Annotated in this window: 163 protein-coding genes and 1 tRNA gene (2 of these 164 running past the window's edge); 70 read left to right on the top strand and 94 right to left on the bottom strand. The window is 61.5% G+C overall.

The genetic code is table 11. The features are described from left to right. From JWZ97_RS15665 to JWZ97_RS15650, 4 genes are all read right to left on the bottom strand, one after another. On the bottom strand, positions 1–32 hold the 5' portion of the coding sequence (locus tag JWZ97_RS15665; RefSeq protein ID WP_205431100.1) for a hypothetical protein. Its footprint begins 421 nt before the window's first position; the window shows 32 of its 453 coding nt (coding positions 1–32); it begins with the start codon at positions 30–32; the stop codon falls past the left edge of the window. A gap of 271 nt (positions 33–303) precedes the next feature. Then, entirely contained in the window at positions 304–1,281 is a 978-nt protein-coding gene (gene thiS, locus JWZ97_RS15660; RefSeq protein ID WP_205431098.1) for a sulfur carrier protein ThiS, read from the bottom strand. Position 1,282: 1 nt separating this feature from the next. After that, positions 1,283–2,392, bottom strand: a complete 1,110-nt coding sequence (gene aroG / locus JWZ97_RS15655) for a 3-deoxy-7-phosphoheptulonate synthase AroG (RefSeq protein ID WP_205431096.1) — start codon at positions 2,390–2,392, stop codon at positions 1,283–1,285. 151 nt (positions 2,393–2,543) lie between these two features. Next, on the bottom strand, positions 2,544–3,557 hold the full coding sequence (locus JWZ97_RS15650) for a Gfo/Idh/MocA family protein (protein WP_205431094.1): 1,014 nt from the start codon (positions 3,555–3,557) through the stop codon (positions 2,544–2,546). A gap of 149 nt (positions 3,558–3,706) precedes the next feature. On the opposite strand from JWZ97_RS15650, the gene lgt reads away from it, so the two are divergent. Both lgt and JWZ97_RS15640 read left to right on the top strand, forming a co-directional pair. After that, complete coding sequence (lgt, locus tag JWZ97_RS15645) at positions 3,707–4,492, top strand: prolipoprotein diacylglyceryl transferase (RefSeq protein WP_205431093.1); 786 nt, start codon at positions 3,707–3,709, stop codon at positions 4,490–4,492. 16 nt (positions 4,493–4,508) lie between these two features. Then, a complete protein-coding gene (locus tag JWZ97_RS15640) occupies positions 4,509–5,762 on the top strand; it encodes an AmpG family muropeptide MFS transporter (RefSeq protein ID WP_205431092.1) in 1,254 nt (417 codons plus the stop codon). A gap of 214 nt (positions 5,763–5,976) precedes the next feature. Here the strand turns inward: JWZ97_RS15640 and tkt are convergent, their stop codons facing one another. Together tkt and JWZ97_RS15630 are read right to left on the bottom strand one after the other, a co-directional pair. Next, a complete protein-coding gene (gene tkt / locus JWZ97_RS15635; protein WP_205431091.1) occupies positions 5,977–7,989 on the bottom strand; it encodes a transketolase in 2,013 nt (670 codons plus the stop codon). A 151-nt stretch (positions 7,990–8,140) separates the two neighbouring features. Next, on the bottom strand, positions 8,141–9,130 hold the full coding sequence (locus JWZ97_RS15630; RefSeq protein WP_205431090.1) for a transaldolase: 990 nt from the start codon (positions 9,128–9,130) through the stop codon (positions 8,141–8,143). Positions 9,131–9,676: 546 nt separating this feature from the next. Here JWZ97_RS15630 and lpxD point away from each other — a divergent pair. Both lpxD and JWZ97_RS15620 read left to right on the top strand, forming a co-directional pair. Further along, a complete protein-coding gene (gene lpxD, locus JWZ97_RS15625; RefSeq protein ID WP_205431089.1) occupies positions 9,677–10,738 on the top strand; it encodes a UDP-3-O-(3-hydroxymyristoyl)glucosamine N-acyltransferase in 1,062 nt (353 codons plus the stop codon). Next, positions 10,731–11,609, top strand: a complete 879-nt coding sequence (locus tag JWZ97_RS15620; protein ID WP_205431088.1) for an LpxI family protein — start codon at positions 10,731–10,733, stop codon at positions 11,607–11,609. Before lpxD ends, JWZ97_RS15620 begins: the two co-directional genes overlap by 8 nt. A gap of 755 nt (positions 11,610–12,364) precedes the next feature. On the opposite strand, the gene JWZ97_RS15615 is transcribed toward JWZ97_RS15620, so the two are convergent. The 5 genes from JWZ97_RS15615 to rpsU all read right to left on the bottom strand — a co-directional run bounded on the left by JWZ97_RS15615 (position 12,365) and on the right by rpsU (position 16,808). Then, positions 12,365–12,441: transfer RNA gene (locus JWZ97_RS15615), tRNA-Ile, on the bottom strand. Positions 12,442–12,448: 7 nt separating this feature from the next. After that, positions 12,449–14,248: an RNA polymerase sigma factor RpoD gene (gene rpoD / locus JWZ97_RS15610; protein WP_205431087.1), complete on the bottom strand. Its 1,800-nt coding sequence runs from the start codon at positions 14,246–14,248 to the stop codon at positions 12,449–12,451. 83 nt (positions 14,249–14,331) lie between these two features. Further along, positions 14,332–16,074 (bottom strand): DNA primase, encoded by a 1,743-nt coding sequence (gene dnaG / locus JWZ97_RS15605; RefSeq protein WP_240342374.1) that lies wholly within the window; start codon positions 16,072–16,074, stop codon positions 14,332–14,334. A 29-nt stretch (positions 16,075–16,103) separates the two neighbouring features. Next, positions 16,104–16,553 (bottom strand): GatB/YqeY domain-containing protein, encoded by a 450-nt coding sequence (locus tag JWZ97_RS15600; protein WP_205431086.1) that lies wholly within the window; start codon positions 16,551–16,553, stop codon positions 16,104–16,106. Positions 16,554–16,574: 21 nt separating this feature from the next. Further along, a complete protein-coding gene (rpsU, locus tag JWZ97_RS15595) occupies positions 16,575–16,808 on the bottom strand; it encodes a 30S ribosomal protein S21 (RefSeq protein WP_205431085.1) in 234 nt (77 codons plus the stop codon). A 114-nt stretch (positions 16,809–16,922) separates the two neighbouring features. Here rpsU and tsaD point away from each other — a divergent pair, with 114 nt between their 5' ends. Beyond that, entirely contained in the window at positions 16,923–17,933 is a 1,011-nt protein-coding gene (gene tsaD / locus JWZ97_RS15590; RefSeq protein WP_205431084.1) for a tRNA (adenosine(37)-N6)-threonylcarbamoyltransferase complex transferase subunit TsaD, read from the top strand. A gap of 207 nt (positions 17,934–18,140) precedes the next feature. Beyond that, positions 18,141–18,476 carry a small metal-binding protein SmbP gene (gene smbP, locus JWZ97_RS15585; RefSeq protein ID WP_205431083.1) on the top strand — a complete coding sequence of 112 codons (336 nt, stop codon included), beginning with the start codon at positions 18,141–18,143 and terminating at the stop codon, positions 18,474–18,476. A 44-nt stretch (positions 18,477–18,520) separates the two neighbouring features. Here smbP and JWZ97_RS15580 read toward each other — a convergent pair whose 3' ends face one another. Both JWZ97_RS15580 and JWZ97_RS15575 read right to left on the bottom strand, forming a co-directional pair. Further along, entirely contained in the window at positions 18,521–19,120 is a 600-nt protein-coding gene (locus tag JWZ97_RS15580) for a YigZ family protein (protein ID WP_205431082.1), read from the bottom strand. Beyond that, complete coding sequence (locus tag JWZ97_RS15575; protein ID WP_205431081.1) at positions 19,117–19,716, bottom strand: pseudouridine synthase; 600 nt, start codon at positions 19,714–19,716, stop codon at positions 19,117–19,119. The genes JWZ97_RS15580 and JWZ97_RS15575 overlap by 4 nt, the downstream gene beginning before the upstream one ends. Before the next feature lie 291 nt (positions 19,717–20,007). Here JWZ97_RS15575 and JWZ97_RS15570 point away from each other — a divergent pair, with 291 nt between their 5' ends. Continuing rightward, positions 20,008–20,784 (top strand): RNA methyltransferase, encoded by a 777-nt coding sequence (locus JWZ97_RS15570; RefSeq protein ID WP_240342373.1) that lies wholly within the window; start codon positions 20,008–20,010, stop codon positions 20,782–20,784. A 31-nt stretch (positions 20,785–20,815) separates the two neighbouring features. Here the strand turns inward: JWZ97_RS15570 and JWZ97_RS15565 are convergent, their stop codons facing one another. From JWZ97_RS15565 to JWZ97_RS15540, 6 genes are all read right to left on the bottom strand, one after another. Next, a complete protein-coding gene (locus JWZ97_RS15565; RefSeq protein ID WP_205431078.1) occupies positions 20,816–21,202 on the bottom strand; it encodes a hypothetical protein in 387 nt (128 codons plus the stop codon). A 314-nt stretch (positions 21,203–21,516) separates the two neighbouring features. Then, positions 21,517–22,812, bottom strand: coding sequence for a TolC family protein (locus JWZ97_RS15560; RefSeq protein ID WP_240342372.1), 1,296 nt, complete (start codon positions 22,810–22,812; stop codon positions 21,517–21,519). A gap of 2 nt (positions 22,813–22,814) precedes the next feature. Beyond that, complete coding sequence (locus JWZ97_RS15555; protein WP_205431074.1) at positions 22,815–25,913, bottom strand: efflux RND transporter permease subunit; 3,099 nt, start codon at positions 25,911–25,913, stop codon at positions 22,815–22,817. A gap of 12 nt (positions 25,914–25,925) precedes the next feature. Beyond that, complete coding sequence (locus JWZ97_RS15550; protein ID WP_205431072.1) at positions 25,926–27,065, bottom strand: efflux RND transporter periplasmic adaptor subunit; 1,140 nt, start codon at positions 27,063–27,065, stop codon at positions 25,926–25,928. A gap of 78 nt (positions 27,066–27,143) precedes the next feature. Then, positions 27,144–27,371 (bottom strand): hypothetical protein, encoded by a 228-nt coding sequence (locus tag JWZ97_RS15545; protein ID WP_205431070.1) that lies wholly within the window; start codon positions 27,369–27,371, stop codon positions 27,144–27,146. After that, a complete protein-coding gene (locus JWZ97_RS15540) occupies positions 27,368–28,267 on the bottom strand; it encodes a TIGR01777 family oxidoreductase (protein WP_205431068.1) in 900 nt (299 codons plus the stop codon). The genes JWZ97_RS15545 and JWZ97_RS15540 overlap by 4 nt, the downstream gene beginning before the upstream one ends. Before the next feature lie 201 nt (positions 28,268–28,468). Between JWZ97_RS15540 and JWZ97_RS15535 the strand changes: the two genes are divergently transcribed. Further along, positions 28,469–29,896, top strand: coding sequence for a deoxyribodipyrimidine photo-lyase (locus tag JWZ97_RS15535; protein WP_205431066.1), 1,428 nt, complete (start codon positions 28,469–28,471; stop codon positions 29,894–29,896). Between the two features lie 65 nt (positions 29,897–29,961). Next, complete coding sequence (locus tag JWZ97_RS15530) at positions 29,962–30,303, top strand: PilZ domain-containing protein (protein ID WP_205431064.1); 342 nt, start codon at positions 29,962–29,964, stop codon at positions 30,301–30,303. An 8-nt stretch (positions 30,304–30,311) separates the two neighbouring features. Here JWZ97_RS15530 and JWZ97_RS15525 read toward each other — a convergent pair whose 3' ends face one another. The 5 genes from JWZ97_RS15525 to JWZ97_RS15505 form a co-directional block, all read right to left on the bottom strand. Next, complete coding sequence (locus JWZ97_RS15525; RefSeq protein WP_205431062.1) at positions 30,312–30,614, bottom strand: DUF3240 family protein; 303 nt, start codon at positions 30,612–30,614, stop codon at positions 30,312–30,314. 51 nt (positions 30,615–30,665) lie between these two features. Continuing rightward, complete coding sequence (locus JWZ97_RS15520) at positions 30,666–33,707, bottom strand: efflux RND transporter permease subunit (protein WP_205431060.1); 3,042 nt, start codon at positions 33,705–33,707, stop codon at positions 30,666–30,668. Between the two features lies 1 nt (position 33,708). After that, positions 33,709–34,809, bottom strand: a complete 1,101-nt coding sequence (locus JWZ97_RS15515) for an efflux RND transporter periplasmic adaptor subunit (protein ID WP_205431059.1) — start codon at positions 34,807–34,809, stop codon at positions 33,709–33,711. Next, positions 34,806–36,065 carry a TolC family protein gene (locus tag JWZ97_RS15510; protein WP_205431058.1) on the bottom strand — a complete coding sequence of 420 codons (1,260 nt, stop codon included), beginning with the start codon at positions 36,063–36,065 and terminating at the stop codon, positions 34,806–34,808. The genes JWZ97_RS15515 and JWZ97_RS15510 overlap by 4 nt, the downstream gene beginning before the upstream one ends. Positions 36,066–36,165: 100 nt before the next feature. Continuing rightward, complete coding sequence (locus tag JWZ97_RS15505; RefSeq protein WP_205431057.1) at positions 36,166–36,570, bottom strand: hypothetical protein; 405 nt, start codon at positions 36,568–36,570, stop codon at positions 36,166–36,168. 500 nt (positions 36,571–37,070) lie between these two features. Here JWZ97_RS15505 and JWZ97_RS15500 point away from each other — a divergent pair, with 500 nt between their 5' ends. From JWZ97_RS15500 to JWZ97_RS15490, 3 genes are all read left to right on the top strand, one after another. Further along, the gene (locus JWZ97_RS15500; protein WP_205431056.1) at positions 37,071–37,844 is read left to right on the top strand and encodes a hypothetical protein; all 774 of its coding nucleotides are present in this window, start codon (positions 37,071–37,073) and stop codon (positions 37,842–37,844) included. 548 nt (positions 37,845–38,392) lie between these two features. Beyond that, positions 38,393–38,830 (top strand): DUF6524 family protein, encoded by a 438-nt coding sequence (locus tag JWZ97_RS15495; RefSeq protein WP_205431055.1) that lies wholly within the window; start codon positions 38,393–38,395, stop codon positions 38,828–38,830. A 9-nt stretch (positions 38,831–38,839) separates the two neighbouring features. Beyond that, positions 38,840–39,487, top strand: a complete 648-nt coding sequence (locus JWZ97_RS15490) for an MBL fold metallo-hydrolase (RefSeq protein ID WP_205431054.1) — start codon at positions 38,840–38,842, stop codon at positions 39,485–39,487. A 144-nt stretch (positions 39,488–39,631) separates the two neighbouring features. Here JWZ97_RS15490 and JWZ97_RS15485 read toward each other — a convergent pair whose 3' ends face one another. Then, the gene (locus JWZ97_RS15485; protein ID WP_205431053.1) at positions 39,632–40,036 is read right to left on the bottom strand and encodes a hypothetical protein; all 405 of its coding nucleotides are present in this window, start codon (positions 40,034–40,036) and stop codon (positions 39,632–39,634) included. An 80-nt stretch (positions 40,037–40,116) separates the two neighbouring features. On the opposite strand from JWZ97_RS15485, the gene JWZ97_RS15480 reads away from it, so the two are divergent. Beyond that, positions 40,117–40,734, top strand: coding sequence for a hypothetical protein (locus JWZ97_RS15480; protein WP_205431052.1), 618 nt, complete (start codon positions 40,117–40,119; stop codon positions 40,732–40,734). 155 nt (positions 40,735–40,889) lie between these two features. Here JWZ97_RS15480 and JWZ97_RS15475 read toward each other — a convergent pair whose 3' ends face one another. The 7 genes from JWZ97_RS15475 to JWZ97_RS15445 form a co-directional block, all read right to left on the bottom strand. Beyond that, on the bottom strand, positions 40,890–41,150 hold the full coding sequence (locus tag JWZ97_RS15475) for a hypothetical protein (RefSeq protein WP_205431051.1): 261 nt from the start codon (positions 41,148–41,150) through the stop codon (positions 40,890–40,892). 145 nt (positions 41,151–41,295) lie between these two features. Further along, positions 41,296–42,249 carry a tRNA 2-thiocytidine(32) synthetase TtcA gene (gene ttcA / locus JWZ97_RS15470; RefSeq protein ID WP_205431050.1) on the bottom strand — a complete coding sequence of 318 codons (954 nt, stop codon included), beginning with the start codon at positions 42,247–42,249 and terminating at the stop codon, positions 41,296–41,298. Next, positions 42,239–43,456, bottom strand: a complete 1,218-nt coding sequence (fabB, locus tag JWZ97_RS15465) for a beta-ketoacyl-ACP synthase I (RefSeq protein ID WP_205431048.1) — start codon at positions 43,454–43,456, stop codon at positions 42,239–42,241. Before fabB ends, ttcA begins: the two co-directional genes overlap by 11 nt. A 13-nt stretch (positions 43,457–43,469) precedes the next feature. Beyond that, the gene (gene fabA / locus JWZ97_RS15460) at positions 43,470–43,985 is read right to left on the bottom strand and encodes a 3-hydroxyacyl-[acyl-carrier-protein] dehydratase FabA (RefSeq protein WP_205431046.1); all 516 of its coding nucleotides are present in this window, start codon (positions 43,983–43,985) and stop codon (positions 43,470–43,472) included. Positions 43,986–44,053: 68 nt separating this feature from the next. Next, positions 44,054–46,042, bottom strand: a complete 1,989-nt coding sequence (locus JWZ97_RS15455; RefSeq protein ID WP_205431044.1) for a transglycosylase SLT domain-containing protein — start codon at positions 46,040–46,042, stop codon at positions 44,054–44,056. Continuing rightward, positions 46,039–46,437: a rhodanese-like domain-containing protein gene (locus tag JWZ97_RS15450; protein ID WP_205431042.1), complete on the bottom strand. Its 399-nt coding sequence runs from the start codon at positions 46,435–46,437 to the stop codon at positions 46,039–46,041. Before JWZ97_RS15450 ends, JWZ97_RS15455 begins: the two co-directional genes overlap by 4 nt. 81 nt (positions 46,438–46,518) lie before the next feature. Next, positions 46,519–47,442 carry a DMT family transporter gene (locus JWZ97_RS15445; RefSeq protein WP_205431040.1) on the bottom strand — a complete coding sequence of 308 codons (924 nt, stop codon included), beginning with the start codon at positions 47,440–47,442 and terminating at the stop codon, positions 46,519–46,521. A 425-nt stretch (positions 47,443–47,867) separates the two neighbouring features. Between JWZ97_RS15445 and JWZ97_RS15440 the strand changes: the two genes are divergently transcribed. Further along, positions 47,868–48,473: a DVUA0089 family protein gene (locus tag JWZ97_RS15440; RefSeq protein WP_205431038.1), complete on the top strand. Its 606-nt coding sequence runs from the start codon at positions 47,868–47,870 to the stop codon at positions 48,471–48,473. A gap of 138 nt (positions 48,474–48,611) precedes the next feature. Here the strand turns inward: JWZ97_RS15440 and JWZ97_RS15435 are convergent, their stop codons facing one another. Next, the gene (locus JWZ97_RS15435; RefSeq protein WP_205431036.1) at positions 48,612–49,232 is read right to left on the bottom strand and encodes an NTP transferase domain-containing protein; all 621 of its coding nucleotides are present in this window, start codon (positions 49,230–49,232) and stop codon (positions 48,612–48,614) included. A 121-nt stretch (positions 49,233–49,353) separates the two neighbouring features. Between JWZ97_RS15435 and JWZ97_RS15430 the strand changes: the two genes are divergently transcribed. Together JWZ97_RS15430 and JWZ97_RS15425 are read left to right on the top strand one after the other, a co-directional pair. After that, on the top strand, positions 49,354–49,590 hold the full coding sequence (locus JWZ97_RS15430; protein WP_205431035.1) for a CDGSH iron-sulfur domain-containing protein: 237 nt from the start codon (positions 49,354–49,356) through the stop codon (positions 49,588–49,590). Positions 49,591–49,605: 15 nt separating this feature from the next. Further along, a complete protein-coding gene (locus JWZ97_RS15425; protein ID WP_205431031.1) occupies positions 49,606–49,929 on the top strand; it encodes an exosortase system-associated protein, TIGR04073 family in 324 nt (107 codons plus the stop codon). Between the two features lie 27 nt (positions 49,930–49,956). Here JWZ97_RS15425 and argH read toward each other — a convergent pair whose 3' ends face one another. Then, on the bottom strand, positions 49,957–51,345 hold the full coding sequence (gene argH, locus JWZ97_RS15420; protein WP_205431029.1) for an argininosuccinate lyase: 1,389 nt from the start codon (positions 51,343–51,345) through the stop codon (positions 49,957–49,959). A gap of 193 nt (positions 51,346–51,538) precedes the next feature. On the opposite strand from argH, the gene pgi reads away from it, so the two are divergent. Both pgi and pgl read left to right on the top strand, forming a co-directional pair. Then, complete coding sequence (gene pgi, locus JWZ97_RS15415; RefSeq protein ID WP_205431027.1) at positions 51,539–53,179, top strand: glucose-6-phosphate isomerase; 1,641 nt, start codon at positions 51,539–51,541, stop codon at positions 53,177–53,179. Positions 53,180–53,182: 3 nt separating this feature from the next. Continuing rightward, complete coding sequence (gene pgl, locus JWZ97_RS15410; RefSeq protein WP_205431025.1) at positions 53,183–53,905, top strand: 6-phosphogluconolactonase; 723 nt, start codon at positions 53,183–53,185, stop codon at positions 53,903–53,905. An 8-nt stretch (positions 53,906–53,913) separates the two neighbouring features. On the opposite strand, the gene JWZ97_RS15405 is transcribed toward pgl, so the two are convergent. Next, positions 53,914–55,908: an ATP-binding protein gene (locus JWZ97_RS15405; protein ID WP_205431024.1), complete on the bottom strand. Its 1,995-nt coding sequence runs from the start codon at positions 55,906–55,908 to the stop codon at positions 53,914–53,916. A 520-nt stretch (positions 55,909–56,428) separates the two neighbouring features. Between JWZ97_RS15405 and JWZ97_RS15400 the strand changes: the two genes are divergently transcribed. From JWZ97_RS15400 to gloB, 8 genes are all read left to right on the top strand, one after another. Then, positions 56,429–58,168, top strand: coding sequence for a hypothetical protein (locus tag JWZ97_RS15400; protein WP_205431022.1), 1,740 nt, complete (start codon positions 56,429–56,431; stop codon positions 58,166–58,168). Between the two features lie 16 nt (positions 58,169–58,184). Continuing rightward, positions 58,185–58,832 (top strand): class I SAM-dependent methyltransferase, encoded by a 648-nt coding sequence (locus JWZ97_RS15395; protein WP_205431020.1) that lies wholly within the window; start codon positions 58,185–58,187, stop codon positions 58,830–58,832. A 148-nt stretch (positions 58,833–58,980) separates the two neighbouring features. After that, on the top strand, positions 58,981–59,994 hold the full coding sequence (locus JWZ97_RS15390) for an ABC transporter substrate-binding protein (protein WP_205431018.1): 1,014 nt from the start codon (positions 58,981–58,983) through the stop codon (positions 59,992–59,994). Beyond that, on the top strand, positions 59,991–63,491 hold the full coding sequence (locus tag JWZ97_RS15385; RefSeq protein WP_205431016.1) for an EAL domain-containing protein: 3,501 nt from the start codon (positions 59,991–59,993) through the stop codon (positions 63,489–63,491). Before JWZ97_RS15390 ends, JWZ97_RS15385 begins: the two co-directional genes overlap by 4 nt. Next, positions 63,488–65,785 carry a diguanylate cyclase gene (locus tag JWZ97_RS15380; RefSeq protein WP_205431014.1) on the top strand — a complete coding sequence of 766 codons (2,298 nt, stop codon included), beginning with the start codon at positions 63,488–63,490 and terminating at the stop codon, positions 65,783–65,785. Before JWZ97_RS15385 ends, JWZ97_RS15380 begins: the two co-directional genes overlap by 4 nt. 80 nt (positions 65,786–65,865) lie before the next feature. Further along, the gene (locus JWZ97_RS15375; RefSeq protein ID WP_205431004.1) at positions 65,866–67,470 is read left to right on the top strand and encodes a DNA mismatch repair protein MutS; all 1,605 of its coding nucleotides are present in this window, start codon (positions 65,866–65,868) and stop codon (positions 67,468–67,470) included. Positions 67,471–67,547: 77 nt separating this feature from the next. Beyond that, on the top strand, positions 67,548–68,330 hold the full coding sequence (locus tag JWZ97_RS15370; RefSeq protein WP_205431002.1) for a YdcF family protein: 783 nt from the start codon (positions 67,548–67,550) through the stop codon (positions 68,328–68,330). Next, complete coding sequence (gloB, locus tag JWZ97_RS15365; protein ID WP_205430999.1) at positions 68,327–69,079, top strand: hydroxyacylglutathione hydrolase; 753 nt, start codon at positions 68,327–68,329, stop codon at positions 69,077–69,079. Before JWZ97_RS15370 ends, gloB begins: the two co-directional genes overlap by 4 nt. A 72-nt stretch (positions 69,080–69,151) precedes the next feature. Here gloB and cysQ read toward each other — a convergent pair whose 3' ends face one another. Further along, entirely contained in the window at positions 69,152–70,069 is a 918-nt protein-coding gene (gene cysQ, locus JWZ97_RS15360; RefSeq protein ID WP_240342371.1) for a 3'(2'),5'-bisphosphate nucleotidase CysQ, read from the bottom strand. A 48-nt stretch (positions 70,070–70,117) separates the two neighbouring features. On the opposite strand from cysQ, the gene yrfG reads away from it, so the two are divergent. Next, a complete protein-coding gene (yrfG, locus tag JWZ97_RS15355) occupies positions 70,118–70,789 on the top strand; it encodes a GMP/IMP nucleotidase (protein WP_205430997.1) in 672 nt (223 codons plus the stop codon). Between the two features lie 81 nt (positions 70,790–70,870). On the opposite strand, the gene JWZ97_RS15350 is transcribed toward yrfG, so the two are convergent. After that, positions 70,871–71,929: a DUF3500 domain-containing protein gene (locus JWZ97_RS15350; protein ID WP_205430995.1), complete on the bottom strand. Its 1,059-nt coding sequence runs from the start codon at positions 71,927–71,929 to the stop codon at positions 70,871–70,873. Positions 71,930–72,097: 168 nt separating this feature from the next. Next, positions 72,098–72,490 (bottom strand): VOC family protein, encoded by a 393-nt coding sequence (locus JWZ97_RS15345; protein ID WP_205430991.1) that lies wholly within the window; start codon positions 72,488–72,490, stop codon positions 72,098–72,100. A 375-nt stretch (positions 72,491–72,865) separates the two neighbouring features. Between JWZ97_RS15345 and trxA the strand changes: the two genes are divergently transcribed. Further along, the gene (gene trxA / locus JWZ97_RS15340) at positions 72,866–73,192 is read left to right on the top strand and encodes a thioredoxin TrxA (protein ID WP_205430990.1); all 327 of its coding nucleotides are present in this window, start codon (positions 72,866–72,868) and stop codon (positions 73,190–73,192) included. A gap of 205 nt (positions 73,193–73,397) precedes the next feature. After that, a complete protein-coding gene (gene rho / locus JWZ97_RS15335; RefSeq protein ID WP_205430989.1) occupies positions 73,398–74,657 on the top strand; it encodes a transcription termination factor Rho in 1,260 nt (419 codons plus the stop codon). Between the two features lie 60 nt (positions 74,658–74,717). Here the strand turns inward: rho and JWZ97_RS15330 are convergent, their stop codons facing one another. The 7 genes from JWZ97_RS15330 to rimO form a co-directional block, all read right to left on the bottom strand. After that, a complete protein-coding gene (locus tag JWZ97_RS15330; protein WP_205430987.1) occupies positions 74,718–77,525 on the bottom strand; it encodes an EAL domain-containing protein in 2,808 nt (935 codons plus the stop codon). Further along, the gene (locus JWZ97_RS15325; RefSeq protein ID WP_205430985.1) at positions 77,522–78,427 is read right to left on the bottom strand and encodes a phosphate/phosphite/phosphonate ABC transporter substrate-binding protein; all 906 of its coding nucleotides are present in this window, start codon (positions 78,425–78,427) and stop codon (positions 77,522–77,524) included. Before JWZ97_RS15325 ends, JWZ97_RS15330 begins: the two co-directional genes overlap by 4 nt. Positions 78,428–78,474: 47 nt before the next feature. Further along, positions 78,475–79,383 carry an acetylglutamate kinase gene (gene argB, locus JWZ97_RS15320; RefSeq protein ID WP_240342370.1) on the bottom strand — a complete coding sequence of 303 codons (909 nt, stop codon included), beginning with the start codon at positions 79,381–79,383 and terminating at the stop codon, positions 78,475–78,477. Between the two features lie 69 nt (positions 79,384–79,452). Beyond that, positions 79,453–81,867 carry a phosphomannomutase/phosphoglucomutase gene (locus tag JWZ97_RS20260; protein WP_305799064.1) on the bottom strand — a complete coding sequence of 805 codons (2,415 nt, stop codon included), beginning with the start codon at positions 81,865–81,867 and terminating at the stop codon, positions 79,453–79,455. A 133-nt stretch (positions 81,868–82,000) separates the two neighbouring features. After that, entirely contained in the window at positions 82,001–82,456 is a 456-nt protein-coding gene (gene dut, locus JWZ97_RS15310) for a dUTP diphosphatase (protein WP_205430983.1), read from the bottom strand. After that, entirely contained in the window at positions 82,425–83,666 is a 1,242-nt protein-coding gene (coaBC, locus tag JWZ97_RS15305; protein WP_205430981.1) for a bifunctional phosphopantothenoylcysteine decarboxylase/phosphopantothenate--cysteine ligase CoaBC, read from the bottom strand. The genes dut and coaBC overlap by 32 nt, the downstream gene beginning before the upstream one ends. Continuing rightward, positions 83,648–84,958: a 30S ribosomal protein S12 methylthiotransferase RimO gene (gene rimO, locus JWZ97_RS15300; protein WP_205430979.1), complete on the bottom strand. Its 1,311-nt coding sequence runs from the start codon at positions 84,956–84,958 to the stop codon at positions 83,648–83,650. The genes coaBC and rimO overlap by 19 nt, the downstream gene beginning before the upstream one ends. 191 nt (positions 84,959–85,149) lie before the next feature. Here rimO and JWZ97_RS15295 point away from each other — a divergent pair, with 191 nt between their 5' ends. Both JWZ97_RS15295 and JWZ97_RS15290 read left to right on the top strand, forming a co-directional pair. Further along, positions 85,150–86,271 (top strand): tetratricopeptide repeat protein, encoded by a 1,122-nt coding sequence (locus tag JWZ97_RS15295; protein WP_205430977.1) that lies wholly within the window; start codon positions 85,150–85,152, stop codon positions 86,269–86,271. Positions 86,272–86,502: 231 nt separating this feature from the next. Further along, on the top strand, positions 86,503–86,994 hold the full coding sequence (locus tag JWZ97_RS15290; RefSeq protein WP_205430975.1) for a hypothetical protein: 492 nt from the start codon (positions 86,503–86,505) through the stop codon (positions 86,992–86,994). Here JWZ97_RS15290 and JWZ97_RS15285 read toward each other — a convergent pair. From JWZ97_RS15285 to JWZ97_RS15255, 7 genes are all read right to left on the bottom strand, one after another. After that, positions 86,942–87,550 carry a PepSY-associated TM helix domain-containing protein gene (locus tag JWZ97_RS15285; protein WP_205430973.1) on the bottom strand — a complete coding sequence of 203 codons (609 nt, stop codon included), beginning with the start codon at positions 87,548–87,550 and terminating at the stop codon, positions 86,942–86,944. The two genes, JWZ97_RS15290 and JWZ97_RS15285, sit on opposite strands and share 53 nt — an antisense overlap. Positions 87,551–87,578: 28 nt before the next feature. After that, positions 87,579–89,957: a TonB-dependent receptor gene (locus JWZ97_RS15280; RefSeq protein ID WP_205430972.1), complete on the bottom strand. Its 2,379-nt coding sequence runs from the start codon at positions 89,955–89,957 to the stop codon at positions 87,579–87,581. 189 nt (positions 89,958–90,146) lie between these two features. After that, a complete protein-coding gene (locus JWZ97_RS15275) occupies positions 90,147–91,139 on the bottom strand; it encodes a FecR family protein (protein WP_205430971.1) in 993 nt (330 codons plus the stop codon). 96 nt (positions 91,140–91,235) lie between these two features. After that, positions 91,236–91,757 (bottom strand): sigma-70 family RNA polymerase sigma factor, encoded by a 522-nt coding sequence (locus tag JWZ97_RS15270; RefSeq protein ID WP_205430970.1) that lies wholly within the window; start codon positions 91,755–91,757, stop codon positions 91,236–91,238. 7 nt (positions 91,758–91,764) lie between these two features. Then, positions 91,765–92,244 carry a PepSY-associated TM helix domain-containing protein gene (locus JWZ97_RS15265; protein ID WP_205430966.1) on the bottom strand — a complete coding sequence of 160 codons (480 nt, stop codon included), beginning with the start codon at positions 92,242–92,244 and terminating at the stop codon, positions 91,765–91,767. A gap of 87 nt (positions 92,245–92,331) precedes the next feature. Further along, a complete protein-coding gene (locus JWZ97_RS15260; protein ID WP_205430965.1) occupies positions 92,332–93,318 on the bottom strand; it encodes a FecR family protein in 987 nt (328 codons plus the stop codon). Between the two features lie 57 nt (positions 93,319–93,375). Beyond that, a complete protein-coding gene (locus JWZ97_RS15255) occupies positions 93,376–93,894 on the bottom strand; it encodes an RNA polymerase sigma factor (protein ID WP_205430963.1) in 519 nt (172 codons plus the stop codon). A 173-nt stretch (positions 93,895–94,067) separates the two neighbouring features. On the opposite strand from JWZ97_RS15255, the gene JWZ97_RS15250 reads away from it, so the two are divergent. Beyond that, entirely contained in the window at positions 94,068–96,653 is a 2,586-nt protein-coding gene (locus JWZ97_RS15250) for a TonB-dependent receptor (RefSeq protein ID WP_205430961.1), read from the top strand. Positions 96,654–97,061: 408 nt separating this feature from the next. On the opposite strand, the gene JWZ97_RS15245 is transcribed toward JWZ97_RS15250, so the two are convergent. The 5 genes from JWZ97_RS15245 to JWZ97_RS15225 all read right to left on the bottom strand — a co-directional run bounded on the left by JWZ97_RS15245 (position 97,062) and on the right by JWZ97_RS15225 (position 103,593). Then, on the bottom strand, positions 97,062–99,413 hold the full coding sequence (locus tag JWZ97_RS15245; protein WP_205430959.1) for a TonB-dependent receptor: 2,352 nt from the start codon (positions 99,411–99,413) through the stop codon (positions 97,062–97,064). A gap of 819 nt (positions 99,414–100,232) precedes the next feature. Then, complete coding sequence (gene pqqA, locus JWZ97_RS15240; RefSeq protein WP_205434686.1) at positions 100,233–100,307, bottom strand: pyrroloquinoline quinone precursor peptide PqqA; 75 nt, start codon at positions 100,305–100,307, stop codon at positions 100,233–100,235. 154 nt (positions 100,308–100,461) lie between these two features. Next, positions 100,462–100,935, bottom strand: coding sequence for a c-type cytochrome (locus JWZ97_RS15235; protein ID WP_205430958.1), 474 nt, complete (start codon positions 100,933–100,935; stop codon positions 100,462–100,464). 19 nt (positions 100,936–100,954) lie between these two features. Next, positions 100,955–101,824, bottom strand: a complete 870-nt coding sequence (locus JWZ97_RS15230) for a quinoprotein dehydrogenase-associated putative ABC transporter substrate-binding protein (protein WP_205430956.1) — start codon at positions 101,822–101,824, stop codon at positions 100,955–100,957. A 35-nt stretch (positions 101,825–101,859) separates the two neighbouring features. Continuing rightward, on the bottom strand, positions 101,860–103,593 hold the full coding sequence (locus tag JWZ97_RS15225) for a PQQ-dependent dehydrogenase, methanol/ethanol family (protein WP_205430954.1): 1,734 nt from the start codon (positions 103,591–103,593) through the stop codon (positions 101,860–101,862). 1,292 nt (positions 103,594–104,885) lie between these two features. On the opposite strand from JWZ97_RS15225, the gene JWZ97_RS20385 reads away from it, so the two are divergent. From JWZ97_RS20385 to JWZ97_RS20380, 9 genes are all read left to right on the top strand, one after another. Continuing rightward, on the top strand, positions 104,886–105,287 hold the full coding sequence (locus JWZ97_RS20385; protein WP_371822523.1) for a DUF4144 family protein: 402 nt from the start codon (positions 104,886–104,888) through the stop codon (positions 105,285–105,287). Positions 105,288–105,305: 18 nt separating this feature from the next. After that, positions 105,306–105,749, top strand: a complete 444-nt coding sequence (locus tag JWZ97_RS15215; protein WP_205430950.1) for a hypothetical protein — start codon at positions 105,306–105,308, stop codon at positions 105,747–105,749. Further along, complete coding sequence (locus JWZ97_RS15210) at positions 105,746–106,129, top strand: hypothetical protein (protein ID WP_205430948.1); 384 nt, start codon at positions 105,746–105,748, stop codon at positions 106,127–106,129. Before JWZ97_RS15215 ends, JWZ97_RS15210 begins: the two co-directional genes overlap by 4 nt. Before the next feature lie 17 nt (positions 106,130–106,146). Continuing rightward, positions 106,147–106,638 (top strand): hypothetical protein, encoded by a 492-nt coding sequence (locus JWZ97_RS15205; protein ID WP_205430947.1) that lies wholly within the window; start codon positions 106,147–106,149, stop codon positions 106,636–106,638. Positions 106,639–107,324: 686 nt separating this feature from the next. Then, entirely contained in the window at positions 107,325–109,517 is a 2,193-nt protein-coding gene (locus JWZ97_RS15200) for a phosphocholine-specific phospholipase C (protein WP_205430945.1), read from the top strand. 259 nt (positions 109,518–109,776) lie between these two features. Further along, a complete protein-coding gene (locus JWZ97_RS15195; protein ID WP_205430943.1) occupies positions 109,777–110,559 on the top strand; it encodes an exodeoxyribonuclease III in 783 nt (260 codons plus the stop codon). A 1,176-nt stretch (positions 110,560–111,735) separates the two neighbouring features. Further along, positions 111,736–112,593: a hypothetical protein gene (locus tag JWZ97_RS15190; protein WP_205430941.1), complete on the top strand. Its 858-nt coding sequence runs from the start codon at positions 111,736–111,738 to the stop codon at positions 112,591–112,593. Between the two features lie 33 nt (positions 112,594–112,626). Continuing rightward, on the top strand, positions 112,627–117,678 hold the full coding sequence (locus tag JWZ97_RS15185) for an RHS repeat domain-containing protein (protein WP_205430939.1): 5,052 nt from the start codon (positions 112,627–112,629) through the stop codon (positions 117,676–117,678). Positions 117,679–117,745: 67 nt separating this feature from the next. Further along, positions 117,746–118,096 carry a hypothetical protein gene (locus JWZ97_RS20380; RefSeq protein WP_205430931.1) on the top strand — a complete coding sequence of 117 codons (351 nt, stop codon included), beginning with the start codon at positions 117,746–117,748 and terminating at the stop codon, positions 118,094–118,096. Between the two features lie 131 nt (positions 118,097–118,227). Here the strand turns inward: JWZ97_RS20380 and JWZ97_RS15175 are convergent, their stop codons facing one another. From JWZ97_RS15175 to JWZ97_RS15165, 3 genes are all read right to left on the bottom strand, one after another. Next, a complete protein-coding gene (locus tag JWZ97_RS15175; RefSeq protein ID WP_305799063.1) occupies positions 118,228–118,842 on the bottom strand; it encodes a transposase in 615 nt (204 codons plus the stop codon). A 215-nt stretch (positions 118,843–119,057) separates the two neighbouring features. Next, complete coding sequence (locus JWZ97_RS15170) at positions 119,058–122,354, bottom strand: PAS domain S-box protein (protein ID WP_205430928.1); 3,297 nt, start codon at positions 122,352–122,354, stop codon at positions 119,058–119,060. Continuing rightward, positions 122,351–122,551, bottom strand: a complete 201-nt coding sequence (locus JWZ97_RS15165) for a hypothetical protein (protein ID WP_205430926.1) — start codon at positions 122,549–122,551, stop codon at positions 122,351–122,353. The genes JWZ97_RS15170 and JWZ97_RS15165 overlap by 4 nt, the downstream gene beginning before the upstream one ends. A gap of 300 nt (positions 122,552–122,851) precedes the next feature. Here JWZ97_RS15165 and JWZ97_RS15160 point away from each other — a divergent pair, with 300 nt between their 5' ends. After that, positions 122,852–124,045, top strand: coding sequence for a hypothetical protein (locus tag JWZ97_RS15160; RefSeq protein WP_205430924.1), 1,194 nt, complete (start codon positions 122,852–122,854; stop codon positions 124,043–124,045). 85 nt (positions 124,046–124,130) lie between these two features. On the opposite strand, the gene JWZ97_RS20255 is transcribed toward JWZ97_RS15160, so the two are convergent. Beyond that, positions 124,131–126,371: a methyl-accepting chemotaxis protein gene (locus JWZ97_RS20255; protein WP_205430922.1), complete on the bottom strand. Its 2,241-nt coding sequence runs from the start codon at positions 126,369–126,371 to the stop codon at positions 124,131–124,133. Between the two features lie 279 nt (positions 126,372–126,650). Here JWZ97_RS20255 and JWZ97_RS15150 point away from each other — a divergent pair, with 279 nt between their 5' ends. Beyond that, entirely contained in the window at positions 126,651–127,424 is a 774-nt protein-coding gene (locus tag JWZ97_RS15150; protein ID WP_205430920.1) for a hypothetical protein, read from the top strand. Between the two features lie 68 nt (positions 127,425–127,492). On the opposite strand, the gene JWZ97_RS15145 is transcribed toward JWZ97_RS15150, so the two are convergent. Genes JWZ97_RS15145 through JWZ97_RS15135 form a run of 3 tightly spaced genes read right to left on the bottom strand, consistent with a single transcriptional unit; the run spans position 127,493 to position 133,383 of the window. Next, the gene (locus tag JWZ97_RS15145) at positions 127,493–128,947 is read right to left on the bottom strand and encodes an efflux transporter outer membrane subunit (RefSeq protein ID WP_205430918.1); all 1,455 of its coding nucleotides are present in this window, start codon (positions 128,945–128,947) and stop codon (positions 127,493–127,495) included. Further along, positions 128,944–132,123: an efflux RND transporter permease subunit gene (locus tag JWZ97_RS15140; protein WP_205430916.1), complete on the bottom strand. Its 3,180-nt coding sequence runs from the start codon at positions 132,121–132,123 to the stop codon at positions 128,944–128,946. Before JWZ97_RS15140 ends, JWZ97_RS15145 begins: the two co-directional genes overlap by 4 nt. Before the next feature lie 12 nt (positions 132,124–132,135). Next, positions 132,136–133,383 carry an efflux RND transporter periplasmic adaptor subunit gene (locus tag JWZ97_RS15135; RefSeq protein WP_240342368.1) on the bottom strand — a complete coding sequence of 416 codons (1,248 nt, stop codon included), beginning with the start codon at positions 133,381–133,383 and terminating at the stop codon, positions 132,136–132,138. Between the two features lie 95 nt (positions 133,384–133,478). On the opposite strand from JWZ97_RS15135, the gene JWZ97_RS15130 reads away from it, so the two are divergent. After that, a complete protein-coding gene (locus JWZ97_RS15130; protein WP_240342367.1) occupies positions 133,479–134,126 on the top strand; it encodes a TetR/AcrR family transcriptional regulator in 648 nt (215 codons plus the stop codon). A gap of 47 nt (positions 134,127–134,173) precedes the next feature. On the opposite strand, the gene JWZ97_RS15125 is transcribed toward JWZ97_RS15130, so the two are convergent. The 12 genes from JWZ97_RS15125 to JWZ97_RS15070 all read right to left on the bottom strand — a co-directional run bounded on the left by JWZ97_RS15125 (position 134,174) and on the right by JWZ97_RS15070 (position 158,497). Next, complete coding sequence (locus JWZ97_RS15125) at positions 134,174–135,652, bottom strand: HAMP domain-containing sensor histidine kinase (protein ID WP_205430914.1); 1,479 nt, start codon at positions 135,650–135,652, stop codon at positions 134,174–134,176. After that, positions 135,649–136,359: a response regulator transcription factor gene (locus JWZ97_RS15120; protein ID WP_205430912.1), complete on the bottom strand. Its 711-nt coding sequence runs from the start codon at positions 136,357–136,359 to the stop codon at positions 135,649–135,651. The genes JWZ97_RS15125 and JWZ97_RS15120 overlap by 4 nt, the downstream gene beginning before the upstream one ends. A gap of 284 nt (positions 136,360–136,643) precedes the next feature. Then, the gene (locus tag JWZ97_RS15115) at positions 136,644–137,453 is read right to left on the bottom strand and encodes a spondin domain-containing protein (RefSeq protein ID WP_205430910.1); all 810 of its coding nucleotides are present in this window, start codon (positions 137,451–137,453) and stop codon (positions 136,644–136,646) included. A gap of 440 nt (positions 137,454–137,893) precedes the next feature. Then, on the bottom strand, positions 137,894–139,351 hold the full coding sequence (locus tag JWZ97_RS15110; protein ID WP_205430908.1) for an efflux transporter outer membrane subunit: 1,458 nt from the start codon (positions 139,349–139,351) through the stop codon (positions 137,894–137,896). Then, the gene (locus tag JWZ97_RS15105) at positions 139,348–142,476 is read right to left on the bottom strand and encodes an efflux RND transporter permease subunit (RefSeq protein WP_205430906.1); all 3,129 of its coding nucleotides are present in this window, start codon (positions 142,474–142,476) and stop codon (positions 139,348–139,350) included. Before JWZ97_RS15105 ends, JWZ97_RS15110 begins: the two co-directional genes overlap by 4 nt. After that, complete coding sequence (locus JWZ97_RS15100) at positions 142,473–143,591, bottom strand: efflux RND transporter periplasmic adaptor subunit (protein ID WP_240342366.1); 1,119 nt, start codon at positions 143,589–143,591, stop codon at positions 142,473–142,475. Before JWZ97_RS15100 ends, JWZ97_RS15105 begins: the two co-directional genes overlap by 4 nt. A gap of 274 nt (positions 143,592–143,865) precedes the next feature. After that, positions 143,866–152,595, bottom strand: coding sequence for a type I polyketide synthase (locus tag JWZ97_RS15095; protein ID WP_205430902.1), 8,730 nt, complete (start codon positions 152,593–152,595; stop codon positions 143,866–143,868). 287 nt (positions 152,596–152,882) lie between these two features. After that, positions 152,883–154,457 (bottom strand): hypothetical protein, encoded by a 1,575-nt coding sequence (locus JWZ97_RS15090; RefSeq protein ID WP_205430901.1) that lies wholly within the window; start codon positions 154,455–154,457, stop codon positions 152,883–152,885. Between the two features lie 172 nt (positions 154,458–154,629). After that, positions 154,630–155,694, bottom strand: coding sequence for an AMP-binding protein (locus JWZ97_RS15085; RefSeq protein ID WP_205430900.1), 1,065 nt, complete (start codon positions 155,692–155,694; stop codon positions 154,630–154,632). Positions 155,695–155,698: 4 nt separating this feature from the next. After that, the gene (locus JWZ97_RS15080; RefSeq protein WP_205430899.1) at positions 155,699–155,911 is read right to left on the bottom strand and encodes a hypothetical protein; all 213 of its coding nucleotides are present in this window, start codon (positions 155,909–155,911) and stop codon (positions 155,699–155,701) included. A 572-nt stretch (positions 155,912–156,483) separates the two neighbouring features. Next, positions 156,484–157,899: an efflux transporter outer membrane subunit gene (locus JWZ97_RS15075; protein ID WP_205430898.1), complete on the bottom strand. Its 1,416-nt coding sequence runs from the start codon at positions 157,897–157,899 to the stop codon at positions 156,484–156,486. Next, positions 157,889–158,497 carry a TetR/AcrR family transcriptional regulator gene (locus JWZ97_RS15070; RefSeq protein ID WP_205430896.1) on the bottom strand — a complete coding sequence of 203 codons (609 nt, stop codon included), beginning with the start codon at positions 158,495–158,497 and terminating at the stop codon, positions 157,889–157,891. Before JWZ97_RS15070 ends, JWZ97_RS15075 begins: the two co-directional genes overlap by 11 nt. Positions 158,498–158,614: 117 nt before the next feature. On the opposite strand from JWZ97_RS15070, the gene JWZ97_RS15065 reads away from it, so the two are divergent. The 3 genes from JWZ97_RS15065 to JWZ97_RS15055 all read left to right on the top strand — a co-directional run bounded on the left by JWZ97_RS15065 (position 158,615) and on the right by JWZ97_RS15055 (position 162,349). Continuing rightward, positions 158,615–159,646: an HlyD family secretion protein gene (locus tag JWZ97_RS15065; RefSeq protein WP_240342365.1), complete on the top strand. Its 1,032-nt coding sequence runs from the start codon at positions 158,615–158,617 to the stop codon at positions 159,644–159,646. Further along, entirely contained in the window at positions 159,552–160,589 is a 1,038-nt protein-coding gene (locus JWZ97_RS15060; RefSeq protein ID WP_205429545.1) for an IS630 family transposase, read from the top strand. The genes JWZ97_RS15065 and JWZ97_RS15060 overlap by 95 nt, the downstream gene beginning before the upstream one ends. A 134-nt stretch (positions 160,590–160,723) precedes the next feature. Continuing rightward, positions 160,724–162,349: a DHA2 family efflux MFS transporter permease subunit gene (locus tag JWZ97_RS15055; RefSeq protein ID WP_205430892.1), complete on the top strand. Its 1,626-nt coding sequence runs from the start codon at positions 160,724–160,726 to the stop codon at positions 162,347–162,349. A 799-nt stretch (positions 162,350–163,148) separates the two neighbouring features. Here the strand turns inward: JWZ97_RS15055 and JWZ97_RS15050 are convergent. Then, positions 163,149–163,949, bottom strand: a complete 801-nt coding sequence (locus JWZ97_RS15050; protein WP_205430890.1) for a helix-turn-helix domain-containing protein — start codon at positions 163,947–163,949, stop codon at positions 163,149–163,151. Positions 163,950–164,006: 57 nt separating this feature from the next. Between JWZ97_RS15050 and JWZ97_RS15045 the strand changes: the two genes are divergently transcribed. Both JWZ97_RS15045 and JWZ97_RS15040 read left to right on the top strand, forming a co-directional pair. Continuing rightward, positions 164,007–164,459, top strand: a complete 453-nt coding sequence (locus tag JWZ97_RS15045) for a hypothetical protein (protein ID WP_205430888.1) — start codon at positions 164,007–164,009, stop codon at positions 164,457–164,459. A gap of 528 nt (positions 164,460–164,987) precedes the next feature. Next, positions 164,988–168,665 carry a pyridine nucleotide-disulfide oxidoreductase gene (locus tag JWZ97_RS15040; protein ID WP_205430886.1) on the top strand — a complete coding sequence of 1,226 codons (3,678 nt, stop codon included), beginning with the start codon at positions 164,988–164,990 and terminating at the stop codon, positions 168,663–168,665. A 158-nt stretch (positions 168,666–168,823) separates the two neighbouring features. On the opposite strand, the gene JWZ97_RS15035 is transcribed toward JWZ97_RS15040, so the two are convergent. The 4 genes from JWZ97_RS15035 to JWZ97_RS15020 form a co-directional block, all read right to left on the bottom strand. Continuing rightward, positions 168,824–169,924, bottom strand: a complete 1,101-nt coding sequence (locus JWZ97_RS15035) for a hypothetical protein (RefSeq protein WP_205430885.1) — start codon at positions 169,922–169,924, stop codon at positions 168,824–168,826. Positions 169,925–170,298: 374 nt separating this feature from the next. Beyond that, positions 170,299–171,408 carry an NADH:flavin oxidoreductase/NADH oxidase gene (locus JWZ97_RS15030; protein WP_205430883.1) on the bottom strand — a complete coding sequence of 370 codons (1,110 nt, stop codon included), beginning with the start codon at positions 171,406–171,408 and terminating at the stop codon, positions 170,299–170,301. A gap of 43 nt (positions 171,409–171,451) precedes the next feature. Beyond that, positions 171,452–172,642: an MFS transporter gene (locus JWZ97_RS15025; RefSeq protein WP_205430881.1), complete on the bottom strand. Its 1,191-nt coding sequence runs from the start codon at positions 172,640–172,642 to the stop codon at positions 171,452–171,454. Between the two features lie 629 nt (positions 172,643–173,271). Beyond that, complete coding sequence (locus JWZ97_RS15020) at positions 173,272–173,595, bottom strand: hypothetical protein (RefSeq protein WP_205430879.1); 324 nt, start codon at positions 173,593–173,595, stop codon at positions 173,272–173,274. A gap of 40 nt (positions 173,596–173,635) precedes the next feature. Here JWZ97_RS15020 and JWZ97_RS15015 point away from each other — a divergent pair, with 40 nt between their 5' ends. From JWZ97_RS15015 to JWZ97_RS14995, 5 genes are all read left to right on the top strand, one after another. After that, positions 173,636–174,154 carry a hypothetical protein gene (locus tag JWZ97_RS15015; RefSeq protein ID WP_205430877.1) on the top strand — a complete coding sequence of 173 codons (519 nt, stop codon included), beginning with the start codon at positions 173,636–173,638 and terminating at the stop codon, positions 174,152–174,154. 80 nt (positions 174,155–174,234) lie between these two features. Further along, the gene (locus tag JWZ97_RS15010; protein WP_205430876.1) at positions 174,235–174,810 is read left to right on the top strand and encodes a hypothetical protein; all 576 of its coding nucleotides are present in this window, start codon (positions 174,235–174,237) and stop codon (positions 174,808–174,810) included. A 158-nt stretch (positions 174,811–174,968) separates the two neighbouring features. Continuing rightward, on the top strand, positions 174,969–176,153 hold the full coding sequence (locus tag JWZ97_RS15005) for a HEPN-associated N-terminal domain-containing protein (protein ID WP_205430875.1): 1,185 nt from the start codon (positions 174,969–174,971) through the stop codon (positions 176,151–176,153). A 147-nt stretch (positions 176,154–176,300) separates the two neighbouring features. After that, positions 176,301–176,765, top strand: coding sequence for a hypothetical protein (locus tag JWZ97_RS15000; RefSeq protein WP_205430874.1), 465 nt, complete (start codon positions 176,301–176,303; stop codon positions 176,763–176,765). A 31-nt stretch (positions 176,766–176,796) separates the two neighbouring features. Continuing rightward, a complete protein-coding gene (locus tag JWZ97_RS14995; RefSeq protein ID WP_205430873.1) occupies positions 176,797–177,390 on the top strand; it encodes a hypothetical protein in 594 nt (197 codons plus the stop codon). 61 nt (positions 177,391–177,451) lie between these two features. Here JWZ97_RS14995 and hflC read toward each other — a convergent pair whose 3' ends face one another. Continuing rightward, a complete protein-coding gene (gene hflC, locus JWZ97_RS14990; RefSeq protein ID WP_205430872.1) occupies positions 177,452–178,405 on the bottom strand; it encodes a protease modulator HflC in 954 nt (317 codons plus the stop codon). Beyond that, the gene (gene hflK, locus JWZ97_RS14985) at positions 178,402–179,391 is read right to left on the bottom strand and encodes an FtsH protease activity modulator HflK (RefSeq protein ID WP_240342364.1); all 990 of its coding nucleotides are present in this window, start codon (positions 179,389–179,391) and stop codon (positions 178,402–178,404) included. The genes hflC and hflK overlap by 4 nt, the downstream gene beginning before the upstream one ends. Positions 179,392–179,528: 137 nt before the next feature. Here hflK and JWZ97_RS14980 point away from each other — a divergent pair, with 137 nt between their 5' ends. Further along, complete coding sequence (locus tag JWZ97_RS14980) at positions 179,529–179,771, top strand: YheU family protein (RefSeq protein ID WP_205430871.1); 243 nt, start codon at positions 179,529–179,531, stop codon at positions 179,769–179,771. A 131-nt stretch (positions 179,772–179,902) separates the two neighbouring features. On the opposite strand, the gene JWZ97_RS14975 is transcribed toward JWZ97_RS14980, so the two are convergent. Beyond that, a complete protein-coding gene (locus JWZ97_RS14975) occupies positions 179,903–181,774 on the bottom strand; it encodes a twin-arginine translocation signal domain-containing protein (protein ID WP_205430870.1) in 1,872 nt (623 codons plus the stop codon). A 309-nt stretch (positions 181,775–182,083) separates the two neighbouring features. Here JWZ97_RS14975 and JWZ97_RS14970 point away from each other — a divergent pair, with 309 nt between their 5' ends. Further along, on the top strand, positions 182,084–182,800 hold the full coding sequence (locus JWZ97_RS14970; protein WP_205430869.1) for a bifunctional 2-polyprenyl-6-hydroxyphenol methylase/3-demethylubiquinol 3-O-methyltransferase UbiG: 717 nt from the start codon (positions 182,084–182,086) through the stop codon (positions 182,798–182,800). 18 nt (positions 182,801–182,818) lie between these two features. On the opposite strand, the gene JWZ97_RS14965 is transcribed toward JWZ97_RS14970, so the two are convergent. Further along, positions 182,819–183,976 carry a sigma-54-dependent Fis family transcriptional regulator gene (locus tag JWZ97_RS14965; RefSeq protein WP_205430867.1) on the bottom strand — a complete coding sequence of 386 codons (1,158 nt, stop codon included), beginning with the start codon at positions 183,974–183,976 and terminating at the stop codon, positions 182,819–182,821. An 871-nt stretch (positions 183,977–184,847) separates the two neighbouring features. On the opposite strand from JWZ97_RS14965, the gene JWZ97_RS14960 reads away from it, so the two are divergent. From JWZ97_RS14960 to JWZ97_RS14945, 4 genes are all read left to right on the top strand, one after another. Further along, on the top strand, positions 184,848–185,741 hold the full coding sequence (locus tag JWZ97_RS14960) for a dienelactone hydrolase family protein (protein ID WP_205430865.1): 894 nt from the start codon (positions 184,848–184,850) through the stop codon (positions 185,739–185,741). Positions 185,742–185,766: 25 nt separating this feature from the next. Beyond that, positions 185,767–187,416 (top strand): PepSY domain-containing protein, encoded by a 1,650-nt coding sequence (locus tag JWZ97_RS14955; RefSeq protein WP_205430864.1) that lies wholly within the window; start codon positions 185,767–185,769, stop codon positions 187,414–187,416. A gap of 328 nt (positions 187,417–187,744) precedes the next feature. Further along, the gene (locus JWZ97_RS14950) at positions 187,745–188,113 is read left to right on the top strand and encodes a VOC family protein (RefSeq protein WP_205430862.1); all 369 of its coding nucleotides are present in this window, start codon (positions 187,745–187,747) and stop codon (positions 188,111–188,113) included. 91 nt (positions 188,114–188,204) lie between these two features. Then, positions 188,205–190,202 (top strand): S9 family peptidase, encoded by a 1,998-nt coding sequence (locus JWZ97_RS14945; RefSeq protein WP_205430861.1) that lies wholly within the window; start codon positions 188,205–188,207, stop codon positions 190,200–190,202. A gap of 8 nt (positions 190,203–190,210) precedes the next feature. Here the strand turns inward: JWZ97_RS14945 and JWZ97_RS14940 are convergent, their stop codons facing one another. Then, complete coding sequence (locus tag JWZ97_RS14940; RefSeq protein ID WP_205430860.1) at positions 190,211–192,313, bottom strand: cellulose binding domain-containing protein; 2,103 nt, start codon at positions 192,311–192,313, stop codon at positions 190,211–190,213. Between the two features lie 233 nt (positions 192,314–192,546). Next, the gene (locus tag JWZ97_RS14935; RefSeq protein WP_205430859.1) at positions 192,547–192,855 is read right to left on the bottom strand and encodes a hypothetical protein; all 309 of its coding nucleotides are present in this window, start codon (positions 192,853–192,855) and stop codon (positions 192,547–192,549) included. A gap of 271 nt (positions 192,856–193,126) precedes the next feature. On the opposite strand from JWZ97_RS14935, the gene JWZ97_RS14930 reads away from it, so the two are divergent. Next, complete coding sequence (locus JWZ97_RS14930) at positions 193,127–194,215, top strand: transglutaminase family protein (RefSeq protein ID WP_205430858.1); 1,089 nt, start codon at positions 193,127–193,129, stop codon at positions 194,213–194,215. A 195-nt stretch (positions 194,216–194,410) separates the two neighbouring features. Here JWZ97_RS14930 and JWZ97_RS14925 read toward each other — a convergent pair whose 3' ends face one another. From JWZ97_RS14925 to JWZ97_RS14910, 4 genes are all read right to left on the bottom strand, one after another. Continuing rightward, a complete protein-coding gene (locus JWZ97_RS14925) occupies positions 194,411–196,519 on the bottom strand; it encodes an RICIN domain-containing protein (protein WP_205430857.1) in 2,109 nt (702 codons plus the stop codon). A 493-nt stretch (positions 196,520–197,012) separates the two neighbouring features. Beyond that, positions 197,013–198,527 carry a phenylacetate--CoA ligase family protein gene (locus tag JWZ97_RS14920; RefSeq protein WP_205430856.1) on the bottom strand — a complete coding sequence of 505 codons (1,515 nt, stop codon included), beginning with the start codon at positions 198,525–198,527 and terminating at the stop codon, positions 197,013–197,015. 133 nt (positions 198,528–198,660) lie between these two features. Beyond that, positions 198,661–199,716 carry a PstS family phosphate ABC transporter substrate-binding protein gene (locus tag JWZ97_RS14915; RefSeq protein ID WP_205430855.1) on the bottom strand — a complete coding sequence of 352 codons (1,056 nt, stop codon included), beginning with the start codon at positions 199,714–199,716 and terminating at the stop codon, positions 198,661–198,663. Positions 199,717–199,801: 85 nt separating this feature from the next. Beyond that, on the bottom strand, positions 199,802–201,475 hold the full coding sequence (locus tag JWZ97_RS14910) for a porin (protein ID WP_205430854.1): 1,674 nt from the start codon (positions 201,473–201,475) through the stop codon (positions 199,802–199,804). A 434-nt stretch (positions 201,476–201,909) separates the two neighbouring features. Between JWZ97_RS14910 and JWZ97_RS14905 the strand changes: the two genes are divergently transcribed. From JWZ97_RS14905 to JWZ97_RS14880, 6 genes are all read left to right on the top strand, one after another. Next, on the top strand, positions 201,910–202,326 hold the full coding sequence (locus JWZ97_RS14905) for an OsmC family protein (RefSeq protein ID WP_205430852.1): 417 nt from the start codon (positions 201,910–201,912) through the stop codon (positions 202,324–202,326). 98 nt (positions 202,327–202,424) lie between these two features. Further along, positions 202,425–203,216 (top strand): adenosylmethionine decarboxylase, encoded by a 792-nt coding sequence (gene speD / locus JWZ97_RS14900; protein WP_205430850.1) that lies wholly within the window; start codon positions 202,425–202,427, stop codon positions 203,214–203,216. Between the two features lie 174 nt (positions 203,217–203,390). Beyond that, complete coding sequence (locus JWZ97_RS14895) at positions 203,391–205,187, top strand: autotransporter assembly complex family protein (RefSeq protein WP_205430848.1); 1,797 nt, start codon at positions 203,391–203,393, stop codon at positions 205,185–205,187. After that, positions 205,187–209,182 (top strand): translocation/assembly module TamB domain-containing protein, encoded by a 3,996-nt coding sequence (locus tag JWZ97_RS14890; protein WP_205430839.1) that lies wholly within the window; start codon positions 205,187–205,189, stop codon positions 209,180–209,182. Before JWZ97_RS14895 ends, JWZ97_RS14890 begins: the two co-directional genes overlap by 1 nt. Positions 209,183–209,284: 102 nt before the next feature. Beyond that, positions 209,285–209,764 carry a hypothetical protein gene (locus tag JWZ97_RS14885; protein ID WP_205430830.1) on the top strand — a complete coding sequence of 160 codons (480 nt, stop codon included), beginning with the start codon at positions 209,285–209,287 and terminating at the stop codon, positions 209,762–209,764. A 136-nt stretch (positions 209,765–209,900) separates the two neighbouring features. Next, positions 209,901–210,329: a DUF1353 domain-containing protein gene (locus JWZ97_RS14880; protein ID WP_205430828.1), complete on the top strand. Its 429-nt coding sequence runs from the start codon at positions 209,901–209,903 to the stop codon at positions 210,327–210,329. A 123-nt stretch (positions 210,330–210,452) separates the two neighbouring features. Here JWZ97_RS14880 and JWZ97_RS14875 read toward each other — a convergent pair whose 3' ends face one another. Both JWZ97_RS14875 and rph read right to left on the bottom strand, forming a co-directional pair. Next, on the bottom strand, positions 210,453–210,632 hold the full coding sequence (locus JWZ97_RS14875; RefSeq protein WP_205434732.1) for a hypothetical protein: 180 nt from the start codon (positions 210,630–210,632) through the stop codon (positions 210,453–210,455). A gap of 27 nt (positions 210,633–210,659) precedes the next feature. Beyond that, on the bottom strand, positions 210,660–211,388 hold the full coding sequence (gene rph, locus JWZ97_RS14870) for a ribonuclease PH (protein ID WP_205430826.1): 729 nt from the start codon (positions 211,386–211,388) through the stop codon (positions 210,660–210,662). A gap of 85 nt (positions 211,389–211,473) precedes the next feature. On the opposite strand from rph, the gene JWZ97_RS14865 reads away from it, so the two are divergent. Further along, entirely contained in the window at positions 211,474–213,852 is a 2,379-nt protein-coding gene (locus JWZ97_RS14865) for a penicillin acylase family protein (protein ID WP_205430824.1), read from the top strand. 8 nt (positions 213,853–213,860) lie between these two features. Here the strand turns inward: JWZ97_RS14865 and JWZ97_RS14860 are convergent, their stop codons facing one another. Beyond that, complete coding sequence (locus JWZ97_RS14860) at positions 213,861–214,730, bottom strand: serine/threonine protein kinase (RefSeq protein ID WP_371822520.1); 870 nt, start codon at positions 214,728–214,730, stop codon at positions 213,861–213,863. A 140-nt stretch (positions 214,731–214,870) separates the two neighbouring features. On the opposite strand from JWZ97_RS14860, the gene JWZ97_RS14855 reads away from it, so the two are divergent. After that, positions 214,871–215,728 carry a YicC/YloC family endoribonuclease gene (locus JWZ97_RS14855; protein WP_240342363.1) on the top strand — a complete coding sequence of 286 codons (858 nt, stop codon included), beginning with the start codon at positions 214,871–214,873 and terminating at the stop codon, positions 215,726–215,728. 26 nt (positions 215,729–215,754) lie between these two features. Further along, positions 215,755–216,512: the 5' portion of an HD-GYP domain-containing protein gene (locus JWZ97_RS14850; RefSeq protein WP_205430819.1), read on the top strand. The gene runs 472 nt beyond the window's last position; 758 of the gene's 1,230 nt are visible here — the first part of the coding sequence; it begins with the start codon at positions 215,755–215,757; its stop codon lies off the right edge, out of view.

Here is a 216,512-nt window from a genome sequence, read left to right as displayed (position 1 = left end):
TGCGCACCCCAGAGAGAGACAACTTCATTCATCGACCCACTCCTATCCATGATGACATCCCATACTAAAGCAATTGCGGTATTACTGACATTCCCGCCCCGCCTATCCGCCCGAACACAGCATCCGGGCGCAAAATCAGAATTGGCGCATATAAATAAAGCAATTTTCAGACCACTTGAAACAATGCCTTAACTCATTACTCCGGCCACGCTGAACTTCGCGATTATGCCCGCTCCACATGAACAGGTTGTGACATCTGATCAGCAAGCTTATCCGTATGTATCCGCGAGATTCAGAACACGCTCAAAAAAACAATCCGTCGACGGGTGACGACGCCGAGGCATAGCGCTTGCGCGGCATGCGCCCCGCCAGGAAGGCCTCGCGACCGGCTTCGATAGCCTTTTTCATGGCAGAAGCCATAAGAACAGGGTTCTTGGCTTCGGCAATTGCCGTATTCATCAATACACCACCACAACCCAACTCCATGGCGATGGCGGCATCTGAGGCGGTACCCACACCCGCATCCACCAGAACGGGCACGCTCGCATTTTCCAAAATGGTGAGCAAGTTGTACGGATTGCGTATACCCAAGCCCGAACCGATAGGAGCGGCAAGCGGCATGACTGCGACGCAGCCCAAGTCCTCGAGTCGCTTTGCGGTAATGGGATCGTCATTGGTATAGACCATGACATCGAAGCCTTCGGCAACCAGAATTTTTGCGGCCTCCAAGGTACCGATTACATCCGGGAACAGCGTTTTGGGATCGCCCAATACCTCCAGTTTGACCAGCTTGTGACCGTCCAACAGTTCACGCGCGAGGCGACAGGTCCGAACGGCGTCCTCGACGGTGTAGCATCCCGCGGTATTCGGTAGCAGGGTGTAGCGCTCCGGCGGGAGCACATCGAGCAGATTGGGCTGGCTCGGGTCCTGGCCGATATTGCTGCGCCTGATGGCCACCGTGATGATTTCCGCGCCGCTCGCCTCGACTGCTCGACGGGTTTCTTCCAAATCCTTATATTTCCCGGTGCCCACCAGTAGACGGGAGTGAAAGACCCTGCCCGCTATCGTGAACGTATCCTCCTGGCCCCCGCCGATGGCGCGCACGATTTCCAGGCGATCACCGTCACGCAAAGCACACTTGGCGTATTCGCCATGAGGCACGATGGCTGCATTCCGTTCGACGGCGATGCGGACTCCCGACAATTGCAATTCGGCCACCAGATCGGCCAGCGTGAGATTTTCTTCCATACGGCGCGTTTCGCCGTTCAAGATGATTTCCATGCTAACCCTCATGCGGTGCCGGGATCGCCTGGCGCCGCCGCTTTACGGCGTCTGCCAGCTCTCGCAATAGCGCTTCACTCTCTTCCCAACCAATACAGGCATCGGTGATGCTCTGTCCGTAAGTGAGCGGCTGCCCCGGCAGACGTTTCTGACTACCGGCCACCAGATGGCTTTCGACCATCACGCCGAAGATGCGCCGGTCGCCGGCCGCGATCTGCCCGGCCACGTCATGGCCCACCGCCATCTGCCGGCGATAATCCTTACAACTGTTGGCGTGGCTAAAATCGATCATGATCTTGGCTGGCAGATTGGCCTTTTCGAGCTGGCCTGCCGTGTCGTCGACGCTGACGGCATCGTAGTTCGGCGCTTTTCCGCCGCGCAGGATGATATGGCTGTCCTCGTTGCCGATGGTGGAGAAAATTGCCGAACGCCCCGCCTTGGTGAGCGAGAGAAAATGATGCGGACGCCGCGCCGCGCCGATGGCGTCAATGGCGACTTTGATCGTCCCGTCGGTGGCATTCTTGAAACCGACCGGGCAGGACAGCCCCGAGGCGAGTTCGCGATGAACCTGGCTCTCGGTGGTACGGGCGCCTATCGCCCCCCATGCGATCAAGTCCGACACGTATTGCGGCGTGATGAGATCGAGGTATTCGGTCGCGGCCGGCACGCCCATCTGGTTCAAATCGAGCAAAAGCTTGCGCGCCATGCGCAAACCCTTATTGATATTGAAGCTTTCGTTCAGATCCGGGTCGTTGATCAGCCCTTTCCAACCCACCGTCGTGCGCGGCTTTTCAAAATAAACCCGCATGACGACAAGCAGGTCCTTCGCCAACTCGGCTTTCAGCTTGAGCAGCCTGCCGGCATATTCCAGCGCGGCGTCCGGCTCGTGGATGGAGCAAGGACCAACGACGACCAGGAGACGGTCATCCGTGCCGGCCAAAATATCATGGATCGCCCGCCGCGCCTGTATCGTGGTCAACGCTGCGGCCTGGGTGATGGGGTATTCGTCGTGCGTCAGTTCCGGAGGAATGACCTCCTTGATCGCACGGATGCGTAAGTCGTCGGTATTCAACACATCCAACGAGGCAGCTTGATCATTATTCAATGTCATGGTCCTAACCCCGGTCTTGCCGGGTGTGTATCTATATGGATCGAATCAGGCATTGTAACCGCGATGGCTTTTGTCTAACCACAACCGCGGAGCGTCGCCGGCAGATCGAGGCATTTGCCTCACGCCGTTGTGTCGGATGCCGCTATCGGCATCATGCCAATTCGACGACCCGCCCCTCGGCGGCCGATTTCAATGCCGCGACGATGGTGCGGCAATTGGCTTTCGCGTCGTCCAACGATAGCGATGGCGCTTCGCCCGCCAAAACCGCCCGACTGAAATGTTCGATTTCCAGGTTGAAATGATTGGCGGCGGGCAGTTGCTCGGTAGCGCTACGCCCGTCTTCGGTCCACCAGGAGATGACCGGGACATCGCCCGGCAACTGCCATACGGTATGGCATTTTATTCCGCCCTTGGTGCCTATCAGCTCGTATTCAGAACGCCGCGCGCGCTCGAAGCTGAAGTCGAAATGCGCGTAACGCCCATCGCCGAAGTCCAGGATGCCACTGGTCGCGATGTCGGCGCCGCTTTCCACGTATTTCGCGATCGTGGTAACCCTGACCGGATCGCGGTCGAACCACATCCGGGCGGAATGGATGGCATAACAGCCGATGTCCCACATCGCCCCGCCGCCCAGCGCTACATCTTGAACGAGGCGATATCGGCGCGCCGGACGCATCATGAAGGAATAGCTTGAGCGGACCGAGCGGACCTCGCCGATCAAGCCGGAATCCACCAGTTCCCTGACCCGTGCATGCTGGGGATGAAAGCGATACATGAAGCCTTCCATCACCGTGACGCCATGCTCTCGCGCCGCCGCTGCTATGGCCTCGATGTCGTCCACGGTCAGCGCCATCGGTTTTTCGCACAAAACATGCTTGCCGCGCCGTATGGCCCGCAAAGTCCACTCGGCGTGTTCGTGATTCGCTAAAGGCAGATAGACCGCCTGCACGGCTTCATCGTCGAGTAATGCTTCCAACTGATCGTAAACCACCACGCCTTGCTGATGCGGCGCATACTGGGCCAAGGTCTGCGCGGCCGCATCGGGACGGCGGCTGGCGATGGCGACCAGCTCGCTGTTTTCGGCTTCGACGATGGCCGGCAATAGACGCTCGTTAACCCGCGCCGCGCCCAGGATGCCCCAGCGTAACTTCTTTTCTGTGCTCATGCTTCTCTCCTTAGCCGAGTTTATTAGTGGTCGACCTCGGCCCGGCATGATAGCGCCGCCAGTGCCGCCTGTCTCCGTACCAGCAGACTTGCGGCAGAGCTGCCCCTCCGCCATCATCGGCCGCTGACTTACGGATTTCGAGCATACGCATGATCTGGGACCTTTCCCCCATTGCCGTCACACTGCGTTTGGGGGGCTACACGCTGCCGGTGCACTGGTACGGACTATTTTTCGCATCGACCTTTGTATACGGAACGCTGATATTTCGTTATCTGTACCGGCGGGAACATCGACCACCGGACCAGGTTTACGATCTGGTCCTGACCGTGATCACCGGGACTGTCGTCGGTGCCCGACTGGGGCACGTATTGCTGTATGCCCCCGGCTACTACCTGTCGCAACCCTGGAAGATCCTGGCCGTTTGGGAAGGCGGCCTGGCCAGCCACGGCGCCCTGGTCGGTATCATCGTCGCGGTATGGCTGTACGCGAAATTTGCCGTGAATCAGCCTTTCTTGTGGCTGTGCGACCGAATCGGCATGACGGTCCCCTTATCGGGCTGCTTGATTCGGATCGGCAATTTCTTCAATTCCGAGATACTCGGCACTCCGACCGACCTGCCGTGGGGGGTAGTCTTCGCCCGCATCGATGGCGTGCCCCGCCATCCCGTGCAACTCTATGAAGCGCTGTGTTATTTGCTGATCTTCGCGCTGCAGTTCCGCTTCTATTTACGCCATGGCAACGCCCCGCCGCCGGGCGAGTTGTTCGGACGCTTTTTCGTCACCGTTTTCGGCACCCGTTTCTTGCTGGAGTTCTTCAAGGAAGGACAGGCCAGCTTCGAAGCGGGCTGGACTATCACCATGGGCCAGTGGTTGAGCATCCCCGCCGTTGTGGCCGGAATACTGCTTGTCTATTCGGCTCGCCGTCGGATGGCCTGACCGGATTAGACCTAACATGACCTCTACCCACTGGCGCTCGGTTCTGCTGAACCGGCGCATGCTCATCTGCGTGTTCACCGGATTCAGCTCCGGCCTGCCTCTCTATATCCTGATCAGCCTGCTTCCGGCCTGGCTGCGGAGCGAGCACGTAGACCTCAAGGCGATCGGACTGTTTACCCTCATCCAGTTTCCTTTCACCTGGAAGTTCATCTGGGCGCCGGTGTTCGACCGTTACACCTTGCCGCTGGGTCGGCGGCGCGGCTGGCTGCTGCTCACGCAACTCGCCCTGTTGGCGGGTATCCCGCTGTTCGGCTGGCTGCATCCGACCCTAGACCTGACGCTGATTGCCACCCTGGCCGCCGCCGTGGCCTTTTTTTCCGCCTCGCAGGACACAGTCCTTGATGCATACCGCCGCGAACTGCTGCCCGATGCCGAACTAGGGCTCGGCAACGCGGTTCATGTCAACGCTTACAAGATCGCCGGCCTGATTCCCGGTTCCTTATCACTGGTACTGGCCGACCATTTGCCATGGAACACGGTTTTTCTGGTCACCGGACTGTTCATGCTACCGGGCGTCGCGATGACCGTGCTGATAAGCGAGCCCGAACTGCAAACCAGCCCGCCCAGGACACTACGACAGGCCGTCGTCGAGCCCTTTCGCGAGTTCACCCAGCGGCGGGGATGGACAAGCGCGCTGTGGGTGCTCGCATTCATCTTCTTCTACAAGCTCGGTGACAGCATGGCCACCTCGCTGGCGACACCGTTCTATCTGGACATGGGCTTTTCCAAGACCGAAATCGGCCTGGTGGCGAAAAACGCGGGGCTTTGGCCCAGCATCGTAGGCGGATTGCTGGGGGGCGCCTGGATGGTCAGATTGGGCATCAACCGGGCCTTATGGCTGTTCGGCGTCATGCAGATGGCGGCCATATTGGGATTTGCCTGGCTGGCCTGGCTAGGCCACCACGAAATCGTAGGCACCCTGGAACTAACCGAACTAGCCGCGGTGATCGGCGTCGAGGCCTTCGGCGTGGGGCTCGGTACGGCGGCCTTCGTCGCCTTCATCGCCCACACCACACATCCGCTTTATACCGCCACCCAATTCGCGCTCTTCGCCAGTTTGTCGGCGGTCCCCCGCACCTTCGCCAACGCCGCCACGGGCTGGCTGGTCGAATGGATGGGCTGGATGCCTTATTTTTTGCTGTGTTTCGCCCTGGCGATACCGGGCATGCTGATGTTGCTGAGGGTCGCACCTTGGCGTGATCCGAAATAACCCCGCTTCTTCGCCGGGACAGACGCGATTGCCCTTAGCCGAAACGCAGATCGCAAAACGACCCGCAAAGAAAACGCCCTTCCTTCCGGACCCGAAGCCGGCGTGAACCGACTTCGGGTTTAGCCCGGAAAGGAAGGGCGTTTTAGCTGAGATCCCTCATCCGGCCCTTCGCGCCCCCTTCTCCCAAAGGGAGAAGGGGGCGAGGGGCGAAGACTTAGAGGATGGACTCTACGGTCTTGACGACGTTCTCGACGGTGAAGCCAAACTCCTTGAACAACAGAGGAGCCGGCGCGGACTCGCCGAAGCGGTCGAGACCGACCACCTTGCCGGCGCTGCCGACATACTTCCACCAGCCGTCGCTGACGCCGGCCTCGATGGCCACGCGCTTGGTGACGGAAGGCGGCAGGACGGAATCCTTGTAGGCCTGATCCTGGGCGTCGAACACGTTGGTGGACGGAACCGACACCACGCGCACCTTCTTGCCCTTGGCGGTCAGCTCGGCGGCGGACTTCACGGCCAATTCCAGCTCGGAACCGGTCGCCAGCAGGATGACCTCCGGCGTGCCCGCACTGTCGCTCACCACGTAGGCGCCGCGCGCGATGGCCTTGACCTGCTCCGGCGTGCGCGGGGTGTGGGCCAGGTTCTGGCGCGAGAAGATCAGCACCGACGGACCATCCTTGCGCTCGATCGCGGCTTTCCAGGATACGGCCGACTCGACCGCATCGCCCGGACGCCAGACCTGGATGTTCGGAATCAGACGCAGGGTGGCGGTCTGCTCGATCGGCTGGTGGGTCGGGCCGTCTTCGCCCAGACCGATGGAGTCGTGGGTGTAGACGTAGATCACCGGCACCTTCATCAGGGACGACATGCGGATCGCGTTACGGGCGTATTCCGAGAACATCAGGAAAGTCGCGCCGTAGGGCTTGAAGCCGCCGTGCAGGGCGAGGCCGTTCATGATGGCGGACATGCCGAACTCGCGCACGCCGTAGTTGATGTAGTTGCCGTCGTTGCCCGGCGCGTTGACATTCTTGGCGCCGGACCACAGGGTCAGGTTGGAGCCGGCCAGGTCGGCCGAACCGCCCAGCAGTTCGGGCAGCAGCGGGCCGAAGCCATTGAGGGCGTTCTGCGAGGCCTTGCGACTGGCGATGGTTTCGGCCTTCTCGTCGACCTTGGCGACGAAGGTTGCGGACTTTTCGGCCCAGTCTTTCGGCAGTTCGCCAACGATGCGGCGCTCGAACTCGGCGGCCAGTTCCGGGAACTCGCTGCGATAGTTCTCGAAGCGGTTATTCCAGTCGGCTTCGTACTTCGCACCGGTCTCCAGGGCGCTCCAGCCTTCGTAGATGTCGGCCGGAATTTCGAAGGCCGGGTGCGGCCAGCCGATGGTTTCGCGAACCAGGGCGACTTCGTCGGCCCCCAGGGCGGCGCCGTGGCATTCTTCCTTACCCTGCTTGTTCGGCGAACCCCAGCCGATGATGGTCTTGGCAGCGATCAGCGAGGGCTTGTCGGTGACTTTGCGCGCTTCTTCGATAGCCTTTTTCACCGCGTCGGCGTCATGGCCGTCGACGTCGCGCACCACGTGCCAGCCGTAGGCTTCGAAGCGGGCCGGAGTGTCGTCCAGGAACCAGCCCGGGGTGTCGCCATGGCCGCGTACTTCGCCGTCGATGGAGATGTTGTTGTCGTCGTAGACGGCGATCAGCTTGCCCAGCTTGAAGGAACCGGCCAGTGAAGCCGCTTCGTGGGAGATGCCTTCCATCAAGCAGCCGTCACCGAGGAACACGTAGGTGTAGTGGTCGACGATGTCATGGCCGGGACGGTTGAACTGGGCGGCCAGGGTGCGCTCGGCAAGGGCGAAGCCCACGGCGTTGGTGATGCCCTGCCCCAGCGGACCGGTGGTGGTTTCCACGCCCGGCGTATAACCGTATTCGGGATGACCCGGGGTCTTGGAATGCAGCTGGCGGAAGTTCTTCAGCTCCTCGATCGGCAGAGGATAGCCGGTCAGGTGGAGGAGCGAGTAGATGAGCATGGAGCCGTGGCCGTTGGACAGAATGAAACGGTCGCGGTCGGGCCAGTTCGGATTGGCGGGGTTGTGGCGCAAAAAGTCGTTCCACAAGACCTCGGCGATGTCGGCCATGCCCATGGGCGCGCCCGGATGTCCGGAGTTGGCCTTTTGCACGGAATCCATGCTCAAGGCGCGTATGGCGTTAGCAAGTTCTCGACGCGAAGGCATGTTTTTTCTCCTTGGTTTTATAGTTTGAAAAACAATAAGTTAGCGGGAAACCATCCAGCACCGGCGGTCACACCGCCATTATGTTTGGCGTAGCCAATTCTGGAGGAAACAGGCCGTTGCGCCAGGTTTCCCCGCGCAACGGCCCCATACCTTAGGCCGCTTCCAGATGGACCAGGCGTTCGGCCAGCAGCTTCTCCAACTGCTCCAGCGCCTTGGTGAAGCCCTCGATGCCCTCGGCCAGCTTGTCGTTGGCCATACGATTCTCGGCATGCAGCCGGTCGAATTCGTACTTGTTGACGTGGATCTTCTCGATCGGCAAATCGGCGGCCTTGGCCGGGTCCAGTTTGCGCGGCAGGTCGCCCGTGGTGGCTTGCAGTTCAGCCAGCAACGAAGGCGCGATGGTCAACAGGTCGCTACCGGCCAGTTCGGTGATTTCACCGATGTTGCGGAAGCTGGCACCCATGACTTCCGTCTTGTAGCCGAACTTCTTGTAGTAGTTGTAGATCTGGGTGACCGACAGGACGCCCGGATCTTCCTCAGGCGCATAAGAGTCGCGGCCGGTATCTTTCTTGTACCAGTCGAGGATGCGTCCGACGAAGGGCGAGATCAGGGTGATGCCGTTTTCGGCGCAGGCGATGGCCTGGTGGATGCCGAACAGCAGGGTCAGATTGGTGTGGATACCTTCCTTCTCCAGCACGGCAGCGGCCTGGATGCCTTCCCAGGTGGCGGCGATCTTGATCAGGATGCGTTTTTTGGAAACACCGGCAGCCTCGTACTGCTTGATGATGTCGCGCGCCTTCTCGATGGTCGCGTCGGTGTCATAGGACAGGCGAGCGTCCACTTCGGTGGAAACACGGCCCTCGATGATTTCCAGGATCTTCAGACCGAAGGAGACAGCCAAGCGGTCGAAAGCGAGATTCGAAACTTGGGCGGCGGTAGCGCCGGCACCCAGCGTTTTACGCGCACCCTTCAGGGTGTCGTCCACGATGCCCTGGTATTGCGGCAATTGCGCGGCGGCGGTGATCAGCGAAGGATTGGTGGTCGCGTCGCGCGGTTTGAACTTCTCAATCGCTTCGATATCGCCGGTATCGGCTACAACCACGGTCACTTCCCGAAGCTGCTCGAGTAGATTTTTCGACATTGATAGTCTCCTAAGGTTACTGAGGTGTGAATTAGTTTGGGACCCACCGGATATTCCGGCGCCCGATCACGATGGCATAACGACCCCGCCGACGAGGGCATGCACATTAACGGGTTTGCTTAAAGCTACGCTCCTGCGGTTTGCTATTAATTATTTGCGATCCAAGGTACGCGTAAGGTCCGGAAGCTGCGTACAACAAGCCGCCGCAGGATGCGATCGCCGATTTCCGTCTAGCCATGCCAGCCGCCCTGCCCGCACAATTGCGCCGGACATGGTAGCAAATTCCAGGTCTGGCGCACAATTGAGGAGTTTTCCCGCCGCCTGCGAGGTGATCCGGTTTTGAACGCATGCGGCCACCGGCTGCATAAGCCCGGATCAAGATCGCAGGCGCTTGGCTCCCGCCCGTGATCCGCTCACCGGCAGAATAGATGTAGCCAGAACGGCGGCTCTAGTACGTCAGGGACAATCCTCTTAGAATCCAGACGGCGATGGTCCTGGGCTCGGCTGCAGGCCGTCTCATTCGTTTATGACCCGGGGGACAAAGACATGAACGCGGTGAAGCTATCCGAATTATCCGGTCATCTTGCCGAACATGGCTTTTCGAATCACATCGACGGGCCGGACGATCCCTATCTATTCGGCGTAAATACGCTGCTGGAATCCGGAGAGGGGGAGCTGACTTTCCTGGCCAATTTGAAATATCGGGCGAAGTTGTTCGAAACTCGCGCCTCGTCGGCCATCGTGGGCGTGAACGAACCCGTGCCCGAACGGCTGACCGTGCTGCGCTGCCAGGATCCGTATGGCGCCGTGGCCCATGCCATTCATTTCATACACGGGGTGCGCAAGCACCCGCACTGGGGGCGTGATCGGCGGGCGGAAATCGCGGCGTCCGCCCGCATCGGCCAGGCCGCCAACATCGGCCCTTTCGTGACCATAGACGACAACGTGGTCATCGGCGACAACGTCACCCTTTATCCCGGCTGCTATATCGGCAAGGGCGTCACACTGGGCGACGAAGTAACGCTCTATCCGAATGTCGTCATTTACGACGGCAGCCGCATCGGCAATCGGGTGACCCTGCACGCGGGAACCGTTGTGGGCCAGGACGGGCTCGGCTACGCCCCTGTCGACGGTCGCTGGGTCAAGATTCCCCAGGCCGGCAGGGTGGTTATCGAGGACGACGTCGAGATGGGCGCCAATTGCGCCATCGACAGGGCGACCTTGGGTGAAACCCGGATCGGCGCCGGCACCAAGTTCAGCGACGCGGTCGTCATCGGACATGGCACCAAGGTCGGCAAACACGGCATGTTCGTGGCCCAGACCGGGCTCGCGGGATCGGTCACGGTCGGCGAGCACGTCACCATGGGCGGGCAGGTGGGCGTCGCGGGACATCTGACCATCGGCGACCATGTCACCATCGGCGCCAAAAGCGGCGTGTGGAGCGACATCCCATCCAACGAGCGCTATTTCGGCAGTCCCGCCTTCAAATGGAAGCAGTTCTGGCGCCAGATCGCGGCGGTAAAGGAATTGCCCGACGTATTGAAAAAGCTGCACCGCCTGGAAGAGGAAGTACACGATTTGCGCGAAAGACTGGCCTGCGATGAGTAAGAGCCCTGTGGCAACACTGGGCGTGATTGCGGGTGCCGGGAAATTTCCCATCATGGTGATCGAAGGTGCTCACCGCGCCGGTCATCGCGTGGTGGTTCTCGGCCTCAAGGAAATCGCTGATCCGGCTCTGGCGGAATTGGCGGACGAGTTTCACTGGGTCGCCCCCTTGCATCTCGGCCAATGGATGCGAACGCTGAACCGGAGCGGTGCCCGAAGCGCCGTCATGGCCGGCTACGTGCGCAAGCAGACCATGTACCGGCGCTTCGGGATATTGAGCTTCCTCCCGGACTGGCGCTTCCTCAAGCTCTGGTTTCTTGACATTCCCGACCGGCGCAACGACACCGTGCTGAAGGCGGTGGCCGTGCTATTGGCAAGACACGGGATCGTGCTGGAGGATGTCACCCGACATTGCGGCTCGGCCGTCGCCGGGGAGGGCACCCTCGGTACCGCGACCCTCACGGCCGCTCAGCGCAGGGACTTGGCGCTCGGCTGGTCCATCGCGAAGGAGATGGGACGCTTGGACATCGGCCAGTCCATCGCCGTCAAGGATGCCGAAGTCATCGCCGTGGAAGCCATCGAAGGCACCGACCAGATGATCGAACGTGCGGGAGCGCTGTGCAGGAGCGGCGGGTGGATGATGGTCAAGGTAGCGAAACCGGATCAGGACATGCGCTTCGACGTTCCGACCGTGGGACCGGACACGATAGCGAACCTGCAAAGGCACGGCGCCAGTGCGCTCGTCATCGAAGCCGACAAGACGGTAATCGTCGATCGCGAGGAAACGATAGCCGCCGCCAACCGCCTTGGTATTGCCGTCGTGGGCGCTCTGCATTGCGACGCGGCCGGATCGGTTCGTTCAGCGCGATGCTGAGATCAATTCCTCTGAGGTGCAGTTATCCAGCATGCGGCCGGACCCGCGACCCACGGCGCTGACAGCAACTTGCCATTGGATGCGCATCGCACCGGATAAGGTATCCCTGTAGCACAGTACGCCTGTCGCCTGTAACAGATGGGTTGGCCGCCTCCGATGGCTAACGGCCCGCGCGCAGGGCGCAACGCCTGGCACCACACACGGTGCTGGTTACTTGCAAGCACCATGGCGTCCAAGCCGAGCGAAGAGGTTTTCGCAACGCATTTCCGGACCACTTTGGTCGACCGGACCGGCGGTGAGGATGCATTTGCCGCCGGGTTCTAATTGGTTTGACCCAAGGCCAGCCGCTGAGCTGTTGTCTACGCGGCGGAGCTACAGTTGTCCGCCCAAGTCATCGCCGCGACGGGGAGCCGTCCGACGTCGGTCGCATTGGGAATGCTCACAGGCTGACACCCTGCAAACTCGAGAGCTGGAAGAGCGATACGTTGATCATGTGCCCAGTCTTTGAACCATCAAATCTCGGTAACATGCTCGCAGCGGACCCGATGCTGGATGGCAGAAGCATACGCCGCGTCAGCCGCGCACTGCCGGGACAATAGGCAGGCTCACGGGTTTGCAAAACATTCGGGCCATGTCCTATCGGAAGCGGTGGACCAGGGGGAAATTTCATTAGCAAAGCGGGACAAACTATCCTGCTAGCATTACTCAGGCAGAAACAAAAAAAGGCCTGCATCGCTGCAAGCCTTTGTTTTTATTGGTGGGCCCTCAAGGACTTGAACCTTGGACCAAGGGATTATGAGTCCCCTGCTCTGACCAACTGAGCTAAGGGCCCGTGTCTGTCAATCCAGATCCAGGAAGCTCTTCAACTGCTCGGACCGGGAAGGATGGCGGAGCTTGCGGAGCGCTTTTGCTTCGATCTGCCTGATGCGTTCACGGGTAACATCGAACTGCTTACCGACCTCTTCCAAGGTATGGTCGGTGTTCATATCGATGCCGAAACGCATGCGCAGCACTTTCGCTTCGCGCGCGGTCAAGCCAGCCAATACATGCTGGGTGGTTTCCCGCAAACCTGCGACAGTTGCAGATTCTACAGGAGACATGACCCTGGAGTCTTCAATAAAATCGCCCAAATGCGAATCTTCGTCATCACCGATGGGAGTTTCCATCGAGATGGGCTCTTTCGCGATCTTCAAGACCTTGCGCACTTTGTCTTCGGGCATTTCCATGCGGATGGCCAGTTCCTCCGGCGTCGGTTCGCGCCCCATTTCCTGCAGCATCTGCCTGGAAATGCGATTCAGCTTGTTGATCGTTTCTATCATATGCACCGGTATCCGTATGGTGCGCGCCTGGTCTGCGATGGACCGGGTGATCGCCTGGCGTATCCACCAGGTTGCGTAGGTCGAGAATTTGTAACCTCGCCGGTATTCGAACTTGTCCACTGCCTTCATGAGGCCGATATTGCCTTCCTGGATCAGATCGAGGAACTGCAGACCGCGATTGGTGTATTTTTTAGCTATGGAAATAACGAGACGCAGGTTCGCCTCGATCATTTCCTTCTTGGCCAAGCGCGCCTGGGTTTCACCCACCGACATGCGGCGGTTAACTTCCTTGATCTTACCGACGCTGAGCGAGTTTTCCTTTTCGACCTGCAGGATTTTACCCTGCGCACGGCGAATATCTTCCGCATGAGAGAGCAAGGCCTGCGCATAAGGCTGACCACTCGCGATTAGGTCATCGAGCCAACCGGGACTCGTGCCTTTTTCCGTGAAACTCTTCAAAAATTCGGCGCGCGGCATCTTGGCCCTGTTGACCACCAAATTCTGGATGATGCGTTCTTGCTCCCGGATGCGCCCCACCGCGCCGTGCAGTATATCCGTGAGCTCCTTGAAAAACGCGGGCGTTTTCTTGAATTCCAGAAAGCTTTCGGCCAAAAGCGCAAACGCCTTTTCAGTACGCTCGTGATCGTGCCCATATTTGCTTTGGGCAGCCAAGGCGGCCTTATGTTGTTTTTTGAACGCCTCCAGCTTTTCCTTTACGAGTTCGGGATCGGGCCCCGACTCGCCCTCTTCGTCCGCCAGCAACTCCCCTTCGCCATCCTCATCTTCCGCGACCGCTTCGGGCTGGTTTGGATCGAAGAAATCGGAAATGAGATCCGAAAGCCGCAGTTCTCCGCTATCGATACGCTCAAAAGCGCCGATGAAATAGTCCATGGAGGGCGAGAAGCGCACAAGCTCGCGGGCGACCTGATTAAGGCCTTCTTCGATACGCTTGGCGATGCTGAGCTCGCCTTCGCGGGTAAGCAATTCAACCGTACCCATTTCCCGCATGTACATGCGGACGGGGTCGGTGGTGCGGCCTAGTTCGGCATCGACCGAGGAGGCCAGGGCGGCAGCGACCTCCGCCGCTTCGTCTTCGTCGTCGCTGACCACTGCGGCATCCGGAATGATATCGGTATCCGGCGCATCTTCATGGACTTCGATCCCCATGTCGTTGATCATGGCGATGATGTCTTCCATCTGCTCGGGATCGACGATATCGCTGGGCAGATGGTCGTTCACCTCGGAATAGGTGAGAAAACCCTGCATCTTGCCCTTGGCGATCAGCTCTTTGAGCTGGGATTGCTGCTGTTCTTGGTTCATCGACTAACTCGCGTCTCGCTTTGTTACCGCAACACGGAACATTGCATTATATCGTTCAAAAAATTCTTAGCAAGCGGATGATTTTACCGCTCGCTCAACAGTCGCCGCATTTCCTCGCGCTCCGCGGGACTCAACGCACCTCCGCTACCCTTTGCTTCCAGCTCCTTTAGCCGCATATCCTGGCACCGACGCTTGTATTGTCGAGCCGCGCCGACAAACTCGGCCTCCTCCTGCGCAGGCGACAACGCGCGCTCTACGAGGCTCAGGGCCTTGACTTGCTTTTCTGCCGGATCACCCCGAAAAAGCTCCAGGATGCCACCAACTCCGATGCCGCTATTTACTTCCAGCGCCGAAAAAAGCTTGCTCGCCAAGTGCCCGGCATTTTTGTCGCTCTCGACCAGCCGTCGCGTTTCGTCGTCGAGCAGACGGAAAAGCCAGGGGTTTTGCACCAGCAGGCCAAGCAGAGTCCTCAGCAACGAAGGTCTGGCACGTTCCGCGACTGCGCCAAGCCGATGAGACAGAAGCTTAGTCGAATTTTTGACTTTTTCGCTCGTCTTGTAACCCGAAAGCTCGCTCAGCCGTTCATTCATCAGCTCGCGAAAGGTACTCGGCGGCATTTTTTCGACGAGCGGACGCGCTTCGCGGACCAGCGCCGAACGCCCCTCCAGCGTTTGCAGATCGAGGGGGGAGGATAAATACTGAAAAAAATAATCGGACAACGGCTGAGCTTGCCCGATGCGTCTTTCGAAAGCGTCCATACCTTCGTCGCGTACCATGCTGTCCGGGTCCTGCCCCTGCGGCAGCAGCAGGAAGCGTATCGTACGACCTTCCCGCAAAACCGGCAGAGCCGCTTCCAGCGCCTTCCAAGCCGCGCTTCGCCCGGCGTTGTCGCCGTCGAAACAAAACACCAGTTCGCGCGCATAACGGAACAACAGTTCAATATGCTCGCCGGAAGTCGCGGTTCCCAAGGTAGCGACGGCGTAAGGGATGCCGTGCTGGGCCAGAGCGATGACGTCCATGTAGCCTTCCGTGACCAGGATGCGCTCGGGGCGCCGGACCGCGTGCAACAGCTCGTAAAGCCCGTAGACTTCACGATGTTTCTTGAAAACGGGCGTTTCCGGCGAATTCAGATACTTGGGAGTCTCATCCCCCAGCACCCGTCCGCCGAACCCCACCACGCGCCCCCGCCGATCGCGTATGGGAAACATGACGCGATCACGAAAGCGATCGTAGTAACCGCCCTGCTCGCGGACTATGACCAAGCCTGCGCGATGCAATTCCTCCTGAGAAAAGCTGGCGGGGAGGCTGCGCCATCCCGGCGGGGCATAACCCAGGCCGTATTGCTTCGCGACTTCGCCGCTGACCCCGCGCTTTTTCAGATAAGCAACGGCTTTTTCGGCATCCGGGTGTTCGCGTAACTGTCTGGCATAAAATTGCGCGACCCGTTCCTGTAATGCATAAAGCGCGTCCGCTCCCGGCTCAGCCTGCCCGGCCGCGCGGGAGACCTCGCGCGGCACCTCGAGCCCCAAGGACTCGGCCAAACTCTCCACCGCCTCGACGAAGCTCAGCCGCTCGTATTCCATGAGAAAGCCGATGGCATTGCCGTGCGCGCCGCAACCGAAGCAGTGATAGAACTGCTTGTCGCGATGGACGTTGAAGCTGGGCGACTTTTCCGAGTGAAACGGACAGCGGGCGACGTAATTGACGCCCGCTTTTTTCAGCGGCACGCGCGCGTCGATGAGATCGACAATGTCGACCCGGGCGATCAAATCATCAACGAACTGGCGAGGAATCTTGCCGGCCATGCGGAACGACGGAGCCGCCATCTGGATGGCGGCCCTATCGGGTTAGGCCTTTAAGCGCTGAGCAGCGCGCGAATGCGGGCGCTGACCGAGGCCATATCGGCGCGCCCCTGCATCTTGGGCTTGAGCAAGGCCATGACCTTACCCATATCGGCTATCGCCGCGGCACCGGTCTCACTGATGACATCCCGCACCAAGGCATCGATCTCGGATTCGCTCAAGGCTTGCGGCAAAAAGTCCTGAAGCACCCGGATTTCGGCGCTTTCCGCATCAGCCAAATCCTGTCGGCCCGCCGCCGTATATTGGGTGATCGACTCGCGGCGCTGTTTGAGCATCTTATCGAGCACGGCGATCACCTGAGTATCATCGAGCTGAATGCGCTCGTCGACCTCTCGCTGCTTGACGGCCGCCAGAATCAGACGGATCACTCCCAGACGATCCTTCTCACCCGCCTTCATGGCGGCCTTCATTTCATCCTGTATACGCTGCTTTAACTCGCTCATAAGCGAAACTTGCCGCAGCAACTAGGTGGTCGGACGACCTTGGCGCAGGATCTTCAACGAGAAACGTTCGCGTGAAAGCTTTTTCAGGTGGCGCTTGACGGCGGCGGCGGCCTTGCGCTTGCGCTCTTCGGTCGGCTTTTCGTAAAACTCGCGGCGACGCACTTCGGACAACACACCGGCTTTTTCACAGGCACGCTTGAAGCGACGAATGGCGATTTCGAAAGGTTCGTTCTCTCTGAGCTTAATGGACGGCATGTAACTTCCTGAAAATATTACGAAAAATTAAATAAAGCCCGTCTTCGGGGCTACCGCGGGAAATAGACGCGGGATTATACTCGCCACCCTGACCAAATCAAAAGACTTGTGCGCATGTACGTGCTCGGCATCGAAACCTCCTGCGACGAAACCGGCGTCGCCGTTTATCACGCCAAGCGCGGCTTACTGGCGCACACGCTGTTCAGCCAGGTGGAGCTTCACGCCGAATACGGCGGCGTCGTACCGGAACTGGCCTCCAGAGACCACATCCGCAAGCTGGTACCCCTGATCAAGCAAGCCATGGCCGATGCCCAACTGACATCGAGCCAAATCAACGGCGTCGCCTACACCGCAGGCCCCGGCCTGATCGGCGCCCTGATGGTCGGCGCATCGGTGGCACGCAGCCTGGCCTGGGCCTGGGATGTGCCGGCCGTGGCCGTGCACCACATGGAAGGCCACTTGCTCGCCCCCCTGTTGGAACCGAATCCGCCGGACTTTCCCTTCGTCGCACTACTGGTATCCGGAGGCCACACCCAGTTGGTGCGTGTGGACGGCATCGGCCGTTATCGCCTGCTGGGAGAATCGCTCGACGACGCCGCTGGCGAAGCCTTCGACAAGACCGCCAAACTCATGGGCCTGGGCTACCCCGGCGGCCCGGCCTTGGCCCGGCTCGCCGAGGAGGGACTCGCGGACCGCTTCGAATTTCCCCGCCCGATGACCGATCGCCCCGGACTGGACTTCAGTTTCAGCGGCCTGAAGACCCACACTCTCGTCACCCTGGCCGGCACCGATGGCACCCACCAGGACAAGGCCGACGTCGCACGGGCGTTCCAGGAAGCTGTGGTGGACACCATTGTGATCAAATGCCGCCGAGCGCTGCGGGAAACCGGCTTGAAACGCCTGGTAGCGGCCGGCGGGGTCAGCGCCAACCGGCTGATACGGAAAAAGCTGGCCGAACTGGCCAGCCGCGAAAGTGCCTCGGTGCATTTCCCACGTCCCGAGTTCTGTACGGACAACGGCGCCATGATCGCCTATGCCGGCTGTCGGCGGCTGCTCGCCGGCCAGCGCGATTCGCTCGAGATTCTCGCCCTCCCACGCTGGCCACTGGAATCAGTCACTCCTTGAGCACCTCCCCGCCCGCACTGCGCATAATCATATGGGCGAAACGTCTTGACTTGAGTAGCCGCGGCCAAAATACTGGGGCCGCCTGCGCAAGACGGGCTTCATCCAAGGCGCAACCGGACCGCGCTCGTTTCTGGCGGCCACGCCGGAGGCGTCGCCCCTCCAGGTTGCGTCAATAATCATATGGAAGATCACCAAGAGGTTTATGCAATGAAAAAATTACTGATAGCCTTGGCGAGCGCGCTCGCACTGTTCGGCTCTTTGGCCTTCGCTGAAACCGAACACACCACTCAAAGCCTGGAACATGCGAAAGCGGCGATTACGCACGGCGAAGCCGGGCATGCTCCGGTCCTGGTCGAGCATGCGCAAACCTCCTTGACACACGCCGAAGCCGCGGAAAAAGCGGAACACAACCCGCACACCGCGGAAGCCATCACCCACCTCAAGCAGGCGATCGAGCACGGCAAGCTGGGCCACGCCGACGTCGGAACGACCCACGCCAAGGAAGCGGTCAAGCATCTCGAACTGGCTCTGCCGAAGAAGTAAGAGCGTCAAGCCGCCCGCCTCCAAGCGCTCCCCGGAGGCGGGCACTAAGGCGACGAAACGGATGCCGATCGCCCTTTTGTCGCGTCCCTCAACCCGGTCTGGAACCGCTCGATTTCTGCCTGGGCCAGGGTAAAACGCAGCTTCACCCCCCGCTCGTGGTACTCCTCCGCCCGCTCTTCCGCGCCGTGGCTGTCCAGCAGGCGGTACAACACGCCCAGATGCTCGAAAAACACCTCCACCGTCAGCGTCTCCCGCGGGCTTTCTTCTCTTTTCGGCGCGCTGCGTAAGGCCTCGGCCGCGACGCCGCCGTAGGCGCGCATCAATCCGCCTGCGCCCAGCTTGGTGCCGCCGAAATAGCGAATGACCCCGACCACCACATGATCCAGCCCCATGCCGTCGATGGCCCGGAGGATGGGCTGTCCCGCCGTGCCGCCCGGTTCGCCGCCATCGCTGAAGCGGTATTGCTGACCGATCTTGTAAGCCCAGCATAAGTGGGACGCATCGGGATGACGCTGGAGGACACCGTTGAGGAATCGCAAGGCCAGCTCCGGCGTATCGGCCCGGTCGGCATAAGCGATGAATACCGAGGCCTTGACCTCTTCCTGGTGGGTCGCGAGCTCCGCCAGCGTGAAATAGGCGCTCATGATAGGCGGCCATTTCGGGGGCGCGAAGGGGATCGGTGTCCGCGCGGCGGCACGGACACCGACAATTCGCGCCACTCGCCGGGAGACAAACCAGCCAAGGTCCATTCGCCGATGGCATAACGGATCAGGCGCAAGGTGGGAAAACCGACCGCGGCGGTCATCCGGCGCACCTGTCGGTTGCGGCCTTCGCGCAGCGTCAGCTCGATCCAGCTTGCCGGAATGGCGGCGCGATAGCGGATGGGCGGGTCGCGCGGCCACAAGCCGTGCGGTTCGCCGATCAGCCTGGCCCCGGCGGGCCGGGTCGGGCCATCATTTAGAAGCACGCCGCCGCGCAAGCGGCTCAGGGCCGTTTCATCCGGCAGGCCTTCCACTTGGGCCCAATACACCTTGGCCATTTTGTGGCGAGGGTCGGCGATGCGGGTCTGCAGCGACCCGTCATCGGTGAGCAGCAGCAGACCCTCGCTGTCGCGATCCAGCCGCCCCGCCGGATAGACTCCGGGAATGTCCAGGTAATTCGCCAAAGTGGCACGCCCTTCGCGGTCGGTGAACTGCGTAAGTACGTCGTAGGGTTTGTTGAACAGGATCAGGCGGGCCATGCGCGTGGCTCCGCGTCGGTTTCCGTTAGAATAAGGCGTTTTTGCATGGAACCAGTTTACATGAGCCACTCCGACAAACCGAAGCGCCCGCCCGCCAAACCCGGAAGCCGGCCCACCGAGGCCACTCCACGCAAGCCGCGGCCAAAAACCGTCGGCAAAAGCTCGGCCGACCGGGCATCGGCGGAAGCGCGACCCGACCGGAAGGCGGCACGGAGCGCCGATCCGCGCGTCGCTCGCACGGAACCTGGACGGGGACACGAGAGGCCACGTCCGGGCCGCCCGGACAAAGGCGTGACGCACGACCGAGGCGAGAAAAAAACGGCGCGCGCGCTAGCCACAACATTCGACAAGATTGCCGGCTTGTCGGCGATATCCGCCTTGTTCGAGCGTGAGCCCGAACGAGCCCTCAGGCTCTATTACGCCGAAGAACTGAAGCATGAGGCCGGCCCGTTTTGCGCCCAGATGGCCCGCATGCACAGGCCTTACCGGCTGGTCGGCGACGAGGAACTCACCCGCATCGCCGGTACGGTACTGCATGGCGGCATCGTAGTCGCCGCCGCTCCCAAGGAAGTGATCGACGTCGACTGGGCCGAAGTCAGCCGCTGGGCGCAGCAAGGAAAGCCGCTGCTCGTGCTCGACGGTGTCGGCAATCCCCACAACCTCGGCGCCATCGCCCGCACCCTGGCCTTCTTCGGCCACGAGCGCCTGCTGGTTTCAGACCATCCCGCCCAGGCCGGCCTTTCCGACGCCGCTTACCGCATTGCGGAAGGCGGGCTGGAGGCGGTGACCCTCTATCGACTCGCGCATCTGCCCCAGGCCTTGAAACGTCTGCAAACCCACTACCGGATCGTGGGTTCCGCGCTGTCGCCCACCGCGGCGCCCATCGACGACATCCCCCCCGACCCTCGCCCGACCTTGCTGGTGCTGGGCAACGAAGAACACGGCGTCCCGCCGCAAACCCTGGCGGCCTGCGAACTCGTCGCCACCATACCCGGCAGTGGCACCGTGCAATCGCTCAATGTCTCGGCCAGCGCGGCCATATTGATCTATGCGTTGATGCGGTCCTAGCGGGCAACGACGAGCCGCCCAACACCGGCAATTAACGATCGCTTCCCGAAGTCGGCTGTGCCGGCCGCAGCGGCTTGACCCGCACGATGCCCTCGACACCGTGTTCGAGCAAGCATTCGTCGAATGTTTCCGTATCCAAGTAGCGGATCAAGCGGGGATCGCTTTCCGCCGGCGTCGCTACGCCGAGACGCAGGGCATGGTTGCGGCACTCGTCAACCGCTGATCGGGTTTCATCGACGACTTTCGCCTCCCAGCCATGCTCGGTCATACAGATCCGATAAGCCTTTTCGTCGTAGCCGGCGTCCAAGTCGAGTTCGCTCATGCCGCCGGCATTCATCCGGACCTTGGTCTTGAAAGCCGCCGAGGTGCGGCAAGACTGCGCGTCGAGATAGAAACCGTCGTCATCGTTATGCCACAAGGACTCATCCAGACCGAGCGCCGTGCATCCCGCCACAAGCGGCGACAGGATGAACACGGCGGCGCACAGCCGGGTGCGGAGCGGTTTTGCCCCGGCAGGTCTTGTTGGAGCATGGGGACGATGAGATCTGAACACGGGGACTCCCTGTTTTTAAGTGGCCAGAGAGCGCAGGACTCCACCGCGCGCCGCACGCGCCGGTGTGGACTGCTACGCCCTCGTCGGCCGGCGAGTGTGCATGAATTCGATCCGCTCGTCGATTCGAGCTGCAGGGGGCTCAACAGCGGCCCGCGGGAATTCAGCGCGATCTCCCGCGATCAATTTTGCGCTTTGCCGCTTTCCAGGGTGGACACCAGTAAACCCGATGCTTTCAATGCATCCAGCTCGGCCTCGGTTTCGGCCTGGATCAATTCCACATGGCTGAGCCGGATGTCGGTGCGCGAGCGGGCGGCGTCGAGCAGCTCCAGCAGGGTGCCCTTGCCCAGCCGGTAAGCGCTCTCCGCCATTTGTTTAAGATCGGGCAGCCTCCCCAGCACTTCCCGCTCGAACTTGTCGAGAGACGCGCGACGACGCGCCAAAAGCTCGACCGCCCGGTCCAGCTCCGTGCGGGTCTTCGCACGCAGCAGATCCCGCTCCAGCAGCACCGTCTGCTTTTCCGCCGCCGCGCGCGCCATGCCGCCCTGTCCGCGGTCGAACAGGGGCAGTTCGACGGAAACGCCGGCGAAGAACGCGTTGCCGTAAGGGCGATTGGTGAATGCACTGCCCAGCAGGATCGAAGGCGTCGGCCAGCGCTCCCGGCGGGCCTGCTCCAGTCCGGCATCGGCGGCCTGCTCCGCGCGCTGCGCTGCGACCAGCTCGGGGTTGCTGTGTTCCGCCTCCTCCCACAGGCGGCGGGAGTCCGCCGCGATACCTATGGGGGCCAGCGTGCCGAGCGCGTCCGGCTTCCAGTCGGGGAATCCCAGCAGCATGCCCAGTTCGCCACCGGTCGCGGCGAGATCCGCGCGCGCACTGTCCAGCCGGGTTTCCACCGATTGCGCCTCCACGCTCATGCGCAACACGTCGTAAGGGCTGGCGCTGCCGGCCTGTTCGCGTCCGGCGACCAGGGTGCGCAGATAGTTCAAGTCCTGCGCAGCCTGCTCCAGTATGGCGACGCGCTCGCGCCCGACCAGCAGCTTGATGAACAGCGTCCAGACATTACGGGTCAGTTCGGCGAAATCGGCCTCGACTTCGGCTTCCGTCTTGGCCACGCGCTTTTCCGCCGCCTCGACCCGGGCTCCGCGCTGACCCGCGATCTGTACCGGCACTTCCAGGGTGTATTCCTGCTGCACGTTGCCGTCGTACATCGTGTTCTTCTGGCTGAGCAACTGGTAACGCCCATAGGTGATGCGCGGATTGGGCAGCACGCCGGCGGCGACGATTTCGGCCCGGGCGGTCCCGATCTGCGCGCGGGTGGCGGCGACCCGCGGACTCTGTTCGCGGGCGATTTGCAGCAACTGCTGGATGGTTACGGACTGCGGCAGGCTGGCTTTGGCCAGGTCGTCGGCGACTGCGCAAGTGCCGACCAACAGCAGGCCCAGCGCCAGCGGGCGTAATCGGAGGAGTGATCTCGGCATGGTCATTCCAGTAATTCGTCGGCTTCTTCGGGCGATATCAGCCGTTTGGGCGTGATGTAGGAATAGATGACGGGCAGCACGAACATGGCCACGAAGAAGGTGGTGAACATGCCCCCGACGATCACCACGGCGAAGGGCTGCTGGGTTTCGCTGCCGATGCCGGTGGAAACGGCCATGGGCAGCAGGCCGAGCAGTGCCAGCATGGAGGCCATCAATACCGGCCGCAAACGTTCCGTGGCGCCTTCGACGATGGCCTCGTTGAGGGCGCGGCCGGCGTGACGACGCTGCTCCGTGGCGCTGAGCACCAGCAGCCCCATCAGCGACACCTGGCCCAACAGGGCGATGAATCCGATGGTGGCGCTGACCGACAGCGGGATGCCCGCCAGGAACAGGACGAACAATCCGCCGGTCATGGCGAAGGGCGTGGAAAGCAGGATGGCGAAGGCGCTGCGGGCCGATTGCAGGGCGCTGTAGAGCAGACCCAGAACGATGATGACGGCGACCGGAATCACCACGCCCAGGCGGGCCATGGCGCGTTGCTGGTTCTCGAATTCGCCGCCCCAGACGAAGAAGTGCCCTTCGGGCGCCTTGACCTTGGCCTCGACGACCGCCATGGCATCATGCACCACCGAACCCAGATCGCGTCCCTCGACGTTGAACTTCAACGCGAGGAAGCGACGGTTGGCTTCGCGCTCGATCGAGGTCCGGCCGCCCGTGACCCGCAGATCGGCGATTTCGCGCAAGGGAATGCGGGCGCCGGACGGCGTGGGGACCATCAGATTGGCGATCTGTTCCGCGTCGCTGCGTTCGGTGCCGGGCAAGATCACCCGGATCGGCACGGCCCGCTCGTTCTGCCACAGTTCCGTGACGACTCGCCCCGCCATGGCGGTTTCCAGAGTGTCTTGCGCGGCATCCACCGAGACGCCGTGGCGAGCCAGGGCCGGCCGGTTCAGCTCGATTTGCAGCTGTGGGACGCGGGATTCACGGTAGAGATCCAGCTCGATGACGCCCGGAACGCTTTTGAGCATCGCCTTGGCTTCTTCCAGGGTGGCGCGCATCTTCTCCAGATCGGTGCCGTAGATTTTCAGCACGACCTTGCCGCGCACGCCGCTCACGGCTTCTTCCACATTGTCCTTGATGGGCTGCGAGAAATTGAAGCGCACCCCGGGGATCACCGCCAAAGATTCGCGCATGGCATCCACCAGCCTGTCCTTGTGCCAGCCTTCGCGCCATTGGTCGCGCGGCTTGAGGTGCACGAAGGTTTCGCTCATGTTCACGCCCTCGTTGTCCGTGCCGTCCTCGGAGCGCCCCTGCTGGCTGAGTATGCTCTTGACCTCGGGGAATTGCAGCAGGCGCTCGCGCATATCGACCAAAATGTCCTGGCCCTTGGCCAGTGCGATGCTGGCCGGCATTTCGACGAACACGTGCACGTCGCCCTCGTCCAGTTCCGGCAGGAATTCGGTGCCCAGCCGGCTGCCCGCCACGCCGCCCAAGGCCAGCAGCACCAGGGCGGAGGCCATCACCAGGGCACGCCGGCGCAGAAACCGATCCAGCAGGCGGCGGTAAATCTTGCGTATCCGCACCAAAAAACCGGGCTCCTCGATGACCGCGTGCTTGGGATGTATCAGCGCGGCGCACAGCGCCGGCACTAGGGTCAAGGCGAACACCAGTCCGCCCACCAGCGCGAAGCTGTAAGTCAGGGCGAGGGGCCGGAAGATGCGGCCCTCGACCCGCTCCAGCGTAAATACCGGCAGCAGCGCGGCGATGATGATGAGCATGGCGTAGAAGGTTGGCTTGGCGACGTCGAACGCCGCCGTGACGATCAGCTTGACCATGTCGCGGCTGGACTCGGGCTTCTCGTGGGTGGCCTGGTGGATGACGTTTTCCATCAGCACCACCGCGCCGTCGAGGATGATGCCGAAGTCGATGGCGCCCATGGAAATCAGATTGGCCGGCAGCCCCATCTGATAAAGGCCAGTGAAGGCGATCAACAGCGACAGGGGTATCACCAGGGCGACGATCAGCGAACCGCGCACGCTGCGCAGGAATAGCCAGACCACGCCGACGACCAGCAGGAAACCGTGCAGCAGGTTGTCGTATACCGTATGCAAGGTGTTGTGAACGAGTTCCGTGCGGTCCAGGAAGGGCACGATCTTCATGCCCGCCGGCAGTATGCTCTTGTTCAGCTCATCCACTTTCCGATGCACGGCGTCCAGCACGCGCGAGGGATTCTGCCCGCGCCGCAGCAGCACGATGCCCTCCACGGCCTCCTTCTGATCGTCCATGCCGACCGTGCCCTGGCGCGGCGTGTAAGCCTGCACCAGGCGGGCCACGTCGCCCACCGTGACCGGGGTTCCGCCGGTGCTTTTCAGCGCGATGTTCTTGACATCTTCGGGGTTGGCGAGAAAGCCGACGCCGCGCACCACCATCTGCTGGTCGCCGTGGCGTAGGAATCCGGCGCCGACGTTGCGGTTGGCGCTGGCGATGGCCTGGTTCACCTCGTCCAGAGTCAGGCCGAAGGACTCCAGGCGGACCGGATCGATTTCGACATGGATTTCCTTGTAGTAGCCGCCGAAGGTCAGGACGTCGGCCACCCCCTGCACCTGACGCAAGGCCCGCGAAACGTTCCATTCCATTTCCGAACGCAGTTCGTAGAGCGAATGGCGGTCGCTCACCACGACGAATTTGTAGATCTCGCCGAGCGGCGTGTAATCGGGCGCCAGTACCGGCGTCACGCCTGCGGGCAGCTCGGCTCCGGTGATGCGCTCGGAAATCAGGGTGCGCGAATGGAAGCTGTCGACGTCGTCTTCGAAGGTGATGGTGATGAGCGACAGTCCGAACAGGCTTTGGCTGCGCATCTGCAGCATGTCGGGCGTGCCGTTCAGCACGCGCTCGAGGGGCACGGTGACTTGCCGCTCCACCTCCTCCGGGGCATAGCCCGGATGCAGGGCGATCACCGTGACCTGGGTGTTGGTGACGTCCGGATAGGCCTCGATCGGGGTATCCAGATAGGCGTGGATGCCGACGGCGGCGATCAGCGCGGTGACGACGATGGCGGCCAGGCGTCGGTGCACGCAATATTCGATCAGGATTTTCAGCATCGTCGGCCCCGATCAGAGCAGCATGGCGGCTTCGGCGTCGATCAGCAAAGCGCCCTTGACGACCACGCGCTCGCCGCCTTGCAAACCTTCCAGCACCGGAGTCATGCCCTCGCGCGCCTGACCGACCAGCACGTTGCGGGGCTCGAACAGGCCTTCGGCAATTTCCACGTAGACGATGGTTTGCTTGCCGTCCTTGATCAGCACGGCCGAAGTCGGCAGCACGATTTGCTTGGGCGCGGTGGCCTGTATGGACACGCGGGCGAACATGCCCGGCCGCAACGGCACCTCGGCGCTGTCCGTTTCGATGAACACCGAGGCGCGACGCAACTCGGCCTGGATGGCCGCGCTTTCGCCCACGACATGGCCCGTGATGGGATGGTCCAGAGAGGGGATATCGATGGTGACTCGAGAGCCTTTTTCCACCAGCAGCAGGTCGCGTTCGAAAACGTCGGCGATGATCCAAAGAGCGGACGACTCACCCAGATCGAAGAGGGCCGCGCCCGGCTGGACGGCGGAACCGACCGCCGCATTCGCTTTCAGCACGGTGCCTGCCACAGGGGCATGTACGATGACCTCTTCGCCGGATCCCTCGCCGAGCATGCGCAAGGCTTCCAGGCTGCGGGTGTAATCGGCGCGGGCTTCGTCCCGTTGCGCTTCCGCATCCAGGCGCTCGATTTCCAGTCCAACCCCCGTGCGTTTCATTTCTTCCTGGCGGCGATAGTGGTTTTCCTCGCGCTCCAGTTCCGCCTTGGCGCGCAGGAAATCCGAGCGCATCTGCGCAGCTTCCGCGCTCGCCAAAGTTGCCAGCGGGTCGCCCGCCTTGACCTTGTCGCCCACCTGCACGTGTATTTTGCTGATCCTGCCGGCCACCACCGTGCCCGCGGAAGAAATGGCCTTGGCCCGGAAATCCACGTGCGCCGGCGCACTGATCGCACCCGCGAAAGGCTTGGGCTCTATGGTCGTGACCGAGATATAAGGCAGTGATTCGGGGCGCAGCCGCACCCCTCGGCTCTTCATCTGCGCGCCACCCGCGTCTCCTTGTGCATCCAGGCTCTCTTGGTCCGCCAGAGGGGTTTGAGTGGGAGATTCGGGCGAGCCGCAACCCGCGGCGGCCACCGTCAGAAGAAGGGCGAGAAAAAAGGGAGTCCGCATGATGATGGTAATTATGTCGCGGTCGCGCAGAATGGTACGGTGTCGAAATTATATTACGCTTCAACAGGGCTCACTAAGTCACCACAAGGTGCTGACCGCCACCACCTCGTTATTGGCATCCAGTTCGATCAGCAGCAGGTCGCCGTTGCGTTCCTTGGCCAGATAATACGGCCCGGCCAGATGCAGGATGAGCGGATCGGAAACCACCTGGTGCACGGCGGCAAATCCCTCCTCCGTGGCGCCGCAGCGGGTAAGGGCGGCGAGCAGCAGCAGGACGGCACCGATGCGCAGGAACCAAGCATTCACGGCCGCAACACATCTTCCAGCGCCGGCTGCAAATGCGGAAAACGGAACGCGTAGCCCGCCCGGAGAATACGCTCGGGCAGCACCCGCTGACCGCCCAACAACAGACCCGCCAGCTCGCCCAGCATGAGTTTCAGCATGGCGGCGGGCACCGGCAGGCCGGCCGGCCGCTTCAGGCTTTGCGCCAAGATGCGGGTGAATTCGGCATTGGTGACCGGATCGGGGGCGGTCAGATTGAATGCGCCGGAAAGTTGCGGATCTTTCAACAAGAAGTTCTGGATGGCGATGTGGTCAGCCAGATGAATCCAGCTCATCCACTGCTTGCCGTCGCCTATGCGCCCGCCCAGACCGGCCCGGAACAGCGGCAGCATTTTTTTCAGGAACCCGCCGTCGCGGCCGACGACCAGCCCGCTGCGCAGCACGCAGACGCGGATACCCAGCGTTTCGGCCTTGCGCGCCTCGGCCTCCCATTCCAGGCATAGGGTATGGGTGTATTCGACATGCGGTGGACTGGATTCGTCCAGCGGCGTATCGCCCTGGTCGCCGTAGTAACCGATCGCCGAGGCGCTGAGCAATGTATCCGGCTTATGTCGCAACCGGGCCAAACGGCCCACCAGTTCCCGAGTGACGTCGACCCGGCTGGCGCGAAGCTGGGCCTTGCGCGCCGCCGTCCAGCGCGAGTCGGCGATCGGTTCGCCGGCCAGATTGATGACGGCATCGTAGCGCGCGTCGTCGCAGATCAGATCCAGCGAGCCTAGAGGGGTGACGGGCCCGCACACGCCGCGCACTCGCTCGGATGGCTGCCGGCTCAGCACCGTCAATTCGTGCCCTTGCGCGAGCAAGTCCGCGCACAGCGCCCGACCGATGAAACCAGTACCGCCGGTGATCAAGAAATGCATGGGCGATCTCCTTCAGGGAATTTCTATGGCACAGGCGCCGTGCGCACCGCGGCGGCGAAAATGCCAAGGCTGGGGCTCATCGCTGTGGTCCTCCCGCGGGTTGCTGCCCACTTTTGAGCCTAGCCCGACGTCAAAGTTCAGGCTCGACTGGAAACACGCCGAGACGAAAGCCGATAGACTGCGCCGTAAAAAGGACCGCTCATGGTGACTTCCCTGCTCTGGTTCCGCCGCGACTTGCGGCTAGCCGATAACCCAGCCCTGTGCGCGGCCGTGGAGGCCGGGCCGGTGATCCCGGTTTATATCCACGATCCCGAAGCCGGCGGCGACTGGCCGGAGGGTTCGGCGAGCCGCTGGTGGCTGCATCACAGCCTAGCCGCCCTGGATGGTTCTGTGCGCGCCCTCGGTTCACGGCTGATCGTCCGGCGCGGGCCGCCGCTGACTGTCTTGCGGGAATTGCTGGCCGCAACCGGCGCCCGGCGGGCCTGCTGGAACCGGCGTTACGAGCCGGCCGCTATCGCGTGCGACGGCGAGCTCAAGCGCGAATTGCGGGCGGATGGCTGCATCGTGCATACCTACAACGCCGCGTTATTGTACGAGCCCTGGCAGATCACGCACGGACGGGATCGACCCTACCAAGTTTTCACGCCTTTCTGGAAAGCCTTGCAGGCCCGGGGCTTGAGCCAGACCCTCCTGACCGCGCCGGCCGCTTTACCATCGGTGCCTGAAAATCTGGCCAGTTTGTCTCTGGAGGAACTCGAACTACTGCCGCGCGTCGCCTGGGACGATGGCCTGCGCGAACATTGGCGACCGGGCGAGGAAGCCGCACTGAACCGGCTTGCCTCATTTCTCGATTCCGCCCTGACGGACTACCACGACGCGCGCGACCGGCCGGATCTCGACGGTGTTTCCCGGCTTTCACCGCATCTGCATTTCGGCGAGATCGGCCCGCGCCAGATCATCCAGGCGCTATCTGCGCGAGGCGCCATCGGCGCCGGCGCGGACTCTTATCTGCGCGAGCTGGCCTGGCGCGAATTCGCCCATCACCTCCTATACCATTTTCCGCAGACCGCTTCGGAATCCTTGGACCCGCGCTTTCATTCGTTTCCCTGGGCCGCGCCGGAACCTGCCTTGCTCGCAGCCTGGCAGCGCGGCCGCACCGGCATTCCTATGGTCGACGCCGGCATGCGCGAACTGTGGCACACGGGCTGGATGCATAACCGGGTACGCATGATCGTCGCCTCTTTCCTGACCAAGAATCTGCGCATCCACTGGCTGGAAGGCGCGCGCTGGTTCTGGGACACCCTGGTCGACGCCGATCTCGCCAACAACACCTTGGGCTGGCAATGGACCGCCGGCTGCGGTGCCGATGCCGCGCCTTATTTCCGCATCTTCAATCCCGTACTGCAGGGCCGGCGTTTCGACCCCGAAGGCAACTATGTGCGCCGCTGGGTGCCGGAACTCGCGCACCTTCCGGCCGCTTATATTCACCACCCCTGGGAGGCGCCTGCGGGCATACTCAACGCCGCCGGCGTGCGGCTGGGCGTGAGCTATCCTTTGCCCGTCGTCGATTTGAAGCACAGTCGGGAAGAGGCTTTGGCGGCGTATTCGTCAATCAAGTCGACCGGCTAGCCCCCGGGCTTGAGCCGCCCAGCTCGGACGGCAGGCAGATACCACGGGTATGAGAGGGAAAGAAGATGAACCAAAGAAAAATACCGCGCCGCCATCTGATCTTTTATCTGCGGGTGTTCGATCGGGAAACCGGCGTGCCGGTCGGCAACCTGGTGGACATCACTTCCGAAGGCGTCATGCTGGTGAGCGAGCATGAGCTGGGGGTCGGCAATCTTTACCATCTCCGCATGGAGCTTCCCGCCGAAATGTTCCCCCACGGCCGCCTGGATTTGGACGCCGAATGTTTATGGAGCGGCAACGACGTTAATCCCGAGTTTTTCGACAGCGGTTTCAGGCTACTGAACATCGATGAAAAGGCCCTGTCGTGTATCCGCTATCTGCTCGACATGTACGGCTTCGCCGACTGATCCGGCAGTCAAAGGTGGCCGCTTTCCGTGACTGGCGAAATCCAGTAATGGAGGCCGGTACCCTGGAAGTCCTGCTGGAGCCGCGCGATGAATTCGGCAGTCTCCCTTTCCGGCAGGTGGATCTGGAAGCGTACCTGCTTCTTGCGCCCTGCCACCTGCTCGGCCAGGCTGAGCCCCTGCAACTGGCTGGAATGGCCATGAACCGGAAAGCTGGTGAACCCGCGCGTGGTTTCGAGGCCCAGCAGCCAGTCGACCAGGGCTTCCTCGATTGAGGGCGAGACGGTGAGTGTAATCAGATTATGTGCCGTCATATGCTTTCTTTTTCGACTAAGTGCCGGGCAGACAGGCCACCCGGCTTGGCTTCAACCAAAACGCCGGTAGAGTATCGGCAGCAGTATCAGAGTGAGCAGCGTTGAGGTGACCAGGCCGCCGATCACCACCACCGCCAGCGGACGCTGGATCTCCGAGCCGGGCCCGGTGGCGAACAGCAGGGGTATCAGGCCGAAGGCGGCGATGCTGGCGGTCATCATCACCGGCCGCAGCCGGCGCAGCGAACCGACCACCACCACCCGGCCGATTTCCATGCCCAGCGCGCGCAACTGGTTGAAATAGCTCAGCATTACCACGCCGTTCAACACCGCGATGCCCAGCAGGGCGATGAAGCCCACCGAGGCCGGCACCGACAGGTATTCGCCGGAGATCCACAAGGCCACGACGCCGCCTATCATCGCCAGCGGGATGTTGGACAGCACCAGCACCGCCTGTTTCACCGAGCCGAAGGTGGTGAACAGCAGCAGGAAGATCAGGCCGATGGAGACCGGGATGACCAGGGCCAGACGTGCCGCGGCGCGTTGCTGGTTCTCGAACTGTCCGCCCCACTGGATGTAATAGCCCTTGGGCAGTTCGACGTTCTTTTCCACCGCGGCGCGGGCGTCGGCCACGAAACCGACCAGGTCACGGCCCCGCACGTTGCTGCGCACCACGGAGAAACGCTGGCCGCGTTCGCGGGCGACCGACACCACGCCTTCGACCCGCTCGATCTTGGCGACGGCGGACAGCGGCACGCGCTGATTGTTGGGCAAACTCACCTGCAAGCCTGAGAAATTGGCCGGATCGCCCGCACCACGCAGAAGCAGGGGCGTGCGGCGTATGCCTTCCTGCACGATGCCCAGCTTCAGCCCCTCGATCTGGGCGCGCAGCATCTCTTCCAAGCGGTCGCCGTCCAGGCCCAAGCGGCCGGCGGCGAGGCGGTCGATCTTTAGTTGCAGATACTGCATGCCCTCGTTGCGGGTGGTGAACACGTCGGACGCGCCGGGTATGGTGCGCAGCAGCGCGGCGATCTCCTCCGCCTTGGCGTTGAGCACGGCCAGATCGGCCCCGTAGAGTTTGACCGCCACGTCACCGCGCACGCCGGTGAGCATTTCCGTCACGCGCATCTGGATCGGCTGGGTGAAACCGAATGCGATGCCGGGAACGGTTGCTATCACCTTGCGGATCTCCTCGATGAGTTTTTCCTTGCTGTCCATGCGCCACTCATCGCGCGGCTTGAGGATGAGGAAAGTGTCGGTCTCGTTCAGGCCCATGGGATCCAGGCCGATCTCGTCGGCGCCGACGCGGGCCACCACACGGGTGACTTCCGGCACGTGCTGCAGGATCGCTTCCTGGATGCGGCCGTCCAGGCGCACCGACTGGTCCAGATTGATGGACGGCAGCTTTTCCACCTGCACGATGATGTCGCCCTCGTCCATGGTCGGCATGAAGGTCTTGCCGATCTGGGTATAAATCACGGCCGTGATGGCCAGCAGCACGCCGGCGGTGACAAGCACCACGCGGGTATGTTGCAGGCACCAGTCCAGCGCCGGCTCGTACAGACTATGCAGGGTACGCGGCAGCCAGGGCTCTTGGTGCGACATCGTTTTCAAGAGAAACGAGGCCAGCACCGGGATGACCGTCAGCGACAGCAGCAGCGAGCCGCTGAGCGCGAACACGATGGTCAGCGCCACCGGCCCGAACAGCTTGCCCTCCAAGCCTTGCAGGGTCAGCAGCGGCAGGAAGACGATGACGATGATGAGTATGCCGGAAGTCACCGGCGCGGCCACTTCGCGTACCGATCGGTAGATCAGGTGCAAACGCGGCAGGCTATGGTGCTTGCTTGCGTCGCCCAGTTGCGTGGCGATGTTTTCCACCACCACCACCGCGGCGTCCACCAGCATGCCGATGGCGATGGCCAGGCCGCCCAGGCTCATCAGATTGGCCGACATGCCGAACCAGCGCATCATGATAAAGGTGAACAAGGCCGCCAGCGGTAGCGAACAGGCGACGGTGAGGGCCGCGCGCCATTCGCCGAGGAATAGCATCAGCAGCACCAACACCAGCACCACCGCTTCCACCAGGGCCTTGCTGACGGTGTGCACGGCCCGCCCGACCAGATCGCCGCGGTTGTAGAACACGTCGACCTTCACGCCTTCGGGCAGGGCCGGCTTGATTTCCTCCAGCTTGGCCTCGACGCCCTCCACCACCTGCCGGGCGTTGGCTCCGCGCAGACTCAGCACCAGTCCCTCGGTCACCTCGCCCTGGCCGTTCTGGCTCACCGCGCCGTAGCGGGTCAACGCGCCTATGCGCACCTCGGCCACATCGCCCACGGTCACCGCGACGCCGTCCGGGCTGGCGATGACGATGGCGCGCACGTCATCCAGTGTCTGGATGCGGCCTTCGGCGCGCACCAGCAGCGACTCCTCACCCTCCGTCAAACGCCCGGCGCCGTCGTTGCGGTTGTTGGATTTCAGCGCCTCGGTGAGTTGCTGGATGCTGATGCCGCGCGCGGATAATCGGCCGTTGTCGGGTATCACCTCGTAGCTGCGCGCCAGGCCGCCCAGGGTGTTGACGTCGGCCACGCCGGGCACGGTGCGCAAGGCCGGGCGGATGACCCAGTCGAGCAGGTTGCGCCGCTCCATCAGGCTCAGTTCGCCGCCTTCGACGGTGAACATGAACATTTCGCCCAACGGGGTAGTCATGGGCGCGATGCCGCCCTCGACGCCTTCGGGCAGGCTGCCCCACACCCCGTTGATGCGCTCGGCGATCTGCTGGCGTGCCCAGTAGATGTCGGTGCCTTCCTCAAAATCGACGGTGATGTCGGTCAGCGAATATTTGGCGATGGAACGCAGCATGGTCTGCTTGGGGATGCCCAGCAACTCCACCTCGATGGGCGCGGTGATGCGCGCCTCGACTTCCTCGGGCGTCATGCCCGCCGCCTTGACGATGACCTTGACCTGGGTCGGCGAGACGTCGGGAAATGCGTCGATGGGGATGGTGGTGGTGGCGTAATAACCTCCGCCGGCCAGGAGGAAGACCAGCAGCAGGATCAGCAGGCGCTGCGTGAGCGCGAATTGAATGAGGCCGGCCATCTCAATCGCCCCCCCCGCCTATGCCGACCCAACTGGCCTTGAGAGCGGCCACGCCCTGCACCACCACTTCATCGCCCGGCTTGAGCCCGGCATGGATGATCGCCTCACGCTCCTCCTTGCTGGCCACGCTCACCTCGCGTGGCGCATAGCCGCCGGATACGCGCACGAAGACATAGTCCTTGCCTTCCTGGCTGGCCAGCGCGCCTATCGGCAGACGGAACAAATCGTCGCTGCTGGCGTGCATGAGCTGCACGTTGACGTGCTGGCCGGGCCTGATGGCATCGGTGCGTCCGCTCACCACCGCGCGGACCAGGGCGCTCTGGCTGGCCGGGTTGATGGCCTGCCCGATGTGGGTGATATGTGCGTTCAAGCCGGTGTTCTCGATGGCCACCGAGTCGCCGACTCGTGCTTCCGCCAGGCGCTCCATGGGCATATCGATCTCCAGCCACAATTCGTCCAGCTTGCCCACCTTGAACAAGGGTGCCAGCAGGTCGACGCGTTGGCCGGGGGCGGCCAAGCGTTCCAGGATCACCCCGGCGAATGGCGCATGTACCGTCAATGTGCCGTCCAGCTTGTGGTTGCGCTTGAGGGTGCGGATTTCCGCGGCGCTCATGCCCACGGAAGTCAACAATTGGTCGGCCTCCTTCTGGGCGGTGAGATAACGTTCGTGATCGGCGCGGGTCTCCTCGTAGCGGATGTGGGCGATGATGCCTTCGGCCAGCAGGGTCTTGTCGCGATTCAGCTTGGCGCCGGCCAGGCGTAACTGGGTGTCGGCATCCAGGGCGGCGCGTTGCAGGGCGAGCAGTTCGGCGCTGCGGATCTGCGCCAGCGTCTGGCCGGCCTGCACTTCCACACCCAGCGCGACTTCGATCTTGTCGACGAACCCGGCCACCGGCGCGGCCACCGTCTGCTCGTTCTGCGGCGGCAGGCTGACCCGGGCCGGGGCGCGCGCCAACGGCATCTGGTGCGTGACCTGAGGCTTCAAGGTCTTGATGCCGATGTGCTGGGACTGCTCCGGCGTCATCTTGAGCAGGTTATCCTGCGCTTGAGCCAAGCCGCCCAGCGCCAGCCAGGCGAGTATCGTCAGCTTGAACATCCTCATGGCATCACCCCCACGACCTGGTTGTAGAACGCGGTATCGCGCTTGAGCAATATCGCCCGCTCCGCGGCATCGCGGATGGCGGCCTGGGCGTTGGCCTGGATCTTCAGATAATCGATGAGCGGTATCTCGCCGGCCTCGAAGGCCAGCTTGCTCATGCGCAGATGGGTCTCGGCGATTTCCCGGCGCCGGCCGGCCAGTTCCAGCGCCTTCTCGTCCACTTCCAGATTGTGCTGGGCTTCGTGCAAAGCTTTTTCCAGCTGGCGCAGCAGGGTTCCGCGGTCGGCGATTTTCTGATTCAGCGTGAGGCTGGCGCCAGCCACCTGGGGCGCGTTCCAGGCCTCGCCGCCAAAGGGAATCTGCACGACCAGATTGGTGCCGTTGTCGTAGCCTTCGCCGCGCGCGCCCCGGTCGTGCTGGGAGCCGATGAGGATGGAGGGCTGGTTGCCCTGTTTGGAAAGTCGGGTGAATTCCACCTCGGCTTGCGCGCGCTCGACCACGGCATTGGCGGCGGCGACCGCCGGATGCTGTTCGGCGATTTCGTGCAGCGGGCTCTTATGCTCGTCGTACACGGCGGGAGCGCGTTCCATGCGGGTCAGGTTCTGATAGGCCTTGCGGGCGTGCATCACCTCCGCCTCGGCCAGCACCAGCAGGTTTTTCTTGTCCAGCAGATCGCTCTCGGCCATCAGTTGATCGGTGCGGGCCAGATCGCCGAGCTCCACCCGCCGCGTGACAGCATGCAGAGTCTGTTCGGACACCTCGTAGACCTTGCGGGCCAGCTCGTGCCGGTTTTCGACCAGCGCGAGGTTCCACAAAGTCTCCCTGACCAGGCCGGCCACCTCGTGCTTGACCGCATCGGCAAAGCGCCGGGCACCCTTTTCGGCCTCGCCGGCCACGTTGCGGCTGGCGGCGCGCTGGCCCCACATCCACACGGGAATCTGGTAGCCGGTCTGGATCTCGTTGCGCCCCCGGTCGTTGAACGGCGCATCGTTGATCCACTGCAGGTAGACCATGGGGTAGCCGGCCACCAGGCTGTCGCTACGCCGGTGCAAGGCCTGCGCCTCGTCTTGCAGGGCGGCGATCACCGCACCTTGCGGATATTGTTGGAAAGTGGCATCGACCACTTGCTGCAAGCTGAGCTTGGGATCGGACCGCAATTCGTCGTAATGGTCGACGTAGCGTAGGTCCTCGGCGGCGAAGACAGGGCCGAAAAGACAACAAAGGCCGATCAGGGCGGCCACTCGGATTGGGGCGGACATAGAGAACTCTCCACGGGTGGGCATCGCGGCGCCTCGCCGGGCGCGCGATCCGGGCATACGTCCCCCGCCATCGCGAAAGACGGCGGGCGACGGACTGACATCAATGGGTGAGAGTAGTCCTGGGAGGGCCGCGCGGCTCCGAGGCGGCGTACCGGACACGCTGGCCGGTTTGCGTGGCGTGAACGACGGAAACGGTCTGCGCCGACGTCGGGCTCACGCGGATGCGGTCTGGCAGGACGGCCGGCGCATCGCTACCGGGGCCGGGCGCTAGCCCGTCGCCGTCCGACTTGAGAGCCGGGGCGAGACCGATCACAAACTCCGCTATACCCCGGTCGGCGCCGATTTCGATTCCCGCGGGGGAAGTCCGCGACAGGACCTCCAGTTCGGGCAGGTGAGGAAAACCCACCGTCACGCCTGCCCCGCCACTATGGGCATGGACCAGCGGGGCGAACATTTGCATGAGCGCCAGCAGGCCGATGAGCAGGAAACGGGATGTGAACAGCATGTCGCCGGAGTTTAACTCGCTAGTAGCCGTAAGGCGCGAGTATACGGGAATCTTCGATTCGCACGCACGAAAATTCCCTGTCCCGCCGAATCAGGACCGAATGAGGCGTATGCGGGAGTTCGGCGTGGCGACAGGCATCTCACCGGTGGATAAACAATTTACTCTCAGGAACTACACCGGCTTTTTCCTTATTCCCGAAAGTCGAAATCTTTCGAAACCAGCCCGAACCCGGCGTTCGGCAAGTAAAGTCGCCCATGAGCGTGCCCGCATGGCGGGTCAAGTTTGCGCTTGCCGTCGTGAAAATAGCGGTTCAGACTAAGCCGGTCCACCTGCGGTAGTGTGCACTCCATGCGGTTTCGACGGAGGATGGGGACCGGCTTGGTTCCATGACATCGAAGGGAAGGATATAAACCGAGAGGGTCGCCGACACGGAAACCGTGCCCGGCACTTTACATGCAACAACGCGTCTTTCTTTCCATCATTACGGGGTGAATATCGTCATGCAAGCCGAGCATTCCAGCTTTTTACAGTATTTCTTTGTCGCGATCGCCTTATTTCTGGTGCTTTTTTATTTCCTACGGAAAAAGCAAGCCGGTGAACTCATTCCGGATGAAATCTCCGCCGATACTCAGGGTTCGCCGGCCGGCGAAACCGTAGGCGGGGCCATTGCAGGAGATTTGGTGCTGGAACGCCGCCATTCCACCGGCGACCTCCCGGCTACTGCGGCAAGCAGAGCGGATTCCTCAAATACTCCGGAAGATTCCGTACTGAAAAGGCATTATCTCGCTCACCTGAAATACCTGATCGAGGAGGTCAGTGCTCAGCGCCCGACCGACAGCGTATTGCGCCGCCATCATGAACAATCGGTAGCCAGCGAATTGGAAGCCGTCTTGAGCGACGACTCGAAACTGAAAAACCTTATTCGCATCTACGACGAACACCGAAAAACCGCCTTGAGCCGGCGCCTATCGCTTGTCGAACGCGCAGTGATCGAACCGGGGCCAGTCGAATCGACGACCACGGCCCATGCTCCGACGTCCTCGGCCCCCCCTGCCTCCCACCTCGGCGTTCCTGAAGACTCCGTGCTGCGACGGCATTTTCAGACGCACATAAAGTCCCTGATCGAGTCCCTGAGCTTTCCGCTCCCGACCGACAGCGTGCTGCGTCGCCATTACGAGCAATTCATCGCGAGCGAACTGGAAGACGTATTGAGCGACGGCGTGAAATTGGAAAGCGTGGCCCGCCGTTACGACGAGTTGCGTAAAAGCGCCTGATTCAGACCGAGCTTACGTAGCCCCGCCACTGCCCATGGGTGCCCGCATGGCGGGCATTCAACGATCCTACGCCGTATTGCTCGGCATGTGCGGCCAACGCCGGGGCTGATCCTCCGCGGCCGGGACGGCCGGTATTGTGTCGACCGCCCCACCGCCCGCCAGTTGCCCCGCGCCGCATACCCCCGGCCATAGCCGATCTGGCAACGGCCTATGCCGGAATCGCCGGGTACAATCTAAGCTTCTGCAGTCGTAGTAATCGGGGAGTTCGCCCCTGCCATTTAGTGTGCGTCAAACCAACCGACGATAGGCTGGTGGCTCCCCGAGACATCGGACCGAAGCCGGTCAGCGACTAAGGACCCCGCGTCCACCCTCATGCGACCCGCGCCTCGGCCCCATCATCTGCGGGACATCGCATTTGGCTGCGCTTTGCCGATATCCATGCCGATCGCGCACGCGGTATATTTTTGCCGCGCACTCCCGAGATCCCCGGCTATCACGACGCACGCCGGGCTACGACTGGAGCCCTTTCGAAACTACAGGGATAAAACATGAATAACACTTTCGGTCCCAGCGGCTTTCTCGTCCGTTTTGCCCTGGCGCTGCTACTGGTCTTCGCCACCTATAACCCCGGCGGCTTGTCCTATTTCCACTGGCTGATCGTGCCGACCTACGACGGGCCGGACAAGTCCTGGGCAGACTCCCACGCCCTCAAATTCCTAGCTGGCGCCGTGTTGCTGGCTGGATGGGCGATCTTCCTCAATGCCACCCGTTTATCCCTCGGCTTTTTCGGAGTGGTTCTGACTGTGGCGCTGTGCGCCGGCATCATCTGGTTCGCGGCAGAGCTCGATTTGTTCGCCGCGGACGATCAGGTCGTCATCACCTACCTCACTCTCGTGGTCGTAGCCATCGTGCTCGCCGTCGGCCTGTCCTGGTCGCACTTACACCGGCGCCTGACCGGGCAGGTGGACGTCGATGAAGCCGATTGAGGGGCGCCCATGAGCCTAAAAGCCCAAGTCATTGCCGTCACCCCTCTGCAGCAAAACTGCACGCTGCTGTGGACCGATGAAACGGGAGTAGGCGTGGCGATAGACCCGGGCGGCGATCTGGACGAAATTCTCGCCGCGGCGAAAGAAGCGGGCGTGCGCCTGGTCAAGATCCTCCTGACCCATCCCCACATCGACCACGCCGGCGGCACTGCCGAACTGGCCCAGCGGCTGGGCATCCCCATCGAAGGGCCGCAAAAGGAAGACCAGTTCTGGATAGACCTGCTGCCCAAGCAATGCGAGATGTTCGGCTTTCCGCCCGTCGAACCCTTCACCCCCGACCGCTGGCTGGAAGAGGGCGACACCGTGCAGTTCGGCGACGAAACCCTGGAAGTCCTGCACTGCCCCGGCCACACCCCCGGCCACATCGTCTTCTTCCACCGCCAAGCGCGCCTCGCCATCGTCGGCGACGTTCTGTTCAAAGGTTCCATAGGCCGCACCGACTTCCCCCGCGGCGACTACGACGCGCTCATCCGCAGTATCCGCGAAAAATTATTTCCGCTCGGCGATGATGTGGTTTTCATACCGGGACACGGACCGGTATCCACCTTCGGCGACGAACGGCGAACTAATCCTTTTGTGGGAGATGGAGCGCGATGAAACCGTGCGGTTCTCCGGGAGGCGCTGGAAAACGGGTTACTTTGCACTATCGTTAGTGCGACGTCAGTGAACCACGCGAAACGGCTGCGTAGCAGCGATCATTATATCGCCACGCCGGCACCGCCCCTGACGACAACCCCGAAGTTAGGTGCCATAGTCAATTGCCACGATGCGCCCATTCAGCCATCCGAACGAGTCTTGCTTTTCTTCGACCGGGATTACTCCGTCGCTCCGTTCGATGAACTCTTCCGTGTCAAACGCGCACCAATCCGCATCCGTCAGTGGCTTCGCTCTTGGCATTACAACCAGCCATCCGCCGGGAAGCGAAAACAGCACAGGGCATAACTCAGCCCACCGCGTGCGCCAGAACTCACGCTCTTGCATGTTGGCGAGCAGCCCATTCAAGAACGTCCGCCATGTACTCAACCGCGGAACCTTGATAGCCATCCTCCCAACCAGCAGCACAGCCCGCGTGGCCCCTAACTCCACGGTCAACGCGGACGCTGCGCCTGTTGGCGTCGTTGAGGGTGTCTGTGTCTGGTCGTTCATGGCTTCGTTTTCCTTTCGTGGCGCGCAGCGCCGGTTACCTCGAAGATAGATTCGCCGGGCCCTGCGACTGGAGGTGCATCATGGCCAAGATTTTTCTGTTCTTCCCATTCAAGAATTATTCCGAAGACGATGTCCTGAAAGAGGATGTAGAAGACCTGCGCAAAAGCGGGCTGAAGTTTGAAGTAATCGTTTGGCAGAGACCACCTGTGACCCTAAGGGACGTCGGGGACGATGACCTTCTCATAATCGCGGGCCACGGCGACTTGGGCGACGGTACGTTGGCAATGAACGGCAAGGCGGGCGATGTGGCGATCACGGCGAGTGAGCTGGCCGAAATGCTCGAGACAGGCGGCCTGGCCAAGAGCCACCAGAGCATTCTGCTCATCACCTGCTTCGGCGGGGGTAGCTCGAAGATGAAAAACCCCACGGGTGCCGCACGCGTACCGGCTGCTGATTTAATTGTCAAAAACAATAAGAAGGGAGAATGCCTCGCATCTATCCTCGGGAAGGCGTTGGGGATGAGGCGCTATTTCAGTATCCTTGTCGGGGGCTGGCCCGGCAGTTTCATCTCATCGGACCCGGATTTCGGCACCCGTTCAAGCTTCGAGGCTCGGGACAACGAGTACGTGCTGGCCCAACTGGATCACATCCAATGGTTCGATTGTAAGGGGAGTAATACGGTTTCGGCACCTGCGTAAGGCGGAACCGGTTTTTATTCGGTTCCGCCGGAGGGAAAACGCTCCACGGTGCCAGCCGTTCCCCAGCGTTTTGTGATGAGTCGAGGATGGTTTGATTTTCCGCTGCTTGATTGGCGGATCACCCTGCCGGGTATCCGCCCTACTTCGAGCTGGGGTTATTTCTTGGGCGCGCCGGGTTTGACTTCGATATTGGTCGCCGACATCGTGTATTCCACCGTCACTTTCGATCCTTTTTGCAAATCACCTTTAACCGGCGTGCTGGCAGATTTGGCGATTTCCCACTTTTCCTTTCCCTTTTGCACGACGACGGCGGTGTCGGTGATCTCCACGACCGGGCCGGTCACCTGGTAGGTTTTGCCCGCGAACGCGGGAGCGGTAACGATCAGAGCGAGGATGAAACCAAGTAGTTTGTTCATAGCGCTTACCCCTCGTTTTTCCATGGTTGTGGAGTCGGCACGATAGGACTTTCGCCGCGGCGATGCAATCCACTTGACCTATCGGTCGCTCCTACCGGTATCCTTCCTGTCGAGTCGAAAAGCCTCGCTATTTCAAACTGCGCCCTCAGGCGCCGAGGATGTCGAGCCCGTCTGACTCGTCCGCCGCCGACTCCGCGGCGCCGCCGCGCAGGGATTCCAGGTTGGCGAAATCGAACAGGGTGCGGTCGGCCAGTTGCGAAGGAGCAACGCTTTGCAGCGCGGAAAAGATGGAGTCCAGCCGGCCCGGCGTTTTCTTTTCCCACTCCTTGAGCATTTCCTTCATCGCTCGGCGCTGCAGGTTTTCCTGCGAGCCGCAGAGATTGCAAGGGATGATGGGGAAGTCGCGGATGCGCGCGTAGGCCTCGATGTCGCGCTCCTTGCAGTAGGCCAGCGGACGGATGACGATGTGCTTGCGGTTGTCGCTCAACAGCTTGGGCGGCATGGCCTTGAGATTGCCGCCGTGGAACAGGTTGAGGAAAAAGGTCTCCAGGATGTCGTCGCGATGGTGGCCTAGAGCGATCTTGGTAACGCCGTTATCCGACGCGTAACGGTAGAGCGCGCCGCGCCGCAGACGCGAGCATAGCCCGCAGGTGGTCTGGCCCTCGGGCACCACCCGTTTGACCACGCTGTAGGTATCCTGCTCGATAATGTGGTAAGGCACCCCGATGCCGGCGAGATATTCCGGCAACACGTGCTCGGGGAAGCCGGGCTGCTTCTGGTCCAGGTTGACGGCGACGATGTCGAAGTACACTGGCGCGTTCACCCGCAGGCTCAGAAGGATGTCCAGCAGGGTGTAGGAATCCTTGCCGCCCGACAAACACACCATCACCTTGTCGCCCTCGGCGATCATGTTGAAGTCGGCGATGGCCTCGCCGACCAGGCGACGCAGGCGCTTCTTCAACTTGTTGTATTCGAAGCGCCGCCGCTCGCTCAGGCCTTCGGGCCGGTAGTGGGCGGGGGGCGTGAATACGATGGGGTGTTCGGCGATCGCCCCGCCCGATTCGGGCGGAGCGGATCGCGCGGCGGCCTTATCCGGCATAGCGCTGGAAGATCAGGGTGGCGTTGGTGCCGCCGAAACCGAAGCTGTTGGACATGACGGTGTCGAGCTTGGGGTTGTCGATACGCTGGCGCACCACCGGCACACCATCGGCCTGCGGGTCGAGCTGGGTGATGTTGGCCGAGGCGGCGATGAAGCCGGCTTCCAGCATCAGCAGCGAGTAGATCGCCTCGTGCACGCCCGCTGCGCCCAGGGCATGGCCGGTCAGGGACTTGGTCGAGGCGATGGGCGGAATGTGGTCGCCGAAGACTTCACGCACCGCCTGCAACTCCTTGAGATCACCGACCGGTGTGCTGGTGCCGTGGGCATTGATGTAATCGATCGAGCCCGCGGTGGTTGCCATGGCTTGCAGCATGCAGCGCACCGCGCCTTCGCCGGAGGGCTGCACCATATCGTAACCGTCCGAAGTGGCACCGTAGCCCACCAGTTCGCCATAGATCTTCGCGCCGCGCGCCTTGGCGTGCTCCAGTTCTTCCAGCACCAGCACCCCGCCGCCGCCGGAAATGACAAAGCCGTCGCGGGTCTCGTCGTAGGGGCGCGAGGCCGTTTCCGGAGTGTCGTTGTACTTGGAGGACAGGGCGCCCATGGCGTCGAACAGCACCGTCATGGTCCAGTGGATTTCCTCGCCGCCGCCGGCGAATACGATGTCCTGCTTGCCTAGCTGGATCTGTTCGGCACCGCTGCCTATACAGTGGGCGCTGGTGGCGCAGGCCGAGCTGATGGAATAGTTCACGCCCTTGATCTTGAAAGGCGTCGCCAGGCAGGCGGAGTTGGTGTTGGACATGGAGCGAGGCACCATGTAGGGGCCGACCTTCTTCACGCCTTTTTCCCGGAAACTGTCCCAGGCCAACAGCATGTTGCCCGTGGACGGACCACCCGAGCCCATGATCAGACCGGTGCGCGGATTGGAAACGTCGTCCGCCTCCAGGCCGGCGTCAGCGATGGCTTCCTGCATGGCCAGATAGTTGAAGGCCGCACCATCGCCCATGAAGCGGCGTATCTTGCGGTCGATCAGCTCGTCCACGTCGAGCCGAATGGGGCCATAAACATGGCTGCGGAAATTCAGCTCGCGGTATTCCTCGCTGAGCGCCAGGCCTGAACGGCCCTCGCGCAACGCGTCGGTAACTTCATGCTTGTTGTTGCCCAGGCTGGACACGACACCCAGGCCGGTAACCACTACTCGTCTCATCTCGGCAACTCCCTCAGAAAGCGTCTGTGGAAGTGAAGAGGCCCACCCGCAAGTCGACCGCCTCGTAAATTATCTTACCGTCGCACTCCATCTCGGCGTCGGCGATACCCATGACCAGCTTGCGCAGTATCACCCGCTTCAGGTTGATACGGTAGGTCACCTGTTTATGCTGCGGCAAGACCTGGCCGCGAAACTTCACTTCGCCCACGCCCAGCGCCCGGCCTCGTCCCTGGCCACCCATCCAGCCCAGATAGAAGCCGACCATCTGCCACATGGCGTCCAACCCCAGGCAGCCCGGCATGACGGGATCGCCCTGAAAATGGCAGCCGAAAAACCACAGATCGGGCTGGATATCCAGTTCGGCGACGATGAGTCCCTTGTCGTGGGTGCCGCCTTTCGAGTCGATATGGCTGATGCGGTCGAACATCAGCATGGGGGGCAAGGGGAGCTGGGCATTGCCGGGGCCGAACATTTCACCCCGGCCGCACTGTAGCAATTCGTCCCGGGTGTAGCTGTGCTGCTTTTGCATTGTAGTTATAGTTTCCTGGAGCGCGCGCTGATAAAAGGCGACCATTATCCCTCAGCCGGAGAATAAATTCAGTACGTTCCCTTCTCACTTTCGCATACCGGCACCGCCGCCACCCGATCCGGCTTGGCGTTCGCCCCGTTTCCCGGCCGCACGTCCGGCAGCCAGGACGTGATGCGCGCCGTCGGCAATCCCAGCCTCAACTGGTAGGCGGCGGCGTAGGCCACGATGGCGCTGACGTATTGCCGGGTTTCTGCGATCGGGATGGTTTCTATCCAGATGTCGGCCGGCATCGGCGCAGAAACGGGCAGCCAGCGATCGACCCGGTTAGGCCCCGAATTGTAACCCGCCGCGGCCAGGGCGAAATGGCCGAAGCGGTCCAGCAGACCGCGCAGATACGCCGAACCATAGCGCAGATTGCGTTCCGGCTCGAACAAGGCGTCGCCGCCGGGGAGTTTTTCGTTGAAGCGACGCGCGAGTTGTTCGCCGGTGGCCGGCATCAACTGCATCAGACCGCGCGCCCCGACCGACGAGCCCGCCCCCGGATCGAAGGCGCTTTCCCGCCGGATCAGGCCGTAGAGGAGAGCCGGATTCAAACCCTGCAGAGTGGCCTGCTCCATCACCGCCGGTTTAAAAGCCAGCGGGAAGCGTAAAGATAAATCGTCCCAGGCGCCGGACTTGGCGGCCGCGCTGATAGCCAGGGCGTCCCAGCCCCATTGCTGGGCCAGCTTGGCCGCGGCCAGTTGGTCGGCTTGCCCCAGCGACCGGAGGGTGAAGGCAAACTCCGCGCGCGCTTCGCCGTCGCGCCCCAGCGCGCGCCACTCGGCTATGGCGACCAGGGCCTCACTGGAAAGCAGGCGTTGCGTCACGGACGCATCGACATCGGCGGGACGGTCGACTAGAGGATACGGCTGGCCCAGGCGGTCTGCGGCCAGATAGCCGTGGAAATCGCGCTCGACCGCCGCCTGCCGGTACAGATCGGCGGCTTCCGCGCCGCGACCCAGGGCTTCCAGCGCCCGACCGTGCCAGTAGCGCCATTGCGCCTGGCTTTGCTCCTCCTGCGACATCAAGGACAAAGCCTCGAGTACGCCGACCCAATCCTGCTGGCGCAAAGCCGCCCGCACCCGCCAGGCGCGCGTCTGCGCATCGGCGTGCGCCGGCGGCACGGCAAGCAGATACGCCGTGGCCTGATCGTAGCGATCGGTGGCCAGATTCGTCGCCAGCTTGCGGTCCAGCCGCGCACGCGTTTCGGCATCCAGAGGAAAACGGGGCTGATTCAGGGCCCAGGCGGCCTGCGCCAGCAGCGGCTCTTCCGCGGCCAGCCGCTCGATGCCGTGGACGAACACCCTGGCGCTCACGGCATCGGGCCGCTCACTATGCTGGCAGGCGAGAACCAGCCTGGGATGGTCGTGAACCTGATGCAGCAAGGCCGCACGCTCGCGCTCGCCCGGCGGCAACAGCGCTTCCAGTTGAGCAGCCAGAGCCCCGTTGTTCTTTAGCAGGGCCAGACTCAAGCGCTTCCAGATCTGCCCGTTATCGAAACCGGGGCCGGTCCGCCAGGCGGCGAACAGCCTTTCGCACAGGGCGGGACGCGTCTCGCCGCTGGCCCAAAGCTTTTCGGCACCGGCATAGGCCTCCGCGGCCCGGCCTGACTGCAGCAGCGCCAGGTTATGGGCGCATTGCAGGGCCGGCTGCTCGGTGTCGCGGTAATAGCGCTCGAAGGCGGCCCAGTCGCCCGCATTCGCCAGCTTTTCCAGCCAGCGGGCGCGCAGGATCTCGGTCTGCCGCGTCCAGGGATAACGGTCTATCGCTTCCGTTGACGCGGTATCGTCCAGAGAAAGCGCCGTGCGCTTGGCCTTGAGCCAGGGATACAGAGGATAGCCGCGCAGGGCTTCGATCAACTTGTCAGCCTCGTCCAGCCGGTTCTGCGCAAGAGCCTCCTCGGCCTTGGCGAACAGAGGACGCTGCGCCTCGAACTCGGCTCGCGCGGCCGAGCCGAAGAGCAACGCCAGCACCAGCGTCGCCCCCCAGATGGCACGACTTCGCCGGGCGTGGCTCAATTCTGCTCCCAAGGCAAGCCATAAAAGCGCCACCCGCCCAGGGTGCCGCGGTGCTTGTCGGCATCCAGGGGGCCTTCGAAACCTTCGTCGATATTGCTCAGATCCAGATAACCCGCAGTCGCCAGCGCCTTGGCCGCATCCAGCGAACGCTGGCCGCTGCGGCAGAGCAGGAAAATGGGCGTGTCGGGATTGGCGATGCGCTGGCGCACCTCGTCGACGAAATTCGGATTGGGCTTCCAGTCCGGCGCATCCTTCCAGGGAATATTGACCGCCCCCTTGGGATGGCCGACGAAGGCGAACTCGATGCGGTCGCGCACGTCCAGCAGCACGGCGTTGGGTTGGGCCCGCACCGCGTCGTAGGCCTGCTTGGGATTCAATGTTTTGATGAGCGACATGGGCTTTCCTTGGTGAGTGGATTCGACCGGTTCATTCTACCGCTAGGCGCGTCCGCCGGAATCTTCGCGCCAACCGACCCTTCAATTTTTTCCGCGGCCGGCCCACAGCACACCGGCGATGACCAGCAGCGCGCCCAAGCTTTGCTCCCGGCTCAGGACTTCGCCCAGGAACACATGGGCCAGGGCGATGGTCGCCACGGGGCCTAGGCTGCCGACCAGGGCGGCCCGGCTGGCGCCGATGCGCTGTATGCCCAAGGACAACAGCAGGGACGGCAGGACGGTCGAGAAGATCGCCATGGCGAGAGCCAGCGCGTAAACCGGCGCATCCACGAACAGGGCCGAGAGCGGACGCGTCAGCGCGAACTGGACCAAACAGGCTCCGCTCGCCGCCGTCATCGCATAGGCGGTGAAGCGGGTGGCGCCCAATCTGGCGATGACCCCGTGACTGCCCAGGAGATAAAGCGCGTAGGCGACCGCGCTGCCGAAAACCAGCGCGGCGCCGAGGATCAGATCGGCTGATCCGGTCGTGATCTGCCGATAGACGACCAGCGCTATCCCGATATAGCTGAGGACCAGCGCGACGACCTCCCGTCCCGCTATCGCGCGCCCCAGCATCAGCCAGGACAGCAGCACGACCAGAGTGGGGTAAAGAAACAGTATCAAGCGCTCGAGACCGGCGGAGATGAACTCGAGGCCCCAGAAATCCAGCCAGCTCGCGAGGTAATAACCCAACAGCCCGAGACCGATCACCGCCCATCCGTCCGCGGCGGATATCCCGCCAGCCCCGCCTGCGGGCCGGCGCCACAAGGCCATGAGCAGAAAAAACGGCAGCGAAAACGCCATGCGCATGGCCAGTAGCGTCACGGCATCGACCTGATGGCCATAAGCCAGCTTGACCAATACGGCTTTCGCCGAGAAACCGAAAGCGGCCAGGGCCACGAGCAGACTGCCACTCAAGGGGGCACTGTCGACTAAGCGGCGGGGAGGGAGATGGACGGTGGTCATGGAAGCCTCGCTGTCTGGCGCGGGCCCCGACCGGACATAACCGACTGCGGCTGGCCCGCAGTGGTTAAGTTGGCACGTCTGGAAGAACTCAGCTCAACTCGCCGCGGCTTCGGGTAGCAACCCAAGGCCACAGTCGGAATGCAAAGGACACGAAAATGTTCGAGCGGATGTTCATGGGAGACAAACTACCATTGAGGGCGAAAACAGTTCAATATCTCGGACGCCGGCTTCGCCCCTGCCCGCGAACCGTTCGACTTGTAAAGTCTGCGTTACAAAGCGCCCGGTCATAATCGTCAATTTATTGACTTATAAAGAAAAATACTAGTGGCATCGTGTTTGCTTGACTAGCGGGCTCAGCAGGGCGAGGCCAGCGCACAGCCCATGAGTGTCTTCAACCAGCCATAAATTTTAAGGAGCTACACCTCATGAATATGAAATCGCTTGCCCTGGCGACGAGCCTGCTGGCGTTCGGCCTGGGTGCCGCCAACTCGGCGCAGGCCGCCGTTTCCTATGAAGATCTGACCAACGACAACTCATCGCCAACCCTGGAAAATTCGCAGTTCCTGGGCGATCTCGACATTAACGAAAGCGTCAATTTGTTCGGCGTCCGCGGCAGCGTCAACGTATTCGGCGTACAGGTCAACGACGACGACAGAGCGGATTTTTATAGTTTCACTGCCGGTGCCGGCCAACTCCTGACCATCGAGGTTCACACGCCGGATGGCCCCCAACTCAATGACGATCCGATCGTGGGCTTGTTTTCTGACGATGGCACCTTGTTGGAGTTCGCCGACAATGGCGGCGCCGGTTATGACTCCCTGCTGACGTGGACCACACCCGCCTTCGGAACTTATTTCGTGGCGGTCAGCGGTCACGGCGACTCAGGCTTCAATTCTGGAGACGGCGACACGGACTTCTTCTACAACCTGACCGTAAGTTCCACGGCGCTCGTTCCTGTGCCGGCCGCCATTTCCCTTTTCGCGCCCGGTCTGCTGGGTCTCGCCGCGTTCGCCCGCAAACGTCGGGCCTAGCCGCGACCACGGTATAGCCCGTCGCACACGTGTAGAGGCCCCGCATCGTCGGGGCCTCTTCCGTTTCGGCCAACGGGAATGTCAACCTGGAAGACAAAGGAACTCGGCACCCCCAGGGGCATTTCGAATCGATGGACCCTAGGCGTACTCGCGACCACTCGATCCCTCGGGCAAATCGGCCGGAACGTCCACGTCGCGCAGAATGCCCGGGTCTCGGCAAGCGATCGATCGCAACTGGTCGGCGTGCGCGCGCAGCAGGCTTTTCGCGCCTTCGTCGCCCTGCAGTGCCGCAAGCCGGGCTCCAAATTCGCGGCCGAAGCCGACCGGATGGCCGCGCCGCCCCTCAAACACCGGCGCGGCGATCGGAGCGCCCGACCGAAGGGCACCCGCGACGCTGCGTATCGTCTCGGGTTCGATCCAGGGCATGTCCGCCAGGGCGATGAGCCACCCGCCGGCTCCCCATGCATGCCGCACTCCGCAGGCCAGGCTGATCCCCATACCGCCCTCCGCCTCCGCGCAGACGACCACCTCCGCCCCCTCGGCCCGCAACCGTTCGGCCAGTTCGGATTCGCTGCGCACCGCGGCGACGACACGGCCTATGCCCAGCACCAGGTTGCGGCAGGCCTGCTGGGCCAGCCATAAGCCGTTCGGCAGGGACTGCTGCAACTTGTCCGCGCCGAAGCGGCTGCCGGAGCCTGCCGCCAGCAACAGACCGACCGGTACGGCCGGGACAAGTCCATTTATGGGTTCAGTGATCATGGAAGAATTTTGCTCTGCTTCGGCAGGCGTACGAACGGTTGACCAATGTACCTGTTGCCGCAATGACGCTTGCGCGTATCATCGCGCCCGCGTGACTTTCCTTTTCAACTGGAGAACGATGATGAGCGAACCCCTCTCGCCTCAAAAAGCCCCTTACGGAATCGAGTTGGAAGCCGGCAAGTACTGGTGGTGTGCCTGCGGCCGTTCGGCCAAGCAACCGTTTTGCGACGGATCGCACAAAGGCACGGAATTCACCCCGGTCGCCTTCGAGCTGACGGAAACCAAGCAGGTTTGGCTCTGCGGTTGCAAACACACCCACAACCGACCCTTTTGCGACGGTACTCACGCAAAACTGTGACAACCTGGAGAAAAAATGAAGCAATTTCGCACTTTGACCCTGGCGACCGCGTTCGCCCTGATGACCCTGGCTAGCGGCGCGCAGGCCGACTCCGCGCAAAAGTTCGGCCGCGGCCTGGCCGGCATGACCTGCGGTGTCCTGGAACTGCCCGGCAACATCGTCAAGGAAACGCGGGCCAAAGGCCCGATAGGCATACCCGTCGGCCTGGCCTTGGGCGTGGGCATGATCGTGACCCGCGAACTGGTCGGGGTTTACGAATTCCTCACCGCCCCGTTTCCCGTGCCACCCGGCTTTCGCCCTATCCTGAGCCCCGAGTATCCCTGGGACTATTTCAAATAAGTCCTCCCCCGCAGCGGCTGCGAGCGCCTAGGCCGCTTGCAGCCGCTTGCGCGCTTTCCCGGCCGCTTCCCGCACGCGTTTCGGCGCGGTTCCTCCGATGATGTCGCGGGCCGCCACCGAGCCTTCCAGGGTCAGTACCTCGAACACGTCGTCGGCGATGTGTGCAGAAAATTGCTGCAACTCGTCCAGCGCGATTTCCGAAAGATCCCGGCCGCTTTCCACCCCGAGACGCACGGCCTTGCCGACGATTTCGTGGGCGTCGCGGAAGGGCACGCCCTTGCGCACCAGATAATCCGCCAGATCAGTCGCGGTCGCATACCCCTTGCGCGCTGACTCCAGCATGGCGGCCCGTCGGGGCGCCACGTGCGGCATCATGTCGGCGAAGGCGCGCAGGCAGTGTTTGAGCGTGTCGACGGTGTCGAACAGCGGCTCCTTGTCCTCCTGGTTATCCTTGTTGTAAGCCAACGGCTGGCTCTTCATCAGGGTCAACAGGCCGACCAGATGGCCATACACCCGGCCGGACTTGCCGCGCACCAGTTCGGGCACGTCCGGGTTTTTCTTCTGCGGCATGATGGACGAGCCGGTGCAGAACTTGTCGGGCAGGTCGATGAAACCGAACTGGGCGCTGGTCCAGAGGATGAGCTCCTCGGAGAAGCGCGACAAATGCATCATGATCAGGCTGGCCGCGGCGGCGAATTCGATAGCGAAATCGCGGTCGCTGACCGCGTCCAGGGAGTTGGCCGAAGGACGCGAGAATCCCAGCAGTTCCGCGGTCAGCTCGCGGTCCAGCGGGTAACTGGTGCCTGCCAGGGCCGCCGCGCCCAGGGGCATGACGTTGACCCGCTTGCGGCAGTCGGCCAGCCTTTCGCGGTCGCGCTCCAGCATTTCGTTCCAGGCCAGTAGGTGATGGCCGAAGGTGATGGGCTGGGCAACCTGCAGATGGGTGAAGCCCGGCAGGATGGTATCCGCCTCGCGCTCGGCCAGGTCGATCAATGCAGTCTGCAGGCGGACCAGTTCGGACCGAATCAGGTCGATCTCGGCCCGCAAATACAGGCGCACGTCGGTCGCGACTTGATCGTTGCGCGAGCGGCCGGTGTGCAGCCTCTTGCCGGCGTCGCCGATGCGGTCGGTCAGCCTAGCCTCGATGTTCATGTGCACGTCTTCCAGTTGGACGGCCCAATGGAAGTCGCCGCGCTCGATCTCGTCGCGGATTTTTTCCAGACCCTTGACGATGGCCTCCAGGTCCTTAGGGGTGAGCAGACCGATGCGCTCCAGCATGGTGGCATGGGCGATGGAGCCCTGAATGTCGTAGGGCGCCAGGCGCTGATCGAAGTCTACCGAGGCAGTGAAGGCTTCGACGAAGGCGTCGGTCGACTCGGTGAAACGACCTCCCCAGGGTTTGTGTGCGCTGCTCATGTCGGATGCTCCGGAAACGTAAGATCGGCGGGCATTATAACCGCATCGCCCAAGCGGCCGGAGTCGCTCGGCGGAGCGCGCCTTGCATCGATCCGACATGATTTTCCATGGCGGGGTATTTTTCGTTACCCAGCCAAGGCTAAAATAAGAAGTTATCAAAAAACCATGCGCAACGAGCAAAGGACAACTGTCTATGCCTCAACTCACCCACAAGCCGGCTTGGTTGGCTCTGCAGGAGGAATTTCGGGAAACCTCCAAGCTGCATATGAGGGATTTGTTCGCTCACGAACCGGGGCGCTTTCAGCGTTTTTCCCTGCAGCTCGGCGATTTGCTGTTCGACTTTTCCAAGAACCGCATCACCGACCAGACATTCCGCATCCTCGTCGACTTGGCCCATGAGACCGATGTGAAAGCCCGGATCGAGTCGATGTTCCGCGGCGACCGCATCAATGTGACGGAAAACCGGGCCGTCTTGCATGTCGCCCTGCGCAACCGCTCTCAGCGCCCCATACGGGTCGACGGCCATGACGTGATGCCCGAAGTGAACCGCGTCCTGCAGAAGATGCGGCATTTCAGCGAGTCCTTGCGCTCGCACGAATGGCGAGGCTATACGGGCAAGCCCATTTCCAACGTGGTCAACATCGGCATCGGCGGCTCCGATCTCGGCCCCAAGATGGTGGTCAAGGCCCTGACCCCTTTCCACAAGGTCGGGCTGAAGGTGCATTTCGTTTCCAACGTGGACGAAGCCGACCTGATGGAAGTCGTCCGTGAACTGGATCAGGAAACCACGCTGTTCATCGTGGCCTCCAAGACCTTCACCACCCAGGAGACCATGACCAACGCGCATTCCGCGCGCGACTGGTTCCTCGCCAAGGCGCGCGACGAAGACGCCATCGCCCGTCATTTCGTGGCGGTTTCCACCAACGCCGAGCGGGTGGCGCAGTTCGGCATCGACACGGCCAACATGTTCGAGTTCTGGGATTGGGTCGGCGGACGCTACTCGCTGTGGTCGGCGATCGGCCTGCCCATCGCCGTAGCGATAGGCATGGACCACTTCGAGGAGCTTTTGGCCGGTGCCCATCAGGTCGACGAGCATTTCCGGGTCGAACCCTTCGAGCGCAACATCCCGGTGGTCATGGCTTTGCTGGGCATCTGGTACAACAACTTCTTCGACGCACAGAGCCAGGCCATCCTGCCTTACGATCAATATCTGGAGCATCTGCCGGCCTATCTGCAGCAGGCCGACATGGAGAGCGACGGCAAGACCGTCGACCTGGACGGCTGCCCCATCGATTACAGCACCGGCCCGGTGATCTTCGGCCAGCCCGGGACCAACGGGCAGCATGCGTTCTACCAGCTCATCCACCAGGGCAGCAAACTGATACCCTGCGATTTCCTCGCCGCCGCCCGCAGCCATCACGACCTGGGGGCGCACCACGCCATCCTGCTGTCCAACTTCCTGGCCCAGCCGGAAGCCATGATGCGCGGCAAGTCGCGCGACCAGGCGCGCGCCGAATTGGAAGAGGAGGGCGTCACCGGCGAGGTGCTGGACCGGCTGTCCATGGCGCGCGCGTTTCCCGGCAACCGCCCCTCCAACGCCATCCTCTACCGCCAGCTCGACCCGCACACTTTAGGGATGCTGATCGCACTGTACGAACACAAGATCTTCGTCCAGGGCGCGATTTGGAACATCAACTCCTTCGACCAGATGGGCGTGGAACTGGGCAAACAGCTCGCGCGCAGCATCCTGGGGGAGCTGGAAGACGACAAGCCGGTGGAAGGCCACGACTCGTCCACCAACGGCCTGATCAATCACTACAAACGACTGCGCTGAAAGATGACGACGGAAACACTGATTCTGCCCGATGCCGAGGCGGTCGCTGCGGAAGCGGCCGAACGTTTCGCCGCACTGCTCTCGGCTCATCCGGGCGAGCGCTTCAGCCTCGCCCTGTCCGGCGGCTCGACGCCGCAACGCTTGCACCGGCTGCTGACGCAAACACCGTGGATCGAGCGCATAGACTGGTCGCGCGTGCATATTTTCCTGGCCGACGAGCGCCAGGTGCCGCACGATCATCCCGACAGCAACTACCGCATGGCGCGGGAAACGCTGCTGGATCACGTACCCATCCCGCCGGACCAGATCCACCCCGTTCCGACCGCGGGCGCCAAGCCGGCCGAGGACGCGCTAGCCTATGCGGACGAATTGGCGGCTTATTTCGGGTCCGACGCACCGGCTTTCGATTTGATCCTGTTGGGCATGGGGCCGGACGGCCACACCGCCTCGCTCTTTCCCGGCCACACCTGGCCCCAAGGCGGCACGGTGATCGGCGTGGAGAACTCGCCCAAGCCGCCGCCGCGGCGCATCAGCCTGAGCCTGGAATTCATCAACCGGGCTCGCAACGTCCTGTTCCTGGTGACCGGCGCGGACAAGGCGGAAGCGGTTGCACGGGTATTCAGCGAAGGGCACGGTGAGGGCGCATTGCCCGCCGGCCGCATCCAGCCGGCCGGAAAACTGGTCTGGCTGCTGGACCAGGCCGCCGCGGCGCGCCACGCCGCCTGACACGCGACTTACTTCAACCAGGCGGTCATCCGGTGGGACGATGACCAGAAGCGCTGCGGTGTGCCCCAATATGCCGAACAGACCGGCACCAGCACCGACAGAAGCAGGACGCCGGCCAGCGCGTAGCGTTTCAGCCTACGCGACCGGGCGACCCGGTACGAACGCTCCAAGTACTCCGCCTGCTCCTTGCTGAAGCAGGCCGGGGCGCCGCGCGCCCAACGCCTCGCCTGCCTCAGGAACTCGCCGTTGGGCAGGAGCAGGGTGGCGTCGCGCGCATGCTGCTGCCATTGCACCAGCGCCGACGCCACGCCATCGCGCACCCGCATGAAGCCGCGATGATTCTCGACCCATAGCCTCAGCACGGACCAGTGCCCCAGCAGGGCTTCATGAACCAGCGTCAACGCCGGGCCCTGCTCCGAGCTATGCGCGCATAGCAGGCGGGCGCCGACCAAGGCTTCGACCAGGGCGGCCATTTGCCGGCTGCGGGGCAGCTCCCGAAACAAGGCGCGCCGACGCGTGGGCCGTTCGGTCTGCCCTATGCCATAACTCACCAGATAGGAAAACAAGGCATCCCGCCATTCCCCGGCCATGCCGCCCGGCAAGGCGCCCGCCTGCGCGGCGAGTGTCCCGGGAAAGCCACCCAAGTCGCGATAGGCGCGGGCGCGGACCACGCCTTCGTCCCGGCATTCGAGGTAAAGACGCTCCAGTACCTTGCCGAGTACGGGGAACACCAGCGGCTCCCGAATTACGTAATAAGCCAGGAGTTCGTTCAGCGGTTTGCCGGTCTCGGGGTCGTCTTCGAAGACCATGCCGGCGCGCTCCCCCGGCAGGTCTATCATCTGCCGGAGTTCCTGGCGCGTGGGCGGAGGCAGCCAGTAATGCCCGGAGTCACCGAGCCAATGGCGCCAATCGGAATCGCCCGCCAGCACATCGTCGTAATCGCTGCGCACGGTCGCGACGATCCAGACCAGGCCGCTGTTGGCCAAGGCGGACAATGCCCGGGCGAAACGGTGGCGGGTTTCCAGCGGTACCCTATGGGTATCCAGCATCGTATCCAGCGGATCGATGAGCAGTACCAGTTTCGCCTCGCCGGATTCATCCACCGCGGGCCGGGCGATGCGCTCCCACGTAGTCCGCAGGGCCGGGATGAGCACATCGGGGTAGCGGCGCAAGGCTTCCGCCAGCGCGCCGGAGCCGTAATCCCCCGCGAATTCGGGCAGGGCGTCACTCGCGAGCAGACAGGATGCAAGTTCGTCGAACACATCCGCCCCGCCCCGAGCGCCGGGACTCAGCAAGGCATAACGCCAGCCGCTGATCGGCCCGTCGCAGAACAGGGCCGGCAAAAGACCGGCGCGGGCCAGCGAGGACTTGCCGACTCCGCTCGCGCCATGGATCAGCAGGCAAGGCACGCCTTTCTCCGCCTGCGTGCGCAATTCTTCCAGCGCTTCGTGCACGGCGCGGGTACGCCCGTAGTACAAGCTCGCGTCGTCGAGTTCGAAAGGCCGCAATCCCGGATAAGGGGCGAAGGCCGTCCGGCCCGCCCCCGCACACGGCCCCAGCCGGACGGTCAACCACAGCCGGAGGTCGCGAAGCAGGCTGTCTTCCAGGTCGGCCAGAGAATCGAACGCCCGGAGGACCGCGCCCCGCCCTCTCGCGCCGCCGGGATGGCTTTCCGCCCGTTGATCCACGGCACTCCGCGGTGGAGCATGCGGCAGGTTCGGGGCCGACGCGAGACGGTAGACGAACTGGTCGCACCCGGTAAGCGCCTCGCCGACAAACGGATGCCCGGCGCCGAAGAAGACGAATACGCCGACCTCCGCCGCTGCAAGCGCAGCCGCACTGATTTCGTCCGGCGAAAAATAGGTGCGCTCCGCACGAAATTCCGGCCGCAGTTCGACGATGCCGCGAAACTCCCACCTCAATCGGGCGAATAAACGCCTGACGAATGCCCTTTCCTCCGTAACGGAGGTCGCGGTAAACACGAAAACGCGCATCTCCCTCATGATAGCGGTCCGGGGTATGAATATCTCTGAATCACTGGCTACGCACCACATCCTATCGGCACTCCACAGGGCATACATCCGAAAAGGCGCCGGCGCCTATCTGCCAGCCTGCGGCTGCCTTCAAGCTATGCACGGTCCACCGAGGCATCCGCCACCCGTGAGACCTCCGTCGCGCCTCGACGCTGGATGCTTCCCGTCGGCCGCTGAACGCCAGGTTGCGAGCGCCCCATAACCCCCTTGCAAAACCCATGCAACTAACCATTTCGCGTCATTCGAATTCACGGCATTTCGGACACAAGGCGAAAATCCGGCATTGAATCCCGAATCATGCCAGCGATGCGCAGGAAGGGATATAGGGACAGAAACGGGCTTGACGGACCGTGCTTATCTGGGCATGGGGTCGGCGACAAGCGAGCGGAAGCGCGCAGCCACTCGGCACATCCGGCCGACTCCGGGTCTTCGACTTCCCTCCGGCGATACGCTAGAGTTTAGCGCCCCATTTCCCGGACCTAGACGACCCATGAGCTACGCGAACTTCCCGCCCGGCAGCCTGGCTTCACGCCTCGCGCAAGCGCCCGTTCCCCTGCAATTCGGCACCAGCGGGCGGCGCGGCTTGCTGGTGCATCTCAGCCAGCTGGAGATCGTGGTCAATGCCCTCGCGGAGCTCGAATACCTGCAATCCCTGCCGCGCGCAGAAGGCGGCATCGTGCGGGGCGATGCGTTTTATTACGCCTACGACCTCAGGCCCAGTTCCAGCGCCTACCTTGAGGGGGAGCCCAAACGCGGGGAACTGGCGCAGGCCATCGAATACGCCATCGGTGCGGCCGGCATGCAAGCCGTCAATCTCGGACGCATCCCAACCCCGGCCCTAACCTACTATGGCGTATCGCGCGGCAAGGGCAGCATCATGGTGACCGGCAGCCATATTCCTTTCGACCGCAACGGCTACAAGACCAACACCTCGCGGGGCGAACTGCTCAAGCATCACGAGTCGCCCATCAACCGCAAGGTGGAGGAGGTGCGGGCCAGGCTGTACGGCCAAGCCTACGAAGACTCGCCCTTCGACGAGCGGGGCTTGTTCAAGGCCGGCCATGCCGCGCTGGGAGCCGAAAGCGATGAAGCGGCTGCGGCCTATGCCGGGCGTTACGAAGAATTTTTCGGCGCGGAGGCCCTGGCCGGCCTGCGCCTTGTGGTCTACCAGCATTCCGCGGTAGGCCGGGACCTGCTGGTCGACATCCTGCGGCGACTGGGCGCGGAAGCTTTCACCGCCGGCCGCAGCGAAAGCTTCGTACCCATCGACACCGAGAACATCGACGCCGCACAACTCGCCGCCATCCAGGCACTGGCCGACGAGGCCCGCGCCCGGCACGGCCGCATCGACGCGGTGGTTTCCACGGACGGCGACAGCGACCGCCCGCTCATACTGGGCGTCGACGCGGATACCGGCGCCGTGCGCTTCTTCGGCGGCGATCTGGTCGGCATGGTGGCGGCCGAATACCTGGCCCCGGACGCCGTGGTCGTGCCCATCAGTTGCAACGATGCGATCGACCGGGGCGGCCTGAAAGATCTCGTCGAGGCCAAGACACGCATCGGCTCGCCCTACGTCATCGCCGGCATGGAAGCGGCGCGCCTGAAGGGCAAACAATCGGTGTGCGGCTGGGAGGCCAACGGCGGCTTCCTCACCGGAACCGAGCTGAGCAAGAACGGCAAGACCCTGGCGGCCTTGCCCACACGCGACGCCGTCCTGCCCATCATCGCCGTGCTTTCGTCGGCGAAGGCGCAGCGAACGAGCCTGGGCGGATTGTTCGACCGCCTGCCCAGGCGTTACAGCCGTGCGGCCCTCATCAAGCAGTTTCCGCGCAGCCAGGGCCTGGCCATCGTCAGCCGGTTCTCGCCCGGCGATTCCGGGATCGCCGACGCGCGGCACTCGACGCACGGCTGGATGGCGCTTGCGGCCGACGGCAAGGCCTTGGAGCCCACAGCGGCCGAAATCCAGGCGCTGGATGGAGTCCGGCGGGAGCTGGGCGCGTATTTCACGCCGGAGCTGGGATTCGGCGCCATCGACGGACTCAATTTCGTGGACGGCGTGCGCATTTATTTCGACAACGGCGACGTGGCGCACCTCAGGCCTTCGGGCAACGCCGACGAATTACGCATCTACGCGGTGGCCGACACCCAGGCGCGGGCCGACGCCATCGCGGCATCGGCGGTAGCAGAACCGGACGGCATCCTGCGCCGCCTGGCGCAGGCGATAGCATGAGCGGGGGCCGCCGGACATGCCCGCGCCCGACTGCCCGCTGTGTCACCGCTCCGCGGAGTTCTATACGGCGGACCTGCGGCGGAGCTATTTTCGCTGCCCCGACTGCGGACTGGTCTATGCCGACCCGGCAAGCCAGCTGAGCCCCTCGGCGGAAAAAGCCGTCTACGACCTGCACGATAACGATCCTGACGACGCCGGTTATCGTCGCTTCCTCGGCCGCTTGCTGCCACCGCTGCTCGAACGTGTAAAACCCGGCATGGAAGGGCTGGACTATGGCTGCGGACCGGGTCCGGCGCTGGCGCGGATGCTGGAAGAAGCGGGCATGCCCATGGTTCTGTACGACCCGCATTATCGGCCGGACAGCGGCGCCCTCGAACGGACGTATGACTTTGTCACCTGCACCGAAACCGTGGAGCATTTCCGCCGGCCTGCCGAAGATTGGACGCGGCTGGCCGCCTTGCTCAAACCCGGCGCCTGGCTGGCCGTGATGACCCAACCGGTCATCAGCCGCGAGCGCTTCGAGCGCTGGCAATACAAGAACGATCCCACCCACCTTGCCTTTTACAGCGCGCACACGCTCCGCTGGCTGGCGGAACGCTTAGGCCTCGCAAGCGAGCAAGCCGCGCGGGACATCTTCCTGTTCAAAAAGCCGGGGCCGGCCTGACGCGCCAGTAGCCGAACTGCCGTCCGTACTCTATATAAGGGTTGCGCGGCCCTCGCTGTGGCGTTTTTTCGCTCGAACCGACCGGCCATCCGTAATCCACCCCCATGCCCCGACGACCCACTCAAACAGCCTAACGATCGCGAACGCCATGCCCCTCCGAACGCACGGGCCGCTGCCGCCCCTCCCCAACCCGCCGTCACCGGGCCGCCGCCGGGCCCTGGCGGCCCTGTCGGCCTTGACGCTCGGCGGATGGCTGCAGGGCTGCACTAGCCACGATCCGCTGCGCGTGGCCGGACATGTATGGCCGGGTTACGAACTCCTGTTTCTCGCGCGCATGTTGGGCTGGCTGGAAAACCGGCCCGTGCGGCTGGTCGAAACGCTCACCGCCACCGACTCCATGCATGCGCTCCAGGCCGGACTGGTGGACGGAGCGGCGCTCACCCTCGATGAAGTCTTGCGGGTACGGGCCGGAGGGCTGGCGATTTCAGTAGTGGCCGTGTTGGACATATCGGCCGGCGCGGACGTGGTGCTGGCCCGGCCCGGCATCGCCGCCCTGCGCGATCTGAGCGGTCTGCGCATCGGGGTGGAAAGCAGTGCCGCCGGCGCGCTGATGCTCACCGCGGCCCTGGAGGCGGGGGGATTGTCGCCGCGGGACGTGCAGGTGTCGTCTCAGCCGGTAGCCCGACACGAATCCGTCTGGGAGTCGGGCCAGGTGGATGCCTTGGTGAGCTATGCCCCGACCTCCGTCCGGCTGGAGAAAACCGGTGCGGTCCGCCTGTACGACAGCCGCAGCGTGCCCGGCCTGATATTGGACGTGCTGGCGCTCACACCACGAGCCCTCCAGGACAAGGCGGAAGACGTCCGCACCCTGGTCGAGGCACACTTCCGGGCGCTCGACTATTTTCGCCGCAGCCCGCAGGATGCGGTCCGCCGCATGGCGCCGCGGCTGGGCGTTCCGGCACATGACGTCTACTCGGTTTACAAGGGACTCAGCCTGCCCGACCGCTCGGAAAACCTCGAATGGCTCGGCGGCAACTCGCCGTCCCTCATCCAGTCGGCCAGCGCGCTTTCGACACTCATGGTCGGTAGCGGCCTCCTCAGCGCAGAAGACGCCCTGGACAGTCTCGCCGTTCCCGATTTCGTCGCCCCCGAACCCTTATGAGCTTGCGCCCTAGCTGGTCGCGGTGGCCACTGCGCCTGACCCTCCCCCTGCTGATGTCGGCCGCGATGCTGGCCGGCATCGCAAGCTCGCTCTACCTGACTCACCAGCAATATCGCCGGGAACTCGCATCGCAGGTCACGGCACAAGCCAGGGAGGCATCCGCCCGCTTTGCGCGGCAAGCGGAACGGGCACTGCCGCAGCACAATACCGACGATCTGGAGCGGGAAATCATGCTGCATGCCGCGCAGCGGAGCGGCGTGGATTTGGCGGCCTTGGTCTCGCCCGACGGCACGGTATTGTTCGCCCAGCGGGTCGACTGGAAAAACCGCGCCATAGGGGACGTCCGGCCGAGCTGGAACGTAGCGCGCTTCGCCCGAACCGTGCACGGCGCGCTGGTGAACGAGCAGTGGCAGGGCGACGGCACGCGATTGAGCGTGCTCATGCCCTACAACCATCCGCCGGATGCAGGCGAACTCGTCAGCCGTCGGCGCGGCGCCGTGGTGCTGGAATACGACATCCATCGCGAACTTGCCGAAGCCGCCGTCTCCAACCTGGTCCGGCACGCCCCCAGCATCGCCACGGTCGTGCTGCTGACGCTGTTGCAAATCGGCTGGCTCAACCGGCACTTGGCCCGTCCGCTGGCCGAACTGGCGACCACCGCGCGCCGCATCGGCGGCGGCGAATTCGACGTACCCTCGGCTACGGGCGGGGCAGGCGAAGTCGCGCTGCTCGGCCTGGCGCTGCACGACATGGCGCAGCGCCTGGCGGAAATGGACGCCGCGCAAGCGCACCGCGTGGAGCGTTTCCGGCAACAAAACGACATCGTCGCCCGGCTGGTGCGCCACACCACGAATCTCAGCGACTTCGCCGGTTTCAGCCGCATGATGACGGAAGCCGCCAGCGAGTTTTTTGCGGTGGCCAGGGCTAACGTCTGGTTGCTGCGCGAGGGCGACAGCCTGCTGTACTGCATAGACCACTACGACTCGCCCGCCCGCAGCCATACGCAAGGCGCAGTCCTGCAGCAGAAGCAGTTCGCCGACGAGTTCGCCGCGCTGCAGCAGGCCACCTACATCGACGCCGATGACGCGATGAGCGACCCGCGGCTGACCGGCTACCGGGACGGTTATCTCAAGCCCAACCGCATCGTTTCCATGCTCGACGTGGTGCTGCGGGTGGGCGATCGGGTCATCGGCGTGTTCTGCCTGGAACATGTCGACACACCGCATGCCTGGCGCCCGCACGAAATCGCTTTCGCTTGCCAGCTCGGCGCGCTGCTGACCAATGTCGCCGAAGAAGAGGAGCGACGCCTCTCCGAGCGCTTGCTGGCCCATCAGGCCGGGGTGCTGGAAATGGTGGCCTCGGACCGCCCCCTCCCGGACATCCTGGACGCCCTGGCCAGAGGCTTCGAAGCCCAGTCGCCGGGGCTTTTGGTTTCCATACTCCTGCTGTCCTCCGACGGCGTGCGCCTGCACCACGGCGCAGCGCCGAACCTGCCGGCGGACTATACGAGCGCCATCGACGGCATCGTCATCGGCCCCAAGGTAGGCTCTTGCGGAACCGCGGCCTATTTCGTCAAGCCGGTCGCGGTCGAAGACATCGCGACCGATCCTTTGTGGGCCGACTATTGCGAACTCGCACTCCACCATGGCCTGGCCGCCTGTTGGTCGACCCCGATACTGGACGCCGACGCCCGGGTATTGGGTACCTTCGCCATTTACAGCCGCACACCGGCCTTCCGTCAGCCGCCCCAGCAAAAACTGATCGATCACTACACCCACACCGCGGCCATCGCCATCCAAAGGCGCCGGATGGCGGCCGAGCTGAGTGCTCGGGAAGCGCAGATGAACCGGCTTTTCCAAGCGGTCGAACAAAGCCCGGAAAGCATATTGATCACGGGCGCCGGTGAGCGCATCGAATACGTCAACGATGCCTTCGTGAAAAGCAGCGGTTACAGCAGGGACGAAATCATCGGGCGCCCCTTACACTTCCAGGCCGCAGACGGGGTCGCCGATATCCACTACGACGCCATGCGGCAGGCTTTGCGCCTGGGGGAGAACTGGCAAGGCGAACTGAGCAATCATCGCCGGGACGGCAGTGAACGCATCGACCGGGCCATCGCCGCGCCGGTGCGCGACGAAAAGGGCATGATCAGCCATTATCTGCTGGCACTCCAGGACATCACCCGGCTGCGGGAAGCCGAAGCCCGGATCGAACGGCTGGCCTATTTCGATGCCCTGACCGGACTGCCCAACCGTGCCCTCGTGCGCGACCGTTTGGCGAAGCAACTGGCCGCGATTCGACGCGACATCCGTACGCAGGGCCTGATGGTGCTCGATATCGACCGTTTCCAGACCATCAACGACGCCCGCGGGCATGCCCGCGGCGACGAAGTGCTGCGCAAATTCGTCGAACGCCTCGTCGGCCTGCTGGCGCCGGGCGATGTCCTGGCGCGCATAGGCTCGGACGAGTTCGTGCTGCTCCTGCAGTCCGGCGACGGCCAGCAGGCCGCTCACCAGGCGATGACGAGCGCGGAAAAGATCCACGCCGGGCTGCGCCGGCCTTTGCAGATCGGACAGGACGAACTGGTGGTCGGCGCCAGCATCGGCATCACCCTCTTTCCGGAAGATGATGCGGACACACCGGACGATATCCTGTGCCGCGCCGATACCGCCCTGCACCGTGCCAAGGGCGCGGGCGACAGCCAGAGCGCATTTTACGAATCCGACATGCGCACCGCCGCCGAACAGTATTTTCAGGTCGAGCGTGAACTGCGCACCGCCGTCCCCGCCGGGGAATTGCGGCTTTACCTGCAGCCCCAGGTCGATTCCAGCGGAACGCGGGTCGGCGCCGAAGCATTGCTGCGCTGGCAGCATCCTCGGCGCGGACTGCTCGCGCCGGGAACGTTCATCGCGGTGGCGGAGGAAACCGGTCTCATCGTCGAACTGGACCGCTGGGTGCTGACCGAAGTCTGCCGCTTCCTGGCTGGCCGGGACGGCGTGATGTCGGTCAACATCAGTCCGCGCCATTTCCGCAAGGCGGATTTCGCGGCCTGGCTGAAAGCCTGCCTGAGGGAGCACGGCATATCCGGCTCGCGCATCACCCTGGAATTGACCGAAGGCGTGCTGATCGACAATCCGAACGAAATCGTCGCCAAGATGAACGACTTGGCCGAACTGGGCATACGCTTCGCCATCGACGATTTCGGCACCGGCTATTCTTCCCTCGCTTACCTGAAACGTCTGCCCATCCACGAACTCAAGATCGACAAGACGTTCGTGCAGGATGCGCCGGTCGACCCGGACGATGCCGCGCTGGTGGAGGCCATACTCGCGGTTGCCGGGCACTTGCGGCTGAAAGTGGTTGCCGAAGGCGTGGAAACGGCCGAGCAGGCCGCATTCCTCAACAGCCGGGCAGAGGTCGTCCTGCAGGGCTATCTTTACGGCAAGCCCGAGCCGGCGGAGTGCCTAGGCAGGTTAATGGAAGAGGACCAACGATGAGCGGACCATGGAAACGACTGTGCTTATCCCTGCTTCTGCTTCTTCAATGCGACAACGGCCGGGCGGAATCCGTTTTACACCTGGGAATACTGGCTTACCGGGCCGAAGAAGACACCCAGATTCGCTGGCAGCCGCTGGCCGGCTACCTGGAGCATGCCATACCGGGCACGCGCTTTGATCTGGTCGCCCTGAACTTCGCGGGACTGGAAAAGGCGATCCGCGAACGCCGACTGGATTTCGTTCTGACCCAGCCCGCCCACTACGTACAGCTCGCCTACCGCAACGGGCTATCCTCTCCGCTCGCCACCCTGGTCGCCCAGGCCAACGGCGAGGCCCAGGATGCTTACGGCGGCGTGATATTCACCCTGAGCGAACGGCGCGATATCGCGACACTCGCCGACCTCAAAGGCAGGAGGATAGCCTACAGTACCCGCGAGTCGCTCGGCGGCTACCAGGCCCAGACTTATGAACTGGAACTCGCCGGCGTGCGACTGTCCCCGGAGACACGCCTGATCGAAGCCGGCCTGCCCCAGGACAACACCGTGCGCGCGGTGCTGGAAAACCGCGCCGAAGTCGGATTCGTCCGTACCGGCCTGCTGGAAGCCATGGCGAAGGAAGGCAAGCTCGATCCGAGCCGGCTGCGCATCGTCAATCCGCAAGAGCTGGCGGACTTCCCCCACGCCGTATCCACCCGCCTGTATCCGCAATGGGCATTCGCGGCCCTCAACTTCGGCGATTCCGACCTGGCCCGCAAGGTCACGGCGGCCTTGCTGAGCTTGCCCCAGGGAGGCGAGGTCGCGCAGCGCATGGGCATACACGGCTTCACCATCCCGGCGGACTACCGCTCCGTGGAGAACCTGCTGCGTACGCTGCGCCTGCCGCCTTTCGAGCAGACACCGGAATTTACCCCTACCGACGTTTGGCGCCGCTATCGTTGGCCGATCCTGGCCGCGGCCACGATGGCGGCCTTGGTCCTGGCGCTCGCGGTGCGTCTGCTCGCAGCCAAACGCCGGCTCGATGACGAGCACGCGCGGGTGATGTCGCTCATAGAAGGCACGCAGGTCGGCACCTGGGAATGGGACATACCGACCGGCCGGCTGACCGTGGATGCGCGCTGGGCGGAGATCACCGGCCATACCCTGGACGAATTGCACCCCGTAGGCATCGCAACCTGGCGCGAACTCGCCCATCCCGACGACCTGAAACACGCCGAAACGCTGCTGCGCCGCCACTTCGCGGGTGAACTCGACTATTACGACTGCGAATACCGTTTGCGCCACAAACAAGGCCATTGGGTCTGGGTGCAGGATCGCGGCCGGCTCAATAGCCGCAACCGGGACGGTAAGCCCTCGCGCATGTCCGGCACCCGCAGCGATATCACCGAGCGCAAGCGGGTGGAGGAGCGCTTGCGGCTACTGGCGGTGGCGCTGGAATCGGCCGGCGACGGCATCGTCATCACCGACCCCGACGCCCGCATCGAATGGGTCAACAAGGCCTTCACCCGGCTCACCGGCTATAGCATGAGCGAGGCCATCGGGCGGCATCCGGCCGAACTGGTCAAGTCCGGCCAGCAGACCCAGACCTTCTACCAAGCGATGTGGAAATCCATACAGGGCGGTCGGGAATGGCGCGGCGAGGTGATCAACCGCAAGAAGAACGGCGAACTGTATACCGAACAGCTCACCATCACCCCGGTCCTGGACGCGGGCGGTGCGGTCACGCATTTCGTCGGCATCAAGGAAGACATCACCGGGCGCAAGCGCCTAGAAGCCGAGCTGGTCGCCCAGGCCACCACCGACGGACTGACCGGGCTGGCCAATCGCCGGCATTTCCTCACCCGCCTGGAAGCCGAACTGGCCCGCCTGCGCCGTCAACCCGAGCAGGTCGCCTCTCTGCTGATGCTGGATCTCGACCATTTCAAGCAGGTGAACGACACGCACGGCCATGAGGGCGGCGACGCCGTGCTCAAGCACTTCGCGGCCGTCCTGTCCCGCGATCTGCGCGAAAGCGACATCGCCGGCCGTCTGGGTGGGGAAGAGTTCGTCGTGCTCCTGACCGGAACCGGACCGGAAGACGCGATGACGCGCGCCGAACGTTTGCGCGGCCTGGTGCAGGCATCGCCGGTGCGCTTTGCGGACGGCCACATACCCTTCACGGTCAGCATCGGCGTCACCGGCATCGCTCAGTCCGACGCCGGTGTAAGCGCGATCTTGCGCCGGGCCGACCAGGCCCTCTACCGCGCCAAGCTATCCGGTCGCAACCGGGTGGAATTGTTTAAAGCCGCGGCGGAATGAAACCGACGCGGCGAATCGCAGCCCTTTTCATAAGGCGCCGCTACGGGTAAAAAGCACCCACCATCCCGGGAGATCTTTACATGAGCACAGCGTACCCGCCCCTGCTACAGGGCGACTCCACCCGCCCTCCTGGCATCCCGTCGGTTGCACCGGCGGCTTACGGCGAAGGCGTGATCGACGATACGAATTTTCAGACCATCGAGGTGGAGCCGCTGTTTCAGGCGCTGAACCACACGCAAACCCGCATCGGACAGGCCGTTTTGTACCGTTCTCTGGCACGCCCCCTGGACGACGCGGAACAGATACGAGCCAAACAGGACGCGCTGGGGGAGCTGGAAAAACGCCCCGAGCTGGGTCTGGCGCTGAACCAGATGATTAACGAAGCCGCGCGCGGGGAGGCGGATTTCTGGGCGCTGCTGTACGGCGAATTTCTCGGCCTGGCCGGGCGGCCGGCGCACGAACTGGAATTCGGCGGTTACGGCTACGATCAATACCGCAAAGGCACGCGCTTCCTGCTGAATCTCACCGGCCAGGTGGAGGTCTTTCCGGAGGTCGCAAGCGGCTATCTGCGCGAGCTGTTGCAAACCCTGCGGGAATTTTCCAAAAGCCGCGCCCATGAGTTGATGCGGGGGCCGGTGTACCGCAGCGAGAAAGGCTTGCTGACCCGTTCCGAGAAACGCTGGTACATCCCGGCCGTCGCCTTCAAACCCACGCTGTTCAAACCGCTCGCCATCACCCTGCTGATCCTGGTGCTGGTGGCGCTCATGCAATTCGCGCCCATCGTGCTCGATCTGGCGGCGTCCGTCGCGCCGGTATTCTGGCTCTTCCTGCTGCCGCTCGGGATGGTCTACGTGCCCATCGTCGGCGGATTCGACCGCGATGGCTGCATCTATCCGCTGCGCGACATTTTCAAACGCTCGCCCGAAGTGCAGGCCGCCCTGGATGCCTTGGGCCAGCTGGACGAACTGGCGAGCATGCTGAACTTCAAGGAGGCCTACGGCCACCCGGTGTGCCTGCCGAAACTGCTGCCCGGCACGCATCACTCGATCAAGCTCAAAGGCGTGCGCAATCCGGTGCTGGGCAAGGGTGCCCCGGACTACGTCGCCAACGATCTGAGCCTGACGGACGAACGCTTGCTGTTCGTCACCGGCCCCAACAGCGGAGGCAAGACCGCGTTCTGCAAGACCCTGGCGCAGAGCCAGCTGCTGGCCCAGATCGGCGGCTACGTGCCGGCGGCATCGGCCGAACTGACGGTGGCCGACCGCATTTATTATCAGGTGCCCGAGATCAGCCATCTCGGCGACGGCGAAGGCCGCTTCGGCGCCGAGCTCAAGCGCACCAAGGCCATCTTCCTGGCCTCCAGCGCTCGCAGCCTGGTGATCCTGGACGAGTTGTCGGAAGGGACGACGCACGAGGAAAAAATCGCCATTTCCAGCGACATCCTGGACGGCTTCCGCGAAAAAGGCGCCACCACGATATTGATCACCCACAATCACGAACTGGTGGAGCGCTTCCAGAAACGGCAGACAGGCCTGACACGGCAGGTGGAGTTCAAGAACGACCAACCGACCTATCGCCTGGTCGAGGGCGTATCGACGGTCAGCCACGCCGACCGGGTGGCGCGCAAGATAGGCTTCGGCAAGGAAGACATCGCCCGCTTGCTGAAAGGCGAGAAATCGTCCTGATCGGCAGCGGCCGGGCCGGCGCTCGCGTCGGGCCGGCCGCTCGCACCGAGAGATGGCCCACTGAACAACGAATTGAAATGTCCGACGCCTTTTTGATTTCGGCGAGCCTGCAATCGCTGCTGTTTCCGCCCGGCTTGTCATTGCTCTTGTTGCTGCTGGCCTTGCTGGTTCGTGCCCCGGCGAAGCGGTCCTTTTTTCTCGCGCTGGGCCTGGGCACCCTGTATCTGAGCAGCGTCCCGGCCACCGCGACCTGGCTGCGCGGCCATCTGGAACCCTACCCGCCGGTGCCGCTCGAGCACAGCGCGGCCGAGGCCATCGTGGTGCTCGCGGCAGACCGCTATGTCGAAGCGCCCGAATACGGCGGAGACACGCTCTACCGCTTCGGTCTGGAGCGGGCGCGCTACGCTGCCTGGCTGCACAAGAAGACCGGGCTGCCCATCCTGGTCAGCGGCGGTGCGGTGCTCGGCGAACCGGTCCCCGAAGCCGAGCTCATGAAATCCGTGCTGAACGAGTTCGGCGTGGAAGTCCGGTGGCTGGAAAGCAGGAGCACCAACACTTACGAGAACGCCCGTTTTTCCGCCGCGATACTCAAGGGAGCCGGCATAGGCGAGGCCTTGCTGGTCACCCATGCTTGGCACATGCCGCGTGCCCAGGAAGCTTTCGCGCGGGCCGGCCTGAAGACCATCCCCGCACCCACCGGCTTCCACCGCCCTTACGCCCCCGGTAATCCGCTCAACTGGCTGCCGAGCGCCGAATCGCTGCTGAAAACCTGGCTGGCCCTGCACGAACTGGTGGGCCGTAGCTGGTATCGCTGGCAGTATTACCGCGCGTCGACCACCGATCCGGGACATGAACCATGAACGACCGAACCGAGACATCCCCCGCTGAGATCGTGCAGATCCCGGTGCTGCAGGACAACTATGTCTATCTGATCCACGACCCGGCCTCCGGCGCGACGGCCGCGGTCGACCCGGCGGAAGCCGAACCCGTCCTGCTCGCCCTGGAGCGGCGGGGCTGGCGGCTGAGCCACGTGCTGAACACCCATCATCACGGCGATCACGTCGGCGGCAATCTGGAACTGCAGGCGCGCACCGGCTGCACCATAGTCGGCTACGCCGGCGACCGGGCGCGCATACCCGGCATCGGCGTGGCCGTGAAGGAGGGCGACCGGATCCCCATCGGCGAACAGTCGGCCGTGGTGCTGGAGGTCCCGGGCCATACGCGCGGTCATATCGCCTACTGGTTCACCGCGGCGAACGCGCTGTTCTGCGGCGATACCCTGTTCGCCTTGGGCTGCGGGCGATTGTTCGAAGGCACGGCCGAACAGATGTGGACTTCGCTCGGCAAAATCCGCGACCTGCCGCCGGCCACCCTCATCTACTGTGCCCACGAATACACACAGGCCAACGGCCGTTTCGCGCTGACCGTCGAAGCGGACAACGTGGCCCTCATCGAGCGCATGAAACGGGTCGATGAGGCCCGAACGCGGAATGAAGCGACGGTGCCGTCAATGCTGAGCGAGGAACTGGAGACCAATCCCTTCCTGCGCGCGGGCGACAGTGCAAGATTCGCTCAGCTAAGACGGCAGAAGGACCAGTTCAAGGCTTAGCCGGACACCCTGGAGGGGGGTTAACCGACAGCCTGATAGCCATGGCCTGTCGGTCGGCGGATGCGGGAACGCTTATAGGGGGGCGAAGCGCTGAGTTCCGGCCGCATCGAGCGGCGGATGCCGTGCTGGCCGAGGCGTCGCCGCCCCGCGCAGACCCGCGGAATAGTCCCTCCAGTCGCGCGACTTGTCGCCATAGACCAGGAAGTAGGGATTGAGCAAAGACTCCTTGCCGTTGTAGCGCAGAGGCTCGCCGTCCAGATCCACCACCGCCCCGCCCGCCTCCTCCACCACGCACTGCGCGGCCGCCGTGTCCCATTCAGAGGTCGGGCCCAAGCGTGGATACAGGTCGGCCACCCCTTCGGCCACCAGACAAAACTTGAGGGAACTGCCCATGGACCTCAGCTCGTACCCGCCGAGCCGCTCCAGGTAAGCCTCCAGGCCGGGCGTCCAATGGGAGCGGCTGCCGACCACGGTGATGCGGGCCGGCGCCGGGGTGCGCACGGCGATCTCGTGCGGCAAATCATCCCCTCGCTGCACGAAGGCTCCGCAACCTTCGGCGGCAAAATAGGAGGCGCCCAGCACCGGCGCATGGACGACGCCCAGCACCGGTTTACCCTGGTGGACGAGCGCGACGTTGACCGTGAATTCGCCGTTGCGCTTGACAAATTCGCGGGTGCCATCCAAAGGATCGATCAGCCAATAGGTCTCCCATGCCTGTCGCTCTGCGTAAGGCACTGCGGCGGATTCTTCCGACAGCACGGGATAGACCGCAGCGAGCGACTCCAGTCCGCGCAACAGGCGCTGATGGGAAACCAGATCGGCCGCGGTCAAGGGCGAATGGTCGTCCTTTTCTGCGACGCGAAAGTTGGAGTGGTAGATCTTGAGTATTTCGCCGCCCGCCTCGCGGCTCAACTCAACGATGTCTTTCAGAAATCGCGAGGGCTCCCTCATAATCGGCGTGTAATAACTTCCTTCTATCGGACTACTCACGATGGCGGGGTCTCGCTGGATACGAATCTGGGCTCTGGATGGTAGCGCATGATAACTTGGAGCGACATCGACGAGGTATTCCTGGACATGGACGGTACCTTGCTGGACTTGAACTTCGATAACCATTTCTGGCTGGAATTCGTCCCGCAGCGCTATGCCGAACACCATGGCCTGACGCCGGCGGAGGCGAAGTTGGTTTTGCAGCCGCGCTTCAAGGCCATGGAAGGGCGTTTGGAATGGTATTGCCTGGACTACTGGACCGAGCAACTCGAACTGGACATCGCCGGGATGAAACAGGAAATCGCCGGACTCATCGGCGTCTTGCCCCATGCGACCGAGTTTCTGCAGGCGGTGCGCGACAGCGGCCGGCGGCTGGTGCTGGTCACCAATGCCCACCGCAAGAGCCTGGGACTCAAGCTGGAGAAAACCAGCCTGGGCGTGTATTTCGACAACATCGTCAGCTCGCACGATCTCGGCGCGCCCAAGGAGGCGCCCGAATTCTGGCACGCCCTGGCTGAAGTCGAGGCTTACGACGCCGGCCGCACCCTGATGGTCGACGACAGCCTGCCGGTGCTGCGCGCCGCCCGCGCCCATGGATTGCACCATCTGGTGGCCGTGCGCAAACACGACAGCACTCGGCCCAGCCGGCCTATCGACGAATTCACCGCCATCGAGGATTTCCGCGAGCTCATGCCGGTACAGCGCGTGGCCGGCGGCTGAACTCGCCTCCGGGCGTCCCTCCGCGATCAGGGCATTCTGGATGGAACCGAGGTCGCGCCGCCCTTCCCATACGTTGAGCGATCAAGGGTGGCGGTGGCCATCGGGGGTGCCGGTGCTCCGCGTCGCCAGATAATGATCGCGCAGCAGGTCGCGGCCGAAGTCGCCCGTGTAGTCGCGCCAGACGCTGTGGATGTGGTTGCCGTCGTTCTGGGTGGAGTCGTATTCGATCAGGAACAGCGGGCCTTGTACGCGGTAATAGTGGGGATGACCGCGCTCCGTCGAACCGGCCCAGCCGAACCGGATATTCTCGATTCCGCCTTCGCGGACCCTCGTCATGCGGGCCGCCGTGAGTCCGGGCTCGAAGTTATCGGCATAGACCGCTATCAAGCGGATGAGCTGCGCGCGCTGCTTGTCGTCCAGTTGTGCGGCGGCGACGCCGACCGGGTCCAGCGGGGTTACTTGCTCGGCGGCGCCGGTCACGATCTCGCCGTAGGTCTTAGGGCTGAAAACCGCCGTAGCGCGCTGCTCCGGAGTGAGCAATGCCAGCAGCTTGCGGGCTTCGTCTTCCTCGTCGGCGAGCACGCGCAGGCCTTTTTTCGGTCCTTGGCGTACGGTCGCCGGGTTGGCGCCGAAAAAGCTCGGCGTATCCACGGCCAGGCGGTCGCCGGCCAGGGTGAAGTTGAGGGACAGATGATGTCCTTCGAAGCGCCATCCCCACGCCGCTTTCGGGTCCGGTGTGCCGTAGATCGTCAGGTGATAGCGTTCGGGATCGCGGATGGGGCCGGAAGCTTCGAGTTCGCGCAGCACCAGCTCCAGTTCGATGATGTTGACGACCTTGGCATGGCCGGCCGCCGACAAGGCCTGCTTGAGCAAGGCGTGCACGGCGGCCCGGCCGTTCGCATCCAGGTCTTTGAACGACACCCCCTTGCGCTCGCGCGGGATGTAATGCCAGTCGTAGCGGTCGCGATCGTCGAACGGGCGGAGCGCTTTGCTGCGCGCGGGCTCCGGTAGCGTCGCGAGCACGTGCTCGGCGGCCGCTCGCATACGCGCCGCGGCGCCGGCCGAGGCATGGGGCTGGTCCAGCGCCATCACCTCGAATGCCAGGCTCATCAGGACGACTACAAAAAATAACACGCGCATATCACCTCCTTTCGATTCGGGCCGCCTTATCCGCGCGGGCTAGCCAAAATGCCCTACTGCCGGTGCTTGCCGCATACCCCGAAAGGCGGCTTCCTGCGGCCAGCAACGGGCGAATTACAAGACGAGCCCGGGCGCGGGTACAGCCCGGGCTCGCCCTACCCTAGCCAGCTAGTCGCCGGGGCAGGGAACGTAGGTGATCACGCCGATGTTTGCGCCTTGCGGGTCCGTGACGATGGCAAAGCGGCCGACACCCGGTATGTCCATCGGCGGCACGCAGACTTGGCCGCCCAGTTCGACGACCTTGGCCGCGGTCGCATCGACGTCGTCGACCGTGACGTAGCTGCCCCAATGCGGCGGTGCGCCCTGCGCCGAAGGCGGGACCGCCATGATGCCAGCGCGCTCGCCGCCGTCGAGTTTGGCGAGGTAATAAGGGAAGCCGGCGGGGTTGACTTCGTCGAACTGCCAGCCGAACAGCGCGCCGTAAAAGCGTTTGGCGCCGTCTACGTCGGTCGTCAAAAGTTCGTTCCAACTGAACGTGCCGTGTTGCAAATGATCGGCCATGGTTCCGTCCTCCTATGGGGTTGTGTGTCGCTGAGTGCGGCGGCGTCAGTGCCGCCGAAGTGCTTGCATCAAGCAAGTGCGCTCAGCATGCCAAGATGGCTGGCAGTTTGCCAGTCAGCATTTCGCTCACCCAAGGCCATCGGACTAGGCTGGACACCCTCCGGATTCCGGACGGTGTCCGAAAGCCGGACAACGCCGCCGGACACCCGGAGCCCTCGTCTGTAGAGAAAAGGCGCCCGATAAGGAAAAAGAGCGGTTCTCCGTATGGCTTGAAATCTCGACGGCTTTGAGCTGAAATGGCCCGACTTAGCGCCCCCACCGGCCGGCAGGCCCGGCCCCCGCTGCTTCCGACACCAACAACCCCCGGAGATTCCCGTGAGCGAAAACCTCTTGCATTTGAGCGACGATGATTTTGAAAGCCAGGTACTCAAGGCCTCTGGCCCTGTCCTGGTGGACTACTGGGCCGAGTGGTGCGGGCCCTGCAAGATGATCGCGCCGGTGCTGGATGAAATCTCCAAGGAATATGCCGGTCGCTTGACCGTGGCCAAGCTGAATATCGACAACAATCCCGCGACGCCCCAGCGTTACGGCGTGCGTGGCATTCCGACCCTGATGCTGTTCAAGAACGGCGAGGTGGAAGCCACCAAGGTAGGCGCCTTGTCCAAATCGCAACTGACCGCCTTCATAGACGCCCACATCTGATAGGCAAACCCCCGGCCCGCCCGCCTATGCGGCTGGACGGGCCGGGAATGCTGTGCTAACGTTGCCATCCAGGCTAACTAGCCCTCTCTCAACAGCCCGCGCCGGTTCCGGCCATTCCTTCCGAATCCCACCTCGATCCCCCGCTTCGAGGCGCCTCCGAGCCAGGCCCAGTTTTTCATCCGTCCGCATCTCTCAGAACATCTTCATGAATCTCACCGATCTCAAACGCAAACCCGTAGCCGAACTCATAGACATCGCAGAGTCGCTTGAAATCGAGGGCTTCGCCCGCACCAAGAAACAGGACCTCATCTTCGCCATCCTGAAAAAACAGGCCAAAGGCGGAGAGGACATCTACGGAGACGGCGTGCTGGAAATCCTCTCGGACGGCTTCGGCTTCCTGCGCAGTCCAGACACCTCGTTTCTGGCCGGTCCGGACGACATCTACGTCTCCCCCAGCCAGATCCGGCGTTTCAATTTGCGCACGGGCGACACCATTTCCGGCAAAATCCGCCCCCCCAAGGAAAGCGAACGCTATTTCGCGATGCTCAAGGTGGAACAGATCAATTACGAGCCGCCGGAAAACGCCAAGCACAAGATCCTCTTCTCCAATCTCACCCCCCTCTTCCCCACCCAACGCTTCAAGCTCGAACTGGGCAACGGCACCACCGAAGATCTGACTGCCCGCGTCGTCGATCTGGTCGCCCCCATCGGTAAGGGCCAGCGCGGCCTGATCGTCTCGCCGCCCAAGGCCGGCAAGACCATGATCATGCAGAATCTGGCCCATTCCATCGCCGAGAAGAATCCCGAGTGTTATCTGATCGTGCTGCTGATCGACGAGCGCCCGGAAGAAGTCACCGAGATGCAGCGCAGCGTGCGGGGCGAAGTATTGTCGTCCACTTTCGACGAGCCACCGGCGCGGCACGTGCAGGTGGCAGAGATGGTGATCGAGAAGGCCAAGCGCCTGGTCGAGCACAAGCGTGACGTGGTGATCCTGCTCGACTCCGTCACCCGCCTGGCGCGCGCCTACAACACCGTGGTGCCGGCCTCCGGCAAGATCCTCACGGGCGGTGTCGACGCCAACGCGCTGGAACGGCCCAAGCGCTTCTTCGGCGCGGCGCGCAACATCGAGGAAGGCGGCAGCCTGACCATCATCGCCACCGCCCTGGTCGACACCGGCTCGCGCATGGACGAGGTGATCTACGAAGAGTTCAAGGGCACCGGCAACATGGAGCTCCACCTGGAGCGCAAGATCGCCGAACGGCGCATCTACCCGGCCATCAACATCAACCGCTCGGGCACCCGCCGCGAGGAATACCTGGTGCCGGCCGACGAACTGCAGAAGAGCTGGATCCTGCGCAAGATCCTCCAGCCCATGGACGAGATGGCGGCCAGCGAATTCCTGCTCGGCAAGCTCAAGGACAGCAAGACCAACGCCGAATTCTTCGACTCCATGAAACGATCGTAATGATCGTGGCGGCCCGGCATGCGCCGGGCCGCCACCCCCACGCTCCCCGCGTCGGGATATTCAGATGGAGATGCGCCCCCTGATCAGCCACTGCCGGAATTCGTCGGCGGACAAGGGGGGACAAACCAGCAGGCCTTGGAGCTGATTGCAGCCGAGCGCCTTCAAACGATCGTATTGCTCCCGTGTGTCCACGCCTTCGGCCAAGGTCGTCAGGCGCAGGCCATGGGCGAGTTCGATGATGGCGGTGACGATCGCCGCGTCTTCGGCATCGCCAAACAAGTCGCGTACAAACGAGCGGCCGATTTTCAGCTTGTCCACGGGCAGGCGCTTGAGATAGGCCAGGGACGAGTAGCCGGTACCGAAGTCGTCTATCGACAGACGTATGCCCAACTGCGTGATGTGTCGTAGCAGGCCCACCTCCTCTTTTCCGCTGTGTTCATCCATCAGGGCCGATTCGGCCACTTCGAGTTCGAGCAGAGATTCGGGGAGGCCGCTGGACTGAATCACCCCTGTCAGCATGGAAAGAAAGTCGGGATGGTGGAACTGCGCGGGGATAATGTTGACCGCCACGGGCACGGTTGCGATTCCCGCGTCCAGCCAGGCCTTGTTCTGACGGCAGGCCTCACCCAGGACCCAGGCGCCTAACGGGACCAGCTGTCTGCCTTCCTCGGCCTGCCGGATAAACGCGTCCGGCGCGATCATGCCCTGCTCCGGATGCCGCCAGCGCAACAGCGCTTCAAGACCCACGATGCGTCCGTCTTCGAAGTCGATTTGCGGTTGATAATGCAGAAGCAATTCCCCGCGCTCCAAGGCCTGGCTCAGCTCGGATTCCAGCGACAGCCGCTGGAGGGCCTGGGCGCTGATCTCCCGCGTGTAGAACTGGTAGTTGTTGCGTCCCAGCTTTTTCGCGTGATACATGGCCGCGTCGGCGTTCATGATCAGCCGCTCGCCATCGTCGCCGTCCTGCGGATAAAGGCTGATGCCTATGCTCGGACTCACGGCGACGTCCTGCTGCTGAACGTGAAAATTCTGCCGCATGGCGTCGAGGATCTTCTGGGCGACGCCGCGGGCATCGCGGGCTGCGCCCAAACGGCTCAACACGACCACGAACTCGTCGCCACCCTGGCGGGAAACCGTGTCGCCCTCACGCACGCATTTTCTCAACCGCTTCGCCACCTCGACCAATACGTCGTCGCCGGCCTGATGGCCTAAGGTGTCGTTGATGTATTTGAACCGATCCAGGTCGACGAACAGGACTGCCACCGGGCTCTTGCTGCGGCGTGCCTGAGTGACGGCCGAGTAGATGCGGTCGCGCAGCAACATCCGGTTCGGCAGCCCGGTGAGCGCATCATGGGTGGCCATGAACTCGATGTGCTCGGCCGCGGCCTTGCGCTCGGAGATGTCGGAAAACAAGCCGACGTAATTGATGACTTCATCCGCATCGTTCTTGACCGCGCTGATCGACAGCCACTCCGGATAAATCTCTCCGGTGCGCCGACGGTTCCAGATTTCGCCCTGCCAATGACCTTTTTCTCGGACGGCTTGCCAAAGTACCTGGTAGAACGACTGGTCATGCAGGCCCGAGGAAAGCATGCTCGGGTTCCGGCCGACCACCTCGTCGCGGGCGTAACCGGTGATTTCGCGAAAGGCCCGGTTCACCATGACGATGGCCTGCCCGGCATCGGTGATCATGATGCCCTCGCGACTGCTCTCGAAAACCTGAGCGGCGAGTTGCAACTGCAGCTCGGCCTCTTTCTGCCGGCTGACGTCGCGTATCAGGGAAATGAAGCCGATGTGTTCACCCTCGTGGCCGAGCACCGGGGCGCGCGATAATTGGCCGCGGAATTGGGAGCCATCCTTGCGGCGATATTCGACCTCGACACAGAACACGGGGCCGGCCGTAACCGAGAGATAAGCTTGCTGACTCGAATAAATGCGTAAACAGGGCGAGCCGGTCAGTTCGTCGACGTCGTACCCGAAGAGCCGGCTCGTGGCCGGATTGACCAGGACGATGCGGCTGTCGGGATCGGCGACGATGGCGGCATCCGGGATGGCATGAAACATGGCTTCGAATTCGGCCATGCTGCGCGCCAGCTGTCTTTGCATCGCCTCTCTCGCCGCCGCCTGCTCGTGCAGGGTATCCAGCATGCGATTGAAAGCCTCCCCCACGGCGCCCAGCTCGTCGTTCCGCCGTATACGGACGCGTTTATCGGACTGTCCCTTGCTCACCAGGGCCGCTACTTTCGAAAGTTCGGTCAGCGAGGCGGTGAGCCCGCCAGCCATGAACCAGGCGAATAGCGCGCCAATTGCGATGGCCACGGCGGCGTACACCATGCCGCGTTGCGTGATCTCGACCAGGCCCCGCGCGATCGGCGCCTGACTGACGCCCACCCGCGCCCAGGCGATCAACTTCCCATTGGCGAAAACCGGCTCGGCGATATCCAGCATGGCGGGATCGTGCAGCAGAACCTGACTGACCGGCGGAGCGGAGAGCAGACGCAGGCTGACGGGATCGTCGACGTACAAGCCGGTGAAGCGCGCCTCGCTATGGCCGATCACCCGTCCTTGCGGCGACAACAACATGGCGTAACGCAGATAGGGCACATGGGTTTGCGCGATCAGCACTTCCTGCAAGCCGGAGACATCATTGGCCAAAACCCAGGACGCGCTGTTAGTCGCCAGGGTTTGCGCCAATCCCCGTACCTGGGCCACGCTCTGCTCGACGAGAAAATTCCTCTCGTGTTCCACCAGGCCCGCCACGAACAGAGACATCGACACGGCATGAACCGTGACGATACCCAACATGAGCTGGCGGCGCACCGACAGACCGAACAGCCGCTTCAAACGCTGGAACGTGCGTCCTTTCATGGCCGCCCCAACGGCCGCACGGCCCGCTCGAAGCGGTCCAGAAACTCACGTACCGGGACGTAAGTGTCACCATCGGCCGACTCGAAACGGCTCAAGGCCATGCGTTCCAGATTAAGCCTTCCCTGCTCGGTTCCGTGCATTTCCACCAACAGCCCCTTAACCGTCGCGACGAGATCCTGAGGTATGTCGTCCCGCGCCATCAGGCTGTTGTTGGGCAAAGACTCCGTCTCCCACATGACCCGAACCGCAGCGCCCACTTCGGGGTGCTCCCGGATGTAAGCGCGCCACGGCGGAGGCCAGGTGGCTCCCGCCGCGACGTTGCCGAGATAGACATTCATGATGGACGACTCCTGCGAGCCGACATAACGCAATTCGATGTCCCGGCTGACGTCCAGGCCGTGGGTATGCAGAAAAAATTGCGGCAGGAGGGTGGCCGCCAGTGCGGTGGGGGCGGGAAAACTGACCGCCTTGCCTTTCAAATCGGCCACGGCTTTCACCGGGCTGTCCTTACGCAGCAGTATGATGCCGCGAAAATTCTCGTCGTCAGCCATCTTGCCGAACACGCGGTAGCCGTGACTCAGGGCGAGAACGGTCTGATAGGGGTTGGGCAGGGCGAAATCGAATTCGCGTCCGTACAGCTTTTCCTCGAACGCGGCGTAGTTGCGCGAGGCCTCGAGTCGAAAATGCGAGCCCGGAATACGCTCGGCGAGGTAGTCCATGATGGGGCCGAACATCTCGTACAGACGTTCGGGGTTGTGCAAGGGGTGCACGCCAAATACATATTCCCGCTCGCCGCCGGGCGGCGCTTTCGTGTAATGGGGCAGGTATTCCTGATCTTGTCGACCCGCCTGACAGGCGCCTAGCCCCAGCAAGATCAGGAGCCAAAAGAGTATGCGGCTCATGGCGGACAGTATAGCGGCCGCCCCCGCTTTCCTCCCCGCGCCCTTACCTAGCGGCGCAACAACAGGGTACCGATGCCCTGGTCGGTGAACAGCTCGAGCAACACGGCATGGTCGACCCGCCCGTCTATGATGTGCACGCTGTTGACCCCGCCCTTGAGCGCATCCGTGGCGCAGCGGGTCTTGGGTATCATGCCGCCTGAAATCGTTCCGTCCGCGATCAGGTCGTCCACGTCGGTGAGCGACAAGCCGGTCAGCAGTTCTCCCTGCTTGTCCAGTATCCCCAAGGTGTTGGTCAACAGGATCAGCTTCTCCGCCTTCAGCACCTCCGCCAGCTTGCCGGCGACCAGATCGGCGTTGATGTTGTAGGAACGACCGTCCTCGCCCACACCGATGGGCGCCACCACCGGAATGAAATCGCCGTGCACCAGCATGTCGACCACGGCCGGTTCTATGCTTTCCACCTCGCCCACGTGGCCCAGGTCTATGATCTCGGGCTGGTCGGTTTCCGGCGAGCGCTGCGTGACGGTGATCTTGCGCGCCCGCACCAGGTCGCCGTCCTTGCCGGTCAAACCTACAGCTTTTCCACCGTGCTGGTTGATAAGGTTGACGATCTCCTTGTTGACCAGGCCGCCCAGCACCATCTCCACCACGTCCATGGTCTCGGCGTCGGTCACCCGCATGCCCTGGACGAATTCGCTGGTCTTGCCCAGGCGTTGCAACAACTGGCCGATCTGCGGGCCGCCGCCGTGTACGACGACGGGATTGATGCCCACCAGCTTGAGCAGGACGATGTCACGGGCGAAGCTGCTTTTCAGGCGTTCGTCGGTCATGGCGTTGCCGCCGTACTTGACCACCAGGGTCTTGCCCTTGAAGCGGCGGATATAGGGCAGGGCTTCGGTGAGGACATGGGCGATCTCGCCGGCGGAACGGTTTTCTATGGAGGCTTGGATTTTCACAGGCGTATTGAAATCGTCGGTGTGTGGGTAGGATGGGCACAGCCGCTAGCCGTGCCCATCGAAAATGCGTTAGAACGGCAGGGCGATATCCGGTTTCACCCGTTTCATCAACTCGCCGAACTGTCCCTGGATGCGCGCCAGGGCTTGCGGCGATTCCGCCTCGAAGCGCACGACCAGGGAGGGCGTGGTGTTGGAGGCGCGCACCAGGCCCCAGCCGTTCATGAAGTCCACGCGCAGGCCGTCGATGTCGGTGACACGCGCCTCAGGGAACTCGGCCAGTTCCTTCAGACGCTCGACGAAGCGGAAATTTTCGCCTTCCTGCAGACCGATAGTCAGCTCCGGCGTGTTGACCGCGTCGGGCAGTTCGGCGAACACCTCGGCGCTGTTGCGCGGGTCGCCCGAGAGTATCTCGATCAGGCGGGCGGCCGCATAGATGCCGTCGTCGAAGCCGTACCAGCGTTCCTTGAAGAAGATGTGGCCGCTCATCTCGCCGGCCAGCATGGCGCCGGTTTCCTTCATCTTGGCCTTGATCAGCGAATGGCCGGTCTTCCACATCAAGGGGCGCCCGCCGGACTTGACGATCTGGGTCGCCAGGTGACGGCTGCACTTGACGTCGAAGATGATGTCGGCGCCCGGCTGGCGGCACAACACGTCGGCGGCATACACCATCATCTGCCGGTCGGGCCAGATGATCTTGCCGCTGGAGTCGACCACGCCGAGCCGGTCGCCGTCGCCGTCGAATGCCAGGCCGAGATCCGCTTTTTCACGCCGCACGGTATCGATCAGGGCCTGCAAATTCTCCGGCTTGCTCGGATCGGGATGATGGTGGGGGAAGTGGCCGTCGACCTCGCAATACAGCTCGACCAGCTCGCACTCCAGCGCCCTCAGCAAGGCCGGTGCGACCTTGGCGGCCACGCCGTTGCCGCAGTCGATCACGACCTTCAGCGGCCGGCCGATCTGCATGTCCTGGACCACCGTTTCGGTATAGTCCGCGATCAGATCCCGGTTCTCCACCTTGCCGGCACCCGACACGAAATCGCCTGTCTCCGCGCGCCGGCGCAACTTCTGGATGTCGTCCCCGGACAGCGTCTGCCCCGCGATCACGATTTTCAGGCCGTTGTAATCGGCCGGATTGTGACTTCCGGTAAGCATCACGCCGGACTTGCTGTTGAGCACCTCGGTGGCGAAATAGAGCAAAGGCGTAGGAACCAAGCCGATATCGATGACGGTGCGGCCGGTGGATTTGAGCCCTTCGATCAGCGCCTTGGCGAGATCCGGACTGGACAGGCGGCCGTCGCGTGCGACGGCCACCCGCTGCTCGCCGCGGAAATGGGCCTCGCTGCCGATAGCCCTGCCCAGGGCCAGCACGATGTCGGGGGTGAGGGTCTGGCCCACCACGCCGCGGATGTCATAGGCGCGGAAGATGGAAGCAGGAAGCTTGGCCGGTGCCGCTTCCTCCACGTCTATCCGTCCTTGCTGCCGCGACCCCGGACTGAGGAAGGCATTGTCGGCACTTTCGGCGCGGCTGACAGGAGCCGGCTTCTTTTTATTCGCGGCGGCCGGCGCCTCGACCCCCATCCTTTTCAGTTCGGCGATACGTCGAACGAAGGCGTGATGATCGGCGATCGTCAAGGGGTAATTACCCAGGGTCTTGCCGCTCATCAGGTCGGAGACCAGCTTGACCTGAGCCTCCACGTCCGCGGCAAACGCGCGCTCCAACCGCCGGAGTGCGAATCCGGCCAGGGCCGCCAGGGCCGCGCCGGCCAGCAAAAGCGGCAGGATAAGCCATGCCAAACCCCACGCCGCACTTTCGGAAGACCAATAAACGATTTTCCAGGGCGAGCCGGAAACGGGCAGCTCGCCGGCCGGTTCCGTCGATTTCAACTCGGAATCGCCCTGGTAGGCCAGGGGTAGCGTATCCTGCCTTAGTTCCAGCGCGCCGGCGGCGGATTTTCCGGCCAGGGCCTGTTGCAACAGATTGGGCGACAGGCTGGCGAGTATCGCCCCGCCGCCCGCCGCGAGCTTGCGCGCCAGGGCGATATGGGCGTGCGGCGTGTTGGCGCCGTGCAGCGCCGCCTGGGGACTGGCCTGATATGCCAGGCGCACCATTTCCAGGTCGGCGAAACTCATGGCCGGTGTCTGGCTTTCGTCGGGCGTGAGATTCGCATCCGGCAACAGGCGAACGAGCAGCGCGCCGGGAATCACCGCTGCCAGCCGCGCCTGCTCGGCCTGAATGGCGGTCGCATCGCCGGACGCGAGCACGTTTGTCAGCCTCGGCTCGCGCGCCAGGCCGTCGAGCGTGCGGCCCAGATAATCTGCCAGCTGGCCGAGAGCCTGCGCGGCACTCTCGGCCGCCAGCCGCGCATCGTCCTTTTGGCGTTGCTCCAGCGCCGTATGGGCGATCCAGTATTGTGCCGCCCCCGATGCCGCCAACAACCCCAGCGCGGCCAACACCAGGACAGCCATCAATTTCCTAAGGCTCATTGCAAATCCGCTCGTCCGAATTCATGGTAAATGACTGCTCCTTGAGCACACGTGTCGCGTAGGGCCGATCCGGGATGACGTTACGAGTCGCCACACGGTAACACAAGCCGATGATCGAGGATAAACCACGCGGCTAACGCCGCCCGGAATGCCCGAAACCGCCTTCAGCGCGCTGGCTCTCGCTGAATTCCTCGACCTGCTCGAATGCCACCTGCGCCACCGGCACGAAAACCATCTGGGCGATGCGCTCGCCGACGTGGATCTCGTAAGGCTCGCTGCCGCGGTTCCAGCATGAAACGAAGACCTGGCCCTGGTAGTCCGAATCGATCAGCCCGACCAGATTGCCCAGCACGATGCCGTGCTTGTGTCCCAGCCCCGAGCGCGGCAGCAGCACCGCCGCCAGATGCGGATCGTCGATGTGGATCGCCAGGCCGGTGGGGATGAGCTGGGTTTCGCCCGGCGCCAGGGTCAGGGTGTCGTCCAGGCAGGCGCGCAAGTCCAGGCCGGCCGAGCCGGGGGTCGCGTAGTGCGGAAGCGGAATCTCCCCGCCTAATCGCTTATCGAGGATTTTCAGTTGTATCTTGCGCATGGAATCGTTCGGCTATGAGTTCTATCAGTTGGATGGCGATGCGGCTTTTATCGGCCAGCGGCAGTTCCCGTTCGCCGTCCGGCCAGAAGACGTGCAACGAGTTTTCGTCGCGGTCGAAGCCGCCTTGCGGGCGCCCGACCCAGTTGGCGGCGATCATGTCCAGGTTCTTGGCGGCCAGCTTGCCGCGGGCGTAGTCCTCCAGCCTGTCGGTCTCCGCGGCGAAGCCCACGGTGAACGGCCTGGGGCTGAGCCCGGCCACGGCGGCGAGGATGTCTTCGGTGCGCGTCAGTTCCAGGTTCAGGCTGGCGGCCGTCTTCTTGATCTTGGCCTGGGCGACCTCGGCGGGCCGGTAATCGGCCACCGCCGCCGCGCCGATGTAAATGTCGGACTCATGCACTCGCGATAACACGGCTACGTGCATCTCGGCGGCGGTTTCCACGGCCACGAATTCGACGCCGGGCGGAGGCATCAGGGCGACCGGCCCTGAAATTAGTGTGACACGGGCACCGGCGTCCGCCGCGGCGCGCGCCAAGGCATAGCCCATCTTGCCGGAACTGCGGTTGCTCAAATAACGGACGGCATCCAGCGGCTCGCGGGTCGGGCCCGCGGTGATCAGCACGCTCAGGCCGGCCAGCGAGCCATCGCCGAACGAGCCCTCGAGCGCCTCGCACAATTCGACCGGCTCCAGCATGCGGCCCGGCCCGGTTTCACCGCAGGCCTGTTCGCCTTCCTCCGGCCCCAGCAAACGGATGCCGCGCTCGCGCAAAACACGTACATTGTCCTGGGTCGCCGGGTTGGCCCACATCGCGCGGTTCATCGCGGGCGCGAGGATCAGCGGCGCCTCGCTCGCCAGACACAGGGCAGACAGCAGGTCGCCGGCCAGGCCGGCCCGCAGCCGGGCGATGAAATCCGCGGTTGCCGGGGCAATTAAGACGAGCTCGGCCCAGCGTGCCAATGCGATGTGGCCCATGGCCGATTCCTCGACCGGGTCCAGCAGATGGGTCGCCACCGGATTGCCGGACAGCGCCTGGAAGGTCAGCGGCGCGACGAAGGCCTGCGCCGCTTCGGTCATCACCACCCGCATCTCGGCGCCGCGCGACTTGAGCTGGCGGGTCAGTTCGGCGGCCTTGTAGGCGGCGATGCCACCGGTGACGCCCAGCAGAATGTGCTTTCCGTTCAGCGCCGACATGCTCAGACCCGATGCGCCCATAGGTCGTGTTCGTCGGCTTCCTCGATCTCGACCTCGACGAACTCGCCGACTTCCAGATCGGTCGCGCCATCGATGAAGACCTGGCCGTCGATGTCCGGTGCATCGGCATAGCTGCGGGCCACCGCGCCTTCCTCGACCACTTCGTCGACCAGCACATGCTCGCGCCAGCCCACCCGTGCCTGCAAGCGCTCGGCGCTGATGCCCTGCTGGCGTTCCATGAAGCGGGCCAGCCGTTCCTGTTTGATCTCTTCCGGCACGGCGCCGGGCAGTTCGTTGGCGACGGCGCCCTGGACCGGCGAATAGGCGAAGCAGCCGACGCGGTCGAGCTGGGCCTCGTCGAGGAAATCCAGCAATTCCTCGAACTCGGCTTCGGTCTCGCCGGGGAAGCCGACGATGAAGGTGGAGCGCAGGATCAGTTCCGGGCACTCGCGGCGCCAGGCCTGGATACGCTCCAGGGTGTTCTCGGCACTGGCCGGCCGCTTCATCAGCTTGAGGATGCGGCTCGACGAATGCTGAAAGGGAATGTCCAGGTAGGGCAGCACCTTGCCCTCGGTCATCAGCGGGATGACCTCGTCGACATGCGGATAGGGGTAGACGTAATGCAGCCGCACCCACACGTCCAGTTCGCCCAGCGCGCGGGCGAGATCATAGAAGCGGGTCTTGAGCGGCCGACCACCCCAGAAGCTGGTCCCGTATTTCAGATCGACCCCGTAGGCGCTGGTGTCCTGCGAGACGACCAGCAATTCCTTCACCCCGGCGTTCACCAGCCGTTCGGCCTCGGTCATCACTTCGCCGATCGGCCGGCTGACCAGGTCGCCCCGCAGCGAGGGAATGATGCAAAAGGTGCAGCGGTGGTTGCAGCCCTCGGAAATCTTCAGATAGGCGTAATGCTGGGGCGTGAGCTTGATGCCTTGCGGCGGCGTGAGATCGACGAAAGGATCGTGACGCGGCGGCAGATGCTCGTGCACCGCGCCGACCACTTCCTCATAGGCATGGGCGCCTGTGATCTTGAGCACCTGGGGATGACGGCTGCGGATCTCGGCTTCCCTTGCGCCCAGGCAGCCGGTGACGATGACCTTGCCGTTCTCGGCCAGGGCCTCGCCGATCGCATCCAGCGATTCTTCCACCGCCGCGTCGATGAAGCCGCAGGTGTTGACGACCACCAGATCGGCGTCGCGGTAAGTGGGCACCAGGTCGTAGCCCTCGGAACGGAGTTGGGTGAGGATGCGTTCGCTGTCGACCAAAGCCTTCGGACAGCCCAGGCTGATGAAGCCGATGCGGGGTGTTGCCATGTAGAAATTGTAAAGATTTAAGAAAAGGCCGGCTATGTTACTCGAAACCCAGGGCGGGTTCATGCCGTTACGGGAAGGCGAGCAGTTGTCACGGCCATTCCGGCGGCGCAACATTCAGCAACCGGACTCTAGCCCGGAAAACGGCTCTCCCCAGCCGTGCTAGAGGTTCGCTGCCGCAACAGGAGGTCGGAATGTATAGGCTAGGGATGATGGTTTGCGTCGTGTTGCTGACCGCCTGCGCGCGCGGTCCGGAAATCCGTCGGACCGAATCGTTGTTTCGCGACCCGCTTTTCGCGCCGCCCACCGAGTCGATCGAGGCCGAGGACGTCTTCGCGCTCAGCGATGACATGAAGCGCTTTCTCGACACCGAGGTTGCCGAACAACTGCGCACCAAGGGCCGGCAACTCGGGCTATACGAAGCGCTTTACGACCGCCGGCAACTCAAGCTCGATTACGATGCCACCTACACCCGCAACGCCGCCGAAGCCTTCGCGGCGCGCAGCGGCAATTGCCTGTCGCTGGTCATCATGACCGGGGCGTTCGCAAGGGCAATCGGGTTACCGGTCCAGTATCAGAAGGTACTCGGCGAAGTTTTCTGGAGCCGAAGCGACGATCTGTATTTCGCGGATTGGCATGTCAACATCGCCCTGGCCGAGGGCAAGCTGATGACCATAGACTTCGTTCCGCCGGAGGAAATACTCAGCCAGCGCCGCCAGGCGCTCAGGGAGGAAACGGTGGTGGCCATGTTCATGAACAACCGGGCGACCGAGGCCATCACCGACGGACGGATCGACGATGCCTATTGGTGGGCGCGGGCGGCTATCGGCCAGGATGCGAAGTTTCTCACCGCCTATAACACGTTGGGCGTGATATATCGGCGCCACGGGCATCCCGAGATCGCCGAGCGGGTGTTCGCCTATGCGCTCGAACAGGAACCCGACAATATCCAGCCCATGACGAATCTGGCCATCACCCTGGCCGAACTGGGCCGTCACGAAGAAGCCCGCGCGCTCCAGCAAAAAATCGAACAACTGCGGCCCTATCCGCCGTTTCATTTTTTCGACCTGGGGATGGCGGCCATGGAAAAAAAGGATTTCCATACTGCCAAAGACCTGTTCGGCAAGGAGATAGCGCGCGACCCTTATTACCACGAATTCCATTTCTGGCTCGCCGCCGCCTATGCCGGCCTGGGCAACACCGACGATGCGCGCAAGCACCTGAACCTCGCGATAGAAAACAGTCCGACGCCGTCGGAGCGCAAGGCCTATCTGGCCCAACTCGCACGCCTGGACGACTCGGCGGGCCGGCAGTAGAGATGCGGGGCTGTTGAGGGTATACGGCCTCGTGATGGGTCAGCGCGGTAGGCCAATGGGAAAAGGGGAGCGAATCTCAAGCGGCCGACAAAAACGTGGGGGATGGAGATACGGTCGCGCCGCAACGGAAGTGACAACGTTAATTCCGTGGACGGTTATGCCGGCGCATGAAGCGCTGATTCCTATGCCTCGCTCCATTCCGCCAACTTGTACAGCAAGGAGTCCATCCTGATGTCGCGTTATCTGCTCCGGCCAGTCGGCATGCTTACCGCTCTGGTTTTCATCGGCATGGCGATCCAAGCGGCGCCTCTTAAGCCCAGCATTCCGGCCATACAGTTCACCTTCGACCAGGCCGGTTTCGATTCCGTACTCGCGCAATGGGGACCTGACGGAATGGCGCGCTTCAGGATGCATTTCGCCTTCGACTTCCCCTTTCTTGCATGCTACGGGCTGTTCGGCTATCTGCTGTCGCGCCGTACATCCCTATTCCTGCGATTCCATGCCTTTGCGAGTTCCCTGCTCGCTTGGATCATGCCTGCCGCTGCGGCCATGGATGCCGCTGAAAACACGCTCCATCTCTACTTTATTTCCGGCGCCACCCCTATCCTGCCAGACCTCTACTTGATCGCGGGCGTGATCGCGACCATCAAGTGGCTGCTGCTCGCGGGTTTCATAAGCTCCGCCGCCTATGCCGGCGCGCCTGGCGCTTACGCAGCCAGATGATGACGCCGGTGACGGACAGCATGACGATAGCGACGCCCAGCAGGCAGACCAGGATGCGATAAGACAGTCCGAACACATTCGCCTTGTGCAGGGCGAACAGCCAGGCGGTCACCGTATTGCCCGCGTACTGGCCGCTGGGCAGGCTGAGCAGTCGCCGTTCGCCGGTATCGGCGTCGAAAAACAGCCGGGTTTCACCGTAGCGATCCTGGAAATCGAGGCTGCTGTGCACGTGGTAGATGTAGACGCCGTGGGCACGGTCGATCCGGAAGGAAACGGGGCTCTCGACACTGAAACCCTGTGCCGCGCCCGCGCGGGCCATGAGCTCCCTGCCGACGCTTTCCGCTACGCGCCAGTTGAGGGCGGCTTGCTCCAGGGGTTTTTCTCGCAGGGGCAGGTCCGTCCAGGGATTGCGGTAATCAAAAGCAAGGCGGGTAACGGTCGTGTACACCGCACCGAGGTTCATGTACACGCTAGACCAGGCGAAAATCAGCAGCAGCACCCAAAGCCACAGGCCGCCCGCGCGGTGTAGATCGAAATTGATGCGATGGGGGGACACCTCACATCCATGTCCATTTCAGCCAGCCTCAGAAGTCGACCCGGACCGATCCGAGGAAGGTGCGCGGGGCACCCGGCAGGATGTGACTGCCGCTGTTGGTGTTGAGGAAATAGTTCTTGTCGATGAGATTGTCGACATTGAGCTGTAGCAAGACCTTGGATGGCCCCACGTTGATCCCGTAGCTGGCCATGAGGTTAACCGTGGTGTAACCCGGAAGTTCGAAGCTGTTCTCCGGATTACCTTCCCTCTGCCCCACGGCACGTAGGCCCGCCCCGAATTTGAGTCCCCTCAGCTCGCCGTACTGAAACTCGTAGGTACTCCACAGGCTGCCTGCATTGCGCGGCGCCAAAAACAGGCGGTTGCCCTCCTTGGCGCCCGCTCCGTCGTCGGTGATCTTGGCGAAAGGCAGGTAGGAATAAGAGCCGATCAAACGCCAGCCAGGCAGGATCTCGCCGGCCAAGTCGAACTCCAAGCCACGGCTTTCCGCCTCGCCGATGGCCCGCGAGCGCACGGGGTTGGCCGGATCCGCAACGGTAAGATGCTGTTTGATCAGATCGAAATAAGCCAGTGTGCCGGTCAGGCGCCCGCCCCAAAGCTCGGTCTTGATTCCGGTTTCCCATTGCTGGGCCGTCTGTGGCGGCAAGCCTTGGCCGTCGGCGTCGATACCGTTGGAAGCACCGAAATTCTCCGTGTAGCTGCCGTACAGCGAGAGTTCAGGGATGGGGCGCCAGACCAGTCCCCCGCGTGGACTCACCCGCGTGTCGCCGTTGGTCCTGGTATTGGATAAGTTGTCGTGGATATCCGCACTGTCGTAGCGGAAACCGCCCAGCGCAAAAACGTGATACGGCAGTTCAATCTGATCCTGAAAATAGACGCCATGCCAGGATGTCGTGAGGTTTACCGGATAGGTGGTCGGACCGAATTGCGGCGCCTGCGTCAGGTAGACCGGATTGAAAACATTGAAATCCGGGCCGTCGATGTCATGCCCGTCCACACGGTCGTCCATCCGATAGTAGTCGCCGCCGATCAACAAGGTGTGTTTCAGATCCCAGGTAGAGAATTTGCCGGTCAAGTTCAGGCTGGTGTAGTAGCGGTCCGACTTGGACGGATACGAATAGAACGGTCTCACAAAGGTACCGTCCGGACTCAGCTCGCTGCCGACGTAGGAACCCGCCAAGACGGGTTGATCGATGAGGTCCATGCCGAAACGCTGGCTCAGGGTCCATTGCTCATTGAATGCATGCGACCAGTGGAAACCGAGGTAATTGCGGTCGATCACGTTGCGATTGAGCACCGCGTCCTGAATGCTGCGTTCCCGCGGAACCGGCGCGGGACGGTTGCCTAAAGGAGGAACGCCGTTATCGAGCCTCTCGTCCACGTGCTGGAACTCATACTCCAGCGTCGCCTTCGTCCGCGGGCTTATGTTCCAGGTCAGCACCGGAGCGAAGAAGATCCGCTCGTTGCCGTCGTGAAAATCGCGGAACGAACCGGCGTTTTCGTAGGCCAGGTTGAAGCGGTACAACAGCGTATCGTCCTTGGTCACGGGGCCGGTGGCATCGACCGTGGTGCGATAAAAATCGAACGAACCGAACTGCTGCTGTAGCGAGTAGAACGGTATGGTCAAAGGCTGCTTGGTGACCAGGTTGATGATGCCGCCGGGTTCGGCGCGGCCGAACAGCAGGGAGCCAGGCCCCTTGAGCACCTCGACCCGCTCTACGTTGGCGGTCTCGCGTTTGGTGGTGGGACCGCTCTGAAGGTCGGGGATCTGTACCCCGTCGCGATAAATCGTCTGGGTGAAGAATCCGCGGATGACATAGGCGTCCTGCCCGCCGCCATTGGCGTTCGATGGCGTCACCCCGCTCACGTTTTGCAGGGCCTTCTCGACTCTGACCGCTTGTTGATCGTCCAACACCTGTTTCGGGACCACCTGTACGGAAAACGGCGTCTCCATGATAGGCGTATCGGTCTTGGTGGCGGTGGATGCGTTTGGACGGTTGTAGTCGGGATTGTAGGGATCGGTATCGTCGTACTCTGCCTTGCCGGTCACGGTGACCTTGCCCAACACCGCGCTTTCCGGCGGAACGACCGCGGCCTTGCCCCGATCCAGGGTGATCGTGCCGTCGGCCGTGCTCTTGGCGACGACGCCGGTGCCGGCCAACAGCTTTTGCAGGGCTAGGTGCGGCAGATAGCGCCCTTGTACCGCATTGCCGCGCAGCTTGTCGGTCAATTGCGAGCTGAAAAACACCTTGATGCCGCTCGTTTCCGAAAATTGCAGCAAGGCATCGGCCAGGGGTTGGGCCGGAATGTCGAAGCTGATTTCGGATTCGGCGATGCACCAAGGGCTTGCGCTCAGGGTGGCGACGACGGTTAGACAGTACGGATTGAATAGGGAAAAACGCTGGCTCATTTCGCCTCCTGACGTTGAATACGACGATGGGCGGACGGCGAAGGGCGTGATTCCGTCGTCGCATCCGCGGGTGTTCGTATGCAAAGACGACGGTGACGACGGGTTTTATAACCGGCGGGCGAAAATATTTTCGCGCGTGCGGACTGGGCGCAGCGGTGATCCAGCGCCGACGATACGGCTCGCGACGGTTTAATTCCTGCGCAGGATCACCAGCTTGTCGGTCAGGCGCAGTTCGGCGACCGACAAGGATTTCACGATGACGGCCAATGAGGCTTCCGTATCGGCGGTTTCGAACACGCCGGTCACCCAATGTTCGGCCAGTTCGGTGCCGGCGATGAAGATTTTTCCCGGACGATAGCGGTTCAAGTCCGCGACCACCGCGCGCAAGGGCTGGTCCTTGAAGACCAGGCGCCCCTCGTGCCAGGCGGAAGCCCGCTTGAGATCGGCTTTTTCCGGCAAGCCGATGTTTGCGCCGGCGGACACGATGCGCCGGCCCGCTTCCAGGCGCTCCACCGACGTGCCGTCGGCGAATGCCACGCTGACGGCGTGTTCGTAGACCGTGACCGCCATTTCGTCGGGCAATTGCCTGACGTCGAATGCGGTGCCCAGGGCGGTTACCCGCCCGCCGGAGCTGGCCACCGTAAAGGGCCGGTCCGCATCGGCGGCGACTTTGAAGTACGCCTCGCCGCGATACAAATGGACGAGGCGTCGCCGGCCGGAAAAATCGACCGACAGCGCCGAGCCGGTGTTGAGTATGACCTGAGAGCCGTCGGCCAGTCGCAAACTGCGCTGCTCGCCGGTGGCGGTGCGGTAGTCGGCGAAATAGCCCGCCTCGAATACCCACTGCAGGCACAATGCCAGCACCAGACTAGCGGCCAGCGCCAGCGGCCAGGTGGCCCGGCCCGGCGTCTGCCGACCGGCGCGCACTGGGTTTCCGGTATTGGCTGCAAATCCTAGCCGGCGTTCGACCGTGTCGATTTGCGCTGGATGCAGGTCGGCGATCTGGTGCAGGAAGCGTTGCGCTTGTCGCCAGGCCTCACGATTCTCCTGGCTGGCCGCCAGCCAAGCCTGCAGCAGGCGTTCTTGTTGCGCGTCGTAAAACGGCGATTCGCGCAGGGCGGACCAGTATTCGGCTTGTTCCTCTGGGCTACCTTGCGGAAGCGGCGGGATGGTTGGGTTCATTTCTTAGAAGCAGCCACGGTCATTTGGCCGGATTATAAGGCTAGAGCCGGACGAGGCTGCGGGTGCGCCCGGACGCCGCCCGAGACGATAGCCGGGTCAAGCGATTTCGCCGATTTTCTGCCGGCAATGCCGCATGGCCTGGGTGAGATACCTGAATATCATGGCTTGCGAGATGCCCAGCCTTTGCTCGACCTCCGCATAGCTGCAATACCGGAGTTTCAACAGCACGAACACCTCCCGGCATTTGGGCGGCAACTCGTCCAGCGCGGCTATCAATTGTTCCACTTGTTGCTGCGACATCGCGGCTCGCTCGGCCGATAGCGATGACCGATCGCCGGCTTCCTCGTCTTCCTCGGAGATGGGATCGATTTCCCGGACCGCGCGGCGGCCTTGGCTGCGCAGATAGTCCGTCGCGAGATTGGCGGCAATCCGGAACATGAAAGCCCGCGGGTTATCCACCCGGCTTTTGGCGCCGTAGCCGGCGTAGCGGATGAAGGTTTCCTGAAATATGTCCTGGGCGGCCTCGGTGCAACGGATCCGCTGCGACAGAAAGTGCAACAATTCCCGACGATGCTTGTGCATCAAATCGGCGATGTCGACGGCGGTCAATTCGAGCATGGGGACGTTAACGCGTGGGCAGCCAGCTGTCGGGACTGCCCAGCAACTGCTTGCCGGTGACCCGCGCGGTGTAGGGATCGACGGCGACCTGCCAGCCTTGGGTGACACCCTGCTCGGCGGCCAGCATATAGTTCAGCCGGAAGGCCGCCTTGTCGTTGCGCGGGTAGGTGACGAAGGTCGGCTTGGCCTGCGCCGGCATGGCGGCCCGACCGGCCTCGAAGATTTCCGCCAGCGGCCGATAGACCGCTCCTTCCGCGTGGGCCACCCTCAGCAGCTTCGGATTCAGCCATTCGTCGATCTCGGCGTGGACCACCAGGATGCTGCCGGTCAGCGCGAAAACCGCCAGGAAGAATCCAAGCATCAAACCCAGCCACAAATGCACGTCCAGCCACAACCGACGCCGCGCTTTCAGAGTGCTCAAGCGCGCATCCCGAATTTCGGCCGGAGCACCGCCCAACGAAAGCGTATCTTCGTTCAGTCCCTTCATTTCCCTGCCTCTCAAAAACCTTCCCTTGGTAAGACGTACGAGTGACAGAAATCCCTCAGCCCGGACGAAACAAAATTAGGCGCTGCATCAGGAATGCAGCACGACCAGCCAGGGACCGATACGAGTCGCGTGTATCGCCAGCGCTTTCCGGATAGCCTCGAGCGCGTCGCCGACGTTGTCTGTGGGGAACACCCCGCTCATCCGCAGGGTCTTGGTCTGCTGCCCGCTGACCAGGATACGGTGGGTGCTGTAACGGTTGATCTCCTCCACCACCTCCGCCAAGGTTTGGTCGCGAAAGATCAGCTTGCCCCGCTGCCAGGCGCCGAGCTGCCCGACATTGACCGCCTCCGGAACGCCCAAAGCGCCGCGACCAAGGTAATGCAAACCCTGCGCTTCGTTGATCCGCACCGCCGTGCTTTCGCCTTCGCCGCTTAGCCGCACGCTCACTGCGTGCTCGGTGACCGCCACATCAACCGCCTCGTCGTGGCGATGGACTTCGAACACCGTACCCAATGCCCGCGCAGTGACGGGTCCGGCCACCACTTCGAAGGGCCGGCCGACATCCTGAGCCACACGAAACGAGGCCTGTCCCCGCCGGAGCACGACGCGCCGGGAGCGGTCCGACCATTCCAGCGCAATCGCGCTGTCGGTGTTGAGCAGCACCCGGCTGCCGTCTGCCAGAACCACTTCCCGCTGCTCGCCGACCGCGGTGGCGTAGTCGCTGAACAGGCGGTCGTCGAGCTGCGGCCATCCCAGCCATACCGCGAGCACCAGCGATGCAGCCAGGGCGAGCCACGATGGCCGGCCGACTGAGCGGCGACTTCCGATCGGCCGCCCCAGTTGGGTCGGCCATGCCGATTTACCCGCGCTCTGGCCAATCTTGAGTGCTGCCGTCACCTCGCCCAGCAAGCCTTGAGCCTCCTCGAAGGCGTCGCGGTGGGCCGCACTTTCCGCCAGCCACGTCTCGAACGCCAGCCTCTCCTCCGCTGTCACCGAACCGGAGCGCAGCAGCACCAGCCAGTCGATGGCCTGATCCGCAAGGTGTTCGTCGGACATGGCAGTCGTGAAATTCATAGCATTGGGGCGGTGAAAGATAATCCAGAATCGGGGGAGGAGAGAAACGTCTCGACGCTATTCATCCCGCTGCACCCGGCAATGCTTGAGGGCATCGGCGATGCGCTTGGCCACCATACGCTCGGAAACTCCGAGCAACTCTCCGATCTGGGCATAGGTCAGATTGTCCACCGCGCTGAGATACAGCGCGGTGCGCGACTCCTCCGGCAATTCTTCCAAGGCGCGATTCACCCGTTCCAGTGTCTGCCGGCCGATCGCCGCGCGCTCCGGCCCAGGCTGCTGGCAAGACGCGGCGACCACGAAATCGTTGTCATCCATGTTCTCCACGACGAAGCGGTCGCGGGTCTTGAGGCGGCGGACATGATCCACCGACAGGTTGGCCGCGATGTGAAACGCCAAAGCACGGAGATTGACCGCGGTAACGTGGCGTTGCTCCTCGTGCAAGCGCAGGTAGGTCTCCTGCGCCAGATCGGCGGCGGTTTCGGGGCAACCCAGCCGGCGCAGCAAAAATCGGATCAATTCCTCTCGGGTTTCGAGAAAGAACTGCGTCAGGGCTTCGGCGTGCAGGCCAGTCATGGTCGTCGGAACGGGCAATCGTATGAAGTGGCGGGAAACATACAAGAACCGCGCCGACAAGCTCCCCCGCTGCGCTCATACCGGGCAACGCTGCGTAGACGAAGACCTCACATCTGGACCGCTCGCTGGCAAGCCGGCGCCTATAGGGTCGCCGGCCGATCTCAGGATATCGGGTGAAATATCCCGATCATGTCATTTCGCGCACAACGATAGGCCATATCCCGCAGGGAAAAATTCTTTCGCCCGCTCGGTTCATGTTTGCCCGGCCCATGCGTTTTCTAGGGATGAGTTCATCAATAACCCTCATCCGAGTATTCGACATGCCAGACGCCCCCTGCACCCAGCCTTGCCGCAAACGTCTATGCCGTGCCATCGCCGCCCTGCTGATGGCAAGCGCACCGGCCGTCCATGCCGCGGCCCCGGGCGATACCGCAAGAACCTACAACATCCCGGCGGAGTCGCTGAACGACGCCCTCACCGACTTCGCCGACGAGGCCAACATCAAGCTGGTCTTCAATGCGGAACTGGTCAAGGGGCTCAAAGCGCCGGCGCTGACGGGCAGGCACACGTCCGCACAAGGCTTGGCCAAGCTGTTGGAAGGCAGCGGCCTCACGCACCGTTTCGTCGGTCCCGACACCGCCATCGTCGAGGTGGCGCCTAAAAACATGACGGGAAGCGACGCGAGAAAGATCAACGCGCCGGCACTGTCCAAGGTGACGGTCACCAGTAAGGCAAGCTACGAGTCAGACGCCCCCTATAACCCCGATTACAACCGGAAGAATGCCTCGACGGCCACCAAGACCGATACACCGATCATGGAGACGCCGATGTCGATCGAGGTCGTGCCCAGGGCGGTAATGGACGATCAGCAGATCGTCTTATTCGACGATGCGGTTGTGCGAAATGTCAGTGGTGTGCAGCGCAATTTCGACTTCGGCGACTTGTACCAGGGATTTATCGTTCGCGGTTTTAGTTTAGGCGCCAATATCTATCGTGACGGACTCAGACAAAACACCGGATTTTTCGAACCTTCCGGAATGGAGCGGGTTGAGGTTCTAAAGGGGGCCGCGGCCATGCTCTATGGCCGTACCCAACCGGGCGGTCTGGTCAACTATGTCACCAAGAAACCGCTTGAAGAATCATACTATTCAGTTCAGCAACAATTTGGTTCTTACGATTTGTATCGCACCACAGTCGATGCAACCGGCCCTATAACCGATGACAAATCATTCCTGTACCGTTTAAACCTTGCCTATTCGAGCAATAACTCGTTCCGCGATTACAATGAGAACGAGCGGATTTATGTCGCACCTTCATTAACCTGGAGGCTTTCGGATAAAACCGACATGACGGTGCAGTTTGAACACCAGCATGATGATTATGTAATGGATTTTGGCATTCCCGCCATTGGCGACCGGCCGGCTCCAGTGCCCAAAAGATTTTATGTCGGCGATGCCTCTGTTAAAAACAACTCCATGGACAGTAATCAAATTGCCACCGTCATTTCACATCGCTTCAATGACCACTGGAAAATAGAGCACAAGTTTAATTGGCATCAATGGACGCACGATTTTCACTCTGTTTTTCCAGCGGGAAACATAAACGAGGACAACCAAACGATCGATCGCGCCTTGATGACGGGTCCTACGGACAGGGAAAGCTTTGCTACCAATATTGATATTTTAGGCGAATTCGAAACCTATGGCACACAACACAAATTGTTGATAGGAGGCGATTACTTTAACCTGAAAACAGATACGCATGACAACCGTTGGACTTATGGCGCTATACCTACGCTGGATATTTTTAATCCCAATAATCACTTGGTGGATATCAATGCCATCAACGCCCTACCGTATGATTTCTGGTGGAAGGAAAAAGATGAATGGTATGGCGTTTACGCCCAGGACCAAATCACCTTGTGGGATAAATTACATTTCTTGATCGGTGCGCGTTACGACATTCTGACCTACGGCACCGGCTGCTGCTCCAAGCCTATTAGTATCGATGACAGAGAAGACAACCGACTGAATCCCCGCTTTGGCATTGTTTACCAACCCTGGGACTGGCTGTCGTTGTTCGGCAATTATGTGGAATCCATCGGCACTAACAACGGCCTAACCCCCACTAAAACGGCTAATAAACCTGAACTCGGCACTCAATACGAGGCGGGATTTAAAACTGAGTTCTTTCATGGCCGGTTGTCGTCCAATGTCGCTTACTACCATTTAACCAAGGAAAACGTGCTGACTGGCGTGCCGGGCCTGCCCTATAGAATCCCTGCAGGGGAGGCAAGAAGCCAAGGACTAGAGGTCGACCTGACCGGCGAACTAACCGAGTATTTGAGCCTAATAGGAACCTATGCCTATACCGATGCGATATTCACTAAAGACAATGGATTTGCGCCTTGGGGACTGACATCCAAGCAAGGAAATCGTTTACCGAATGTCCCCGAACACTCGGGCAGTTTATGGTTGACTTTTCATCCGGACGAGCAGTTTAAAATTGGCGCCGGTATGTTCGCGCAAGGTCAGCGCGCCGGTGACAATAACAATACCTATGCTTTGCCCGGCTTTGTCCGCCTGGATGCCATGGTGTCTTACAACTGGAAGATTGGCGGTTCGAAGTTGACGACTCAGTTCAACGTTAACAATCTCTTGGACAAGGATTACTTCCGAGGATCGCGAGTGTCGGACAGGACCGGAGCGTTGCCGGGCGAGCCGATCTCGTTTGTCGGTTCGGTGCGTTTGGAGTATTAAACCCTTAACGGCCCCACCTTCTGTGCCAGGTGGGGTGCCCCGCAGGCGCTCGATCACCGGCGCTGGGAGAATGTCCGCTCCCGGACCGACCAGAGGGCGATGATAATCCCGCCGTCGTGACCGTGACTCCCAGGCCCGCCGAGCAAGAGGAGAACCACAACGAAGCCCCCCGCGGCCGCGGGCCTTCGAATCCTCATACAAGCGTCCAGGGAGCCGTCGACGAAGTCCGCTCGCCCGGCGGCCTCTCATCGCTCGGTTCACCGTCAATTTGTTATGTCGTTGATTTTGGTGAGCGACGTGTCCGGCTTGCGGACGTAGCATGCAAAAGTGCTCCTATGTCCGATCGGCACCACCGATCGGGCTTGAAGTGATGGAGGGGCGGCCGCCCTTGTCGTTTCGTCCGTGCGATCAAAACTCCAGCTTGACCGACCCCAGGAAGCTGCGTGGCGTGCCTATGCTCCGGGTGGTGGCGGCCCCGCCGAGGTAGGCATCGGTGAAATAGGTCTTGTCCAGCAGGTTGTTGACGTTGAACTGGGCGGTCAATTTCGACTTGCCGACCTTGAAGGTATAGGCGGCCAGCAAATCCGCCGTGGCGTAGCTGGCCGTTTGATAGCCGTTGTCCGACCCGTCGGTCGAACCATCGCGTGCCGCGACGCCGCCGCCGACCTTCAAGCCTTCCAGCGGTCCGTCCTGGAAATCGTAGGTCGACCACAGGCTGCCCATGTTGCGAGGCACGGCATACAGACGCAGGCCTTGCAGGCCATTGTTGTCCTTGGTCACCCGGGTGTCGAAATTGGCGTAGGTGGCGATGACGTTCCAGCCCGGCAGGATTTCACCACGGATATCCACCTCGGGCCCCTGGCTACGCACCTCGCCCGCCGCCACGGAAAACAGCCCGCTCGGATCGTTCGGATCGCGGGTGACGACGTTCTGCTTGGTGATGTCGTAATAGGCCAGCGTGGCGCTGAGGCGACCCTCGAAAAACTCGAACTTGGCGCCGGTTTCCCACTGCTGCGCGGATTCCGGCGGCAAGGGTTTGCCCGTAGCCGTTTGCGCGCCCATGTTGGAGTTGCCGAAATTTTCCACATAGTTGCCATACAGGCTGATCCAGTTCTGCGGTTGCCACAGCACGCCCACCCTCGGCGTGACGGCATCGTCCGAAATCAAATCTTGAACCGCCCTGTTGTCCCACTGCTTGACGTATTGATAGCGAAACCCACCCATGACATGGATGCCGTACGGCAGCTTGATCTGGTCCTGCGCATAGGCGCCGAAGTAATCCGCACTGTTGTCGTTGGGTTCCCAGCCCGTGACCAGGGGCGAGGTCAGGCGGGAGTCGTGCACCGGATGATAGATGTCGATAGGCGCAAGCTCAGCCATATAAGGATGGTTCTTCTGATCGGTGCGGTAAAAATCGCCTCCTATCAGCAGGGTGTGCTTGAGCCCCCAAGTGTCGATATGGCCCGTGAGGTCCATCGTCGTGTAATACGTGTCGTTTTGCCCTGGGATGCGGTAATACGTTCTCTGCAAGAGATTGCCCTGTAGCAGGTCGGCGCTGGCGGCGCTGACCCAGACCTGATCGGTATCGCGCAGATCGACCACAAAGCGCTGAGCCAGCTTCCAGTCATCGTTGAATTCGTGCGACCAGTTCAGGCCGACGAGGGTTTCATCGACCTTGCTGGGCGCGCGCTCCATCAGATTGCTCGACCGCGACTTCTTGATGAAATGGCCGTCGATGTAGGGCCAGGTCATGTTGTCGTAATTGAGATTGTCGTGGCGGTATTCCATTTCCAGGGTGGCCTGGGTCCTCGGACCAATGTTCCAGGTGAGGACCGGGGCGAGGAAGGTCCGCTCGTTGTCCACCAGTTCGCGGAACGAGCCGCTGCTTTCGAACGAGGCATTGAAGCGGTAGAGCAGCGTATCGTCCGACGTCAACGGCCCGGTGGCGTCGGCCGTGGTGCGGTACAAATCGTAGGAGCCGAACTGCTGTTGCAGCGCATAGTAAGGCGTGGCGAGCGGTAGTTTGGTGACGATGTTGACCATGCCGCCCGGCTCCATGCGCCCGTACATCACAGAGGCCGGGCCCTTGATGACTTCTATTCGCTCCACGTTGGCCATCTGCCGGGTGCCTATGGAGGAGAATCCCGAGTCGATGCGGAAGCCGTTGCGAAACTGGGTGGACGTGCGGAAGCCGCGCAGAAAGATGTCGTCCGACAGTCCGCCCGAGCCTATGCTGGTGGCGACGCCGCTGACGTTCCTCAACGCCTGTGTCATCTGTATGATCTGCTGATCGTCCAGCACGGCCTTGGGCACCACCTGGATGTTCACCGGCGTTTCCAGGATGGGCGTGTCGCTCTTGGTCGCGGACGACGATTTGCGCGCCGTATAGCTGGTCGGGTCCTCGTCGGGATCGTACTGGCCGGTCACCGTCACTTTCTTGAGCGTCGCAGGACCTTCGGCTGGCTTGACCGATACCGCGCCGTCGGCCGCCTGGGCGTAATCCAGGCCCGAGCCAGCGAGGAGTTTTCCAACGGCCTCATGGGGCAGGTAACGGCCGATCAGGGCTGGGCTGCGCTTGCCTCGAACCAGATCGTCGGCATAAAGCAATTGCAGATTGCCCTGTTTGGCAAGGATATCCAGCGCCGAGGCCAGAGGCTGGACCGGGATGTTGAAACTCTGGGCGGATGTTTGGGCGGCTTGGACATTGACGGCGCAAATGAACACCCCGGCGGTGGCTCCCAGGTGACGATTCAAATACATGTTTCCTCCACGTTTCGTGCTGATCGGGTTGTGATGATGTTCTTCCCGATTAAAGACGCACGAGGGAGGCGGAAATCGTCAGGCGTAGTGATTTTGTCGGGACGGATGGCGGCGCGCCGCATCCCGTCAAACCAGTTCACCTCTCCGGCAGGACGTACCCATTTCCGGGCAGGCCCGAGCAAATGCCCGACACCATCAAAACTCGAGCTTGACCGAGCCGACGAAGGTGCACGGCGCGGGAATATCCACCCGCTTCGCAGTAGGTCTGGCCCAGGAGCTTGTCGATGTTGACGTTCGCGCTATAGGTTTGCTCGCCGATCTTGCAGCGATACGAGGCCACGAGACCCAATGCCCATAGCCGGGCAATTGTGCGCTGCTCTTGTAGTCCGCTTCGCGCGGGCCGGCGAGGCTGAGGCCGCTGGATTTGGACTTTGGTGCTCAACGGTACAAACTTTTCCGAGCGATGAGCTCAGCTTGAGGCCTCGCCGTCCGAATTCAGTTACGCCTGTTGGAAACACTCCTGCGACCGCTCCGGGAGCGGCGCGCCGATGGATGCCGCTTTTGGGCGAGGGAAACGGGGCCGTCTGCGGAAAGATCCACACCGGCTCCGGGCGATGAGATATCTGCCGCTCATCGCGGCTTGTATTCCGTTGATCGCCGAATGCGCCGAGGTGCTGAGTATCTCGTTCGACGAGCGGGACGGGCACTTGAACATGAACTCGGTGACCCGGGTCCGGGCGCCTCTAGCCGGAGTTCGCCGGTCGGCCCCAGTCAGGGAAGCGGGGCCCGCATGCCGCGGAGCCCCTGCACGATATCGAGCTAGCGGTTATAGATGTACATCGTCACTTCGAAACCGAAGCGCAGATCGTTGTAGCTTGGTTTTTCCCATTTCATATCGAATACCTCTTTAAGGGGAGATCATTGACTAGCTAGGTATGGCCCGAGGCCGGTATGCCGCTGCGGCGACGATACCGCTGACTCGGGCCGGAAACGCCGATAAGCGCGCCGCCGGACGCTGATACATGGGCGGCGCGGTCCCTAGTAACAGCTATCTCGACGGCAGGCCCGGCTCCCACCAATTCACGAAGGTCGGAGCGACGCTGGTGCCGAGCAACTGCACATAAGCCGTCAGATTGGCGAGGTCGTTGGGGCACAGGTTGTTCCTGTAAGAGGGCATCCCCTCACCCTCGCCCTCGAGGACCGCCTCGTTCACTTCGTCCGCCTCGCCGATGAGGCTCGGTCCCATGCCCCCACCGTGGCCGCCCATGCCGTGGCAGCTGTAGCAGTTCATGCGCATGAAGGCCCGTCGTCCCTCCACGGCCATGTCATTGGTCGGTGTGACGCATTTGGGCGTGGTCGTGAGTATCGGATCCGCCGTCGACGTCGACGTCGTTGACGTCGTCGATGTGGTCGAGTGCTCTAACGAAGGAGCCTTCGGTCTGTCCGCATGGGCGGCACCCATACCGCCGGCGAGCAGGATGAGCCCTAAGGCCGTGATAACGCGTTTGGGTAGAACTCGCATGATAGATTTACCTCGTGTGTTAGCGGGCCGGCCGATCCGTGTTTGCCCCGGATGGGGGCAAGCCCGCGAGTGGTTTGATGAGTGGTACGTGGTAAGCCGCCAGAATGGCCTTGATTTCACCCCGCTTCCGTTCGAGGCTCTTTTTCAGCCGTGCCGCGAGAACGTCGTCGTCCTTCCTCACTCCGAGCGCGATGTCGAAGGCGAAGGGTTGCGAGGGCATCTCCTCATCGGCGGGCACCGGTGTCACCACCAGGGCCCTGCCGTATGGCTTCGCGAAATAGCCTCCCAGCGGCCCCCAGACAATGGCCACGTCGATATCCCCCTTGGCGACCGCGTCGACGATCTGGCCCTGCGGATTCTTCACGCCTTCCTCGCCCCACATGGAATAGCCTTGAACGTTCCCGGCTATGCCGCGAAGGGCAAGGGCGTGGGTGGGCGGGGAGTCCGCACCGTCGCCGCCGATCGCATGCAGGCCGATCTTCAGCGTGCGCAGCACCGGATCGTCCAGGGACTTGAGCCCCAGGTGACGGCTGCGTGCCGTGACGAAGACATAGCCCGAACGGTAATAAGGCGGAGTGGAGAGCACCCGCTCGTAACCGTAAGGCACACCCATGACCGCGTCGCAGCGCCCCGCTCCCAGCGTGTAGCCGATGTAGCCCTGCCGTTGCTTCTGCCAGTTGTAGGTCAGCTTCGCGTGCAAGTCGTCGGCCAGCAGCGCGGCGATCTTGTTCTCGAAGCCTTCCTGCTTCTGGTTGGAAAAAGGCAGATTATCCGGGTCCGCGCACAGCCTGAGTTCGCTTTCCGCCGCGACCGCCGTCGCGACCGACAAGAGTGCGGCGGCGAGCGACACCCGCAAGCCGCGGGGGCGCCGGTGAGATCGGTTTGGCATGACGTCTTTATCCGTACCCTTGAGCATGATCAGGATCAACGACCGAGTTTGTAGACGTGAACCCGGCCGCCACCCTCGCCGCCGGTGCATTTATCGTCGCTGAAGACGGCGATGCGCTGCTTGCCGTCGGGGCCGTTGAAGCTGATCGGGTTGCCGACCGTGTTGCACGTCAACGGGGCTTCAAACAGGATCTTCTTCCCGCCGCCGGTGCCTGCATCGGGCGTGGGATCGGCGCTGACCGCCTTCAGCTTCGGATCCTTGGTGGAGTAGAAGACCACGCCGCCGGCCGTGGAGAGCACGCCGGCATAGATCTGCTTGGCTTCCTTGACCCCCCACTTCTTCTCGCCCTTGGCGGCATCCCAGGCGATCAGTTCGGCGACGTAAGACTTATCGGTCCCCGGGTGGATGTTATATTCCGTCCCCATATAGGGCGCGCCGGAGATGAACTCGGCCTTCAGGGCGGCCAGGTCCGAACAATAATTGAACGTGGGCGCGTAGAAGAGGCCGGTCTTCGGCGAGAACGCGGTCGGCTCCCATCCTTTTCCGCCGAATACCGACGGACAGATGTTCTTGGTCTGCTTGCCTTCCTGGACGCGCATTTCATCGTTGACGACCGGCAGGCCGGTGGTCAGATCGATGTGGCTCGCCCAGTTCACTTCGGGGACGAACTGGGGAGCCAGCAGGATCTGGCCGGTCCTCCGGTCGAAGGTATAGGCAAAGCCGTTCTTGTCGAAATGGACCAGCAGCTTGTCGTGGATAACGCCATCGGCCGTGGTGACCGGCTGGTTCACCGGGGTGCTCTCGCTTTCGGAGTCGTAGTCCCAGTTGTCGTGTGGGGTGAACTGGTAGGCCCAGATCGCCTCCCCGGTATCCGGCCTTCGGGCGAAGATGGAAGCGCCCCACTTGTTGTCCCCCGGACGCATATCCGCATTCCACACACCGGGCTGGCTGGTGCCGTAGAACAGCAAATCGAGTTCGGGATCGTAGGTCATGTAATTCCAGGCGGCACTGCCACCCAAAAGCCAAGCCCTCTCGTTCGGCCAACTGGTCGCGCCCTGGTCCACGAGATCCTTGTAGTAGACGGAATGGTCGCGGAAATACTGGCCGATCAACACATCCTTGTCGGGACCGGTGTTGTAAGCCTTCCACAGCGATTTGCCGGTCTTGAGATCGAGCCCCTGGACCCAGCCGCGCACGCCCATCTCGCCGCTGGAGGAGGCCACGATGACCTTGTCCCGGACGATCACCGGCGCCGTCGTCATCGTGACACCCGTGCGCGGATCCGCGAGATGGTTACGCCACACTTCCTTGCCGGTGGTCGCGTTGACCGCCACGACGGTGTTGTCCAGCAGGGGGAACACGATCACGCCCGTCGTGCTATCGATCTTGGCATAGGCCGCCCCGCGAACAATCCCGCCGCAGCAATTGGCGCCCTGGGCGTATTCGTCCACATCGGGGGCGTAGGTCCATTTGATTTCGCCTTTGCTCAAGTCATAGGCGATGAGCTTGTTGGGATAGGGAGTCGCGACGTAAAGGATGTTGCCGACCACGAGCGGCTCCCCCATGTGGCTGCCTTTAACGCCGGTCTTGAAGGAAAATTCTTCCTTCAGATTGGCGACGTTGGCGGGCGTGATCTCGGTGAGCCCGCTGTAACGGGTACCCCGCGGCGTTCCGCCGGCGGTCGTCCAGCTTCCGCCGGCTTCGTCCCAGGCGACGTCCGCGGCAGCGCCGGCAGACGCGGCGCCGGCTCCCAATAACAACGCGAGCATCACGCTCGAGCGCAGCCTGTTCGGACGCGCCCCCGAGCGATGGTGTCGCCCGCGTTCACAGGAAAATGTGTTTTTGACTGGCATCTAATGGCCTCCTCGGTAGTAAAAGATCGGTGATCCGGCCTTTCCAGCACCGGCTCTATGGACTCACGCATTCCAGCTTCGGCCCTCGATGTTTCGGAAAAACCATCGGACCCGCGCCCGATCCTATGGAATAAGCTCCCTGTTTTCGGCGCGTCGAGGCGGCCCCCTGGATACCTGGGTACTGCCGCCCCGCAAGTGGAATGCGCCGGAGTGACGCGTCAGATGAAACGGATGTTCGTTCGCTCGTCGTTGAGCCCCGAGCGGGAACGATGCTTTCATCTGACCACAGCGACTTGGCAGATCGCATGCCAGCCAGCGAACAAGGGATATGGAAACGGGATAAGTCCCTGTAAATCAGATGGAATTTGACGGGCTTGGGCGGCGGCCAGGGACTGCCTCTGCCCCAAAATCGAGCAAAGTGTCGTGACCAGACTACTCGGAGGTGGGCCGGAGCCGGGCTAAGGTCGACGAGGACTCGGCGGGCCGGCGTGGAGCGCGACCCGAGAGATCTGAAAAGCTCGGCAACCTCTGAGTCGAAGCTTAGGCCACGCGTCTCACGGCCGGGCCGACGTCTGCCCTGTAGGAGATGGCACTGCCCGAGCGGGTCCTGCCAGCCGTTTAAGACCCATGGAACGGGAATGTCGCCCAGAAGTTACGAAATTTTCGCAGGCGACGGTGCTATCCGGCGCGGCGGGGGCAGGCGAGCCACCGAATCGATGCGGCGTTTCCCCATTTCCCCGCACAACGCGCAAGACTTTTGTTCGCCGCCAATCCCGCGAGTTCTGTATGGTTACTCGCAAGCGCCGAGCCGTCGACGGACGGATCATTGGGGGAACCTCGGTCCGACCGTCGTTACAAGCCGACGATACCTAAACCGAACCGTCTGTTGCGGCGGCACCGATGACTCTGCTTATTGACCGGGCAATTGAATATCTTTAGGCCGCATACTGTGTCCGCGGGTCATAGAAGTAAGTTTTGACGCGCGCAGGGGATCGTTCCAACAGAGCCACGTGACCATGGGCCGCGGCCCATGGCTTGTCCTGGCTACAGACTTGCGCCTTGGCACCAAGCTTGGCCCCCGGCATCTTTGATCCAGGCCTCAAGAAACCTGATCAACCGCTAGGCATCGACGCGAGTTTCCGCGATCATCCGGCGTATCTTGCCTGCTTGGTGAGCGTGGAGCTCAGAGAGCTTTCGCGTTGGTAGCGATGCGGTTCGCACGCTCACCCCATCCTGCAATCCTTTGTTTTCATTGGGAGAAAACCGTGGTTTCCTGGCCCGCGATAATCAAATATGTAAACGACGACGAACTGACGTTCATAAATTCGCCCGAAGAAATCAACAGCCATCCCGATCTGCACGACATTCGATTCAACCCCGGGGATGTCCTGATCGATGCTGCCGGCAAGGTTCATGCGCTTCGAAATGCGCTCGGCCATATCGAAATAGCGCAGGAGTCCGAGGTGGCTTTGACTCTGGATTTCGTAGTCGAATTGGTTCGAAAGCATGCATCGATTTGCGGTGAGTGCTGCATCAGCAAGATATCGGCGACCACGATCGCCGAGGCGATCCATCTGATAAACGACATGCAGCGCCGCAGGACGCGGTGAGCTTGCGAACCGCATCCTGTGGCTCTGCTTGAACTTGTGAACGAGGAGAAAACAATGGGACTTTTTGATTTTTTGAAATCAATACAAAAAAACGAAGTACCTGCTATCAAAACCAACATTCAGGTTAATACTAATCGTTCAATACCAACAATCAAACCAGAGCAGGAAATTTTTGAATGCTATGACGAAGTTTTCAAAACAATGATTGCAGACATATCTGGACTATCAGCAAGTGAAGCTAAGGAAATTAACTCTATTATCAAAAATGGCGAGGGAGGATTCCTAAATATGGGACGTTATCAAGCCACTGTTTGGGAAAAGTATTTCAAAGGCAGAAACTGGCATTGGAATGAATATGAGGAATGGAACAAAATATTTACAAAACTTGATAAATTTCCCGCTCGCTTTCCAATGAAAAGGATTTTGTTCCAACTACGATTGAAGAGGTACTTGGTCAATTGAAGATCAGCGAACTAAAAAGTCTATGCACTGAAAACCAAGCAACACCACCACCGAAAGCAAAGAAAAATGACTTGATTGAATGCCTCAAGTCGTTACCCAACACTATCAGCACCCCTCTTATTTCTTCAAAAATTGATGAATTAAATAGCCGTTTTAGCTATGAACTGTACTCGCTACTTATAAGAACAATGAATTTTAGAGGAAAAAGTTTGTACGACATTAGAAGAGCGGCAAAGATAGGTGTGAAAAAATTCAAAATCATGCACATCTTTGAAGAAGACAAGGAATTTGTTGAAATGGCATTGAAAAAGAATCCCGATGCACTTCACCCCGTATTTCCGTCCGACATGAGCATAAAACAACCTATAATCGAATATTAATGCTCGAAGGAGGCGACATGGATAAAACAACTATTTTCAGTATAGCGGCGATAGCGGTAAGCGCTGCTTCATTTGTAGTTTTATTTTCTCAACTGAAAATTTCAAGCGCTAAGACAAGATTAGATTTGCACAATAAACGATTTAGTATTTATCTAACAGCCCTTGAATATTATCAAGCAACTTCGCACGAATCAACAGACAAAATACTAGAGAAATCCATCAATTTTACAAAGTCATACAGAGAATCAAGATTCCTCTTTGATCCTGAAGATGGAGTTTATGAAACCCTAGGAAAAATTCAGCAAAATGGAAGCACGATCTACTTTTATGAAAAAAATAAATATGAAAGAGATAGCCATTTGACAGAAGACACATATGATCTATCTGCATTGCACGAATCAAGTGTAAAAGCACGAAATGAATTTGAAGTAAATCTCAACCTGCTTGAAAATCAAATTGAGAAATACATTAGATTTACAAATATAGCAGGCTGGCGTGTTTTTAAGTAAGCGACCAACCTCAAAAGGGCCGTAAGATGCGGAGAGCTTGCGAGCTCCATCGCTCGAGCAAACCTTCGACTGTGATTAATCCTGTCCACATCATCGAATTCTGTTGTTTTATATTCCGGGGCGAACTGGCTGTCACTGTGACGGGTGGAGCACAAGGGTTATCGGCTGCTGATGAAAAAGATTAGTGATGTCACCTCGACTGTGGATACTGGTTTTATCGGGAGAGATACTCGAACTGGAATAACGAAGGAATTCCAGTTCGCAGGCTTGCAATGCTGGAATTCGCCGCAGCTCATTCCAGCCTGCGGCCATACTTCGCCAAGCGATACATGGCACTTAACGAACGAGCAAGCCGGTTATTGCAACAAGCGGCCCGGAATGGCTGGCGCGGCCCACGAAGTCTTTCGTCAGCGGCCGGGACGGGCACCGTGCCACCCAACGGAAACTCCGCTTGGAAGGTGTAACAGCCGTGTCATTTTGTCCCTGTAGCTTGTCGCGTCGCGGAGCTGGAACGGTCGTATCCCTAGCTTTATGGCGAGCTTGAATGATGCCGCCTGTCGACCACCGTTCGCACCGGGCCGGTTCTCGCAACCTGCGGCCGGTGCACGCCGGCTTCGGGACCAACCGGGAGGCGAGACAGCGCCCGGGCTAACCTCGCACGACCTCCATTCCAAGGGAAACCATCCATGAGCAAACAAACCCGCCGCGAATTTCTCGGCACCCTGGCGGCCGGCACCGGCGCCGCCACCGCCCTTTCCCTGTTTCCGCCGGCCATCCAGCGGGCCATGGCGATCGAAGCCCACCGCAAGACCGGCACGATCCGCGACGTGGAGCACATCGTCATCCTCACCCAGGAAAACCGTTCATTCGACCATTATTTCGGCGCGCTCCACGGCGTGCGCGGCTTCTCCGACCCCTTCCCCATACCCGTAGCGGATGCGCCCGGCATCGAAGGCAAGACCGTCTGGTACCAGCCCAACCAGTCCTCTACCGCTACGCCGGAAGCCATCGTTCCCTTCCATCTGAACACCGAGCAGCATTTCGAATACATGCGCGTGGAAGGCACGCCGCATTCCTGGACCAACGCCCAGTACGCCTGGGACGAGGGACGGATGAACCAATGGCCGCGGGCGAAATTCAACCATTCGCTGGGCTATTACGGCGAGGACGACATTCCTTTCCAGTACGCCCTGGCCAATGCCTTCACGATTTGCGACGCCTACCATTGCTCATTCCAGGGCGGCACCAACACCAACCGGCTGTTCCTGTGGACCGGCAGCAACGATCCGTTGGCGCTGGGCAACGGCCCGGCCACCTACAACGATTACGACTGGTTCGACGCCAATCCCGGCAACGACGGCGGCTACAGCTGGGTCACCTACACCGAGCGGCTGGAAGAGGCCGGCATCAGTTGGCAGGTGTACGAGAACATGGAAGACAACTTCACCGACAACTCCCTGGCGGGCTTTCATGTCTTCCGCGACGCGTGGTTCCAGCGGCCGGGCTATTCCGAATCCTTGCGCCAGCGCGGCGTGAGCACCCGCGACCTGGACAAGCTCAAGGAAGACGTGCTCGCCGGGCTGCTGCCCCAGGTTTCCTGGATCGTCGCGACCGCCGAAGGCTCCGAACATCCCGGTCCTTCCAGCCCCGCCCAGGGCGCCGATTACACGGCCCGCGTGCTGGACGCCCTGACCGCCAATCCGGAGGTCTGGAGCAAGACCGTGCTGATCGTCAACTTCGACGAGAACGACGGTTTCTTCGACCACGTGCCGCCGCCGGCCGCGCCTTCCTATGTCTCCTGGAACGAAGATCCGGCCCAGGCGGAACTCGCCGGTGCTTCGACCGTCGACACCATCGGCGAATACCACGAGCATCTGGTCAGCTATCACAATAACGCCACCGAGCAGGCCTTGCTGCACCGCGCCTACGGACTCGGCCCGCGCGTTCCGCTGTACGTGGTCTCGCCCTGGAGCAAGGGTGGCTGGGTGAATTCGCAGGTGTTCGACCACACCTCGGTGATCCGCTTCATCGAGGCCCGTTTCGGCGTGTTGGAACCCAACATTTCCCCCTGGCGCCGGGCGGTCTGCGGCGACCTGACGACCGCCTTCAATTTCGCCGACCCGAACGACCAGGAATTCCTGAACCAGTTGCCGGACACCCTGGCGCTCGCCGAGCAGGCACGCGCCCTGCCGGGTCGCACAGTGCCCGCCACGCCGGCTTCCATCACGCTGCCGGTGCAGGCCGCGGGCCTGCGTCCTTCGCGTGCGCTGCCCTACGAGCTGCACGTGCACGACCGGGTTGTGGCTGCCGACCGGATCGAACTGGTGTTTGGCAATACGGGCAAGGCGGCGGCCGTCTTCCACGTCTACGACCGCCTCGATCTGAACTCCATCCCGCGCCGTTACACGGTCGAGCCGGGCAAGCAGCTGACCGGCCATTGGGCACCGGCGAGTGCGGGCGCCTATGATCTTTGGGTACTCGGACCGAACGGTTTCCACCGCCACTTCACCGGCCATGCCCGGACGTCGGAGCTCGATGCAAATCCCGAGGTGCGGATCGCCTACGACCGTCACAGGGGAACGCTCGTCATCAAACTGCGCAACGAAGGTAAGGCCAAGGCGGTATTCACCCTGGCAGCGAACAAATACTACGAGCTTGAAGCGGAAACGTTCACCATCCCCGGCCATGCCGAACGCATCCTGCAGTGGCCCTTGCGCAAGAGCGCTAACTGGTACGACTTCTCCGTGCGGGTAGCAGGCGAGACCGGTTACAGCCGACGCTTCGCCGGCCGCCTGGAAACCGGCCGCGCATCGGTCAGCGACCCGGCACTCGGCGGTCCGGCGCTGGCGGAGCAGTACCGAGTAGACGGCGAAGACTGAAGCCTTGGATCTTGCTGCCGTCCCGCCCGGGACGGCAGTTCCTTTTCCGCAGCCCTAGTCCGTCCCCCGAAGCGGCTGCATCGGATTTGGACGATACGTTCCCGGCGGCGCCAACCCTGGGTGATCGCGTCATGTTCACACCCTTATCCACAGGCTTTTCCACGCAATCTGTGGATAAGCACCAGACCGTTTCCCGGGGGGAGCGGGCAATCCGCCCGCATCGCCGTTAAGATGAGCCATCGTCCAACGGGAAACCCACATGCTTCGTGTCATCAGCGCCAACCTCAACGGCATACGCTCCGCCGTCAGCAAGGGCTTTCTGCCCTGGCTGGAAAAACAGCACGCCGATTTCGTCTGCCTGCAGGAACTCAAGGCCCAGACCGCCGACATGACGGCGGAGATGCTCAATCCGCACGGCTATTACGGCTATTTCCACTACGCCGAGAAGAAGGGTTACAGCGGCGTAGGACTCTACGCCAAACACCAGCCCGAGCGTATCGTCGAAGGCCTGGGCGTGGCCGAGATCGACGCCGAGGGGCGCTATCTCGAACTGGTCTACGGCAACTTATCCGTCATCTCCGTTTACCTGCCCTCGGGTTCCAGCGGCGAACACCGGCAGACGGCCAAATACGCCTTCATGGACTATTTCTACGGTCACCTGGCGGATCTGGCGAATGCCGACCGTGAAGTCCTACTCTGCGGCGACTGGAACATCGCCCACCAGGAAATCGATCTGAAGAACTGGAAAAGCAACCAGAAGAACAGCGGCTTCCTGCCCGAAGAGCGCGCCTGGCTCACCCGGGTGTTCGACGAACTGGGCTGGGTGGACGTCTACCGCCGCCTGCATCCGGAGACCACCGGCGAGGCCTACACCTGGTGGAGCAACCGCGGCCAGGCCTGGGCCAAGAACGTGGGATGGCGCATCGACTACCAGATCGCCACCCCCGCGCTCGCCGCCCAGGCCCTCTCGACGAGCATCTACAAGGACGAGCGCTTCAGCGACCACGCGCCGCTGACGGTGGATTACGACTGGAAAGTTTGAGTTGTTCAAATACTCGACAACGGTCGTTGAATAGCGGAATACGATGACCGCACGCGACCCGAATCGGGTATTGAGATCCACGCGAATAAATATGCCCAAACGCTGATGCCACAGCATCGAGCGCGATATCGGCAACCCCCACGGGCTATCCAGAAACCGCGGTCCCACAAAGAATCCGTCTTTCCGGCATGGACGGTCGCGACTCAAGCGACGCTTGCAATTGGAACTGCCGGAGTCCAAGCCCCATGGATGGGTTCGAGGTAACACCCCTGTCACTGGATTCCGCCATTCCCTGGCGGTATGACGCGCTATGTTCCGTCATGCGATTGCCCTGCCCCGGCACATATGCCGGCCACGCTATGAAGCACCCAAGAAATATCTAAGCAGTCCGGCGGTTGGCAATTTCAGCTTGCCGACTCAGCTTTCCTTAATACTTTTGACGGAACAAGGAAGATGCCGGCAAATGTACTTCGTCTCATATATAAGACACATGGATATCTAATTAAAAATCAATCGCTTGCCTACTCGATGATAAGAGTGTGTCGCAGATCTGATACATACCTTATCTTAATCAAGGGAGATCCAGGCTCTTCTTTTTATTACTATCAACAGCTTGAACATATGGCGTAATTATTGCCCTGTTTTCGTGAGCAACAAGAAACGCGATGTCTTGAATTAAGTCGGCAATATGGTTTTGAGCCTAGTAAGCCGATACTCGAGAGGCGGTTCTAGTAATTTTCCTGACTAGCAAGGTCCCCCAAGCTGGGACAAAGTAGCTGTTCGCGGTTTGGCATTACTCCGGTAACTATTCAAGGAATCTGGGCTCTGGCAACCTCTGCCGGAGCAAGGTTTTTGGGTATTAGCTGCATAAGGATACTAATCAGAATAATTCTTCGGCGATATTCAACCGCAGACGCGATACTCGACCACGTCATAGAAGGCGACTGGATGAAAAAGCGAAACGCAAACCTACCGGTAAGTAGGTGTGAAATATCGCGGATCAAGACGAACGGAAGCCGGGCCACCGAGTGTGACTTCGATTAAGTCACACTCGGTGGCCCGGTTTTTTTGCGCTATGGAGCTTTGGGAGCAACCAGGAATTTGGCGCGTAACGCATCAGTCCATGTCGACAACGAACCGTAGATGGACAGATAACAACGTCTGTGAGGAATAAAAATGTTCAAACCTGCATTCCGCACAATCTTTACGGCCGGCCTGCTGGGCGCAGTCACTCTCGGTGCAGGTCCTGCCTGGGCCACCGCTATCGCCCACAGCAATTTGACCTTCCACGATGTGGGCATCGCGCCGAAAACAGGAACGGTGCAATTCACCGGGCCCTGGATACTTCAGGCTCAAGCCAGCGCCAACAACTCCCTGGGCGAGTTCAGTCCTTCTTTTAGCGAACCTCCTATCGACGAGAAAATCGGCCCCGACACCGCCACCTTCACGGCGGCCGTCACCTGGGCCAGTGCCGGCGGTGTAGCCATCGATCCGCCTCCCACTCCGCCTTATCTCGAGATCAGCGGGAGCGCCACCGCCGACGGAAATATTCCCGGCAAGGTCGAGGGCAGCGCCATTTCCCAAGGTCAGGGCACCGTGCGCCTCGATGATCCTTTCCTGCCTAGCTATTTCCAAATCACCGGCGGCCCGGACGGCGACCCGGTCAGCGTCACCTTCAACGTGCTCATAGACTATGCCCTGAGTGTCAAAACGGACCAATACGGTGTGCTGGCCGAAGCCGAAGTCACTTTCAGTCAGCAACTCTTTGGCGACGACGTAGGTTTTGTGACGATCAACGCATTGGTTCCAGATCAAGACCTAAGGACACACTTGGTCATTGGCCCCAATAGCCGTGACAAGGCGGGCAAGATGAATTATTTGCTCACCAACACCCTCGACCTGCACTACGGCGTCCGCTACGCGTTACTGAACGGAGGCGACGCAGAAGAACGGGTGGCCAACATCCCCGAACCCGCCACGCTCTGGCTCATGGCCTTGTTCCTGCCCGCCATGTACAGAACCCGGCGCGCCTGAACCGCTCAAGAATGCACTCACGGGAGAATCGCCATGGCTGCCTGCTACCGCACCGCGTTTTCCGCCCTCGTTCTATTCACCACCTTGCTATTGGCCTTTCCTGCCGAGGCCAAATTTTTAGCCTGCTTGAACCCCTGCCCGACATGCGTAAGCAAAGGGCCGTCGAACTTGCCATCAAACGCAACTTCCGGCACCGCCACCAGCCTGTCCGAAGGCAATATGAAGGAGAGTTACGCAGGCCCGAGCATCGGAGGCACCGCCGACGGTAATGTCGACTTAGATTTCAATTACGACAGCTACAACGCCGATGGATCTCTCGGCCGTGTCCTGACCACCATGGGTGTGGGCTGGACCCACAGCTATAACATCTTCCTATTCCAGCAGCGGATGGAAATGTTCCGCTACGACGGCAACGGCCGGGTAACCAAATACACCCCTATATCGAGCACTCGCTACGTTTCAACGGCGGGCTATTTCGAAACCCTAACCCGCACCTCCACGGGTTTCACCGTCATCTACAAAGACCAAACCCGCTACGAATTCTCCCTGGTTGCCGGCAGCCCGACGCTGAACGGCCAGCAGTTATATTGGCTGAAAAAGATCAGCCACCCCAAAGGTATCAGTACCACCCTGGCCTATACCGGCGGCTTGCTGAGCAGCATTACCGACACCTATGGCCGCAGCCTCAATCTGACATACAACGCAGCCCGCAAGCTTTCAGCCATCACGGACCCACGCGGCAAGGTCACCACCCTGCAATACGATGGCACCAACACCCAACTACTGCGCATCGTCGATCCAGGAGGGAAAACTCAAAGCTACTCCTACAACTACCTGTACCAGATGACCCAAAAGTTGGATCGCGATGGGCGCCGCTTCAACTTTGGCTACCAGGTAGACAAACCGCTGTTCACCACTGACGGCACAGACGCTAAGCTCTTCAGCCAAACCAACCCCAACAGCTGGGCCATCGAAGATAGTGCGCTGGCGACCCAATTGTGCCGAGTTTACAAGGTCGATCCTTCCACAAAAGTTTCCACTACTTTTCGTACCGATGGCCGGGGCAATACCTGGCAGTATGACTACGACGCTAACGGCTATATCACCCGCATCCGCGCTCCCGACGGCGCAGAAACCAAGTACACCTATGATCCCGCGACATTGAATGTCTCATCCGTGACCGACGCCAACGGCCACCGGACCGAATATACCTATGACGCCCAAGGCAATCTCACCCAGGAACGTCGCTACCTGGTCTACCCCGCCGAGTATTTCGATACCGCCTACCAATACGAGCCGGTTTTCAACAACGTCACCCGGATCAGCTATCCCAACGGCTCCGTAACCCGCTACGAATACGATGCCGTCGGCAACCGCACCAAGGAAACCCGCGACGACGGCGGGCTTAATCTTGTGACGGAATGGGCCTATGACACCCACGGCAATGTGCTGACGGAAAAAGACCCCAACGGCCACATTACGAGCTACCAATACGATGCTGCCGGCAACAGGATCAAAACTATCGATCCACAGGGGCATGTGACCGAGTACGCCTATGACGGCGTCGGCAACCGCATCCAGACCACCGACGCCAACGGCCATGTGACGCTATACGTTTATGACGGCCTCAACCGGCTGGCAACAGAAACCGACCCCTTGGGATTTGCCACCCAATACCAGTATGACGGCGTAGGCAATCGCATCCAGGTCAGGAAGCAGGCGACCAAGGCGCCGGACACCTTCCAGGCGACGAGTCATCAATACGACCTGCGCAACCGCTTGGTCAAGGAAATCCGCGATCCGGGTGGGCTGAACCTGATTACGGCATATGCCTACGACGGCAACGACAACCGGACTCAACTCACCGATCTGCGCGGCAAGGTCACACTTCTTACCTACGACGTGCAGAACCGCCCGAGCAAGGTGACCGATGCACTGTCCAATGTCACCGAAACCCGTTACGACCCGGTCGGCAACCGCATCTGCACCATCGACGCCAACTCGCATTACACCTTCTTCGAATACGATGGGCTTAATCGGCTGAGTAAGGAGTCCCGCAAGATAGGACTACAAGAATGCTCGACCGGCGATGCCGACGACCTGATCACGCAAACCTTCTATGACACCGGTGCGCCGATACCGCCGATACATTGTTTGGCCCTGGAATGCGAAAAACCGACACCGGGCTCCAGCAACATCAGCCACGTGATCGATCCCGAGGGCAAACACAGCTACTTCAAATACGACCACGTCGACCGCCGCGTCATGACCATCCGCAAAGTGGGTGACATCGCCGACGACTTCGACAAGACCGGCAACCCGGCGGACGACGACTGGTCCGAGGTCGTCCAGTACGACCCGGTCGGCAACGTCCTCGCCCGCATCGACGCCAACGGCAACGCCACGACTTTCACCTATTCCGCCGACAACCTGCTCAAGACCGAGGCCAACGCCCTGGGAGAAACCACGGCCTACACCTACGACGGCGCGCACAACCTCAACACCACCACCTCGCCCGGCGGCAACGTCACCACCAATACCTACGACGACCGCAACGAGTTGATCCAGGTCGGCGACGCGGAAGGGCCGCTGGCGGGCAGCAACTCCGTCACGAAACCCGGCTACGCCTACGACGGGATCGGCAACCGGATCAAGGAATGCGACGGCAACGACCACTGCACCCAATATTCCTACGATGCCGTCAACCGCCTCATCGCTGTGACCGACGCACTGGGCCAGACCACCCAGCACACCTACGACCCGGCGGGGAATCTCGTCAAGACTCTCGACCGCGAAGCCCACGCGATGTGCTACGTCTACGACGACATCAACCGCCGCATCCGCCAGGTGCAGAAGGTCGGCGACACCGATTGCACGGCGAACGGTGGCGACGGGGATGCCGACGATGTATGGACCAAGACGGTGTACGACCAGGTCGGCAACGTCACCGAGCTCACCACCGCCAAAACGAACGGGCAAGGCACACCCACGATCTGCAACGGTGGAGCGCCCACCGCTGACTGCGAAACCACCCGCTACGTCTATGACGAGGTCAACCGTCTGGTCAGGGAAACCTATCCCGACGCCGGCATCCGCCGCTTCGCCTACGACAAGGCCGGCAACCTCAAACGGCGCACCGACCCAATAAACCGGATCACCGACTACGTCTACAACGACCTGTACTACCTGACCCTGCGCGATTACCAGGTCGACCCGGACGACAGTTTTGTCTACGACGTCGGCGGGCGCATGATATTGGCGGGACGCGCGGGCTGGATCGTCAACTTCAGCTACGACCAAGCCAACCGTGTCGTGCAATCCACGCAGGACGGCAAGCCGGTCGCGTACGCCTACGACATTCCCAACCGGCGCCGCACCCTGGCCTATCCGAGCGGCAAGGTCGTCACCGAAGACCGCGACTTCCGCGAACGGCTGGCGGACATCAATGGCGGAGGCATCGCGACCTATGCCTATGATCCGGGCAACCGCGTGTTGACCCGCACCTACGGCAATGGCACGTCGGCCAACTACCTGTACAACGCCAACAACTGGATCACCGACTTGACCCACACCAAGGCCGGCCCCACCCTCATTGCCGGCTTCGGCCACCAATACGACAACGAAGGCAACAAGCGCTTCGAGGAAAAGCAGCACGACACCGGCCATTCGGAAGGCTACGAGTACGACGACCTGTACCGGTTGATCCATTACAAGGTCGGCGATCTGGTGGGTTCCGACGTGCCCTTGCCGCTGACCCAGACCCAGTACGACCTGGACAAGCTCGGCAACTGGAACGACAAGATCAAGGACGGCGTCACCGAGACCCGGCAGCACAACGCGGTCAACGAGATCACCCAACTCGACGGCGTGCCGCTCAGCTACGACGACAACGGCAACCTGATCCAGGATGACCGCTACGTCTACGAGTACGATCAGGAAAACCGGCTGACCAAGGTCAGCTCTTTTGGGCCGTTGCAAGTCGTCGGCGAATACCGCTACGACGCCCTTAGCCGCCGCATCGTCAAAAAGAGCGGGCCGACCCGCGGCAACAAGGAAACCCGCTATTTCTACGACGACGCCCGCATCGTCGAGGAGCAAAACGCCACCGGAACGACCGAGGCCAGCTACGTCTACGGCAACTACATCGACGAAGTACTGACCATGGATCGGGGCGGGCAGACCTATTACTACCACCAGAACGCCCTGTGGTCGGTGGAAGCCATCACCGACGGCGCGGCCAACGTGGTCGAGCGCTACGCCTACGATGCCTACGGCCATCCGACCATCACTGATGGAGCCGGGAATCCCGTGCTGCCCAATCCCTGGGGCACGGCCCGTAGCGCAATCGGCAATCCGTGGATGTTCACGGGCAGGCAATACGACGAGGAAACCGGGATTTATTATTACCGGGCGAGGTATTACGATCCGGATAAGGGGAGGTTTTTGCAGAGGGATAGTTTCTTCCCTGAAATAAGCATATATGAATACACAGACGGAAACCCAGTTTCATACAGCGATCCATTTGGCTTGATTACATTAAACCCTTTAAAGAAGGATGAGTGCTCACCTGTAGGATTGAAAAAAACATTCTATCCACTTATTAGGCAGTACCAAAATTGCGCGCCAGCATCCGAACCATTAAATTGGAAGTATGAGAGAGGGCAAAAGGAAACAATAACGATAGGGAGCAAGCTTGGAGGTGAATGCAAAGGAGTAAGTGGCGAGTGTTCAGTTGAAGTTGAAACGGAATTAAGTGTAACTGATGAAGCATCAGGTACGGTGCGGAAATGCAAAAAAACCTGCCTATATCTAATAGCAAATTGCGAATGCAATTGGGAGTTTCAGTATTACCCCGGTTTGCTTAGTAACTGGACAATACGAACTTACTGGGACTGTTCCTTTGGTGGTTTTAGAAAAAGGGGCCTTTCCTGCCCAGATGGTAAAACAGAGCCTGAATGCCCAAAACAGGGAGATCCAATTGAGCCACAAAAGCCACCACATGTCCCAACACCTAAACCCAAACCGCCTTCTAAGCCAAAACCATGTGGTCCCAGAGGGTGCGTACCGCATACCAAGCCCGCGTAGCCCGGTAGGGTGGGCACCGCCCACCACTTGGCATATTGATTGAAACATGTCTGGGAATATTTTCCCCATGTTTCCGAAAATCTCGCGGCCTGGTGTGCGGTGCACACCCTACGGATTTTCCGTCCGGGAAAATGGTGGGCATGACAACATGCCCACTCTACGGCGTTTCGCCGAAACCCTCGGCATCGAACGTCGGGTTTTCGCCACCACACCAATTTTCCGGGTAAACGCCGGCGCGGATATATCGGTGGAACGTGGAATACGGCCAATCGGCGACGCGGGGAACATGGTCGTGCTTGACCGGATTGCTATGGATGTGCGAAATGCCGGTCGAAATCGTCTGGATCGCGGATTTGATGTTCCCAAAACCGCCGCTGCCATATCGTGCTTTCGCGATGTTTGGCTTTGGACGCATTGATCCATTCGGGGCGGTAGCGGCGTAGGTTGGGTTGCGGCTCCATCGCAACCTAACATTTCCCGGTGGACGAATTGACCACTGCGGCTATATCTGCCGACCGGTCGTCGTTGGGTTGTCTCCGCCAAACCAACCTACTCGTGGCAGATGTCGTCGGGAAACTCCATGGCTCCGCATCCCCAATGGGCCGGCAAAATGCCTTGGCGGACATATCGATGAATACTGCTGTACGGCCAATCCACCGGGCACTTCACATACCCGTGCTTGACCGGGTTGTAATGGATGTAATCGATATGCCGGGCATAATCCCTTTCGTCACGAATGCGATGTTCCCAAAATCGCGGCTGCCATATCGCCTGTTCCTTTTTATGCCGTCGCCGCGCGGACACGGCCGGGCGGTTTTCGGTCTCGATCTGTTGGGTCAATGCGCGCTTGATATTGCGCCACCGGATGGAATAATCCGCGTCCCCCGCCGGCATTGTCCAAACGGCGTGAATGTGGTCCGGCATAATCACGATGGCGTCGATGGAAAACGGACGCCGCGCCCTCTCCGCCCGGAATGCCGCACGCAATTGCCTTACCCGATCCGGGTCATCGAACAAATGAATTCGGCGGAAAACCACCACGGTAAAAAAATACGTGGCTCCCTCCGTATAATCGCGACGGTAGCGCATGATCCAATGCTCGATCGTGAGAGTGACGGTTATCAACCATGACCGTATCGGGATATGTTGGGTTGTCTCCGCCAACCCAACCTACATGCTATTAACCCGTTCGCTGAGCGGAGTCGAAGCGAACGGCCCGCGCGGTCGGCTGGCTTCGGCTCCGCTCAGCCATGCGGGAACGACCCTTAACTAAACGGCATTGGGATGCGGGGGCACAAGTTCGATGGATCGGGCCATCCGGAAACGCATATTCCGCAGTCGTTCCACTTCTTTCGAACAGGCGCTCGTCACACGATGACTCACGACAGGCGTTTATCGCTTGGGCTGTGCAGGGCTCGCAATACCGCTCGCGCACCTTCGAAGTCGAACTGATAAATTCGGCGCGCGAGTTCGTCGCCGGGCCAGCCCTGGGCGTCCATCAGGGGCGCGACGCTATCGTGAAAGATGACGACGGCCGCGGTGTCGCTCTGCGCCAGGGAGAGATCGAGCTCGTCGAGCGCGCGTCTCAGGGCTTCCGGGTCGGGAGGGACCGACGCCGGGAGGGTGGGCGTGAGGGGGAGCGCACCCGCCAAGGCGGCGAGTTCGCTCGCGATGGCGTCCAGATCGGGATCGAATAGGCCGCGCGGCGGGCGTTCGGCCCCCGCCGACCGCAGCGCGGCTTCCAGGCGCGCCGCCGCTTCCGCAAGACGCTCGACGCCCAATGTGGCTGCGCTGCCTTTGAGGGTATGAGCCAGGTGCCGGGCGGCGTCGTGCTCGCCTTCGTCCAGGCGCGACGACAGCCGGGCAGGATCGTCGGCATGAGATTCCACGAACTGCTTCAGCAAATCCAGATAGTGGCCAGCATCGCCGTGCAGCACCGCCAGACCTTGCGCCGTGTTCAAGCCGGGCAGACCGGCGAGGCGTTCGAGATCCTCCGTGCGGACCGTGTCTTTTTTCCGATCGGGTGCCGAGTCTTGGGCCGCGCCCATAGCGGATCCCCGACCGGCCCCGGCAGGCATCCATTTCAGCACGGCGCTATAAAGCATCTTGGGGTCCACCGGCTTGGCGATGAAGTCGTTCATACCGGCGGCTGCGCAGGCACGACGATCGTCGTCGAAGGCATTGGCCGTGAGCGCCAGGATGGGAGTGGTTTCCCTCCCCGGCAGCGCGCGGATGGCGCGGGCGGCTTCCAGTCCGTCCAGGACGGGCATGCGCATATCCATGAGAATCAGGTCATAGGCCCGTTCCCGCGCCTTTTGCACGGCCTCCCGGCCATCGGCCGCGGTGTCCACCCGCAGACCGGCGCCGTGCAGCAGCTCTAGCGCAACTTCGCGGTTGATGGCGTTATCTTCCGCCAGCAGCAGGTGCGCACCGCCGTGTCGCGCACGCAATTGCGCCTCGGCGTGTTCGGCGCGCGTGACCGGCGTGGCGGGCATGTTGCTCCGGCCACGCTGCAGGCGGGCGGTGAACCAGAACGTGCTGCCCACGCCGGGCGTGCTCTCGGCGCCGGCATCGCCTCCCATCGCTCGCGCCAGCCGCTGCGTGATGGCCAGTCCCAGGCCGGTTCCGCCATGTTTCCGGGTTATCGACGGATCGGCCTGCTCGAAAGCCTCGAACAACCGCGCCAGCGTGCCGGGCTCTATCCCCATGCCGGTATCGCTGACTTCGAAACGCACCACGAGATCGTCGCCGTCGCTTTCCAGCAGGCGGGTGCGCACGGCTATGGAGCCCTTGTCGGTGAATTTGATGGCGTTGCCGACATAGTTGAGCAAGGCCTGACGCAACCGGGTGGGATCGCCGCGCAGCCAGAGGGGCACGCCGTCCCGGTCGAGCTCGATCCCGAGCCCCTTTTCTCCGGCCGATTCGCCGATGATGGAAACGACCGGGTCGAGTATGGTCGAGAGATGGAAATCGGTGCATTCCAGTTGTATCCGACCCGCCTCGATCTTGGAGAGGTCCAGGGTGTCGCTGATGAGGGCCAGCAGGTGCCGCCCGGCCTTGTCGATCCGGTCGAGACGTGCGGCCTGCTGCGGCGAGACGCCGGCACGCCGCAGCAGGTAGGTGAGGCCGATGATGGCGTTCATGGGCGTGCGTATCTCATGGCTCATGTTGGCCAGAAAGGCGCTCTTGGCCCGGTTGGCGGCTTCGGCCTGCTGCCGGGCGGCGGCGAGTTCTTCGGTGCGCTGCGCCACCAGTTCTTCCAGATGGAGCCTGTGGCGGTCGAGCTCCGCGCCAAGACGCTTCTTTTCGGTGATATCCTCCTTGATCGCGACGTAATGGCTGATGCAACCGTCCGCCTGGCGCAACGGGGCGACGATGGCGAATTCGACGAATTCGCTGCCGTCCTTGCGGCGGTTGTAGAACTCGCCCTTCCAGGCGTCGCCGCGTTTCAGCGCAGCCCACATCGTGGAAAAATTCTCTCGTGGCGTCCTGCCCGAGTTCAGTATGCGCGGGTTTTTCCCCAACATCTCTTCGCGGCGGTAGCCCGTCGCCCGCACACCGGCATCGTTCACGTATTCGATCCGCCCGTCCGCATCGGTGATGACGATGCTCTCCGGGCTTTGCTCCACGATCAGCGAGAGTTTGCGCAACCGCTCCTCGTCGACTTTGCGGTCGGTCTTTTCCAGCGCGACGCCGCGCAAGTGCACCGCACGCCCGGCGGCGTCGAATTCGAAGCGCCCGGTGACGGCGAGCCAGTGCACACTGCCGTCCGGCCAGACCACGCGGAACTCCCGTGCGAATGACGGGCGATTGCGTCCTTTTTCGGCGAGCGCCGCCTGGACACCGGGCAGATCCTGCGGATGGATGCGTCGCGCGAGCGCTTCGTAGGTGCCGCGGAACTCTCCCGGCGCGAAACCCCACAACGTTTCGTGTCCTCTCGACCAGACGATACGGCCGCGGGCAAAATTCCAGTCGAAGGTGGTCATGCGGGCGGCATCGAGGGCCAGGCGCAAGCGCTCCTCGCTCGCCCGCAGGGCGGCGGCGGCCCGATGTTGCCGGGTGATGTCGCTCGCGATGCAGAACAGACCGACCACATTGCCTGCCCCGTCGGACAGCGGGCCTTTGGTCGCCAAAAATACGCGCTCCCCGTCTGCGGTGGTGACCGTCTCCTCGTAACTGCCGATGCAGTTGGCCGCAATCACCTGCCGGTCGTTGGCGCGGATGGCCGCCGCCTGACCCGGCGGGAAGATTTCAGCATCTTTGCGGCCCAGGATCTGTTCGGCGGATTTGCCCATGCGCCTCGCCGTTTCCCGGTTGACCAGGAGGTAGCGGCCGTCCAGGTCTTTCGCAAAGATGGCGTCGGTGGAGCTGTCGACGATGGAGCGCAGCAGCTCATGGATGCGCGCATTTTCCGTTTGTGCGTCGCGCTCGTAGCGGGAGGCGCAGAGTATCTGGGCGAACAGGCGTCGGCTGAACACATACAGCAATAGCGAGGTGACGGCCACGAATACCCAACCTTTCACGGTGCTGGCAAGGAAGATCAGTTCGCGATCGTCGAACAGCCAGATCAGGGCTTCGTCGGAAAGCCAGATCCACACGCTGGCGAAACTCGCATAGGCAAGCACCAGCCAGCGCGCGGGATCGCCGCCGCGGCCTCCCTTTCCCGCCCGGCTCATGAGCGCTTCCGGTATCCGGCCGCGAGCGAATGCGGTGAGCTGAGGTGGCCGTACCGCCCGGCGCGAGCGCCAAAAGCCTCGCCGGGATCGGCGACGAAGCGCGTGCCGCGCCCGGCGACGATGGGCACCGCGACCGGGCCGGTCGGCGGGGCAAAATCCCGGTGTGTTTGCGCGGCTGCTACAGCATCGTCCATCATCGTCGCCTTCCTCGTTTGGGCTCCCTCGGCCTGGGGTGAGATCATAGCGAAGCCTCGCCGCGCTGGAAATCGGCGCGCGGACCACGGGTTTACCAAGCTTTACGTATCCTTTACTCCCGTTAACGCGCATATCCGCCAGACTAGCGGCCCGCCGACGCTGGCTCCGGCAGCCAGCCGCAAGACCGGCCCCCCGGCCGCGGAATCCATACCACAGGAATACGAGTGACGAGGACACCTTTTCAGCGACAACGATCCCCGACGCGCGCACCGGCCTTGCGCACGCTTCGCCCCTTACGATGGATGGCCACATGCCTGTACCTGTTCACCGCCAGCGCCTGCGTCATGGGGCCAGGCAGGCTCGACCCCGAGGCAGCGGCGGAGGCCGTGGAGCGATTTACCGCCGAAGGCGGATATGCTCCTGCGCAACACTTCAAGACCCAGTCCGTCCTGGAAACCTGGCGACATGGGCAAACCGCCCTGTCCATTTCGCTGCTGGCACCCGAAGGACCGGGGCCTTATCCCGTGGTCGTCTATCTGCCGGGGATGGGGGAGGATGCCGACTCCGCCCCGCTGTGGCGGCAGGCCTGGGCCGGGGCGGGCTACGCAGTCTTCGCCGTGCAGGCGGTCAGCGCGGCCGACGCACTCAAGGCCCTGGGCAAGAGCCCGCGCACCGAACTGAGGGCGGTCGGCCGCCAGCAATTTTCGCAAACCGCGCTGGAAAGCCGCCTCACGCATCTGGGCTGGGCGCTGGACGAACTCAAGCGCCGGGCGCAGTCGGGGCTATCACCCTATTCCTCGCTCGACACGAGCCAGGCCGTCGTGGCCGGATACGACCTCGGCGCCCAGACCGCGGCGGTTCTGGCCGGCGAAGCGGTGAAGGCGAAAATACCCGAATTGCGCGGCTGGACGCTGCGTGGCGCAATCCTACTCAGTCCTTCCGTGGACCTGGCCGCGGGAGGACTCGCCAACCGCTTCCAGGATATCGCGATGCCCCTGCTCGCGGTCACCGGCACGGAAGACGACGATCCCTACGGCATCAGCTCGCCTTCGCTGCGCTCCGCCCTTTGGCAACATGCGCCGGCCGGCGACAAACACCTGCTGCTGCTGCGCGACGCCAGGCACACGCTATTCGCGGGACACTGGCCCGGCGCGGATCCCCGGACGATGCGGCGGCAGGGCGGTGCGAAAGAACCGGGAGGATCCGCCGAAGACGACGGCCAAACGCAATGGCCGGACGATGACGCCGAGGACGATACGCAAGAAGGCGGCGGCCCCTTCGGCACCGGAGGCGGGCCGGGTGGCTATGCGGGCGGGCCGAGGCCGAAGCGCCGCACGGACCAGCGCAAGGAACAGATTCGTCAACTGGCGGTGGTGCGCAGCGTCAGCACCGCTTTTCTCGACGCCACGCTGCGGCACCGGCCCGACGCCCGACTATGGCTGGGTCGGCCCGCCGCGCGCTGGCTGGGAAAGCTGGGCACGCTCCGATCCAAATAGTTCCGCCCGGAGTGCGGGGCGGGCGCTCCGCTCGCGGGGCCTGACGCCCCGCGAATTTTTCACCCGTTTATGATCCGCCGGCGACTCAGAACTCCGTCCACTCGTCGTCGCTGGCGATGGGCGGTACCTTGAGCGGCTTGCCGGCGGTGGGCTTTTTCGGGGTGGCGAACCGGGCCTGGGACGGCAGGGCGTGGCGGGACGCCTGAGGCCGGGCGGGCGGCAGCTCCGAATAGCCTTCCAGATGGAACTGCGCCACGTTTTCAGCCAAAGCCGTGGCCTGTTCTTCCAGGGACTCGGCCGCCGCGGCCGCCTGCTCCACCAGCGCGGCGTTCTGCTGCGTGACATCGTCCATTTGGGTAATGGCCTGGTTGACCTGCTCGATGCCGGAACTTTGTTCCACCGAGGCGGCGGCGATCTCCGCCATGATGTCGGTCACCCGGCGCACCGAGGTGACGATCTCGTCCATCGTGCGGCCGGCTTCTTCCACCAGCTTGGCGCCGTCGTCGACCTTGTCCACCGAATTGTTGATCAAGGCCTTGATTTCCTTGGCCGCCGCAGCGGAACGCTGGGCCAGGTTGCGCACCTCCCCGGCCACCACCGCGAAACCGCGGCCCTGCTCGCCGGCACGGGCTGCTTCGACCGCGGCGTTGAGCGCGAGGATGTTGGTCTGGAAGGCGATGCCGTCGATGACGCTGATGATGTCGACGATCTTGCGCGAACTTTCGTTGATGTCATGCATGGTGCCGACCACCCGCTGCACCACGTCGCCGCCGCGTTTCGCGACGTCGGACGCCGCCACCGCCATTTGATTGGCCTGGCGGGCATTGTCGGCGTTCTGCCGGACGGTGGACGCCAGCTCTTCCATGCTGGAGGCGGTTTCCTCCAGGCTGGAGGCCTGTTCCTCCGTGCGCTGCGAGAGGTCCGAATTGCCCATGGCGATTTCCTTGGCCGCCGTGTTGATCGAATCGGTCACCTGCTTGATGGCGATGATGGGCGCGAGCAGGGTATCGAGGGTGTTGTTGACGCCTTCGATGATGCGGCGGAAATCGCCCTGGTGCCGGCCGGCATCGGCGCGCGTCTGGATGCGTCCATCCACGGCCGCCTGCGCCAGCATGCCGGCGTCGTCGATGAGGGCGTTGATGGCATCGATACAGGTGTTGAGGTTGTTCTTGAAGGTGTCGAAATCACCGTGGTATTTGTCGGTGATCTTGGGCGGCACGTCGCCGTGAGCGATGCGATCCACATAGTTGGAAGCCACGTTCAAGGGGTTGATCACGGCATCCAGTATCAAGTTCACCCCTTCGGCCGTCTTGCGATAGACGCCATGCGGCAGGGGAATGGCTTCCACGTTCATGCGGCTGTTCAGGCGCCCCTTCATGACGCCGCCTATCATCTTGGTTATCTCCTGATCGAAAGAGTCCTGCGGGGTGCGGTCGAACCATTCCACCGCCGTGCCGAGGCGTTGTCCCTTGGCATCGACGATGGGATTGGCCGTGAGTTCCAGGCTCAACGAACCCAGCGACAATTTGGTCGTTATCGAGCTGTTTTGCGCAGCGAGCAATTCGCCCTGGTGCCCGGGGTCGCTGTGGAACTGGTCGATGCTGGAGCCGAGGAGGCGGTCGGCCGAGAAGCCCGGATAAAGGGTGCGCAGCCGGGGCTCCAGATCCTTGAACATGCTGGTCGCCGACGGATTCATGTAAGTGATGCGGCGATCCGGGTCGGCCACCATGATGCTGGTGCTGACGGTTTCCAGCGCCGTTTCCAGTATGTGGGTGCGCTTTTCGACTTCGTCGAATACCGTGCGATCGTTCCATTCGACCACGGTACCCAGGCGTTTGCCCTTGTCGTCGCGCAAGGGGTTGGCCGTCAGCGCGAATTTGCGCGGCCCGACTTCGATGCGGGTGTGATAGGACGAATTCAGGTTCGCCAGCAGATTCCGCTGATGAGACGGGTTCTTGTGGAAGCTGTCGATGTTGACCCCGATCAGATTCCGGGCGGTGAAATGCGGCAGGACTTTGCGCAGATCGGCCTCGCTCTCTTCCATCAGCCGCCGGCCGTATTGGTTCATGTAGACGACATTGAGATCGGCGTCCGCGATCATGACGTTGGCCGTGACGACGTCCAGGGCGGCGAGCTGGCGCTGATCCTGCACCAGGGACTTGCGCAGCTTGTCGAGCGCCTGCATCAAGGGCGCGTAACGGTCGCGCCGCTCGCTGTCGATGCTCACGTCGAAATCGCGCTGAGCCAGCTTTTCCACGATGCGCACGGCCTCGTCGAGGCGGTCGGAAGAGAATAGTTTGCCGAATATCAAATTGGGGACGGTCATGGAGGGCTCCATTTATCTTTATTAGGGGCGCTGCTCGAATCGGGATTTACACGCAATGCCCGCCGTGCGGATGGGGGTCGCGGGTCGGATACCCGGCCGGTCCCGAATCCGACTATGCGGTAAGTGCGCTCGACGGCGCCCATCCTTCGGCTGCGGCATGCAGGAGCGGAAAGTGTAGTCCCTCCGCAGCTTTCGTCACGGTCTCGGGCCTGCGGTCGACTTGCCCGGGAACGATGGCGTAGCATGATGTCCGGTAAACCCTGTGCCTCCCCACGGTCCATGAGCCCAACTGCCCGTGCCACCCTGTTGTCGAGTCTGCTGCTGCACCTGGGAATGTCCGCCGCCATGGACGGAGCCCCGTTGAAGCTGCCGGACGACGACCGGCTATCCATCGAGTCATCCCTGGGCCGGGGCGTGGTCGGCGCGGAAATCGACGCGCCCGTGATCGACGAGCCGGGCCGCTATTTCCCGCTTGCTACGACCGCGAAATCGTTTCGTATCGTGCGGGGGCCGCAGGTCGGAAAACCCCAGCGCTACCGCATTTTCCAGACGCCGCTCCAGTCCGACTGGGCCGGATGGCGTTATGAAGCGGGCGACGACGAGGTGGGATATCTGCAGCGGCTGGGCGACGGCAGCCTGGCGATCTCGGGCGTGGAAGACCACCGGACCCGGGCGGTGACCCGTTACGACCCACCCGAACCCTTGCTGCCCAAGGCGATCGCACCGGGCGAGCGGCGCCGGATCAGGATGGCGGTGAACGTCTACTCCGCGGGTGACTTATCCGAGGTGATACACCGCGGCGTGTTGACGGTCGATTATCACTATCTCGGCGCCTGCCGGCTGGTGGTGCCCGCCGGCCGCTTCGACGCGATCGTGGTGAAATCGACATTCAGCGGGCGGGTCGGCCCGGCCAGGCTCGAAGACACGCAATACCGGTTTTTCGCGGCGGGGATCGGCCTGCTGGCCTCCATCGAAAGCCGCCACGTCTCCGCATTCTGGATTTACCAGTCCGACGAGGAGAGCGCCAAGGTGCTCGAACGCGTCGGCCCCTGAGCCGGCCGGAGCGCACCGACGCATGGGCGAGACCGAACACGTCGCCCGCCGCGGCGTCCGATACGAACCTATAAGCCGGAAGGTATCGGGGTGTTTTCCCAGCCGCCGCCCAAGGCTTTGTACACCGCCACTAGCGCGGTAGCCGTGGCAGTTTCGCTCAGCGCCAGCCTTTCCTGGTCCTGCAGCAGGCGCAGCTCGGTGTCCAACACCGTGAGGAAATCGCTCACGCCGTCCTGAAAACGCAGATGCGCCAGTTCATGGGCCCGCTGGCTGGCCTGGGCCGCCCGCGCGAGGAGGTCGCGCCGCGCGCGCTGCCGGTTGTAATTGACCAGGGCGTTCTCGGTTTCCTCCAGCGCATTGAGCACCGTTTGCTCATAGAGCGCGAGATTCGCTTCGGCGCGGGCGTCCGCCGCCTTGATGCCGGCATAGACCCGTCCCAGATCCAGCGCAGCCCAGCTGATGCGCGGTCCCACCGAATAACTGTCGGAGCCCGCGCCGCCCAAGGCCGACAAGGTGGTGCTTTCCAGCGAGAGACTGCCGACGAAGCTGACGCGCGGGAAAAGGTCGGCGGTGGCCACGCCGATCTGCGCGGTGGCGGACGCCAGGCGACGCTCGGCGACCCGGATGTCCGGACGGCGGCGCAACAGGTCGGCTGGATTGCCGATTTCTATGGTTTCCGGCCCGCCGGGCATAGCGGCAGGCGGGGCAAGCCGGCTGGTCAGCGCGCCGGGCGCCTGGCCGGTGAGCACGCCCAGCCGGTGGATGGCCTCCAGCACGGCGGCTTCCAGCGGCGGGATGGTGGCCCGGGTGGTGTCGAGCTGGGCCTGCGCCCGCGCGGTGTCGAGTTCGGTACCCCGCCCCGCTTCCAGGCGCGCCTCGGTCAGCTTTAGCGTCTCGGCCTGATTCTCGGCATTCTTATGCGCCACCGCCAACTGGTTCTGCATGCCTCTCAGCGTGAAGTAATTGCGCGCGACCTCCGCGATCAGGCTGACCGTCAGGTCCCGCAGGCTGGCCTCCTCGGCGTCGACCTCGGCTCCGCGCGACTCCACGTTGCGCCGTACCCGGCCGAAAAAGTCGACTTCCCAGAACGCGTCGAAGCCGGTGTTGTATAGCTTCAGCTCGCGCGGCACGAAAGCCCGGTTGTTCAGCGCGGCCATGCTGCGCTTCTGTTCCGTGTAGTTGGCGTGCGCCGTGACGGTCGGCAGCAGGTCCAGCCCGGCATCCAGATAAAGGGCCCGCGCCTCGCGCAGATTGGCCATGGCGGCCCGGAGGTCGCGATTGTTCTTCAACGTCTGGTCGACCAGTTCGACCAGTTCGGGATCCTTGAACAGCTTCCACCAGGCTACTTCCACGCTCCGCGCCGAAAACTCGGGCTGGGCCGCCTGGGTGAATGCGGAAGTCCCGGTTTCCGCCGCCGGCGGGCGATAGTCAGGCCCGACCGCGCAGGCCGACAAAAGGGCCGTGGCCAGCGCCGCGACGATCGGCCTCAGGTGGATGTAAGACGGAGTGGTGATGGGGCTCATGGCTTGACCTCCGCATGCCGAGAGTGTTTGAGGCGGGCCTGGCGGCGCTCGACCAGGGCCTGGATCACCACGTAGAACACCGGGGTGAGAATCAGGCCGAACAGGGTCACGCCCAGCATGCCGCTGAACACCGCGGTGCCAAGGATCTGCCGCGCTTCCGCCCCCGGACCCTGGGCGTTCACCAGAGGAAACACGCCCATGATGAAGGCGAACGAGGTCATCAGGATGGGCCGCAAGCGGGTGCGCGAGGCCTCGATGGCCGCCTCGTGGCGGCTGCGGCCTTCCTCGCTGCGCCGCTTGGCGAACTCGACGATGAGAATGGCGTTCTTCGCCGCCAAGCCCACCAGCAGGATGAATCCGACCTGGGTGAAGATGTTGTTGTCCATACCGCGCAGCCATATCCCCGTCATGGAGGCGAGCAGGCACATGGGCACGATGAGGATCACTGCGAACGGCAGCGACCAGCTCTCGTATTGCGCCGCCAGGGCCAGGAACACGAAGACCACGCTCAAGGGGAAGATCAGCATGGCCACGTTGCCGGCGAGGATCTGCTGCAGGCTGATCTCGGTCCATTCGAAATCGAAGCCCGGCGGCAATTCGGCACGCGCCAACTTTTCCATGGTCGCGATGGCCTGGCCGGAACTGATGCCGGGCAGCGTGGCGCCGTTGATCTCGGCCGTCGGGTACATGTTGTAGCGCATCAGCTTGTCGGGCCCCGTGATTTCCTGGACGTCCATCAGCGATCCCAGCGGCACCATGCCGCCTTCCGCGTTGCGCGTCTTCAGCTTGGCGATGTCGGCGGCGCCCATGCGGAAAGCGGAATCCGCCTGCGCCGTGACCTGGTAGGTGCGGCCGAAGCGGTTGAAGTCGTTGACGTAGAGCGAGCCGAGATAGATCTGCAGGGTTTCGAATATCCCGCTCAAGGGCACGTCCATGGCCTTGGCGCGGGTCCGGTCCACGTCCAGATAGAGCTGCGGCACGCCGGAACGGAAGGTGGTGAACAAGCCCACCATGCCCGGCTGTTGATTGCCCGCGGCAATCAGCTCGTTGGTCGCCTGCTGCAAGGCCTCGATGCCGGCGTTGGAACGGTCCTGCACCTGCAGCTTGAAGCCGCCGACCGAACTCATGCCGCGCACCGGAGGCGGGGCGAACACGGCGACGTAGGCGTCCTGCACCTGCGACAGGCGTTGCTGCAGTTTCGCGACGATGGCGTCCGCATGCAGCTCGGGCCGGCCGCCGCGGTTCTCGAACGCGTCGAGCCGCGCGAACATGGTGGCGACATTGGACTGGCTGGCGCCGGTCAAGAGCGACCAGCCGGCATAGGCGTTGACGTGGGTGATGCCCGGGGTGTCCAGGATGATGCGGGTCGCCTGCTGCACCACCGCGTTGGTGCGTTCCACCGAGGCGGCGTCCGGCAGCTGGGTGTAGAGGATCAGATAACCCTGATCCTGCTGGGGGATGAAGCCCGTGGGCACTTTTTCAAAAGCCAGGAAATTCAGTCCATTGAGCCCCACGTAGAGCACCAGCACCACGGCCGCCATGCGCACCAGGCGTCCGACGAGACGCGAATATCCCGAGCTGAAGGAATCGAAGAATCGGTTGAAGCCCTTGAAGAACCAGCCGAACAAGCGGTCGATGATACGCGTGAGGCGGTCCGGGTCATGGTGGGCACGCTCCAGCAGCAGGGCGCACAGCGCCGGGCTCAGGGTCAGCGAGTTGAAGGCCGAGATCACCGTCGACACCGCGATGGTCAGCGCGAACTGCTTGTAGAAAGCGCCGGACACGCCGACGATGAAGGCGGTGGGCACGAAGACCGCGACCAGCACCAGGGCGGTGGCGACGACCGGCCCCGTCACCTCGCTCATCGCCCGTCGGGTCGCCTCGCGGGCGTTTTCGCCCAGGGCCATGTGGCGCTCGACGTTCTCCACCACCACGATGGCGTCGTCCACCACGATGCCGATGGCCAGCACCAGGCCGAACAGCGAAAGCGTGTTCAGCGAGACCCCCAAAGCCGCCATCACGGCGAAGGTGCCGATCAGCGAGACGGGCACCGCGATCAGGGGAATCACGCTGGCGCGCCAGTTCTGCAGGAACACCACGACCACCAGCACGACCAGCAGGATGGCTTCGAACAAGGTCTTGACCACCGCCTCGATCGACTGCTTCACGAACACCACGGTGTCGTAGACGATGTTGTAGTCCAGCCCCTCGGGGAAGCTCGCCTTCAGCGTCTTCATCGCCGCCTCGACGGCCTCCTTGGTCTCCAGTGCGTTGGAGCCCGGCAACTGGAAGATCGCGAGCCCCACGGTGGGCTGCCCGTCCAGATAAAGCGCGGACGAGTAATCCTTGGCGCCCAGTTCGATGCGCGCGACGTCCCTGAGACGCGTGACCTCGCCGTCGGCGCCGGTCTTGATGACGATGCCGGCGAATTGCTCCGCCTCCATCAGCCGCCCCAGGGTAGTGACGGTGTACTGGAAATCGATGCCGGCCTTGGCGGGCTGCTGGCCGACCACGCCGGCCGCCACCTGCAGGTTCTGCTCGCGCAATGCGCGCACCACGTCGGAGGCGGTCATATCGCGTGCGGCGATCTGCTCCGGATCCAGCCAGACCCGCATGCTGTAATCGCGCGCGCCGAAGACCAGGATATCGCCGATACCGGGCAGACGCGCCAGGGCATCCTTGATCTGCAGCGTGGAGTAGTTGCTCAGGTATACGCTGTCGTAACGCTGGTCGGGCGAAACCAGATTGACCACCAGGCTCAGGTCGGGGCTGCGCTTCTTGACGTTGATGCCCTGCCGGCGCACCTCCTCGGGCAGCTTCGGCTCGGCCAGGGCCACGCGGTTCTGCACCAGCACCTGGGCCTTGTCGATATTGGTGCCGGGCTTGAACGAGATGGTCAGCGCCATGGTGCCGTCGTTGGTGGACTGGGAGGACATGTAAAGCATGTCCTCGACGCCGTTCACCTCCTGCTCGATGGGCGTCGCCACCGTTTCCGTCACCACCTTGGCATTCGCGCCGGGATAGACGGTGCTCACCACCACGGTCGGCGGCGCGATCTCGGGATACTGGGCGATGGGCAGGGCGAACAGCGCGAGCCCGCCGACCAGGACGATGACGATGGACAGGACCGAGGCGAAGATCGGCCGGTCGATGAAAAAATGCGTGAATTTTTCCATGGGAGTTCGACCTTATTGCTTGCCGGCTTCGGGCGCGGCGGTCCGCTCGGCCTGCACGGCCGCGCCGGGCCTGAGTTTCTGTATGCCTTCGGTGACCACCCACTCGCCCGGCTTCAGCCCCTCCTTGATGACCCTGAGCCCGTCGATCAGAGGGCCCGGAACGACCGTGCGCGACTCGACGTGTTGGTCTTCCTTCACCACCCAGACGAACTTCCGGCTCAGGTCCGCGGCGACGGCGCGATCGGGCAGCAATACCGCCTGGAAAGGCGCGCTGCCGGGCAGCCTGAGGCGGCTGAACAGCCCCGGGCTCAACAGGCCGTCGGGATTCGGAAACAAACCGCGCAGCGTCAGGGTGCCGGTGGCCGCGGTGAGGCGCGGCGACTCGTAATCGATGACCCCCGCATGGGGGAAGCCTTGCTCGTCGGCCAGCGCCAGGTTCGCCGGCTTGCAGCCCTTGGGACCGTCGGCGCAGCCGGCGGCGGACAGCCGGCGGTATTTCAGGGCGGAACGCTCGTCCACGTCCACGTAGACATAAACCGGATCGGTGGACACGATGAAAGTCAGCAGCGTGGCGTCGGCCCCGCTTCCCTTGACCAGGTTGCCGGCGGTGATCTGCTCGCGCCCAACACGCCCGGCGATGGGCGCCCGGACCTCGGTGAATTCCAGGTTCAGGCGGGCGGAATAAACCTTGGCTTCGGCCGATTGTTCGGCGCCGGCGGCTTCGGCGAGTCCTTTGCTGCGCGCGTCGTATTCTTCCTCCGAGATCGCCTTGGACTTGAACATGTGTTCCGCGCGCTTCAGGTTGTTGCGCGCCAGCTCCAGCCGGGCCTTGGCCTGCGCCAGCTCGGCCTGGGCGAAGTTCAACTGGGCGCGGAAGGGCCGGGGATCGATCACGAACAGCAGGTCGCCTTTCTTCACCCGGTCGCCAGCCTTGAAGTTCACCTTCTCCAGATAGCCGTCAACCCTAGCGCGCACGTCCACCGCCTCCACCGCCTCGATGCGGCCGGGATATTCGTCCCACTCGACCACTTCGCGCTGTACCGCCTGGGCGATCTTGACCGGAGTGGGCGGCCTGGCTCCGCCGTCCGTTTGCGCCGATGGGCCGCAACCGGCGAGGATGGGCAGAACCGCCGCGGAAAGCAGCAGCCGTCGCAAGCTCCTCGCACCGTGCATCGGGCTCATGCCGCGCGCCGGTCCGCCGGCGGCGGATACATCCGCTCGCTGCCCTGGCTTGGAGCTTGCTTCTATCATCTTGGTCATAATTCCGTTCTCCCCTGCGGCTAGGCCAAAGTCTTCAAATAAAATGGTAACATATCGTTTCATTTAATTATAGCGAGGATGTTTTGCAAAACGACGTGAAAAAGACGACTCGTCCGGGGCGGCCCCGCAAAGGCGAGGAAACGGTACGGCGCGACCAGTTGCTGGATCAGGCCATGCAGTTGTTCGCCGAACACGGCTTCGGCAACTTGAGCCTGGAAACCGTTGCCCGCGAGGCGCAAGTTTCCCTACGCACCATCTATAGCCAGTTCGGCGGCAAGGAGGAGTTGTTCGGCGCGGTCATCCGCAGGGTGAGCGATGAATTCGTCGCCAACCTGCCTCTGCATAACACGACTGCGGATACGCTGGATGAGGTTTTGGTGAACTTCGGCTGCTTTTATTTGAACAGGATCACCCGTTCGGCGTGCATCTGCCTGCGCGCCCAGATCATGGCCGAGGCCCACCGGCTGCCGGAATTTGCCGCGGAGTTTTACCGCAACGGCCCGGAACGGACGCTCGAACGGCTAACCGAATTTTTCGCGGCCGAGCAGCAGGCCGGCCGCCTCGTCGAGGGCGACGCGCGCTTCCTCGCGGGGCAATTCCTCAATGCGCTGCGCGGCGAACGCTTTCACCGCCAGCAACTGGGACTGGAAGCCTGTCCCACGGAAGCGGAAACCCTGGCCTGGGTCAGGCTCGTGGTCCAGCACTTTCTGCACGGCTGCCTGCCGGCGGACGCCGTTCCATGACGACCGGTGCGGCCACTCCCCCCGGGGGCTGGGCTTGCACGATACGCTCAGGCGGGGGCCGTGGTGGGCAGCTTGAAGGTGAACATCGCGCCGCGCCCCTGGCCGCTCAGCACTTCTATCGTGCTGCCATGGAGTTGGAGTATGCGCTGGGTGATGAGCAGCCCCAAGCCGCCCCGCACTCTTCCCGGCGTGCGGCGCAAGGGCGAATGGCGGTCGAACAGGCTGGCGAGATGCTCCTCGGCGATGCCGCTGCCGCTGTCGGAAACCCGCACGATCACGTCATTCGGCCGGTTCGCAGCCAGTTCGATGCGCACTTCGCCGCCTTCGGGCGTGTGGTGCAGGGCGTTGTCGATCAAGTTGCTCAGCACGCGCTCTATCATCCCGATGTCCCCGTACACCAGGGGAATTCCCTCCTGCCGCCATGAGGCGTTCATGTGGATCCGCTGGCCGCGCGCACGGAGTTCGAATTTCTGGATGACATCCTGGATCAGCTCCGGCAGGGAGAAACCCTCGACGGCCGGCCTGACTTCCTCGCATTCCAGCTTCGCCAACTCGAACAACTCCTGGGCCAGATGGGCCACCCGCCGGCTCTGGCGCACGGCCACTTCGAGATAACGCTGCTTTTCGTCGGCTGAGAGCTGATCGGACTTGCGCAGCAAGGTCTCCAGATAGCCTTGCATGGAGGTCAGAGGCGTCCGAAGATCGTGGGACACGTTGGCGACCATTTCCCGCCGCTGTTCGTCCTGCGACCTAATCTGGCCCATCTGCACCGCGATGCGTTCCGCCATGCGGGTGAATGCGCCGGCGAGCCGGCCGATCTCGTCCTCGCTCTCCCTCACCGGCCGGTCGAACCGCAGACTCCCGGCAAGGTCGGCGTCGTCGAACGCCGTCACCGTCCGGGTCAAAACATCGAGCCGGCGGGTGATCGCGGAGAACAGGCCCAATCCCACGCCCAGGGTCAGCAGCAAGGCCCCGGCCCCCACCCACAGGGCGATCTGGAATACATGTCCCTGCCAGACATCGGCGGCGAGGCGGCGGTAGTCGTCGCCGCTCAACACGATGTAGAGATAGCCAACCGTTTCTCCCCGCTCGGAGATAGGCGCGGTGCTGAATATTTCGCGTGTGCCCGGATTGCGCGGATTGTCGCCCTGCAGGGGCAAATGCGAACCGGCCAGAAACGCGCGTATGGGCTCCAAAGTGACCTGCTTGAGCTGCACCTTGCCGGGCGGCGCGTCATAGGCCAGGATGGCGCCGCCCGCATCGAGCAGATAGAACTCCACGCTGGGATTCACCACCATCAGCATGTGGAACAATTCCGTCGCCGCCTTGTGGTCGACGCGGCCGCCTTTGAACAAGGGCCACTGCTCGGCGATATGTGCGGCCAGCCCGTGGCTGATCCGCTGGACGATTTCCTGCTGGTGATTTTTCGCCGCCACCAGGTCCAGCCCGCCGCACAAGCCTCCGAACAGCAGGATCAAGGCGGCGAAAGTGAGCGCGATGCGGCTGTAGAGCGAGCGGAATCTCATGCCCGCTCCTCCGTGCAATCGGCAAACTTGTAACCCACGCCCCACACGGTCTGGATGAATTCCGGCCGGGCCGGATCGCGCTCGATCTTGGCCCGCAGGCGGTTGATGTGAGAATTCACCGTGTGTTCGTAACCGTCGTGCGAATAGCCCCACACGCTGTTCAGCAAGGCGATGCGGGTAAAAGTCTTGCCGGGATTGCGGGCGAAAAACAGCAGCAGTTCGAATTCCTTGAGCGTCAGCGCGACCGGCTGGCCTGCCAGCGACACCGTGTAGCCGGCCGGATCGATGGTGAACGGACCGCAGGCCACGACCCCCGTCTGCGCCTGCGCTTCCCGCCCCAAGGCTTCGACGCGCCGAAACAAGGCGCGTATGCGGGCGACGAGTTCGGGGACGGAAAACGGCTTGGTGAGATAGTCGTCCGCGCCCAGTTCCAGACCCAGCACGCGATGGGTTTCCGTCGATCGGGCGCTGATGATGACGATGGGCTGGTAGCTGGGCATGCGCCTGACCTCCCGGCAGATCTCCAGGCCGTCGATGCCGGGCAACATCAGATCCAGAACCAGCAAGTCGTAGCGTCTATTTCGCAGCCGTTGCAAACCCTCCACGCCGTCGGTCGCGACTTCCACGGCGTAGCCTTCGTCCCGCAGGTTGATGTCCAGCATGTCGCCGATATCGGGGTCGTCTTCGATGACTAGGATTTGTTTCATGGCACAGGTATCGGTCTGATTCGGGTCGCTCCGATTATGTGCAAGCCGGTCCACCAGCTCCAGTCACCTTTATTGACCCGTCCGTGCCGAGTGGCTGATTTTCATCCGAGCACCATGAACCCGCCCGGATGCCGGCCGGTGCGACCGGCTGGGTCGTTCACTGGCCGTCGGCATCGACGTGCTTCGGATAGCCAGACCCGAGAGCGGGCGCCGTGACCCGCTGCTCCCTGCGGGAAAACCGCCCGGTTTTCATGGCCGGGCAGGCTCGCATCAAAATACGCCACTCAGCTCGTGGCTGGTCCGGATTTGCGCCGGAACAGCGCGAGCGCCGAAAACGCGCTGCCGAACAGCCATACCGCGGCGGGCACCGGCACCGCGGAGACGGCGCCGATACGCAGCAGGGGCACGTCCGAGCCCGGAATACCGGTGAAATCGTAGCCCGCCGGGGTGGCTCTTCCGGCATAGACCGAGAAATCGCCGTTGGCCGTAATCACGCCATTTTGCGCCGGACTGTCGGCGGCGTTTGAACCGACCAGGAAGGCCGCTCCCGTCGGCCCGTCGAGTTCCGTGCCGGCATCCCAGATAGCGTCGCTTCCGTCCTCGAAAACCCCGCCCGTAAACTGGCCGCTGCCATTGAACAGCTCGATCTCGACCGGGGAGTTATTGCCGAAAAAGCGGTCGTTGGACGGAACGACCATGGCGAAATAGCTGAGGTAGCGATGTTTCACGGGATCGAGATCCAACGTGACGCTACCGCTGCCGCCCGGAAGGAAAATGCCGGGACCGAAGCCGTTCGTGGTCGAGGTCACCGTGCGGCTGAGGCCGTCCGGGCGGGCAGCGGCGAACTCGGTCGACAAACCCGCGCCGTTACCGAATTCGGCGAGAGCTTCTATCGCCGGCGACGCCGACGAGCCGGGATTGAAGGGGTCGAATGATCCATCGTGGAAGGCCACGAAGAACGGACTGAATGCCGGCCCGCCGGCACCCGAAAGGTTGGTAATCGAAATCGTCACACTGGCCGCATCGGCCCCCGTTGATGCGGCGAGCATCCCCGCCGTCATCAAAGCGGTCAGCTTGTGCTTATTGAATTGCATCGTGTATCTCCTTCATGTGGTGTGCCCCATGGGCGATTTCATTGTGCGAACGAAAAGATCACGAAGTCGTCACGAAACAATCACTATTGGGTCTCTGGCTTCCGGAGATCCCGCGTCCTGGCCTACCCGCTCATTCGAATTTGCGAGACAGCATCGGCGAGAGCGGCACCGATTTCGGTCGGATGAAGCCATGGCCGGCAGAACCCGCGCGCGCAGCAAGGCGCCCGGCCGGGCATTCGGCGAGCCAGGGCATACGCCTGTCGAACCTCGCCCCCTGTTATATGGTGCAACCGAGCCGGCAAAGCATCCTGCTCGGCTTCGGGCGGACTTCGGGCCGTGGTCTGAATACGGCGGTTTCGGCCGTCACCGCGGCATTGCAGTCGAGTGCCCCGGGATTTAGCGGATAGATATCCGCGCCGGCTGTCTGAATGGTGGATGCTTCACGGGGCTCGCGCCTCGGGAGCATCGTTCAGATCCCATCCGCCGCCAAGCGCCCGGTATAGAGACACCAGCCCGACGGAAACCGCGGTGTCGGCCTTGATAGATTCGTCATACATATCCAAGCGGATGTGCTCGGCGTCGAGTACCGCCAGAACGTCCGCCACGCCGCGCTCGAAGAACGCTTGGGCGTGGCGATGGGCGGCATCGGCCGCGGCTTCAGCCTGAGCGGACTGTTGCTGTCGCTGCTGCGACGAGCGAAGAGCAACGTATGCGTTTTCGACATCCTCCAGGGCCAAGAGAAAGGTCTTCTCGTAGTTGGCCGCCGCCTGCTCCAGCTTGGCATCCTGTGCCGCAATGTGAGCGCGTATTCGACCGGCGTTGAAGATCGGCGCCGAAAGCCCGGCACCGAGTGCGTAGACGGTTTCCGCCAAGGTCGGCATACCCCCGGTGGCCAATGTGCCCAGACCTCCGCTGGCGGAAAGGACCACTTTGGGGTACAGGTCCGCCCGTGCCGAGCCAAGGCTGGCCGCCGCCGCGTCTAGCTGGGTCTTAGCCAGACGCATGTCGGGTCGTTGATCGAGCAAGGCCGACGGTAATAGATTGGGTATCGTGGGTAGGGTCGCAAGTCGCCTGCCAGTAAAAGCCAAACGGGTATCCCGTTGCTCCGGTGGCTTGCCCGTCAGCACCGTCAGTCGATGCGTCAGCGCCGCGATCGCGTTGTCCAGTGCCGGAAGTGTGGCCTCGGTTCCATACAACAAGGCCTGCTGCCGCGCGACCTCCCATTCCGTGGCCCTTCCGGCCTGGGAGAAGGCACGGACCACCTTTAAGCGTTGCTGCTGCAGATCGATGCGTCGCCGAAGATTTTCTGCCCGCGCCTGCGTGCCCCGCAACTCCAGATAGTTGGTGGCAACTTGCGCCAGGACGCCCACGAGCACGGAACGCTCCGCTTCCCGGCTACCCTCGGCCTGCGCGCTTACCGCCTCGGCCTCCAGTTGCCGCCCTCCGAACAGGTCGACCTCCCAGCGTGCCGCCAGTCCACCGCTGATTAGGTTGCCAGCCGGAGCGATGAGTTCGACCCCGCGTTGGCCGGGGACGGCGAACACCCGATCCAGACTCTTTTCCCGCCCCCCTGATCCGGAGATTTCGAGGCTGGGATACAAGGCCGATTCGGCGATGGTGATCATCGACTTGGCCTCACGCACTCGCGATTTCGCGATCTTGATATCGTGGTTGGCAGCGAGCGCGTCGGCAATCAAGGCGTCGAGCACGGGATCCCGAAACCCCTTCCACCATGAGGACAAGGCCCATGGATCGACCGTCGTCGGGGTATCTCCGGATTGACTGTAGTGGGGGACAGCCGGCAATGGCAGCTTGTTGTCCACGCGGGTGGGGGTACATGCAGTTAAAGCGACGATCACCGGAATGAGCAACGGGGCTGGAACCGCAAGTATTTTCATAGCTCCTCTCCGGCGGGCATGGCGATGATTTCCCCCGCGACGGGGTTGCACTGGAGTTGCGGCGACTGTGGGCCGTCAAGGGGCAGGTGCTCGACTCGAAACCAGAGTGCGTACAATGCCGGCAGGAAGAACACCGTCAGCACGGTGGCCACGGTCAAGCCGCCCATGATCGCAACCGCCTGCGGGCCGAAGAAGTCGTTGCGGGACAGCGGCACCATGGCCAAGACCGCCGCCGCCGCGGTAAGCATGATGGGCCTGAAGCGGCGCACGGTTGATTCTAGGATCGCCGTCCAGGAGTCCAGACCGGCTTTCTCGTCCTGTTCGATCTGATCGACCAGTATCACGGAGTTGCGCATGATCATGCCGGCCAAGGCGATGATGCCCAGCAAAGCGACGAAGCCGAAAGGCGAATGGAACAACAGCAGGGCAAACGCCGCGCCGATGACGCCCAGAGGCGCCGTGATGAACACCAGGAAGGCGCGGGACAGATTCTGCAACTGCACCATGAGCAGAATCAGCGTGGCGACCAGTACCAGGGGAATCCATATCAAGATGGATTTCTGCGCGAGCCAGCTGTTTTCCTTTGCCGCACCCACTTCGATGAAATACCCCGGCGGCAGTGACGCCTGAATGGCATCGAGCTGCGGGATGATCTGCGCCGCCACGTCGGGAGCCAACATGCCATCGACCACATCGGCGCGCACGCTGATGGCGGGAAAGCGGTTACGCCGCCAGCGGATGCCGTCTTCGAACACGAGTTCGGTCTTGACCAATTGCGACAGGGGCACCGATCGCCCGGTGGACGTCTGCACCGAGACGTCCGGGAGTTCGTGGGCGGCAACCCGATGCTCCGGCAAGGCGCGCCAGACAATATCGATCAATTTGTCGGCTTCGCGAAACTGCCCCACCGGTGTGCCGCTGTAATGCATCTGCAGGGTTTGCGCCAGTCCTAGGCTGCTAACTCCGAGCGCTCTGGCCTTGTCCTGGTCCAACGAGAGCCGCAGCGAAGGGAGTTGCTCATTCCAGTCGTCGTTCACATCCACGGTGTTGGGATTGGCGCGCACCACGGCGCTCACCCGATCGGCGATGTTTCTCACCACCTTGGCGTCTTCGCCTAAGACCCTAAACAGGATGGGATACTCCAGCGGTGGCCCGACGTCCAGGCGCATGGTGCGGCCACGTACCTGGGGAAAATCGCTTGCAAAGGCTTGCCGAAGCCGCTGTATGACACGCTCGCGCGCCGTACTGTCCTTGGTCATCACCACGAATTGAGCCAGATTAGAATGGTTGAGCTGTTGGGTGATCAGCAGAAAGAAGCGCGGACTCCCTCCGCCCACATAGGCCGCGTAGTGTTCGACATCCACATCCTTGGCAAGCACGGTCTCGAGTCGTTTAGCCGCCGCCTCGGTTTCGGCGAAGGAACTGCCTTCCGGCAACCACATGTCCACCATCACTTCAGGGCGATTGGAGAGCGGGAAAAACTGCTGGGGAACGCAGGTCAGGGCGAACACACCCACGGCGAACAACAGCGCGGTGCCGACCACGATACCGAGGCGATGATCCATGCACCAGGCCACCCAGCGCCGCAAGCGATGGTAGAAAGGGGTATCGAAATAGTCGTGCGGGGATTCGCTTTTAGGCTTCACCTTGAGCAGCCAGTGGCCCAGATAAGGCGCGAAGATCACCGCGCCGAACCAGGACAGGACCAGAGAAATCGCAACCACTTGAAAGATGGCCACCGTATATTCGCCTGCTTGCGACTTGGCCAGACCCACCGGCAGAAATCCGGCGATCGTAATCAAGGTACCTGTCAGCATGGGAAACGCGGTAACCGAGTAGGCGTGCGTTGCCGCCTGGATGCGTTCCCAGCCGTCGTCCAGCTTGCGCGCCATCATCTCGATGGCAATCATGGCATCATCCACCAGCAGCCCGAGCGCCAGGATCAGAGCGCCCAGCGAGATGCGGTGCAGGCTGATGCCGAAAATCAACATGCAAACCAGCGTGCCCGCCAACGTCAAGGGGACAGTCAGAGCCACCACCAAGCCAGTCCGAAAGCCGAGACTCAGAAAACTGACGATCAAAACGGCGGCCAAGGCTTCAAAAAACGTCCGCAGAAACTCGCCGATGGCGCGCTGCACCACACGGGGCTGATCGGCCACCTGTTCGATGTCCACGCCCACGGGCAGCTCGGCCCGCAGGCCAGCCATGCTGGCAGCCAGGGCCCTGCCCAGCCGCAGGACATCACCGGTTTTGTTCATGGTAACGCCCAGTCCTATCACGTCCTTGCCATTGAAGCGCATCTTGTATTCGGGAGGATCGGCGTAGCCGCGGCTTACCTTGGCGAAATCGGCGATCCGCAAAGTACGACCCTCGATGCGAACGGCCGTATTGGCAACGCTTTCCACCGAATCGAACTGGCCGGTGATGCGGATCGGCAGATTACGCTGCGGCGCCACGATGAGCCCCGCGGGGGCAATAGCGTTCTGGCTCTGCAATGCCTGAGCTACGGTGGAAGCGCTCAGGCCTAATTCGGCGAGTCGTTTGTCGGAGAACTCCAGGTAAATCTTTTCCTCCTGTGTCCCGATCAAGTCCACTTTCTCTACATCCTTCACACGCAGCAGTTGCTGCCGCACCGATTCGACGATTTCCTTCAAACCGGCGTAACCGAAGCCCTCACCGGAAAAGGCATAGATAACGCTATAGGTGTCGCCGAACTCGTCGTTGAAGTAAGGGCCCAGAACGCCCGACGGCAATGTCGGGGCGATGTCGCCCACTTTTTTTCGCACCTGATACCAAAGTCCCGGCACGTCCCGAGCGGGAATGTCTTCCCGTGGCGTGACGAAGATGACCGACTCGCCGGGCTTGGAATAACTGCGGATGTAGTCCAGATTGGGCAGCTCCTGTATCTTCTTCTCCAGGCGATCGGTCACCTGCTGCTCCACTTCCAGCGCGGTCGCTCCGGGATAAAGCGTCTTCACCACCATCAGCCGGAAGGTGAATTCCGGATCTTCCCCTTGGCCCATCATCAGGCAAGCAAAAACGCCGCCACATACGAGTAGAACCAGGCACAGACTCGTAAAGGATCGATGCCTGAGCACCCACTCGGTCAGATTGAACTGTCTCATGGCTGCGGGTTCCCCGGCTGGTTCTCCTGCGGGACCACGGTACTCTCCTTCGGCAAGCGCACCTTCTGTCCCTCGGCCAGGCGCTGGACACCCGCCGTCACGACGATTTGCCCAGTAGCCAGTCCGCTCACCTCGATCCGCTCGCCGGCGACATTCCGCCCCACGCTCACTGGAACAGATCTGACCGTTTCTGTAGTGGCATCCACCAGCCACACGCGGGGCTGTTGTGGATCGGTCTTCGGGGAAAAAATCGCCGACAGCGGTATGGCGCGGTGAGCCGTACCCGCCACGGGTACTTCAACCGTCGCGGTCATTCCCAAGCGAACCTGCTCCTGACCCTCCACAAGCGCGACTTGTACCCGGTAGGTGCGGGTGGTCGGATCCGCCGCCGGCGCAATTTCGCGCACCTTGGCCCGATACCGTGGCCGGCCGTCCGACCAAAGCGCCACGAAGACCTCTTGCGCGAGCCGTATGTCACCGATGCGTTGCTCGGGAATGTCGATAGACACGTCTTTTTCGTCCAATTGAGCAAGTCGGGCGACCGGCTGTCCCACAGCAACCACATCGCCAACCTCGACGTTCAAGTCGGTGATGGCGCCATCCCGTTCGGCCAGCAACTCGGTGTAGACCAATTGATTCTTGGCCTGCCCGAGCTGCGCCTCAAGCGCCGCTACCCGCTCGCGTGCCGCGGTAGATGCAGTTTGATGACGATCAAACTCCGGCGGACTGATGAGATGTTGATCGAGCAACTCCCGGTAACGGGCGAGATCGCTGCGATTGAAATCGCGCTCTGCCCGCGCCGAAACCAGTTGTGCGTTAAGGCTCTGGATAGCCAGATGGTAATCATCGGGATCCAGACGGGCTATGGGTTGACCTTTGCGAACCCGGCTGCCGACATCGACCAGCCGCGCCGACAACTTGCCGGCGACCCTGAACGACAAGACCGTCTCGCGACGTGCTTTGACTTCTCCGGCGAAACTGGCTAGTGCCTGCGGCCCCTGATCTCCGACGCGAAACGCACGCACCGGGCGCGGCGGGGATGCCTGCTCTCCCTGATCGGCACAAGCGGCGGCCAGCAAACCCACCAGGACCAACGGTATGAACCTGCCGATCAATGTCGTTTTAACCCGGCATGTTTGAAGTTGTGGAGGCCTCATCGTGAATTACCTTAAGACTGAAATGCGCCAGGTATGGCTGCCCGAACCTGCGCAATGTATGCCGGACTCGCCATGTCATGATATAGGCGAAAACCCACCCGTAGGTCTCGCTTCATGGAAGCGAAACCTACGGAGCATCACACGGGGGAAGGTTGGGCAATACCTGCCGGGGAACGCACCGGTTGATCGCTCCCGTCTCACGCCGGAGACAGGGCGAGACAACCGGCCGTCGTCATGCGGCGTCGATCTGCACGGCTATCGTCGGCCCCGTGGGAACCCGGCTCAGCAGATAGCCGGACAGCGCATTCGGCAAATCCATGGCCGTGCCGAGGGAACCATCCTCCTTTGCCGTCATCCAGGCGGCGACGTGCACTCCCGTAGCCAGCTTCTCGACGTCGCCGTTCGGCATGATCCGGAAAAACTCGAAACCCAGCTCGATTCCCCGCTCATGCACCGCGTTGACATACATCCGCGCGCGTAGCGTATCGAAAGGCATGGCATCACGCAGATGGGAAACTTCCGTATAAACGCAGCGGATTCCGCCGTGCGCGCTATCCATCCGATAGGCATCGGGCACTACACCGAAGAAATGGCTGTCCCGCAGGACACCCTGCAATTCGTAATACTTCGAGTAGTAGATATTGCCCACCAGATTGGCGTCGTTGGAGGTCGTGCCACAGCTATGCTCGGCCAGCAGTATGCCGGTTTCAGGACCTTGCTTCTTGCGCCAGAGGCTGCCGCCGATGAGTTTCACTGCTCGCCGGTAGCACATCGCATCGCTGTTTTCGCTGTCGCCTTGGACGGCGGTCAGCTCCCGGAAAAAATGGTCGAGGTAAGGCGGATACGCTTCGGGACTGACCACCCCGTGCGCGATTACCTTGGCCCAAGTCATCTGGATTTGGCTGGTCGCCAGCTTTTCCAATGCTCCGTTCACAGCCACTCGATGCCATTCGAAACCCACCGAAACCATCGAGTCGTTGGGGCCTCCGCGTCCCAGGAAGCGGCAAGACACTTCGACGACGTCGCCGGCGCGAGCGGGCCGTTCGATTTTCACCCAGGATCGGTTGGTAACCCACGCCCATTTTCCCGAAGCAAACTCATCGGCCAGCTGTCCTAGCACGGGTCGCAGCGCCATTTCCCGTAACCGCCCCATCCATTCGAAAAACCTCACGAAATACACCGAGCCGTCGGGATTGGCGCCGTCCTTGAAGGCCAAAGGAAAGCGGAATAACACGCGTGGCTCCGCCGCTTTATTATCGAAGTCGGCCTGTACGCTGAAAAAATCCGCGGTAATTCCACCGGAGGACAACCAGCCAGACCAACTGTCCGAGCTTGCCACCACGGCAGTCTCCGGCTCCGCGAACGGTATCGACGAACGATCGCCCAACGCATCCAGCGTGACTGCATCCGGGTCGTCCGCCACCGCCATATCGGCTAGAGGCTCTTCCCCCCTCGGACCCAAAACGACCGAGACCACGGTTTCGGCCCCGTCACCCGAAACCAGGGGGAGCGTCGTGATCTTGACCCGATGGGCGGCATTAGACGCCACAAAGAGGCCACGGCCATTCCTGTACTCATCAAGCTCCAGGACGATATCCCGGCTGTCCAACGCCTTGATCCCCGCCTCCAGCGCCGCCCACACCCGGGCACCAGCCTGATCAAGGGACAAACCGGCGCCTTCCAGCGATTTCACCAGAGTGAACAGCGGCTGATTGAGCATGGCACGCCATTGCTTCCGGGTGCGTTGCAGCGGGACCACCAGGTCGCAACCTTGTGGCCCCGTACCCGCGACGCAAAGCAACAAGTCATCTTCGTGGCTGATCGAAATACCCAGTTCGCGGTCACCGTCCTGCGCTTCCTGAGTGTGCGGAGCATCCGTCGCCGCACGCACCGACCCACCTCCCTTAATCCCTACCACCGGCTTGCCGGAGTCCAGCCAGCTTACTTCGACACCGTCCAGGTTGAACCGGCTGCCGCGTGCGGCACTCTGCAAGGTGGCATGCATGATGGGCAGAGCCAGGGCACGCCGATCCGCACGATTTTTGCCATGGAGATGGGGTATGCGCCGCAGAGCCACTGCCGGCGCCGACAGCCCCGCCGACCGGCCCGCCGCGGCGAGCGCCTCCTGCAGCACGCGTTGCTCGGGTACGTTGGGCTCCCTGACCAGTTCCGCGGGTGTCGGAAAATCGGCTCGCCGTTCCAGAACCTGCACTTCATAACCGCGAATGTGCTCGATCAGCCGTCCTTGTTCGTCGAACACCGTGACTTCTCCCAGCACGCGCCGGCCTTCGCGTCCCACCACTTTGGCCTCGGCCCGATAGCGTCCCGCCGGATCGCGGCTGGCGTAAAGATCGATACAATCGATACGTATCGGCAGGCAAATATCAGGTGTCAGCGAGAGCTGGGCCGCCTGCAGCAAGGTATCCCGATAGTAGGGATCGCCCAATACCAATGGTCCGCGCACGTCCTCAGCAAAACCTTCGGGCGTCGACAAAGTATCGGGACGGGTTTCGGTCACGAATACCACATGCTTTTCATCCAGCGCTTCGATAGCGCTAATCCGTTGGAACAGCGGTCCCTGAAATAACACCCCACCATAAAGCTCCAGACTCGGAACGATGCCCAGCATGCCGCTGACTCGGGGCACCGGCAAATTGCCCTTGGCCTCCCGCCGCTGCCCAAGTATGAAGCGCGCGGCGAAATGCGCCGGCTCCAAACCAGTTTGATCGGTATGTATGGACGCCTCGATGACCCTGGCATCCTCCGCGTCCACACGTTCCAGTGCCAGGGCGCGGATCTCGATGGTCGTCGGTCTATCGCGGCCGACCACGATGGGCCGTTCCAGTTGGATATTCTCGATGCGCACGACCTCAAGCCGCGGGTTCCCCGCCACGTGCAGGCAGGCCTGGGCCATGGCCTCCAACCCCATTACCGTGGGCATCAGCAGCGAACCCCGGTAATCATGATCGGCCAGGTAGAGATCTTGCTCGGTGTTGAGCGTGACACGGGTGACCTTTTCTATACCGGGCTCGAAGCGCTGCAATGCCCCGTCGAAGCGCAGCGCTTGCGATCGTTTCTCTTCTGTCGGCCGAGCCCAGGTGGCCAAGCCGCTGCTGCTGGCCGTGATGATAACCTCCTGGGTGGGCGGGGCCGACCGCGTCCAGCGCATGAACTGGCGCACCCCTTCTTCGACCGAGATCGCGTCTATACCCATTTGCCCCAGATGCCGCACGCTGCCGAGCTTGACGCCCATGCCTACGGAATCCCAGACGCCGAATGCATAGCTCACTACCGCCGTGTCCGGATGCCTGGCGGAAAAGCCTTCGAGCAAACGCGCCACCGTTTCGTTGGAATAAGCGTACCAGGCATTGTTGTGCATGCCCGTAACGCCGATGATGGAGGTGAACGCCGCAAACATTTTCAGCGGCGCCGCATCCAGCAGGGCCAGCAAATTTTCCGCACCTTGCAGCTTGGGCGCGATTTCAAGCCTGGCCTGGGCGGCGGACACGTCCACGACGCGGCGCGGCGCATTGCTGCCCGCACCGTGCAATACCGCCGTCACCGGCCCCAAGTCTTCCTGAATTTGGGCAATCACCTCGGCCAACGCCTGGCGATCGGCCACATCCGCCGCGTAGTAGCGGTGTTCGACCCCAACCTCCGCGAGCTTGCGCAGGTTGTCAGCCAGCTCGCCGGCTTCGTCTGAGGAGGGTGCCCTGGAACGGCCGACCAGGGCCAGCTTAACCCCCGTTTCCCGAGCAAAGGCCAAGGCGCACTCCGCCGTAATGCCTTTGCCGCCGCCGGTAACCAGAAGGACATCGTCAGCCGACCAAGTCAGATTTCGCGGCGAGCAGTATTCCGGCTCTACCGTGGTCATGCAGCGTTTCCAGCGCAACCCGTCCAGGTCGTATTCGATCGCCTGATAACGCGGCTCGCTCGTGAGCTCCTGCTTGACTCGGCCGGTAACGAAATCCGCGGAGAGCGCCGGGTCGAAATCCAGCACCACGACTTCGAGATCCGGTCGTTCCAGATAAAGGCTGGCGGCAAACGACCAGGCCGTCGGGCCTCCCACCCCATCCTGGCCTTTGCTTCCCTGGCTCTGCACGAAAGCAACCGTGCGCACCCCCTGCCAGACTTCCGGTCGCTCGCTGGCCAGCCGGTGCAGCGTGGCCAGTTGATCCACGCCCGTGGACGATGGTCGAACCGACCCATCGGTTCGGTTGTCTCCCAACATCAAAATCAAGGTGCTGACGGGTGAGATCGCCCTTTCCGCGGAAATCTCCACGAGCAGTTCCGTACCCAATGCCTCTGCCAACGCCTGGCCGAGGGCCGAATGGCCGCCGGGGGCTATGAGCAAGGGTTTCAGTTCGTCACCGTACGGCGCGCGGGATGTCGCTGTGGAGAAGGATTCCGGCACTTTGGACAAACTGAAAGCCCTGACCCAATGGGCGCGCCACGGCGTTGGAGGCGTTGCCGCCGCCGTCGTGCCTTTCTCAGAGGCGCTCGCCATAGCGGCTTGTACCGTATTGGCGATCTCGCCCAAGGTGGCGTTGGCCAAAGGTCCCGCCTCGACCCGGTTCTGAGTGCCAGTTTGCAGGAGCAAATCGCCCAGCAACGACGCAGCCTTGATAGAGTCGATATTGAGGTCGTCGAGCAGACGCTGGTCCCGGTTGAGGCAGTCCTCGGCGAACCCGGTGCGCTCGGCTATAAGGCCCAGCAAGACATGCCAGGCCGTAAGCCGGTCGTTCGCTGGCTGAGAAACCGCTTCGAAGGCCGTGATGACAGCGCCCACGTTCGCATTGCCCAGGCTCATGGCGTCGATTTGCCCCGCCACGCCGAGCTCGATGGCGGCATCGGCCAGCAGAGTTCCGATCTTGATCGAATCAAGATTCAGATCATCGATCAAGCGGGCATCGTCCGGAATGCTGTGCACCGCGAAACCGGTGCGCTCGCAGATCAAGCGGAGCAGAACGCCACGTGCGGACCGGGAGCCCTGGCCGGAGGTGTCCAAAGCCAGGCTCTGCTCGCTGACGACCGGCACAGCAGCCAGCCTTGGCGCGGCGGCTTGCCCAGAAGGGTCCGTAACCGCCTCCAGCTGTTCGATAAAAGGTTGATGATGGAGCCACGCGCCCGCATAACGAGCCAGCTTGGCCAGTTGGCCGCTATGTTCGGGTAGCCGGCCGTTGACCACCTGCAGCACGCCCAAGGGCTCCCCCTGCGGGCTGACTATGGGCATGTAGTCCAGCCGTTGCACATGCAAGCCTGAGACTTCGTCGGCTTCCGGGCGATAGCGAGCATCGGCCGTCACGTTGGCGACATGGACCGGCTCCAGTGCCCGGAATGCATGACCGACGAGGCCTGCATCCGCGCTCACGGTAACCGGCCGGGACGCCGCATCGGCCGACCACGCGCGAAGTTCGTGAACTTCGGCGTCATGAACCAGAATGCGGGCGTGTTCCGCTCCCAACGCGCTTTTCGCCGACTCCAGCAAATGCGACAACACAGGCTTCGGGTGATGGTCGATCCACCGTTCATTCAGTGCGTTCTCCAAGACATGGTCTATGCGTTGAACTTCATGAACACGCTGCCGTAGATAGGCACGAATGAGCGCAGGCGCCGCTCGGCCGGCCAGATCTGCAACCATATGGGCATCCATGGCGGTGAACGGGTCGTCGGGGCGGCGCACGAGTCGAACCACGCCAACGGCTTGTCCGTGAACTCCGGTCAGCACCGGCGCATACAGAGCGGTCCAGGTTGGAAAGGCGCCCAGGCCTTCGAGCACCAGATCAAAACGGGGGTCGTTCAATAGAACGTCGACGGTTTCCGCCTGGGCGGAACGCAGAACGTCGCCGAAAATTCCCAGGTTGGCAGGAATCCGATTGACGAATCCATGGGCAGGCATCACCGGGCGCAGCGCGTTTTCCGCCTCGTCGAAGAGTAACAGGATGGCCTGTTCAGCCCGCACCACATCGCAGAGAGCCATGTTGAGCTGGTCGGAAAGCAGCATCAATTCGGGCGTGCCGGACTGGTTGTCATCGTAGACCGATAACAGCTCCTGGCCAAAAGGACGTGCGCTCTTGCGCACGGTGACGGGTAAGGGCTCACGCTCGCAGGGGTTCACATAAAACTTGCGCTCCGCCGCGGGGACCAACGGCCGCACCAGGCGTTCCTCATAAAGGCGATCCCAGCGCAAGTCGCGGCCCCGGACGAATGCCTCGGCCATTACCGCATTCAGGTCAGCGTCCCGTCCCGGTCGGCTTTCCACCGGCATGCAGAAACGCACCAGAGAAGGGTCATGACTTTGCGCCAATCCTGAAAGCACGCGACCGGGCCCGACTTCCACCAGCCAATCGCAATGTTCCGAGAGGGTTTCCAGCAACTTGGTGAAACTCACCTTGGAAACGATCTGCCGGGCCAGATAATCTTTTATATCGACGTCGGCGTCGATCTCCCGGCCATCGATGCCCGAAAACATGCGGTATCGCAAGGAATCCAGATGTTCGGGCAGGTGTTGGCTTTGGCGTAGACGCTCCGCAGCTGGTTCAACCAGGCGTGAATGAAAGCCATTGGAAACCGGCAATATCTGAGCGCGGAATCCTTTTTCGACAGCCGCCTCCACGATTCGGCGTACCGCCTCGGCCTCACCGGAAATAACGGTCTGTTGGGGCGAGTTGGCGTTGGCAATCACGCAGTAGCCGCCAGCGTGGTCCAACAAACTGGTAGCCGTCTCGACATCACATGCCAAAGCGCCCATGCTGCCGGCTTCGCCGTCTTGCGCAGCCATGACTATGCCGCGCAAGGCGGCCAATCGAGCCAGGGTTTGTGCATCGTAACCACCGGCGACTGCGAAAGCAGTCAACTCGCCCAGGCTGTGCCCTCCAACTACCGAAGGCACGATACCCAGTTCCTCGAGGCGTCGAGCCCACATCCAGGATGCCACGCATATGCCCGGCTGAGCATTTTCGGTGCGCGTCAACTCGGCAAGCCAGGCCGGCTCACGCTTGTTGGCGGGATCCGGTTCGCCGCGGCGCAAGTACAGTTTGCTAAAGGACTCCTCTTCCAAGGAACGGCCGCATTCCTGCCGCAGAGCCGCTACCTCGGCGTCCGTCTCAGTCACATAGTGTTCCGCCCACGCGAAGCGATTCACCAAACCGCGCGCCATGCCGATCTGCTGCGAACCCTGGCCCGGAAATATAAATCCCACTGTACCGCTCTCCACGGCGTTGCTGGCCCAGATCAGATCGCTACGCCACAGTTCACCGGGCGCCAGAGGCGCCTCGCGCAAGCGCTGGACGAGGACATCGAGCCTCGTATTCAACTCGTCGATACCGCCGGCGAGCACGGCCGCTCGCCATGGCAAATTCTGCAGCCGATTGGCATGGTGCGCCGCAAAATCGATCAGCTCCCCGCTGCTGAGCCCGCGTGCGTGCGCGCGCGCTTCTTCGACCCGCTTGATCAAACCGGCCGCGTCCTCTGCTGAAAATGGAATTACCTCGCTGTTTTGCCAGGAAGCCAGCAAGGCTTGTTCGGCGAGCTCAGGCGCCAATTGCGGTGCAGGCGCGTCGCCGCTTTCGAGCGTCACATGACAGTTGATGCCGCCGAACCCCATGGCGGAAACGCCGGCTCGCAATGACGTCTGTGGTTCTCTTATTCGACCCTCCAATACTGGATAAAGCGCCCTCGCCACGTCCGCGAAGCTGGCGTGCGGTTCACCGCAGCCCGCCGTCGGCGGAATGACCCGGCGATTCACCGCCATGACGGTTTTGATGAAACCGCCGATGCCGGCTGCAGCCTTGGTATGGCCGACGATGGATTTGAATGAGGTCACCCCGACCGCGTGGTCGTCTGCGCCACCGAACTCGGCCAGTGCATCGGCGATGCCTTCCAATTCGATGCGGTCACCGACTGCGGTTCCGGTACCGTGGCCCTCGATGAAGGACAGGGATTGCGGCGCATAGCCGGCCCCCTGATAAGCCCGTACCAGGGCGCGCGACTGGCCCTTGGCGCTGGGAGCCGTGATGCCTCCACGCCCGTCCGAGGAAACGCCCCAACCCCGCAGTACGGCATAAACAGTGTCGCCGTCGCGACGAGCATCTTCCAGGCGTTTGAGGAGTACCATGCCGCAGCCTTCGCCGGGAATGAACCCGCTGCCACGTCGGTCATATACCCGCATCTCGTCCTTACTCAGGGCGGTTGCCTTGCTGAAGCCTATCAGTTCGAATGTGTCGAGACTGACGTCCACGCCGCCGGCAATCACCAGATCCATCTTGTTCTGGTGAAGATAGTCGGCGGCCGTGGCTATGGACAACAAGGACGAAGAGCACGCTCCGTCCACGATGTAACCGCCTCCATGCAGATCCAAATAATTGCAGATACGCCCGGCAATGGTGTTTGCCAAACCTCCTGCCAGGGTATCTTCGGTGATCGGCGGGAACACCGACTTGTACATTTGCTCCACCGTGCTCTCGAACTCCTGCGCACTGGCCGCCGAAAGACCATGGGCATCGGCCGCCCGCCGCAAGATCTTGCGCACAAATGGCCAGCGCAAACGCAAGGTGTTTGCCCGGGTCTCCTCGCCAGTCAAGGTATTGCCCAGAATAACCCCTGCCCTTTCACGGTGCAGACCATCCCCGCTCAGCCCCGCATGCTTGACCGCTTCGAGGGCTGTCGATAATGCCAGCCAATGCACGATATCGGTGGTCTCAAAAGTCGTTCTTGGAATTCGGTACGCACTGGCATCGAATTCGAAGCCATCCATCACCGCCGCTTTCTTGCCATAGGTTTTATCAGGAGCCGCTGGATTGGGATCATGGTATTCCGACAAAGGCAGCCTGACATCAGGTAAATCCCGAAACTGTTGCCGCCGGGTAAGGACATTCTCCCAAAGCTCCAACAATGTGGAAGCACCGGGATATCGGCAAGCCATTCCTATGACTGCGATAGGTTGCGTGCGTGATGCTGACATGATCATACTCCTCGGTAAATCTAGTTTAATTCCATGGGCTCTTGACTTGGAGCGAGCAGGCGTTTTTGAAAGAAAAATAGCCTTTTATACTTAACGGTGGGGCGGTATTTTTCTTTCGAATTAGCTTATTTTATCCCTCTGTTTTGACGCCAAAAGGGCCGTTTTTACTGGTCGAAAGCGCATCCATCTCCGCTTTCGACCCGATTAATAAAGCAACTTACCCGGTTCACTCCGGAACCTTATATGACGACCGTGGCATTAAGAAAAACCATAGCCAAACTTATAATTCAGGGCCGGTTCAGGTGTACTTTCTGACTCGATCCATACCACGTGGTCGACACCGTCGGCCACTTACCTTCGCCTATGGGTGGAAATTCATCGACGATAGACAATACCCTTTCAACTTCTCCCTCCGGCCATACCTTGCCCTGACGCTGATGGCAGCCCTGGCAATTAATGGTACTGGGCCCCCATTTATGCTCATTGAGCAAGAAGTTAGTCGGGTCATCTGACGGATCGTCATTGGCGTAAAGCTCGGCGATTCTCTCCAAGTTATCTTCTCTATGTATCCATGCCTCCCTGCCGAGATCCCAATACTGAAAGTCTCCGCCTAGTATGTCTATCGGAATATGGCGCACCGTCAATATATTTCGTGCTTCGTCAACCAAGCCGGCCTTCAAATAGAAATCCACCTCGCCCAGTATGAAAGCCAGGATGTTATGGGAGGCGTATGGCCAATTTGTGCATGTCAAATTATTGGATACTATGTCGAAGCAGTATTTCCTGCCGAGTTCATAGGCGGCGAAGCCCTCTGCGAAATTCTCCTTCTCCTCAAACATGAGCAGGCCGACGGGTCCACTATGAAACTCCGGATTGATTGCCAACCACTTGTTATGCTCCGCGTCCAGCGACTTTATCGCGGCGGCGTCACCATGAAGCTTGGCCAGCCACCGTCTCGCGGGCACCGTCCAGCCACCAACAAAGGTCGCTAGCCTGAACCGCTTGTTATGTTCCGGATCTTCGCGCCATAGCACTTCCGCCTCCTCGGCCAATACCCGCGAGCGTACGGAGAAGTAACTGGCTATTACGAAGTTATATAGGACCGTAGGGTCTTCATATATAGCTTCCCCGCCAACCCACACACCGGAAGTAGTCAGATAGACATTGGTGAACAGGTTTTTCGGGTGGCTTGCAAAGTCGCTAAACAGCTTTTCTACGGCGCTATATCGGTTCTCTTCGTGATTATCGAAAAAAGCCGTTCTGAAATACTGATGCGCGGCATGGCCATCTTCCAAATTAGCGGCATAGTCTTCATCGGCACTCTCGCGACTGATCAGACTGTTGATCTTGCCATCGGTTTTAGCTAGCGCGTCCCGTAGCCATGCGCTCCGGCCGCCCAAATCCAAGGCGCGATTGAGGAAATACTGTGCGATGACGGTATGCCTAACCGCTTCACCCCCTGTTTTTCTGAGCAGCGACTTATTCAAGTGATATAGAGCCAGGAATTTTGCCAAAACGACATCGTCTGGTTTTTCCAGATAGGCCGTCAGTATCGCTTTTTCGAATCGGGATATATTAGGCTGCGTCTTGTGGGGGAAGCTGGTTTTGTAATCAGCAACAGGATCGGCCTCAGTATTCGAATCGTCAGCATCGTGGTCGCCAGGTATATCGAACAAGGCGTGCCTCGTCTGTGGAATTTTAGAGAATGCAACAATTTCGGAAAACGGCACCCTGAGTTCCAAATAAAGCGGGTTATGGAAGGAAAAATAGTGAGATACCGGGATAGATTCGGCTTCTTGTGGATAGGCGACGGATGAAAACACCGACCAGGCCAATAAAAACAATCCTTTACATATATTCATTACATATCTCCAGCATAATATATAAATGTGCTCAAACGTTTCTTTATGCATAGTATTTTCGGCGGACGATAAATCTATGTGGCCACCTCCTATCATCATCAAGATCCACACGCCTGGCATGTGGATAGATAAAGCCGTGTTGGTAGTACTTTTATTCCGATTGCGGTTGAATTTATTGAGTACGAGGGCTTAGCTCGCAACTCCAAAGCGAGGATTTGTCTGGCACTTCGAGCGTCGATTCGCTGAGGTCCGAAAGTTCATGAAGATGCGCGGAAAGCCGACTCAGGCACGCGTTGCGCAAGGCAGGCAGAACCAAGCCCCCACTGCAGATGACCCGTCTAAGTTTCGTGCAGCGGCTGGCGAAGGGTTCCCGCAAAAACCTTTGCAGTGTCGAGGGCAGAACGTTCAATGTCGTGACGGCCTCGCGCATCACCAATGGCGCAAGCTCAGTCATGTCGGCGTGTTCATCGTCCTGCATCAGGTAAACGCGTCCTCCGGTGGCCAGGGAGCACGCAAGTTCCCATAAATAGGCGCTACGCGAGTAAGGCACGGCCTGCAACAAGGTGTCGTCCGAGATCAAGCCGTGATGGCTTTGTAACCATTGCAGTTGGCGTATCAGCACGCCATGGCTATGCGTGACAAAGCTCGGCACGGAATGAGCCTCCGAGACCAATGAGACCATCGCGAGGTGGTGGGCCTTTACCTGGCTTTGCGGATTTACCGGGCTCATTCCCGCGACCTTGGACCAGCGCGTATCCAGAGGAAGGATGCGTACCCGTGTTTTAGGAATTTCTCCAAGATGGCGCGATAGGGTTAGGATGAATACGGCCTGGGCGGCATCGAACATCTTGGCCATGTAGGCCGGCGGCAGCGCCGGGTCGACGGGTAGAACGGTTCCGCCCGCCTTGAGAACGGCAATCATGGCGACCACCAACTCCAGGCTGGACGTCATGCAAACCGCCACCTTGGCATCTTTTCCCACGCCCAGTGCGCGTAAATAGTTGGCCAGCCGATTGCTGCGCAGGTTGAGCTCTCGATAAGTCAGACTGCCCCCATCGATGCTTATGGCGGTCGCTTGCGGAGTCCGCTTTACTTGCACTTCGATCAGTGCATGTATGGGCCGAAATTGACCGGTATCGATCGCCAGCCGGCTCGCCGGTTCATAGATCGCCAGAGGCTGATGGCTCGACAGGGGAAAAGAAGTTGGCGCCAACCGGGGATTGTTGTTAGCGAACATGACCTTAACCCCTGGATAACACGGCGATGATTTCATCAAGCTCTTCTTCCGAGAGATCATCCAGACGTGCAGATGGCAGCCCGCAGGACATAGCCGCCGAAGCATCTCTTGCGGTGATTGAAGCGCCAACCGTCGGGTAGCTTGAAGACGTCGGTATGGCCACTGCGGCTACCGGCCAGCGGCGTATCTGCATTTCATGACAGTGAGTTTTAGCCATCGTAGTGCTCCTAAAATTCAGCCATCTCGGGTCGATTTGGATGGACCGTCAGTGAAATCCCGGCGATATCGGGAGATCCACTTCCGTTGGGGGCTACGATGCGCGAAAGCGCTCGATCGGGTCTGTGATTTTTTGGACCCGGCTTTTGTGATGTTTTAACTTCGGCCGAAAATGGCCATGCGGACCGAACAGAAAGTCAGAACGGTCCGGTCGCATGCCACGAAGTTTCGCGGAATCAAACGCGCCGCCAGCGACGTCAGATCAGAGGAGATTTTGCGGTGCCAATTACGAGTTGAGTTCGGGAAAGGATGGAAGTCCGCCGCCCGACAGCGCGATTAGCGAAATTCAGCACGTACGGTAAAATTTCGACCGCTGCCTAACCTGCAGGAAAGACTATGCCCGACTGTTGCAGTCGGCGTTTGCGTCACCGCATTTGAAAGATCTATTCGAAGGCTGGCGAAAAGATACTTTAATAGAGCGACGCGAAGTCGCTTCCCAAGTCCTGATGAGTAATGGCCGAGATCATGGGCAGCGGCCTGTCTTCACTCTGCTTACCCCATCCTCCCGGTGATTTACGATTGTGGCGACATGGTGTTGGCGCCGCCTCCCAGAGCCTTGTACAAGGCGATCAGATCCGTGGAAGCGCCCGATTGGGAGCGGGCCAGTTCTATTTCGACGACATACAGCGCGCGCTGGCTGTCCAGCACCTCGATAAAGGAGGAAACGCCCTCCTGGTAACGCCGCTGCGCCAGACGAACGGACTCGCGTAGATCCGCCACCGAGCGCTCCAGCGTCTGCCGGCGGATTTCTTCCTTCAGATAACGGGTCAGGGCGGTTTCCGTCTCCTGCAAGGCCTCCAGCACCGCTTTTTCGTAGGCGAGATAGGCTTCCTTTTGCTTGGCCTCGGCCAGATCGATGCCGGCGCGGATGCGCCCGAAATTGAGCAGCGGCTGCATCAGGTTGGCGGCGGTGCCGTAGGAGAAGGCCGCGGATTTGAACAAGCCTTCGATATCGGTGTTGCGCAGTCCCAGGAAGGCGGAGAGGGAAATTTTGGGGAACAGCTCCGCGATAGCCGCCCCCTGCATGGCGGTGGCGGCCGCCAAGCGGCGTTCGGCCACGCGGAGATCGGGGCGCCGCCTGATCGTATCGGCGGGAGAGGCCAACGTTAGCTCTCCGGATGCGCGAGGTACCGTGCCCGCCTCTTCCAGCTCGCCCGCCAAGGCGCCCGGCGGCCGGCCGGTCAGCGCTTCCAGCTGGCGCTGCGCGGCGATTTGCCGGCCCTCGAGAGCTGGAATCTCGGCCTCCGTGGTTTCATGCTGGGCGCGCGCGCGCACGACGTCGTGCCGCGTCCCCACGCCTTCCGCGTACAGCCTTTCGGTCAGCCTCAACGTGTTTTGTTGCGCTTCCAGGTTGGCGCGGGTGATCCGCACCTGGGTCTGCAGGCTGCGATATTCGACATAGGCGCGCGCCAGTTCCGCGCTCAGCGTTACCGCGGCCTGCTCATGCGCCTCCCCGGCGGCTTCCAGGTCGGCCGACGCGACTTCCAGGCGTCGTTGCTGGCGACCGAACAAATCGACCTCCCACAAAGCGTCGAATCCCAGTTCGAACAGGTTGAAACGGATGCCGGGGGCAAAACCCGGGAAGGGGTTGTCGTTGCGCTGGGCTCCCGCCGCCACGTCGACTTTGGGAAAAAGCTCCGCCCGGGTGCCGCGGCGCTCGGCGCGTGCCTGTTCCAGGCGGGCCAGCGCTATTTTCAGATCCAGATTGTCGGCCAGCGCCAGATCCATCAGGCGATCCAGCCGCGCGTCGCCGAAGCGCTTCCACCAGTCCTTCAGCATCTGCGGGGCGACGGGGTGCAACTCGGCGCCGGCGTCCCTGCCGGCTTGCCAGCGATCCGGCACGCCGGGCTCGGGTTTCCGGTAATCCGGACCGGCGGCACATCCGGCCAGGCCGCACAGCAGCCATAGATATCCACCCTTAAATTTCATATCCGTGTCCTTTCAGAAACAGCGCAACCGCGGCCTCGGTGATGCGTTCCTTTTCCGTTTCGCTCAAGCCGGGCTGTAAACCCAGCAGGCAGCGGAAATGGTCATCGCCTTTCAACATGCCCACCAGCAGTTTGCTCGACGTGCCCACGTCGGGGATACGCAGGGCCTGGCGCGCATCCAGCTTGGTGAGATAAGACGACAGCAGTTTCAGCACCGGCTCCGGACCGGAGCGGTAAACCAGGGCCCCCAACTCCGGGAAGTGCTGCTGTTCGGCGATGATCAGGCGGTGAAGATTCAAGGCCTCGTTGGAATAGATGAGATCGACGAGGGCGCGGACGATGGCTTTGAGACCGGCCGCCGTGTCCCTGGTCTCGGTTTGTGCCTGCGTGAGCGTGTTCAGCAATTCCTCGCATTGGCCGCCGATCACCGCGGCGAACAACTCCTGTTTGCCCTTGAAATGCTTGTAGAGCGTGGGTTTCGAAACCGGCGCGGCTTCGGCGATGGCTTCCATGCTGACGCCGCTGTAGCCGTGCGCGAGGAAAGCGCGTTTGGCTGCATCGAGTATGGCCTGTCGCTTGGGGCTGGTGCCTGTTGTCATGAGATCGCTCGAACGTGGTTGCTTTCGGGACGGTTTGGTGATTAGACTAAACCACACCGTTTAGTAAGGCAATGGAACGTCATGAAACTCCGCGCTTCCTCCAAACCCGTGCTTGTCGTGCTCGCGATCGCGAGCCTATCGGCGATCGGCGCCGTCTATTGGCTCAAGGCGATACACCCCTTCGAAACCACCGACAACACCTACCTCAAGGCTCACATGAGCCAGATCAGCCCCAAGGAAACCGGCTACGTCAAGGAAGTCCTGTTCGAGGATAACCAGAAGGTGAAGGCGGGTGATCTCCTGGTCGTCATCGACGACCACGATTTCCGCGCCAAGGTCGCCCAAGCCGAAGCACAAGTGACGATGGAAACGGCACGCATCCACACCCTGGAAACCGACAAGCGCGCGCAGAGCGCCAAGATTCGACAGGAAGAAGCCAACATCGCCGCGGCGGAGGCCGACCTGGAACGGGCCGCGAAAGACGTCCAGCGTTTCCGCAATCTGGCGGCTGACGGCGCGGTTTCGGCGCAAACCCGGGATACCGCCGAGTCCGCGCACAAGCAGGCCAGCGCCCAGCGCGAAAAAACCCGCTCGGCCCGGCAGGAAGCCGAGAGCGATCTGGCCTCCCTCGATGCCCAGATCGCCGAAACCCGGGCCAGGCTCATGGCCGCCCAGGCAGCGCTGGAACTGGCGCGCATCGACCTGGACAACACCCGTATCACGGCGCCTTTCGCCGGCATCATCGGCAACCGCAGCGTGCAGGTGGGGCAATTGGTGAAACCCGGCAGCGTGCTGGGTTTTCTGATTCCGACCGACGGACTCTTCGTGGAGGCGAATTTCAAGGAAACCCAGATCGGCCGCATGCAGCCGGGTCAGACGGTGCATATACACGTCGACGCCTATCCCGACCATGTGTTCGAGGGCACGGTGGACAGCTTCGCCCCGGCGTCCGGTTCCGAATTCAGCCTGTTGCCGCCTGAAAACGCCACCGGCAACTTCACCAAGATATTAACCCGGCCAAATAATACCGTACTGAGTCTGGTAAAATTCGAGCATGGAAGCAGAACGAATCGATACTCGAAAACTGGAGCCGGCGGCACGAGAGCAATTGCGCCGTACGGTCATCCGCTTGCACCGGCGAGGGCATAGCCAGGCGGCGATTGCGCGGGAGTTGGGTTTGCGCCGTCCCACGGTGACGCTCTGGCTGCTTAAAGCCGAAGCCGGGCATGGCGTGAAAGAGGCCCAGCGTGGTCGGCCCGCAGGCAACGGTCGCCGTCTCACGCCCGCTCAGGAAAGCGTTCTCCAGAAAGACCTGGTGGACAAAACGCCGGATCAAGTGAAACTGCGCTTCGCCTTATGGAGTGCGCAGGCGGTGCGAGCGCATATCCAGGCGTGTTTTGGGCTGAACCTGCCAGTGCGCTCGGTCAGAAACTATCTGAAGCGCTGGGGATTCACGCCGCAGCGCCCGCTCAAACGCGCCTTCGAGCAACGACCGGCGGCGGTGCAAAAGTGGCTCACAGAGGACTACCCAGCCATCGCCCAACGGGCCAAGGCCGAAGGGGCGGAAATTTGCTGGGGCGATGAAACCGCTGTCAGTTCGGTCGAGCATTATCCGCGCGGTTACGCGCCGCGCGGCAAAACGCCGGTGCTGGTGTTGTCCCAGTCCAAGCGGGAGCGCATCAACCTCATCTCCGCCATCACCAACCAAGGGAAGATGCGCTTCATGATGTATCGAGAAACGCTCACCGCCGATGTCTTCATCCAGTTTCTCCAGCGCCTGGTCCGTGAGGCGGGGCGCAAGGTGTTTCTGGTCCTCGACAACCTGCGGGTTCATCACAGCCAAACGGTCAAAGCATGGCTGGCAGACAAAACCGACCAGATCGAGCTGTTTTTCCTACCCAGCTATTCCCCTGAACTCAATCCGGACGAATACCTCAATGCCGACCTCAAGGCACGGATGAGTGCCGCCGAACCCGTGCGCGACGGCTCTCACCTGAAGCGCAAGGTGACTTCGCACCTGCGTTCGATCCAGAAACAGCCCGCCCGCATCCGCGCCTACTTCAAAGCCGCCCCCATCAAGTACGCCGCTTAGAACGTACGGTATTTTATGGCCGGGTTAATAGTACGGCGGGTGCCGGTGAAAATCCGCTTCCGGCCCGGCACCGATTCGAGTCTCTTGAGGCCCGGCTTGTCCACGGTGGTCAAGGTCAGGGTCGGGTAGCGCGCATGTCGGCGGTGATCAAATCCGCGCCGCCCGGGCAGGCTGTCCGAAGCGAGGCGCCGCCCGCAATCGAGGGCCGGCCACAGGAAAAGACGGTCAGCCCGCAGCAGTGGATCGGCTTCTTCGCCATGGTCTTCGGCATCTTCATGGCGGTCCTGGACATCCAGATCGTCGCCAGTTCCCTGCAGCAAATCCAGGCCGGCCTATCGGCGACCCAGGAAGAGATCACCTGGGTGCAGACCAGCTACCTGGTGGCGGAGGTCGTCATCATCCCCCTGTCCGGCTGGCTAGGCCGGGCGCTGTCGACGCGTTATCTGTTCGTCTTGTCCTGCGGCGGCTTCACGCTGATGAGCCTGCTCTGCGCACTGGCCTGGAATCTGCCGTCCATGGTGGCGTTCCGCGCACTGCAAGGCGTATTCGGCGGCGCCATGATTCCGTCGGTGTTCGCGGTGATCTACACCCTGTTTCCACCCCGTCTTCAGCCGACGATGAGCATCGTCGTCGGCATGGTGGTGACGGTCGCGCCGACCGCCGGCCCGGTGCTGGGCGGCTACCTGACCGACGCGGTGTCCTGGAAAACCCTGTTTCTGGTCAATCTGTTGCCGGGCGTGCTGGTTTGTATGGCTACCTGGCTGTACTTGCGCGTTGATGAACCCGACTGGGCCCTGCTGAAGCGCATCGACTTCCGCGGAATTCTCTACATCATCATCTTTCTCGGCAGCCTGCAGTACGTGCTGGAGGAGGGCGTGAAGGAAGAATGGTTCGACAGCCGGGAGATCGTGTTTTTCAGCCTGGTCGCCGCCGCCAGCGGAATCGCGCTGTTCTGCCGGGAGCTGACCATAAGCCACCCGATCGTGGACTTGTGGGCCTTCCGCAACCGCAATTTCGCCGTGGGCTGCGTGTTCAGCTTCATACTCGGTACCGGGCTCTACACCATCATCTATCTGATGCCGGTCTATCTGGGCACCGTCAAGGGCCTGAACAGCCTGCAGATCGGCCAATACATCATGGTCACCGGCATGTTCCAGTTCGCCTCGGCCTTCGTCGCCGGCCCGCTGGCCAAGGTGCTGGATTCGCGCCTGATGCTGGCGCTCGGACTCTGCGGCTACGGCCTCGGGAGCTGGCTGAACGGCAACCTCACCCACGAGGCCGGCTATTGGGAGTTCTTCGTGCCTCAGGCCCTGCGCGGTTTCTCGCTGATGTTCTGCTTCCTGCCCATCAATACGCTGGCCTTGGGCACCCTGCCGCCGGAAGAGGTGAAAAACGCCAGCGGGCTGTACAACCTGATGCGCAACCTGGGCGGGGCCATCGGCCTGGCGGTCGCCAATACGATGATGATCCAGTTGAACAAGCAGCATTACGCCGTGCTGCGCGAGGGGATAACGCCCGGTTCGGCGCAGGCGCAAGCGATGCTGGGCGGCCTGCAGGAACGGTTTTCCGGATCGGCCCTGCCGGACAACGAGCTGGCCGCCCTGAAACAGCTTTATGGCCTGGTGATGCGCGAAGCCGAGGTGCTCACGCTCAATGCGCTGTTCCATGGGCTGGCCCTGGTGTTCCTGCTGGCGCTGCTGCTGATGCCCTGGGTCAGCCGAGTATCGGCGGCCAAGGGAAAAGAGGCCGGCGGGCATTGAGCCGTACCCCGTTCCATTAAGGAAGCGCTTAGCCCTCTCCCTTTGGGAGAGACCGCTCGGCCCCATGACCCGCGGATTGTAGCCCTGGAACCGAGCGGTCTCTTCCCTCATCCGACCCTGCGGGCCACCTTCTCCCAGAGGGAGAAGGGGATAAGGAGCGACCTTCGGTCGCCGGTTCCTGGGTAGGGTTTGGGTGAGGGCTATTAAAATCCGTCGCTTAGCAACACAACCTCGCCGAGAGCCCACTATTCAGGATTGCCGTAATTCGTAGGATGGGTGGAGGCGGCAGCCGCAACCCATCAAACCCCGCCCGATGATGGGTTACGCTACGCTACACCCATCCTACTTGCTGGCTGACCGCCGTTCTCAGCGCGTAGGCTGGAATAAGCGATAGCGAATTCCAGCAGAGCTCGGGATATAGCGGCTCACATGATGTTGGCGACAGGAAAGCTGGAATTCCCACGGGTCATTCCAGCCGCAGTGCTTGGCGATAACGCCCGGCATCCCTTAGCCGAATCGTCACGGTGAGTATCTCGTCATAAGTGGGCTGCACGGTTCTGTCTAGCACGCACCAGACCTGCGAAATCGGATGTCAAACCGCTAAAACAATGTGATAGAGCCGGCCCACACTACGCCGAGGACTCTAAGGAACAGCGATGGGCGTTACCTTCCTTTCCGACGATCCTTGGCAAGAAAGCCAAGGGTATTCGAATTTTCTCGCTTCCTCCCTGGCTTCGTTTCGCGCTAGATGGAATCTATCTAGTTCGATTAACGTGATTCTGCCTAATAACATATTAGGCTAAATCTCAAACCTATCGAGATTTCTAAACACCAATGACGGGTTTACACCAAATGTATCTCTAAAGCAGCGATTAAAATGGGCTGAATCTGTAAATCCAGCTTCTAAGGCGGCGTAAGTTAAATTATCAATTTTATGGAATGTTTCCATCGCTGATATCAATCGTCTCCACATCCTGTAACGGCGGTAAGGAATATCTGAATATTCTTTAAACAAGTGCCTAAACCTGGAAGCCGAAAGCCCTACCGAAGCCGCCAAGTAATCTTGGCTGAAGTCATTTCCCGGATCATTCTTAATCGTATGCAAAATACTGCCAATGCGCGGATCAACAATGTTAATGGCGGTGTCATCCGTATTTAATAGCTGGTTGATAAGCTTATTGATCTCCTCTTTTGACAGCTTTTCCTCATAAATCTTTTGAAAACAACTAACCCACTGCGTATCCGGCAAGCGGATAATTGTCGATGCTTGCCAGGGAAGTTGTGTATTTAAGCGGGCAAAGTCTGGGGAGTTTTTTTCAATCAATAAACAGGCAACGATATTTCCACCAGCGTTTAGTTCATGTTTACAACCCGCTGGAATCAGGGCGCAACGGTAGCTTTGGTAGCTTCCATTAAAAGGCTTCATCTGAAAAGGTTGGTAAAGCCCCGTATTGATTGCTACTGTTCCCATCGCATGGAATTGCAGATGCTGTAACGGTCCAAAAAATAAGGTGCGGCTTGGCCACAAAAAAAGATTGGGCCTAAAGCCATATTGCAATTCAGGCGTAGCCGGTTTGTACAATTTTTTGTTGTTCGACATCGTTAGAATACCAATTTAATAAATTGATTGCATTTACTACATTTTTGGAGAATAACGATGGATGCAATAATAAACCAAACTGCACCTATGCTCGCCATTTCATGTGCAGGCTTATTTTTTATAATAGGCTTAGTTACCGGTGTTTGGAAGTATTCCTGCAACATAAGCGCCCCAGAATTTAAAGCACCTTATTATGTTGATATAGCGCATCGATCCGCCCTACTCTATTCATTTGCTGCGCTACTGATTGCCGTCTTCGCATACCTGAGCGCATTTAGGCAGTGGGTCAATATCCTGGCAACTATAGCCCCTTTGTTATTTTTTGCGATTGCCATAGCCAAATACATTACACTGGGCATTGCAAACAACACCAATAATTCACTACGTGATTCTGAAAATCCTGGCCTTGATAAAATAATCATGACTACTTTGATGATTGCTGAAATAGGTGGTTTTTCCGTTTTGTTGGTGGGGTTCTTCGTCAGGGCTTGGCTTGGTCAATCGGCCTAATTGGGTAACCGTGGGTTTCTAGCCACCAGCGCCATAGGATGTGCTGAGGGACGAAGCGCATCCATCGCGAACGATGCGCTTCGCTATCGCTCAGCGCATCCTACGGTGCTGCTTAACTTAACGGCGTTGCCCCATCCCCCCACCACCCGGCAAGCGCCGAAACATTTTTTACGCGCGCATAAGGCCGTGATACGGCCGTCAACCCCTTTCCCGCGTCCGTGGAGCGGGCTTCCACGCGTCAGGAATCATTTTCCACGGCCGTGGATTTGTTTTCTCGGTCCGTAAAAATGTTTTTTGCGCGCCGGGAAATGTTTTCCACGCCCGCAGCGTCTTGATCTGCGGACGTAGAAATCTTTCCCGCGGCCGTGGGAAGCCTTTATACGGGCGCGTATTCATTCCTTAGTCTCGGCCGGCGGATCGCCTGCCGGCATCCGGCATGCCGCGCCGTCTCGCTTCGCCGGGTCGAGACCGTTAGAATCAAGGGTTCAGCGGGCTCGCGCCCGGTCACGGCAACGAAGGTAGGACGGCATGAGCGGACACTACGCAGGACGGCACGGGAACACTCTCGAACTGGGTATCAGCGGATACGGCTACGGCGATCTTTACGATCCCGCCCGGCTGGCGGAACTGCTGGAGGTTTTCGACGACGAGGTGCAGGCGCGCGACGCCGACCTGCACGGCCGCTATCTGAGCTACCGGGCCAACCAGGGCGAAGGCTGGGCTCCCGAGGCGATTTCCGGCCTACTGGTGGAGCTGGCCCCGCTGGTCGGCGAATTCGTCGCCCGACTGTTCCGCGTCGGCGAAGAACGCAGCGTGAAACGGCAGGCGGCGCAACGCGAGTTCGACACCGTCTTCGCCTTCCGCAACGAAATCGTCGCCAAGCTGGCGGCCCGCTACAAGGGCGAAAACCCGGACGAATGGAATCTGATCGAGGTCTGCGCGCGCTTCGAAGCGCTGGTTCTGGCCCTGGTCCCCAAGGCCCACATCGACGCCGATCACGAGGCGGCGGTGGCGGAGCTGGCCCTGAAACTACGCCGTTTGAGCAGCGAAGACGCCCCGGCCGCCGAATTGGCCGAGCTGCGCGCCCGCCTGGCATCCAGCGAGGAAGCCAAATCCGCCCTGGCCGACCTGCTGAACGGCGACGACGCCGGCCTGGCACAGGGGCTTTACGAAGTGCTGAGCCGCTGGACTTTCCTGGCCAGCCGCGGCCACGACCTCAAGGCCGAGCTGTCGCACTGGGTCAGCCTCAAGGTGCCGGAGAAGACCGATTTCGGCCATCTGGTCGAGCACGAAACGCTGGAGCGCAACGGCTACAAGGTCTGGGCCATCGCCCCGGAACACCAGCGCCGCCGCGACGGCTTCGCGCTGACCGACCCGCGCGCCGGCGACCGCGAGGTCAACTACGAGGTCGACCATTGCATCTATTGCCACGACCGCGACACCGATTCCTGCTCCAAGGGCATGCGCAACAAGAAGGACGGAAGCTACAAGGTCAACCCGCTGGGCGTGACCATCACCGGCTGCCCGCTGGAAGAAAAAATCTCCGAGATGCACGTGCTGAAGAAGCAGGGCGACGACATCGGCGCGCTGGCCCTGGTGGCCATCGACAACCCACTCTGCCCCGGCACCGGCCACCGCATCTGCAACGAATGCATGAAGGGCTGCATCTATCAGAAGACCGAGCCGGTCAACATCCCGCAGATCGAAACCAACGTCCTCACCTCGGTGCTTTTCCTGCCCTGGGGTTTCGAGATCTACAGTTTCTTGACCCGCTGGAACCCGCTCAACGTCAAGCGGCCCCACGCCTTGCCCTACAACGGCAAGAACGTGCTGGTCGCCGGCATGGGCCCGGCCGGCTATACGCTGTCGCATTATCTGGTGAACGAAGGTTTCGGCGTGGTCGGCATCGACGGCCTGAAGATCGAGCCCTTGCCGGCGGACCTGGTCGGCGGCGACGGCCAGTTGCCGCGGCCCGTCTACGACTTCAACGAGTTGTACGAAGACCTGGACAAGCGCGTGATGCTGGGCTTCGGCGGCGTGGCCGAGTACGGCATCACGGTGCGCTGGGACAAGAACTTCCTCAAGGTCATCTATCTGAACCTGCTGCGCCGCGCCAGTTTCCGCATCTACGGCGGGGTGCGCTTCGGCGGCACGCTGACGGTGAACGAGGCCTGGGATCTGGGCTTCCACCACATCGCCATCGCCTCGGGCGCCGGCAAGCCGACCATCATCGATCTCAAGAACAACCTGATCCGCGGCATCCGCAAGGCCTCCGACTTCCTCATGGCCTTGCAGCTCACCGGCGCGGCCAAGGAATCCAGCCTGGCCAACCTGCAGGTTAGGCTGCCGGTCGGCGTCATCGGCGGCGGCTTGACCGCCATCGACACGGCGACCGAGTCCCTGGCCTATTACCCGGTGCAGGTGGAAAAGATCCTCCACCGCTACGAAAAACTCAGCGCGGTGCAGGGCGAGGAAGCCGTGCGTGCGCTTTACGACGGGGAAGAGCTGATCATCCTGGACGAGTTCCTCGAACACGGCCGCGCCATCCGTGCCGAGCGCCTGCGCGCCGAGGCCCTGGGCGAGAAACCCAACTTCGTGCCGCTGCTGGAACTATGGGGCGGCGTCACCCTGTTCTACCGCAAGGGCATGAAGGACTCGCCCGCCTACCGGCAGAATCACGAGGAAATCGCCGAAGCCCTGGACGAAGGCATCTGGCTGGCCGAGGGCCTGAGCCCTTTGGAAGCGCTGGAAGACCAGTACGGCCATTTGCGCGCCGTGCGCTTCGAACAACTGGAGGAACAGGAAGGCCGCTGGCGCAAGTCCGGCGAGCTGGAAGTGCCGCTGCGCAGCCTGTTCGTCGCCGCCGGCACCGCGCCGAACACCATCTACGAATCCGAGCATCCGGACACCTTCGAGATGGACAAGAAGTTCTACCAGCGCCACGACATCGACTGGACCGGCGGCGAGCCCGTGCTGCATCCCTCGCACGACGAAACCCTGGTGAAGATCGGCAAGCCGGCGCCCTTCACCTCCTACCACCGCAACGGGCGCTACATCACTTTTTACGGCGACAACCATCCCGTCTACGCCGGCAACGTGGTCAAGGCCATGGCCAGCGCAAAGGACGGTTATCCCTATATCGTCAAACTGTTCGAGAACGAGCTGGCGGCACTGGATCCGGCCGGACAGGCGAAGCGCGACGGCGAACTGCGCGAACTACAGGCGACGCTCGACGACAAGCTCACCGGGCGCATCGTCCGCATCCAGCGGCTCACGCCCACCATCATCGAGGTGGTGGTCAAGGCGCCCTACGCCGCCAAGCATTTCGCGCCCGGCCAGTTCTACCGGGTACAAAACTTCGAGGCCCTGGCGCCCGTGGTCGAGGGCACGGTGCTGGCCACCGAAGGCCTGGCGCTCACCGGCGCCTGGGTCGACAAGGAGCAAGGACTGATCTCCTTGATCGCGCTGGAGATGGGTTCCTCCTCGCGGTTGCTGGCGACCTGGAAGGAAGGCGATCCGGTGGTCGTGATGGGCGTCACCGGCACGCCGACCGAAATCCCCTCCGGCCAGACGGTGCTGCTGCTGGGCGGCGGACTGGGCAACGCGGTGTTGTTCTCGATCGGCCGCGCGCTGCGAGGCGCCGGCAACCAGGTGATCTACTTCGCCGGTTACCGCAACGCCCAGGACGCCTTCAAACTGGAAGACATCGAAGCCGCCTCGGACGTCGTCGTCTGGGCGGTGGACAAACGCCCCGGCAACGAGCCCATCATGCCGCGCCGCCCGCAGGACAAGAGCTTCGTCGGCAACATCGTCGAAGCCCTGCTGGCCTATGCGAAAGGTGAACTGGGCGCCACGCCCGTACACCTGGACGACGTGGACCACCTCATCGTGATCGGCTCCGACCGTATGATGGCCGCCGTGAAGGAAGCCCGCCACGGCGTGCTGGCCCCTTACTTCAAGCCGCACCACCACGCCATCGGCTCGATCAACTCGCCCATGCAATGCATGATGAAAGGCGTATGCGCGCAATGCCTGTGCAAGCACGTCGACCGCGAGACCGGCGAGGAATACTTCGTCTACTCCTGCTACAACCAGGATCAGGATTTGGACCGGGTCGACTTCCCCAACCTCTATGCCCGTCTTCGGCAGAATTCGGTGCAGGAGAAGCTATCGGGCGCCTGGCTGGCGCATTTGCTGGGGTCGTGAAAGGGGGGCGGCTTAGGCTTGCCCTGAGTCCGACCAAGAACGTCCGCCGTCACCCGAGATCGGCACGCGTCGGGTGACGCTCACGCTCACCCGACCATCCGGACACGGACGCCGCCAAATCCGCGCGCCATGCGTGGCGTTGAAATCCGCCGCATTCCTCAAGGGCGAGTTGCCGACATGTCCGCTCCGATTGGGTTGCGACCATGACCTGATGCGAACGTAAGCCCGAGCGCCGACACCTTGTTGGCCGGCAACAAGGAATAGGGCAAATATCCGCCACAGCGCGGCGGGAGCTGCTCGTCGACCAGGCCGTAACGCCCGGTTTGATAGGACCAGAGCACATTTCCGCGCATCCAGGCTTTCAATCCGTGCAGATAGGCTTGCAAGGCCGCGTTCCCATGTCCGTATCGGGACAGGATGTCCTGTTCGCTGGCGATGAACTGCCCGACCTTGGCATTGATCAGCGCCACTCCGCTATGAATCGCTTCGTCAAGATCGATCCGGTGATTGACCATCAATACCTGCAGCAGGTTGTTCGGATTGCGGTGGACAACAACCTCTTTTTGATAAGAAAAGATGTCGTTGCTCAAGCCCACCACGTCGGCGCAGCAATCCCTCAAGGTCTGCAAGGCCGGATCACCGAGCACGGAGCCCAGTTCCAGAGCCGGCCCGGTCAGCTCGATCAAGTCCTGACAGGTATAAACGGCCGAATCGTAACGTCGCTGAACCAGATACGACGCTAAATCCGGGACGCGGTCATCCGTCCAGTTGCGCGCCGCCTCCAAGGTGCCCTTGTACAGATAATCCTCGACGTCGTCGGCAAACCGCTGCATCCAGGACGCGCTCATGAGCCTGCACATCCGATTCCGGATATCCAGGGTATACCGCTCCAGCGGCGTCGGATTCGGGCGTGCCGAGCCTCCCCGGAGCAGGTCCAGGCAGGCTTCCATGTACCGGCGGAGCAAAGTCGGCTGCTTGCCGATTTGAATTTGTTCGTCGGCTTGATCGTCGAAGAAAAACAGCCAGCTGTGCCAGTCATTGCATAGATTCAGGCGTTCCGGCGTCGCGTAGGGATAGGCGTAAGCGCTGAGCAGCGCAAACTGGCCGCGGTCGAAGTCCCGAACCTGGCCGTGTGTGATCAAGCCCAGGTCGAGAGCGATCCGCCGAGTGGCGCAGTGGCAAGCATCGCCGTACGGATTGGGAGTGGAAGGCCAGGAAGCCGGGATCGCTAAATCCGCCACGGCTAAGCGCTCTATCATAGGGTTTCCCTTCGTTGCTTGTTTGCTCATGACCTTGATTTTGTAGGGTTAAGAGTTCAAAAAGCCAGCCACTCAATCGGTACCGGAATTTCTAATCGACCAGGGCTGGTATGCCTTTAGCGCGCTTCGGAGCGGACGGGCGACGTAATGACTGCGGTCCGGTGAACCGGCGCAGCAATCGCAGCAATCACTAAATCGACCGGTCTTGCGCATTCTTGAGCTCCGGTGGCGGGATGCCTCTTAACGCAAGTGGCGCTTAAACCGGATAGACAAGGCGGTGGATGTCGCCGCCCCGATGATAGTGTGGAACAGAAAACTGGGGTGTCCTGGGCTTGGCTCCCAAGATCGGACTTGGGAGCCCGCGCACCGGCGCTTTACGTAGCCGACCTGTGCGCAAAGAAGAGATCCGGCCGCGCGGCCGGGGCGCTGCGCCAATACTGGGGCGGGACATCCACATGCGCGCCGAGCTCGGCGGCGGCGTGCCAGGGCCAGCGGGGGTCGTAGAGCACGCCTCGGGCGACCGCCACTAGGTCGGCCTGACCGGAAGCGACGATGGCTTCGGCCTGCTCGGGTTCGGTGATCAGGCCGACCGCCAGGGTGGGCAAGCCGGCTTCCTGCTTGATGCGGGTGGCGAAAGGCACCTGGAAATTGGGCGCGGCCGGTATCTGCTGCAGGGGCGAAAGTCCGCCCGACGACACATGGACGAATGCGCAGCCCAGCAGGCTGAGACGCCGGGCGAATTCCACGCTTTGTTCGAGATCCCAGCCGCCCTCCACCCAATCGGTCGCGGAAATGCGTATGCCGACCGGGATGTTTTCCGCGACGGCATCGCGCACCGCTTGGAAAATTTCCAGCGGAAAACGCAGCCGGTTATCCAGCGAGCCGCCGTAGTCGTCGGTGCGCCGGTTCGAAATCGGCGACAGGAACTCGTGCATCAGGTAGCCGTGGGCGGCATGCAGTTCGATCGCGTCGAAGCCCGCGCGTACCGCCCGTTCCGCCGCGGCGACGAAGGCTAGGCGGATGCGCTCCAGGCCGGCTTCGTCCAGCGCTTCCGGCACTGTGTCGCCAGGCGCATAGGGCAGAGCGGAAGGCGCGACGGTTTGCCATCCGCCCCGCCCGACCGGCAGGCTCCCTCCGCCCTCCCACGGTATGCCCGTGGAGGCCTTGCGGCCGGCGTGGGCCAGTTGTATCGCCAAGGGCGTGGACGAATACCGGCGGATGCCCTGAACCACCCGGGCCAGCGCGGCTTCCGTGTCGTCCGACCAGAGGCCCAGATCGCCCGGTGAAATGCGGCCTGCCGGTTCGACGGCGGTGGCTTCGACGATCAGCAGGCCGGCGCCGGAAAACGCCAGTTGGCCGTAGTGGATCAGATGCCAGTCCGTGGCCTTACCGTCCTCGGCCGAGTACTGGCACATGGGCGCGATGACGATGCGGTTTTTCAGTTGCAGACGGTCCAGTTCGATAGGGCTGAATAGTGCACTCATGGCGGGGAGTCTCGTGACGGGATAAGAACGAAGCGTGCGGCCTTCAATCGGTAGGGCGCACCTCGGGCTCATCATGCTTCACCCAAAATCGCAGCAGCAATGCCCCGACGAGCGCGCAGCCGGCGGCAAAGCCGAAAGCGGTTTCGGGGTTGACGGCCTGCCAAAGGGCGCCGAATACCAGCGAGGCCGGCAGCAACAGGATGCCGGTGGTCAGGTTGAACCAGCCGTAGGCGGTACCCAGTTGGGCTTGCGGCACGAAGTCGGCGACCAGGGCCTTTTCCGCGCCTTCGGTGGCGGCCATGAACAGGCCGTAAAAGGCGAACAGCGGCCAGAGCAGCGTCAGGCTGTTCCCGTTCAGGCCGAGGAACAGGTAGAACAGCGCGTAAACGACCCAGCCGACCACGATCATCCGTGTCCGGCCGATGCGATCGGAAAGTGCGGACAGATGGCTGGAAAACAGCATGGCCACCAGCGAGGTCATGCCCCACAACAAGGGAACCTGATAATCCGGCATGCCCAGCTCGCGGGCGCGCAGCAGCAAAAACATGTTGGAAGAATTGCCCAGGGTGAATAGGGCCAGCACCGCGAGGTAGCGTTTGTAGGCTGACGGGAAGGCCCGCAATTGCCAATCCAGCTTGGTGTTGCCGATGTCCGGATCGCGCTCGGGCTCCTGGATGGCAGCCGCCAGGGCAATGGTGGCGAGGCCCGGTATCAGCGACCACAGAAACACGTCCCGCAGCGGGACGGACTCGGCCAACAAGACCGTGGCGGCCAGCGGGCCGATCACCGCGCCGGCGTGATCCATGGCCCGCTGCAGACCGAAGGCCAGCCCGCGCTTGTCGGCGGATACGCTGGCGGCCAGCATGGCGTCGCGCGGCGAGGCCCTCAAGCCCTTGCCCACCCGGTCGGCGAAGCGCAGCGCCAGCACCACTGGCCAACTCGCGGCCAGTGCCAGCAGGGGGCGGGAAAGCGCCGCCAGGCCGTAGCCCAGGACCACCAGGAACTTGGTTCGGCGCACCCGGTCGGCGACGACGCCCGAGAACAGCTTGAGCAGGCTGCTCACCGTCTCGGCCACGCCTTCGATCAGCCCCATCGCCTGAGGGCCCGCCATCAGCACGGAAGCCAGGTAGATCGGCACCAGCGGATAGATCAACTCGCTGGCGGCATCGTTCAGCAGACTGATGAGGCCGAACAGCCAGACCGCGGACGGCAGTTGCAACAAAGACTTGAACACGCGGAATCTCCGGAAGCCAGCCCGGTGGGCTGGGATGAGTTTGCGAACCTCTGCATTTGGGCTGACCGGGACCACAGCGTTGGGGCTTCTTTCGTCATCCTAACCTATTGAGCTATTACCCGCCGTGTTTGCCGATGCATACTCTGAAGAATTGTCGTTCATGCGTGCCGTGTTAGCCGTCATGTCGATAGCCAAATATAGGGCTATCGCGTTGACAGCCATTATTACACGGCGTAGCGTTCGGGCTTATACGGCGCCTTGACTAAGCCATTAGGATTTCTTATACGGCAAACTGCCGTCTACTTTACGTTGAGCAGACATATAGTGGTTTCGATCACATTATCGACGGAACGCGATAGATGCTTTTGGAAAAATATGATATTGAGCGAAGCGCAGCATAGCTGCCGCACAACGCGTTGATGCGGACAGCGACGCAGCGCTTCGCCAGGACGATTTTCCAAACACATATCCGATTCCGCGTTAACGGACTGGGCCGGTGATATGCTGCCCAACGTCCGTTGGAAGGGACGTGCTTTGGTAGCGCATCAGTTTCGGTTTTATCGGCAAGTGATAATGGACAGTTTACGGTTATCTTGCTTAATAAAATGCACGCCCTTCAACTTCATTCGTTAGGTATACACTTTGCGGAAGTATGCTAAGGCTCTATCGACCCGATCTTGCGCAACCGGCTTTCCGCGTTTTGCATCATGCCGCGCGGAGTCGAAGAGTCCTTCCTCAATCCGGTCATAGCCACAGTTTGTGCAGTATTTCCAGCGCCCATCACGGAACCGATATTTGCTGGTATTACCGCAGCGCGGACACGCGCCGCCTTTTTTGGCTGTTCCGCCTCCCCGGCCCACGTATGGCAGTTTCTTTTTCGCGGTTTTTAACGCGTCTAACTCGGCGGTCAACGCGACGCTACCCACGTCGCCGCCCTTTTCTATCTCGTTCATGCGCGCGTTACCTCTGCGTTATGCAACAGGAGATCATTACATGAAACTTAGCGTGCAATTAACAACGATGTCATGTCTGCTGCTCAGCCTCACCGGATGCTTCAATGTGAAGAACACTGACGGTCTTCGCTTGGCATACGAGAAGGTCGATTGGGCTCAGTCCAAAGCTGCCGAATTGAAAACTCTTAAGAATGTTACCGACGCACAGAGACAAGAGGCGGCTGACCTATACCGACTTGCTAAATCCAAAGTAAACGGCTACCTACAGGACTCAATAACCAGAGCCGCAAGTTATACCGTGGATGAACCCGCTGAGAAGTTCACTACTACTGAAGCACCGGAAAGCGTTAACAGGTTTGAAAAAAAGGTTAATCAGCTCCGTGGACGAACAACTGCATCGGCTGCTGTAATTGCACCGATTGTGGCGATAGCAATTGAAGAGATAGTTAAGTTGAACGGTGAGGCACAAAAAGCCGCGTATGAACGATTTACTCAGACCGTGAACAAATACATGATGAAAAATTATGAGGAAATTTCAACCGGTAGCGCCGACCAGTAGCATAACTAGGCACTCAAGCCGACCCGGTTCCGCTATGCTCCACCGGTCGGCTTAGCTCCACGTTAGCCACTATTAAAGATATGACAGACATCTTCAATCTTGAACCAAATACAACCGTCTTACAGGACGACTCTTATATCCTTTCCTATCCGCATCTTCTGAGCTACTTCGCTGCAAAGCAGTCTTTTGGTCCGGAAGATGTAGTATGCGGTGCTCACATGGTGTATGGCTGGATGCCGACAGTCCTTGAACTATATCCCGAATCGCCAAACATTGATCTGCCCAAAGCCGCTGAGTTGCTGACCAAAGCCAAAACGACTGGCGTACTCACAGATGACGAGATTGAGCAATTGGCTCGCCTCGTCAACAACTCACTTGTTGGTGCTTCAAAGCTACTGCATTTTGTTTCACCGGAGCGATTTGCTATCTGGGATTCGAAAATCTATGCCTTTGTGTATCGAGAGAGGCCGCATAACTATAGGGTGAGTCAGGTATCAAAATACCGTAGCTATTTGACTAAACTTGACCAGCACCAAAAAGACAGTAGGTTTGCAACTTTTCACAACTCGGTAAATACTAAGATTGGGTACAGCGTATCAGCGCTCCGCGCCCTGGAACTTGTAATGTTTCTCAATGCACCAGTATTCGGGGGCTAACATTTCGGTCAAAGGGACACGCCGCCCGTTGGCGGTTTTGAAGGTTGGCTTTTAAATCAGGTTCGGTGGCTTCGTTGAACGTTCGTCAGCGGCGCGCACCTTACCTTTACGTTAGGCTTCCTTATAAATACTAACTCTTTATCTAAGCAATTATATTTATGGGACAAACCAAGAGAAGAGTAGACAGGGAGTCAGAATACGGATATTCCAGTATTGATAGTCGTGTTTGTAATCACTGCGTCAGCGATAAGCATATAAAGCAATTTATAAAAAATAATGGTGATAAATCAAGTTGTGATTATTGTGGTAAAAATAGGGCTAAAACAATTGAATTTAATGAATTCATAGAATTTTTTCTTGGACACGTTGATAGCGCATATTGCAATCCTCTCGATGCATTAGTTAATTTTGAGGACGGCGAAACTTTTGGCATAGTTGAATTATTAGACGATAAAGATATAGATTTAACCGAAGAAAAATCTTTACGGAATGATGTTGAAGAATCTTTAAGTGACCGTGTATGGTGTGAAACGCCCTATTATCATTATGAAGAATCAGAAGCTTTAAATGCTGGTTGGGAAAAATTCGCTGAGGTTGTCAAACGGCATAGATATACTTTTCACCAACTTGATGATGAACACTTTTATGAACCAATACGTCCCAGCGCCTTTTTACCCGCATTGAGCAATGTTATCTCGCGAATAGGCTTATATAAAACGCTAACCAAAGGTACGTTTTTATATCGTGTCAGAATTGAGCATAAAAAAGAAAAGCTTACAAAAGCTTCTGAGTTAGCACCGCCGCCAGCGAATAAGGCAAAATATCCAAATAGAATGAGCCCTTCGGGAATTCCAATGTTCTATGGAGCTTTCGATATAGGAACGGCAATAAAAGAAACATACTCTGAAGCAGAGCACAAAGAAGATCACATTGCGACTGTAGCCAAATTCAAACTTTTAAAAGATATTGTTTTGGTTGACCTGAGTAAAATCCCACCGTATCTGGGGTTTTTTGAAGATGCTGATTACAACAATCAGCAAATTGAATTTCTGAATGAATTTGTAAAAGCTGTTTCAGCACCTATTGAAAAAGATGGTCGTGAACATATTGACTATGTTCCTACGCAAATCATAACGGAACATCTTCGTTATGTTCATCACAAGCAGAACGACAATGAAAAAATCTACGGCCTAGTATATCCAAGTTCAAAACCAGGTGGAAAAAAATCGGTTGTAATATTTTGTGAAAATGAACATTGCGTTGAAAAAGGCACAGCAGATCAAGAATGTTTTTTTGAACTTGAATTACCGTTAAGAAGATTTAATCCCCAATCATTTATTTAATGGTTTGTATTGCTTGGGCCTAACAAGTTGGTCAAAGGGACGCGCCGCCCGTTTGCGGTTTTGAAGTGCCGTTTTTATTCAAGGTTCGGCGGCTTCGTTTCGCTTTCGTTAGCGGCGCGCCCCTTACCGTAACGTTGGGCATAAGGAATGACATTCGGTCAGCTAATACAAATAGCTATTCTGATTGCACTCCTGTCCGTGCCGGTAGTTGTCTGCTTTGGAATTAAAAAACGATTTCGGGGTGTCAAAGGTTTTGCTCTTGCATTTGTGATATCAGCGGGTTTAATGAGCGCGACTGTTATTGTTTTATGGTTGGGCTATGACTGGTATCTGGATCAACAGATTGCCCCTCTCGACAGGAATGGCGATGGAGTATGGACACCCGATGAGGAAGTCACTTGGACGAAAGAAGATAAAAGAAATATGGATGCCTACTTTGGGGATAGCGGCCGCAATGTATTTGCCGCAATTATATTTCCTGCGTTATCGGCCGCATATTCGCTCGCTGTAGTCACCATATACTGGCTATTCACGACAGCTAAACAGAGGCAAGGCAAGCATTGCTCAACCCGACGTTCAAGCGGGACGCCGCAAAAGCGCGGCGCCCCTTAGCTCCACGTTAGCCGCCTCCGAAATGCCACCCATGAAACGTATCCTCGCTTTCGCACCGGTCGCAGCCTTGTCGGTCTTCTTGGTCGGTTGCGCATCTACCAAGATCGAGACAACTGGATCCGCCATCAGGGAGCCCCTGTGCAAGGCCGGCGCGCAAGCGCTAACAACAGTCGTCTACTGGAGTCCGCAATGGCGGCCCGACCAAAAGGAGCCGCCGCTACGCGAGGCTGCTGCTCTCCGAGGAATTGAAGACTTCCTGGGTCGTACAAGTTTCCTGGCAGTAGCAGGGATCAATCGCTGGCCGGCCCAAGATCCACTCCCGTCAGACGAAGGGCTCATCCGTTTGGTTGCTGCCGCAACTCCAAAGCCAGAGCGCCTCGTATTCGTCGTCGTGCGTGAGTTGGGTCCGCGGCTAACCATTGGCATCCCAGTCATTGTCGAAGGTGGCACCGAAGTGCTCATCGATGTGCGTGTACTGAACACGCAAAATTCGGAATCACTGGCCAACACGCGTACCTTCTGGCGAAACGGGGGCGCCTTCGTCATCAAGGGCGTCAAGACACTTGACCAAGACATGAGCGCCGCCCTGAGTGCCACCCTCACGCCGAACTCTCTTGCCAAGTGAAGGCGGCTAAGCGGGCGTTAGCCCGCGATCATCGCGGCCTGAAGGCCGGGGCCATAAGGGTTCACGGCTTCGGTTTCTGCTCCACCCGCTTGAGCAGGGCGAACAAATCGCTGTTGGTCGACAGGACGATGGTGGCGTCGTTGCCTATGACCTTGCCGTAGGTATCCATGCTCTTGAGGAAGCGGTAGAACTCGGCCGCCTCGGCGCGCTGGGTGTAGGCCTTGGCATAGATGCCGGTGGCCTTGGCGTCGGCTTCGCCGCGGATCTCCTGCACGCGCTTGTAGGCGGTGGATTCGATCTCGTTGATGTCGCGCTCCATCTGGCCGTGTATGCGCGCCGCCTCGCCCTCGCCTTCGGAACGGAAGCGCTGGGCGATCTGCAGGCGCTCGCTGATCATCCTTTGATAGATGCGTTCCAGCACCTGCGGGTTGTAGTTGATGCGCTTGAGCCGGATGTCCAGCAGTTCGATACCGAACTCGGCCAGCTTGGGCGCGGCGGCGTCGAAGATGCCCTTTTCGATGTCCAGCCGGCCGTACTGGATGGGTCGCAACGTCGCCACGGCGGCGGCGCCGCTCTCGTCCTGCAGGGGCTTGCGGTCCTTGTCTATGCGCACCACTTCGATCAGCTCGTGGCGGGCGACCGCAGTGCGGGTCTCGCTGCCGAGTATGTCTTCCAGGCGCGACTGCGCGGAACGTTCGTCCCGCAGCCGCAGGAAATAGCGCATCGGATCGGTGATGCGCCAGCGCGCGAAGGTGTCGACCTGGATATAGGTCTTGTCCTTGGTCGACATTTCCACCATGGGACCGTCCCAGGCCAGGTAGCGTTTGTCGATGCGGGTGACCTGCTGGATCAGCGGCAGCTTGAAATGCAGGCCCGGCGCGGCGATGGGTTCGCGCACCGGCCGGCCGAACTGGGTGAGAATCACCTGCTCGGTCTGGTTGACGGTAAAGGCCGAAAGATAGGCCAGCCAGAGGACGATGACGGCGAGAGCCGTGCCTAAGCTCGAAGACTTCATTTGGCTTCCTCCGGCGGCAGTCTGGCGGGCAGGGGCAGCATGGGCAGGATCTGCTGCACCGACTCGTCCACCACGATGGTCTGCTTGGCCTGCGGCAGCACCTCGCCGAGCGTTTCCAGATAGATGCGCGTGCGGGTGACGTCCGGTGCCTTCACGTATTGTTCCAGCACGGCGGTGAAGGCCGAGGCATCGCCTTCCGCTTCGTTGATGCGCTTGAAGCGATAGCCTTCGGCTCCGCGTATCTTCTGGTCCGCCTCACCGCGGGCACGCGGCACGGCCTTGTTGTATTCGCCGTTGGCCAGGTTGATGGCGTTCTCGCGGTCCTGTTGCGCGCGGTTCACCTCGTTGAACGACGGTTGCACCGGCTTGGGCGGATCGACATTCTTCAATTGCACCTGGTTGACCGATACCCCCAGGCCGTAGCGCTGGGACAGCTCGCGCAGCCGGCTCAGGGCAGTGTCCTCGATTTCCTGCCGGCCGATGGTGATGATTTCGTCCACCGTGCGGTCGCCGATGATCTCCCGCATCACCGATTCGGACAGGTCGCGCAGCGTTTGGCCCGGCGCACGCACGTCGAACAGATAGGCCTCGGGTTCGGTAATGCGGTATTGCACGACCCATTCGACCAGGGCGGCATTCAGGTCGCCGGTCACCATGGACTGTTCTTTTTGTGGCTCTGGGCCGACTTGGTCGGGATTGGTGTATTCCTCGGTAGCGAAACCGAACTCCAGCTTGAGCTGGCGTTGGGTCGGCACCTCGATGGCATGGTCGATGCCGAGCGGCAGTTTGAAATGCAGACCGGGCGGCACTTTCTTTATAAACTCGCCGAAGCGCAGAACCACGCCCTCCGACTCGGCGGGAATGGTGAAATACGAGGACCACAAAATGACGATGGCCAGCAGGACCAGCGCCAGGCGTATCGGCGAAAATGCGGAAGAGAAGGGCGGGACGCGCTCGCCCCAGGGTGTCGTGTCTGTCATGTTCATCCCTCATACCTAGATGGAACGGCCGGACTTCCGGAGTGACTGGCCGGCTTGATCCGACGCCGGCCTGAAATTACATGATGCGACATCGCGCCGACGATCGCGAGTCCATAAGACCAACACGAGACAAAGCCTTGCCCATGCTCATACCCCATCGACAACTCAGTGTCGAAGCCTTGCGAGGCCTCATCGAGGAATTCGTCACCCGAGACGGCACCGACTACGGCGAAATCGAGACGACGCTGGCGGACAAGGTAGCCATGATCGAACGTGAGCTGGAGCGCGGGCTCGCATTTGTCGTCTACGACGAAGAGGATGGCGGTGTGACCATCATCGCCCGGCAGCAACTGCCGCCGGAACTGGTCAAAAGCATACGAGGGTAGGGAATATGGCAGGGTATGAATGAACGCTGCCGCAGGTTTCTTTAAACCATAGATACCCACGGGAAATCGGGTTTCCCGTGGGCGATTGCCGATAAATCTCTTGGGATTTATCGGCCTTTTCCGGTATCGCGTTAAACGCTGATCTGGCTGCCGTCGAACTTGGTGAAGGTATATCCGGCGAAGGTTTCGTTATAGGTAAAGCGCTGGTCTCTGAGTATGCTGATGGCCAGCGCCTCGCCCAGGGTGTGGGAAGCCGAGATGTCCGAGCGGATATGGAAGCCGTTGAAATTGCGGCCATAACCGATGTTGTTGACCAGCTTGTTCAACTCGCCGCCGACGGTGAGGGGCGCGCCGACATACGGAATCAGCTTGGTCGGATCGATGGGATCCACCTGCACCGGATTCGGTATCACATGGTTCTCGTCGAAGTAGGCCTTCAGCAGCGTGACGGGCGTGGCGGCAGATATGGTCGCCCCGCTCGGATAGCCCGGATGGGTCGGCGCGCCGCTGTTATTCGCCAGCGGTAGGAGATAGCTGCCGAAGGCGGCGAACGTGCGGGCCAGCGCATCGGAGCCGAGGATGTCCTCATGGATCGGATAGTGCGCGCCCTTGGCCAGGATCTTGTGCACCAGCCCGCCGTAGTCTTCCGGACGCAGGCGCCGGTTGACGTACCAGTTCTGGTAATAGGAGGTCTTGATGGCCAACGGGCCGGCCAGGGCGACCAATGCCTGAATGAAGCTACCGGAAAACGAGGAGCCCGCGTTCAAAGTCTTGGACTTGACGTAGGGGTTAGCCGGATTGAGGGGCGCGCCCACGCCGCCGGCCAAGGGATTGCCCGCGACCGGCGCGGTGAGCAGGATTTGCAGCACATGCAGATAGGTAGGCCCGGAATTGCGGGCCAGCCACGCCAGATCGCGCCCGTTGATGATATGCCGGCGTCCGGACTCCGTGGTGATGGTCTTGCCGGTGCTGATGCCGTTGCGCAGCTTCAGCCACTCGTCGAAGTCGGTTCCGAAAGTTTCCCCCGCTTTCTGTATGGGACGGGTCTGCGGCTGGGCGGGAGAGGTGCCCCAGGCCGGAACGGGCCGCAATAGGAACTGCGAGATATAAGGCCCTTCCAGCGTGCCCGGCGGAACGACGTATTTGCCCGTTTTCCCGCTGGCATCGGCGGCGTAGTCGACATAGGCGGCGGTGCTGCGGAACAGGGTTTCCGGCGTGACCTGGCCGCCGGATCGGGGGCCGTTGAACGCCGGCAGCTTGTTCAGCTCATCCACGGCGGCGAGCACCAGCGGGTTGGAGGTGTCGTTGCGGTACTCGCTGAACGGCACATCCCTCAGCAAGGCCTGCCAGTAGACCTCGATGTGGTCGGCGGCCAGTTCCGCGCTGTCCAGGCGCGCGGCCAGGGGTATCGCCAGTTGGGCATTGCTGATGCCTTCCAGGGCGGTGGTCAGAGGGCCTTCCGGATCGGCCAGCTTGGCCGTGCCGCCCAGGACGATATTCTCGAAGTCTTCGTGCTTGCCCGATTTCAGCGCTTTCAGCAGGGATGCGTAGGAAGCCGGATCGACGTGGCCCTCGGCGTCGTGCTTCAGACCCTTGGTGCCAACGCTGATCCCGTTCGGGTAGCGTGCCTCGTCGCCGTTGTTGGGTTGCGGTGGAATCTCGAAGCCGTACTCCTCCTGGGCCGCCTTGATGCGCGCCTTGAAGGACTTCTTGCGCAACTCCCTGGTGTGCAGGGTACCGTGAGTATCGTTGCGATATTTTTCGGCCAAATCGTGCCCGGCCGATGCCTTGCCGTGATCGTCGCCACCTTCGTCTTTGCCGGCCAGAGCGGTGCCGGGTAAAGCGGGGGCCAGAACGCCAGCCGCGGTCAGCAGGCCCGCTTTGCCGATGAACGAGCGCCTGCTGACAGCCCCCGTGGCGGATGCCTGGGCGGGGTTGTCCGTGTCGCCGTGAGCATGCGCGTCTATTTCGGTGGACTGCTGCGTAATCGAATTACTGGTCATAAGATTTTTCTCCGTAAAATCTACCGATATCGAATAAAGTCATCGAGAATAGAAAAATAACTATCCCCGCGCCTTGTTACTCAATATCTATGCCAGCGAAAAACCCGGTTTTTAAGGCTTAAATAAATAATAATTGCTGCGCTTCAAACAGCGTGTGTTATGAGGCTGCTAGTTATTCAGCACACCGGCTCAGGGTTATCGAATGTCGAAATACAAATGGTATCCGGTCATGATGCCCGGAAATAACTTACGGCTTATGAGTCGCTCATGACGAGTAAATCGAGCCGCTAATTGCCGCAGAGGATGAAGATGGATGAACGGAGCCGGTTGGACTGGATGGACTTTTCCCCGGAAGCAATTCCCACGAAAACCGACCTGTCCCGTTTGGAAGCCTGGCTGGACACCCGCGGCGTGGCCGGCCCGGCACGGATACTGGACTTGGGCTGTGGTGCCGGCGCGCTGAGCCGCCGGCTCGTGCAGCGCGGATATTCCGTCACGGGGATGGACATCAACGCCAAGGCCATCGCAGAAGCGAGCGCAGCCGTGCCCGCCGCACGCTTCGAGACGACGGACATCGCATCACCCTTGGGGCTCGGCCTGATCGAACCCGCGTTCGACGGCGTCGTCTGTCAGTTGGTGATTTCCATCATCGGCGATGCCGGCGACCGCGCGCGGCTGCTCGCCAATGCCCATGACGCGCTCGCCCCGGGAGGATGGCTATACCTTTCCGCATCCGGCGTCTCCGACGATTTGAACCCCGACTACGCCCGGCTTTACGAGCACGACTTTCCGCTGACCGGGGAGCGCCATACCTATCTCTCCCGGGACACCGGAGGAAACGCGCTGTACCGCACCCATCACTTTACCCGCGACGAATTGACCGCACTGCTCCGCGCGGCCGGATTCGTCGCCGTCGAAATCGCCGAAACGCTCGAAGCGAGCAGCCGCCGGCCGGACCAGCGTGCGCGCTTTTTCTATGGGTTTTGCCGACGTCCTTGTGGCGACCCGCCGGAAGCGAGTTTGTAATGGATAGTTACGCGGAGGCTATTCCTGCAGCGCAGGAGCTTCGCCGTTGGGCCAGTAATAGCGGACGCCCGGTTCCTGATACCTGGGGTGGTTCTTGGGGCTGCGTGTGATTTCGTAGGTCGCCATGCGGTGGCGCAGGATGTTACGGCTGATATCGAGCAGGCGCGCCGTCTGCACCTGGTTGCGGTCACAATATTCGTAAGCCGAACGTATGACGGTCTCCTCGATGATTTCGAACAGCTTGGGCGGCGCGGCATCGAACAGGACACGCAGAGCGGTTTCGAGTGTCGGGGTGCTCGGCGGCGCGGCGGCCACCTGCGGCCTCAGGCCGGAAAGTTTGAAATCCTGGGGCCGCAACTGGCTGCTGGGGCATATCAGCAGGGCGCGATGGATGGCGTTTTCCAGTTCTCGGATATTGCCCGGCCAGTCGTAGCTGAGCAGCAGGCGTACCGTGTCCGGACTCAGGGTCGCCGAGTAACCCAGGCGGCTGCCGTAGACTTCGAGGAAATGGTTGGCCAGCGGCAGGATGTCGCCCGGCCTTTCCCGTAGAGGCGTCAAATGGATGGCGGCGACGTTGAAGCGGTAATACAGATCGGGACGGAAGTGCCCCGCTTCGACCGCATCCTCCAGGTTGACGTTGGTGGCCGCGACCACCCGGACGTCGACCGGCGTGGCTTTGCGGGCGCCGACCCGGACGACTTCCCGCTCCTGCAAGACGCGCAACAGTTTGGCTTGCAGTCCCAAAGGCATGTCACCCACTTCGTCGAGAAACAGGGTTCCGTGATTGGCGGTTTCAAACCAGCCGACCTTGCTTTCGACTGCCCCGGTGAAAGCTCCCTTTTCATGTCCGAACAGCTCGCTTTCGATCAGCGTCTCGCTCAAGGCCGTGCAATTGACGGCGCCGAAGCGCTCGCCGGAGCGCCTGCTCATCGCATGGATCTGCCGGGCGACCAATTCCTTGCCGGTGCCGGTCTCGCCGGTAATCAGCACCGTGGCATCGCTCGGGGCGATGCGCTGGATCTGGTCCAGCAAGCGGCGCGACACGTTGTCCTCGAAAACCAAGGCGCTGGCGCGCACCGAGAGCGTCATCGACCGCGGCTGCGAGAACGTGAGGACCGTCGACTGGTCGGCCCCGGCGGATGATTTGGCCTCTATATCGGCTGAATTTATTTCCATGATTTGCGCATCTTCTCGTGTTTTTGGAATGCTGCATGACGAATCGCAGGTTATTGCGGTATAGCGTCATGAGCGACAAGCTCGGCTGCCGGGCGCGGTCGACCGCGTACCGCCCAATCGACTGTCCATTCCTGGATGAATGCGTTCTTCCTAAGCTCACTGCGGACTATCAAAAAGCTCGGCCTCGGCTGCGACGCGAGTCCGTCAACCCGCCGATACCCGCGAGCGACGCGCGCTGTTCTCGGCGTAAGCGGCGTAAAACCGCGGAGGTTCGGCCACAGGAAACACTTGCCTCCCGCGTTCCCGAACCCAAAGGGGACTCGTGGGTCAAGCAATAGCGGTGCCACTTTGTTTGGGCCGCCCCATATCGGGGCATCGAACACCCTTAATTCGCGCTTGCCGCCGAGATGATGCGCGGCTTGGCGGGCTTCGACTGGCCGGCGCGTCTTCGCCGCTCTCCGCCGGGCGTGCACGCCGGCCGATGCGATGGCCACTGTTCACCAATCAGCACGCGACCATCTTCATTGCTGATTCTGCAGCAGCATCCTGCCCGTGATGGGCGCACGCGGGAGGCCGGTTTTCGCGTCCACACCTTAAATCGCGGCCCGCTCGGCCAGGCGCAAGCCGATTTGTCGGCGCCATAGAACTGGCATGAAGACTGCTCCATCTGTGCTGTTTTCAGGCAGGATGGGGCGCGGGCAACATCCCGTCGCTTAACCGCCCCCGTACGCTCTACTCGGGGAGCGGGCAAAGCGCTCCCAGTCATCGGACGACGAGCGACCTGCCAGATCGCTGCGCCGGTCCGGGGCTACCCGGACCGGTCGAGCAAACACCCATCGTTATTTCCTACATCGAACTCGGAGGTTTTTTCATGTCGCGTAAAACTGCAGACGACTTTCATCCGGAAGTGCTGAAGCTTTTTGACAAGTATGTTCACGGTTTGACCAGTCGCCGCGGATTTCTGGAGGGGGCGGCCAAGTTCGCCGTCGGAGGCATCACCGCGGCCGGGCTGCTGGAGGCCTTGAGCCCCAAGTTTGCCGAAGCGGCGCAGGTGCAGAACGACGACCCCCGCATCAAGACCAGCTACGAGGAATACGCGACGACGATCGAAGGCTACGGCAAGATACGCGGCCTGCTGGCCAGGCCCGCCAAGGCCGAAGGCAAGCTGCCGGTGGTCCTGGTGATCCACGAGAACCGCGGTCTCAACCCGCACATCGAGGACATCGCCCGCCGGCTGGCGGTGGACAATTTCATCGCCTTCGCGCCCGACGCCCTTTATCCGCTGGGCGGCTACCCCGGCGACGAGGACAAGGCGCGCGATCTGTTCCAGAAGCTGGACCAGAACAAGACACGCGCCGATTTCGTCTCGGCGGCCGGCTTACTCAAATTCCTGCCGGGCAGCAACGGCAAGGTGGGCGCGGTCGGCTTCTGCTACGGCGGCGGCGTGGTCAACCATCTGGCCACGCGGGTTCCCGATCTGGCCGCGGGCGTGCCTTTCTACGGCAACCAGCCGCCGACGAAAGACGTCGCCAAGATCAAGGCCCCGCTGCTGATCCATTACGCAGGTAACGACGATCGCATCAATGCCGGCTGGGCCGCCTACGAAGGCGCGCTCAAGGAAGCCAAGACCCGTTACGAGGCATTCATTTACCCCGGCGTGCAGCACGGCTTCAACAACGACACGACGCCGCGCTACGACGACAACGCCGCCAAGCAGGCCTGGCAACGGACCGTAGCGTTCTTCAACAAAAACCTTCGCGCGTAATCTAGCTAACTAGAGGGGGAGCCCGATGAAACGTTCGCTTTACTGGATACATCGTTGGACGGGCGTGGTGCTCGCCCTGTTCATGCTGACCTGGTTCGCCTCCGGCGTGGTCATCATGTACTCGGAGAACCTGAACCAGAACCGGCCCCAGCAGTTGGCGCATGCTGAAAAGCTGCTGCCCGCCAGCGGATGGCTGAGTCTGGGCGAGGCCTGGGAACGTAGTGCCGAGGAACGCAAGACGGCGGTCGCCGAGATATTGGCCGGCCGCGGAGAAGCCCAGCGCGGCGCCGGTGAGGCGCGTGCGGGCGGCAGATCCGCCGTGGCACCGGACGTGATCGTCGACGCCCGTCTCGTGCGTTCCGCCGGCCAGCCCTATTGGCTGGTGGAGAACGGCCCCGGCAGGCGTTTTGCCATTTCCGCGGTGGACGGCAAGCTGCATAGGGTGAGCGTGGAAGATGCATTGCGCATCGCGTCCCAGTGGGTGAACGGGGAAGATTTCGGCCGCACGCCGGTCGCCTACGTCGACACCATCGATACCGATAGCACCCTGGGCAACCAGGAGGCCTTGAAGCCGTTTCACCGCATCGCGGTCGACGATGGCAATGGCACGGAGCTGCTGATATCGGCCCGCACCGGCGAGGTTTATCGGGCTTCCACGTCTTTCGAGCGCGGCCTGTATTACACCGGGAACTGGATCCATCTGTTGAAGTTCCTGGATGTATTGAGCCCGGGCGAAACCCGTCACAACGTGCAATCGTGGGTCGGCTTCGGCGCCACGGCGGCCTGTCTGACCGGCATCATCATCGGCTGGCTGCGCTGGCGGCCGGGCTGGTTCGGCAAACCGACCTACTCTCAGGGGCGTACCCAGCCTTACCGCGACTTCTGGTGGAAATGGCACTTCTGGGGCGGCTTGATCGGTGGGGTGTTCGCCTTGGGCTGGGGACTCAGCGGTTACCTGTCCACCAATCCGTGGCTGATCTTCTCCAACGGCAATCCTACCCGGGCGGAGCTGGCTGGCTTCGTGGGATCGGAGCTCCCGGCCGTGATGAAGGACTGGAAACCGGCCCCGCTGACCGGAGAGGACGCCGACGGCATCGTCGAACTCGGCTGGCGACGCCTGGCCGGCGAGGCCGTGCTGCTGGCCTACACGCCGGACGGCCGCCGCCAGCCTCAGGCCATCGAGGGCGCGGCGACCCGCTTCAGCGACGCGGCCGTGCTGGACGCCGCCCGTCGTCTGGTCGGCAAGGAAGCCGAAGCAAGCTACGTGGCGCAGGGGGAATACGACAGCTATTACTACCCGCGCCGCGGCCGCGGCACCTGGGAACGGCAGTTGCCCGTATCGCGGGTCGACTTCGCCGACGCCTCCGGCAGCCGGCTCTATATCGATCCGATCGAGGGCCGTGTCCTGATCAAGCAGGATCAAAGCCGACGCGTCTATCGCTGGGCCTTCAACCTGCTGCACTACTGGGATTTCGGCTGGCTGCAGAAACGCCCGGTCTGGGACGTCTGGATGCTGACCTGGATCGCGTTGGGACTGACGCTGAGCGCGACGGCGGTCTGGCTGGCCTGGCAACGCCTGAAAGTGACCTTCAAAGCGAAGAAGCGCGCTCGCCAGGAAGCGAAAATACCCGCGGTGGCGGCGCGACCGGCGACGGAATCCGCGGTGGCAGGATAAGCCACGCGCGCAGGCGGGACGGATGTGGCGGCTTCCGGCCAGGCCGGGTGGAGTCGTTGGGGTTAGGACACCCTGGCCACAGATCGAGGGAGCCGGTCCGTCCAGTAGGACCTCCGAGAGGCGGCCCACCCGGCGCAGGGAAGCGCGATTCCAAACCGGCAGGAGCGCCGGTTTGTAGACCTCCCGGAACCGATCCGGACATGCTGAGCAATCCTGGACGGAGAGGCTCGGCACTTATTCCCCGTCCATGACACGGGCGTTCCAAGCGCCCATCGAACGGTCCGGCTCCGGGCCACCTCCCCAACCCGCCGTTTTTCGAAGGATTCCGATGACGGTCATCGCACTCGATCATGTGCAACTGGCCATGCCGGCCCACGGCGAACCGGCGGCACGCGGCTTTTATGCCGGCATGCTCGGTCTGCGCGAAATTCCGAAACCGGAACCCCTCCAGGCAAGAGGCGGTTTGTGGTTCGCATGCGGAAGCCTACAGCTGCATCTCGGTGTCGATCCTTCTTTCCGCGCGGCGGGCAAGGCACATCCCGCGTTTGTGGTGCGCGATCTACACCGGCTCATCGAAACCTTGCGCTCGGCAGGCTACACGGTGCTCGAAGATGCCGAGCTTCCGGGCGTCGAGCGGGCGTTTACAGCAGACCCGTTCGGCGCGGTTCGAACTCATCCAAGTCACCGCCCTACATGAAGACCGTCAGCCCTGATCCTGAAGTTCCGGATTCAGGTATGCGGCCTCACCCATCGATGTCGTAACCATCCGCTTCCATAAAGGAATTTATATGTCGGGAGTTTCTTGCAAATCGGCGATCGTCCTATTCGGATTCATGCTGCTTTACGGCTGTTCCGGAGGCGTAACACAGCGGCCGGCCACGTCGGCAAACCCTTTGCCCGAGCGGGCCGGGGAGTTGCCCGTCAAGGCTTACGCCGCGCTGCCCGAGGTCGAGCACATCAGCCTATCGCCCGATGGCAACCGCATCGCTTTCCTGCAAAACCTGGACGGCAACACGATCCTGGTGACTCAGGACCGCGTGGGCGGCGGAAACCGGCATATCGTCGTCCGCAGCGACAACCAAAAGTTTCACATCAACGGCTACAACTGGGTCAACGACGAACGCCTGCTGGTGCGGGTGTGGTATGCGGATCGCGCAGCCCGCCTGAAGTTCGTACGAACCGGTCTGTTCGCGGTGAACCACGACGGCACACAACTCAAGGACGACCTGATAAGGGTCGACGTGCCGGGTCTGAATAATCGCTATGTTCCGCAAATCCAGGACAGCTATTTCCGCATTCCGGGCGACCCGCGCCATGTCTTGCTGTCGCTGGACGATAGGCAGGCGGGCGCGCCGAGCGTTTACCGGCTGGACGTCTACAGCGGCGAGAAGGAGCGGGTGGCGGGCAACCCCGGCAACGTGCGCCACTGGTTTCCCGACCTGCAAGGCCGCGTACGCGTCGGGGTCGGAGTCAACAAGAGCAAGTTGAGCATCGTCTACCGTCCGCCGGAGGGCGGGGAGTGGCGCACCCTGGGCGAATACGAACAAGGCCACGCCGACGCCCTGGAGCCACTGGGTTTCGACGCCGATCCGGACCTGCTGTACGTGCGGGGCATACACCAGGGCCGCAAAGCCGTTTTCCGCATTCGCTTGTCCAACGCCGCCGGCAAGCCGGAACTCGTCTACGCCGATCCCAAGTACGATGTCGCCGGGGCCTTGATCTATTCCGCGGCCCATGACCGGGTCATCGGCGTGGGCTACGCGACCGACACGCTCCGATTCGCCTACTGGAACGAGTCGGGCCGACGCCTGCAGGCCGCCATCGACAAGGCCCTGCCGCAGCGCAGCAACGTCATCGTCAGCAGCGCCGGCAGGCGGCATATCGTGTCGTCGTCGAACGCGGCCCGCGCTCCGGTCTATTACGCGATGGACGAAGACACCGGCTTCCTCGACGAAATTGCCGAGACCTACCCGCTGCTCGCCGATGCCCGACTGAGCCCGCCTCAAACCGTCAAATTCAAAGCGCGCGACGGACTGGAGCTGGAGGGCTACCTCACTCGGCCGACACGCGCCGGCACCGGGCCCGGACCGGCCATCATTTTCCCGCATGGCGGCCCCTGGGCGCGCGACGTGGCGGGCTTCGATCCATGGACCCAATTCCTGGCGGACCGGGGCTGGACGGTGCTGCGCCTCAACTTTCGCGGATCGGCCGGCTACGGCGCGGATTTCGAGCGCGCCGGCTTTCAGCGCTGGGGTCTGGAAATGCAGGACGACATCACCGATGGCGTGCACTGGCTGATCCAGCAGAAACTGGCCGATCCCCAGAAGGTTTGCATCGTCGGCGGAAGTTATGGCGGCTACGCGGCCCTGATGGGTGCGATCAAGACGCCGGAGCTCTATCGTTGCGCCGTCAGCCTGGCCCCGGTGACCGATTTGACGCGTTTGGTCGATGAGCTGAACGACGCCCGCTGGCTCGATTACCAGCTACGCTCGGCGTTGGCCGACCGCAAGCTGGGGCGCCGGTGGTCCGACCGTGACCGGCTGAACGATACCTCGCCCCTGCAGCAAGCCGCCAGGCTGCATACGCCTCTGCTGCTGGCGCATGGGACCGACGACCTGAGCGTCGATGTCAGCCACTCGCAGGATCTGGCGAAAGAATTGGAAAGCGCGGGTTTCAAGGACTTCCAATACCTGGAACTCGAACACGGCGATCACCACCTGTCCCGCGAAGTGGACCGCGTGCAGTTCTTCGGCGCCCTGGATGCCTTCTTGCGTAAATTCCAGTAAGCGGCTGCCTAGCGTTGCGCGCAGTATCCGAACTGGGTGGAGCCGCCGGCGGGCAGCGATTTGTTCCAATCGGCACCGGCGGCGTTCAAGGTCGGGCCGGCTTGGGTATAAACCGCGTTCCACAGGTTATCGACCTGACCTTCGATCGCCAGGCTGATCCGCCAGAGTTCCGATGTGGGGCCCGAGTTCCTCACGTCCACCGTCGCGCAATAGCCGCTGCCCCAGTCCGAATCGATGCTCAGTGCCGCGCTCACGCTGCCGGGTATCGGATCGGTCTCGTCGGTGTCCGTCGGCGAGTTGCAGCCCGAATCGTCTGGATAATCGGCGAGTCCGTCGCCGTCGTTGTCCAGCCCGTCACTGCATACCGGAGTGACGGACGTGCGTTCCGCACAGAAGCCGAAGTTCGCCGTCGCGCCTGCCGCGAGGGTCGTGTTCCACTCCGCTCCCTGCGCCTCGACCTGCTTGCCGTTTTGGGTGTAGGTCGCGCTCCAAAGATTCTGTATGGGTCCCTGCGCCGTGAACGTGGTCTTCCAGACCACGCCGGCGGCGGTGCCGTTGGTCACCGCGACGTCGGCGCAATAGCCGCTGCCCCAATCGCCGGTGATCCTCAGCGAAGCGGGCAGTTCGGTCGGCAGCGGCGGGTTGGATTCATCCGCGTCGGTGGCCGAGGCACAACCCGGATCGGCCGGATAATCGGTCAGCCCGTCCCCGTCGTTATCCAGCCCGTCGGCGCAGACGGCCGGTACCGGCAAGGGATCGGTCTCGTCGCCGTCGCTAGCCGAGACGCAGCCCGGATCGGCAGGGTAGTCGGTCGCGCCGTCGCCGTCGTTGTCGACCCCGTCGTTGCAGGCCACGAAACCCCGGTTCAGGGCTAGCGCGCCGTTCGCGTAATATTCGCCTATCCCGGCGCGCAGAAATCCGCCGTCGTCGTCGGCATTCAGCGCAGTGCGATCGTTGAGATGGTCGGTGTGGTTGTAGGTCCGGTTATCGATGGCCGGGGGATTGGTCACGCCGTCTTCGAGCGCGTCGAAATACCGGGTCTGTTCGTCCTGACCCGCTCCGAACAAAAAGGCCACCACCCCGGCGTCCCGGTATTGCTCCAAATGGGTCGTATCGCCGCCTTCCAGTACCGATTGCAGGAAATACTCTGCCCGGTTGTCCTGGTAGTGGCCGGTCGTGTTGTTGCCGCTGCGGTACAGGGTGTTGCCCACCGGGATCTGCCACAGGATGACTTCCTGGCCCAGTTCGGACGACAGCTTGGCGATGAAACGGCGGTAGCGATCGAAATCTTCCGGCTTCCACCAGCGCTGCGCTTGTCCGTTGACCTGGTAGTAACCGGAATCCCGGTCGGAAAATTCCGAGAACATCACGTCGAAGGCAGTCCCCAGCGCGCGGTAGAAGTTTGCCGTCGCCAGCCCGATCGCCTCCGGATCGCCCTGGTTCAGGATCAGGTCGGTGCGGGTCGCCCAGGCCGAGGCATGCCAGCCCAGGACCACGTTGGGCGCATATTGGTCGCGCAGCGCGGCCATCAGCTTGGCGTAACCGCGCGCGTTGTTCTCGTACCCAATGGCCTGCGGCAGCCCCGAGGATGCCACGGCGACCGCTGTGTTGGCCGGATCACTGTCGTTCCACTGGAAATAGCCGAAAAGGTCCGGCTCCAGATGCACCACCACCGGATCGCCATAGGCCTTGATGCGCTGCAGCAGGAAGATCCAGTTCTCGAAATAGGCCTTCATGGTGGCCGCCGTTTGCAGGTTGCGGAACGGCGGGTCCTCGTAGGCGTACGGCGTGGCCGGCACGAGATTGTAATAGGTCACTACCGGCGTCAGCCCGGCGTCGCGGCTCTCTTTCAGCCAGAGATCGGCGAACGCCCCGTCGGGCGAGTTCCAGTTGCGCCAGTCGTTGCCACCCAGGCCACCGGTGAAATACTGGTAACGGTAGCCCACCGGCATGCCGCTCAGGCGGCTGATACCGCCTATGGGGTTGTTGCCCACTCCGAATGACAGTACTCCCGGCGTGTTGCCCGCCAGAGGCAGGGCCGAAGTCGTCGTGGATAGTGCCAAGAGCAGGGGAAAGGTTGCGCGGGAACGTTTGAGCGCTTTCGCAGGCATGTAAATGTCCTTATCGACGGGTACGAGGAGAGGTGTCGGTGCGGCCCCATCCGCTGAATCGGGCCCGGCCGCCCGACATAAAGTAGCAAACGGTTCCGATAAAACGGTGCCGAAATGCTCAAGATACGGGCATGTCTTAGCCGGTGCGCCATCGCATCGAAGATTGCTTACTTTGCCCTGGCCGAGCGCTCAAGCCAGCGCCCGGCCAGGGCTTGGAGTAATTCACCGTCCTGCTAAGCCGGTTTGCGTTTTTTCGAGCAAGCCAAGCCGGTCGCAGCAGTAGCCATCAGCCAGAAAGCGCCCGGTACCGGCACAGTGGCTGGGGGCGTATGGACGATCAGATTGTCCACGCCGAACCAGCCAAACTGCCGATCGGCGCGAATTTCCAGATAACGGACGCCGAACATCAGCGCCCCCGTGGTCTCAAAGTTTTTGCTCAGCGTCACCGGCGTCGTCTCTCCGACCAGATGATCATGGTCGTCATAGCCGAATATCTGAACGCTGTTGGCGTTGTACCAATAGTTGGGAGCGATCCAGGCCACGTCGATCGACTCGACGGTGCTGGGCCTGCGAAAATCGATCCAGAGACTTTGCACGCCGGCATAGTTCGACGCATAAGAATCGCCGACCAGGTTGCCGGGAATCTGAAACGAGCCGGGGGCACCCGGAGTAAATTGAGTCGGATCTTTGATCGACCGCCCGAATCCCGCCTAGCCGTTCCGCCGGCACGGTCGCGCTGGCGTGACGCTTCGTGGACGGTGATAATCCGGCCCGCCCGCGTGTGCGGCGACGCTAAGCCGGGAGGAGAGCACCATGAATCGTCGATCCTTGCTCAAAAATGGCCTGCTGCTTGCGGGAGGGCTCGCGCTGCCGCCGCTTTGCGGAAAAGTGGCCTGTGCCGCGGGCGCGAAATGGCGCGCTTTCGAAGTCCGCAACCGGATAGAGATCAGGAACCCGAGCGGGCGGATCCGGGCCTGGCTTCCGTTGCCGCTGTATCGCGCGACCGATTATTACCGGCGCGGGGTAGACCGCTGGCAGGGGAACTATCGCTCGGCGCTCGCGGTGGACTACGACACCTACGGCACCCGGATGTTGCGAGTCGAGTGGGACCCCGGCACCGTGCCGTGGCTGGAGGTTAGGAGCCAATTCACCGCCCGGGACAGACGGGTCGACCTTGGGGTCAAGCACCGGGTGGGTCCGGCCGAAGACCGGGCCGTGCTGGCGCATTTCCGCCGGCCGTCTCGCTTAGTTCGGACCGACGGCATCGTCGCGAGCACCGCGGAACGCATCGTGTCCGGTTGCAGGACCGATCTGGACAAGGCTCGGGCGATTTACGAATGGATCGTCGAAAACACCTTCCGCGATCCCAAGGTGAAGGGCTGCGGCACCGGAGACATCACGACGATGCTGGAAACCGGTTATCTGGGCGGCAAGTGTGCGGACCTCAACGCGCTCTATGTCGGCCTCGCCCGTGCGGCCGGCCTGCCGGCACGCGAGGTCTATGGCATACGGGTGGCGAAATCGGCGGAGTTCAAGAGTCTGGGCCGCGCCGACGATATCACCGGTGCCCAGCATTGCCGGGCCGAAGTGTACCTGGCCGCGCACGGCTGGATTCCCGTCGACCCGGCGGACGTGCGTAAGGTCGTGCTGGAGGAAAACTCACCCGGCCAGCCTTTGCCTCTGGACGATGCAAAGGTCATACAAGCGCGCGGCAAGCTGTTCGGCGCCTGGGAGATGAACTGGCTACCGTACAACTACGCGAGCGATGTCCGCCTGCCCGGCAAGGAAGGCCAGAGGGTGGGCTTCCTCATGTACCCGCAAGCCGCGACAGCCGATGGTCTGAAGGACTGCCTCGATCCGGAAAATTTCCATTATTCGATCAAGTCGGTGGAAATCGTCTGAGGTTCGCCCGGCTAGGGCCGGGCAGTGGCAAGCTAAGGCAAAAAGCAAGACCTGACCCCTTTGCTTCTATACCGCGAGGTCGGTTGGGACGGCAATACCGTCGAAATCCTCCACACCGTCCATTGCAACGAAAAGGCGGCACCGAAGGCGCCGCCCTGGAACCGCCCAAAGATGAGGACGGGCTCGGGATCGAAGCTAGTTGGGATTGACCATATAGTTGTTCCAGTCCGTGCTGCCCAACTGGTCCTCCCGAATCAGCTGGAGATCCCCGTTAACGATGGCGAGCCGATAGTCGCGATGGCCCTGGGCGTCCACATACCGGCTCATCAAGGTGTTGCCGTTCCAGTACCATTTGGTACCGAGGTCGGTCGTCTGGCACGTGGATACTATGAGGGCGGTGGGATTTTTTACGGTCAGGCAGCGGTCGGGATAGACCCGCGACACATACTGTTCACTGGAGTTCAGGCCCCAGAACTGGCTTTTCCCGGAAGTGCAGGCCGATTTAATCACGTCGGCGCCATCGGCGGTATTGGCGTTGTAGACCCCTATGCACGAGTTGGATTCATTGAGGGATTGCAGAATCACGTTGACTTCCGGGTAATAGACCGGCCTCGAGAAATCAACGGCGATCGTTTGATTCGTCAAGGTGCGCGAAACCTGGTTGTAGCCGTCCACAGCCCTGGTTTGCCAGAGGGCGCCATATCTCGCGCTACCGGCGATTCCGCGAATATCCACACCCGCGCTGATTTGGAAATTTCTGTTTCCGGTGAAGTTAACGTCTTGAGTCTTGTACAGCACGGAAAATGCCGGTGTAAAGTTGCTGTAGGCGATGGGTGTGAACATGGCAGCGTTCATGATGTGGCTGCTATCCCAGACCGGCGCCGGAAACCAACATTGCGAACCGGTGCCGTGATGGCTGGCCCAGTCGCAGAGCGAGGTGTCGTAGTTGCGATCCCATACCCATTCCGCTTTGCCGGGTGTAGCCCCGGTGTTGTTCCTGACCATGTATTCGCTGCCGGCCATTGTCGTGGTGCGGGAAGTTGTCATGGCGAAGGAGGCACTTACCTCTGTGCCTGCTTTCGGGCCGCTGCCGTCCATTTCGGCGCCAGCACTGGCCCCCACCCCAATCGTGATGGAGTCGGTAACTTCCACCGTGACTTGCGGGTTGGTTTGTGCAGGCGAATGCGTTATCAGCGTGAGGTCGGAATAGTTCGTCGGGGAGACGCTGAAGCGGTATTTGTTGGCGAAGGGGCCGATGTAATCGTCCCATTGGGCATTGCTCTGCTTCCACGTGTAATAGTGGGCGAGCCAGTTCGCGAGATGTATCCCGGACCCCCCCGCGTTGTTGAGGATGGATATCCTCACATATTTGGCATCGATGGCGCTGCTGCCGTCGGCCGCCACGGCCGGCACCGAACGCATTAAATCCACCGTCCAGACCAGTTCCGAATATCCGTTGTAGCACCGGTTAATCTTGGATCCTTTCCAATTCCAACTGCCGTCGGCTTTAAGCTTAACGCCCTCATACAAAGGACAATCGAAGGCTGTGGTGGTCGTAATGTAGTAGGTATAGATCGGTGCGTAGGGCGTTGCCGCCTGTGCTTGGGCCTGGATCTGGGCTGCGCGTGTCTCGTCCGCGTCTTTTCCGACGGAGAAGTGAGTATCCAGGATTGCACTGACGGGGCCCGTCAGGCTGGAGCGATTGGCTGCTCTCGTCAACAGCTCCGAGTAATTCGCGCTACCCGTCTGGTTGGCTTTAGCGTCGGGCGTGTTCAGGTCGAGGGCGATATTCCGGTAATCCGGCTTGCCATGGTCATAGCGCATGACTAAGACGGGGGTTTCCAGCCCGAGTCCGCCAATCGCGGTGGACGCGGCCGACATCTTTTTGGACGTGGATTCCGTTGCATCCAGTAGCAGTACCGCGCCGGCTTCGTATGCTTTCCTGAGTGCAGGGGCATCCGCTTTCCGCCATTGAGCGACATTGACGTAGACGACGTTCCAGGCCGTTGCGTCCGGGGTATTCTGCTTTTGTAGATTGCCCGCCAGCTTCGAATAGCCACTTTGCTGAAGTTCAACGGCAAACGCCGTTGGCGTGTAGTCGGGAAGGGACTGGTTGTCGTAAACGTTTAGGGCTTGATTCTCAAGGCCAACATTCTGGATGTCGATTGGCGCCGGAACCTGTGCGGCGCCGGCGTACCCGGAATATCCCAGTAGCCCGGCTTGCAGGCAAGGGATCATCAGTAAACCGGCTTTGAGCGTATTCAGTTTGCTCTTGCTCTGAGCTAAAGCTTTCATTGTTTTCATAATGAGTCCTCGATGTAGGGTGATTGTGCAGGCACAGCGCCTTGAGCTTGCTTTTGTTGCAGCATCGCTTCGGGCTGTAAGGGACAAAACGAGTGCCAATCCATCGCACAATCAGCCATTAACAGGCTATATTATTGATTCAATTGGTTTTTTAGGCGCTTTTGCAAAGTTTGTCTGTCCAGAGCATACGGGCCTGCTCGTCAGCTATTTACGTTATTCCGTAAGTAAGCGAACTATCGTCAGGATCTTTGGGGGGCATATCTTGGCGTGCCGGACTTCGAGCGGAACTGGACGCGACGAGCATTGTCGGCGTCTTTGGATGTGCGGCTTGAGGTTGGCGGGGTGGCTATTTCGAGGCCAGAAGGGATATAGGGTCAGGTCGTGCTTATTGCCTATCAGGGCACTGTGAAAGATAGAGCAAAAGATAAGCCCTCATTATCCTGCAGTTCTGTCCCCTAACTTCGCGGGATCGAGGGCCGGCCGCGAATATCTTTCAGACGGCACCCTTCCGCGTATAGCGGTGCTTGACGCCGATGGGGAAATATTCGGTATCGCCGAACGCGCGCAAGGCTATGCTCGGCGTTTGCTTTTCGGTCGGGACGTAGTTGGCGAATTCGCTGTTCAGCCGGAGCAGTTCCCGTTGTATGGAATGCGCCAGCAGGAACGCCTTTTCCTCGTCGGCCTGTATGTCTGGCAGCAGCTCCACCGTGATGCGAAGAAACTCGTTCTCGCTGGCGTCGTGGCGGGTTTCCATGACGAATTTGCCGCTGACCCAGGGGCGAAACTCCGCTCGCTCCAGTCCCACGGTCACGTTTTCCGGATAAATGTTGGCGCCGTAATAGGACACGGTGAAATCGGCCCGGCCGAACACCCAGACGAAAGGCAGCGGCAGGGTCGCTTCTGCGTCGGGCAAACCCCAGGCCTCCAGGCTGTCCACGCCCCAGGATTCCAGGAATGCCCGCAGATCGTCATGGCTGATCACCCCACCACGGTCGGCGATGTGGTAGCGGATCAAGGGCACGCCGTTGTCGCCGCTCACCACCAGGGTATCGTCCACTACCTCGAAATAGCGGCTTGAGGGATCGTATTGCACCAGCGTCGGCAACCGGGATTCGCCGAACAGCGCCCGAGCCGCATCAGGGGTTTGCGCGAGGAAACGGCGGATGGCGATGCTCAGCGGCGTTTCGTTGCCCAGCACGCCGCCGTCGGCCGTGCCGTAGAGCGAAGCGCTATCACGGCAAGGATCGGTCGAGCCGACCCGCTCGCCCATGAGCTCGCGCCATTCCTCGCTGAACACCTCGCCCGCGAACACGAACTTGATCCGGTAGGACGACCAGTCCATGCCCTGGGAACGGCCGGTATCGAGCACGTCCTTGACGAAGGGCGGATAACCCAGCAGCACGGTCTGCTCGAAATAAGGTCCCAGTTCGCGGACCACCCGGATGATCTCGTCCGCTTTGTTGCCCGGCGTCGCCACCGTGACCGGATAACCTTTCTGCGCCAGTAGCCAGCAGCAGGAGGCGGTATACACGCCGCCGACCCAGTTGCCGAGCGGAAAACAGACGACGGCGAGCGTCTTGCGCTCGTGGGCGCGAAAGCTGTGACGGAATACCTGCTCGAAGCGCAAGGCGACATCCAATTCGTGGGTCGAGGCGCGCGGCCAGAAGGTGGGCGTGCCAGTCGACCCCGAAGACACCGCGAGCTTTTCGCAGGCGGTCAACTCCCCGCCCGCGCAGCGTTCCGGCAAGTCGAATGCCTGCATGTAATCGGGCTTGGTAGTCAGGGGCAAGCGTTCGTAGGCGGCGAAATCGGCCACCGCATCCGGGTTCACGCTTCTTTCCAGCAGTAAGCGCCGGTAGGCCGGGACCTGTTCCACGACCCGTCTGAACAAGGCCAGCAGTCTATCGCGAGGGTCGGCCGCGAGGCGCTCCGCCATCAGTTCGTCGAAATCGGTGAGCAGAAAACGGGAGAGGTTTTCCAGGACGCGGCGCGGGCGGTCGGGGTTCATGGCGGCTCTCAAGACTTGCGGGGAGACTGACGGAAGAAACGATACCCGATTCAGCGGCCGGTTGTCGTTTGGAGACAGGCAAAAAAAACCCCGCCGAGCGGCGGGGCAAAACACTAACGAGAGGGAGATCCAACTATTTCTTGCCGAGAAGCTTGAGGCTCTTGGCGTCCGCGGCCACCTTCTTGCGCTCGTCATCCGGAAGCGCAATCAGGCCCTTCTCAGATAGATAGCCTTCCGGTCCCCAGGCCTTTTCGCTGGTGAATTCGGCGATATAGGCCTCGATGCCCGGGATCTGGCCGACATGGGCCTTCTTGACGTAGAAATAAAGCGGGCGCGATACGGGGTATTTGCCGGAAGCGATGTTTTCGTAAGTGGGTGCCACGCCGTCGACCGAGGCGGCTGCGACCTTGTCTTCGTTTTGTTCCAGGTAGCTGTAGCCGAAGATGCCCAGCGCATGCGGGTTGATCTGCAGCTTCTGCACGATCAGGTTGTCGTTTTCGCCGGCTTCGACATAGGCGCCGTCTTCGCGCACGGTCATGCACACATTCTTGTACAAGGCCTCGTCGCTATCCTTCTTGGCCTTCAGCCAGGGGAAGCTCTGGCAGCCGTGCTCCAGGACCAGCTCGGCGAAGGCGTCACGCGTGCCGGAAGTCGGCGGCGGTCCCAGCACTTCGATCTTTTCCTTGGGCAGCTTGGGGTTGATCTCGTTCCAGGTCTTATAGGGATTGTCGACCAGGGTGCCGTTATCGGGGTAGGCCGGATCCGGCACGCGCTTCGCCAGGGCGAGGAACAGTTCCTGCCGGCTCACGTCGATTTTCTTGGCCTTCTTGGCCTGCGCCAGAACGATGCCGTCGAAACCTATTTTAACTTCGACGATTTCCTTGACGCCCGCCTTTTCGCAGGCCTCGATTTCGGATTTCTTGATCGCCCGGGACGCATTGGCAATATCCGGGAATTGCGCGCCGACACCGCCGCAGAACAGCTTGATGCCGCCGCCCGTACCGGTCGATTCGACCTTGGGCGTCTTGCCGGAACCGCTCTTGCCGAGCTGCTCGGCCACCACGGTGGAGAAGGGATAGACGGTGGAGGAACCGACGACGCTGACGTAGTCGCGGCTTTCGGCCCAGGCGGATGAGCTCAGGATCAAACCCGCCGCGACGGCGGCATAGGATAATTTTTTGCTGGCCATGTGAGTACCTTAGAAAAAAGGGAGTATTCGCTTCGGAAATCGATCGAACGAAAACCCGGTGGGCGAACCCCACCGGGTGGACAACTTAGTAGTCGACGCGTACGGCGGTTTCCCAGACGTCCGGGCTCAAACCGTTGTAGCAGCCCAGGCTGGCATTCTTGCCGGCTGCGCCGTTGTTGCTGCAAGCCCCCGCGCTGGCCGTGCTGGTGTTGAACACATGCACCCAGTTGGTCATCAGGCGGACACGGGGCGTGAGATACCAGTTCACACCCAGGGTGCCCGCGCTCAGGCTGCCGCCGTGAATGTTTTTGGTGTTCATGTCCATCACGTCGTAACGGGCGGCGACTTCCCAGGCACCCCAGCCGCTGCCGCCTATGAAGTTGCTCTTGGGTATCACGCGACCCCAGGAGCCTCTCTTTTCGTCATACGGACGAGTCTCGCCGGTCAGGAAATAACCGGCCGTGGTGTAAAAGCCTTCCAGGACATCGCTGGAATAGCCGCGGCCGGAAACCTCCGCCCTCATATACTCGGCCGTCAGGTGGGCAGGACCGTAGGCACCCGCCAGTTCGGCGCCGAACATGGAGATGTCGTCGACCTCATGCCAGTTTGCGGCTCCCTTGGTTCCGTTGGTCAAATTACCCGTATTGATCCAGGCCGTACGATCCATGTTGGTATCCGGCTGAGACTGGAACTGCCAGCCGCCGGAGCGCAAGCTGCCGTCTTTGTTGTAGTTGTTGTTGAGGGAGCGCCACGAACCCCAGGCACCGGTGTGGATCAGGTTGCCTTCCTTGTCCTTGTAGGGCGCGATCGTCGCGCGGCCGACCAACTGGTAACCGATATCGCCGCTGAAGCCGTTGCGGTTGACGCCGCCCTGACTGTTGAGGGAGCTGTTGCCCGGAGCCGGCGCGCCGATGGATTCCGTGGTAATGCCGCCGCGCAGGGTATAAGGCGCCTGGTCGAACAGCTTGGCGAAGGTTTCCGCCGTGATGCCCAGTTGGTATTTGCTGGCCGGACCGGCTTCGATCAGGGCGTTGGTGGGCAGGCCGCGCTCGGTGAAGGTCAGATTGTTGGCGCTGCCCACCGCTTCCATGCCCTTGCCTTCGTTCTGCTGACCCACGGTGATGGCGAAGGGCTTGAAGGCGACATATTTGATGAAGGCCTCCGTGATGCCCTGGGTGCCGCCGCCGTTGCGGGCCCAGTCGTATTCGAACTTGTATTCGTAGTCCTTGAATAGCGTGCCCTCGGTGTAAATACGGGCGCGGCGGAAACCGACGTTGTTGGCGAGATCGGTGCCGTAGGGTCCTTTGTCGTCGTTAAAGTTGACCTGGCTGTCCACCTGGATGCGGCCGCCGATCTTGGCCTTGAAGTTGCCGTCGTTGGATTCGAATTCCAGGCCGTTTTCGCCCAGCTTGACGTGACCGGCATCCTTGGAAGCCTTCTCCGCGACCTGTGCCCGGTCGAGCTTTTGCTCGGTTGCCTGGAAGGACGCCTTCTTCTTATCCAAGCGCGATTCGATGGCTTCCAGCTCGGCCTTCTTCTTGTCCAGACTGGATTCCAGTTCCTTGACCTCGCCGGCCGTAGCCTTCGGGGCCGTTTCGTCCACTTTCTGGAACTCGCCCAGACGGGTGCGGCCCTTGCCGGGCGTGGTGTAGACCTGACCGGTCTTGGTATCCACAAAGAGTTCGAGGGCGTCCGCCGAAATGGCGGTACCCATCAGTGCCGCCGCGATAGCGACGTTCAGCATATTGGTTTTCATCATCTACCCCGCAGGAATTAAGGCATGTCGTTTGGCAGTTCACAGATGTGGCACTCGCGCAACAGGCCGTGAAACGCCGCATACGATAGGGGGCGGTGATGACAGATTTGTTACAGAAATGTGACAGTTTGATGACAGTCACCGGTGGCACCGTGCCCGCGCATGGCGGTCTGGAATCGACCGGAACACGAGCTTGGCCAAAATTCATCCAGTTCCTGCCAGAGCCCGTTAGTTAAGGGCTTGCGGCAATCCCCACAAACTTATCCACAGCCTTATCCTCTCTTACTGTGGAATAAATCCGCGATGGCGCGCTTCGGCCCACCGGACGGCCAGCCCCAGAAACGATTTCCCGGGCTCGCGTGTCTGCCGCGGTCATTGGACACTCGACAAAGTGTGTTAAGCTGTGCGCCATTTTTTCTCGGGGGTCCGACAGGCTCATGAAAGCGCGGGTTTTATGGGTAGAAAATGTCAAGTTTCTGGGCGAGTCGGGCAGCGGCCATACGGTCATCATGGATGGACCGCCGGAAAGCGGCGGCGAGAATCTGGGCGTGCGACCGATGGAAATGCTGCTGCTGGGTATGGGCGGCTGCACGGCTTTCGACGTCGTGCACATCCTGCGCAAGGGTCGGCATGACGTGCGGGGCTGCGAGTTGCAACTAGAAGCGGAGCGGGCGGAAACCGATCCCAAGGTGTTCACCCGCATCGCCATTCGTTATGTGGTAACCGGCAAGGGTTTGACCGATGCGGCGGTCAAACGCGCCGTGGATTTGTCGGCGGAAAAATACTGCTCGGCGTCCATCATGCTCGGCAAGACGGCCGAGATTACCCACGATTATGAAATCGTGGAGGCTTGAGCGGCTTTTTCGGCCATCGCTTCAATCAACAAGGGCGTCCCCGCTGCCGCATCGCGCGGATCGGGGCGACCTCGGCTCATCAGGGTATCGCTACTTAGATGGATAAGCTTCAGTTACACGGTTTCAACAATTTAACCAAATCGCTCAGTTTCAATATTTACGACATCTGCTACGCCAAGTCGGAGCAGCAACAGCGTAAATACATCGAGTACATCGACGAGATGTACAACGCGAAGCGACTGACCCAGATACTGACCGATGTGAACGCCATCATCGGCGCGGAAATCCTCAACATCGCCCGCCAGGATTACGAGCCGCAGGGTGCCAGCGTGACCATGCTGATTTCCGAAGGTCACGATTTGCCCGGCAGCGTCAGCAACGTCGAGGCGCCGGGGCCCGAGTCGGTGGTCGCCCATCTGAACAAGAGCCACATCACGGTGCACACCTATCCGGAAAGCTCGCCCTACGGCGGCATCAGCACCTTCCGGGCCGACATCGACGTGTCCACCTGCGGCCGCATCTCGCCGCTGAAAGCCTTGAACTATCTCATACATAGCTTCGAGTCCGACATCGTGATCCTGGACTACCGGGTGCGCGGCTTCACCCGCGACATCAGCGGGCAGAAGCATTACATCGACCACGAGATCACCTCGATCCAAAACTACATCTCCGACTTGACGGCCGACCGCTACCAGATGATCGACGTGAACGTCTATCAGGAAAAAATCTTTCACACCAAGATGATCCTGAAGGATTTCAACCTCGATAACTATCTGTTCGAGACCGACAAGGACGCCCTCGACACCGATGAACGCGTAGCCATACAGAAGCGGCTGAAGCAGGAAATGGCGGAAATCTTCTACGGCCGCAATTACAAGCTGAGACGCTGAAGCCCGCGCCACCGAGTCGTAGATAACGACGCCGCCTTGGGATTATCCTTGGCGGCGTTTTTATTTACCCCTGATGGTTGCGCGATCGTCAGGAACCGAACGAAACACGCTGAGGTCGAGGACATGGATACCGGTGGGTTCCGACGATGTCTAACGACTGCCGCATTTGCCGCAGTGCTGTGGCTCGCGCCCCCGCAAGCGACTCGCGCCGCCGATCCGCAGCCCTATAGCGTCAAGCTGGCAAACAGCGGGAATGCCGATCTTGACCGTGCGCTGGCCGAGTCTTCCCTCTTGCTGAGCCTGCGCGAGCAGGCTCCCGCCGGCCCGTTTGCCCTTGTGGCCCGCGCCCGCGAGGACACCGAGCGATTCGGCACCGCATTGCGCAGCTTTGGCTATTACCAGGGCCAGGTGGCCGTACAGATAGCCGGAAGAAGCCTGGACGATCCGGATCTGCCCGATTTCATCGAACGGGTGCCGGCCGATACACCAGTGGAAGTAAGCGTTGCGATCGATCTAGGGCCGCTGTTTCATCTGCGCAAGGTGGACATCGAGGGTAACTGGCCCGCGCAGGTGGCCAACCCGCTCGACCTGGCCTCTGGCGCCGAGGCGGTCGCGAGCCGAGTGCTGGCCGGGCGCGAACGTCTGCTCGATGCGCTGCGGAACGAGGGTTACGCCCTGGCCAGGGTGGAAAGTCCGGATGTGGTACTTCATGCCGATGAACGGGTACTCGACGTGACCTACCGGGTGGACACGGGCCAGCGCGCGGATTTGGGGCCGGTGGAACTGAAGGGGCTGGGGCACATGAAGGAAGCCTATGTGGCGCGCCGGCTGCTCATACAGGAAGGGCAGCGTTTCGATCCGGCGGCGATAGAGCAGGCGCGCAAAGATTTAACCTCCCTCGGTGTTTTTTCCTCGGTCCGCGCCTCCGTCGGCGATAAGCTGGATGCCGGCCAGAATCTGCCCATCCGCTTCGATTTCACGGAACGCCCGCTCCGCTCGGCGAGCGTCGGGGTCGCCTATTCCACCGACCTGGGCGGCAGCCTCTCGCTGGACTGGCGGCACCGCAACCTGTTCGGCGAGGCCGAGCGTGTGGAACTCGGCGGCGCGGTCACGCAGATCGGCGGCAACAGCACCAGAGGCATCGGCTACAACTTCGCAGCCGGGTTCACCAAACCGGACTTTCTCCTGCGCGACCAGTCACTGCTCATTCATCTCGGTGCCATCAAGCAAAGCCTGGACGCCTACGATCAGGATGCCTTCACCGGCGACCTGACTCTGGAGCGGAAATTCTCACGGCATTGGAGTTACAGCCTGGGGCTCGCGGGCGAACAATCGCATATCACCCAGCAGGGCGATTCCCGCGACTACACCTTGCTGGGGCTGCCTTTGACGGTCAAATATGACAGCAGCAACAGCCTCCTCGATCCCACACGTGGTCTGCGCGCCTCGGCGTCGATCACCCCCACACAACCGCTGGCAGGCATCAACACCAGTCCCTTCGTCATGCTGCAGCTGACGGGCTCCAGTTATCTGGATCTCGCGGGCGACGGCCGTAGCGTTCTGGCGTTCCGCGGCTGGCTCGGCGATGTGGAAGGCGCGAACCGCGCCGACTTGCCGCCGCAAAAGCGCTACTACGCAGGCGGCAGCGCCACGGTCCGCGGTTACAAGTTCCAGTCCATAGGCCCCTTGTTCCCGGACGAAAAACCCATGGGCGGCACCTCGGCCGCGGCCGCGACGGTGGAGTTCCGCCAGCGCATCCTGAGCGATTACGGCGCTGTGGCCTTTGTCGATGTGGGCCAGGTCACCGCCGACAGTCCGCTCATCTCCGGTACCTGGCGCACCGGCGTAGGCATAGGCGCCCGCTATTACACCTCGATAGGACCCATACGCCTGGATGTGGCCCTGCCTCTCCAGCGGCAATCCGGCGGTGACGCTTTCGAGGTGTACATCGGTCTCGGGCAGGCCTTCTGATGCGCACGAAACACGGCTTGATCCGATGGGCGCTGGGCTTCTCGGCGGCCATTTTTGGCTTGCTCGCGCTAGGCCTTATCACGACCAACACGCCGGCCGGCCGGGCTGCCATCGAAGCTTCGGTAGCATGGTTCAGCGGCGGGAGCGTGAGTCTGTCCGGCCTCTCCGGGCGATTGCCCGACGCGCCGCGCCTCGCCCGCCTGACCCTGAACGACCCGGCGGGAACCTGGCTGACGATCGAAGACCTGAGCCTGGACTGGTCGCCGCTGCGCCTGCTGCTCGGGCGGGCGGACATCGAACGGCTGGAAGTCGGGCGCATCGTCATAGCCCGCCAGCCGGCCCCGACCGGCGAGCCATCGGTTTCCTCACCCGGCGGACTGCCGATTACCCTGAAACTCGGAAATCTGAGGGTCAACCGGATGGAACTGGCGGAACCGGTCATCGGCCAAGCCGTCGCCGTCAACGCCGAGGCTAGGGTGGATCTGACCACGAACCTGACGGGCGACGTCGATCTGACCCTCCGGAATCTGGACGGAGAAGGATGCTACACGCTGCGCGGGCAGGCCCATGCGGCCGGTATCCGGGTGTTACTGCAAGCGCAGGAGCCAACCCATGGCTTGTTGTCCACGCTCGCCGATTTGCCGGAACTGGGAGCCGTGAAGCTCGACGCCAGGCTGGAAGGTCCGCGCTCGGCTTTGGCAACCCGAGTCGCGTTGCAGGCCGGGGAGCTCTCGCTCAACGGAGGGGGAACCGTGAATCTGGACGCGGAAACCGCCGATCTGACGGTCAAGGCGGCGGCTCCCGCCATGCATCCCGCGCCCGAGCTCTCCTGGCAAACCCTGGCGCTCGATGCGCAGATACACGGCGCTCTCGACCGGCCGAATCTCGGAGCCGATCTGCGCATCGAAGCGCTAACTGCCGCGGGCATAGTCATGCCGCGGCTTGCCGCCAGACTGGAAGGCGAGGCTGGAGCGGCCTCGTTACGCGCTGAGATCCAGCGGTTGCGCCTGCCGGGGGCACGGCCCGATCTGCTCGCAGCTTCGCCCGTGATCTTGCGGGCCGATGCGCGCCTGGCCGACGCCCGGCGCCCGGTTTCATTTGCCCTGGAACATCCACTCGTGACGCTCACGGGCGAGGCTCGCACGGCGGACCCAGCGGCGGGCGAGATGACGCTCATGCTGCCGGATCTGGCGCCTATCGCTGCGGCGGCCGGTCTAAATGCGCAGGGGCGCCTGGAGTCGACCTTCCGGTTCGCTCCCGGAGACGACGCCGCCAACCTGCAGGTCGACGGAATGCTCGCAATCAACGGCGGCGCGGAGCCCTGGCCGGCGCTGATAGGGAAAGCGGCGAAATTCGGTTTGAGTTTGGGCGTGAAAGGCCGGGAGCTGACGGTGTCGCGCCTCCTTCTCGATGGCGCCCAGCTGAACTTGTCTGCGCAGGGGAGGCTGGCCGAAGAGGCTAGCGACCTTCGCTGGAAGATCGCCCTGCCCGATCTCGGCGTATTCGGGCCACCGACGGCTGGGCGCATCGAGATGGAGGGAGTGCTCGACGGACCAGCGGACAATCTGAACGTCACGGCGGACTTGAACGGCGAACTGGCGACCGGCGGCCTACCCAAAGGCCCGCTCACTGCCCGACTGGAAGCGCGCGGTCTGCCCAATACACCCGCCGGCAAATTGAGTGCGCGCGGAGCGCTGGCCGGTTCGCCGCTGGCCCTGGCCATACGCGCCGAGCAAGCGGAATCCGGTTTACGCGTGACCGTCGATCAGGCGCAGTGGAAGAGCGCCCTCGCGGAAGGCGTCCTGACTCTCGCACGGGGAGCGGCGTTTCCGAGCGGAAAACTGGCGATCCACATGAGCCGCCTCGACGATTTTCGATCCTTGCTGAGCCATCCCTTGTCCGGTTCGCTCGATGCGACCCTGGAAACCTTGGTGAGCGGCGGTCGCCCGCGATCCATCCTGCAAATGGACGTACGGAACGCTGGCTGGGCAGATACGGCCTCGGTGACCACAAGCCATTTGACGCTAGCAGTGACCGACCCCGCCGGCAGTCCCTCGGTCGACGGACGCTGGTCCGTGAGCGGCCTGAAAGCGGGCTCCGTCGCCGGATCTGCCGTGGTATCGGCCGCCGGCCCTTTGAACGCGCTGGCTCTGAACTTGACGGGAAATATGACCGGGGTGGGGGGCGATGCGCTGAATCTGGGCGCTATCGCCCGGCTAGACCTGCAGTCCCGGCGCGCCACCGTCACGGACATGCAGGCGAACTGGAAAAACGAAACCTTGCGCCTGCTCGCGCCGTTTCGTATCGCTTTTGCCGACACCGTCACCGTCGATCGGCTGCTGCTCGGGGTACGGAAAGCGGAACTGGAACTGGCGGGGCGCGTCTCGCCCACGCTCGATGTAAGCTTCGCACTGCACGATCTTCCCGCCGATCTCGCCGCACTGTTGGCGCCCGCGTTTGCCGCGGACGGCGTGCTCAATGCGGAGGCGCGACTTGCGGGGGACCCAGGACGACCCGAGGGCAAGGTCAATCTCGAAGTCCGGGGCTGGCGCCTGCGCGACGGTTCCGTCCCCGTGCTGCCACCCGCGAACCTTAACGCGAGCGCTGAATTGAGGGACGGCACGGCCAACCTCGAAGGACGCCTCAGGGCCGGTTCCAAAGCCGATCTCCGGATCTCGGGTACCTTGCCGTTCGACCCATCGGCTGCACTCCAACTCCACGCCGGAGGCGAACTCGATCTGAGCATCCTCGATCCCCTGTTGAGCGCCCAGGGAAAGCGTCTGCGCGGGCAGGCGAGCCTGAATGCCGATATGACGGGAACGATGAACGAACCCCGGCCGACCGGGATCGTGCAGATCGCAAAAGGGGAGTTTCAGGATTATGGCCAAGGCATGCGCATCCACGACATGAACGCCGAGCTGCGCGCAGAAGGCGAAATACTGCGCCTCACGCGCTTTCAAGGCCGTGCCGGCCCCGGACAAATCAATGCCGACGGGACACTGGACCTACGGGCAGCGGGACGGCCGATAGCCCTGAGTCTTACCGCCCGCAACGCACAACCGCTAGCCAGCGACCGCTTGAACGTCAACCTGGACGCAAATCTGAGCTTGCGCGGGCACGCCGGGGGCAGCCTCACCGCTGCCGGCGACATCCGTATCCGGAAAGCGGAGATACGCATACCGGAAAGCATGCCGGCGCAAATCGCCGTGCTGGATGTTCGTTTGCCGGGTACCAGACCGCCAGCGCCGCCGCCACCTCCGCCGGCCGTTGGCCTCGATCTGCGAATAAGCGCACCCGGCCAGATCTTCGCGCGCGGCCGGGGTCTGGACGCCGAACTGGCGGGCAATCTCAGACTCCGCGGCACGACTGACCAGCCGGTGCCAGATGGCCACTTTACGATGCGGCGGGGCCAGTTCAGCCTGGCGGGCAGCACGCTGAGCTTCAGCCGGGGTGAGGTGGGTTTTGACGGCGGCAGCCTGACCGACCCTTCCCTGAATTTCGTGTCCAGCACCACCGACAAGAACATCACGGCCACCCTGACAGTCGGCGGGACGGCCAAGAAGCCTGTGATCACCTTGAGCAGCATCCCCGACCTACCGCAAGACGAGATACTGGCGCACCTCCTTTTCAGTCGGGCCACTTCCAACTTGAGTCCGCTCGAAATGGTCCAGATCGGCACGGCCATCGCCTCGCTCAGCGGCATCACTCCCACCATCGGCGATCCTCTGGCCACCGTGCGCAAGGGACTAGGCCTGGACCGCCTGTCGATAGGAGGCGGTACGGCACCTACCCTGGAAGCCGGCCGCTACCTCGCTCCCGGTGTTTATGTAGGCGGCAAACAGGGCGTGTCGGGAAGCGGTACTCAGGCCACGGTCCAACTCGACGTTACCGAGAATCTCAAGCTGGAAGGTGCGGTGGGAACAGGCTCCCCTTCCGGTACGGCCGCGGCCGGCGGGGCCGGCAGCGTCGGCATACGATATCAATACGAATATTGAGTGTCTCCGGCAAGCTTAATGGACTGATGTAGACTGGGCAAACGTGAAAGCCGTCAGCTTTGACTGGTTATTTTCGCGCCCTCCCGATGTCTGGACATTTTCATGAAGAAACTGCTGCTCTCCCTCCTGGCCGTCGTCCTTATTTTCGAGGAATGGCTCTGGGAGCTTCTCACCTCGCTGGGTCGCCAACTAGCCCGCCTGCTGCATCTGGCCCGCTTCGAGCGCTGGTTGAGCCAGGTCTCGCCCAATGTCGCGGTGGTCGCTTTCGCCGTGCCGCTCGGCATCGTTACGCCGATCAACCTCGCGGCGATTTGGCTATTGGCCCATGGTTTGATACTGCAAGGCGTGCTGGTGGAAATACTGGCCAAACTGCTGGGCACCCTGCTGGTGGCCAGAGTGTTCGCGCTCACCAAGACTCAGTTGCTGAGTTTTTCCTGGTTCGCCCTGATCTATAACACCCTCGTTGCCTGGCTGAGCTGGGCGCATGAGCGCATCTCCGAAACGGCAGTCTACCGCCTGGCCATGAGCACGAAAGAACGGGTGAAGGCCAGCCTCTCCGCTTGGCGAAAGAATTTGAGCTGACTCGAACGGCGCGCGTAAGGTAGACACATCGCATCTGGCCATCAGGAGTACGGATGATTTACCGTTGCGTCCGGCTTACGCGTGTTTGCCCCGACCCTACCTCAATCACCCCATACCTATGCGCGAGGGATAAACGATGAAATGCATAGCCTACAAGGACGGTTATAAATACCAGCTCAAGGAAAGCTACGAAGTATTGATCGACATCAAACCGGAAGTATCGATCGCAACCAGCTACATCGGCCTCGATGCACAGGGAAAACTTAGCCTGCGCGAGGGTTACGCCTGGGATGGTCCGTCCGGACCGACCATCGATACCCTGACGTTCATGCGCGGTTCGCTGATCCACGACGCCTTGTACCAATTGATGAGAGAAGAACATCTGGACAAGGACAAGTACCGCGAACAGGCCGATCGTCTACTACAGAAGATCTGCCTGGAAGACGGAATGGGGGCGTTACGCGCGTGGTGGGTTTATCAAGGGGTAAAGCGTTTCGGCGATCCCTCGGCCGATCCGGCATCCAAGCGCCCGCTGACCCGAGCGCCGAACGGTTGCCAGCTTTGAAGTGAGCGGCCGGCGACGTGACCCGGGTAGCCCATCACCCAGCTACCCGAACTGGACTCGTATGACCTGATAGACGGCGATCCATCCGACGAGGATGACTGCCTCGATTGAGGAGACACGACACTAGCGCCGACGTCTTTCCTGGTTCAACAGATCGCGGTAATGGCGGAATATGCCCAACACCGCATAAATCATGACAGCGAAGAGTATCCATTCCTGGATGGATACACTGGTGATGTCATCATCGAGAAAAACGATGCCGACCACCGATACCAGAAAAAGCGCGAAATAATTGAAGATCATGCCGCCTCCCGCCCATAGCCGTCACACTCACCGGATACCCGCCGCCGCCAGTGCTTCGCGCTGGTGAACCAGCAAATCGTCTATGCCCTTGGCAGCCAAATCCAACAGGCTGTTCAGTTCATCCCGCCGGTACGCATGGCCTTCGGCGGTACCCTGCACTTCCACATAGGCCCCTGCGTCATTCATGACGACGTTCATGTCGGTCTCGGCTTCACTGTCTTCCCGGTAATCCAGGTCGAGCACCGGTACCCCCTGGTAGATGCCGACCGAAACCGAGGCTATCTGACCGTGCAAGGGGTTGGCCTTGAGCTTGCGATTTTTCATCAGGCGCGCGATGGCCAGGGATAAAGCGACATAACCTCCGGTAATGGACGCGGTACGGGTACCGCCATCGGCCTGGATCACGTCGCAATCGAGGGTGACGGTCCTCTCGCCCAGGGCTTCCAAATTTAATGCCGCGCGCAGCGAGCGACCGATGAGGCGCTGGATTTCCAGAGTACGGCCGCCCTGCTTTCCGCGCGAGGCTTCCCGTCCCATGCGGTCATGGGTGGAACGCGGCAACATGCCGTATTCGGCGGTAATCCAGCCCGAACCCTTGCCTTTCAGGAAGGGTGGCACCTTTTCCTCGACGCTGGCGGTGCAAATCACCCGGGTGTCTCCGAATTCCACCAATACCGAGCCTTCGGCGTGCTTGGTATAGTGGCAGGTGAGGGCGATCTTGCGCAGTTCGTCGGGTTGGCGTCCGCTGGGTCTCATAGGCGTGGGGCTCGGAATTAAAGAGGGGCAGTATACCCGAATTGCACGGAGCCCTCGGGGTCAGATAATTCGGGTGATAAAGGCCATGCGAGCGAAACGCGTCTTACTGTTTTTGATCTTACCGGCCGCCCTGATCGCGGCTCCATCGAGTTGGTTGGTCCGGGAGATCCGGAACGAACCCTCCGGGACGAAGGTCTTGTCGGGCCTGACACATCCGGCCCAAGTGGCGACCGACGGGCTGGGCGTGCCCACGGTCTCCGCCTCCGATCGCTACGATGCCATGCGCGTATTGGGCTATCTCCATGCCCGCGACAGGCTATTCCAGATGGACTTGATGCGGCGTAAGAGCGCGGGACGGCTGGCCGAAATCTTCGGAACCGCCGCGCTGGAAGTCGACAAACATCAACGCGTCTACGGCTTCGAACAGGCCGCCCGCCGCATCCTGGCGACACTGCCGAAAGATCAAGTCCAATTATTGACGGACTATGCAGACGGCGTGAATGCCAGACTGAAAGACCAGTTCGTCCTGCCGCCGGAATTCATCGCCTTGCGCTACACGCCCGAGCCCTGGCGGCCCGAAGACAGTCTGCTCGTGGCACTGGGCATGTTCCAGACCCTCAACGGGCAGGAACAGGACGAGCGCATGCTGTCGGTGATGACTCAGGCGCTTCCCGCCGGACTGCTGGCTTTCCTGACGCCGGACAGCGGGCCCTTTACCACGACCCTATCGGGCGGGCCGGAATCCCGCCGCCCGGCCAGGCCATTGCCGTCCGGGGACTGGCAGGCCCTGCTCGCCACATCGAAGACCCTCGCGGTGGCCGATATCGAAGCCGGCATAGATACGGAAGCGCTGATCGCCGGCTCCAACAACTGGGCGGTCGACGGTAGCAGAACCCGCGACGGACGCGCCATCGTCGCCAATGATATGCACTTGTCCCTGGGCGTCCCCAACATCTGGTACCGCGCCGCCTTGCGCTACGCCGGCCGGGAATTGACGGGACTGACCCTGCCGGGTTTGCCCATGTTGGTCGTCGGCAGCAATGGCCGAATCGCCTGGGGTTTCACCAACATCGACGCCGACCTGCTCGATCTGGTCCGTCTGGAAATCAATCCTGACCATCCGGAGCTTTATCGCACGCCGGAAGGCTGGCGCCCATTCGAGCCGCGCCGGGAATCCGTATCCGTCAAGGGCGGGAACAGTATCCAACTGTCCATCAAAGAGACGATCTGGGGGCCCGTCGCGGAAACACCGCTACTGGAACACCCGGTGGCTATACGCTGGACGGCCTTGGACCCGGCGGCGGTCGATCTGAAACTGACCGAAATGGACGAGGTGGACACGCTGGAACAAGCCATGGCGTTGCTGAACCGCACCGGCGCGCCACCGCAGAACGTCGCGCTGGCCGATGCCCGTGGTCACATTGCCTGGACTTACATGGGCCGGTTTCCGCATCGCCGCGGTTTCGACGGATCGGTCAGCCTGAACTGGGGCGACGGCGTAGTCGGATGGGATGGCTTCATTCCGCCGGATGAATTGCCGCGCGTCGTCGATCCGCCCTCCGGATTTCTGGCCACTGCGAACAACCGGACCCTGGGCAAAGACTATCCGCACGTCATCGGTCACAATTTTTCCAACGGCTACCGGGCCTGGCGCATAAGCGAGCGACTGAAGTCGTTGCAGGACGCGACGGAAGCAGAAATGCTGGATGTGCAACTGGATACGCGGAGCGAGATCTTCGATTTCTATCGCGATCTGGCCCTGTCGGTGCTCGACGAGGAAGCCCTCAAGGAGCCGCTGCTGCGCGAGGCGCGAGGCGCGATATCAGCCTGGAACGGACGCATGGACGCGGACAGCTCAGGCATTCCGCTGCTGGTGAACTACCGCAGGAAACTGGCAGAAATCTTGTTCGCCCCCGTGATCGAACACGGCCGACGCCTGGACTCGCAGTTCGCCTATGCCTGGAGGGAAATGGAAACGCCCATGCGGGCTTTGCTGAATGAGAGTGATCCATCGAACCTGCCGGATACGCGCCATCGCAATTGGCGCGATCTGAAGCAGCAGGTTTTGCTCGATGCCGCACGCGACTTGAGTGCGCGCTTTCCCGATGTTCCACTGGAACGGCTGACATGGGGCCGGGTCAACCGTATCGTCATCCGTCATCCGTTTGCCAGGCAACTACCGCCCGCCGTGGCGGAATGGCTCAACATGGCGGCTTTCGACAGCCCCGGATGCGCGAGTTTCTGCGTGCGTGTCAGTGGCGATCCGCACGGGCAAACCGAACGGATGGCCGTCTCCCCCAATCATCCGGAAGACGGCATCCTGCACATGCCGGCCGGCCAGTCCGGAAATCCTTTCTCGCCTCATTATCGCGACCAGCAGGCGGCCTGGCAGAAAGGACGCCCGCTACCCTTCCTGCCAGGCGCAAGCCGGACCGAATTGTATTTGCGTCCTCGCGAAGACTGAAAAACTCCTCACCCCAAGTCTTTTTCCTGCCCCTCAAGCAGCATATCGCGGAGGGCCGCGGCCGACTGCGGCCGGTCCTCCGCCCGGATGGCCATTGCCGCATCGATGGCCTTCAAAAGGTAAGCCGGGTATTTGCGCTTGTGGGCTTTTACCGCCGGAATCAGGAGATCCTTATCCACGCGTTCGGGGGCAGGAGGCGGCGACTTGCCGTCCAGACACATGCGCATGGTTGCGCCCACGGCGTAGATATCACTCCACGGTCCCAGCCCGCCGCTGTCCGAACATTGCTCGATGGGTGAGAACCCGCTGGTCAGTACCGTACCCAGCTTGGCCTGGCCGTCATAGGGGTAGGGCTGTACGGCGCCGAAATCGAGCAGCAAGGGGTCGCCGCCGGGGCGTATGAGGATGTTCTGCGGTTTGATATCGAGGTGCAGCAGGCCGCGTCCATGTATCACCTCGATGCCGCCGAGGAGTGGCGGGAAAACGGTCAGCATGAACTGTTCGCTCAAGCCGCCGGCCTTTTCCTGCAAATAGCCGCTCAACACCTTGCCGTAGTCGTAGGTCATGACCAGATACACGGTGGCGTTGGCCTGAAAGAAGTTCAATACCTCGACGATATTGGGATGGCGCAGCCCGGCCAAAACTTTCGCTTCCTCGAAAAACAGGCGTCGTCCGCGGATGAACAGTTTGCGCGACGCCTCGTCGTTGGGTATGACTTGGTTCTGCCAAGTGCGGTGAGCCAACCGGCGCGGAAGATATTCCTTGATCGCGACCTGGTGCTGATCCGAACGTTGGCGGGCGAGATAGACCGTGCTGAACCCCCCGCTGGCCAAAGAACGCTCGATGATGTACTGGTCGACGACCGTTCCCGGCTGCAAGAAATACCAATCGCGAGGATATTCGTCTGAATTGAAGTGGGAAGACATCGAGCTGAGGGCAGTTTTTGGGGGTAATCGGTTACCATGCGCAGACTTTGATAACTGACGACAGAGTATATAGAGAAATGGCTATACGCAGTATGACTGCTTTCGCGAATACCCACCGCACCGTCGGACCCTGGGACTATGCCTGGGAGGTGCGGTCGGTAAATCACCGTTATCTCGATCTTGGCCTGAGGCTGCCGGAATCGCTGCGATATATGGAAGGCGAAGTCCGGGCTATGGTTTCGACCCGCATCAAGCGCGGTCGGGTCGAAATCAGTCTGGCGCTGAAATCCGCCGACTCGGAGGCCAACACGCTCCGTTTCGATCCTCCGCGCGTACGCGCCCTACTCTCGTCAGCGGAGCAGATCGAGGCATTGAGCGCCAAGGCGCTGGCGCCTTTTTCGGCGCTCGACTTATTGCGCTGGCCCGGCGTACTGCACGAAGCGGAAATCGATCGCGAACGCTTGCAGCTCGACGCGCTGAGTGTGCTCGATGAAACACTGGGCAAACTGATCGACGCGCGCGAAAACGAAGGGCGGCAATTGGTCGATATCGTCCGGCCCCGTCTCGCTCAGATCGCCGAGCACATCCTGACGGTGCGCGGCCGCTTGCCCGACGTGTTACAGGCAGTGCGGGACAAGCTACTGAGCCGACTGGCCGAAACATCCCTGAAACCGGACGTCGACCGCCTGGAACAGGAAATGGTTTATCTGGCCCAAAAAATGGACGTTGCGGAAGAACTCGATCGACTGGGTGCCCATGTCGAAGAGATGTTGCGCATATTGAATTCGGATGAACCCGCCGGACGCCGCCTGGATTTTCTTTCGCAGGAAATGAACCGGGAGGCCAATACCCTGGGTTCCAAATCGGCCGATCTCGGCACCACCCGTGCAGCGGTCGAGATCAAAGTGTTAATCGAACAGATACGCGAACAAATACAAAATATCGAATGATGGATCGCCGAGTATCAAAGTCCTCCATGGGCCGTTTGAACATAGATTTGCACAGCGCCGTCATCGCCCTCAGCGGCGCACTCGACCTGGTCGGCGTGGACGAGGTCAGACATGGCAAGCGCGTCGCCGTCATGGCTTACCGGGTCGCTCGGGCGCTGAACTGGTCAGACGATGAATGCCTTTCCATTTTCTACGCCGGCATGCTGCACGACTGCGGCGTTTCCAAGACGGAAGAACACCGAAATCTGACCGCTACTCTGGAGTGGGAAGGTGCGGAAGAACACTGCATACGCGGTGCGGCTTACCTGGCCGATTGCGTGCCTTTCGTCCACCTAGCCGATGAGATTCGCTATCACCATACGCGCTGGGAACACTTGGTGGAACTTCCCCTCACCGAGTCCATAAAGCTTCGTGCCAATCTGATCTTTCTGGTCGATCGTGTCGACGTGTTGCAAACGCCTTACCTCGGCACGGAACGCATCTTGACCCGGCGGGCACCCATCCTCGCCCGAATTAGCGAACTCGCCGGCGTGCTATTTTGCCCTGATCTGGTGTATGCGTTTACCGAAGTCGCCAACGTGGAGGCGTTTTGGCTGGCCATGGAGGCCGATTATCTGGATGAAGACATCCATACGCTAGGCACCCACATTCCTCCGCTTGAACTCGATTATCCGACGCTCAAGGACGTTGCGATCCTATTTTCCCATGTGGTCGATGCCAAGAGCCCTTATACCGACGAACATTCGCAACGGGTCGCGAAGATTGCCCGCTTCCTGGCCGGCGA

The organism is Methylococcus sp. EFPC2 (assembly GCF_016925495.1).
Classification (GTDB): domain Bacteria; phylum Pseudomonadota; class Gammaproteobacteria; order Methylococcales; family Methylococcaceae; genus EFPC2.
The sequence above is the reverse complement of the archived record's forward strand: the minus strand, read 5'-3'. Positions and strand labels throughout refer to the sequence as shown.

Bases quoted from the DNA above. Each gene is read 5' to 3' on its own strand.
- thiS (WP_205431098.1), bottom strand. From the start codon at position 1,281: ATGGAAATCATCTTGAACGGCGAAACGCGCCGTATGGAAGAAAATCTC.
- aroG (WP_205431096.1), bottom strand. From the start codon at position 2,392: ATGACATTGAATAATGATCAAGCTGCCTCGTTGGATGTGTTGAATACC.
- JWZ97_RS15650 (WP_205431094.1), bottom strand. From the start codon at position 3,557: ATGAGCACAGAAAAGAAGTTACGCTGGGGCATCCTGGGCGCGGCGCGG.
- lgt (WP_205431093.1), top strand. From the start codon at position 3,707: ATGATCTGGGACCTTTCCCCCATTGCCGTCACACTGCGTTTGGGGGGC.
- JWZ97_RS15640 (WP_205431092.1), top strand. From the start codon at position 4,509: ATGACCTCTACCCACTGGCGCTCGGTTCTGCTGAACCGGCGCATGCTC.
- tkt (WP_205431091.1), bottom strand. From the start codon at position 7,989: ATGCCTTCGCGTCGAGAACTTGCTAACGCCATACGCGCCTTGAGCATG.
- JWZ97_RS15630 (WP_205431090.1), bottom strand. From the start codon at position 9,130: ATGTCGAAAAATCTACTCGAGCAGCTTCGGGAAGTGACCGTGGTTGTA.
- lpxD (WP_205431089.1), top strand. From the start codon at position 9,677: ATGAACGCGGTGAAGCTATCCGAATTATCCGGTCATCTTGCCGAACAT.
- JWZ97_RS15620 (WP_205431088.1), top strand. From the start codon at position 10,731: ATGAGTAAGAGCCCTGTGGCAACACTGGGCGTGATTGCGGGTGCCGGG.
- rpoD (WP_205431087.1), bottom strand. From the start codon at position 14,248: ATGAACCAAGAACAGCAGCAATCCCAGCTCAAAGAGCTGATCGCCAAG.
- dnaG (WP_240342374.1), bottom strand. From the start codon at position 16,074: ATGGCGGCTCCGTCGTTCCGCATGGCCGGCAAGATTCCTCGCCAGTTC.
- JWZ97_RS15600 (WP_205431086.1), bottom strand. From the start codon at position 16,553: ATGAGCGAGTTAAAGCAGCGTATACAGGATGAAATGAAGGCCGCCATG.
- rpsU (WP_205431085.1), bottom strand. From the start codon at position 16,808: ATGCCGTCCATTAAGCTCAGAGAGAACGAACCTTTCGAAATCGCCATT.
- tsaD (WP_205431084.1), top strand. From the start codon at position 16,923: ATGTACGTGCTCGGCATCGAAACCTCCTGCGACGAAACCGGCGTCGCC.
- smbP (WP_205431083.1), top strand. From the start codon at position 18,141: ATGAAAAAATTACTGATAGCCTTGGCGAGCGCGCTCGCACTGTTCGGC.
- JWZ97_RS15580 (WP_205431082.1), bottom strand. From the start codon at position 19,120: ATGAGCGCCTATTTCACGCTGGCGGAGCTCGCGACCCACCAGGAAGAG.
- JWZ97_RS15575 (WP_205431081.1), bottom strand. From the start codon at position 19,716: ATGGCCCGCCTGATCCTGTTCAACAAACCCTACGACGTACTTACGCAG.
- JWZ97_RS15560 (WP_240342372.1), bottom strand. From the start codon at position 22,812: ATGCCGAGATCACTCCTCCGATTACGCCCGCTGGCGCTGGGCCTGCTG.
- JWZ97_RS15555 (WP_205431074.1), bottom strand. From the start codon at position 25,913: ATGCTGAAAATCCTGATCGAATATTGCGTGCACCGACGCCTGGCCGCC.
- JWZ97_RS15550 (WP_205431072.1), bottom strand. From the start codon at position 27,065: ATGCGGACTCCCTTTTTTCTCGCCCTTCTTCTGACGGTGGCCGCCGCG.
- JWZ97_RS15540 (WP_205431068.1), bottom strand. From the start codon at position 28,267: ATGCATTTCTTGATCACCGGCGGTACTGGTTTCATCGGTCGGGCGCTG.
- JWZ97_RS15535 (WP_205431066.1), top strand. From the start codon at position 28,469: ATGGTGACTTCCCTGCTCTGGTTCCGCCGCGACTTGCGGCTAGCCGAT.
- JWZ97_RS15530 (WP_205431064.1), top strand. From the start codon at position 29,962: ATGAACCAAAGAAAAATACCGCGCCGCCATCTGATCTTTTATCTGCGG.
- JWZ97_RS15525 (WP_205431062.1), bottom strand. From the start codon at position 30,614: ATGACGGCACATAATCTGATTACACTCACCGTCTCGCCCTCAATCGAG.
- JWZ97_RS15520 (WP_205431060.1), bottom strand. From the start codon at position 33,707: ATGGCCGGCCTCATTCAATTCGCGCTCACGCAGCGCCTGCTGATCCTG.
- JWZ97_RS15515 (WP_205431059.1), bottom strand. From the start codon at position 34,809: ATGAGGATGTTCAAGCTGACGATACTCGCCTGGCTGGCGCTGGGCGGC.
- JWZ97_RS15510 (WP_205431058.1), bottom strand. From the start codon at position 36,065: ATGTCCGCCCCAATCCGAGTGGCCGCCCTGATCGGCCTTTGTTGTCTT.
- JWZ97_RS15505 (WP_205431057.1), bottom strand. From the start codon at position 36,570: ATGCTGTTCACATCCCGTTTCCTGCTCATCGGCCTGCTGGCGCTCATG.
- JWZ97_RS15500 (WP_205431056.1), top strand. From the start codon at position 37,071: ATGCAAGCCGAGCATTCCAGCTTTTTACAGTATTTCTTTGTCGCGATC.
- JWZ97_RS15495 (WP_205431055.1), top strand. From the start codon at position 38,393: ATGAATAACACTTTCGGTCCCAGCGGCTTTCTCGTCCGTTTTGCCCTG.
- JWZ97_RS15490 (WP_205431054.1), top strand. From the start codon at position 38,840: ATGAGCCTAAAAGCCCAAGTCATTGCCGTCACCCCTCTGCAGCAAAAC.
- JWZ97_RS15485 (WP_205431053.1), bottom strand. From the start codon at position 40,036: ATGAACGACCAGACACAGACACCCTCAACGACGCCAACAGGCGCAGCG.
- JWZ97_RS15480 (WP_205431052.1), top strand. From the start codon at position 40,117: ATGGCCAAGATTTTTCTGTTCTTCCCATTCAAGAATTATTCCGAAGAC.
- JWZ97_RS15475 (WP_205431051.1), bottom strand. From the start codon at position 41,150: ATGAACAAACTACTTGGTTTCATCCTCGCTCTGATCGTTACCGCTCCC.
- ttcA (WP_205431050.1), bottom strand. From the start codon at position 42,249: ATGCCGGATAAGGCCGCCGCGCGATCCGCTCCGCCCGAATCGGGCGGG.
- fabB (WP_205431048.1), bottom strand. From the start codon at position 43,456: ATGAGACGAGTAGTGGTTACCGGCCTGGGTGTCGTGTCCAGCCTGGGC.
- fabA (WP_205431046.1), bottom strand. From the start codon at position 43,985: ATGCAAAAGCAGCACAGCTACACCCGGGACGAATTGCTACAGTGCGGC.
- JWZ97_RS15450 (WP_205431042.1), bottom strand. From the start codon at position 46,437: ATGTCGCTCATCAAAACATTGAATCCCAAGCAGGCCTACGACGCGGTG.
- JWZ97_RS15445 (WP_205431040.1), bottom strand. From the start codon at position 47,442: ATGACCACCGTCCATCTCCCTCCCCGCCGCTTAGTCGACAGTGCCCCC.
- JWZ97_RS15440 (WP_205431038.1), top strand. From the start codon at position 47,868: ATGAATATGAAATCGCTTGCCCTGGCGACGAGCCTGCTGGCGTTCGGC.
- JWZ97_RS15435 (WP_205431036.1), bottom strand. From the start codon at position 49,232: ATGATCACTGAACCCATAAATGGACTTGTCCCGGCCGTACCGGTCGGT.
- JWZ97_RS15430 (WP_205431035.1), top strand. From the start codon at position 49,354: ATGAGCGAACCCCTCTCGCCTCAAAAAGCCCCTTACGGAATCGAGTTG.
- JWZ97_RS15425 (WP_205431031.1), top strand. From the start codon at position 49,606: ATGAAGCAATTTCGCACTTTGACCCTGGCGACCGCGTTCGCCCTGATG.
- argH (WP_205431029.1), bottom strand. From the start codon at position 51,345: ATGAGCAGCGCACACAAACCCTGGGGAGGTCGTTTCACCGAGTCGACC.
- pgi (WP_205431027.1), top strand. From the start codon at position 51,539: ATGCCTCAACTCACCCACAAGCCGGCTTGGTTGGCTCTGCAGGAGGAA.
- pgl (WP_205431025.1), top strand. From the start codon at position 53,183: ATGACGACGGAAACACTGATTCTGCCCGATGCCGAGGCGGTCGCTGCG.
- JWZ97_RS15405 (WP_205431024.1), bottom strand. From the start codon at position 55,908: ATGAGGGAGATGCGCGTTTTCGTGTTTACCGCGACCTCCGTTACGGAG.
- JWZ97_RS15400 (WP_205431022.1), top strand. From the start codon at position 56,429: ATGAGCTACGCGAACTTCCCGCCCGGCAGCCTGGCTTCACGCCTCGCG.
- JWZ97_RS15395 (WP_205431020.1), top strand. From the start codon at position 58,185: ATGCCCGCGCCCGACTGCCCGCTGTGTCACCGCTCCGCGGAGTTCTAT.
- JWZ97_RS15390 (WP_205431018.1), top strand. From the start codon at position 58,981: ATGCCCCTCCGAACGCACGGGCCGCTGCCGCCCCTCCCCAACCCGCCG.
- JWZ97_RS15385 (WP_205431016.1), top strand. From the start codon at position 59,991: ATGAGCTTGCGCCCTAGCTGGTCGCGGTGGCCACTGCGCCTGACCCTC.
- JWZ97_RS15380 (WP_205431014.1), top strand. From the start codon at position 63,488: ATGAGCGGACCATGGAAACGACTGTGCTTATCCCTGCTTCTGCTTCTT.
- JWZ97_RS15375 (WP_205431004.1), top strand. From the start codon at position 65,866: ATGAGCACAGCGTACCCGCCCCTGCTACAGGGCGACTCCACCCGCCCT.
- JWZ97_RS15370 (WP_205431002.1), top strand. From the start codon at position 67,548: ATGTCCGACGCCTTTTTGATTTCGGCGAGCCTGCAATCGCTGCTGTTT.
- gloB (WP_205430999.1), top strand. From the start codon at position 68,327: ATGAACGACCGAACCGAGACATCCCCCGCTGAGATCGTGCAGATCCCG.
- yrfG (WP_205430997.1), top strand. From the start codon at position 70,118: ATGATAACTTGGAGCGACATCGACGAGGTATTCCTGGACATGGACGGT.
- JWZ97_RS15350 (WP_205430995.1), bottom strand. From the start codon at position 71,929: ATGCGCGTGTTATTTTTTGTAGTCGTCCTGATGAGCCTGGCATTCGAG.
- JWZ97_RS15345 (WP_205430991.1), bottom strand. From the start codon at position 72,490: ATGGCCGATCATTTGCAACACGGCACGTTCAGTTGGAACGAACTTTTG.
- rho (WP_205430989.1), top strand. From the start codon at position 73,398: ATGAATCTCACCGATCTCAAACGCAAACCCGTAGCCGAACTCATAGAC.
- JWZ97_RS15330 (WP_205430987.1), bottom strand. From the start codon at position 77,525: ATGAAAGGACGCACGTTCCAGCGTTTGAAGCGGCTGTTCGGTCTGTCG.
- JWZ97_RS15325 (WP_205430985.1), bottom strand. From the start codon at position 78,427: ATGAGCCGCATACTCTTTTGGCTCCTGATCTTGCTGGGGCTAGGCGCC.
- JWZ97_RS20260 (WP_305799064.1), bottom strand. From the start codon at position 81,867: ATGAGCCTTAGGAAATTGATGGCTGTCCTGGTGTTGGCCGCGCTGGGG.
- dut (WP_205430983.1), bottom strand. From the start codon at position 82,456: ATGCGCAAGATACAACTGAAAATCCTCGATAAGCGATTAGGCGGGGAG.
- coaBC (WP_205430981.1), bottom strand. From the start codon at position 83,666: ATGGGCGCATCGGGTCTGAGCATGTCGGCGCTGAACGGAAAGCACATT.
- rimO (WP_205430979.1), bottom strand. From the start codon at position 84,958: ATGGCAACACCCCGCATCGGCTTCATCAGCCTGGGCTGTCCGAAGGCT.
- JWZ97_RS15295 (WP_205430977.1), top strand. From the start codon at position 85,150: ATGTATAGGCTAGGGATGATGGTTTGCGTCGTGTTGCTGACCGCCTGC.
- JWZ97_RS15290 (WP_205430975.1), top strand. From the start codon at position 86,503: ATGTCGCGTTATCTGCTCCGGCCAGTCGGCATGCTTACCGCTCTGGTT.
- JWZ97_RS15280 (WP_205430972.1), bottom strand. From the start codon at position 89,957: ATGAGCCAGCGTTTTTCCCTATTCAATCCGTACTGTCTAACCGTCGTC.
- JWZ97_RS15275 (WP_205430971.1), bottom strand. From the start codon at position 91,139: ATGAACCCAACCATCCCGCCGCTTCCGCAAGGTAGCCCAGAGGAACAA.
- JWZ97_RS15270 (WP_205430970.1), bottom strand. From the start codon at position 91,757: ATGCTCGAATTGACCGCCGTCGACATCGCCGATTTGATGCACAAGCAT.
- JWZ97_RS15265 (WP_205430966.1), bottom strand. From the start codon at position 92,244: ATGAAGGGACTGAACGAAGATACGCTTTCGTTGGGCGGTGCTCCGGCC.
- JWZ97_RS15260 (WP_205430965.1), bottom strand. From the start codon at position 93,318: ATGAATTTCACGACTGCCATGTCCGACGAACACCTTGCGGATCAGGCC.
- JWZ97_RS15255 (WP_205430963.1), bottom strand. From the start codon at position 93,894: ATGACTGGCCTGCACGCCGAAGCCCTGACGCAGTTCTTTCTCGAAACC.
- JWZ97_RS15245 (WP_205430959.1), bottom strand. From the start codon at position 99,413: ATGTATTTGAATCGTCACCTGGGAGCCACCGCCGGGGTGTTCATTTGC.
- JWZ97_RS15235 (WP_205430958.1), bottom strand. From the start codon at position 100,935: ATGCGAGTTCTACCCAAACGCGTTATCACGGCCTTAGGGCTCATCCTG.
- JWZ97_RS15230 (WP_205430956.1), bottom strand. From the start codon at position 101,824: ATGCCAAACCGATCTCACCGGCGCCCCCGCGGCTTGCGGGTGTCGCTC.
- JWZ97_RS15225 (WP_205430954.1), bottom strand. From the start codon at position 103,593: ATGCTCGCGTTGTTATTGGGAGCCGGCGCCGCGTCTGCCGGCGCTGCC.
- JWZ97_RS20385 (WP_371822523.1), top strand. From the start codon at position 104,886: ATGCGGTTCGCACGCTCACCCCATCCTGCAATCCTTTGTTTTCATTGG.
- JWZ97_RS15205 (WP_205430947.1), top strand. From the start codon at position 106,147: ATGGATAAAACAACTATTTTCAGTATAGCGGCGATAGCGGTAAGCGCT.
- JWZ97_RS15200 (WP_205430945.1), top strand. From the start codon at position 107,325: ATGAGCAAACAAACCCGCCGCGAATTTCTCGGCACCCTGGCGGCCGGC.
- JWZ97_RS15195 (WP_205430943.1), top strand. From the start codon at position 109,777: ATGCTTCGTGTCATCAGCGCCAACCTCAACGGCATACGCTCCGCCGTC.
- JWZ97_RS15190 (WP_205430941.1), top strand. From the start codon at position 111,736: ATGTTCAAACCTGCATTCCGCACAATCTTTACGGCCGGCCTGCTGGGC.
- JWZ97_RS15185 (WP_205430939.1), top strand. From the start codon at position 112,627: ATGGCTGCCTGCTACCGCACCGCGTTTTCCGCCCTCGTTCTATTCACC.
- JWZ97_RS20380 (WP_205430931.1), top strand. From the start codon at position 117,746: ATGTTTCCGAAAATCTCGCGGCCTGGTGTGCGGTGCACACCCTACGGA.
- JWZ97_RS15170 (WP_205430928.1), bottom strand. From the start codon at position 122,354: ATGAGCCGGGCGGGAAAGGGAGGCCGCGGCGGCGATCCCGCGCGCTGG.
- JWZ97_RS15165 (WP_205430926.1), bottom strand. From the start codon at position 122,551: ATGATGGACGATGCTGTAGCAGCCGCGCAAACACACCGGGATTTTGCC.
- JWZ97_RS15160 (WP_205430924.1), top strand. From the start codon at position 122,852: ATGGCCACATGCCTGTACCTGTTCACCGCCAGCGCCTGCGTCATGGGG.
- JWZ97_RS20255 (WP_205430922.1), bottom strand. From the start codon at position 126,371: ATGACCGTCCCCAATTTGATATTCGGCAAACTATTCTCTTCCGACCGC.
- JWZ97_RS15150 (WP_205430920.1), top strand. From the start codon at position 126,651: ATGAGCCCAACTGCCCGTGCCACCCTGTTGTCGAGTCTGCTGCTGCAC.
- JWZ97_RS15145 (WP_205430918.1), bottom strand. From the start codon at position 128,947: ATGAGCCCCATCACCACTCCGTCTTACATCCACCTGAGGCCGATCGTC.
- JWZ97_RS15140 (WP_205430916.1), bottom strand. From the start codon at position 132,123: ATGGAAAAATTCACGCATTTTTTCATCGACCGGCCGATCTTCGCCTCG.
- JWZ97_RS15135 (WP_240342368.1), bottom strand. From the start codon at position 133,383: ATGACCAAGATGATAGAAGCAAGCTCCAAGCCAGGGCAGCGAGCGGAT.
- JWZ97_RS15125 (WP_205430914.1), bottom strand. From the start codon at position 135,652: ATGAGATTCCGCTCGCTCTACAGCCGCATCGCGCTCACTTTCGCCGCC.
- JWZ97_RS15120 (WP_205430912.1), bottom strand. From the start codon at position 136,359: ATGAAACAAATCCTAGTCATCGAAGACGACCCCGATATCGGCGACATG.
- JWZ97_RS15115 (WP_205430910.1), bottom strand. From the start codon at position 137,453: ATGCAATTCAATAAGCACAAGCTGACCGCTTTGATGACGGCGGGGATG.
- JWZ97_RS15110 (WP_205430908.1), bottom strand. From the start codon at position 139,351: ATGAAAATACTTGCGGTTCCAGCCCCGTTGCTCATTCCGGTGATCGTC.
- JWZ97_RS15105 (WP_205430906.1), bottom strand. From the start codon at position 142,476: ATGAGACAGTTCAATCTGACCGAGTGGGTGCTCAGGCATCGATCCTTT.
- JWZ97_RS15095 (WP_205430902.1), bottom strand. From the start codon at position 152,595: ATGTCAGCATCACGCACGCAACCTATCGCAGTCATAGGAATGGCTTGC.
- JWZ97_RS15090 (WP_205430901.1), bottom strand. From the start codon at position 154,457: ATGAATATATGTAAAGGATTGTTTTTATTGGCCTGGTCGGTGTTTTCA.
- JWZ97_RS15085 (WP_205430900.1), bottom strand. From the start codon at position 155,694: ATGTTCGCTAACAACAATCCCCGGTTGGCGCCAACTTCTTTTCCCCTG.
- JWZ97_RS15080 (WP_205430899.1), bottom strand. From the start codon at position 155,911: ATGGCTAAAACTCACTGTCATGAAATGCAGATACGCCGCTGGCCGGTA.
- JWZ97_RS15075 (WP_205430898.1), bottom strand. From the start codon at position 157,899: ATGAAATTTAAGGGTGGATATCTATGGCTGCTGTGCGGCCTGGCCGGA.
- JWZ97_RS15070 (WP_205430896.1), bottom strand. From the start codon at position 158,497: ATGACAACAGGCACCAGCCCCAAGCGACAGGCCATACTCGATGCAGCC.
- JWZ97_RS15060 (WP_205429545.1), top strand. From the start codon at position 159,552: ATGGAAGCAGAACGAATCGATACTCGAAAACTGGAGCCGGCGGCACGA.
- JWZ97_RS15055 (WP_205430892.1), top strand. From the start codon at position 160,724: ATGTCGGCGGTGATCAAATCCGCGCCGCCCGGGCAGGCTGTCCGAAGC.
- JWZ97_RS15050 (WP_205430890.1), bottom strand. From the start codon at position 163,949: ATGTCGAACAACAAAAAATTGTACAAACCGGCTACGCCTGAATTGCAA.
- JWZ97_RS15045 (WP_205430888.1), top strand. From the start codon at position 164,007: ATGGATGCAATAATAAACCAAACTGCACCTATGCTCGCCATTTCATGT.
- JWZ97_RS15040 (WP_205430886.1), top strand. From the start codon at position 164,988: ATGAGCGGACACTACGCAGGACGGCACGGGAACACTCTCGAACTGGGT.
- JWZ97_RS15035 (WP_205430885.1), bottom strand. From the start codon at position 169,924: ATGATAGAGCGCTTAGCCGTGGCGGATTTAGCGATCCCGGCTTCCTGG.
- JWZ97_RS15030 (WP_205430883.1), bottom strand. From the start codon at position 171,408: ATGAGTGCACTATTCAGCCCTATCGAACTGGACCGTCTGCAACTGAAA.
- JWZ97_RS15020 (WP_205430879.1), bottom strand. From the start codon at position 173,595: ATGAACGAGATAGAAAAGGGCGGCGACGTGGGTAGCGTCGCGTTGACC.
- JWZ97_RS15015 (WP_205430877.1), top strand. From the start codon at position 173,636: ATGAAACTTAGCGTGCAATTAACAACGATGTCATGTCTGCTGCTCAGC.
- JWZ97_RS15010 (WP_205430876.1), top strand. From the start codon at position 174,235: ATGACAGACATCTTCAATCTTGAACCAAATACAACCGTCTTACAGGAC.
- JWZ97_RS15005 (WP_205430875.1), top strand. From the start codon at position 174,969: ATGGGACAAACCAAGAGAAGAGTAGACAGGGAGTCAGAATACGGATAT.
- JWZ97_RS15000 (WP_205430874.1), top strand. From the start codon at position 176,301: ATGACATTCGGTCAGCTAATACAAATAGCTATTCTGATTGCACTCCTG.
- JWZ97_RS14995 (WP_205430873.1), top strand. From the start codon at position 176,797: ATGAAACGTATCCTCGCTTTCGCACCGGTCGCAGCCTTGTCGGTCTTC.
- hflC (WP_205430872.1), bottom strand. From the start codon at position 178,405: ATGAAGTCTTCGAGCTTAGGCACGGCTCTCGCCGTCATCGTCCTCTGG.
- hflK (WP_240342364.1), bottom strand. From the start codon at position 179,391: ATGAACATGACAGACACGACACCCTGGGGCGAGCGCGTCCCGCCCTTC.
- JWZ97_RS14980 (WP_205430871.1), top strand. From the start codon at position 179,529: ATGCTCATACCCCATCGACAACTCAGTGTCGAAGCCTTGCGAGGCCTC.
- JWZ97_RS14975 (WP_205430870.1), bottom strand. From the start codon at position 181,774: ATGACCAGTAATTCGATTACGCAGCAGTCCACCGAAATAGACGCGCAT.
- JWZ97_RS14970 (WP_205430869.1), top strand. From the start codon at position 182,084: ATGGATGAACGGAGCCGGTTGGACTGGATGGACTTTTCCCCGGAAGCA.
- JWZ97_RS14965 (WP_205430867.1), bottom strand. From the start codon at position 183,976: ATGGAAATAAATTCAGCCGATATAGAGGCCAAATCATCCGCCGGGGCC.
- JWZ97_RS14960 (WP_205430865.1), top strand. From the start codon at position 184,848: ATGTCGCGTAAAACTGCAGACGACTTTCATCCGGAAGTGCTGAAGCTT.
- JWZ97_RS14955 (WP_205430864.1), top strand. From the start codon at position 185,767: ATGAAACGTTCGCTTTACTGGATACATCGTTGGACGGGCGTGGTGCTC.
- JWZ97_RS14950 (WP_205430862.1), top strand. From the start codon at position 187,745: ATGACGGTCATCGCACTCGATCATGTGCAACTGGCCATGCCGGCCCAC.
- JWZ97_RS14945 (WP_205430861.1), top strand. From the start codon at position 188,205: ATGTCGGGAGTTTCTTGCAAATCGGCGATCGTCCTATTCGGATTCATG.
- JWZ97_RS14940 (WP_205430860.1), bottom strand. From the start codon at position 192,313: ATGCCTGCGAAAGCGCTCAAACGTTCCCGCGCAACCTTTCCCCTGCTC.
- JWZ97_RS14930 (WP_205430858.1), top strand. From the start codon at position 193,127: ATGAATCGTCGATCCTTGCTCAAAAATGGCCTGCTGCTTGCGGGAGGG.
- JWZ97_RS14925 (WP_205430857.1), bottom strand. From the start codon at position 196,519: ATGAAAACAATGAAAGCTTTAGCTCAGAGCAAGAGCAAACTGAATACG.
- JWZ97_RS14920 (WP_205430856.1), bottom strand. From the start codon at position 198,527: ATGAACCCCGACCGCCCGCGCCGCGTCCTGGAAAACCTCTCCCGTTTT.
- JWZ97_RS14915 (WP_205430855.1), bottom strand. From the start codon at position 199,716: ATGGCCAGCAAAAAATTATCCTATGCCGCCGTCGCGGCGGGTTTGATC.
- JWZ97_RS14910 (WP_205430854.1), bottom strand. From the start codon at position 201,475: ATGATGAAAACCAATATGCTGAACGTCGCTATCGCGGCGGCACTGATG.
- JWZ97_RS14905 (WP_205430852.1), top strand. From the start codon at position 201,910: ATGAAAGCGCGGGTTTTATGGGTAGAAAATGTCAAGTTTCTGGGCGAG.
- speD (WP_205430850.1), top strand. From the start codon at position 202,425: ATGGATAAGCTTCAGTTACACGGTTTCAACAATTTAACCAAATCGCTC.
- JWZ97_RS14890 (WP_205430839.1), top strand. From the start codon at position 205,187: ATGCGCACGAAACACGGCTTGATCCGATGGGCGCTGGGCTTCTCGGCG.
- JWZ97_RS14885 (WP_205430830.1), top strand. From the start codon at position 209,285: ATGAAGAAACTGCTGCTCTCCCTCCTGGCCGTCGTCCTTATTTTCGAG.
- JWZ97_RS14880 (WP_205430828.1), top strand. From the start codon at position 209,901: ATGAAATGCATAGCCTACAAGGACGGTTATAAATACCAGCTCAAGGAA.
- JWZ97_RS14875 (WP_205434732.1), bottom strand. From the start codon at position 210,632: ATGATCTTCAATTATTTCGCGCTTTTTCTGGTATCGGTGGTCGGCATC.
- rph (WP_205430826.1), bottom strand. From the start codon at position 211,388: ATGAGACCCAGCGGACGCCAACCCGACGAACTGCGCAAGATCGCCCTC.
- JWZ97_RS14865 (WP_205430824.1), top strand. From the start codon at position 211,474: ATGCGAGCGAAACGCGTCTTACTGTTTTTGATCTTACCGGCCGCCCTG.
- JWZ97_RS14855 (WP_240342363.1), top strand. From the start codon at position 214,871: ATGACTGCTTTCGCGAATACCCACCGCACCGTCGGACCCTGGGACTAT.